This window comes from Muriicola jejuensis (assembly GCF_010671595.1).
Lineage (GTDB): Bacteria > Bacteroidota > Bacteroidia > Flavobacteriales > Flavobacteriaceae > Muriicola > Muriicola jejuensis.
This window is the reverse complement of the sequence record NZ_JAABOP010000001.1, coordinates 172,326-403,011: the sequence shown is the minus strand read 5'-3', so window position 1 is coordinate 403,011 and position 230,686 is coordinate 172,326. Positions and strand designations below refer to the sequence as shown.

General features: G+C 49.5%; 207 protein-coding genes and 7 tRNA genes (2 of these 214 only partly in view). 105 read left to right on the top strand and 109 right to left on the bottom strand.

What is annotated here, in order from left to right; genetic code table 11:
• The 4 genes in view from GWK09_RS01835 to rsfS are tightly spaced (at most 53 nt apart) and all read right to left on the bottom strand, a layout consistent with a single transcriptional unit that may run on beyond the window.
• Positions 1 to 548 carry the 5' portion of a phosphatidate cytidylyltransferase gene (locus GWK09_RS01835; protein WP_163691306.1) on the bottom strand. 253 nt of this gene lie to the left of the window's left edge, so 548 of the gene's 801 nt are visible here — the first part of the coding sequence; the start codon lies at positions 546 to 548; the stop codon falls past the left edge of the window.
• A gap of 1 nt (position 549) precedes the next feature.
• Positions 550 to 1,164 carry an LUD domain-containing protein gene (locus GWK09_RS01830; RefSeq protein WP_163691305.1) on the bottom strand — a complete coding sequence of 205 codons (615 nt, stop codon included), beginning with the start codon at positions 1,162 to 1,164 and terminating at the stop codon, positions 550 to 552.
• A 53-nt stretch (positions 1,165 to 1,217) separates the two neighbouring features.
• The gene (ftsH, locus tag GWK09_RS01825) at positions 1,218 to 3,281 is read right to left on the bottom strand and encodes an ATP-dependent zinc metalloprotease FtsH (RefSeq protein ID WP_163691304.1); all 2,064 of its coding nucleotides are present in this window, start codon (positions 3,279 to 3,281) and stop codon (positions 1,218 to 1,220) included.
• Positions 3,282 to 3,285: 4 nt separating this feature from the next.
• Complete coding sequence (gene rsfS / locus GWK09_RS01820) at positions 3,286 to 3,663, bottom strand: ribosome silencing factor (RefSeq protein WP_163691303.1); 378 nt, start codon at positions 3,661 to 3,663, stop codon at positions 3,286 to 3,288.
• 96 nt (positions 3,664 to 3,759) lie between these two features.
• Here rsfS and GWK09_RS01815 point away from each other — a divergent pair, with 96 nt between their 5' ends.
• Positions 3,760 to 4,485, top strand: coding sequence for a biotin--[acetyl-CoA-carboxylase] ligase (locus GWK09_RS01815; protein WP_163691302.1), 726 nt, complete (start codon positions 3,760 to 3,762; stop codon positions 4,483 to 4,485).
• Between the two features lie 14 nt (positions 4,486 to 4,499).
• Here the strand turns inward: GWK09_RS01815 and GWK09_RS01810 are convergent, their stop codons facing one another.
• Complete coding sequence (locus GWK09_RS01810) at positions 4,500 to 4,892, bottom strand: SRPBCC family protein (protein WP_163691301.1); 393 nt, start codon at positions 4,890 to 4,892, stop codon at positions 4,500 to 4,502.
• 4 nt (positions 4,893 to 4,896) lie between these two features.
• Positions 4,897 to 5,538, bottom strand: a complete 642-nt coding sequence (gene pyrE, locus GWK09_RS01805) for an orotate phosphoribosyltransferase (protein ID WP_163691300.1) — start codon at positions 5,536 to 5,538, stop codon at positions 4,897 to 4,899.
• A gap of 7 nt (positions 5,539 to 5,545) precedes the next feature.
• Between pyrE and GWK09_RS01800 the strand changes: the two genes are divergently transcribed.
• Entirely contained in the window at positions 5,546 to 6,145 is a 600-nt protein-coding gene (locus tag GWK09_RS01800) for an NUDIX hydrolase (protein WP_163691299.1), read from the top strand.
• Here the strand turns inward: GWK09_RS01800 and GWK09_RS01795 are convergent.
• The 4 genes from GWK09_RS01795 to GWK09_RS01780 all read right to left on the bottom strand — a co-directional run bounded on the left by GWK09_RS01795 (position 6,142) and on the right by GWK09_RS01780 (position 10,834).
• Positions 6,142 to 6,546 carry a response regulator gene (locus GWK09_RS01795; RefSeq protein WP_163691298.1) on the bottom strand — a complete coding sequence of 135 codons (405 nt, stop codon included), beginning with the start codon at positions 6,544 to 6,546 and terminating at the stop codon, positions 6,142 to 6,144. The genes GWK09_RS01800 and GWK09_RS01795 overlap by 4 nt on opposite strands.
• Positions 6,533 to 9,145, bottom strand: coding sequence for a PAS domain-containing sensor histidine kinase (locus GWK09_RS01790; protein ID WP_163691297.1), 2,613 nt, complete (start codon positions 9,143 to 9,145; stop codon positions 6,533 to 6,535). Before GWK09_RS01790 ends, GWK09_RS01795 begins: the two co-directional genes overlap by 14 nt.
• 224 nt (positions 9,146 to 9,369) lie before the next feature.
• Positions 9,370 to 9,822, bottom strand: a complete 453-nt coding sequence (gene coaD, locus GWK09_RS01785; RefSeq protein WP_163691296.1) for a pantetheine-phosphate adenylyltransferase — start codon at positions 9,820 to 9,822, stop codon at positions 9,370 to 9,372.
• A 31-nt stretch (positions 9,823 to 9,853) separates the two neighbouring features.
• On the bottom strand, positions 9,854 to 10,834 hold the full coding sequence (locus GWK09_RS01780; RefSeq protein ID WP_163691295.1) for a D-alanine--D-alanine ligase: 981 nt from the start codon (positions 10,832 to 10,834) through the stop codon (positions 9,854 to 9,856).
• A gap of 111 nt (positions 10,835 to 10,945) precedes the next feature.
• Between GWK09_RS01780 and GWK09_RS01775 the strand changes: the two genes are divergently transcribed.
• From GWK09_RS01775 to GWK09_RS01760, 4 genes are all read left to right on the top strand, one after another.
• Complete coding sequence (locus GWK09_RS01775; protein ID WP_163691294.1) at positions 10,946 to 11,533, top strand: PASTA domain-containing protein; 588 nt, start codon at positions 10,946 to 10,948, stop codon at positions 11,531 to 11,533.
• Positions 11,523 to 12,563: an RluA family pseudouridine synthase gene (locus GWK09_RS01770; RefSeq protein WP_163691293.1), complete on the top strand. Its 1,041-nt coding sequence runs from the start codon at positions 11,523 to 11,525 to the stop codon at positions 12,561 to 12,563. Before GWK09_RS01775 ends, GWK09_RS01770 begins: the two co-directional genes overlap by 11 nt.
• 93 nt (positions 12,564 to 12,656) lie before the next feature.
• Positions 12,657 to 13,418 (top strand): peroxide stress protein YaaA, encoded by a 762-nt coding sequence (yaaA, locus tag GWK09_RS01765; RefSeq protein ID WP_163691292.1) that lies wholly within the window; start codon positions 12,657 to 12,659, stop codon positions 13,416 to 13,418.
• 49 nt (positions 13,419 to 13,467) lie between these two features.
• Positions 13,468 to 13,833 carry a hypothetical protein gene (locus GWK09_RS01760; protein ID WP_163691291.1) on the top strand — a complete coding sequence of 122 codons (366 nt, stop codon included), beginning with the start codon at positions 13,468 to 13,470 and terminating at the stop codon, positions 13,831 to 13,833.
• Here the strand turns inward: GWK09_RS01760 and GWK09_RS01755 are convergent.
• Positions 13,830 to 13,958 carry a 30S ribosomal protein THX gene (locus GWK09_RS01755; RefSeq protein ID WP_163691290.1) on the bottom strand — a complete coding sequence of 43 codons (129 nt, stop codon included), beginning with the start codon at positions 13,956 to 13,958 and terminating at the stop codon, positions 13,830 to 13,832. The genes GWK09_RS01760 and GWK09_RS01755 overlap by 4 nt on opposite strands.
• Before the next feature lie 117 nt (positions 13,959 to 14,075).
• Here GWK09_RS01755 and GWK09_RS01750 point away from each other — a divergent pair, with 117 nt between their 5' ends.
• Together GWK09_RS01750 and GWK09_RS01745 are read left to right on the top strand one after the other, a co-directional pair.
• Positions 14,076 to 14,735, top strand: a complete 660-nt coding sequence (locus tag GWK09_RS01750) for a uracil-DNA glycosylase family protein (protein ID WP_163691289.1) — start codon at positions 14,076 to 14,078, stop codon at positions 14,733 to 14,735.
• A gap of 269 nt (positions 14,736 to 15,004) precedes the next feature.
• On the top strand, positions 15,005 to 17,554 hold the full coding sequence (locus GWK09_RS01745; protein ID WP_163691288.1) for a phosphoenolpyruvate carboxylase: 2,550 nt from the start codon (positions 15,005 to 15,007) through the stop codon (positions 17,552 to 17,554).
• Positions 17,555 to 17,620: 66 nt separating this feature from the next.
• Here GWK09_RS01745 and GWK09_RS01740 read toward each other — a convergent pair whose 3' ends face one another.
• From GWK09_RS01740 to GWK09_RS01685, 12 genes are all read right to left on the bottom strand, one after another.
• Positions 17,621 to 19,117: a M20/M25/M40 family metallo-hydrolase gene (locus tag GWK09_RS01740; protein WP_163691287.1), complete on the bottom strand. Its 1,497-nt coding sequence runs from the start codon at positions 19,115 to 19,117 to the stop codon at positions 17,621 to 17,623.
• Between the two features lie 66 nt (positions 19,118 to 19,183).
• On the bottom strand, positions 19,184 to 19,954 hold the full coding sequence (gene trpA / locus GWK09_RS01735; RefSeq protein WP_163691286.1) for a tryptophan synthase subunit alpha: 771 nt from the start codon (positions 19,952 to 19,954) through the stop codon (positions 19,184 to 19,186).
• 33 nt (positions 19,955 to 19,987) lie between these two features.
• Entirely contained in the window at positions 19,988 to 21,172 is a 1,185-nt protein-coding gene (gene trpB / locus GWK09_RS01730; protein WP_163691285.1) for a tryptophan synthase subunit beta, read from the bottom strand.
• A gap of 5 nt (positions 21,173 to 21,177) precedes the next feature.
• A complete protein-coding gene (locus tag GWK09_RS01725; RefSeq protein WP_163691284.1) occupies positions 21,178 to 21,834 on the bottom strand; it encodes a phosphoribosylanthranilate isomerase in 657 nt (218 codons plus the stop codon).
• Positions 21,831 to 22,616, bottom strand: a complete 786-nt coding sequence (trpC, locus tag GWK09_RS01720) for an indole-3-glycerol phosphate synthase TrpC (RefSeq protein WP_163691283.1) — start codon at positions 22,614 to 22,616, stop codon at positions 21,831 to 21,833. The genes GWK09_RS01725 and trpC overlap by 4 nt, the downstream gene beginning before the upstream one ends.
• Positions 22,617 to 22,618: 2 nt before the next feature.
• Positions 22,619 to 23,608 (bottom strand): anthranilate phosphoribosyltransferase, encoded by a 990-nt coding sequence (trpD, locus tag GWK09_RS01715; RefSeq protein ID WP_163691282.1) that lies wholly within the window; start codon positions 23,606 to 23,608, stop codon positions 22,619 to 22,621.
• Positions 23,605 to 24,174 carry an anthranilate synthase component II gene (locus GWK09_RS01710; RefSeq protein ID WP_163691281.1) on the bottom strand — a complete coding sequence of 190 codons (570 nt, stop codon included), beginning with the start codon at positions 24,172 to 24,174 and terminating at the stop codon, positions 23,605 to 23,607. The genes trpD and GWK09_RS01710 overlap by 4 nt, the downstream gene beginning before the upstream one ends.
• Position 24,175: 1 nt before the next feature.
• On the bottom strand, positions 24,176 to 25,573 hold the full coding sequence (locus GWK09_RS01705) for an anthranilate synthase component I family protein (protein ID WP_163691280.1): 1,398 nt from the start codon (positions 25,571 to 25,573) through the stop codon (positions 24,176 to 24,178).
• A gap of 243 nt (positions 25,574 to 25,816) precedes the next feature.
• Positions 25,817 to 27,358 (bottom strand): aryl-sulfate sulfotransferase, encoded by a 1,542-nt coding sequence (locus tag GWK09_RS01700; protein WP_163691279.1) that lies wholly within the window; start codon positions 27,356 to 27,358, stop codon positions 25,817 to 25,819.
• A 116-nt stretch (positions 27,359 to 27,474) separates the two neighbouring features.
• Positions 27,475 to 28,056, bottom strand: a complete 582-nt coding sequence (locus GWK09_RS01695) for a YceI family protein (RefSeq protein WP_163691278.1) — start codon at positions 28,054 to 28,056, stop codon at positions 27,475 to 27,477.
• Between the two features lie 37 nt (positions 28,057 to 28,093).
• Complete coding sequence (locus GWK09_RS01690) at positions 28,094 to 28,726, bottom strand: NAD(P)H-dependent oxidoreductase (RefSeq protein WP_163691277.1); 633 nt, start codon at positions 28,724 to 28,726, stop codon at positions 28,094 to 28,096.
• A 6-nt stretch (positions 28,727 to 28,732) separates the two neighbouring features.
• A complete protein-coding gene (locus tag GWK09_RS01685) occupies positions 28,733 to 29,179 on the bottom strand; it encodes a MarR family winged helix-turn-helix transcriptional regulator (protein ID WP_163691276.1) in 447 nt (148 codons plus the stop codon).
• A 178-nt stretch (positions 29,180 to 29,357) separates the two neighbouring features.
• Here GWK09_RS01685 and GWK09_RS01680 point away from each other — a divergent pair, with 178 nt between their 5' ends.
• From GWK09_RS01680 to GWK09_RS01555, 26 genes are all read left to right on the top strand, one after another.
• On the top strand, positions 29,358 to 29,666 hold the full coding sequence (locus tag GWK09_RS01680) for a rhodanese-like domain-containing protein (protein WP_163691275.1): 309 nt from the start codon (positions 29,358 to 29,360) through the stop codon (positions 29,664 to 29,666).
• 56 nt (positions 29,667 to 29,722) lie between these two features.
• Entirely contained in the window at positions 29,723 to 31,006 is a 1,284-nt protein-coding gene (locus GWK09_RS01675; protein WP_163691274.1) for a DUF2851 family protein, read from the top strand.
• 9 nt (positions 31,007 to 31,015) lie between these two features.
• Positions 31,016 to 31,243 carry a PspC domain-containing protein gene (locus tag GWK09_RS01670; RefSeq protein WP_163691273.1) on the top strand — a complete coding sequence of 76 codons (228 nt, stop codon included), beginning with the start codon at positions 31,016 to 31,018 and terminating at the stop codon, positions 31,241 to 31,243.
• Position 31,244: 1 nt separating this feature from the next.
• On the top strand, positions 31,245 to 32,255 hold the full coding sequence (locus GWK09_RS01665) for a potassium channel family protein (protein ID WP_163691272.1): 1,011 nt from the start codon (positions 31,245 to 31,247) through the stop codon (positions 32,253 to 32,255).
• Between the two features lie 83 nt (positions 32,256 to 32,338).
• Positions 32,339 to 34,408, top strand: coding sequence for an amino acid carrier protein (locus GWK09_RS01660; RefSeq protein WP_163691271.1), 2,070 nt, complete (start codon positions 32,339 to 32,341; stop codon positions 34,406 to 34,408).
• A gap of 3 nt (positions 34,409 to 34,411) precedes the next feature.
• Positions 34,412 to 36,022, top strand: a complete 1,611-nt coding sequence (locus GWK09_RS01655) for an alanine/glycine:cation symporter family protein (RefSeq protein ID WP_239530543.1) — start codon at positions 34,412 to 34,414, stop codon at positions 36,020 to 36,022.
• A 12-nt stretch (positions 36,023 to 36,034) separates the two neighbouring features.
• Positions 36,035 to 36,877, top strand: coding sequence for a ComEA family DNA-binding protein (locus GWK09_RS01650; protein ID WP_163691270.1), 843 nt, complete (start codon positions 36,035 to 36,037; stop codon positions 36,875 to 36,877).
• Positions 36,878 to 36,890: 13 nt separating this feature from the next.
• A complete protein-coding gene (locus GWK09_RS01645; RefSeq protein ID WP_239530542.1) occupies positions 36,891 to 38,054 on the top strand; it encodes an acyl-CoA dehydrogenase family protein in 1,164 nt (387 codons plus the stop codon).
• Positions 38,055 to 38,123: 69 nt separating this feature from the next.
• Positions 38,124 to 38,318 (top strand): 30S ribosomal protein S21, encoded by a 195-nt coding sequence (rpsU, locus tag GWK09_RS01640; protein ID WP_163691269.1) that lies wholly within the window; start codon positions 38,124 to 38,126, stop codon positions 38,316 to 38,318.
• Between the two features lie 84 nt (positions 38,319 to 38,402).
• Positions 38,403 to 39,293: a tyrosine-type recombinase/integrase gene (locus GWK09_RS01635; RefSeq protein ID WP_163691268.1), complete on the top strand. Its 891-nt coding sequence runs from the start codon at positions 38,403 to 38,405 to the stop codon at positions 39,291 to 39,293.
• Positions 39,294 to 39,338: 45 nt separating this feature from the next.
• Entirely contained in the window at positions 39,339 to 39,656 is a 318-nt protein-coding gene (gene hpf / locus GWK09_RS01630) for a ribosome hibernation-promoting factor, HPF/YfiA family (RefSeq protein WP_163691267.1), read from the top strand.
• A gap of 85 nt (positions 39,657 to 39,741) precedes the next feature.
• A tRNA-Thr gene (locus GWK09_RS01625) sits at positions 39,742 to 39,815 on the top strand.
• Between the two features lie 27 nt (positions 39,816 to 39,842).
• A tRNA-Tyr gene (locus tag GWK09_RS01620) sits at positions 39,843 to 39,925 on the top strand.
• Between the two features lie 345 nt (positions 39,926 to 40,270).
• A tRNA-Gly gene (locus tag GWK09_RS01615) sits at positions 40,271 to 40,343 on the top strand.
• A 91-nt stretch (positions 40,344 to 40,434) separates the two neighbouring features.
• Positions 40,435 to 40,506, top strand: a tRNA-Thr gene (locus tag GWK09_RS01610).
• Positions 40,507 to 40,560: 54 nt separating this feature from the next.
• Positions 40,561 to 41,748 carry an elongation factor Tu gene (gene tuf, locus GWK09_RS01605; RefSeq protein WP_163691266.1) on the top strand — a complete coding sequence of 396 codons (1,188 nt, stop codon included), beginning with the start codon at positions 40,561 to 40,563 and terminating at the stop codon, positions 41,746 to 41,748.
• A gap of 65 nt (positions 41,749 to 41,813) precedes the next feature.
• Positions 41,814 to 41,886 (top strand) — tRNA-Trp (locus GWK09_RS01600).
• A 69-nt stretch (positions 41,887 to 41,955) separates the two neighbouring features.
• On the top strand, positions 41,956 to 42,141 hold the full coding sequence (gene secE, locus GWK09_RS01595; RefSeq protein ID WP_163691265.1) for a preprotein translocase subunit SecE: 186 nt from the start codon (positions 41,956 to 41,958) through the stop codon (positions 42,139 to 42,141).
• A gap of 8 nt (positions 42,142 to 42,149) precedes the next feature.
• Entirely contained in the window at positions 42,150 to 42,701 is a 552-nt protein-coding gene (gene nusG, locus GWK09_RS01590) for a transcription termination/antitermination protein NusG (protein WP_163691264.1), read from the top strand.
• 71 nt (positions 42,702 to 42,772) lie between these two features.
• Positions 42,773 to 43,210, top strand: coding sequence for a 50S ribosomal protein L11 (gene rplK, locus GWK09_RS01585; protein WP_163691263.1), 438 nt, complete (start codon positions 42,773 to 42,775; stop codon positions 43,208 to 43,210).
• 21 nt (positions 43,211 to 43,231) lie between these two features.
• Entirely contained in the window at positions 43,232 to 43,921 is a 690-nt protein-coding gene (gene rplA, locus GWK09_RS01580; RefSeq protein WP_163691262.1) for a 50S ribosomal protein L1, read from the top strand.
• Positions 43,922 to 43,939: 18 nt separating this feature from the next.
• Complete coding sequence (gene rplJ / locus GWK09_RS01575; protein ID WP_163691261.1) at positions 43,940 to 44,455, top strand: 50S ribosomal protein L10; 516 nt, start codon at positions 43,940 to 43,942, stop codon at positions 44,453 to 44,455.
• A 52-nt stretch (positions 44,456 to 44,507) separates the two neighbouring features.
• Entirely contained in the window at positions 44,508 to 44,891 is a 384-nt protein-coding gene (gene rplL, locus GWK09_RS01570; protein WP_163691260.1) for a 50S ribosomal protein L7/L12, read from the top strand.
• A 130-nt stretch (positions 44,892 to 45,021) separates the two neighbouring features.
• Positions 45,022 to 48,831: a DNA-directed RNA polymerase subunit beta gene (gene rpoB / locus GWK09_RS01565; RefSeq protein WP_163691259.1), complete on the top strand. Its 3,810-nt coding sequence runs from the start codon at positions 45,022 to 45,024 to the stop codon at positions 48,829 to 48,831.
• A 44-nt stretch (positions 48,832 to 48,875) separates the two neighbouring features.
• Complete coding sequence (rpoC, locus tag GWK09_RS01560; protein WP_163691258.1) at positions 48,876 to 53,174, top strand: DNA-directed RNA polymerase subunit beta'; 4,299 nt, start codon at positions 48,876 to 48,878, stop codon at positions 53,172 to 53,174.
• A 58-nt stretch (positions 53,175 to 53,232) separates the two neighbouring features.
• Complete coding sequence (locus GWK09_RS01555; protein ID WP_163691257.1) at positions 53,233 to 53,544, top strand: DUF3467 domain-containing protein; 312 nt, start codon at positions 53,233 to 53,235, stop codon at positions 53,542 to 53,544.
• 155 nt (positions 53,545 to 53,699) lie between these two features.
• Here the strand turns inward: GWK09_RS01555 and GWK09_RS01550 are convergent, their stop codons facing one another.
• On the bottom strand, positions 53,700 to 55,289 hold the full coding sequence (locus GWK09_RS01550) for a peptide chain release factor 3 (protein ID WP_163692475.1): 1,590 nt from the start codon (positions 55,287 to 55,289) through the stop codon (positions 53,700 to 53,702).
• A 383-nt stretch (positions 55,290 to 55,672) separates the two neighbouring features.
• Here GWK09_RS01550 and GWK09_RS01545 point away from each other — a divergent pair, with 383 nt between their 5' ends.
• The 12 genes from GWK09_RS01545 to GWK09_RS01490 all read left to right on the top strand — a co-directional run bounded on the left by GWK09_RS01545 (position 55,673) and on the right by GWK09_RS01490 (position 85,381).
• Positions 55,673 to 60,337, top strand: coding sequence for an Ig-like domain-containing protein (locus tag GWK09_RS01545; protein WP_163691256.1), 4,665 nt, complete (start codon positions 55,673 to 55,675; stop codon positions 60,335 to 60,337).
• Positions 60,338 to 60,352: 15 nt separating this feature from the next.
• Positions 60,353 to 61,309, top strand: coding sequence for a PorP/SprF family type IX secretion system membrane protein (locus tag GWK09_RS01540; RefSeq protein WP_239530538.1), 957 nt, complete (start codon positions 60,353 to 60,355; stop codon positions 61,307 to 61,309).
• An 11-nt stretch (positions 61,310 to 61,320) separates the two neighbouring features.
• Positions 61,321 to 63,351, top strand: coding sequence for an OmpA family protein (locus GWK09_RS01535; protein WP_163691254.1), 2,031 nt, complete (start codon positions 61,321 to 61,323; stop codon positions 63,349 to 63,351).
• A gap of 213 nt (positions 63,352 to 63,564) precedes the next feature.
• Positions 63,565 to 67,296 carry a Calx-beta domain-containing protein gene (locus GWK09_RS01530; protein ID WP_163691253.1) on the top strand — a complete coding sequence of 1,244 codons (3,732 nt, stop codon included), beginning with the start codon at positions 63,565 to 63,567 and terminating at the stop codon, positions 67,294 to 67,296.
• A gap of 421 nt (positions 67,297 to 67,717) precedes the next feature.
• Positions 67,718 to 79,591: a beta strand repeat-containing protein gene (locus GWK09_RS01525; RefSeq protein WP_163691252.1), complete on the top strand. Its 11,874-nt coding sequence runs from the start codon at positions 67,718 to 67,720 to the stop codon at positions 79,589 to 79,591.
• 49 nt (positions 79,592 to 79,640) lie between these two features.
• On the top strand, positions 79,641 to 81,629 hold the full coding sequence (locus tag GWK09_RS01520) for a T9SS type B sorting domain-containing protein (RefSeq protein WP_239530536.1): 1,989 nt from the start codon (positions 79,641 to 79,643) through the stop codon (positions 81,627 to 81,629).
• A gap of 3 nt (positions 81,630 to 81,632) precedes the next feature.
• Positions 81,633 to 82,601 carry a PorP/SprF family type IX secretion system membrane protein gene (locus GWK09_RS01515; protein ID WP_163691251.1) on the top strand — a complete coding sequence of 323 codons (969 nt, stop codon included), beginning with the start codon at positions 81,633 to 81,635 and terminating at the stop codon, positions 82,599 to 82,601.
• 84 nt (positions 82,602 to 82,685) lie between these two features.
• The gene (gene idi / locus GWK09_RS01510; RefSeq protein ID WP_163691250.1) at positions 82,686 to 83,219 is read left to right on the top strand and encodes an isopentenyl-diphosphate Delta-isomerase; all 534 of its coding nucleotides are present in this window, start codon (positions 82,686 to 82,688) and stop codon (positions 83,217 to 83,219) included.
• Positions 83,216 to 83,623, top strand: a complete 408-nt coding sequence (locus GWK09_RS01505; RefSeq protein ID WP_163691249.1) for a 6-pyruvoyl trahydropterin synthase family protein — start codon at positions 83,216 to 83,218, stop codon at positions 83,621 to 83,623. The genes idi and GWK09_RS01505 overlap by 4 nt, the downstream gene beginning before the upstream one ends.
• Positions 83,623 to 84,078 carry a peroxiredoxin gene (locus GWK09_RS01500; protein WP_163691248.1) on the top strand — a complete coding sequence of 152 codons (456 nt, stop codon included), beginning with the start codon at positions 83,623 to 83,625 and terminating at the stop codon, positions 84,076 to 84,078. The genes GWK09_RS01505 and GWK09_RS01500 overlap by 1 nt, the downstream gene beginning before the upstream one ends.
• A gap of 5 nt (positions 84,079 to 84,083) precedes the next feature.
• Positions 84,084 to 85,046 (top strand): type I phosphomannose isomerase catalytic subunit, encoded by a 963-nt coding sequence (locus GWK09_RS01495; RefSeq protein WP_163692473.1) that lies wholly within the window; start codon positions 84,084 to 84,086, stop codon positions 85,044 to 85,046.
• A 65-nt stretch (positions 85,047 to 85,111) separates the two neighbouring features.
• Positions 85,112 to 85,381 (top strand): hypothetical protein, encoded by a 270-nt coding sequence (locus GWK09_RS01490; RefSeq protein ID WP_163691247.1) that lies wholly within the window; start codon positions 85,112 to 85,114, stop codon positions 85,379 to 85,381.
• Positions 85,382 to 85,390: 9 nt separating this feature from the next.
• Here GWK09_RS01490 and GWK09_RS01485 read toward each other — a convergent pair whose 3' ends face one another.
• The 3 genes from GWK09_RS01485 to GWK09_RS01475 all read right to left on the bottom strand — a co-directional run bounded on the left by GWK09_RS01485 (position 85,391) and on the right by GWK09_RS01475 (position 89,701).
• A complete protein-coding gene (locus GWK09_RS01485; protein WP_163691246.1) occupies positions 85,391 to 86,095 on the bottom strand; it encodes a DUF4369 domain-containing protein in 705 nt (234 codons plus the stop codon).
• A 43-nt stretch (positions 86,096 to 86,138) separates the two neighbouring features.
• Positions 86,139 to 87,401 (bottom strand): DUF819 family protein, encoded by a 1,263-nt coding sequence (locus GWK09_RS01480; RefSeq protein WP_163691245.1) that lies wholly within the window; start codon positions 87,399 to 87,401, stop codon positions 86,139 to 86,141.
• 65 nt (positions 87,402 to 87,466) lie between these two features.
• Positions 87,467 to 89,701 (bottom strand): DUF5916 domain-containing protein, encoded by a 2,235-nt coding sequence (locus GWK09_RS01475; RefSeq protein WP_394367565.1) that lies wholly within the window; start codon positions 89,699 to 89,701, stop codon positions 87,467 to 87,469.
• Positions 89,702 to 89,912: 211 nt separating this feature from the next.
• On the opposite strand from GWK09_RS01475, the gene GWK09_RS01470 reads away from it, so the two are divergent.
• The gene (locus GWK09_RS01470) at positions 89,913 to 90,686 is read left to right on the top strand and encodes a S1/P1 nuclease (RefSeq protein WP_163691244.1); all 774 of its coding nucleotides are present in this window, start codon (positions 89,913 to 89,915) and stop codon (positions 90,684 to 90,686) included.
• On the opposite strand, the gene GWK09_RS01465 is transcribed toward GWK09_RS01470, so the two are convergent.
• The 3 genes from GWK09_RS01465 to GWK09_RS01455 are packed head-to-tail and all read right to left on the bottom strand — an operon-like array spanning position 90,683 to position 92,466.
• Positions 90,683 to 90,961 carry a TIGR03643 family protein gene (locus GWK09_RS01465; RefSeq protein ID WP_163691243.1) on the bottom strand — a complete coding sequence of 93 codons (279 nt, stop codon included), beginning with the start codon at positions 90,959 to 90,961 and terminating at the stop codon, positions 90,683 to 90,685. The genes GWK09_RS01470 and GWK09_RS01465 overlap by 4 nt on opposite strands.
• Before the next feature lie 31 nt (positions 90,962 to 90,992).
• On the bottom strand, positions 90,993 to 91,619 hold the full coding sequence (locus tag GWK09_RS01460) for an alpha-ketoglutarate-dependent dioxygenase AlkB family protein (protein ID WP_239530532.1): 627 nt from the start codon (positions 91,617 to 91,619) through the stop codon (positions 90,993 to 90,995).
• A complete protein-coding gene (locus tag GWK09_RS01455) occupies positions 91,594 to 92,466 on the bottom strand; it encodes an AraC family transcriptional regulator (RefSeq protein WP_163691241.1) in 873 nt (290 codons plus the stop codon). The genes GWK09_RS01460 and GWK09_RS01455 overlap by 26 nt, the downstream gene beginning before the upstream one ends.
• 212 nt (positions 92,467 to 92,678) lie before the next feature.
• Here GWK09_RS01455 and GWK09_RS01450 point away from each other — a divergent pair, with 212 nt between their 5' ends.
• Positions 92,679 to 93,032: a hypothetical protein gene (locus GWK09_RS01450; protein WP_163691240.1), complete on the top strand. Its 354-nt coding sequence runs from the start codon at positions 92,679 to 92,681 to the stop codon at positions 93,030 to 93,032.
• 29 nt (positions 93,033 to 93,061) lie between these two features.
• Here the strand turns inward: GWK09_RS01450 and GWK09_RS01445 are convergent, their stop codons facing one another.
• The 6 genes from GWK09_RS01445 to GWK09_RS01420 all read right to left on the bottom strand — a co-directional run bounded on the left by GWK09_RS01445 (position 93,062) and on the right by GWK09_RS01420 (position 98,057).
• Positions 93,062 to 93,706, bottom strand: coding sequence for an MOSC domain-containing protein (locus GWK09_RS01445; RefSeq protein WP_163691239.1), 645 nt, complete (start codon positions 93,704 to 93,706; stop codon positions 93,062 to 93,064).
• Positions 93,707 to 93,780: 74 nt separating this feature from the next.
• Entirely contained in the window at positions 93,781 to 94,254 is a 474-nt protein-coding gene (locus tag GWK09_RS01440; protein ID WP_163691238.1) for a hypothetical protein, read from the bottom strand.
• Between the two features lie 302 nt (positions 94,255 to 94,556).
• Positions 94,557 to 95,588, bottom strand: coding sequence for a helix-turn-helix domain-containing protein (locus GWK09_RS01435; protein ID WP_163691237.1), 1,032 nt, complete (start codon positions 95,586 to 95,588; stop codon positions 94,557 to 94,559).
• A 413-nt stretch (positions 95,589 to 96,001) separates the two neighbouring features.
• Complete coding sequence (locus tag GWK09_RS01430) at positions 96,002 to 96,208, bottom strand: hypothetical protein (protein WP_163691236.1); 207 nt, start codon at positions 96,206 to 96,208, stop codon at positions 96,002 to 96,004.
• A gap of 209 nt (positions 96,209 to 96,417) precedes the next feature.
• Complete coding sequence (locus GWK09_RS01425; protein WP_163691235.1) at positions 96,418 to 97,545, bottom strand: helix-turn-helix domain-containing protein; 1,128 nt, start codon at positions 97,543 to 97,545, stop codon at positions 96,418 to 96,420.
• 158 nt (positions 97,546 to 97,703) lie between these two features.
• Positions 97,704 to 98,057, bottom strand: coding sequence for a DUF6249 domain-containing protein (locus GWK09_RS01420; protein ID WP_163691234.1), 354 nt, complete (start codon positions 98,055 to 98,057; stop codon positions 97,704 to 97,706).
• A 118-nt stretch (positions 98,058 to 98,175) separates the two neighbouring features.
• Between GWK09_RS01420 and GWK09_RS01415 the strand changes: the two genes are divergently transcribed.
• Both GWK09_RS01415 and GWK09_RS01410 read left to right on the top strand, forming a co-directional pair.
• Positions 98,176 to 98,751: an RNA polymerase sigma factor gene (locus GWK09_RS01415; RefSeq protein WP_239530530.1), complete on the top strand. Its 576-nt coding sequence runs from the start codon at positions 98,176 to 98,178 to the stop codon at positions 98,749 to 98,751.
• A gap of 3 nt (positions 98,752 to 98,754) precedes the next feature.
• Complete coding sequence (locus GWK09_RS01410) at positions 98,755 to 99,171, top strand: hypothetical protein (RefSeq protein WP_163691233.1); 417 nt, start codon at positions 98,755 to 98,757, stop codon at positions 99,169 to 99,171.
• A 38-nt stretch (positions 99,172 to 99,209) separates the two neighbouring features.
• Here GWK09_RS01410 and GWK09_RS01405 read toward each other — a convergent pair whose 3' ends face one another.
• Together GWK09_RS01405 and htpG are read right to left on the bottom strand one after the other, a co-directional pair.
• Positions 99,210 to 99,563, bottom strand: coding sequence for a DoxX family protein (locus tag GWK09_RS01405; protein WP_163691232.1), 354 nt, complete (start codon positions 99,561 to 99,563; stop codon positions 99,210 to 99,212).
• Positions 99,564 to 99,633: 70 nt separating this feature from the next.
• The gene (gene htpG, locus GWK09_RS01400; RefSeq protein WP_163691231.1) at positions 99,634 to 101,520 is read right to left on the bottom strand and encodes a molecular chaperone HtpG; all 1,887 of its coding nucleotides are present in this window, start codon (positions 101,518 to 101,520) and stop codon (positions 99,634 to 99,636) included.
• 362 nt (positions 101,521 to 101,882) lie between these two features.
• On the opposite strand from htpG, the gene GWK09_RS01395 reads away from it, so the two are divergent.
• Positions 101,883 to 102,542 (top strand): TetR/AcrR family transcriptional regulator, encoded by a 660-nt coding sequence (locus tag GWK09_RS01395; RefSeq protein WP_163691230.1) that lies wholly within the window; start codon positions 101,883 to 101,885, stop codon positions 102,540 to 102,542.
• Positions 102,543 to 102,568: 26 nt separating this feature from the next.
• A complete protein-coding gene (locus GWK09_RS01390; RefSeq protein WP_163691229.1) occupies positions 102,569 to 103,876 on the top strand; it encodes an ABC1 kinase family protein in 1,308 nt (435 codons plus the stop codon).
• A 5-nt stretch (positions 103,877 to 103,881) separates the two neighbouring features.
• Here the strand turns inward: GWK09_RS01390 and GWK09_RS01385 are convergent, their stop codons facing one another.
• Positions 103,882 to 106,329, bottom strand: a complete 2,448-nt coding sequence (locus GWK09_RS01385) for an alpha/beta hydrolase family protein (RefSeq protein ID WP_163692470.1) — start codon at positions 106,327 to 106,329, stop codon at positions 103,882 to 103,884.
• 216 nt (positions 106,330 to 106,545) lie between these two features.
• On the opposite strand from GWK09_RS01385, the gene GWK09_RS01380 reads away from it, so the two are divergent.
• Both GWK09_RS01380 and GWK09_RS01375 read left to right on the top strand, forming a co-directional pair.
• Positions 106,546 to 107,553: a 3-oxoacyl-ACP synthase III family protein gene (locus GWK09_RS01380; protein ID WP_163691228.1), complete on the top strand. Its 1,008-nt coding sequence runs from the start codon at positions 106,546 to 106,548 to the stop codon at positions 107,551 to 107,553.
• A gap of 19 nt (positions 107,554 to 107,572) precedes the next feature.
• The gene (locus GWK09_RS01375) at positions 107,573 to 108,118 is read left to right on the top strand and encodes a pyridoxamine 5'-phosphate oxidase family protein (protein ID WP_163691227.1); all 546 of its coding nucleotides are present in this window, start codon (positions 107,573 to 107,575) and stop codon (positions 108,116 to 108,118) included.
• 98 nt (positions 108,119 to 108,216) lie between these two features.
• Here the strand turns inward: GWK09_RS01375 and GWK09_RS01370 are convergent, their stop codons facing one another.
• Positions 108,217 to 110,664, bottom strand: coding sequence for an outer membrane beta-barrel protein (locus GWK09_RS01370; RefSeq protein WP_163691226.1), 2,448 nt, complete (start codon positions 110,662 to 110,664; stop codon positions 108,217 to 108,219).
• A gap of 301 nt (positions 110,665 to 110,965) precedes the next feature.
• Between GWK09_RS01370 and GWK09_RS01365 the strand changes: the two genes are divergently transcribed.
• Positions 110,966 to 111,328, top strand: coding sequence for a CoA-binding protein (locus tag GWK09_RS01365; RefSeq protein ID WP_163691225.1), 363 nt, complete (start codon positions 110,966 to 110,968; stop codon positions 111,326 to 111,328).
• Between the two features lie 7 nt (positions 111,329 to 111,335).
• Here GWK09_RS01365 and GWK09_RS01360 read toward each other — a convergent pair whose 3' ends face one another.
• Positions 111,336 to 112,796 (bottom strand): sodium:solute symporter, encoded by a 1,461-nt coding sequence (locus GWK09_RS01360; RefSeq protein ID WP_163691224.1) that lies wholly within the window; start codon positions 112,794 to 112,796, stop codon positions 111,336 to 111,338.
• Positions 112,797 to 112,854: 58 nt separating this feature from the next.
• Between GWK09_RS01360 and recR the strand changes: the two genes are divergently transcribed.
• The 13 genes from recR (at position 112,855) to rimO (ending at position 123,563) form a co-directional block, all read left to right on the top strand.
• Entirely contained in the window at positions 112,855 to 113,475 is a 621-nt protein-coding gene (recR, locus tag GWK09_RS01355; RefSeq protein ID WP_163691223.1) for a recombination mediator RecR, read from the top strand.
• Between the two features lie 84 nt (positions 113,476 to 113,559).
• The gene (locus GWK09_RS01350) at positions 113,560 to 114,918 is read left to right on the top strand and encodes a dihydrolipoamide acetyltransferase family protein (protein WP_163691222.1); all 1,359 of its coding nucleotides are present in this window, start codon (positions 113,560 to 113,562) and stop codon (positions 114,916 to 114,918) included.
• A gap of 52 nt (positions 114,919 to 114,970) precedes the next feature.
• On the top strand, positions 114,971 to 115,747 hold the full coding sequence (locus GWK09_RS01345) for a 3'-5' exonuclease (protein ID WP_163691221.1): 777 nt from the start codon (positions 114,971 to 114,973) through the stop codon (positions 115,745 to 115,747).
• Positions 115,748 to 115,761: 14 nt separating this feature from the next.
• Entirely contained in the window at positions 115,762 to 116,373 is a 612-nt protein-coding gene (locus tag GWK09_RS01340; protein ID WP_163691220.1) for a fumarylacetoacetate hydrolase family protein, read from the top strand.
• Positions 116,374 to 116,712, top strand: coding sequence for an Hpt domain-containing protein (locus tag GWK09_RS01335; protein ID WP_163691219.1), 339 nt, complete (start codon positions 116,374 to 116,376; stop codon positions 116,710 to 116,712).
• Complete coding sequence (locus GWK09_RS01330; protein ID WP_163691218.1) at positions 116,712 to 117,959, top strand: competence/damage-inducible protein A; 1,248 nt, start codon at positions 116,712 to 116,714, stop codon at positions 117,957 to 117,959. Before GWK09_RS01335 ends, GWK09_RS01330 begins: the two co-directional genes overlap by 1 nt.
• A gap of 72 nt (positions 117,960 to 118,031) precedes the next feature.
• Positions 118,032 to 118,268 (top strand): 50S ribosomal protein L28, encoded by a 237-nt coding sequence (gene rpmB / locus GWK09_RS01325; RefSeq protein WP_163691217.1) that lies wholly within the window; start codon positions 118,032 to 118,034, stop codon positions 118,266 to 118,268.
• Between the two features lie 18 nt (positions 118,269 to 118,286).
• On the top strand, positions 118,287 to 118,469 hold the full coding sequence (gene rpmG, locus GWK09_RS01320) for a 50S ribosomal protein L33 (protein ID WP_129602758.1): 183 nt from the start codon (positions 118,287 to 118,289) through the stop codon (positions 118,467 to 118,469).
• A 6-nt stretch (positions 118,470 to 118,475) separates the two neighbouring features.
• Positions 118,476 to 118,628: a DUF4295 domain-containing protein gene (locus tag GWK09_RS01315; protein ID WP_163691216.1), complete on the top strand. Its 153-nt coding sequence runs from the start codon at positions 118,476 to 118,478 to the stop codon at positions 118,626 to 118,628.
• Between the two features lie 88 nt (positions 118,629 to 118,716).
• On the top strand, positions 118,717 to 119,670 hold the full coding sequence (ftsY, locus tag GWK09_RS01310) for a signal recognition particle-docking protein FtsY (RefSeq protein ID WP_163691215.1): 954 nt from the start codon (positions 118,717 to 118,719) through the stop codon (positions 119,668 to 119,670).
• The gene (locus GWK09_RS01305) at positions 119,667 to 120,539 is read left to right on the top strand and encodes a DUF2911 domain-containing protein (RefSeq protein ID WP_204260344.1); all 873 of its coding nucleotides are present in this window, start codon (positions 119,667 to 119,669) and stop codon (positions 120,537 to 120,539) included. The genes ftsY and GWK09_RS01305 overlap by 4 nt, the downstream gene beginning before the upstream one ends.
• Positions 120,506 to 122,197: an amidase family protein gene (locus GWK09_RS01300; RefSeq protein WP_163691214.1), complete on the top strand. Its 1,692-nt coding sequence runs from the start codon at positions 120,506 to 120,508 to the stop codon at positions 122,195 to 122,197. The genes GWK09_RS01305 and GWK09_RS01300 overlap by 34 nt, the downstream gene beginning before the upstream one ends.
• Positions 122,198 to 122,258: 61 nt before the next feature.
• On the top strand, positions 122,259 to 123,563 hold the full coding sequence (rimO, locus tag GWK09_RS01295) for a 30S ribosomal protein S12 methylthiotransferase RimO (RefSeq protein WP_163691213.1): 1,305 nt from the start codon (positions 122,259 to 122,261) through the stop codon (positions 123,561 to 123,563).
• Positions 123,564 to 123,635: 72 nt separating this feature from the next.
• On the opposite strand, the gene GWK09_RS01290 is transcribed toward rimO, so the two are convergent.
• The 3 genes from GWK09_RS01290 to GWK09_RS01280 form a co-directional block, all read right to left on the bottom strand.
• The gene (locus GWK09_RS01290) at positions 123,636 to 124,127 is read right to left on the bottom strand and encodes a hypothetical protein (RefSeq protein ID WP_163691212.1); all 492 of its coding nucleotides are present in this window, start codon (positions 124,125 to 124,127) and stop codon (positions 123,636 to 123,638) included.
• A gap of 145 nt (positions 124,128 to 124,272) precedes the next feature.
• Positions 124,273 to 125,061, bottom strand: coding sequence for an anti-sigma factor (locus tag GWK09_RS01285; RefSeq protein ID WP_163691211.1), 789 nt, complete (start codon positions 125,059 to 125,061; stop codon positions 124,273 to 124,275).
• Positions 125,054 to 125,611, bottom strand: coding sequence for an RNA polymerase sigma factor (locus GWK09_RS01280; RefSeq protein ID WP_163691210.1), 558 nt, complete (start codon positions 125,609 to 125,611; stop codon positions 125,054 to 125,056). Before GWK09_RS01280 ends, GWK09_RS01285 begins: the two co-directional genes overlap by 8 nt.
• 119 nt (positions 125,612 to 125,730) lie before the next feature.
• Here GWK09_RS01280 and GWK09_RS01275 point away from each other — a divergent pair, with 119 nt between their 5' ends.
• Positions 125,731 to 126,252, top strand: coding sequence for a fasciclin domain-containing protein (locus GWK09_RS01275; RefSeq protein WP_163691209.1), 522 nt, complete (start codon positions 125,731 to 125,733; stop codon positions 126,250 to 126,252).
• 86 nt (positions 126,253 to 126,338) lie between these two features.
• Here the strand turns inward: GWK09_RS01275 and GWK09_RS01270 are convergent, their stop codons facing one another.
• From GWK09_RS01270 to GWK09_RS01225, 10 genes are read right to left on the bottom strand one after another with little or no spacing between them, the layout of a single operon-like run.
• Positions 126,339 to 127,736 carry a short-chain fatty acid transporter gene (locus GWK09_RS01270; protein ID WP_163691208.1) on the bottom strand — a complete coding sequence of 466 codons (1,398 nt, stop codon included), beginning with the start codon at positions 127,734 to 127,736 and terminating at the stop codon, positions 126,339 to 126,341.
• 17 nt (positions 127,737 to 127,753) lie between these two features.
• Positions 127,754 to 128,314: a cysteine hydrolase family protein gene (locus GWK09_RS01265; RefSeq protein WP_163691207.1), complete on the bottom strand. Its 561-nt coding sequence runs from the start codon at positions 128,312 to 128,314 to the stop codon at positions 127,754 to 127,756.
• A 20-nt stretch (positions 128,315 to 128,334) separates the two neighbouring features.
• Complete coding sequence (locus GWK09_RS01260; RefSeq protein ID WP_163691206.1) at positions 128,335 to 129,216, bottom strand: ATP-binding cassette domain-containing protein; 882 nt, start codon at positions 129,214 to 129,216, stop codon at positions 128,335 to 128,337.
• Entirely contained in the window at positions 129,213 to 129,884 is a 672-nt protein-coding gene (gene modB, locus GWK09_RS01255) for a molybdate ABC transporter permease subunit (RefSeq protein WP_163691205.1), read from the bottom strand. Before modB ends, GWK09_RS01260 begins: the two co-directional genes overlap by 4 nt.
• The gene (locus GWK09_RS01250; protein WP_163691204.1) at positions 129,881 to 130,285 is read right to left on the bottom strand and encodes a TOBE domain-containing protein; all 405 of its coding nucleotides are present in this window, start codon (positions 130,283 to 130,285) and stop codon (positions 129,881 to 129,883) included. The genes modB and GWK09_RS01250 overlap by 4 nt, the downstream gene beginning before the upstream one ends.
• Positions 130,278 to 131,051 (bottom strand): molybdate ABC transporter substrate-binding protein, encoded by a 774-nt coding sequence (modA, locus tag GWK09_RS01245; protein ID WP_163691203.1) that lies wholly within the window; start codon positions 131,049 to 131,051, stop codon positions 130,278 to 130,280. The genes GWK09_RS01250 and modA overlap by 8 nt, the downstream gene beginning before the upstream one ends.
• Positions 131,052 to 131,110: 59 nt before the next feature.
• Entirely contained in the window at positions 131,111 to 131,626 is a 516-nt protein-coding gene (locus tag GWK09_RS01240) for an SRPBCC family protein (protein WP_163691202.1), read from the bottom strand.
• A 4-nt stretch (positions 131,627 to 131,630) separates the two neighbouring features.
• Positions 131,631 to 132,791: a serine hydrolase gene (locus tag GWK09_RS01235; protein ID WP_204260343.1), complete on the bottom strand. Its 1,161-nt coding sequence runs from the start codon at positions 132,789 to 132,791 to the stop codon at positions 131,631 to 131,633.
• A gap of 18 nt (positions 132,792 to 132,809) precedes the next feature.
• A complete protein-coding gene (locus GWK09_RS01230; protein WP_163691201.1) occupies positions 132,810 to 133,067 on the bottom strand; it encodes a hypothetical protein in 258 nt (85 codons plus the stop codon).
• Between the two features lie 11 nt (positions 133,068 to 133,078).
• Positions 133,079 to 133,519, bottom strand: coding sequence for an SRPBCC family protein (locus GWK09_RS01225; RefSeq protein ID WP_163691200.1), 441 nt, complete (start codon positions 133,517 to 133,519; stop codon positions 133,079 to 133,081).
• A gap of 113 nt (positions 133,520 to 133,632) precedes the next feature.
• On the opposite strand from GWK09_RS01225, the gene GWK09_RS01220 reads away from it, so the two are divergent.
• The 7 genes from GWK09_RS01220 to GWK09_RS01190 all read left to right on the top strand — a co-directional run bounded on the left by GWK09_RS01220 (position 133,633) and on the right by GWK09_RS01190 (position 141,275).
• On the top strand, positions 133,633 to 134,529 hold the full coding sequence (locus tag GWK09_RS01220; RefSeq protein WP_239530529.1) for a peptidyl-prolyl cis-trans isomerase: 897 nt from the start codon (positions 133,633 to 133,635) through the stop codon (positions 134,527 to 134,529).
• Positions 134,510 to 135,952, top strand: coding sequence for a peptidylprolyl isomerase (locus GWK09_RS01215; RefSeq protein WP_239530528.1), 1,443 nt, complete (start codon positions 134,510 to 134,512; stop codon positions 135,950 to 135,952). The genes GWK09_RS01220 and GWK09_RS01215 overlap by 20 nt, the downstream gene beginning before the upstream one ends.
• 3 nt (positions 135,953 to 135,955) lie before the next feature.
• Positions 135,956 to 136,909, top strand: a complete 954-nt coding sequence (locus tag GWK09_RS01210; protein WP_163691198.1) for an AAA family ATPase — start codon at positions 135,956 to 135,958, stop codon at positions 136,907 to 136,909.
• A gap of 194 nt (positions 136,910 to 137,103) precedes the next feature.
• Complete coding sequence (locus tag GWK09_RS01205; protein ID WP_163691197.1) at positions 137,104 to 139,377, top strand: aconitate hydratase; 2,274 nt, start codon at positions 137,104 to 137,106, stop codon at positions 139,375 to 139,377.
• Between the two features lie 63 nt (positions 139,378 to 139,440).
• The gene (locus tag GWK09_RS01200; protein WP_204260342.1) at positions 139,441 to 139,998 is read left to right on the top strand and encodes a TlpA family protein disulfide reductase; all 558 of its coding nucleotides are present in this window, start codon (positions 139,441 to 139,443) and stop codon (positions 139,996 to 139,998) included.
• Between the two features lies 1 nt (position 139,999).
• Positions 140,000 to 140,566 carry a TlpA family protein disulfide reductase gene (locus tag GWK09_RS01195; RefSeq protein WP_163691196.1) on the top strand — a complete coding sequence of 189 codons (567 nt, stop codon included), beginning with the start codon at positions 140,000 to 140,002 and terminating at the stop codon, positions 140,564 to 140,566.
• Between the two features lie 4 nt (positions 140,567 to 140,570).
• Complete coding sequence (locus GWK09_RS01190) at positions 140,571 to 141,275, top strand: DUF3291 domain-containing protein (protein WP_283401229.1); 705 nt, start codon at positions 140,571 to 140,573, stop codon at positions 141,273 to 141,275.
• Between the two features lie 5 nt (positions 141,276 to 141,280).
• Here the strand turns inward: GWK09_RS01190 and GWK09_RS01185 are convergent, their stop codons facing one another.
• From GWK09_RS01185 to GWK09_RS01125, 13 genes are all read right to left on the bottom strand, one after another.
• The gene (locus GWK09_RS01185) at positions 141,281 to 141,913 is read right to left on the bottom strand and encodes a carotenoid biosynthesis protein (RefSeq protein ID WP_163691195.1); all 633 of its coding nucleotides are present in this window, start codon (positions 141,911 to 141,913) and stop codon (positions 141,281 to 141,283) included.
• Positions 141,906 to 143,393, bottom strand: a complete 1,488-nt coding sequence (crtD, locus tag GWK09_RS01180) for a 1-hydroxycarotenoid 3,4-desaturase CrtD (RefSeq protein ID WP_204260341.1) — start codon at positions 143,391 to 143,393, stop codon at positions 141,906 to 141,908. Before crtD ends, GWK09_RS01185 begins: the two co-directional genes overlap by 8 nt.
• Before the next feature lie 5 nt (positions 143,394 to 143,398).
• A complete protein-coding gene (locus tag GWK09_RS01175) occupies positions 143,399 to 143,848 on the bottom strand; it encodes a sterol desaturase family protein (RefSeq protein WP_163691194.1) in 450 nt (149 codons plus the stop codon).
• A gap of 10 nt (positions 143,849 to 143,858) precedes the next feature.
• Positions 143,859 to 144,698 (bottom strand): phytoene/squalene synthase family protein, encoded by an 840-nt coding sequence (locus GWK09_RS01170; RefSeq protein WP_163691193.1) that lies wholly within the window; start codon positions 144,696 to 144,698, stop codon positions 143,859 to 143,861.
• A gap of 7 nt (positions 144,699 to 144,705) precedes the next feature.
• A complete protein-coding gene (locus GWK09_RS01165) occupies positions 144,706 to 146,163 on the bottom strand; it encodes a phytoene desaturase family protein (RefSeq protein ID WP_163691192.1) in 1,458 nt (485 codons plus the stop codon).
• 23 nt (positions 146,164 to 146,186) lie between these two features.
• Positions 146,187 to 147,086: a MerR family transcriptional regulator gene (locus GWK09_RS01160; RefSeq protein ID WP_163691191.1), complete on the bottom strand. Its 900-nt coding sequence runs from the start codon at positions 147,084 to 147,086 to the stop codon at positions 146,187 to 146,189.
• A 123-nt stretch (positions 147,087 to 147,209) separates the two neighbouring features.
• Positions 147,210 to 148,460 carry an NAD(P)/FAD-dependent oxidoreductase gene (locus tag GWK09_RS01155; RefSeq protein ID WP_163691190.1) on the bottom strand — a complete coding sequence of 417 codons (1,251 nt, stop codon included), beginning with the start codon at positions 148,458 to 148,460 and terminating at the stop codon, positions 147,210 to 147,212.
• A gap of 111 nt (positions 148,461 to 148,571) precedes the next feature.
• Positions 148,572 to 148,655: transfer RNA gene (locus tag GWK09_RS01150), tRNA-Leu, on the bottom strand.
• 93 nt (positions 148,656 to 148,748) lie between these two features.
• A complete protein-coding gene (locus GWK09_RS01145) occupies positions 148,749 to 149,831 on the bottom strand; it encodes a DUF6544 family protein (protein WP_163691189.1) in 1,083 nt (360 codons plus the stop codon).
• Positions 149,832 to 149,857: 26 nt separating this feature from the next.
• Positions 149,858 to 150,307 (bottom strand): hypothetical protein, encoded by a 450-nt coding sequence (locus GWK09_RS01140; RefSeq protein ID WP_163691188.1) that lies wholly within the window; start codon positions 150,305 to 150,307, stop codon positions 149,858 to 149,860.
• 81 nt (positions 150,308 to 150,388) lie between these two features.
• On the bottom strand, positions 150,389 to 151,066 hold the full coding sequence (locus GWK09_RS01135; RefSeq protein ID WP_163692463.1) for an ABC transporter ATP-binding protein: 678 nt from the start codon (positions 151,064 to 151,066) through the stop codon (positions 150,389 to 150,391).
• Positions 151,067 to 151,075: 9 nt separating this feature from the next.
• Positions 151,076 to 152,338, bottom strand: coding sequence for an ABC transporter permease (locus GWK09_RS01130; protein WP_163691187.1), 1,263 nt, complete (start codon positions 152,336 to 152,338; stop codon positions 151,076 to 151,078).
• Complete coding sequence (locus tag GWK09_RS01125) at positions 152,335 to 153,444, bottom strand: efflux RND transporter periplasmic adaptor subunit (protein WP_163691186.1); 1,110 nt, start codon at positions 153,442 to 153,444, stop codon at positions 152,335 to 152,337. Before GWK09_RS01125 ends, GWK09_RS01130 begins: the two co-directional genes overlap by 4 nt.
• 252 nt (positions 153,445 to 153,696) lie before the next feature.
• On the opposite strand from GWK09_RS01125, the gene GWK09_RS01120 reads away from it, so the two are divergent.
• Positions 153,697 to 153,996, top strand: a complete 300-nt coding sequence (locus GWK09_RS01120; protein ID WP_163691185.1) for an HPF/RaiA family ribosome-associated protein — start codon at positions 153,697 to 153,699, stop codon at positions 153,994 to 153,996.
• A 64-nt stretch (positions 153,997 to 154,060) separates the two neighbouring features.
• Here the strand turns inward: GWK09_RS01120 and trxA are convergent, their stop codons facing one another.
• Positions 154,061 to 154,360, bottom strand: coding sequence for a thioredoxin (gene trxA / locus GWK09_RS01115; protein ID WP_163691184.1), 300 nt, complete (start codon positions 154,358 to 154,360; stop codon positions 154,061 to 154,063).
• Between the two features lie 117 nt (positions 154,361 to 154,477).
• Here trxA and GWK09_RS01110 point away from each other — a divergent pair, with 117 nt between their 5' ends.
• The 6 genes from GWK09_RS01110 to GWK09_RS01085 all read left to right on the top strand — a co-directional run bounded on the left by GWK09_RS01110 (position 154,478) and on the right by GWK09_RS01085 (position 159,734).
• Complete coding sequence (locus GWK09_RS01110) at positions 154,478 to 155,323, top strand: universal stress protein (RefSeq protein ID WP_163691183.1); 846 nt, start codon at positions 154,478 to 154,480, stop codon at positions 155,321 to 155,323.
• Positions 155,324 to 155,341: 18 nt separating this feature from the next.
• On the top strand, positions 155,342 to 156,187 hold the full coding sequence (locus GWK09_RS01105; protein WP_163691182.1) for a universal stress protein: 846 nt from the start codon (positions 155,342 to 155,344) through the stop codon (positions 156,185 to 156,187).
• A gap of 30 nt (positions 156,188 to 156,217) precedes the next feature.
• Positions 156,218 to 157,057, top strand: coding sequence for an ATP cone domain-containing protein (locus GWK09_RS01100; protein ID WP_163691181.1), 840 nt, complete (start codon positions 156,218 to 156,220; stop codon positions 157,055 to 157,057).
• A gap of 15 nt (positions 157,058 to 157,072) precedes the next feature.
• On the top strand, positions 157,073 to 158,434 hold the full coding sequence (locus GWK09_RS01095) for an MBL fold metallo-hydrolase RNA specificity domain-containing protein (RefSeq protein ID WP_163691180.1): 1,362 nt from the start codon (positions 157,073 to 157,075) through the stop codon (positions 158,432 to 158,434).
• 61 nt (positions 158,435 to 158,495) lie between these two features.
• Positions 158,496 to 158,918 carry a hypothetical protein gene (locus GWK09_RS01090; RefSeq protein WP_163691179.1) on the top strand — a complete coding sequence of 141 codons (423 nt, stop codon included), beginning with the start codon at positions 158,496 to 158,498 and terminating at the stop codon, positions 158,916 to 158,918.
• A gap of 168 nt (positions 158,919 to 159,086) precedes the next feature.
• A complete protein-coding gene (locus tag GWK09_RS01085; RefSeq protein WP_163691178.1) occupies positions 159,087 to 159,734 on the top strand; it encodes a hypothetical protein in 648 nt (215 codons plus the stop codon).
• Positions 159,735 to 159,739: 5 nt separating this feature from the next.
• Here GWK09_RS01085 and cls read toward each other — a convergent pair whose 3' ends face one another.
• Complete coding sequence (gene cls / locus GWK09_RS01080; protein WP_163691177.1) at positions 159,740 to 161,146, bottom strand: cardiolipin synthase; 1,407 nt, start codon at positions 161,144 to 161,146, stop codon at positions 159,740 to 159,742.
• 248 nt (positions 161,147 to 161,394) lie between these two features.
• Here cls and GWK09_RS01075 point away from each other — a divergent pair, with 248 nt between their 5' ends.
• The 4 genes from GWK09_RS01075 to GWK09_RS01060 are packed head-to-tail and all read left to right on the top strand — an operon-like array spanning position 161,395 to position 167,784.
• Positions 161,395 to 162,456, top strand: a complete 1,062-nt coding sequence (locus GWK09_RS01075; RefSeq protein WP_163691176.1) for a pyridoxal-phosphate dependent enzyme — start codon at positions 161,395 to 161,397, stop codon at positions 162,454 to 162,456.
• Between the two features lie 11 nt (positions 162,457 to 162,467).
• Entirely contained in the window at positions 162,468 to 163,544 is a 1,077-nt protein-coding gene (locus tag GWK09_RS01070; RefSeq protein ID WP_163691175.1) for a DUF1611 domain-containing protein, read from the top strand.
• A 24-nt stretch (positions 163,545 to 163,568) separates the two neighbouring features.
• Complete coding sequence (locus GWK09_RS01065) at positions 163,569 to 166,520, top strand: PEP/pyruvate-binding domain-containing protein (protein WP_163691174.1); 2,952 nt, start codon at positions 163,569 to 163,571, stop codon at positions 166,518 to 166,520.
• A gap of 1 nt (position 166,521) precedes the next feature.
• The gene (locus GWK09_RS01060) at positions 166,522 to 167,784 is read left to right on the top strand and encodes a serine hydrolase (RefSeq protein ID WP_163691173.1); all 1,263 of its coding nucleotides are present in this window, start codon (positions 166,522 to 166,524) and stop codon (positions 167,782 to 167,784) included.
• On the opposite strand, the gene GWK09_RS01055 is transcribed toward GWK09_RS01060, so the two are convergent.
• Positions 167,778 to 170,600 carry an Npt1/Npt2 family nucleotide transporter gene (locus GWK09_RS01055; protein ID WP_163691172.1) on the bottom strand — a complete coding sequence of 941 codons (2,823 nt, stop codon included), beginning with the start codon at positions 170,598 to 170,600 and terminating at the stop codon, positions 167,778 to 167,780. The genes GWK09_RS01060 and GWK09_RS01055 overlap by 7 nt on opposite strands.
• A gap of 18 nt (positions 170,601 to 170,618) precedes the next feature.
• On the bottom strand, positions 170,619 to 171,536 hold the full coding sequence (locus tag GWK09_RS01050; protein WP_163691171.1) for a serine hydrolase: 918 nt from the start codon (positions 171,534 to 171,536) through the stop codon (positions 170,619 to 170,621).
• A gap of 227 nt (positions 171,537 to 171,763) precedes the next feature.
• Here GWK09_RS01050 and GWK09_RS01045 point away from each other — a divergent pair, with 227 nt between their 5' ends.
• The 4 genes from GWK09_RS01045 to GWK09_RS01030 all read left to right on the top strand — a co-directional run bounded on the left by GWK09_RS01045 (position 171,764) and on the right by GWK09_RS01030 (position 176,716).
• The gene (locus GWK09_RS01045; protein ID WP_163691170.1) at positions 171,764 to 173,290 is read left to right on the top strand and encodes a hypothetical protein; all 1,527 of its coding nucleotides are present in this window, start codon (positions 171,764 to 171,766) and stop codon (positions 173,288 to 173,290) included.
• Positions 173,271 to 174,071, top strand: coding sequence for a creatininase family protein (locus GWK09_RS01040; RefSeq protein ID WP_163691169.1), 801 nt, complete (start codon positions 173,271 to 173,273; stop codon positions 174,069 to 174,071). The genes GWK09_RS01045 and GWK09_RS01040 overlap by 20 nt, the downstream gene beginning before the upstream one ends.
• Complete coding sequence (locus tag GWK09_RS01035) at positions 174,071 to 175,129, top strand: mandelate racemase/muconate lactonizing enzyme family protein (protein WP_163691168.1); 1,059 nt, start codon at positions 174,071 to 174,073, stop codon at positions 175,127 to 175,129. Before GWK09_RS01040 ends, GWK09_RS01035 begins: the two co-directional genes overlap by 1 nt.
• Before the next feature lie 96 nt (positions 175,130 to 175,225).
• Entirely contained in the window at positions 175,226 to 176,716 is a 1,491-nt protein-coding gene (locus tag GWK09_RS01030) for a carbon-nitrogen hydrolase family protein (RefSeq protein ID WP_204260385.1), read from the top strand.
• Positions 176,717 to 176,722: 6 nt separating this feature from the next.
• Here the strand turns inward: GWK09_RS01030 and GWK09_RS01025 are convergent, their stop codons facing one another.
• From GWK09_RS01025 to galK, 4 genes are all read right to left on the bottom strand, one after another.
• Positions 176,723 to 178,129: an NAD(P)(+) transhydrogenase (Re/Si-specific) subunit beta gene (locus GWK09_RS01025; protein WP_163691166.1), complete on the bottom strand. Its 1,407-nt coding sequence runs from the start codon at positions 178,127 to 178,129 to the stop codon at positions 176,723 to 176,725.
• The gene (locus GWK09_RS01020; RefSeq protein WP_163691165.1) at positions 178,130 to 178,441 is read right to left on the bottom strand and encodes an NAD(P) transhydrogenase subunit alpha; all 312 of its coding nucleotides are present in this window, start codon (positions 178,439 to 178,441) and stop codon (positions 178,130 to 178,132) included.
• A 19-nt stretch (positions 178,442 to 178,460) separates the two neighbouring features.
• Positions 178,461 to 179,537 (bottom strand): NAD(P) transhydrogenase subunit alpha, encoded by a 1,077-nt coding sequence (locus tag GWK09_RS01015; RefSeq protein ID WP_163691164.1) that lies wholly within the window; start codon positions 179,535 to 179,537, stop codon positions 178,461 to 178,463.
• Between the two features lie 333 nt (positions 179,538 to 179,870).
• Positions 179,871 to 181,019 (bottom strand): galactokinase, encoded by a 1,149-nt coding sequence (gene galK / locus GWK09_RS01010; RefSeq protein ID WP_163691163.1) that lies wholly within the window; start codon positions 181,017 to 181,019, stop codon positions 179,871 to 179,873.
• 245 nt (positions 181,020 to 181,264) lie between these two features.
• On the opposite strand from galK, the gene GWK09_RS01005 reads away from it, so the two are divergent.
• Positions 181,265 to 181,828 (top strand): hypothetical protein, encoded by a 564-nt coding sequence (locus GWK09_RS01005; protein ID WP_163691162.1) that lies wholly within the window; start codon positions 181,265 to 181,267, stop codon positions 181,826 to 181,828.
• Between the two features lie 63 nt (positions 181,829 to 181,891).
• Here GWK09_RS01005 and GWK09_RS01000 read toward each other — a convergent pair whose 3' ends face one another.
• The 3 genes from GWK09_RS01000 to GWK09_RS00990 form a co-directional block, all read right to left on the bottom strand.
• Positions 181,892 to 182,266, bottom strand: a complete 375-nt coding sequence (locus tag GWK09_RS01000; RefSeq protein WP_163691161.1) for a GerW family sporulation protein — start codon at positions 182,264 to 182,266, stop codon at positions 181,892 to 181,894.
• Positions 182,267 to 182,276: 10 nt separating this feature from the next.
• Positions 182,277 to 182,783 carry a hypothetical protein gene (locus GWK09_RS00995; protein WP_163691160.1) on the bottom strand — a complete coding sequence of 169 codons (507 nt, stop codon included), beginning with the start codon at positions 182,781 to 182,783 and terminating at the stop codon, positions 182,277 to 182,279.
• An 884-nt stretch (positions 182,784 to 183,667) separates the two neighbouring features.
• Positions 183,668 to 183,740: transfer RNA gene (locus tag GWK09_RS00990), tRNA-Lys, on the bottom strand.
• Positions 183,741 to 183,897: 157 nt separating this feature from the next.
• Between GWK09_RS00990 and GWK09_RS00985 the strand changes: the two genes are divergently transcribed.
• Positions 183,898 to 184,413, top strand: coding sequence for a shikimate kinase (locus GWK09_RS00985; protein ID WP_163691159.1), 516 nt, complete (start codon positions 183,898 to 183,900; stop codon positions 184,411 to 184,413).
• Here GWK09_RS00985 and GWK09_RS00980 read toward each other — a convergent pair.
• Genes GWK09_RS00980 through GWK09_RS00965 form a run of 4 tightly spaced genes read right to left on the bottom strand, consistent with a single transcriptional unit; the run spans position 184,405 to position 186,710 of the window.
• A complete protein-coding gene (locus GWK09_RS00980; RefSeq protein WP_163691158.1) occupies positions 184,405 to 184,902 on the bottom strand; it encodes a phosphoribosyltransferase family protein in 498 nt (165 codons plus the stop codon). The genes GWK09_RS00985 and GWK09_RS00980 overlap by 9 nt on opposite strands.
• Positions 184,903 to 184,905: 3 nt before the next feature.
• Positions 184,906 to 185,496: a methyltransferase domain-containing protein gene (locus GWK09_RS00975; RefSeq protein ID WP_163691157.1), complete on the bottom strand. Its 591-nt coding sequence runs from the start codon at positions 185,494 to 185,496 to the stop codon at positions 184,906 to 184,908.
• A complete protein-coding gene (locus GWK09_RS00970) occupies positions 185,483 to 185,854 on the bottom strand; it encodes an RNA-binding S4 domain-containing protein (RefSeq protein WP_163691156.1) in 372 nt (123 codons plus the stop codon). The genes GWK09_RS00975 and GWK09_RS00970 overlap by 14 nt, the downstream gene beginning before the upstream one ends.
• 55 nt (positions 185,855 to 185,909) lie before the next feature.
• Positions 185,910 to 186,710 carry a hypothetical protein gene (locus GWK09_RS00965; protein WP_163691155.1) on the bottom strand — a complete coding sequence of 267 codons (801 nt, stop codon included), beginning with the start codon at positions 186,708 to 186,710 and terminating at the stop codon, positions 185,910 to 185,912.
• 151 nt (positions 186,711 to 186,861) lie between these two features.
• Here GWK09_RS00965 and GWK09_RS00960 point away from each other — a divergent pair, with 151 nt between their 5' ends.
• Entirely contained in the window at positions 186,862 to 187,833 is a 972-nt protein-coding gene (locus GWK09_RS00960; RefSeq protein WP_163691154.1) for an FKBP-type peptidyl-prolyl cis-trans isomerase, read from the top strand.
• Positions 187,834 to 187,869: 36 nt separating this feature from the next.
• Here GWK09_RS00960 and GWK09_RS00955 read toward each other — a convergent pair whose 3' ends face one another.
• From GWK09_RS00955 to GWK09_RS00945, 3 genes are read right to left on the bottom strand one after another with little or no spacing between them, the layout of a single operon-like run.
• Positions 187,870 to 188,457 (bottom strand): outer membrane beta-barrel protein, encoded by a 588-nt coding sequence (locus GWK09_RS00955; RefSeq protein ID WP_163691153.1) that lies wholly within the window; start codon positions 188,455 to 188,457, stop codon positions 187,870 to 187,872.
• 53 nt (positions 188,458 to 188,510) lie between these two features.
• On the bottom strand, positions 188,511 to 189,467 hold the full coding sequence (locus tag GWK09_RS00950) for a transketolase family protein (protein WP_163691152.1): 957 nt from the start codon (positions 189,465 to 189,467) through the stop codon (positions 188,511 to 188,513).
• 19 nt (positions 189,468 to 189,486) lie between these two features.
• Positions 189,487 to 190,332, bottom strand: coding sequence for a transketolase (locus GWK09_RS00945; RefSeq protein ID WP_163691151.1), 846 nt, complete (start codon positions 190,330 to 190,332; stop codon positions 189,487 to 189,489).
• A gap of 159 nt (positions 190,333 to 190,491) precedes the next feature.
• Between GWK09_RS00945 and tgt the strand changes: the two genes are divergently transcribed.
• The 6 genes from tgt (at position 190,492) to GWK09_RS00915 (ending at position 197,654) form a co-directional block, all read left to right on the top strand.
• A complete protein-coding gene (gene tgt, locus GWK09_RS00940) occupies positions 190,492 to 191,622 on the top strand; it encodes a tRNA guanosine(34) transglycosylase Tgt (protein ID WP_163691150.1) in 1,131 nt (376 codons plus the stop codon).
• Entirely contained in the window at positions 191,622 to 192,704 is a 1,083-nt protein-coding gene (locus GWK09_RS00935) for an LptF/LptG family permease (RefSeq protein WP_163691149.1), read from the top strand. The genes tgt and GWK09_RS00935 overlap by 1 nt, the downstream gene beginning before the upstream one ends.
• The gene (locus GWK09_RS00930) at positions 192,691 to 193,581 is read left to right on the top strand and encodes a DMT family transporter (RefSeq protein ID WP_163691148.1); all 891 of its coding nucleotides are present in this window, start codon (positions 192,691 to 192,693) and stop codon (positions 193,579 to 193,581) included. The genes GWK09_RS00935 and GWK09_RS00930 overlap by 14 nt, the downstream gene beginning before the upstream one ends.
• Before the next feature lie 61 nt (positions 193,582 to 193,642).
• Positions 193,643 to 194,596, top strand: coding sequence for an acetyl-CoA carboxylase carboxyltransferase subunit alpha (locus tag GWK09_RS00925; RefSeq protein WP_163691147.1), 954 nt, complete (start codon positions 193,643 to 193,645; stop codon positions 194,594 to 194,596).
• A 168-nt stretch (positions 194,597 to 194,764) separates the two neighbouring features.
• Entirely contained in the window at positions 194,765 to 196,318 is a 1,554-nt protein-coding gene (gene dnaB, locus GWK09_RS00920; RefSeq protein WP_163691146.1) for a replicative DNA helicase, read from the top strand.
• Positions 196,319 to 196,388: 70 nt separating this feature from the next.
• Complete coding sequence (locus GWK09_RS00915) at positions 196,389 to 197,654, top strand: asparagine synthetase B (RefSeq protein ID WP_163692462.1); 1,266 nt, start codon at positions 196,389 to 196,391, stop codon at positions 197,652 to 197,654.
• Here GWK09_RS00915 and GWK09_RS00910 read toward each other — a convergent pair.
• On the bottom strand, positions 197,651 to 198,466 hold the full coding sequence (locus GWK09_RS00910; RefSeq protein WP_163691145.1) for an HAD family hydrolase: 816 nt from the start codon (positions 198,464 to 198,466) through the stop codon (positions 197,651 to 197,653). The genes GWK09_RS00915 and GWK09_RS00910 overlap by 4 nt on opposite strands.
• A 71-nt stretch (positions 198,467 to 198,537) precedes the next feature.
• Between GWK09_RS00910 and GWK09_RS00905 the strand changes: the two genes are divergently transcribed.
• Positions 198,538 to 198,960, top strand: a complete 423-nt coding sequence (locus GWK09_RS00905) for a secondary thiamine-phosphate synthase enzyme YjbQ (protein WP_163691144.1) — start codon at positions 198,538 to 198,540, stop codon at positions 198,958 to 198,960.
• An 81-nt stretch (positions 198,961 to 199,041) separates the two neighbouring features.
• Here the strand turns inward: GWK09_RS00905 and rplT are convergent, their stop codons facing one another.
• The 5 genes from rplT to GWK09_RS00880 all read right to left on the bottom strand — a co-directional run bounded on the left by rplT (position 199,042) and on the right by GWK09_RS00880 (position 202,564).
• On the bottom strand, positions 199,042 to 199,386 hold the full coding sequence (gene rplT, locus GWK09_RS00900; RefSeq protein ID WP_163691143.1) for a 50S ribosomal protein L20: 345 nt from the start codon (positions 199,384 to 199,386) through the stop codon (positions 199,042 to 199,044).
• A gap of 83 nt (positions 199,387 to 199,469) precedes the next feature.
• The gene (rpmI, locus tag GWK09_RS00895) at positions 199,470 to 199,667 is read right to left on the bottom strand and encodes a 50S ribosomal protein L35 (protein WP_163691142.1); all 198 of its coding nucleotides are present in this window, start codon (positions 199,665 to 199,667) and stop codon (positions 199,470 to 199,472) included.
• Between the two features lie 39 nt (positions 199,668 to 199,706).
• Positions 199,707 to 200,255, bottom strand: coding sequence for a translation initiation factor IF-3 (gene infC, locus GWK09_RS00890; protein WP_283401235.1), 549 nt, complete (start codon positions 200,253 to 200,255; stop codon positions 199,707 to 199,709).
• Positions 200,256 to 200,296: 41 nt separating this feature from the next.
• Positions 200,297 to 202,237: a threonine--tRNA ligase gene (gene thrS, locus GWK09_RS00885; RefSeq protein WP_163691141.1), complete on the bottom strand. Its 1,941-nt coding sequence runs from the start codon at positions 202,235 to 202,237 to the stop codon at positions 200,297 to 200,299.
• Between the two features lie 69 nt (positions 202,238 to 202,306).
• Complete coding sequence (locus GWK09_RS00880) at positions 202,307 to 202,564, bottom strand: DUF6095 family protein (RefSeq protein ID WP_163691140.1); 258 nt, start codon at positions 202,562 to 202,564, stop codon at positions 202,307 to 202,309.
• Positions 202,565 to 202,668: 104 nt separating this feature from the next.
• Between GWK09_RS00880 and GWK09_RS00875 the strand changes: the two genes are divergently transcribed.
• On the top strand, positions 202,669 to 203,805 hold the full coding sequence (locus tag GWK09_RS00875) for a glycerate kinase (RefSeq protein WP_163691139.1): 1,137 nt from the start codon (positions 202,669 to 202,671) through the stop codon (positions 203,803 to 203,805).
• Positions 203,806 to 203,816: 11 nt separating this feature from the next.
• Here GWK09_RS00875 and GWK09_RS00870 read toward each other — a convergent pair whose 3' ends face one another.
• The 4 genes from GWK09_RS00870 to GWK09_RS00855 form a co-directional block, all read right to left on the bottom strand.
• Complete coding sequence (locus tag GWK09_RS00870; protein ID WP_163691138.1) at positions 203,817 to 204,710, bottom strand: DUF4249 family protein; 894 nt, start codon at positions 204,708 to 204,710, stop codon at positions 203,817 to 203,819.
• A gap of 8 nt (positions 204,711 to 204,718) precedes the next feature.
• Positions 204,719 to 207,127: a TonB-dependent receptor gene (locus GWK09_RS00865; RefSeq protein ID WP_163691137.1), complete on the bottom strand. Its 2,409-nt coding sequence runs from the start codon at positions 207,125 to 207,127 to the stop codon at positions 204,719 to 204,721.
• 57 nt (positions 207,128 to 207,184) lie between these two features.
• Positions 207,185 to 209,428, bottom strand: coding sequence for an NADP-dependent isocitrate dehydrogenase (locus tag GWK09_RS00860; protein WP_163691136.1), 2,244 nt, complete (start codon positions 209,426 to 209,428; stop codon positions 207,185 to 207,187).
• Positions 209,429 to 210,128: 700 nt separating this feature from the next.
• The gene (locus GWK09_RS00855) at positions 210,129 to 211,442 is read right to left on the bottom strand and encodes a carboxypeptidase-like regulatory domain-containing protein (RefSeq protein WP_163691135.1); all 1,314 of its coding nucleotides are present in this window, start codon (positions 211,440 to 211,442) and stop codon (positions 210,129 to 210,131) included.
• Positions 211,443 to 211,965: 523 nt separating this feature from the next.
• Here GWK09_RS00855 and GWK09_RS00850 point away from each other — a divergent pair.
• Positions 211,966 to 212,220, top strand: a complete 255-nt coding sequence (locus GWK09_RS00850; protein WP_163691134.1) for a hypothetical protein — start codon at positions 211,966 to 211,968, stop codon at positions 212,218 to 212,220.
• 21 nt (positions 212,221 to 212,241) lie between these two features.
• Here GWK09_RS00850 and GWK09_RS00845 read toward each other — a convergent pair whose 3' ends face one another.
• The 10 genes from GWK09_RS00845 to GWK09_RS00805 all read right to left on the bottom strand — a co-directional run bounded on the left by GWK09_RS00845 (position 212,242) and on the right by GWK09_RS00805 (position 226,110).
• Positions 212,242 to 213,774, bottom strand: a complete 1,533-nt coding sequence (locus tag GWK09_RS00845) for an amidohydrolase family protein (RefSeq protein WP_239530782.1) — start codon at positions 213,772 to 213,774, stop codon at positions 212,242 to 212,244.
• Between the two features lie 35 nt (positions 213,775 to 213,809).
• Positions 213,810 to 216,326, bottom strand: a complete 2,517-nt coding sequence (locus GWK09_RS00840; RefSeq protein WP_163691132.1) for a M14 family metallopeptidase — start codon at positions 216,324 to 216,326, stop codon at positions 213,810 to 213,812.
• Between the two features lie 96 nt (positions 216,327 to 216,422).
• Complete coding sequence (locus tag GWK09_RS00835) at positions 216,423 to 217,640, bottom strand: sensor histidine kinase (RefSeq protein ID WP_163691131.1); 1,218 nt, start codon at positions 217,638 to 217,640, stop codon at positions 216,423 to 216,425.
• 182 nt (positions 217,641 to 217,822) lie between these two features.
• Positions 217,823 to 221,185 carry a preprotein translocase subunit SecA gene (secA, locus tag GWK09_RS00830; RefSeq protein ID WP_163691130.1) on the bottom strand — a complete coding sequence of 1,121 codons (3,363 nt, stop codon included), beginning with the start codon at positions 221,183 to 221,185 and terminating at the stop codon, positions 217,823 to 217,825.
• Between the two features lie 207 nt (positions 221,186 to 221,392).
• Positions 221,393 to 221,617: a DUF2795 domain-containing protein gene (locus GWK09_RS00825; RefSeq protein WP_013551418.1), complete on the bottom strand. Its 225-nt coding sequence runs from the start codon at positions 221,615 to 221,617 to the stop codon at positions 221,393 to 221,395.
• A gap of 134 nt (positions 221,618 to 221,751) precedes the next feature.
• On the bottom strand, positions 221,752 to 222,327 hold the full coding sequence (locus GWK09_RS00820; RefSeq protein WP_163691129.1) for a cob(I)yrinic acid a,c-diamide adenosyltransferase: 576 nt from the start codon (positions 222,325 to 222,327) through the stop codon (positions 221,752 to 221,754).
• Positions 222,328 to 222,346: 19 nt separating this feature from the next.
• A complete protein-coding gene (locus GWK09_RS14905) occupies positions 222,347 to 222,487 on the bottom strand; it encodes a hypothetical protein (RefSeq protein WP_204260340.1) in 141 nt (46 codons plus the stop codon).
• 28 nt (positions 222,488 to 222,515) lie between these two features.
• Positions 222,516 to 223,016, bottom strand: coding sequence for a hypothetical protein (locus GWK09_RS00815; RefSeq protein WP_163691128.1), 501 nt, complete (start codon positions 223,014 to 223,016; stop codon positions 222,516 to 222,518).
• A gap of 26 nt (positions 223,017 to 223,042) precedes the next feature.
• Positions 223,043 to 224,926, bottom strand: coding sequence for an ABC-F family ATP-binding cassette domain-containing protein (locus GWK09_RS00810; protein WP_163691127.1), 1,884 nt, complete (start codon positions 224,924 to 224,926; stop codon positions 223,043 to 223,045).
• The gene (locus tag GWK09_RS00805) at positions 224,923 to 226,110 is read right to left on the bottom strand and encodes a lipoprotein N-acyltransferase Lnb domain-containing protein (RefSeq protein WP_163691126.1); all 1,188 of its coding nucleotides are present in this window, start codon (positions 226,108 to 226,110) and stop codon (positions 224,923 to 224,925) included. The genes GWK09_RS00810 and GWK09_RS00805 overlap by 4 nt, the downstream gene beginning before the upstream one ends.
• Before the next feature lie 112 nt (positions 226,111 to 226,222).
• Between GWK09_RS00805 and GWK09_RS00800 the strand changes: the two genes are divergently transcribed.
• Complete coding sequence (locus tag GWK09_RS00800; protein WP_163691125.1) at positions 226,223 to 226,966, top strand: CDP-alcohol phosphatidyltransferase family protein; 744 nt, start codon at positions 226,223 to 226,225, stop codon at positions 226,964 to 226,966.
• A gap of 28 nt (positions 226,967 to 226,994) precedes the next feature.
• Here GWK09_RS00800 and lptB read toward each other — a convergent pair whose 3' ends face one another.
• Genes lptB through GWK09_RS00780 form a run of 4 tightly spaced genes read right to left on the bottom strand, consistent with a single transcriptional unit; the run spans position 226,995 to position 229,927 of the window.
• The gene (lptB, locus tag GWK09_RS00795; RefSeq protein WP_163691124.1) at positions 226,995 to 227,735 is read right to left on the bottom strand and encodes an LPS export ABC transporter ATP-binding protein; all 741 of its coding nucleotides are present in this window, start codon (positions 227,733 to 227,735) and stop codon (positions 226,995 to 226,997) included.
• A gap of 53 nt (positions 227,736 to 227,788) precedes the next feature.
• Positions 227,789 to 228,139 (bottom strand): carboxymuconolactone decarboxylase family protein, encoded by a 351-nt coding sequence (locus GWK09_RS00790; RefSeq protein ID WP_163691123.1) that lies wholly within the window; start codon positions 228,137 to 228,139, stop codon positions 227,789 to 227,791.
• Complete coding sequence (tatC, locus tag GWK09_RS00785; protein WP_163691122.1) at positions 228,123 to 228,962, bottom strand: twin-arginine translocase subunit TatC; 840 nt, start codon at positions 228,960 to 228,962, stop codon at positions 228,123 to 228,125. Before tatC ends, GWK09_RS00790 begins: the two co-directional genes overlap by 17 nt.
• Positions 228,962 to 229,927, bottom strand: coding sequence for a KpsF/GutQ family sugar-phosphate isomerase (locus GWK09_RS00780; protein WP_163691121.1), 966 nt, complete (start codon positions 229,925 to 229,927; stop codon positions 228,962 to 228,964). Before GWK09_RS00780 ends, tatC begins: the two co-directional genes overlap by 1 nt.
• Positions 229,928 to 230,157: 230 nt before the next feature.
• Here GWK09_RS00780 and GWK09_RS00775 point away from each other — a divergent pair, with 230 nt between their 5' ends.
• A protein-coding gene (locus tag GWK09_RS00775; RefSeq protein ID WP_163691120.1) for a RecQ family ATP-dependent DNA helicase crosses the window boundary here: on the top strand, positions 230,158 to 230,686 show its 5' end (the start). The gene runs 1,676 nt beyond the window's last position; the window shows 529 of its 2,205 coding nt (coding positions 1–529); the start codon lies at positions 230,158 to 230,160; its stop codon lies off the right edge, out of view.

Sequence of the window (230,686 nt, the reverse complement as noted above, 5' to 3'; positions counted from 1 at the left end):
AGGGTAAAGACGAAGCCCCCTAGTGTGCCTTCGACTGTTTTTTTCGGGGAAACCGCGGGATAGAGTTTGGTACGGCCGATGGATTTACCCACCAGATAGGCAAAGGAATCGTTCACCCAGATCAGGATAAAGATGCCCATGATGAGCATTTTGGCAAAGTCGTCGTCCTTGTAGGGGATCATGGTAAGGAAGATACAGCCACCTCCTATATAGAAAAGGCCGATGATAAATTTTTCATAGGCCCTGTAAAACTTTTTTTTCGAAAAAAGGAAATAGATCAGTACGATGTTTACGGTAATGGAGAGGAACATCAGGATGTTGATCAGTACTGCGTCCCTGATGATATAGATAAAGAGCCACCAGATCCCAAGATAGGCGGCAAAAATGTGGTACCCCCTCAGGCCGACAAGCTTTTTGTATTCGTAGAGGCAAGCAAGTCCGAAGACCATGAAAAGGAAGTCGAAGGCATCAGAGCTAAGGAAGACGGCAGAGAGTAACAGAATTACATAAACCACCCCCGTAAGTAAGCGCCTGAGAAGTTCCTTCATCCTACAAGTCTTCCAGAAGTATGAGGTACAAGTGTTTGGAACTGCTTCCGTAGGTTAGAAAATCGTCTGCATTCTCATTGGTAGCCTGAAAATGCTTAATGGTCGTGATATTTGCGGGAATCCCCTGCCGGTATTTTTTCTTGATGGCCTTGAGGCCTTCACCGATGCTTTCCACAAGCTGACTCGTAGTGGCGAACACGATGACATTTTCGGGGAGTTCGCTTAGTTTTTTTTCCTTCAGCTGGTTGGAGCATACCAGGATAGAACCATTCTGGGCGATCAGGTGTTCACAGGTAGTGAAGAAGACCGCGCTATCGTTCAGCTTATGGGTAAAGGAGATACTCTCCTTTGCGAACTTTTCTTCCAGCCTTTTGTCCATGACGAAAAAAGGAGTTTCTTCCCAGTGATTTTCCTCCATGATGTTCTTCAAGGCTTCCGAGACCTCATCGAGGGAATCGCAATAAAGGAACTTTCCGCCGTTCTTCTTGAAGTGAATGGTGAATTTCTCGTCTATCGGGAGATTGAGGTCCGGCATATGCACGCCACGGGTCTCGACGGTTTCCTTGGAAACCTTCTTTTTCTTACCTCCCCCAAATAAACTGGAAAAAATACCCATAGGCTGTTTCAATACTTATCTAATGTACTCATTTATAGAACGAAACGCGATAATTATTTATTATCCTTCGTCAGTTCTTCCGGTTTTTCTTCAACTGGTTTCTCGGCCTTCGCCTTAATTTCCCCCTTAACCGTTGGTTCCTTTTCCTCTAGTTCCTCTTCGGTCTTTGCGATCTCCTGTCCTTTCTTGTCAAAATTCTTTTCGAATGGCCTTTTTCCGAAGATCTTTTCCAGGTCTTCCTTGAATATGACTTCCTTGTCCAGCAATCGCTCGGCGAGTTCCGTCAGTTTATCCTTGTTCTTCTCAAGCACCTCTATCGCCCTGGCGTACTGTTCCTCGATCAGTTTGGAGATCTCCTCGTCAATTTTCTGGGCGGTCTCCTCGCTGTAGGGTTTTGTAAAGCCGTATTCGTTCTGGCCTGAGGAATCGTAATAGGTCAGGTTCCCTATGGTTTCATTGAGGCCGTAGATGGTCACCATGGCCCTGGCCTGTTTGGTCACTTTCTCCAGGTCGCTCAGGGCTCCTGTGGAGATCTTGTTAAAGATGACCTTCTCGGCCGCGCGGCCTCCCAGGGTGGCACACATTTCATCCTTCATCTGCTCGGGCCTAACGATCAGGCGTTCCTCGGGAAGGTACCACGCAGAGCCCAGGGACTGACCCCTTGGGACGATGGTTACCTTGACCAGGGGCGCAGCGTGTTCCAACATCCAACTCACCGTGGCGTGGCCCGCCTCGTGGTAGGCAATGGTCCTTTTTTCCTCCTTGGTGATGATCTTGTTCTTTTTTTCGAGCCCACCCACGATCCGGTCTACAGCGTCCAGGAAATCCTGTTTTGTGACGGCTTTCTTCTCTTTTCTCGCGGCGATCAGTGCTGCCTCGTTACAAACATTGGCTATATCGGCTCCCGAGAACCCCGGGGTTTGCCTGGCAAGGAAATCCAGGTCGAGTGTCTCAGCCGTTTTGATGGGCCTCAAGTGGACCTCAAAGATCTCTTTCCTTTCGCGTATATCTGGGAGATCCACATAGATCTGCCTGTCGAACCTACCCGCACGCATCAGGGCTTTATCCAGCACGTCTGCTCGGTTGGTCGCTGCGAGGACTATTACGTTGGTATTGGTACCGAAACCGTCCATTTCTGTCAGCAACTGGTTCAGGGTATTTTCCCTTTCGTCATTAGAACCCGTAAAATTATTTTTACCCCTTGCCCGACCGATGGCATCGATCTCATCGATAAAGATGATGGCCGGAGCCTTGTCCTTGGCCTGCTTAAAGAGGTCCCTCACACGGGAGGCCCCCACACCCACGAACATTTCCACAAAATCGGAACCCGAAAGGGAGAAGAAGGGTACTTTGGCTTCCCCTGCAACGGCCTTAGCCAGGAGGGTCTTTCCTGTCCCGGGTGGTCCTACCAGAAGGGCCCCCTTGGGGATCTTACCTCCCAGGGAAGTGTATTTATCTGGATTTTTCAGGAACTCCACGATCTCCTCTATCTCTTCTTTAGCTCCTTCCAGTCCGGCCACATCCTTGAAAGAAGTACGGGTATCTGTTTTCTCGTCGAAAAGTTTTGCCTTGGATTTACCGATGTTGAAGATCTGTCCTCCGGCACCCCCGGCACCTCCTCCTGACATCCTCCTCATAAGGTAGATCCAGAGACCGATGATCAGGACAAAAGGAAGAATTGTGATGAGCAGGTCAAAAAATAAATTCGACTCTTTGTCGAACTCCACGATGGTACTGAGGGAATTCTCCTTCCTGATCTCCGTGATCTCATTCTGGAAGATCTGAAGGTCTCCAAAGTCCAGTACGTATTGCGGAATCTCCGAAGTCGTAGGGAAGAATGGTTTGTTCGCTACATCCTTGTGGACATCCTTTGCCAGGGCATCTTCGGTCAGAAAGACCTTGGCCTGATCGGTATTGGTAATGATCAGGATCTTGGCAATATCTCCCGCCCTCAGGTATTCCTGCAACTCGGAGGTAGTGATCTTCTTGGTGGTCGCCAGGCTGCCGCCACCAAAAAAATTAAACCCTATCAAAAGCACCGCGACCAGCCCATAGATCCACCACGAACTGAATTTCGGTCTTTTCTGAGGGGTATTATTGTTATTTTCTTTAGCCATTTTTTTATTGATTAAAACTACTTTCCACCATGGTCACCTTCGCATCGCCCCATAGTCCTTCTATGTCGTAAAATTCGCGTACCTGTTTCTGGAAGACGTGGACCACTACATTGACGTAGTCCAATAGTACCCACTCGGCATTGTCAGAACCTTCCACATGCCAGGGTTTATCCTGAATTCCTTTACTAACCGTTTTTTGGATTGAATTTACGATCGCATTTACATGCGTATTGGAGGTGCCATTGCATAAAACAAAGTAGTCGCAAACAGTATTTTCTATGTCTCTAAGGTCGAGTAGATTGATTTCTAGCCCTTTAACTTCTTCAATTCCTTGTAGTATAAAAGCGATTAACTCATCTGCGCTAGCCTTTCCTTTCTGCATCCAAAAGTTTTAGTTTATACAAAGTTATTATTTTTTTATTTTTTCGACCCTAGTTTTTAACATAACATTGTACAGCCAAAAGGGACGATATTTACTATGCTTATCATCAAAGTCGGTGCCACGGATTCCACCAATCTCCATTTAAAGAGGATGATGGCTGAAACCGAACTGCCGGACTTTACCGTTCTGACTGCAAATGCCCAGCACAAGGGGAGGGGGCAAGCGGGAACACATTGGATATCTGAACCCGGTAAGAACCTGACCTTTAGTGTGTTGAAATATTTCGAAGGACAGGAGGCTTCCGGCGGATTCCTGATTTCAAAAGTGGTTTCCCTGGCCCTGGTGGAGGTCTTGCATGCTCTGGAGATTCCCGAACTTTCCATAAAATGGCCTAACGACATAATGTCAGGTAATCAAAAGATCTGTGGAATCCTGATTGAAAATACACTGAAGGGACAGGCTCTTATCCATTCTGTGATCGGCATCGGGATCAATGTGAATCAGTCCGATTTCAAAAACCTGCCACATGCGGCCTCTCTGTCTCAGATCACAGGTGTCCAGCACGATCTGGATGCGTTGCTCGACCGCGTATTGAATAGTCTCGAGAAAAACCTGCAAAAGTTGGATAAGGCTTTGGGCGAGGGGATCCACCGTAGCTATGACCACCTGCTTTTCCGAAGAGACAGCCTGGCGGAATTTGAGATCGGGGGGAAGATCGTTCCCGGAATTATCCGCGGGGTATCACCCGATGGAACACTCCTTCTGGATAGGGAGGGAAGGCTGGAATCCTATGCCCTTAAGGAGATCGCCTTTCGGTTATAAGGCCCTGAACAGACCTATATCTTGGTCAGGTTTTCTGAAAGTGTGCCTATGAAATTGGTGATGGGGCTTTTGATCATCATCGCCATCATCGCATTGAACTCCCCTTTGAAACTCAGGGTGACCTCACTGCTGTCTGCATCCTTCTCCTCTATAAAAGCACTGAGGGTGAAGGGAAGTTTATCACTGGCCGCTCCCAGGACCACCTTTTCGTGGGGGACCTGCTCTTTTCTCTTCAGCACTATCTGGGGCATTCCACTCAGGGCGAAGAGGAAGGTGTCCTCGTCAAGGATCTCGAATTTGTCAATGGATTCGGGCATCAGTTTTTCGAAATTCTGCAGGTCTGTAAGGAAGTTGTACACTTCCTCCTTGTTCTTGGCTACGGTCTTTTTTGGGGTCTCTATATGCATGGGATCAAGGTTTCCACTGGGCGGGGTCTTTTCTCCATTCCATCAGGGTTTGGAGTTGTTCTTCTTTGATATAATGGGATTCTGAAGCCAGTTCCACAAGGGTCTGGTAATCACTCAGGGTATGGAGTTCCACCCCTTTCTTTTCGAAATTCTTTCGGGCAAGGTCAAAGCCGTAAGTGAAGATGGCGACCATGCCTTTTACCCTGGCACCCCCTTTGAGTAGGGCGTCCACAGCATTCAGACTGCTTTTGCCGGTACTGATCAGGTCCTCGATGACCACAACGGTCTGGTCTGGTTCGAGCAGGCCTTCGATCTGGTTTTGCCTTCCATGTGACTTGGCTTCGGGTCTCACATAGATAAAGGGGAGACCGAGATATTCCGCGACCAGTACCCCGACCCCTATCGCTCCTGTAGCCACTCCGGCAATGATATCGGGTTTGCCGTAGAGCTCTTCCACCTGTTTCGCGATCTCTTCCTTGATGAAGTTTCGGATGACCGGGAATGAGAGGAGGATACGGTTGTCACAATAGATGGGAGAATTCCAGCCCGAAGCCCATTTGAAAGGATTTTCGGGTCTCAACTTAATTGCATTAATTTGCAAAAGGAGTTCAGCCGTTTTACTGGCTGTATGCTTGTCCAAAATCATTGCACAAATGTATAAAGTTTTTGTAAATGACGCTCCTCTTGTTTTAACAAACAAACTCTCGGAGACCGTCAACGGGGAATATTTTCCCCTCAATGGGACAGCGATCCTTACGGCCATTGATGCCCTGGCCAAGAAAAAGCTGGAGACGGCCTATATCTACCACCCCAACCACGAAGAGATCCTGAAAAAGTTCACCAAGAAGATCCCCCTCGATGTGGCGGCCGGAGGTGTGGTCACCAATAAGGAAGGGAAGGTTCTCTTTATATACCGCAATGACAAATGGGACCTCCCCAAGGGCCGTTTAGACAAGGGTGAGACCCTGGAGGAATGTGCCATACGCGAGGTGGCAGAGGAGACGGGGGTAGAAGGGCTGAAGATAGAGAACTACCTCAAGACCACCTACCACGTCTTCAAAAGAAAGGGGAAATACATGCTCAAGGAAGTCCACTGGTATGCCATGAAAACCTCCTATAAGGGAAAACTCGTCGGACAAAAAAGCGAGAATATAGAGAAGGTGAAGTGGAAAGGGCCGAAAAAGATCAAAAAAGCACTGGAAAACTCCTATACAAATATCCGCAGCCTCTTTGAGATAGATAATTTCCACTAGGCCACCCTGGTGATCTCCAGGATGTCATTTTTTCTGATCGGTTTATTCTTGAAGTCGATCACATGGCTGGTCAGACCCTTGAAACGTTCCCATTGTTGCCTGTCATAGGCGTCGATGGATGAGGTTACGATATTGATCCTGATCTTGTTCTCCACCTGCAGATCGAGGAATTTTTCCAGGAATTGCCAGCCGTCCATGATAGGCATATTGATATCCAGGAAGATCACCTGGGGGATCGTTTCCCCTTTTTGGACCATCCCGCTAATATCATCTATGGCTTCTTTCCCATTTACGTAGGTCTTGATCTCGTCGGCCAGATCGAGCATGTTCAGCATCTTTTTGATCCCAAATACCGTGATGGGATCGTCGTCAATGATACATACACTGTTAATTTTGCTCATTGAAGAAGATTTTGAAGGTTGTTCCTTTCCCGACGACGCTCTCTACTTTGATCTTACCGTTCATGGCCTCAATTTGATTTTTTGTAATATACAGCCCTATTCCCCTTGCTTCCGGGTTTTTGTGAAAGGTCTTATACATCCCGAAAAGTTTGTCCCCGTGTTCATCCAGGTCTATGCCCAGTCCGTTGTCTTTGATCAAAAGGACGGTATATTCCCCCTGGGATTCTGCACTCAACCGGATCACGGGTTTGCGCATGGGGTCCCTGTATTTGATGGCATTGGTGATAAAGTTCATCAGGATACTTTCGGCATAGGCGGGTACGGCCTTGATTTCAAGGTCTTCCTGTACATCATTGATGATCAGGGCGTTGTTGTTTTTCAGGTAGGCCGTAAGGTTTTGCTCCACGGCCTTGATCTTTTCGCAGAGGTTGACCGGTTTTTTGTCTAGGTTGATATTCGTGCTGATCGCCACTACCTCGTTGAGGTTTTCAAGGGTCTCCAGGAGGTTGTCAGAGGCTTCCATCAGCATCTTGATGATCTTGTTCTTTTCTTCTACATCGGTCTCGCTCACCAGGAAGTCGAGCAGCATGGAAAAATTGGCGGTGTGCGACCTCAGGTTGTGGGAGACGATATGGGCGAAATTGACGAGTTTCTTGTTCTGGACCGAAGTGACGTTGATCAGATCGTGCAACTCCTCCTCCTTTCTTTTGAGATCAGAGATATCGAGACTGATACCAATTAGGCCTTTCACCTTTTTATCCTCACCTAGAAGGGGGATCTTGGAAGTGAGGAAAGATGTCACGGTTCCGTCCTTTTTCACGCTGATAGTCTCCTTTCTCAACATGGGTTTCAGGTTTTGGATCACTTCCAGGTCTTCTTTCCGGGAGATCTCGGCAGATTCCTTGTCGTAAAAATCGAAATCGTTCTTTCCGATCACGTCTTTTTCATTCAGGCCGACATAGTCCAGCTCGGACTTGTTTACAAGGACCTTTTTCGAATCGAGATCCTTGATGAATACATTGAGGGGCAGGTTGTCTATCAGGGTCCTCAGCAATTTTTTCTCTTCTCTGAGCTGTGCCTCTATGCCCTTGCTTTCGGAAATATCCTGGGCTGTCGACCAAAGCAGTTTTCGACCTTTTTTATTGCCCACCAGGGAACCGCTGACCAGCACGGGAAATTTGGTACCATCCTTTTTTACGTATTCCTGTTCTTCCGGTCCAAAGGCCTGGTTGTTCTCAATTTCTTTCTTGATCCTCAGCAACTGGGTCCTGGATCCCGTTACGAGGATATCCTGTACCTTGAGTTGTCCCAGGTGATCCCGGGTGTATCCGGTGGTTTGTTCGAAAGAGGTATTGAAGTCGAGGATCTCGCCGGTGTCAAAATCGCTGAGAATGTAGCTCGATGGGGAGAGTTCATAAAGCGCCCTGAACTTTTGTTCACTTTCTTTGAGCTTGCGACGGGCAGCGACCATCTCCTTGATCATCCTCCCTTCTGCAAGCAGGGATATGATTTTCTGGTTTTCGTCGTATATGGGTTTTATACTGAAATCCACCGGGATGGGGTTCTTATCCTTGTCGAGTACCACGATCTCACTTCTCATGAACTCGCCAGCCGCAGCGGTCTTCACCACTTGTTTGAGGCCGTCTTTGATATAATCGGGGATGGGCCACCAGTAGGCGTCCCAGAATTTCTTGCCGATGACCTCTTCCTCTTTCAGGCCTGAAAAGGTGAGTGCTGTTTCATTGACCTCCAGGAAGGTTCCCTGGGTATCCAGAATGCCAGTGAACTGGTATGAGGAATTAAAGATGCCTTTAAAGTGCCGTTCCTGACGTTTTACCTGTTTTTCGTTTTCCAGGGTCGGGGTAATGTCCCGGAAAGTACCTACCAGGCCAATAAGCTTGCCTTTTTTGAAGATCGGTTTACCCGTGGCGATCACCGTGATCTCATGGTTCTTGGCCGTGATCAGCTCGCAGGTCAATTCGTAGGGCTCCCCATTCTGTATGGCCCTGTCTACTGCCATGGCCATGGCATTACGGCTGTAACCTTCCTTGTAGAAACTGATGGCTGTATCGATGTTGGGTTCGTAGGTAGGGACCACCTCGTGGAGTTTTTTTGTGATTTCGCACCAGGACAACCGGTTCCTTTCCACGTCAAACTCCCAGCTACCGATGTTAGTGATCTCTGATTTGGCCTCCAGCAGTGTTTCGATTTTACTGCTCTGTATTTCTGCCAGGATGCGTTCAGAGACATCCTCGGTATGAAGGATAACGCCTATGATGTTTTCCTTTTCGTCATACCAGGGAATATTCTGCCATTCGAACCAACGGAGGTTTCCCTCTTGATCGAGGGTGTGATGCAGGCTTTGCTGGCTGGGGTTTCCCTTCAGGCATTGTTTGAGAACCTTCTCCCAATCCTTGGAAATCGTGCCGAAAAGGTCTTTCAGACTGGCTCCGATCGCATCTTTTCGGACAAAATCAAAATCATTGATCCATTTGTCAGAGACATAGACCACTTCGTATTTTTTATTAATGAAAGCAGTTGCCGTCGGCAACTGTTTTACGAGGTAGTCAAAGGTCACTGTAGGGGTTCCACGCAACATTCTGTCGTAATTTCCTACTAAAGTATTCGTATAATTCAACATTCCTCAATGATTGTTGTGAATCCGCCTAAACTCGTTGTGTGTTCCCACTTTTCCAATGAAAGTAGGTAAATACCTGGCTAAAGTAAGAAAAATCTTACATATACTGATTCTCTTTTTGCCTTATGCGGAGTCTCCGGTTGGAAGATAAGAATTGAAGACGGTTGAAGAAGATTGGCGCGAGATCAGAACCTTACAGTGTCAGGCACCAGGGAAGTATAATCCCCTCCATTGCGGATTACGTCCCTGACGATGGAAGAACTGATATAGGATTTTCCTGAGGAGGTGAGTAAAAAGACGGTTTCTATACCCGAAAGTTTCCTGTTCGTATGCGCTATGGCCTTTTCGAATTCGAAATCCGCCGGGTTGCGCAAACCTCTCAGGATGAACTGCGCATTTACCTTCTTGCAAAAATCGATAGTAAGCCCTTCATAGGTATCCACCTTCACATTTGAATGTCCTGCAAAGGCGTTTTCAATAAAGGTCCTTCTCTGATCCTCTGAGAACATATAGGCCTTTTCGGCATTGGTCCCGATGGCAATGATGATCTCGTCAAAGAGGTGGATCCCCCTTTCTATGATGTCGAAATGTCCCAGGGTGATGGGGTCAAAGGAACCGGGAAAAATAGCGCGTTTCATAGGCCGATCGCTTATGCTCTTTCAAAGGTACTCAAATTTGTTTTAAAGCCTCTTCCACCGCGCTTGAGAACAACTCCGTCAGCGTGATACCGGCGGCTTTGGCCTGCTGGGGAAGGATGCTCTGTTCGGTAAGTCCGGGGGTGGTATTCATTTCCAGCATATGGGGAATACCGTCGATAAGGATGAACTCGCTGCGCGAATACCCCTTCATGTGAAGGACATCGTATGCCAACCTGGCTACCTCCTCAACCCTGGACCTTTCCTCCGAAGAGATCCTGGCAGGGGTGATCTCCTGGGATTTTCCCTGATACTTGGCCTCGTAGTCGAAAAAATCGTTTTCGCTCACGATCTCGGTGATCGGGAGGACCCTGGTCTCTCCCCGGTAGGTGATCACACCCACGGACACCTCCGTTCCGTCCAGGAAGGATTCAATGATGATCTGATCATCCTCCTTGAAGGCGTGTTCTATTCCCATTCTGAGATCCTCCGCTTTTTTGACCTTCGTGATACCGAAACTACTGCCGGCCCTGTTGGCTTTTACAAAACAGGGAAGACCCACTTTTTCCAGGATCTTATCCTCATGTATCGGATCCCCGGAGTTCAGGTAATAGGATACAGCCGACTTAATTCCGTAGGGCTTAAGGACGCTGAGCAGGTCCCGTTTGTTGAAGGTTAGGGCAGCCTGGTAATAGTCACAAGAGGTCTGCGGGATATTCAGCAGCTCAAAATAAGCCTGCATGAGTCCGTCCTCCCCGGGGGTTCCGTGTACAGCGTTGAAAACGCATTGAAATGCGATCCGCTCACCGTTGAGCAGGACCGAAAAGTCGGACCTGTCTACCGCATATTCCCTGTCCTGGTCATCCAGGCAAACCCATTTTTCCGTAGATATGATGACCCGGTAGGGAATATACCTGGTTCGGTCGAGGTGTTTGTAGACATTCTGACCGCTGAGTATGGAGATATGGTACTCGCTGGAATAACCCCCCATGATGATGGCGATATTCGCTTTCATAGGCAGCGGGATTGGTTTGTAAACATGGCGGGAACCGTTTTTATAACGGGTTCAAAGTAAAGAAAAAAGCATTCCGTTTCCTATCTTTGCCTGGCGATACCTGAAAACTTTATGAGGAATTTTATCAATTTTCTCCGCAGCAAGACCTTCCTGATCAACCTCGGGCTGGGTCTGGTCGCCATTTTGGTGATCTCCTGGCTCACCCTGCAGTGGCTCAAAACGTCGACCCACCACGGGGAGCTTGTCGAGGTGCCCAATGTGTCCAAGATGTCCGTGATGGAAATGCGCGAGGCCATCGAAGAGGCCAATCTCAGGTATGAAGTACTCGATTCTGCCAACTATGACCCGGATTACCCTCGATTCTCAGTGATCGAACAAAACCCGCCCGCCGGGAATTTCGTGAAGGAGAACAGGAAGATCTACGTGACGATTAACCCTTCGGGATACAAAAAGGTCACCGTCCCCAACATCGTACAGGTGACCCAGCGCAATGCCACCTCTATGCTCAGGGCGGTTGGTCTCGATGTAGAGAGGATCACCTACATAGACGAACTGGGAAAGGATATGGTCTATTACGTTCGGTTCAAGGGCAAGAATATCCAACCGGGGGACAAACTTCCGAAGACCTCAAAGATAGAATTGATCTGTGGGAATGGTACCATTCCCGGGCAGGCAAGGATCAAGGCCGATGCCCAGTAAGCTTCCAGACCCGAACCCGGTCTCAGATCCCGGGGAAGACGACCTCTTTGAACATTTTCGCTTTGTGGCGGGCAAAGGACAGGAACCGCTCAGGGTAGATAAATTCCTGATGAATTTTATAGAGAATGCCACCCGCAACAAGATTCAGCAGGCTGCCAGAGGGGGAAATATCTGGGTCAACAACAAGGTGGTCAAGCAGAATTACCGGGTGAAGGCAGGGGACGAAGTTCGCGTCCTTTTCGAACATCCTCCTTACGAACTCCTTCTCACCCCTGAGGACATCCCCCTGGATATCGTTTACGAGGATGAAACCTTGCTCGTGGTGAACAAACCCGCCGGCATGGTGGTGCACCCTGGCCACGGAAATTATTCGGGCACGCTGGTTAACGCGCTGGCCTATCACATCAAGGACCTTCCTGAAAATTCTAGTGGCAGGCCCGGACTGGTACACCGGATAGACAAGGACACTTCCGGCCTCCTGGTGATCGCGAAGACCGACGAGGCCATGGCACACCTGGCCAGGCAGTTCTTCGAAAAGACCAGTGACCGCCAGTATGTGGCCCTGGTCTGGGGCAATATGGAGGAAGAGGAAGGCACTGTAGAAGGTGCTATTGGCCGCAATCCCAAGAACAGATTGCAAATGCAGGTATTTCCGGAGGGAGAGCAGGGGAAGGAGGCCATCACCCATTACCGCGTCCTGGAACGCCTGGGCTATGTCACTCTGGTGAATTGTGAACTGGAGACCGGCCGTACCCACCAGATCAGGGTGCATATGAAGCACATAGGTCACACCCTGTTCAACGATGACAGATACGGGGGGGATAAGATCCTGAAAGGCACCACCTTTACCAAATACAAGCAATTCGTAGAAAATTGCTTCAAGATCCTACCCAGGCAGGCCCTGCATGCCAAGACACTCGGTTTCGATCACCCAAGGACAGGTAAGCGGATGCAGTTCGACTCCGAGATCCCTGAAGACATGGCAGCCTGTATCGACAAATGGAGGCAGTACGCAAGGCACAGCCAATAGTATAAGCCCTTTCGATATCCCTATTGATAACAATTAATCCGCAGATTCCCTTTTTGGGATAATCCTCCCTATTTTCGCCTAAAACTGCGCGTTATGAAGATCGTAATTTCCCCGGCTAAGTCGCTCGACTTCGATTCCAAACTGCCTACGGATCAATATACAATGCCCGATTTTTTGGAGGAAACTCAGAAGATCCACAAGGTATTGGCCAGGAAGAAACCCAAAGCCCTTATGAACCTCATGGATATCTCCTCCCAACTCGCAGAACTCAACTGGGAACGAAATCAAAGCTTCAGTCTGCCCTTTACTCCGGATAATGCCAGGCCTGCCCTGTACGCTTTTAACGGGGATGTCTATACCGGATTGGATGCCTACTCCCTCTCAGAGGATAAGCTGCCGGCCATTCAGGAAAAGCTGCGTATCCTCTCCGGACTTTACGGCATGCTCAGGCCTCTCGACCTTATCCAGCCCTATCGCCTGGAGATGGGTACATCCCTGAAGATAGGCAGGAAAAAGAACCTGTACGACTTCTGGAAAACTACCCTTACCTCAGCCCTGAACGAGGAGATGGATGAAGGGGAGATCCTGGTGAACCTGGCGAGCAATGAATATTATTCGGCCCTGGAGGAAAAGAAACTCAAGGCGGAGGTAATCACCCCGATCTTCAAGGACTGGAAGAATGACAAACTGAAGGTCTTAAGTTTCTTTGCTAAAAAGGCAAGGGGTTCCATGGTGCGATACCTTATAGAGACGGGAGCAAACTCCCTGGAAGAGATAAGGGGATTCGCTGAAGACGGGTACCAGTACAGCAGAGAACACACCCTCAGGGAGAACCAACCGGTCTTTGTGCGGTAATATTTCGGGGAAGTCAGCGTTTTACCTATAAACCCTTCATTTTTCCAAAATGAGAAAGTCACTTTTCATACTGGTTTCCCTGATCGTGCTATCTGTATCCTGTTCAGACAGGGATGACGATCTCACATCGGTCCAACTCCGCATCAAGAACTCCAGTTCCCTCACTTTTGACCGGGTCCTGGTGGAGAATGAAGAGCACATCTATGAGAACGTGGGGTCCGATGCCTTTTCTGATTACCAGGAATACGAATCGGCTTACCGGTACAATTACATTCAGATCACCTCCGGGGAGGAGACCTTTGTGCTCCAGCCCATCGACTTTGTGGGAGAGGAAGAACTCCCCATCGGCCTTTATACCTACGACCTCAGCATTACGGAAGAGGGGGAGGTCGTCCTTGAATTCGTGATCGACTAGGTCTTCCCTTTGATGCTGATCTTTTCCTCGACGGTGGGTCGTTTTTTGATCTTCCTGCGCCTTCTTACGCCATAGGACTTGTTTGCGATCTTACCGCGCTTGCTGCCTTTATCTCCTTTTCCCATTTTATGAAAGTTTTCCTTAAGGTAATCAAAGTTGCCCAAAAGGTCAAGTGGGCCAGGCAGTCAACCCTTGAAATGAAATAGGATTAAGAGTATCTTTCACCTTCAAATAAAACAGGTTTGTTCAGGCATACTCATCCCTATCCGCCATTTCTCTTTCCCGGGGCCACGAAAATGATCGTTGGGACACTTCCCCCACCCAGGTTCACAACGGGTGAACTTTTACCGGGAGACGTGGATTTCTGCTATGGCAGCAGGGACGGGCAGCTCTGGCCAATCCTCGACAAGATCTTTCAGCTCGGCCTCAACTATGAGACCACGGAAGCCGCGGTGGAAGAACGGAAGCAATTTTTAAGGGACCGGAAGATAGCCATCTGCGATGTGGTGGCCTGTGCGTGGCGGGATAAAATGGATGCCTCCGACCTGGGGATGAAGGATATCGAACTGCGTGATCTGCTCGGGTACCTGGAAGAATTCCAGAAAATCCATACTCTCCTGTTCACAGGGGGGAATAGCCTCAACGGGCCGGAGTATCTCTTCCGCAGGTTGTTAAAAGGCCATGCGATATCGCTGCGCCCTGTAGAGAAGGAGGTGCCACGGATCCACGAATTCGATCTGGGTGTAAAAGGCAGAACCATCCGGACGGTTTCTTTGACGGCGCCTTCGGGGTCTGCAAACCGGGCCGTGGGGAGCATGAGGGAGTTTAAGCTTAAGAAAGAACAAGACCAATCATTCACTACCCTAGATTTCAGGGTCATGCAATACAGACCCTATTTCTGAAACAAAAAAAGAGCCCTGCTTATGAACAGGGCCCTTTCACGAGAACACTATGTGAAAATGAAAAATTGTTTTCTTGATTTACTCCTGCAATGTAGGACAGGTTTGAGGAGAAAAATAATTTGTGTTGTGAAGGCTGTTGGTTTTGTTGTCAGGATGCATTATTTTGTTATTTAGGGCCGGAACTGACCGTCAAAAACAGATTATTGCAGACCTTTACCCGGGTTTAACCTCAGGCAAACCTGGGGGCCATCCAAAACTAGCACAGCATTATGCCAAATACCAAGCGATTAGAAGAATTCAAGAAACTGGTCACCAACAAGTTCTATGTCTACAACAGCCTGTTCCTGAACCTTCCTTACCAGAACATTGAAAACATAGGGGTGATGATCCCCCTTCTCTTTCAGCAGTGCGAAAAGGGATTGCAGTCTGGCCAGAACCCCCGGGAGATCATGGATCATTTCTTCGAATACTACGCCCAACTGTCTACAGAACAGGAACGGATCGATTTCATGTTCAAGATCATTCAATACGTGGAGCGGCAGGTGGTATTGTATGACAGCGTGGAGGACGCCGCATTTCCCAGGTTGCACGAATACAGTACTTCCAGGTCTATCCGGGATTACTTCCAGATGGCGAATAAATCCAGCAACTGGAACGCCATTTCCAGGCAGCTGGAGAACTTCAGTGCCCGTATCGTCCTAACCGCCCATCCGACCCAATTCTATACCCCCTCGGTCCTGGACATCATAGAAGAGCTGAGGAAACTGATTCTCGATGACAGGATCAACGACATCGACCTTGTCCTGCAACAGTTGGGACTCACCTCCCTGATAAACGCCAAAAAACCCACCCCCCTGGAGGAGGCCCGGAACATCATTTACATCCTCAGGCATATTTATTACGATGCCGTGGGCGAACTGTATTCCTATATTAAGAGTCATATCCGAAATGAAAAATTTGAGAATTACAACATCCTGAAACTGGGGTTCTGGCCTGGGGGCGACCGGGACGGCAATCCCTTTGTCACCGCGGATATCACCATGAATGTGGCAGACGAGCTCCGGATCACCCTGATGAAGTGTTACTACAACGAACTGAAAGGGCTCAGGAAAAAACTGACCTTCAAAGGGGTGCAGGACCCCCTCAATTCCCTGCTCGACAAGCTCTACGTTTCCATGTTCGACGTGGAGAAGCCGCTGAGTTACCAGGAGATCATCACTCCCCTGGAGGAGATCCGGGAGGTCGTGGATCAACAGTACCAGGGACTCTACAAAGGCGACCTTGAGAAGCTCATGGACAAGGTCAATATTTTCAGGACCCATTTCGCCATCCTCGATATCAGGCAGGACCACAGCAAGCACTACCAGCTCGTGGAGGAAGTTCTTTTAAAAGCCGGAATGATCAATAGCTCCCTTTCCGAACTGAAGGAGAAGGAACTCACCCGCATCCTGCTTAAGGAACAGCTCGCCTTAAAGGAATCCGACTTTGAAGACGAGATCCACAAGGATACCATCCGCAATATCAAACAACTCAGGTCCATCAAGGCCAAGAACGGGGATGAAGGGTGCAACCGGTATATCATCAGCAATTCCGAAGACATTTTTTCCGTCCTCTTTGTCTATGCCCTCTTTCGATGGTGCGGATACCGCCCTGACGAGATCGCCTTCGACATCGTACCCCTATTCGAAACCATGAAAGGAATGGACCGGTCCGAAAAGATCATGACCACCTTGTTCGCCCTGCCGGAATACAAGGCCCACCTGGAGAGAAGGGAGCTGAAACAGACCATGATGCTGGGCTTTTCCGACGGAACGAAAGACGGGGGTTACCTGCGGGCCAACTGGTCTATCTTTAAGACCAAAGAGACGCTATCGAAAGTTTGCTCTAAACACGGGTACAAGGCAATCTTTTTCGATGGAAGGGGTGGGCCACCCGCCAGGGGAGGGGGCAAGACCCACAGGTTTTACGCGGCCCAGACCCGGGATATCGCCAACAACGAGATACAACTCACCATACAGGGACAGACCATCACGAGCACCTATGGCACTAAGGAACAGTTCATCCACAACTCCGAGCAACTCCTCACAGCCGGCCTGTCTAATAACCTGTTCGGAAAGGAACATAAGATATCCGCTTCATCACGCAGGCTGATAGAGCAACTTTCCCAGTTGAGTTTTGATAAATACGATGCTCTGAAACAACACCCCAAGTTCATTCCTTACCTGGAGCACAAGAGTACCCTGAAATACTACACCCGCGCCAATATCGGAAGCCGGCCGGGAAAAAGGGGGCAAAAAGCCAAACTGGAGCTCTCGGATCTAAGGGCCATCTCCTTTGTTGGCTCCTGGAGCCAGCTCAAACAAAATGTTCCTGGATATTACGGGATAGGGACGGCCCTCCATACCCTGGTGGAAAAAGGAAAACTCAGGGATCTCAGGAAACTGTACCGGGAAGTGCCCTTCTTTGAAGCCCTTATGCTCAACAGTATGATGGCCCTTTCCAAGTCGTATTTTGAGCTCACCGCCTATATGAAGGAAGATCCGGAATTCGGGGAATTCTGGGAGCTGCTGCATGAGGAATACGAGCTTTCCAAGAGCATGTTGTTGAAGATCAGCGGGTTCAAGATCCTGATGCAGAACGAGTCCATCTCCCGGGAATCCATAAAGATCCGTGAGAACATCGTACTGCCCCTGCTTGTCATCCAGCAATATGCCCTGGCTAGGATAGCAGACGAGGACAACCCTCACAAGGAGGTATACGAAAAGATCGTGACCCGTTCCCTCTATGGAAATATCAATGCGAGCAGGAATTCAGCCTAGGCCCTACCGTACCGCATCTTAAGGAAGAAGTTTTTTCACCGTTTTTCATGCCTAGCGCAGAGGAGGTTACATCCGACTGCTAAGCAGGGAATAAAATGTTTTGATCCCGTACTCGATCTGCCCGATCCTAAGGTTTTCGTTGGGGCTGTGCTGATTGTTGTCGGGGTTGACCATGGGGACAATAAAGGCGGGGATCTTCAGCTCGTTGACAAAAGGAGCGATAGGGACCGTTCCGCCCATGATCCTGATCTGTACCACGGGCTGGCCAAAGGCATCGCCCAGCGTTTTCACAATAAAATTCCCGTACGCATTGTCCAGGTCCGTCCTGAAGGCATCGGTGACCGAACCCTCATTGAGGGTTACTATCCTGGGATGTTGTAATCTTTCCTCCCGGGTTGGGATGGAATCGGTCACGAAATACCCCTGTTTTTCGATATAGGTCCTGACCAGTTTTTTAAGGCGGGTGCCATCGGATTCGGGCACCAGCCTGATATCTATTTCGGCAGTTGCTGTAGCGGGGACGATGGTCCTCGCTTTTTCTCCTATCCAGGCTGAACCCAGGCCCCTGACGTTCAATGACGGGTACTGCAGGGATTCCTGATAGAACTGTCCCACCAGGTCCGGCGTGTTGATTCCAAGATACTCATTGATCTTCCGATTATCTTCCGGTACGCTTTTCAGCACCTTCATAGAAGCATCGTCAAGACTTATCCCCTGATAGAATCCCGGAATGGTTACTCTTCCCTCTTCATCCTTCATGCCCGCTAATAATCGGGCCAGTCGGAATCCGGGGTTTGGGGCATAATTGCCATAGTGACCGCTGTGCTGAGGAAATTCCGGCCCGTAAGTGGTGATGCTCAGGGAAGTGATCCCGCGACAGCCGTAGACCACGGTAGGCAGGCCAGAGGCGTGTACCGGCCCATCATTGATAAGGAGGAAATCAGCCGCCAGCAGGTCCCTGTAATTTTTTACCGCTTTTGGTAGGGGCTTGCTGCTCTTTTCTTCTTCCCCGTCCAGGATCACTTTTATGTTGAAGGGCAGAGACCTGTTTTCCTTTCTCAGGAGGTCGATGGCGTTGAGGAACATGACGATGGGTCCCTTGTCATCTGAAGTCGACCTCCCGAAAAGACGCCAGTCGTAATTGATATCGTCCTGCAATTGATCGAAGGACACCTCGGTGAAACTCCCATTTTCAGGAGCCTTTAAAACCACCTTGTAGGGGTTGGCCTGGTCCCATTTGGAAGTATCCACGGATTGTCCGTCAAAATGCATATAGAGGAGTACCGTGGGTTTGCCATCTTCCATCGGCAGGGCGGCAAAGAACAAAGGCCTGCCTTCCGTGGGCAGCACGGTGGTGTTAAAACCCCTGTCATTGAACTGTCGGGTAAGCCAGCTGATGTTCCTGTTGATGTCTGCCTCGTCCAGGGCGTCGTTGGGAATGGCCACGAATTGCACGAGTTCATCGATGGCGTGGCGTACCTGCGACTTCAGTGTCATCTCATCCTGCGCATGGGAGAATATCCCCAGGAAAAAGAAAGAAAGGATTCCAAGTGATCGTTTCATGGTTCAGCGGTTTTGGTGCCTAAATGTACATTTTTCTCTATCTCTGAAAGAAATTCCACGCAATTTTCAGGGACTCTTTCTGATAGAACGGATAAAGGGTGCAATGCCGGTTTTTCCGTCTTCAGTCAGCATTTTGATAAAGGCCGATCCTATGATAGCCCCATGGGCATGGGTGGTGGCCTGCGCAAAAGTATCGGCATTGCTGATCCCGAAACCAACGATCTGGGGATTCTTCAGGCCCATGGAATGGATCCTTTCAAAATACGCCCGCTGTTCCGGCCCGAACCCGTCCCTGGCACCTGTGGTACTGGCCGAACTCACCATATAGATAAATCCATCGGATCCTTCGTCTATCTTCCGTATGCGTTCATTTGGGGTCTGGGGGGTGATCAGAAAGACATTGAGGAGGCCGTTCGCCTTAAAGAGTGGCTCGTATTCCTCCTGATACACATCCAGCGGGAGGTCCGGTAGGATGAGGCCGTCAATGCCCACTTCCCGACATTTTTTGCAAAAGGCTTCCACGCCGTATTGCAACACGGGGTTGAAGTACCCCATGATGATCAACGGGATGTCTGTCTTCTCCCTTATGCCTTTCAGTTGCCGGAATAAAAGTTCGGTATGCATTCCATTTTTCAGTGCAGCCGTGGAACTGGCCTGAATGGTGGGTCCGTCTGCCAGGGGGTCGCTAAAAGGGAGGCCTATTTCTATCATGTCGACCCCCGCTTCATCCAGGGCTTCGATGACGGGGACGGTGTCTTCCAACTTTGGGTACCCGGCTGTAAAATAGATGGACAGCAACTTGTGACCCGATCTCATTTTCTCTTGAATCCTGTTCATAAACTCTATTTCTTTAGTCGAAAATGCTCTCCTTTACAGTTTAAAATAATCGATATAGGTCTGCAGGTCCTTATCGCCCCGTCCGGAGAGGTTGATGACGATGATATCGTCCGGTTTGAATGTCCTGTGATCGAAAATGGCAAAGGCATGGGAGGTTTCAATGGCAGGGATGATCCCTTCGAGCTGGGAAACCATGAGTCCGGCCGCCATGGCCTCATCATCCGTAATAGCGATAAAATCTGCCCGCCCCGATTTGTAGAGATGGGCATGCATGGGACCTACCCCGGGATAGTCGAGTCCGGCCGAAATGGAATAGGGTTCCGTGATCTGCCCATCCCCGGTCTGCATAAGCAGGGTCTTACTGCCGTGTATGATCCCTACCTTCCCAAGGGCGGAAGTGGCGGCACTCTCCCCGGAGTCCACCCCTTTCCCTGCCGCTTCGACGGCGATGATGCCTACCTGTTCATTATCCAGGTAGTGATAATAGGTGCCGGCTGCATTGCTCCCGCCACCCACGCAGGCAACCACGTAATCGGGATCTTCCTTTCCTTCTTTTTCCTTCAGTTGCCATTTAATTTCTTCAGAGATCACAGCCTGAAATCTGGCAACCATATCCGGGTAGGGATGGGGTCCTACGACGGAACCTATGATGTAGTGGGTATTCACGGGGTTGTTGATCCAGTCCCGTATGGCCTCGTTGGTGGCGTCCTTCAGGGTACGGCTCCCGGATCTTGCAGGTCTCACCTCAGCTCCGAGCATTTTCATCCGGGCCACGTTGGGAGCCTGTCGGGCGATATCCACCTCCCCCATGTAGACGATGCATTCCATCCCCATAAGGGCACAGACCGTAGCTGTGGCCACTCCGTGCTGGCCGGCCCCGGTCTCAGCGATGATCCGGCTCTTACCCAGTTTCTTTGCCATCAGGATCTGACCTATGGTGTTGTTCACCTTATGGGCCCCTGTATGGCAGAGGTCTTCCCGCTTCAGGTAGATCCTGGCCTTGAATTTTTCAGAGAGCCTCTTGGCGAAATAGAGGGGGGTGGGCCTTCCCACGTAGTCCCTAAGAAGTTGCCGGAATTCTTCCTGGAAATCCGGTTCACCCATGATTCTCAGGTAGTTTTGCCTGAGTTCCTCCGTATTGGGATAGAGCATCTCAGGGATAAAGGCTCCGCCGAACTCCCCGTAATACCCTCTTTCGTCTGCTTGATACCGATTCATTTTCATCACATTATTTTTTTTATAAAGGTTTGTAGCCGGCTGGGATCCTTCAGGCCCGGCCGTACCTCAAAGCCGCTGTTCACATCGATGGCGTGGCATTTCTCCGCCAGGGGGGTCTTGAGGAAATGCCGCAGATTTTCCGTTTCTGCCATTCCGATACCCCCGCTGAGGAAGAAGGGGGTGTTGAGGGTATAGCCCTCCAGGAGACTCCAGTCGAATGCAAATCCATTCCCCCCGGGCAGTGGTCCCTTGCTGTCAAAGAGGAAATAATCGACCCCGGGCTCGTAGGATCTCAGGGAGTCGAAGGAAAAGCTTTTATCTACGGCAAATGCCTTGACCACACCCGTCGGCCCCTTGCGGCCTTTTTCGTGTTCTATCACGGTGGATAGTTCTTCCTTTAGGGAGATGCAAAAATCGGGGGATTCATCCCCGTGCAATTGTATCATATCCAGGGAGTGATCCCTGGTCTTTTCCAGGATATAAGGGATGGGGGCATCCACAAAGACCCCTACCTTCCTGATATGGTCAGGGAGTTCGGGCAGGGAGCCTGAAAAATATCTGGGGGAGGGTTCCCAGAAGATAAAGCCGAGGTAATCGGGCCGGAGTGAGGCCACTTCCTGCATATTCTCCGGGAATTTCATGCCACAAACCTTGATCTTCATGGTTCCATTGCTTTGATGAATTCCATGGCCTTGATCCCGGGCTCGTCGGCAGCCATAAAATGCTCCCCTATCAAAAAGCCCCTGAATCCCGCTTTCCTCAGGTCCTTAATGGCTTCGGGCCGGGAAATGCCGCTTTCGGAAACTTTGATCACCGCCTCGGGGATAAGGGGTGCGATCCTCTTGCTGGTTTCCAGGGAAACTTCAAAGGTCTTCAGGTTGCGGTTGTTGACCCCAACCATCTGTATCCCAGGTATGAATGCTCTTTTTAGTTCGGCCTCGTCGTGTACCTCGAGGAGGATCTCAAGACCGAGGCTACCTGCCAGCTCGGTGAAATCTTTTATTTGTCGGGTCTCCAGGATGGCGGCTATGAGCAGGATCACATCGGCTCCATGGGCCTTCGCCTCCAGGATCTGGTACTCGTCTATGATGAATTCCTTGCGCAGGAGAGGGAATCGGGTGGTGGAACGGGCTATGAGGAGGTCCTCCAGGCTGCCCCCGAAGAAGTGTACGTCAGTAAGGACAGACATCCCGCAAGCGCCCGCACTTTCGTATCCGGCAGCCACCTCTTGCACCGGGCTGTGCTGGTTGATCTTTGGGCGGGAAGGCGATCTCCGTTTGAATTCCGCAATGATCCCGGAACCACTCTTTTGAAGTGCCTGTGAAAGCGAGTTCCCCTGCCTTTCAAATAGGGGGCTATGTTCGAGATAACGAGGGGGTACAAGGGATTTTTTAAGGGCGATTTCCCTCGATTTCTGCTGTACTATTTTTTGAAGGATATCCATGGTCAGCTGATTTCTTGGAGGGTTTTGAAGGTTTTTAGTCCAGCACCGCTGTTCAGGGATTCCATGGCGATCTCAAATCCTTCTTTCGGGCTGAGATCCTTTACGGTGGCGATAGCAATGCCCGCATTGGCGCAGACCACATGTTTCTGGGCTTCGGTACCCTTCCCCTGGAGCACGTCCATAAAGATCTGCGCGGAGGCCTCTATAGAATCTCCTCCGGCGATATCGCCTCCCTGTATCTGACCTATGCCAAAATCTTCAGGCAGTAACATAGCCTCGGTCGTATGGGAAATGGTCTTGGTACGTCCGGTCAGGGAGATCTCATCATAACCGTCGAGGGCGTGGAGGATGGTGTATTTCTTGTCGGTGTTCTGGTAAAGGTAGCCGTACATCCGGGCGAGCTCAAGATTGAAAACCCCCACGATCTGGTTTTTTGGGAAGGCCGGATTTACCATGGGGCCGAGCATGTTGAAAAACGTCTTGACACCCAGTTCCCTTCGGATGGGGGCGACGTTCTTCATGGCCGGATGGAACAGAGGCGCGTGCAGGACGCAGATCCCGGCAGTATCCATGCATTTTCTGAGAAAGTCTTCCTCATTGCTGAAGCGGATACCCAGGAATTCGAGCACGTTGCTGCTGCCACAGGTAGAGGATACGCCGTAATTCCCGTGTTTGGTCACCGGTATTCCCGCTCCCGCCGTTACGAAGGATGCAAGGGTTGAAATATTGAAGGTGTCCTTCCCGTCTCCCCCTGTACCGCATAGGTCGACAGGGTCATAGGCCGACAGGTCTACCGCCAGGCAAAGTTCCAGCAGGGCATCCCTGAAACCTTCGAGTTCTCCTATGGTCACGCTACGCATCATATACACCGTGAGAAAGGCCGCGGTCTGTGAAGGGTTGTATTCCCCCCTGGCCATCCTGATCAGGATGGAGCGGGCGTCTTCCCTGCTCAGGACCTCGTGGTTGATCAACCGGTTCAATGTTTCTTTCATGGTTTTTGCTCTATCCAGTTCGCTAATATCTTCTTGCCCTCAGGGGTGAGGACGGATTCAGGGTGGAATTGTACCCCGCTCACATCGTATTCTCTGTGCCTGAGAGACATAAGCTGACCATTGGCATCAAAGGAGGTCCCTATGAGATCAGGGGGGAGGTCAGGGTCTACCACCCAGGAATGATACCGACCTACCGAGATCCTCGAAGGCAGGCCAATGAATAAAGGGTCGTTTTTTACGATATCTACTTCGGTCGCCACTCCGTGATACACCTCGGGCAGGTTGATCAATCGACCCCCAAATACCTCTCCTATGGCCTGTTGCCCCAGGCATACCCCAAAGATACTCCTGCTGGGGGAAAAGGTCGCTATGATCTCCTTGAGCAATCCCGCCTCATCCGGGATGCCCGGACCGGGGCTCAAAATGATCTTTTGAAAGGGTTCCACGTCCTGCAGGGATAATTTGTCGTTTCTTTTAACCGTCACCTCGCATCCCAGGTCTTCCAGGTAGTGCACCAGATTATAGGTGAAACTGTCGTAGTTGTCGATCATCAATACCTTCATCATCCTAGAGGTCTTCAGCGATTTCAAGCGCTTTGTTCAGTGCACCCAGTTTGTTGTATGTCTCCTGCAGTTCCGCTTCCGGGTCGGAGGCGGCCACAAGACCGGCTCCTGCCTGGTAATACAGGGTATGGTCTTTGCTGAGGAAGGTCCGTATCATAATAGCGTGGTTGAAGTTCCCGTGGAAATCCATGAAGCCGATCGCCCCTCCGTAATACCCCCTGTTGGTCGGTTCGTATTCTTCTATCAATTGCATGGCCCGGTGTTTGGGAGCTCCGCTGAGGGTGCCGGCCGGAAAGGTATCGGCAACCACTTTCAGGGTGTCTATGTCCTTCTTTTTCATAGCGCTGACCTTTGAGACCAGGTGGATCACGTGGGAGAAGTACTGTACTTCCCTGTAGTTTTCTACCTTAACCCGGGTTCCGTTCCTGCTGAGGTCGTTCCGCGCCAGGTCGACCAGCATCACATGCTCACTGTTCTCCTTCGCATCCTCTGAGAGTTTTTTGGCGAGTACCGCATCCTCTTCGTCATTTCCCGTCCTTTTGAAGGTCCCGGCGATAGGATGGATCTCGGCCTTCCCGTCCTTCACGATCAGTTGTGCCTCCGGGGAACTTCCGAATATTTTGAAATCCCCATAATCGAAATAGAAGAGGTAGGGAGAGGGGTTGATGGACCGCAGAGCCCGGTAGACGTTAAAATCATCACCTTTGAACCTCTGGGAGAACCTGCGAGAAAGGACGAGTTGGAAGACGTCCCCCCGGTGACAGTGTTCCTTGGCCTTGCCCACGAATTCCCTGTAAGCCTCGTCTTTCAGGTTCGTCTCACGGGCGCCAGACTTGGCAAAGGTATAGGAGGCGAAATTACGGGCATTCAGCAATTGCTCTATCCGGTCTATGTTGTTTACCTGCTCGTAGCAATGAGCAAAAATATAGGCCTCATTCTTAAAGTGGTTGATCGCAATGATATTCTGGTAGACCGCATAGTAGGCGTCGGGAATGGGAATGTAACCCTCCTTTCTCTGGATATCCACGTCCTCGAAATACCGGACTGCATCGTAGGCCAGATATCCAAAGAGGCCATTGTTGATGAATTTGAAGTCCTGCTCAGATACCTCAAATCGTGATGCAAAGTGATGTATAGCCCCAGCCACATCTGTGTTGGGGCCGATAGGGGTTTCCTCTATGTTCCCATCCGGGAAGTTTTCGGTAATACATTCATTCTCTACTGTGATGGAAGCGATGGGATTGCAGCAGATATAGGAAAACATATTGTCATTGGCCCTGTAGTCGCTACTCTCCAACAGGATGCTGTTGGGGAAGGTATCACGTATCTTCAGGTAGACGCTTACCGGGGTGATGGTGTCAGCAAGGATCTTCTTGTAGTGGGTCCGCAGTTTGTAAGGCATTTTTTCAATTCGTTTAAAGATCTACTTCAGGTTCTCCAGGAAAGCAAAAAGGCTTGTCGTGACAGACAAGCCTTTTTGTACAGTAGTACTTCAATGTGCTTCGCTCACGACATAGGACGTAAGTTCTTCCACCACCAAGTATGTACTGTAATTCTATTCACGATTCCAAAGATAGAAAGGATTCCGATATATTCAAAGCCGGGCTGTGAAACTTATTCAATTTGATCTCCTGGTTACGGTCTGTCAGTATTTAAGTGGCATACGCTGGGACCTGTAGAGGATATCCGTCTGTCCCCAGGAAGGTGTTTTATTCCCGTTCACACTCTTCATGTACACGGTCGCTTCAAAGACTTCCTTTCCGCTCTCACGGTCTACCTCGACGATCTTTCCTGCCAACCTGCCTCCTTGCTTGGTATAGCCAGAAGTGACCAGGATGGTCTGGGTCTCCGGCAGGTAGTCCACGTCACTCACAATGGTGGAAAAGAAGCTGCTTCCCCTTTCTTTGCCGTATTGCCATAGTTGTTCCACGGTCTTGTTTTCTTCATCGATCCTGTATTCCACGGCCCGGGAATACTGTATCTGGGAATCGTAGTTCCGATAGGTGCCGTTGTCGAATACGAGCAAGGTGCCATCAGGGCTTATTTTGGGAGCATGGGGTCCCCATGTGAAGTCGAATTCATCGGCGCTCTCCGTACCTATCTGTACAGAGTTTGGAAATGGCTTTCCTTCCCCGTCCACGGCGGTGAGCAGGAAAGGAGCCGTCTCAAATCCGTCCCCATTCCTTCCGGAAGGCCCCCAGTTCTTTTTTGGAGCCAGGATCCATTCGAGTTCGTTGTTCCAGGATATTTTAAACAGTCCCTGGTTTTTCCCCGAAACGATGATGGAGTTGTCCCGTGGATCAAAGGCGAGACCGTTCATATGTAACCAATCCCCCGGCCTGAAGAAATTCAGATCTTTCCGGCTGACGTCCATTACATTTGCCATATCCCATTCCCTTGCAATCCGAGCGTTTTTTCGGTCGTAGAGGATGATGAAATCGCTGTCGGATTCCACGAAATTTCCGTCGAGTTTGATAAAATTGTTTCGCTTGCCCACGGCGATCAGCAGGTTGCCATCCGGGAGTTCCACCACATCGTGGTGCATCCCGTAGTTGTTGTTGATGGAGGTCTCACCAATAATCTTACCCAGCATATCGAACTCGTAGATCACGTGCCTGCTGACCATCAGCAGGGTCCCATCGCTGAGCCGCTGGAAGGGGCTTACCATTTTTTCGGCAAAGCTGAGATCGAGATACCATCGGATATTCCCTTCATCATCGAAAATGAGAGGTGTAGAACTAAAGGTGCCCCTGTTGGCAAGATGGAGGTCGCACCCATGCATTCCCCCGGCCATTTTATCACGGTCCAGGATATCCACCACGATGTGTGGGAAATGCGAAGGCACTTTATCAGTCAGGATGTTTACAGTATCCCTCACTTCTCCTCCGGCGTAGCTCAGGGTAACAGCCACGCGGTTCTCCCGGTCGGGATAGAGACCCACTACCGGGATCTCCAGAACCTTGGCCACCTCTTCGAACTCCTGTTCTACCGGGATGCTCCCCAGTACTTTAACTGTTGCTTTCACGGGTTGCTCAGCTTCTATACGGAGAAGGGCTGTCAGGGGAGCAATTTTATTAGGGTTGAGCTCAGGTTCGATAGAATAATCAAATCCTGAACTGCAACTGTTCAGGAGCCATATACATAAAGAGACGAAACAAGCCACCGGGATGCTTTGGATTCTGGTCATGTCAGAGAAGTTTGCCCAAAAATAGAATTTTAGGAACAATTTTGCGACCAGCTGCCCGGAAACAAAAAAATCCTGCACAGTAACTGTACAGGATTCTCTTGTAAAGAATGGATTTCTTAGAACTGCAGATCCACTACAAGGTCAAATTCGTCGTAGATGGTCGTGTCTCCCAGATTCTCAAAAAAGCTTCCGGAGCCATAACGTACGTTGTACTCGGCCCTGTCTATCTTAGCGGTAGCAGTAGCTTTGTTTCCATAGATGGAGACGTCAAAAGTGATGGGTTTGGTGATCCCTTTGATGGTCAGATCGCCGGTCACTTCATAGGAATTTTTTCCGATCGACTTCACATTGGTAAAGACCAGGGTGGAGGTCGGGTGTTTCTCGACACTGAAGAAGTCGTCAGATTTCAGGTGCCCTTCAAGCTTGCCTTTTGAGTCGCCCTCAAGATCTGTGGAGATCAGGCTGGTCATGTCTACGGAGAAGTTTCCGCCTACCAGGGTAGATCCGTCAAAAAGGAGATTCCCTTCGGTGAGATTGACCAGACCTGTATGAGATCCGGTTACCTTATAGGCCTTCCACATAACGGAACTCTCTTCGGTTTTAACGGCTTTGGTAACTACTTCTGTGGGTTCGGTGGCTGCGGAAGCAAAAGTTCCGAAAACCACTGCCATGGTAATACTGAGAATTGTTTTTTTCATGTTGTTCAAATTTTAAGATTAGATTCTAGTTAAGGGTTTATATAAGTGTGAATAAACTTTCTTTGGGTCTTCTGACCTTTTTGTAATGCTGGGTCTCATCCTCGGTTGACCTGTAACCCAGGGCCACTACCACAGAGGTGGTGAGGTCCTGTTCCTCCAATTTGAGGATACGGTCATAGGTCTCGGCCTCGAACCCTTCCATAGGGCAGGAATCGATCTCCATAACCCCGGCAGCGGAAAGCAGGTTTCCTACGGCCAGGTAGGTTTGTTTGGCTGCCCAGGTTTCCTTGGCTTCCTCAGGGAGGGGGACCAGTTTGGATTTCATAAAATCTCCATAAGCTTTAAGACCTTCCTGTGGGATCTCCCGGACGTTGCTCACCTCGCTGAGATAGCTGTCGATGAGTTCTGCTCCGAATGTTTTTTTGCTGGCAAACACAAAGAGGTGGGAAGCATCCGTGATCTGAGACTGTCCCCAGGAGGCTTTTCTCAGTTCGGTCCTGATTTCCGGGTCTTTTACGACGAACACGTGGTAGGGTTGCAGGCCGAAGGAGGATGCGCTCAGGCGCGTGGCCTCCACGAGCAGGCTCAGGTCTTTTTCGGAAATGACCTTTTCACTGTCGAATTTTTTCGTGGCATAGCGCCAGTTCAAACTTTCTAAATACGTTTTCATAGCAACTTAAAATTTGTTTAATAAGGTGTTCAATTCTTTTAGTTCTTCTTCGCTGAGGTCGGCCACAAGTTCTGCTTCGGTACGCTGCATCACGGCATCCATTTCCTCGAGCACGGCCAGGCCTTCCCCTGTGATGGTGATCTCCACCTTTCTCCTGTTGGCCTCACAAATAGACCGGTCTACTAAACCTTTGGAGAGAAGCTTGTCTACCAGACGGGTGGTATTGCTCATCTTGGAAACCATGCGCTCATTAAGGGTAGACAGGTTCGCGGGTTGATCGCCCTGACCACGGAGGATCCTCAGTACGTTGAATTGCTGAAGGGAAACGCCAAAGGGTTTCAACGCCCAGGTAATGCGTTCCACGATCTTGTTGTTGACCAGCATCAAATGGATCAGAGTCCTGCTGGGCAGGGGCATCTTTTTTTTGGTCTTTATGATTTCCTCTACATTCATGTAGTTACAACAATTGTATATACAAATGTAATATAAATTTCCTCTCCACGAGATCTCATGATGGTAAAAATCTGTTAAATCTTTTTTGAGCTCCCTAAGGTCCAATTCTTCAAACTCTGGGTTTGAGTGTATTTTATATAAGGAAGTATTCCTATTTTTGCCTACTAAAATCTGAATTATGGCAGATCTCTCACAGGAAGAATGGGCCCGGATGTCGGCCGAGGATCCCAACAGTGTCATCCTGGACGTTAGGACCCCGGAAGAGGTGGAGGATGGAAAGATAGGGGATGCGATACATATCGACATTTATACCGGTCAGGCATTTGTCGATGCCCTGGAAAAGCTGGACAAGAGCAAAAACTATTATGTCTACTGCCGCTCCGGGAACCGAAGCGGGCAGGCCTGTGCGATCCTGAACAGCCTCGGCTTTCCAAATGCCTACAACCTAAAAGGGGGTATTTTGGAATGGGAAGGTGAACTTCAATAAACCGGTAAGGACACTTTTTTGAATGTTGATTGCAGCCTGGAAGCCTATCTTTCAGGATGCGAGAAACCGTACTTCATCGCCTTTGGGAGGAGCAGTATCTGTTGTGTATCCCATTGTTTACCACATCTGGTGAGACCCTTCAGGTATTGGCAGCCGGAAAGCCCAATTCCGGTTCAGGACCCGATTTTCATTTCTCTAAGTTACGCATAGCGGATCATCTCTGGTCTGGGCATGTGGAAATACACTTGCATGCTTCGGATTGGTACCTCCATAAACACCATCTCGATAAGGCCTACAACGCCGTGATCCTCCACGTGGTCTGGAAGGCCGATGCCGAGGCAAGACGGGAAGATGGGACGTTCATTCCCACCCTGGCACTCTCAGATTACGTCTCCGAACAAGAGGTCTTTAAAATAGCCGCAGCACTTGGGCAAAGTGCAGATAACCGTTTGCTTTGCAGTACTCACCTGAATAAGATACCGGAACACCTTAAGCATTCCTGGATGGAAGATCTGTTCGAAGAGAGACTAAACGGAAGGTCAAACGAATTTCTTCACTGGGCGGAAGATACTTCGGATCATTGGGATGAGGTTTTTTACAGGGCCCTTCTGAGGGGTTTCGGACTCAACCGAAATGGTGAGGCCTTTGCGAGTCTGGCCACTGCCTTGCCTTTTCAGGTCCTTTTAAAAGTCAGGACAGACCTCCTTGCACTCGAGAGCCTGTTCTTTGGCCTCAGCGGACTCCTGGAAAGGATCCGGTTCCCGGATGAATATTCCCAGGCCCTGATTAGGGAATACGCTTTCCTGAAAACAAAATTTAAACTCAGTTCGGACGCCTGCCAGACCCCTGTCTTTTTTGCCCTTAGACCGGCTAATTTCCCTACGGTAAGACTCTCACAAATCGCTGTTTTACTTCACAGAAGCCCGAATTTATTCGACCGGATCACGAGGGTGGAATCCCTTGCGGATCTGAGAGTTCTTATGAAAACAAACACCAGTTCGTATTGGAAAACGCATTATTCCTTTGGGAGGGGTTGCGTATTTACTTTGAGGGAGACCTCGGCCCGCTTTACGGATCTGCTCATCCTCAACACGGTAGCCCCTTTACTTTGGGCGTATCGAAGGAAGACTGGCAAGACCGGATGTCCTCCGGTCTGGAAATGGATAGGAGCGATCAGGGCGGAGAATAACCGGGTTACCCGCCTTTTTAATAAGGAAGGGATTCCTGTTAGAAACGCCGTAGGATCCCAGGCACTCCTCGAACTCCACAATAACTACTGCTGCAAAAATAAATGTCTCCAATGCAGGTGGGGCCGCTATTTATTGTATGGAAAATACTAATTTTAGGGCATGAATATCTTCTACCGCCTGCTGTACTTTTTTCAGAAACGGGGATTTGAGGTCTCCCGCCGGATTGCGGAAAGACTGGGTATCCGGGCTCGGGTTGTGCGTATCACGTTTATATACCTGACCTTTGTGACCCTGGGATTCGGATTTGCCCTCTACCTGTTCCTGGCTTTCTGGCTGCGGATAAAGGATCTCATTTATACCAAACGCACCTCAGTTTTCGACCTGTAAGATGATAAGACTGTTTCGTTCAAAGATCTACCTGGCCTTGTCACTCATGGTGATGGTTCTTTTGGTGGGGGTGATGGGCTATAGGTACATCTCGGATTACAATTGGCTCGATGCGCTCTACATGACGATCATCACGGTCACCACGGTTGGGTTCATGGAGGTAAAACCCCTGGACGCAGAGGCGAAGATCTTCACGGTAATGCTCATCATCAGCAGCGTGATCATCTTTTCCTTTGCCCTCTCGGTGATCACGGAATACATCCTCAGTAGAAATTCATTGCAACTCCTAAAAAAGAAGAAAGTGAAAAACCAGATCAACAGTTTGTCGAACCACGTGATCGTCTGTGGTTATGGGCGCAATGGCATGCAGGCCGCAGAGCGGCTCAAGGCGTACAAGCGTCCTTTCATCGTCATAGAAAGGGACAAGGAGATCATCGAAAAGTACGAGGATGAGGTACTCTTTGTGGAAGGCGATGCCAATGAGGACAATGTTTTGATTGAGGCCGGGGTGGAAAGGGCCAGTTATTTGATCGCTGCCCTGCCAGACGATGCGGAGAATTTATTTGTGGTGCTTTCGGCGAGACAGCTCAACAAGAACCTGTTCATCATCAGCAGGGCCTCCAAGGTCACCTCCCAGAAAAAATTGGAGCTGGGTGGGGCCAATAAAGTGATCATGCCCGATAAGATAGGAGGGGACCACATGGCCTCCCTGGTCGTGATCCCGGACCTGATCACCTTTATGGACAAACTGTCCATGGAAGGGGAACACACGACGAACCTGGAGGAAGTGGCTATCGAGGATTTTGCGGATCAGGTGGATTGCAATTCCCTGCGCGATCTGGACCTGAGGAGAAAGACCGGCTGTACCATCATCGGGTACATCGAGCCAAACGGGAAATACATCATTAATCCCGAGGCCGATATGCCGCTCATGCCCAAGAGCAAGGTCATCGTATTGGGAAGGCCCGAACAGATCCGAAAACTGAATGAGATGTTCCACATTCAGTCCTGACATTTGGGAAAGTTTATTTGATTCGGATACTTTTTTTTAGGATATTGCCCGACCGTGCAACCTACCCTCCTTTAAATTCTTATATGACAGATATAAAAAATTACATCAGCATTTTTCTGTTCCTGTTCTCTGTGACCCTTTTTTCCCAGGATCTGGTGGTCCGTGGCGTCACTGTGAACCCATCAGATAATATCAATGACGGGACGATCAAGCTCGAAGTGGAAGGGGGCATTCCTCCCTATACCTATAAATGGAGCAATCAGCAGACCCCTCAGACGGCCAATACCTCGGTCGGACTGGTAGAGGGCATCCCTTACACCGTCACCGTAACAGATGCGGCAGGGGCTTCAGTCACCAAAGAATTCACGGTGGAAACCCAGTCCATCCCCGAGGTCTTTAACGGGAACATGGCACCCGCGGTAAGTGCCCTTGGCAGTGTGCTCTTCTGGGATCCGTTCGAGGCTACCGGGATCTACGACCCTGTAGTGTATGCAGACGTGAAATTGGTCCCGACCCCGGGCTGGTCTGCAACTGTTGAAGACCGTTTTGTCCTGAAACAATGGTTGGCCGATGAAGGTGCCGAAGTTAAAAAAGGTCAGAAAATAGCCCTGGTCTCCAGTAGCGACGGATCTGTGGATACCGTAATGGCTTTGGCCAATGGAAAACTGAAATATCTTGTAGGGGAGGGAAAGGTCATTTACAATTCTGATAACAAGGAACACGTCATAGAACAGGGAGCGCATTATCTCGCGGAGATCGAGTACGATACTCCGGAGATCATCCGTCATCCTAACGGGGATCCTGTGACCAAAAACATCCCTTTTATCGTTATATGGCTGGTCCTTGGGGCCACCTTCTTCACCCTGAGGATGGGCTTTATAAACATAAGGGGTTTCCGGCACTCCATAAGTCTGGCTAAGGGAAAGTACGACGACCCGGATGCCCCGGGACAGGTGACCCATTTTCAGGCCTTGGCTACGGCCGTTTCCGGGACGGTGGGGTTAGGGAATATAGCCGGGGTTGCCGTTGCGGTATCCCTGGGTGGGGCCGGCGCAACTTTCTGGATGATCGTTTGCGGCTTGCTGGGCATGTCATCCAAATTCGTGGAATGCACCCTGGGCGTGAAGTACAGGGATATCCTGCCGGACGGCCGCGTCTTTGGCGGACCTATGAATTACCTGAGATACGGTCTCGAGAAAAGGAATATGAAGGGATTTGGAAAGGTCCTGGCAGGAGTCTTTGCTGTACTGGCGGTAGGGGCCTCCTTTGGTGGGGGGAATATGTTCCAGGCCAATCAGTCCTTTGAACAACTGGCCGGGCAATTCTCCATGCTGGAAGGGAATGGTTTCTGGTTTGGTATCGTAACCGCGATCCTCGTGGGAGTGGTCATCATCGGTGGGATTCAAAGCATCGCGAAGGTAACGGGCAGAGTTGTGCCCATTATGGCTTCCATCTATATTCTGGCGGCCCTTGCCGTGATCATTGTAAATATAGAGAATATCGGTCCGGCCTTTACGGCCATTTTTGAGGGAGCGTTTAGTCCCAGTGCCCTAAAGGGCGGGGTTATAGGCGTACTGGTCGTAGGTTTCCAGCGTGCGGCCTTTTCCAATGAGGCCGGTGTAGGCTCTGCGGCCATCGCCCACAGCACGGCAAAGACCAATAACCCTCCTTCAGAAGGATTTGTGGCCTTGCTGGAACCCTTTATTGATACCGTGGTGGTGTGTACCCTCACAGCCCTGGTCCTCATTTTCACGGGAATGCACGAAGTAGAAGGAATGGCCGGGGCCCAGCTCACCTCCGATGCTTTTGGCAGTGTGATCTCCTGGTTCCCATATGTCCTCGGAATAGCGGTCTTCCTCTTCGCCTTTTCCACCATGATCTCCTGGTCGTATTACGGGATGAGGGCCTGGACCTATCTGTTCGGTAAAAGCACGCGTTCGGAAATGATCTACAAGATCCTGTTCTTAGTCTTTGTGGTTGTCGGAGCTTCGGTAAGCCTTGGTGCGGTACTCGATTTCTCGGATATGATGATCCTTGCCATGTCATTCCCCAATATCATCGGCCTGTACATTATGTCAGGAGAGGTGCGTAATGACCTGAAAGAATACTGGTTAAAACTAAAGAACAACCAACTTTACACTAAAAAAAAGTAGCTGATGCATAAATTGATCGCCCCCCTGGCCCTGCTCCTGCCCGTTCTATCCTATTCACAGCAAACTGAGGAGCCCGGCCTGGACGAGCGCATCAACGCCTGGTTCGAGCCCATCACAGCCGTCTGGGAATCCATCGTCTTCTGGCAGGTCCCCGGCACCGGTATACCGCTGGTCGTGATCATCCTCGTTCTGGGTGCAGCCTTTTTTACGCTTTATTTTGGTTTTGTCAATATCCGCCGGTTTCCCCTCGCTATCAATGTGGTCCGCGGCAAATACGATGCCGTTGAAGGACCCGAAGGCCATGGGGTGGAGAAGGCCGAGGTCAATATTGTGGATGGGGACCTGGCTGATACCATTCGGGATGAGAGCAAACACGGGGAAGTGAGTCACTTCCAGGCCCTTGCCACGGCGGTATCAGGGACGGTTGGCCTGGGGAACATTGCCGGAGTGGCTTTGGCCATCGCCATAGGCGGACCTGGAGCGACATTCTGGATGATCGTCTGTGGCCTCCTCAGTATGAGTACAAAGTTCGTAGAATGCACCCTGGGAGTGAAATACCGGGACGTAGATGAAAAGGGAACGGTATACGGGGGGCCCATGTATTACCTCTCAAGGGGGTTGACCGAAAGGGGTTTTACCGGCCTTGGGAAGGTCCTGGCTGTTTTGTTCTCAGTCCTCTGTGTTGGCGCTTCTTTCGGGGGCGGGAATGCGGTGCAGTCTAACCAGGCTGCCGAGCAGCTTGCCGCGATGATGGGACTTCAGGGAGGGTCTACCGGATTTATTATTGGGGTGGTCCTCGCTATCCTGGTCGGGATCGTGATCATAGGCGGCATCAAACGGATAGCCGCCGTCACGGAAAAGATCGTACCCTTTATGGCGGTCATCTATGCCCTCGCCTGTTTTGCGGTGATCTTCGCGAATTTTTCCTATGTGGATGACGCTTTTGTCCTGATCTTCGAAGGCGCTTTTACCCCTGAGGCCGGTCTCGGTGGCCTGTTCGGAGTGCTGATCGTCGGTTTCAGGCGGGCGGTCTTCTCGAACGAGGCGGGTGCGGGTTCTGCAGCCATCGCACACTCGGCTGTGAAGACCAAGTATCCTGCAAGTGAGGGGATCGTGGCCCTGCTGGAACCATTTATAGACACCGTAGTGATCTGCACCATGACCGCACTTGTGATCATCTTCTACAACAGCGGAGGCATCTTTGAATACGGGGGGGATGGTGCCGGAAATGTGATCGTGAACGGGGAAAGCCTCGGAGGCGTTACGCTGACATCCCTTGCCTTTGAGTCTGTACTTCCCTGGTTCCCTTATGTATTAACCCTGGCTGTGGTTCTCTTTGCGGTTTCTACCATGATCTCCTGGTCGTATTACGGCCTTCAGTCGTGGAAATTTCTCTTCGGCCGCAGTAAAACTGCAGACCTGACGTATAAATTGCTGTTTATCGCCTTCGTGATCATCGGGGCTTCCGCTTCCATGGGCGCTGTCTTTGCCTTTTCGGATGCCATGGTCCTCGCGCTGGTGTTCCCTAATATGCTGGGCCTGATGTTCCTCTTCCCCAAGGTTCGGGAGGAACTGGCAAAATACCTGGAGGCCATCAGGGCCCTGAAGACCTGAAAGCAGAATGCTATGAGATCCCCTTTCCGATATACAAAACAGGAAAAAAGGGGGATCGTGATCCTGCTCATTTTGATGGCAGGGTTTCAGGTCGTACTTCTTTTTTATGATTCCGGACTAAAGTATCCCGACCTGCCATTGATGACAGCAGACAGTTTGTCCGCCATCTTCCCTGACAGTTCTTTCCTCAGAGACCGGAGGGAGAAGAAAGACCAAAGGCCTTTTAACCCCAATTTCATTTCAGACTACAAGGGATATCTTTTGGGAATGTCCCCGGAGGAATTAGACCGCCTGCACGCCTTCAGGAAGGATGGAAGGTATGTGAATTCCGCAGAGGAATTTGGTCGCGTGACGGGGATCTCAGACAGCCTGCTCAACACCATTGCTCCTTCTTTCTCCTTTCCGGATTTCCGCTATGATAAAGTAATCGGAGAAAAAAAGGTCCCTGTTCCTACAGGTTTCATGGACCTGAATGAGGCCAGGGCGGAAGATCTCCGGTCTATCCCCGGAATAGGTCCCGTACTGTCTTCCCGAATCGTCCGGTTCAGGGACAGACTCGGGGGTTTCCTGTTGGACGAGCAACTGTTCGACGTATACGGCCTGGACGAAGAAGTGGGCAGGAAGGCTTTGAAGATGTTCAGGGTAAAACAAATACCGAGGATAAAAAAGATCCCGCTCAACACGGCCGGAGTAGAAGAATTGAGTGAACTGGTCTATCTCGGAAAGAAGCTCGCAGGCCGAATTGTGGCCTACCGGGATGCGCATGGGAAGTTCGACTCCATCGAACAATTAACAAAAATTGAAGATTTTCCATCAGAGCGGATTGGCAGAATTAAGCTATATTTGGCCCTGTAAAAAAATTGCTAGAATGATCACTGGAACAATGACTGAATTTGGGTTTGATTACTCGGAAACGCAGCGTATGGTCGCCGAATCGGCCAGGCAATTTGCAGAGCAGCATATCAGGCCCTATGTGATGCAATGGGATGAGACCCAGGAATTTCCTGTGGAGGTGTTCAAAAAGGCCGGCAGGATGGGATTTATGGGCATTCTGGTGCCTGAAAGCCTCGGAGGCTCTGGACTGGGATACCACGAGTACATCGCTATTATAGAGGAGATCTCCAAGGTTGATCCCTCTATAGGCCTTTCCATTGCCGCCCATAATTCACTTTGCACAAACCATATCCTTTCCTTCGGGAATACGGAACAAAAAGACCGCTGGATTCCAAAGCTCGCCTCTGGAGAATGGATAGGCGCCTGGGGCCTGACCGAGCACAACACCGGTTCCGATGCAGGCGGGATGAATACCACTGCGATCAGGGAGGGAGACGACTGGATCCTCAACGGTGCCAAGAACTTCATCACACACGGAAAAAGCGGGGATATAGCCGTGGTCATTGCCCGTACGGGAGAGAAAGGAGACAGCCACGGTATGACAGCCTTCGCTATAGAGAAAGGTACCAAAGGCTTTAGCAGTGGAAAGAAAGAGGATAAGCTTGGGATGCGCGCCAGTGAAACGGCTGAACTTGTCTTTGACAATTGCCGCATCCCGGATGAGAACAGGTTAGGGGAGATCGGAGACGGTTTCATTCAGTCCATGAAGATCCTGGACGGGGGAAGAATCTCCATTGGGGCACTTTCCCTGGGTATCGCCAAAGGGGCTTACGAAGCTGCTCTGAAATACTCCAAGGAAAGGGTACAATTCGGGAAACCCATCAGCTCTTTCCAGGGAATATCCTTCAAGCTGGCCGATATGGCCACGGAAATAGAGGCCTCGGAACTGTTATTGCACAAGGCCGCCTTCCTGAAGAACCAGGGGAGGAAAATGACCAAATTGAGTGCCATGTCTAAAATGTACGCCTCCGAGACGTGTGTCAGGGTGGCCAACGAGGCCGTCCAGATCCACGGGGGTTACGGGTATACCAAGGACTTCCCGGTGGAGAAATTCTACAGGGATGCAAAACTGTGTACCATAGGGGAAGGCACTACCGAGATACAGAAAGTGGTCATCGCAAAGAATATTTTGAAATAAGTTTGTTTCTTTTCCCTATTTCGTTTTATCTTTGCGACCCGAATCCCAAAAGAAAGGAGGTTGTAGCCCATGTTAATTATACCAGTAAAAGAAGGAGAGAACATAGACCGAGCGCTGAAGCGTTTTAAGCGCAAGTTCGACAGGACAGGCACGATGAGGCAATTGAGGAAGCGTCAGCAATTCACAAAACCTTCTGTAGAGCGCAGACAGCAGATTCAGAAAGCACAATACATTCAAGGTCTCCGCGATAAAGAGGAGATGTAAACTCAGAAATCACTCAATAGAAATCCCGCAATAGCGGGATTTTTTTTTGACCTCAACTCAGGCTGGCTTTTGTATCTTTGAGATATGGGCTTCGATGCGTTTATTTCCTACCTGTCTCTGGAGAAGAAATATTCACCCCATACGGTAAAGGCCTACAGAAAGGATTTGGAAGAATTCAGGGACTTTCACCTGTCTAGGGGGGGAGACACTGGGATCGATCAGGCCAACTACGGGGAGATCAGGGAGTGGATCGTGGACCTTGTGGAACAGGGTATCAGCAACCGCAGTGTGAACCGTAAGGTGACCGCCCTGAAGTCCTATTACAAATTCCTTCTCAAAGTAGGGGACATCCCTGCAAATCCGCTTGCCCGGCATAAGGCGCTGAAAACCCCCAAGAAGGTAGAGATCCCCTTTTCGCAGGCAGAGATGAACGAGTTGCTGAACAGCATTTCATTTGAGGACAACTTCGAAGGGCTTCGCGACAGGCTCATCATAGAATTGTTCTACGCCACCGGGATCCGCCGGTCCGAACTGATCAACCTGGAGATGGCCGACCTCGACCTGCCTAACCGCACCATAAAGGTTTTGGGAAAACGAAATAAAGAGAGGATCATCCCCCTGCTGGCAGGTATGGTCCACCTCTTTGAGGCCTATCTTACCCTGCGGGATGAACAAACAGGGGCCGGTGAGACAAAGGCAGTTTTTTTGACCTCCCGAGGTAATAAAATATATGAAACTCTTGTTTATAGGATTATAAATGGATATTTTAGTAAGGTGTCCTCTAAGGTCAAAAAGAGTCCGCATATTCTGAGACATACCTTCGCGACTCACATGCTGAGCCAGGGAGCAGATCTGAACTCGGTAAAGGAACTCCTGGGGCACTCGAGTTTGGCTTCTACACAGGTCTATACACACAACAGCATAGCCGAACTCAAAAAGGTTCATTCCAGGGCTCATCCCAGGAACAGGAAGTAAAAAATATCCCTTTTGAAGTTTTGTTTAACCCTAAAAAGTTTGCCAATGAAAGTACATACGCAATCTGTGAACTTCACTGCCGATATCAAGCTGATAGAGTTCATACAGAAACGTCTGGATAAGCTGGAACTGTTTTACGACAGGATCGTCAATTCAGATGTGTATTTAAAAGTGGAGAATACGAGTGCTAAAGAGAATAAGATCGTAGAGATCAAGGTGCATGTTCCGGGCGATGTATTCATCGTTAAAAAACAATGCAAATCATTCGAGGAAGCCGTTGATTCTGCCTGTGATTCTCTGGAAAGAAAATTAGTCAGCAAGAAAAGGAAACCAAGGGGTTCAGTGGCTTTAAAATTTTTGTGAAATAGTTTTGTTTAAAATAAAAAATATCTACATTTGCAGTCCGTTAGAAATAGCGGACTTTTTTGTGCTTGAAAAAGCGGTCAAAGCCGATGTAGCTCAGCTGGCTAGAGCACGTGATTTGTAATCTCGGGGTCGTGGGTTCGAGTCCCTCCATCGGCTCGAAAGTTCTTGAAAAGTTAAAGGTTCGGGGAGATACTCAAGCGGCCAACGAGGACAGACTGTAAATCTGTTGGTTTTTACCTTCGCAGGTTCGAATCCTGCTCTCCCCACAAAGATTTTTTCAAAGTGGGCGTCAAAAGCTGGCTTTTGAAAGGCCACGAGAAAAAATCTTTGATCCTGGACCCCCGGTTCAGGATCACCGAACGGAGAGAGGTAATCCATCCTGGACCCCCGGTTCAGGATCACCGAACGGAGAGAGGTAATCCTCTTGATTTGGAAGGTTCATTGAAAAGGAAATGTGGGCGTCGAAAGCTCGCTTTCGTAAGAACACGAGAAAAAATCTTTGATCCTGGACCCCCGGTTCAGGATCACCGAACGAAGAGAGGTAATCCTGCCTTGAGCGGGAAACCAAAGAGGGGATTGCCTTACCTGACATATTGAATACCAAAATTAATGCGGGAGTAGCTCAGTTGGTAGAGCGTCAGCCTTCCAAGCTGAATGTCGCCGGTTCGAACCCGGTCTCCCGCTCTAAAACTTTGAGTGAACGTTTGCTGTTTGGGGTGATGGTTACACGGGGTGTGGTCATAGATACCCCCGGACATGAACTCAAACCCAAAATGCCGACGTAGCTCAGGGGTAGAGCGTTTCCTTGGTAAGGAAGAGGTCACGGGTTCAATTCCCGTCGTTGGCTCAGCGATAAGAAAAATTTGGACACTAATATAAACTAAGATTAAAATTCACAAAAATGGCAAAGGAAACCTTTAACCGTTCCAAACCGCACTTGAATATAGGTACTATTGGACACGTAGATCACGGTAAAACTACATTGACTGCAGCTATTACTACTGTATTGGCCAATGCAGGTCTCTCCGAAGTAAGGAGCTTCGATTCTATCGATAATGCACCTGAAGAAAAAGAAAGGGGTATTACTATCAACACGTCTCACGTAGAGTACCAGACTGCCAGCCGTCACTATGCGCACGTTGACTGTCCTGGTCACGCTGACTACGTGAAGAACATGGTTACAGGTGCTGCACAGATGGATGGAGCCATCCTCGTGGTTGCTGCAACAGACGGACCTATGCCACAAACCCGTGAGCACATCCTCCTCGGACGCCAGGTAGGTATTCCTCGTATCGTTGTCTTCCTGAACAAGGTGGATATGGTAGACGATGAGGAACTTCTGGAACTCGTTGAGATGGAAGTAAGGGAACTTCTTACGTTCTATGAGTACGATGGTGACAACGGACCTGTTATCGCTGGTTCTGCCCTGGGTGCTCTGAATGGTGAGCAGAAGTGGGTAGACACCGTTATGAAGTTGATGGATGCTGTTGATACCTGGATCGAATTACCAGAAAGGGATGTGGATAAGCCTTTCCTGATGCCAGTTGAAGACGTATTCACCATCACCGGTCGTGGTACTGTTGCCACAGGTCGTATCGAAACAGGTGTAGCCAATACTGGTGACCCAGTGGAGATCATCGGGATGGGAGCAGAAAAACTGACTTCTACCATTACCGGAGTTGAGATGTTCCGCAAGATCCTCGACAGGGGTGAAGCCGGAGACAACGTGGGTATCCTCCTCAGGGGTATTGAGAAATCCGATATCAAGAGAGGTATGGTTATCTGCAAGCCAGGTTCTGTAAAACCACACGCCAAATTTGAGGCTGAGGTCTATATCCTGAAAAAAGAAGAAGGTGGGCGTCACACCCCATTCCACAACAACTATCGTCCGCAGTTCTACGTAAGGACCACAGACGTTACCGGAACCATCAACCTGCCTAGCGGAGTTGAGATGGTAATGCCTGGTGACAACCTTACGATCACTGTCGACCTGCTTCAGCCAATCGCCCTTAACGTCGGTCTGCGTTTCGCGATCCGAGAAGGTGGTAGGACTGTAGGAGCCGGACAGGTTACCAAGATTTTAGATTAATTCTAAGAAGTAAATAAGCTTGAGGGTATCCCGCTACGGCGGGATGCCTTTCAATGCAAATAGATACGGGTGTAGCTCAGTTGGTAGAGCACTGGTCTCCAAAACCAGGTGTCGGGAGTTCGAGTCTCTCCTCCCGTGCACAGTCAGAAAAATTCGGGGGTCTTACGAGAACGGTTGATTTTCCTCCCTCCATTTAACAAGAACAGCATGTTTACCTACATAAGAGAATCCTTTGAAGAGTTGAAACACAATGTCTCATTGCCTACAAGGGCTGAGGCGTCCAACCTGATGGTGATCGTAGCTGTGTTTTCCATACTGTTCGCCCTGGCCACCTGGGGTGTGGATACGGTTTTCAGCAAACTGATTCAACTGTATTTTAACACCTTAAATTAAACTAGGTCATGTCTGAAGTGCTGGAGAAAAAATGGTATGTGGTAAGGGCCGTAAGCGGTCAGGAGAATAAGATCAAGGGCTATATAGAGTCTGAGGTTGAAAGGGCTGGTTTTGGGGATTACCTGGAAGAGGTGCTGGTACCTACCGAAAAGGTAGTGCAGATCAGGAACGGGAAGAAGATCAACAAAGAGAGGGTCTATTTTCCGGGATATATCATGATCAAGGCCAACCTGGGCGGAGAAATGGTACACATCATCAGGTCCATCACCAATGTGATTGGATTTCTGGGTGAGACCAAAGGTGGAGACCCGGTTCCTCTGCGCAAGTCGGAGGTAAACCGCATGCTCGGGAAGGTGGATGAACTGGCCGTCAATACGGACAGTGTCGCAATTCCTTTCGTCCTGGGTGAAACCGTAAAAGTTATAGACGGACCTTTCAACGGTTTTAACGGAACCGTGGAAAGGATCAATGAGGAGAAACGCAAGCTGGAGGTGATGGTGAAGATCTTTGGAAGGAAGACACCTCTGGAGCTGAGTTACATGCAGGTAGAAAAAGTATAATACAAATGTTACATATATAAAGGCTGTGTTGCTTCCAAATTAAACACGGTTTTGACATTTAATTTTAAACAATGGCAAAAGAAGTAAGTAAAGTAGTTAAACTACAAGTTAGGGGAGGTGTCGCGAATCCGTCGCCACCGGTTGGACCCGCTTTAGGTGCTGCCGGCGTTAACATCATGGAGTTCTGTAAGCAGTTCAATGCCAGGACCCAGGACAAGCAGGGCAAAGTCCTGCCTGTGGTTATCACCGTGTACAAGGACAAGTCGTTCGACTTTGTCGTTAAAACACCACCAGCGGCAGTACAACTTATGGAAGCGGCTAAGATTAAAAAAGGATCTGGCGAACCTAACCGAGTGAAAACAGGGAATGTTACCTGGGACCAGGTGAAGGCCATTGCAGAGGAAAAAATGGTGGACCTCAATGCGTTCACCGTTGAATCTGCCATGAACATGGTTGCCGGAACTGCGAGATCCATGGGGATCAAAGTAGCAGGTAAAAAACCTTTTTAAATCTTATTTAAGGCATTTTATATGGGAAAATTAACCAAGAAGCAAAAAGAAGCCAGGGCTAAAATTGAGAAGGATAAACTCTACTCCCTGGAAGAAGCTTCTGCCCTGATCAAGGAAATCACCAAAACCAAATTTGATGCATCTGTCGATATCGCGGTCCGCCTGGGTGTGGATCCGCGTAAGGCGAATCAGATGGTGCGCGGGGTCGTGACCCTGCCCCACGGTACGGGTAAGGACGTGAAAGTCCTCGCCCTGGTGACCCCCGATAAGGAAGCGGAAGCCAAGGAAGCCGGTGCGGATTTCGTCGGTTTGGATGAGTATCTGGAAAAGATCAAAGGCGGGTGGACAGACGTTGACGTCATCATCACCATGCCCAGCGTAATGGGTAAACTCGGACCCCTCGGAAGGGTACTGGGCCCACGCGGGCTTATGCCCAACCCAAAGACAGGGACCGTGACCATGGATGTGGGCAAGGCCGTATCTGAGGTGAAAGCCGGTAAGATCGATTTCAAGGTAGACAAGACCGGGATCGTACACGCTGCAATAGGAAAGGCCTCCTTTCCTGCAGAGAAGATCGCGGGCAACGCCAAGGAACTCCTCGACACCCTGATAAAGTTGAAACCCACAGCGGCCAAAGGAGTATACATGAAGAGCATCTACATGTCAAGCACCATGAGTCCCAGTGTTCAATTAGATCCCAAAGCGGTTTAATTCTGAAAACGTAAAGTAATGACAAGAGAAGAAAAAGCTACGGTAATACAAGATCTGACCGCACAGCTGGCCGAGAATTCGACCATTTACCTGGCCGACATTTCGGGCTTGGACGCATTGACCACTTCAGAACTGAGAAGGGCCTGTTTTAAGGCCAATATCAAGTTGTCTGTGGTCAAGAACACGCTGCTGGCAAAAGCCATGGAGGCTTCTGACAAGGAATTCGGGGAGCTCCCTGAGGTACTTACAGGGAATACATCCCTGATGTTCTCAGAGATCGGAAACGCCCCGGCCAAACTTATCAAAACCTTCAGGAAAAAGGCTGAAAAACCCATGTTAAAAGGGGCTTTCATTGAAGAGGCCATCTTTGTGGGGGACGATAAGTTAGATACCCTGATAAGTATTAAGTCTAAGGAGGAAATGATCGGAGAAATCATCGGATTGCTCCAGTCTCCTGCCAAGAACGTGATCTCCGGCCTGAAGTCGGGTGGTGGCAAACTCGCAGGAATCCTCAAGACCTTATCAGAAAGATAATCAGTACGCACTAAAACAAGTATATTTTAAAATTTTATTAAACGATAGAAAAATGGCAGATTTAAAAGAATTCGCAGAACAGTTGGTCAACCTTACCGTAAAAGAGGTAAACGAATTGGCTGACATCCTTAAAGAAGAGTATGGCATCGAGCCTGCTGCTGCAGCGGTAGCTGTTGCTGCTGGTGGAGCTGCCGGAGGTGGAGAAGTTGAAGCCGCTGAAGAGAAAACTGAATTTGATGTGATCTTGAAAGCAGCTGGTGCCTCTAAACTCGCAGTGGTAAAATTGGTAAAAGAACTGACCGGTCTTGGTCTGAAAGACGCAAAAGACATCGTGGACAGTGCACCAAAAGCCGTTAAGGAAGGCGTGTCTAAGGACGAAGCCGAAGGCATCAAAAAATCTTTGGAAGAAGCAGGAGCAGAAGTTGAGCTTAAATAATTGCTACGACCATACGGTTTTGGTTTAGGTCTTTCCGCCTTACGGTGGCTAGACCTAAACCCTTTTATAGCTAGTATATGAAGTCATATACCACCCACCACAGTATTCACGTTCAAAATTTTGTCCATAGATGTTCACAAAACAGACTGAAAGATTAAGTTTCGCATCCGCTAAGAACATACCGGATTACCCGGATTTCTTGGACATTCAGATTAAATCATTTCAAGATTTTTTTCAGCTTGAAACAAAATCTGACGAGAGGGGCAATGAAGGGTTGTACAACACCTTCATGGAAAACTTTCCCATTACCGATACCAGGAACCAATTCGTTTTGGAATTCCTCGATTACTTTATAGACCCTCCGCGCTATTCCATTCAGGAGTGTATTGAACGCGGACTCACCTACAGTGTACCTCTCAAAGCCAGGTTAAAACTGTATTGTACAGATCCCGAGCACGAGGACTTTGAGACCATCGTTCAGGACGTATATCTGGGGACCATTCCCTACATGACTCCCAGTGGGACTTTTGTGATCAACGGAGCCGAAAGGGTAGTTGTTTCCCAGCTGCACCGTTCCCCCGGTGTCTTCTTCGGACAGTCCTTTCACGCCAACGGGACCAAATTGTACTCTGCTAGGGTCATTCCGTTCAAAGGGTCGTGGATCGAGTTCGCTACGGACATCAACAGCGTGATGTACGCCTACATCGACAGAAAGAAAAAATTACCGGTAACCACCTTGTTCAGGGCAATTGGTTTCGAGAGGGATAAGGACATCCTCGAGATCTTTGACCTTTCAGAGGAAGTAAAGGTGACCAAGACCGGACTTACCAAAGTGCTCGGACGCAAACTCGCTGCAAGGGTTCTCAATACCTGGCACGAGGATTTCGTGGACGAAGATACAGGAGAAGTGGTCTCGATCGAACGTAACGAGATTATCTTGGACAGGGACACCATCCTGGAAAAAGACCACATACAGCAGATCATAGACGCCGATGTGAAGACCATCCTCCTTCACAAGGAGAACAACGCCCAGAGCGACTATGCCATCATTCACAATACCCTGCAAAAGGACCCCACCAACTCGGAAAAAGAGGCCGTAGAGCACATCTATCGCCAGTTGAGGAACGCCGAACCACCGGATGAGGAAACCGCCAGGGGCATCATTGACAAACTGTTCTTCTCGGACCAGAGGTACAACCTGGGCGAAGTGGGAAGGTACAGAATGAACAAGAAACTCGGACTCGATATTGGGATGGACAAGCAGGTCCTCACCAAAGAGGATATCATCACCATTATCAAGTACCTCATAGAATTGATCAACTCCAAAGCGGAGATCGACGATATTGACCACCTTTCCAACCGGAGGGTGAGGACCGTGGGCGAACAGCTATCCGCCCAGTTTGGCGTGGGACTGGCACGTATGGCCAGGACCATCCGCGAGCGGATGAACGTTAGGGATAACGAGGTGTTTACACCCATCGACCTGATCAACGCCAAGACCTTGTCTTCGGTGATCAATTCCTTCTTTGGAACCAACCAGCTGTCCCAGTTCATGGACCAGACCAACCCCCTTGCCGAGATCACTCACAAGAGGAGGCTTTCGGCTCTGGGACCAGGCGGACTTTCAAGGGAAAGGGCCGGTTTCGAGGTCAGGGACGTTCACTATACCCATTACGGCAGGCTTTGCCCGATCGAGACCCCTGAAGGACCGAACATCGGTTTGATCTCGTCCCTTTCGGTTTTTGCCAAGGTGAATTCCATGGGCTTCCTGGAGACGCCTTATCGCAAGGTGGCCGACGGAAAAGTGGATACGAAAGAATACGTCTTCCTCAGTGCTGAGGAAGAAGAAGGTATGAAGATCGCTCAGGCGAACATACCGCTTAAGAAGGACGGTACCATAGATCGGGATAAGGTCATTGCCCGCGAGGAAGGCGATTTCCCCGTGGTAGACCCAGCCGAAGTGAACTACACGGATGTGGCGCCCAACCAGATCGCATCCATTTCCGCATCCCTCATTCCATTCCTGGAGCATGATGATGCGAACCGCGCGCTTATGGGATCCAACATGATGAGGCAGGCAGTACCTCTCTTGAAACCCCAGTCTCCCATCGTGGGAACCGGGCTCGAAAGGCAGGTGGCTTCAGATTCGAGGGTATTGATCAATGCAGAGGGCGACGGGGTCATCGAATACGTGGATGCCCAGAAGATCGTCATCAAGTACGACCGCAGCGATGAGGAAAGATTGGTGAGTTTTGACGAGGATTCCAAGACCTATGAACTGGTCAAGTTCCGCAAGACCAACCAGGGAACCAGTATCAACCTGAAGCCTATCGTCAGGAAAGGCGACAAGGTGAAAAAAGGACAGGTCCTTTGCGAGGGATATGCTACCGAGAACGGAGAACTGGCCCTGGGTAGGAACCTTAAAGTGGCCTTTATGCCCTGGAAGGGATACAACTTTGAGGATGCGATCGTGATCTCTGAAAAAGTGGTTCGCGAAGACATCTTTACCTCAATCCACATCGATGAGTACTCCCTTGAAGTAAGGGATACCAAACTGGGGGCAGAGGAACTGACCAACGACATACCGAACGTGTCTGAAGAAGCCACCAAGGACCTGGACGAATACGGAATGATCCGCATCGGTGCGGAGGTCAAGCCCGGTGATATCCTCATCGGTAAGATCACTCCGAAAGGGGAATCCGATCCTACGCCGGAGGAAAAACTCCTTCGCGCGATCTTTGGAGATAAGGCAGGGGACGTCAAGGACGCTTCCCTCAAAGCCTCTCCATCGCTCAGGGGTGTGGTGATCGATAAGAAATTGTTCTCCAGGTCTATCAAGGACAAGCGCAAGCGTTCTGAAGATAAGGAGGCGATCAACGCCCTGGAACTGGAATACGAAGTGAAATTCCAGGAGCTGAAGGACGTTCTCGTAGACAAGCTCTTCAAACTGATCAACGGAAAGACCTCCCAGGGGGTTGTCAATGATCTAGGAGAGGAAGTATTGCCTAAAGGCAAGAAATACACGATGAAGATGCTGAATGCCGTGGACGATTTCGCCCACCTGGTAAGCGGCAGCTGGACCACGGACAAGGCTACCAACGTAATGGTGGCAGATCTCCTGCACAATTACAAGATCAAGCTGAACGACCTCCAGGGGAACCTGAGAAGGGATAAGTTCACGATTTCAGTTGGAGATGAACTCCCAGCCGGTATCATGAAACTGGCTAAGGTGTACATCGCCAAAAAGAGAAAGCTGAAAGTGGGGGATAAGATGGCCGGACGCCACGGAAACAAAGGTATCGTGGCACGTATCGTTCGCCAGGAAGACATGCCTTTCCTGGAAGACGGAACCCCTGTGGACATCGTGCTGAACCCGCTGGGTGTACCCTCGAGGATGAACATCGGTCAGATCTACGAGACCGTATTGGGCTGGGCAGGTCAGAACCTGGGGCAGAAATACGCTACCCCAATTTTTGACGGTGCCACCATTGACGAGATCGATAAACTTACGGACGAGGCCGGCATCCCGAGATTCGGACACACCTATCTTTACGATGGTGGAACCGGGGAACGCTTTGACCAGGCTGCTACCGTGGGTGTGATCTACATGCTCAAACTGGGCCATATGGTAGACGACAAGATGCACGCCCGTTCTATCGGACCTTACTCGCTGATAACCCAGCAACCTCTGGGAGGAAAAGCGCAGTTCGGTGGACAGCGATTCGGGGAAATGGAAGTTTGGGCCCTTCAGGCCTATGGAGCCTCCGCAACCCTCAGGGAGATCCTTACCGTGAAGTCGGATGACGTCATTGGAAGGGCGAAGACATACGAGTCTATCGTCAAAGGAGAGACCATGCCGGAACCTGGATTGCCAGAATCCTTCAACGTATTGATGCACGAGCTCAAAGGGCTGGGCCTCGATATCCGACTGGAGGAATAATTAGAGTACCTGTTATACAATAATATAGTATCACCAATAGCATTATGGCTAGACATCACGATAACACAGCAGTAAAGAGGTTTAACAAGATATCCATCGGTCTGGCTTCTCCTGAAGCCATCCTGGCGGAGTCGAGAGGAGAGGTCCTCAAGCCTGAGACGATCAACTACAGGACGCACAAACCGGAAAGGGATGGGTTGTTCTGTGAGCGTATCTTTGGTCCTGTAAAGGATTACGAATGCGCCTGCGGGAAGTACAAGAGGATCCGCTACCGCGGGATCGTGTGCGACCGTTGCGGGGTTGAGGTCACCGAGAAGAAAGTGCGAAGGGACCGCGTAGGGCATATCAACCTGGTCGTTCCCGTGGCCCACATCTGGTACTTCCGTTCCCTGCCCAATAAAATAGGATATTTGCTGGGCTTGCCGTCCAAGAAGCTGGATATGATCATCTATTACGAAAGGTATGTGGTGATCCAGCCGGGGGTCGCAAAAGGCCCTGAAGGAGAAGAGCTGGAGATGCTCGACTTCCTCACGGAAGAGGAGTACCTCAATATCCTGGAGACCATCCCGCCGGAAAACCAGTACCTGGAAGATTCTGACCCCAATAAGTTCATCGCCAAGATGGGAGCGGAATGTCTGATCGACCTCCTTTCAAGGATCGACCTCAAAGAACTTTCCTATGACCTGAGGCACAAGGCCAATACAGAAACCTCCAAACAGAGGAAGACTGAGGCTCTCAAAAGGCTGCAGGTAGTAGAAGCCCTGAGGGAATCTCAGGACAACCGTGAGAACAGGCCGGAGTGGATGATCATGAAGGTGATCCCCGTGATCCCACCTGAACTGAGGCCTTTGGTGCCATTGGATGGTGGTCGATTCGCGACCTCTGACCTCAATGACCTGTACAGAAGGGTGATCATCCGAAACAACCGACTCAAAAGGTTGATGGAGATCAAAGCCCCTGAAGTGATCCTCAGGAACGAAAAAAGGATGCTGCAGGAAGCTGTGGATTCCCTTTTCGACAATACCAGGAAGGCATCTGCCGTCAAAACAGAATCCAACAGGCCGCTGAAATCCCTCAGCGACTCCCTGAAAGGAAAACAGGGTAGGTTCCGCCAGAACCTGCTCGGAAAACGTGTGGATTATTCCGCCCGTTCCGTGATCGTCGTCGGTCCGGAAATGAGCCTGTACGAGTGCGGGTTACCCAAAGATATGGCCGCCGAACTCTACAAGCCTTTCGTGATCCGAAAACTGATCGAAAGGGGGATCGTGAAAACGGTAAAATCGGCTAAAAAGATCATAGATAAGAAAGAGCCCGTGGTATGGGATATCCTGGAGAACGTCCTCAAGGGACACCCGGTATTGCTAAACCGGGCCCCCACCCTTCACAGGTTGGGTATTCAGGCATTCCAGCCAAGACTGATCGAAGGTAAGGCGATCCGCCTGCACCCACTGGTGTGTACAGCATTTAACGCCGACTTCGACGGAGACCAGATGGCAGTTCACCTGCCGCTGGGTCCGGAGGCCATCCTGGAAGCACAGTTGTTGATGCTGGCTTCTCACAACATTCTGAACCCCGCCAATGGTTCGCCTATTACCGTACCTTCTCAGGACATGGTACTCGGGTTGTACTATATGACCAAGGAGCGTAAGTCTACCAAGGAAAGACCCGTAAGAGGGGAAGGCCTGACATTCTACTCCTACGAAGAGGTCGTTATCGCCTTTAACGAAGGCAAGGTGGAACTCAATGCCGGGATCAAGGTAAGGGCCAAGGATTTCAATGAAAAAGGAGAGCTGGTCAATCAGATCATAGAGACCACTGTGGGAAGGGTACTTTTCAACATGGTCGTGCCAGAAGAGGCCGGATATGTGAATGAGGTCCTGAACAAGAAGTCGCTCAGGGACATTATCGGAAAGATCCTTTCCGTGACGGACGTGCCAACTACGGCCGAGTTCCTGGACAAGATCAAGACGATGGGATACGAGTTCGCCTTCAAAGGCGGCTTGTCCTTCAGCCTCGGGGATATCATCATCCCGGAGGAGAAATACGATATGATTGCTGATGCCAACCAGCAGGTGGATGGTATCATGATGAATTATAATATGGGTCTGATCACCAATAACGAGCGTTACAATCAGGTGATCGATGTGTGGACCTCCACGAATGCCATGCTCACCGAGCTGGCCATGAAGCGGATCCGTGAAGACCAGCAGGGCTTCAACTCTGTATACATGATGCTCGACTCCGGTGCAAGGGGATCCAAGGAACAGATCCGTCAGCTTACGGGTATGCGCGGACTGATGGCAAAACCCAAGAAATCGACCGCAGGAGGTGGGGAGATCATCGAAAACCCCATCCTGTCGAACTTTAAAGAGGGATTGTCCATTCTGGAGTACTTTATCTCCACCCACGGTGCGCGTAAAGGATTGGCGGATACGGCCCTGAAAACGGCCGATGCGGGGTATCTTACCCGTAGGCTGGTAGACGTGTCACAAGACGTCATCATCAATATAGAGGACTGTGGAACACTCCGCGGCATCGAAGTTGAAAGCCTCAAGAAGAATGAAGAGGTGGTGGAAACCTTAGGGGAACGTATCCTGGGAAGGGTATCCCTGCACGACGTCTACAATCCTCTCACTGAGGAACTGATCCTCAGGGCAGGTCAGGAGATCATGGAAGCCGACGTGAAGAAGATAGAAGCCTCACCCATTGAAAAAGTGGAAGTGCGTTCTGCTCTTACCTGTGAGGCTCAGAAGGGTATCTGCGCCAAGTGTTATGGCCGTAACCTCGCTACCAACAAGATGGTACAAAGGGGTGAAGCCGTTGGTGTGGTAGCTGCCCAGTCTATCGGGGAACCCGGAACACAGCTTACACTGCGTACTTTCCACGTGGGAGGTATCGCTGGTAACATTTCCGAGGACAACAAGTTGGAGGCCAGATTCGACGGTAGGGCTGAGATCGAAGATCTGAGGACCGTAAAAGGAGAAAACAATGAGGGCAAACCCGTAGACATCGTGATCTCCAGGACCTCTGAGATCAAGATCGTGGATAACAAAACGGGGATTACCCTGAGTACAAACAATATCCCTTACGGTTCACAATTATTTGTGAAGAACGGTGCTAAGATCGAGAAAGGCCAGCTGATCTGTCAGTGGGATCCCTATAACGGGGTGATCGTTTCTGAATTCACCGGTAAGATCGTATATGAGAATATAGAGCAAGGAATAACCTACCAGGTAGAGATCGACGAGCAAACCGGCTTCCAGGAGAAGGTGATCACCGAATCCAGGAACAAGAGACTCATCCCGACCCTGTTGATCAAGAACAGCAAGGACGAGGTATTGAGGTCTTACAACCTGCCAGTTGGTTCCCACATCATGGTAGATAACGGGGAGAAGATCAAAGAAGGAAAGATCCTTGTGAAGATCCCACGTAAGTCGGCCAAGACCGGAGATATTACAGGAGGTCTGCCAAGGGTGACCGAATTGTTTGAAGCCCGTAACCCTTCCAACCCTGCCGTGGTCTCTGAGATCGACGGGGTGGTATCCTTCGGGAAGATCAAGAGGGGGAACCGTGAGATCATCATCGAATCCAAGTTGGGGGAACAGAAGAAGTACCTCGTAAAACTCTCCAACCAGATCCTGGTACAGGAGAACGACTACGTCAGAGCAGGAATGCCTCTGTCAGACGGATCTGTGACTCCGGAAGACATCCTCGCCATCAAAGGACCTTCTGCCGTACAGCAGTACCTGGTCAATGAGGTACAGGAAGTATACCGACTCCAGGGTGTGAAGATCAACGACAAGCATTTTGAGGTGGTCGTTAGGCAGATGATGAGGAAGGTAAGGATAGAGGATCCGGGAGATACGATCTTCCTTGAGAACCAGCTGGTCCACAAGGACGACTTTATCCAGGAAAATGACGAGATCTTCGGCAAGAAGGTCGTGGAAGACAAAGGGGACTCTGAAAACCTGAAAGCCGGACAGATCATTACTGCCCGCGAATTAAGAGACGAGAACTCCATCCTGAAAAGGGCTGATAAGGCACTGGTATCCGCACGCGATGCTATTGCCGCAACTGCCACCCCTGTACTCCAGGGGATCACCAGGGCCTCCCTCCAGACCAAGTCCTTCATCTCTGCGGCTTCCTTCCAGGAAACCACCAAGGTGTTGAACGAAGCGGCCGTAAGTGGCAAGATAGATGACCTCGAAGGTCTGAAGGAGAATGTGATCGTTGGACACAGGATCCCTGCAGGTACCGGAATGCGCGACTATGAATCCATCATCGTAGGCTCCAAACAGGAGTACGACGAGATCATGGCCCGCAAGGAAGAACTGAAATTCTGATAAAAAAAGCCCTCAACCTTCAGGTTGGGGGTTTTTTATTCAACCTAAAATCAAACTCATGGCGGAGAAAGAGAACAAACAGAAACAGATCAATATAGAGCTCGATGAGAAGACGGCGGAAGGGGTGTATTCCAACCTGGCCATCATCAACCATTCGGTCTCCGAATTCGTGATCGACTTTATAAGCCTTATGCCCGGAGCCCCCAAGGCCAAGGTAAAGAGCCGCATCGTACTCACCCCCCAGCACGCCAAGAAATTCCTCAAGGCGCTCAACGAGAACATAAGTCGTTTTGAAAAGGCGCACGGGACCATCAAGGATTACGAGCAACCGCCCATTCCGCTCAATTTCGGACCTACGGGCGAAGCATAAAGAACAAACCCATGGCGCAAGTCATGGGTTTTTTCTTTCTCAGGCGTTCAGTTTACATGGGTAAAAATGAAAAGCACATAAAACTTTGGGGGAAGGACCTGGACCTGTTTGGTTGTTCCTGTTTGTAGGTCAAAAAGGATTTCCAAGTCTTTACATCAATCGAACTCCGACGTAAAATGCAATTTTACCCTGGGGTATTTTTGCTGGGTCATCTGCAGTGAAAAAGCCGAATCTGCCAGAAAGACCAGCTGCCCCCTCTTGTCCTTTGCAAGGAATTTTTGCTTTACCCTCTTGAATTCTGCGAATTCCTCACTCTTGGGATCTTCCGGTTCTACCCAGCAGGCCTTGTGTACCGGGAAATTCTCATAAGTGCATTTGGCCCCGTATTCGTGTTCGAGCCTGTATTGTATCACCTCGTATTGCAGCGCCCCTACCGTACCGATCACCTTCCGGCCGTTCAACTCCAGGGTGAAAAGCTGGGCTACGCCTTCATCCATCAACTGGTCTATCCCTTTGTTCAATTGCTTGGCCTTCATGGGATCTGCGTTGTTGATATACCGGAAATGTTCCGGTGAGAAACTCGGGATCCCCTTGTAGTGGATGACCTCACCCTCTGTGAGCGTGTCGCCTATTTTGAAATTTCCCGTGTCGTGCAGACCCACAATGTCTCCCGGAAAAGAGATATCCACTACCTCCTTTTTTTCCGCGAAAAAGGCGTTTGGACTTGAAAATTTCAGGTTCTTCCCCTGCCTGACGTGCAGGTAGGGTTTATTGCGTTCAAAGGTCCCTGACACTACTTTCACAAAAGCCAGGCGGTCCCTGTGTTTTGGGTCCATGTTAGCGTGGATCTTAAATACAAAGCCCGTCATCTGTTTTTCGTCTGCCTTTACCACCCGCTCCTCTGCCTTTTTGTCGCGGGGAGGAGGTGCGATCTCAATAAAACAGTCGAGTAGTTCCCTCACCCCGAAATTATTCAGGGCCGACCCGAAGAAAACAGGTTGCTGGTTTCCCTCCAGGTATGCCTCCTTGCTGAAGTCGGGGTAGACCCCCGAGATGAGTTCCAGGTTCTCTCTCAGGGTTGCAGCGGCCTTGTTGCCGATGATCTTTTCCAGTTCCGGGTTGCTGAGGTCGTCAAAAGCGATGGTTTCCTCTATATTCTTTTTGCTGTCCCCGCTGAAGAGGTTGATATTCTTCTCGTAAATATTGTAGATCCCCTGGAAATCGTATCCCATCCCTATGGGAAAGCTCAGGGGTGTAACGGACAGACCCAGCTTCTGTTCCACCTCGTCCAGCAGGTCGAAGGCGTCCTTTCCCTCCCGGTCGAGCTTGTTGATAAACACGATCATGGGGATCTTGCGCATCCGGCAGACCTCGACGAGTTTCTCCGTTTGTTCCTCCACCCCTTTGGCCACGTCTATGACCACGATCACGCTGTCTACCGCTGTGAGGGTTCGGAAGGTATCTTCTGCAAAGTCCTTGTGCCCGGGGGTATCCAGGATGTTGATCTTCTTGTCCCTGTACAGGAAAGCCAGTACGGAAGTGGCCACGGAAATACCTCTTTGCCGTTCGATCTCCATAAAATCGCTGGTGGCCGATTTACGAATCTTGTTGTTCTTTACGGCTCCGGCTTCCTGAATGGCACCCCCGAAAAGCAGTAATTTCTCCGTCAGGGTGGTCTTCCCTGCATCGGGGTGGGAGATGATGCCGAAAGTCCGGCGTTTTGCGATTTCCTTTTTGAAATTCACTGTAAAAAATTTGTGCAAAAGTACGTGTTTTTATCCTATCGAAAACGTCGGACTTTGAATAGTATAAAGAGGATCACTGTCCTTTTTTTACTTAAACAGCCGTCCGGTCTTTCAGTGGAACATCAAATAATTGAAATTCTCTATTCTACAGAGTAAAGCACGCATTTGACGATAAAAAAGGTCGATAATCGATAGGTATCCCTTTAGCAGCAGATCAGTTTATCGATTTTTCAGGTCGGTCAAAGAGATGCGGGTTGGAAAGTGCGCAAACAATTTGAGGATCGCTGCGAATACCATATATTGCACGGTACTTTCAGACCCCCAAAGTCTTACCCCTTGTTCTTGCTACCCGCCATGGTGCTTAGTTCAAAAAGCTAACACATATGGAGAACATTACACTGTTGAAAACGAGGAAACTATTCCTCACTATACTCACTTTCATCCTTTGTCAACTTCTGTCGGCAATTACCCATGCGAATACCTCCATGGTAGCAGGTAAATTCATTGAGAATAAAGATACAGATGGAGATGGCGTAAGGGATTCTGACGAACAACGGGATGGAACAGATTCAAACGATCCCTGTGATTTTGTTCTTGCAAGCCAGACCCTACCCACGAGTGCGGCTTGGAATCTCGCAGATTGTGACGGCGATGGTGTGACCAATTACGACGAGATATGCGATAATACAGATCCCCTGGATCCCTGCTCCTTTGGTCCCAATCACATTACCGTAGAACAATGCGCAGACTACGTGATTTCTGACTGTGACGGGGATGGGGTTACCAATGGGGAAGAACATACTGACGGGACCGACCCATTTGATCCCTGTGACTTTGTCTTGGGCAGTCAGACCCTGGACCCTTCTTATGAATGGAATAACCTGGATTGCGACGGGGACGGAGTGACCAATGAAGACGAGGTAAACGACCAGACCGATCCCCTGGATCCCTGTTCCTTCAACCCGGAAAGCATTACTGTAGAACAATGTGGAGATTATGTGATCTCCGATTGTGACGGAGATGGGGTAACCAATGGAGATGAAGACCGAGACGGGACGGATCCGTTCGATTCCTGTGATTTTATCCTGGCCAGCCAGACCGTAGATCCCTCCTATGAGTGGAACAACTTGGATTGTGACGGGGATGGAGTGACCAACTCAGACGAGGTGGATGACCAGACCGATCCCCTGGATCCCTGTTCCTTCAACCCGGAAAGCATTACTGTAGAACAATGTGGAGATTATGTGATCTCCGATTGTGACGGAGATGGGGTAACCAATGGCGATGAAGACCGAGATGGGACGGATCCGTTCGACCCCTGTGATTTTATCCTGGCCAGCCAGACCGTAGATCCCTCCTATGAATGGAACAACCTGGATTGCGACGGGGATGGAGTGACCAACTCAGACGAGGTGGATGACCAAACTAATCCTCTGGATCCCTGCTCTTTCAACCCGGAAAGTATTACCGTAGCTCAAAGTGGTGACTACCTGCTGGCCGACTGTGACGGGGACGGAGTGACCAATGAGGATGAGAACAACGACGGCACCGATCCTTTGGATCCCTGCTCCTTTGTACTTGCAAGCCAGACCGTAACCCCTTCAGGGGAATGGGATAATCTGGACTGCGATGGAGATGGCGTGACCAACTCCGACGAAGTGGATGACCAGACCGATCCTCTGGATCCCTGCTCGTTTAATCCCGAAAGTATTACGGTAGCTCAGAGTGATGAATACCTGGCTTTGGATTGTGACGGAGACGGGGTGACAAACGGGGATGAAAATAACGATGGGACCGATCCTCAGGATCCCTGTTCCCTCCTTTTGACGAGTCAGACCCTCGATCCCTCAACTGCATGGGATGCGATTGACTGTGATGGGGACGGAAACCCCAATGGTGGAGATCCTAATCCCCTTGTGGCAACAGCTGTAGACGATGAAGGTGAAACCGCTGCTGAGACGGCCGTGACCATAAATATCCTTGCCAATGATGACTATCTACCAAATAACGATCCCAATAACCTGGGTACGACCCAAATTACTCAGATAGGTGGTTCGGCCACAGGTACTGTATCTTTTGATCCGGAGACCGGGGAGCTCACATACACCCCTGATATCACAGAATCGAATTCGACGGTGACCATCATTTATCAGGTATGTAATACAGACCCTGAACCCGATGTCTGTGCTTCCGCTACTGTAACCATTACCGTAGGTGCCAATGTGATAGACGCAGTGGACGACGACTTCAGCGCGAATCCCGTAGACGGGGTCACCGGAGGCGTAGTTCCGGACAGCAACGTTCTGGACAACGATACTTTGAATGGTGAACCGATCGATCCTGCCGATGTGGTGCTGACCAGCACCCCTACAGGTCCGCTTACCGTGAATCCTGATGGTACAGTAACCGTAGCACCCAATACAGGTGCCGGAACATACACTATCGAATATACTATCTGTGAGGTAGCCAACCCTACCAATTGCGATACAGGTTCTGTGACCGTGGTCGTGGATCCGGGTGCCAATGTGATAGACGCAGTGGATGACGACTTCAGCGCGAATCCCGTAGACGGGGTTGCCGGAGGCGTAGTTCCGGACAGCAATGTCCTGGATAACGATACTTTGAATGGTGAACCGATCGATCCTGCCGATGTGGTGCTGACCAGCACCCCTACAGGTCCGCTTACCGTGAATCCTGATGGTACAGTAACCGTAGCACCCAATACAGGTGCCGGAACGTACACTATCGAATATACTATCTGCGAGGTAGCCAACCCTACCAATTGCGATACGGGTTCTGTGACCGTAGTGGTGGATCCGGGTGCCAATGTGATAGACGCAGTGGATGACGACTTCAGTGCAAACCCCGTAGACGGGGTTGCCGGAGGCGTAGTTCCGGACAGCAATGTCCTGGATAACGACACCCTGAACGGAGAACCGATCGATCCTGCCGATGTGGTGCTGACCAGCACCCCTACAGGTCCGCTTACCGTAAATCCTGATGGTACGGTAACCGTAGCACCCAATACAGGTGCCGGAACATACACTATCGAATATACTATCTGCGAGGTGGCCAACCCTACTAATTGCGATACGGGTTCTGTGACCGTAGTGGTGGATCCGGGTGCCAATGTGATCGACGCAGTGGATGACGACTTCAGTGCCAACCCCGTAGACGGGGTTGCCGGAGGGGTAGTTCCGGACAGCAATGTCCTGGACAACGATACTTTGAATGGTGAACCGATCGATCCTGCCGATGTGGTGCTGACCAGCACCCCTACAGGTCCGCTTACCGTAAATCCTGACGGTACAGTAACCGTAGCACCCAATACAGGTGCCGGTACCTATACTATCGAATACACCATCTGCGAGGTAGCCAACCCTACCAATTGCGACACAGGCTCGGTGACCGTAGTGGTCGAGGGAGGTCCGAATATTGTTGTACTCAAAGTGGATACCTTTAATGATGAGAACAACGATGGCTATGCCCAGGCTGGAGAGACCATCAGCTATACCTTTACCGTGATCAATACAGGTACGGTGCCGTTGGGTAATATTACCATAACCGATCCGCTGGTAGAATTAGTGGGAGGTCCTTTGACCATTCTTGAGCCGGGAGAGACAGATAGTACTACTTTTACAGCTACCTATACGATTACACAGGCCGACATTGACGCCGGTAGTTTCCAGAATACAGCCACGGTTACGGCCTTTATTCCGGATAACGGACCCATCAGTACCCTTTCTGATGACCCTGACGACCCAACAGACAACGATAGTGACGGGGATGGAAATCCTGATGATCCAACGGTCACCGTGCTGAATGGTGCTCCCGGTATCGACGCTGTGGATGATGATTTCAGTGCCAATCCCGTAGACGGAACAACCGGGGGTGTGGTACCCAACAGCAATGTACTGGACAACGATACCCTGGACGGGGTTAGTGTGAATCCCGCTGATGTGGTGATCACCTCAACACCTACAGGTCCGCTTACCGTAAACACAGACGGCACGGTCAGTGTCGCTCCTGATACGGCCCCTGGTACATATACCATAGACTACACCATATGCGAGGTGGCCAATCCTCAGAATTGCGATACCGCAACCGTAACGGTGGAGGTAGGTGCGGGTCCGAATGTGATCGATGCGGTGGATGACGACTTTACGGCCGAGCCTGTGGATGGAACTACCGGTGGGGTAGTCGCCAACAGCAATGTGCTGGATAACGATACGCTGAACGGGGAACCCGTTAATCCTTCGGATGTCGTCATTACGTCTACACCTACAGGGCCGCTTACCGTGAATACGGACGGTACGGTCAGTGTGGCTCCGAATACAGATCCCGGTACCTATACTATAGACTACACGATCTGTGAGGTGGCCAATCCGGAGAATTGTGATACAGCCACCGTAACTGTGGAAGTGGGCATGGGCTCCAATATCATTGATGCTGTGGATGATGATTTCACTGGCGTAACCGTCGATGGAGATGCCGGAGGCCTGGTCGCAAACAGCAATGTCCTGGATAATGATACCCTGAACGGAGAAGCTGTCAATCCTTCGGATGTCGTTATTACGTCTACACCTACAGGTCCGCTTACCGTCAATCCGGATGGGACCGTGAGCGTCCAGCCCGGCACAGCGCCCGGCATCTATACCATTGAGTATACGATCTGTGAGATCGCGGATCCTGAGAATTGCGATACGGCCACTGTGACCGTCCTGGTCTCTGAGATCATTACGGACTTCAAGATCGAGGTAAACCAGATGGTAACTCCCAACGGGGATGGAAGGAACGACTTCCTGTTTATCCGCGATGTGGAATACGCAAGGAATAATACGCTGCGCATCTTTAACCGATGGGGAGTTGCGGTCTACGAGGGTGCCAACTACAACAACCAGAATAACGTTTTTGACGGCAGATCAAGAGGACGTTCCACGCTGAGTGTGAATGACTACCTGCCGGCAGGGGTTTATTTCTATATCTTTGAATACGATCTGGATCAGCAGAGGATCACGGATTCCGGTTACCTGTATTTGAGTAAATAACAGAAGAAAATGACTATGAGACTTTATAAAAATCCTTTTGTACTCTTATTTTGGGTAACGGCTCTTTGCGGTTCTCTCCAGGCACAACAGGATGCACAGTACACCCAGTACATGTACAATACCATGAGTGTGAACCCCGCCTATGCCGGATCGAGGGGGCAGCTCAGCATCGCGGCCATGTACAGGGCGCAGTGGGTGGGCCTGGACGGTGCTCCCAAAACCCAGACCCTGAACCTGCATTCCCCCATCAGGAACAGCAAGTTGGGATACGGGCTCTCCATTGTGAATGACAACATAGGGAACGGGGTGGTACAGGAGACCTATTTCGATGCGGTGGTTTCCTATACGCTCGATTTTGCGGACGACCGGAAACTCTCCTTTGGCCTCAAGGCCGGGGGGAATCTCCTGAATCTGGATTTCCAGCAATTGCGGAATTTTGACAACGAACCCATCAATGACGGGGCGGATATCACCAATAACTTTTCCCCCAACATCGGGTTCGGTCTTTATTATCACACCAACAGGTATTACCTGGGGCTTTCCGTACCCAACCTGCTGGAATCGGATTATTTTGACAATTCGCAGCGGGCGGCAAATACCGTGCAGTTCCAGTCGACCGAGCGAATGAACTTTTACCTGATCACGGGATATGTTTTCGATCTGAATTACAACTTCAAATTCAAACCTGCCTTCCTGATGAAGGCGGTAGGCGGGGCTCCATTGCAGCTCGATTTTTCCGGGACTTTCCTGCTGAACGACAAGTTTTCCTTTGGCGCGGCCTATCGCTGGGATGCGGCTGCCAGTGCACTTTTTGGCTTCCAGCTGTCTGATCAGCTGATGCTGGGACTTGCCTATGACCGGGAGATCACCGAACTGAGCGGTTCCCGTTTCAATGACGGTTCCTTTGAGGTCTTCCTGAGGTTCGAACTGGTGCGCTCTTTCCGCGGCCTGGTATCACCTAGATTCTTTTAATTATGCTCTCCATGACAAAGCGTTTACTGATCACCTGCATATTTTTCTCAGCGACCCTAGGCAGTATTTTTGCGCAGGGTGTGCCGGAAAAGAAAAAAGAAAAGTACACCTACACCATGTACACCAGGGTGTACCAGAAACGCCTGATGGAAAAGCCGGATAAGGTGAAGGATACAGTATTGATGAAACTGGCCGATTCCTATTATTTTATAGCAGATTACCAAAATGCCGCAAAGGTCTATGAGGTCCTGTATCAAAGGGCGGCTGAAAAACCGGAGTTCGAGGTTCCGGTTGAATACAATTTCAGGTATGGCCAGAGTCTGAAGGCCATCGGACGGGAAAAGGAGGCCAGGGAAAAACTTGCCACCTTCCTGGATGAATCCGGGGCGACGTCTGTGGTACAGACCACCCGGGTATACGAATTAAAGGACCTCAAACAGTATTTCAAGAACCTCAGAGACAGTGTGAACCTCACCTATTTCTCAGACTTCGCGCCGATCTTTTACAAAAAGGGGCTCCTGTTCTCCTCAGACCGGGATACGGGTAGTTTCCACCGTTACCGTCACAGCGGGACCAACAAGGACTTCCTGGACCTCTATCAGCTCGATTATGACGCGGATTCCCTTATGGTCATTACCAAGATAAATTTTGGGGGGAACGGGATCAATACACGGGAAGCGGAAACCACGGCGATCAAGGTGGATGAATCCACCGCCACATTTTCCCAGGATGGAAGGACCATGTATTTCACAGCCTCCAATTTCAGCGATGGGGAACTGGTCAAGGACTCCGACAATATCGTACGCCTGAAGATCTTTAAAGCAATTCTTGGAAACGAGGGGTGGATGATCACCGATGATTCCTGGTATCGAAATCCAAATGCAGATAAATCCTTCAATGCCGATGGGTATTCCTTCGCAAACCCCGCCCTGAGTCCGGACGGAACCAGGCTCTATTTTACCTCAGACATGCCGGGCACTAAAGGCTTGTCAGACCTTTTTGTGGTCCAGATGAATGAGACCGGGATCTCCGGAAGGATTGACAACCTGGGTGACCGGGTGAACACCCAGTTCAGGGAGAGCTTTCCCTTTGTAAGCAAGGAGGGAAAACTTTATTTTTCCTCAGACCGCCTGGGCGGGAAGGGCAGGATGGACGTGTATGCGGTCGACCTGAATGCAGAGGGCATGGTGGCTTCAGTTCCCGAAAACCTCGGGGAACCGGTCAATACGTCCTTTGACGATTTTTCCTTTATCTATGACAGCGATGGGGAATACGGATTTTTTGCTTCCAACAGGCCACGGACGGTGACCCTGGGGAGGAAAAATGTAGAGGATACTTCTGATAATATCTATGCCTTTACGGCCAAATGTATCAATCCAAAAGTGCTGACCGGTATTGTCCGCGACAGGACCACTCTGCTGCCCCTGTCCGGAACCACCATCAATATCATCGATGACAATAACGAGGTGATCGCCTCTACCTTTACCGACGAGGAGGGGGCTTATGAGGTGACCATAGACCGAAACAGGAACAATTTTGTGAGGGCTACGCGGGAAGGATATACCACGGTGGAGGAATACCTGGAGATAGACCCCTGTGAGCTGAGAATGGTGGATTTCTATATGGAGACCGATTGTGTGGACTACGGCACGGACCTCGCCAAATTGCTGGGCCTCGATCCCACCATCTTTTTTGATTTCGACAGATTTGAGATCCGGGACGACTATAAGGACGAACTCGATATCATTGTGGATGCCATGACCCTCTATCCCAGTCTGAGGATACAGGTGAATTCACATACGGATTCCAGGGGTCCCAATTCATATAACCAGCCACTGTCCGAACGCAGGGCCAAAGCCACGGTGGAATATATCATATCCAGGGGCATCTCCAGGGACAGGTTGAAATACGCCGGCTACGGGGAGACCAAACTGGTGAACGAATGTGCGGATGGGGTGAGATGTTCTGCTGCTGCACACCAGCAGAACCGCAGGTCCGAATTCCTGATCCTCTGTGAGGACGGGGAGAATTGCTGCTATTAATTAATACGAAAATTCTTACGTATTTCAGGTTTTACAAGTCCCGTGTTTTCTGGGATGATCGATTAACGGACACGCCTGAATTTTAATCCAAATCTGGATTGAGACTTCAATATTCGGGGCCTAGACCTTGCTATAACCCCCGTTCACAACATTCTTTTAGGCGGGCTGCAACCTATGGTTACTTTTAGAGTCAAAGAACGTTGACCACAAAAGATGAGATTTAGACAGAGTCTGAAGTTTTTGATTCTGGGAATAGTATGTTTCCAGGGTTCCCTGCTGTTCGGGCAGGATACCTTTTGGGACAATTTCAATACCGCATCCTACTCCAATAATAATGGAACCCTCAGCTTTTCGGCGGATTGGGTTGATAACGAGGATGGGGACTTCAATAATGGAAGGATACAGATCAATTCCAACCAGCTTCGTTTTGAGAACATGGATGGTGCTGAGATCAGCCGTACCCTGGATATGACCGGAGGAACCGGGGTCACCCTCACAATGAGCTATAACCGAACCAGTGGGAATGAGCGTATTGCCGTGCAGTTGTGGAACGGCACTGGATGGAATGAAGTGGCTGTATTGAATGGAACAGGCACTGTGAACTATAGTCTGGCAGCGAATGAGATCTCAGCGAACTCTGAGATCCGATTCGTTACAGATAGCGGGGGATGGAGCAATGGGGAGATCATTTTTGTGGACAATGTGATCTTCAGCGGAAACTTTCCTCCAAATATCACCATAGACAACGTGACCGTCAATGAGGACGACGGTACGGCCACCTTTACAGTGATTTTGACCAAGGCAGTCTCAGGCGGTCTAACTGTAGACTATGCAACCAGCGACGGTACAGCCCTGGCAGGAAGCGATTATACAGCCACTAGCGGTACCCTCGTTTTTGCAGGTACAGCGGGGGAAACTCAGAATATAGTGGTCCCGCTGATTGACGATGCAGTGCCGGAGTTTATCGATGAGACCTTTAATGTGGTCCTGAGCAATGTGAGTGATCCCTCTGTGATCGTAGCTTCAAATACAGGAATAGGAACGATCATTGATGATGAATACGCCTTTAATGCTCCCCTGGTCCTCACCCATGAGTTCGACGGGTATATGGATTATACCTCCACCGCGGGAACGCTCAGGACGGAACCCAATACGGGGAATACCTGTGCGATCACCACCAGTTCCAGCAATACCCTTAGCAGCCCTATCCCAGCTACGGCCACCATTGAACAGGCTATCCTGTACTGGGCGCATTCCGGAGCTACTCCCGATACGCAGGTCACCTTCGACGGGACTACGGTAAATGCAGAGTTCTTGTATGGAACTACCCTGACCAACCGGTCCTTTTTCGGAGGAAGGGCCGATGTTACGGCCATTGTGACGGCCGTTCCCAACCCATCTACCTATCTTTGGACGTTTTCAGGGCTTACCATCGACAATACCAACCCCTATTGTAACACCGCTACTACTCTTGGAGGGTGGTCCCTGATGATATTTTACACAGATAACAGCCTGCCTGCTTCCACCATCAACGTGTATGAGGGTTTTAGCGGGGAAAGTAATTCTTCTTCTTCTTATACCCTCAGCGGGTTTTTTGCCATCGGCGCCACCGGATCCAAGACCACGGTGCAGTCCTGGGAGGGTGACCAGACCCTGAGCAACAATGAAAGCTTAACGGTGACCACAGGGTTAGGTACTTTTAACCTGGTGGGGGACGGAGATAACACGGGCTTACCCACAATCAACCCATTCAACTCAACACATTACGACAATACATCTGCTCCGGTGGTTAACAATACTAATTCCCACGGGGTAGACCTGGATACCTATAATATTTCCCCATTCATATCTCCAGGGGAGACCTCTGTGACGACGAATGTGGGGTCCGGCCAGGATTTCGTGATCCTTAATACGGTGACCCTGAAAGTGCCTTCAAACCTGACCACAGGGATTGTCTTTGAGGATGTCAACTATGGAGGTGGTCCTGGTCGCAACAGGGCCACGGCAGGAGGAGTACCTATTCCGAATGCCACGGTGGAACTTTATAATGGAGGCGGAAGCCTGGTGACCACAACCACGACCAATGCCGCGGGCCGCTATGTATTTGCCGGGATGGCCAATGGGGCTTATACCGTCCGGGTAGTGAATAACAGCGTTCGATCAACCCGCCCCGGGGGCAGTACCTGTACCACCTGCATCCCTGTACAAACCTTTAAGACCGACTATTTGGCTAGCATTGTAGTCGAAGATACCAATAGTGTAGGAGGGGAGGACCCCTCTGGAGAGGACCCTGGTCCTGGTACATTGAATAATGCGCAGTCCATTTCCAGTTTCACCATTCTCAATGAGGGGATCGCCGGGATGGATTTTGGATTTAATTTCAATACCATCGTCAACACCAACGAAGAAGGACAGGGCTCCCTGGAACAATTTATTGTGAATTCCAATGCCCTGGGTGAAACCGGGCTGGATATAGAGGCCAATGCCCTTTTTGATCCTGGTGCGGGGGATGATACCTCCGTATTTATGATCCCGCCAGCGGGAGATGCCCTGGGAAGGCCCGCGGATGGCAATTACAATGGGAATTATTTTGAAATAGATATACCAAATCCGGTTACTTTGACATCCATCACAGGTGACAACACACATATAGATGGGAGGACACAAACCGCCTATTCCGGCAATACCAATACAGGCACAGTGGGTGCCGGAGGTAGCCCTGTTGGGATATCTGCCACCAATTTGCCCTCCTTTGATCTACCCGAGATCCAGTTATACAAGGGATCCGGCAATGTCCTTACCACTCAGGGAACGGCTGCTGTAATAAGAAATATGGCGATCTATGCCAACAATAACACCGCACTCATTATCAATGGAGGTGATGTTACCGTATCTAATATGTTATTAGGGGTAGATGCCACCGGAGCCAATGGGGGTAATATTGACTATGGGATTTCCATGAATAATGGGGCTTCCATAATTGACGGTAATTATATCGCCACCAATCAGGAGGCCGGCATAGGGATTGCAGGCGGAACATCCACTCTGGTGCAAAACAATCATATCACTTCAAACGGGAATGGACCATGTGCCGATAATATAAACATCACAGGGGGTTCCGGAGTGGTGATACAGCAAAACCTCATTGAACTATCGGGTGCCATGGGCATAGAAGGAAGTGGGATCGCCGGAGGGGTGACCATTACTGAAAATACCATTACCACAGCCGGACAGAACGGGGGCAATTGCAGTGGGCAGAACGAAAATGCGGGCATTAGGCTCGAGGGCAACAATTCTTCCATTACCCAAAATATCATCTATCAGAATGGGGGTGCAGGGATCGTTTTAGGTGGCGGAAACACTTCCGGCAACCTGATCTCTCAAAACTCTATTTACGCCAACGGCACCAGTGCGGATGCTTTGGGGATCGACCTCGACCAGGCCGACGGGATGGGGGATGGAGTGACCCTCAATGACAATGGGGACAGCGATACAGGCCCGAATGGAGCTGCGAATTTCCCGCTGATCAGCGCAGCCTACATGGAGGGCTCCAATGTGGTGATCAAAGGATGGTCACGCCCCGGAGCTACCCTCGAATTTTTCCTTACCGATATCAATGAAGGAACTGCCACAGCAGGGGATAACCAGCTAGGGTACTCAAAAGACTACGGAGAAGGACAGATCTACCTGGGAAGTGCCGTGGAAGGTAGCGGGGCAGATTCTGATGCCGGTTCCTCTTCCTATTTGGATACGGACGGGAATACAGATAATACCAATCGCTTTGAAGTGCGCATTCCGGCGCCTCCAGGTTTAAGTGTAGGGAACCTGCTAACAGGTACTGCGACATTAGCCAATACTACCTCAGAATTTTCTCCTTTCTCAGAGATCGTGGTAAGAACCGTGATCACTAACAGGCGGATCACCTACAGGGTCAACCCGAATTAGATCCAATTTCCGCTTTTTGGTACGAAAGTTCAAGTAAGCGGATCAGGATATTTTCAGTCCTGAAAACCGGCACCCGGGAGCAGGGAAAACGGACCCAAAATCGCCTTACAATTCGACCTTCATTTCTGGTCCACCAATTAGACAGATTTTCTGTTTTTTGTTGAAAATTCCTACGAAATCACCCTTCGATAAAGCCCATGATTATTGGGATGATCGACCAACGAAACCTTAAGGATTATAAGGTTTTTTTCGTGCAAAACCTCAAGTATCGGGTTCTAGACCATGCATTTCATCGAGTACACAACAATTATTTTCACAGGGGTAGGTTCAGGTTAAATTTGTTAGTTGATAATAATGTATCGGGTGTAAACCCACAAAGAATCTAGTGAAAATAGAAAGGCACATACTTAAGTTTTTAACCATGGATAAGAAGATCCTATTTCTTCTGTTTCTGGTCTCGGGATTTGCGTTTTCACAGACCACTGTGAATCTGCAGGATCAGTGTAACTGCGAGGTACTCAGCGGTACCGCAGTGAACTCCCCGGGTACCACGACACCAACCGGTGCCGATACGGGAGATATTTACGTGAATACCAATACCGGGGTGATCTACTTCTGGGACGGGAATACCTGGGAGCTCACCTCCTCGGACGACCAGGTCCTGCAGAATTTCAGTTTTAACCCGGCCACCAATATCCTTTCCCTGGATATTGAAGGTGGGAACACGGTAAACGTAGACCTGAGCACTCTCAGCAATGCAGGTACCGATGACCAAGCCCTCAGCCTGGCAGGAAGCATCCTGACCCTGGAAGATGGGGGGTCTGTTGATCTTACGCCTTTCTTAGATAATACAGACGACCAAATCATTACAGCTTTTAGCATTGACGCAAGTAATATTCTGACCCTTACTCTTGAAAATGGCAATACGCGGACTGTGGATCTTTCCGGACTGGTCGGTACCGACGACCAAACTGCAGCGGAAGTTACCTATGACAACACGGCTTCTGGACTGACCGCTACCAACGTTCAGTCGGCCATCGATGAGATCAACGCCCTGGCAGGAACGGTTTCCCTGGTAGACAACGGGGACGGCACCTACGACTTTACGGATGCCGCCGGAAATACGACCACCATTACGGATACCTCGATCTCCACCCTGGTGGACAATGCCGATGGCACCTATACCTATACGGATGAGACAGGAGCCACCCAGGTCATCGATACCCGGGCCTCAAGTAACCCATACGACAATACCGCATCAGGCTTAACCGCTACCAACGTTCAGTCGGCCATCGATGAGATCAATGCTTTGGCAGGAACGGTTTCCCTGGTAGACAACGGGGACGGCACCTACGACTTTACCGATGCGGCCGGAAATACGACAACTATTACGGATACCTCGATCTCTACATTGGTAGACAATGCCGATGGCACCTATACGTACACGGATGAGACCGGAGCCACCCAGGTCATTGATACCCGGGCTTCGAGTAACCCTTATGATAATACCGCATCAGGCTTGACCGCTACCGATGTACAGGCCGCGATCGATGAGATCAACGCCCTGGCAGGAACGGTTTCCCTGGTAGACAACGGGGACGGTACCTACGATTTTACGGATGCCGCAGGTAATACCACTACGATCACCGATACCAGCATCTCCACTTTGGTGGACAATGCCGATGGCACCTATACCTATACGGATGAGACCGGAGCCACCCAGGTTATCGATACCCGTGCCTCAAGTAACCCATATGACAACACGGCTTCCGGACTGACCGCTACCGATGTTCAGGCTGCGATCGATGAGATCAACGCCCTGGCCGGAACGGTTTCCCTGGTAGACAACGGGGACGGCACCTACGACTTTACCGATGCCACCGGAAATACGACAACTATTACGGATACCTCGATCTCTACATTGGTAGACAATGCCGATGGCACCTATACTTATACGGATGAGACAGGAGCCACCCAGGTCATTGATACCCGGGCTTCGAGTAACCCATACGACAATACCGCTTCGGGCTTAACAGCCACCGACGTCCAGGCTGCGATCGATGAGATCAACGCCCTGGCAGGAACAGTTTCCCTGGTAGACAACGGGGACGGTACCTACGATTTTACGGATGCCGCAGGTAACACTACTACGATCACCGATACCAGCATCTCCACTTTGGTGGACAATGCCGATGGCACCTATACTTATACGGATGAGACAGGGGTCACCCAGGTTATCGATACCCGGGCTGCGAGCAACCCATATGACAACACGGCTTCCGGACTGACCGCTACTGATGTTCAGGCTGCGATCGATGAGATCAATGCTTTGGCAGGAACGGTTTCCCTGGTAGATAACGGAGACGGCACCTACGACTTTACCGATGCCGCCGGAAATACGACCACCATTACGGATACCTCGATCTCTACATTGGTAGACAATGCCGATGGCACCTATACCTATACGGATGAGACCGGGGTCACCCAGGTTATCGATACCCGGGCTTCGAGCAACCCTTATGATAATACCGCTTCGGGCTTAACGGCCACGGACGTTCAGTCGGCCATCGATGAGATCAACGCCCTGGCCGGGACTGTTTCTCTGGTAGACAACGGAGACGGCACCTACGATTTTACGGATGCCGCAGGTAACACTACTACTATTAGCGATACCAGCATCTCCACCCTGGTGGACAATGCCGATGGCACCTATACCTATACGGATGAGACCGGAGCCAGCCAGGTTATCGATACCCGGGCTTCGAGCAACCCTTATGATAATACCGCATCAGGCTTGACCGCTACCGACGTTCAGTCGGCCATCGATGAGATCAACGCCCTGGCAGGAACGGTTTCCCTGGTAGACAACGGGGACGGCACCTACGATTTTACGGATGCCGCAGGTAACACTACTACGATCACCGATACCAGCATCTCCACTTTGGTGGACAATGCCGATGGCACCTATACCTATACGGATGAGACAGGGGTCACCCAGGTCATTGATACCCGGGCTTCGAGCAACCCTTATGATAATACCGCATCAGGCTTGACCGCTACCGATGTTCAGTCGGCCATCGATGAGATCAATGCTTTAGCCGGGACTGTTTCCCTGGTAGACAACGGGGACGGCACCTACGACTTCACCGATGCGGCCGGAAATACGACCACCATTACGGATACCTCGATCTCCACGTTGGTGGACAACGGGGACGGAAGTTTTACCTATACGGATGAAACCGGTGCGACTACCATCTTTGCGGAAACACTGACCACGCTGGTTGACAATGCCGATGGTACGTTTACCTATACCAATGAAGACGGTACTGCTCAGATCATCAGCAAGTCAGATATTATTGACAATTTTGATGGAACCTACGTCTTTAACAACAATGATGGAAGTCCGGTCACCATTGACACAAGGGCGATTTCAAATCCTTACGACAATACCGCTTCGGGTTTAACGGCCACGGACGTTCAGTCGGCCATCGATGAGATCAATGCTTTGGCAGGAACCGTATCCCTTGTAGACAACGGAGACGGCACTTATGATTTTACGGATGCCGCCGGAAATACCACTACGATCACCGATACCAGTATCTCCACTTTGGTAGACAATGCCGATGGCACCTATACCTATACGGATGAGACAGGAGCCACCCAGGTCATTGATACCCGGGCTTCGAGCAACCCCTACGACAATACCGCTTCGGGCTTAACGGCCACGGACGTTCAGGCTGCGATCGATGAGATCAACGCCCTGGCAGGAACGGTTTCCCTGGTAGACAACGGGGACGGCACCTACGACTTTACAGATGCCGCAGGTAACACTACTACTATCACCGATACCAGCATCTCCACTTTGGTGGACAATGCCGACGGTACTTATACCTATACGGATGAGACCGGGGCCACCCAGGTTATCGATACCCGGGCTTCGAGCAACCCTTATGATAATACCGCATCAGGCTTGACCGCTACCGACGTTCAGTCGGCCATCGATGAGATCAATGCTTTGGCAGGAACGGTTTCTTTGGTGGACAACGGAGACGGCACCTACGACTTTACGGATGCCGCCGGAAATACGACCACCATTACGGATACCTCGATCTCTACATTGGTAGACAATGCCGACGGTACTTATACCTATACGGATGAGACAGGAGCCACCCAGGTCATTGATACCCGGGCTTCGAGTAACCCCTACGACAATACCGCTTCGGGCTTAACAGCCACCGACGTTCAGGCTGCGATCGATGAGATCAACGCCCTGGCCGGGACTGTTTCTCTGGTAGACAATGGAGATGGTACGTACGATTTTACTGATGCTGCCGGAAATACCACTACGATCACCGATACTAGCATCTCCACTTTGGTGGACAACGCCGATGGCACCTATACCTATACGGATGAAACGGGAGCCACCCAGGTCATTGATACCCGGGCTTCGAGCAACCCTTATGATAATACCGCATCAGGCTTGACCGCTACCGATGTTCAGTCGGCCATCGATGAGATCAACGCCCTAGCAGGAACGGTTTCCCTGGTAGACAACGGGGACGGCACCTACGATTTTACGGATGCCGCAGGTAATACCACTACGATCACCGATACTAGCATCTCTACGTTAGTGGACAATGCCGATGGCACCTATACCTATACGGATGAAACGGGAGCTACCCAAACTATTGATACCAGAGCCAGTTCAAATCCCTATGACAACACGGTTTCTGGCTTGACTGCTACCGATGTCCAGGCTGCTATCGATGAGATCAACGCCCTGGCCGGAACGGTGGCACTTGTAGACAATGGGGATGGTACCTACACCTTCACCGACGCTGCAGGAAATATTACGACGATCAGTGATGCGAGTATATCCACCCTGGTCAATAATGGGGATGCGACTTTTACGTATACCGATGAAACAGGAACTTCGGTTACTATCGATCTAATCAGCGCCGATGCCAATAATGACATTATTGTAGGCTCGGATGGTGGATTATACCTGAATGTAGCTTCTGTGGCTGTTGGTGAAACGATCACGAATATAGCCGATAATGGGGACGGTACCTTTACCTATACCAACGAAAATGGAATTCCACAGACCATTAATAAAGCTGATGTTACTGATAATGGGGATGGAACCTATACATTCGACAATAATGATGGATCTCCCGTAACCATAAGCACCATCGCTTCCAGCAATCCGTATGACAACACCGCTTCCGGACTGACCGCTACAGACGTACAGGCCGCGATCGATGAAGTTTCCGCTGGAAGCACAGATGACCAGAACCTGACTTTGGCTGCTAACACCCTCTCCATAGAAGATGGGAACAGTGTGGACCTGAGCCCGTATCTGGACAACACGGACGATCAGAACATTTCCGGCTCTAGCCTGGTAGGGACTAACCTTACTATCGGTATCGAAAACGGGGCTTCTGAGATTGTGGACCTGTCCTCTCTGGTGGGTACCGATGATCAGAATATTTCCGGGTCCAGCCTCGTAGGGACAAATCTGACTATAGGAATAGAGAATGGTGCCTCAGAAATTGTAGACCTGTCTTCCTTGGTGGGAACAGACGACCAGAACCTCACCCTGGCTGCGAATACTCTCTCCATAGAGGATGGGAACAGCGTAGACCTGAGTCCGTATCTCGATAATACAGACGATCAAAACCTGACGGGAGCCACTTTAAGCGGAGCCAACATCCTGCAGATCGATATTGAGAATGGAACCTCCACTACGGTAGACCTTTCTTCCCTGGTAGGCACGGACGATCAGACCGCTGCCGAGGTAACCTATGATAACACAGCCTCAGGCCTTACCGCCGCCGACGTTCAGGCTGCGATCGATGAGGTGGCTGCAGGAAGTACGGACGACCAGAATATATCCGGCTCTGGCCTTGTGGGTACCAACCTGACTATCGGGATAGAGAATGGTGCCTCAGAAATTGTAGACCTTTCCTCTTTAGTAGGTACGGACGATCAGACTGCTGCTGAGGTGACCTATGACAATACAGCTTCTGGCCTTACCGCTGCCGATGTACAGGCTGCGATCGATGAAGTAGCCGCAGGAAGCACAGATGACCAGAACCTGACCCTGGCTGCCAATACCCTCTCCATAGAGGATGGGAACAATGTGGACCTGAGCCCGTATCTGGATAACACAGACGATCAGAACATCTCCGGTTCCGGCCTGGTAGGTACCAACCTGACCATTGGCATCGAGAACGGTGCTTCGGAAGTGGTAGATCTTTCTTCCCTCGTGGGAACAGACGACCAGAACATCTCCGGCTCTGGCCTGGTGGGTACCAACCTGACCATCGGCATCGAGAATGGTGCTTCTGAGGTCGTAGATCTGTCTTCTCTGGTAGGAACCGATGATCAAAATCTTTCAACAGATAATACTCCCGGTAATATTTCCATAGAAGACGGGAATACGCTCACGCTTAATGTGGACGATGCGGATGCAGACCCGACCAACGAATACAATACAGGTGTAGGCATGAACGCCGGAGCACTGGAGGTAACGGATGCCGGGGGAACCCTGTCTGCGAGCCTGATAAGCACAGATGCCAATAACGATATCAGTGCAGGATCAGACGGCGCGCTATATTTGAATGTAGCTTCAGTAACTATATCGGAGACCATCACGAACATTGCTGACAATGGAGATGGTACTTTTACCTATACGAATGAAAATGGGGTACCACAGACCATTAGTAAATCGGATGTCACAGATAATGGCAATGGAACCTATACTTTTAACAACAATGACGGAACACCTGTTACAATCAATACAACAGCAGCTTCCAACCCCTATGACAATACGGTATCAGGCCTTACCGCTACTGATGTACAGGCTGCGATCGATGAAGTAGCTTCAGGAAGCACAGACGACCAGAACCTGACAGGAGCTACCTTAAGCGGAGCCAACATCCTGCAGATCGACATAGAGAATGGAACCTCCACTACAGTAGACCTTTCTTCCTTGGTAGGCACGGACGATCAGACCGCTGCTGAGGTGACCTATGACAATACAGCTTCTGGCCTTACCGCTGCCGATGTACAGGCTGCGATCGATGAGGTGGCTGCAGGAAGCACAGACGATCAGAATATCTCCGGTTCCGGCCTGGTAGGCACCAACCTGACCATCGGCATCGAGAATGGTGCTTCAGAGGTAGTCGACCTGTCCTCTTTGGTAGGTACAGACGATCAGAACCTGACCCTGGCTGCCAACACCCTTTCTATAGAGGATGGGAACAGTGTAGACCTTAGCCCTTATCTGGATAATACCGATGATCAGAACCTGACAGGAGCCACCCTAAGCGGAGCCAACATCCTGCAGATCGACATAGAGAATGGAACCTCCACTACAGTAGACCTGTCTTCCTTGGTGGGAACAGACGACCAGACCGCCGCCGAGGTAACCTATGACAACACGGCTTCAGGGTTGACCGCTGCCGACGTACAGGCTGCGATCGATGAGGTGGCTGCAGGAAGCACAGACGACCAGAACATCTCCGGCTCTGGCCTGGTGGGTACCAACCTGACCATCGGCATCGAGAATGGTGCTTCTGAGGTCGTAGATCTGTCTTCTCTGGTAGGAACCGATGATCAAAATATTGCGAACCTGGCAATCGATACCGGAACGAATATCCTTACTGTGGGAATTGAGGACGGTACGAGTCAAACGGTCGACCTCTCTCACCTGGATGATCCGGGTACAGACGACCAGACTGCTGCCGAGGTTACCTATGACAATACAGCTTCAGGCCTTACCGCTGCCGACGTACAGGCTGCGATCGATGAGGTGGCTGCAGGAAGCACAGACGATCAGAACATCTCCGGTTCCGGCCTGGTGGGTACCAACCTGACCATTGGCATCGAGAATGGTGCTTCAGAGGTAGTCGACCTGTCCTCACTTGTGGGTACAGACGATCAGAACCTTACCCTGGCTGCCAACACCCTCTCTATTGAGGATGGAAATAGTGTAGACCTGAGCCCGTATCTTGACAACACCGATGATCAAAACCTGACAGGAGCTTCCTTAAGCGGGGCTAACATCCTGCAGATCGACATAGAGAATGGAACCTCCACTACGGTAGACCTTTCTTCCTTGGTAGGCACGGACGATCAGACCGCTGCTGAAGTTACCTATGACAATACAGCTTCGGGCCTCACCGCCGCCGACGTTCAGGCTGCAATCGATGAGGTAGCAGCAGGAAGCACAGACGATCAGAACATCTCCGGCTCTGGCCTTGTGGGTACCAACCTGACCATCGGCATCGAGAATGGTGCCTCAGAGGTAGTGGACCTGTCCTCTTTGGTAGGTACAGACGATCAGAACCTTACCCTGGCTGCCAACACCCTCTCCATAGAGGATGGCAACAGCGTGGACCTTAGTCCCTATCTGGATAACACAGACGATCAGAACATCTCCGGTTCCGGCCTTGTGGGAACCAACCTGACCATCGGCATTGAGAACGGTGCTTCAGAGGTAGTCGACCTGTCTTCTTTGGTAGGTACAGACGATCAGAACCTTACCCTGGCTGCCAACACCCTCTCCATAGAGGATGGGAACAGCGTAGACCTGAGCCCGTATCTGGATAACACAGACGATCAGAACCTGACAGGAGCCTCCTTAAGCGGGGCCAACATCCTGCAGATCGATATTGAGAATGGAACCTCTACTACAGTAGACCTGTCTTCCTTGGTAGGCACGGACGACCAGACCGCTGCCGAGGTGACTTACGACAATACGGCTTCAGGCCTGACTGCCGCAGACGTACAGGCTGCCATCGATGAGGTGGCTGCAGGAAGCACAGATGACCAGAATATTTCCGGTTCCGGCCTGGTAGGTACCAACCTGACCATCGGCATTGAGAATGGTGCTTCGGAAGTGGTCGACCTGTCCTCTTTGGTAGGTACAGACGATCAGAACCTTACCCTGGCTGCCAACACCCTCTCCATAGAGGATGGCAACAGCGTGGACCTGAGCCCGTATCTGGATAACACAGACGATCAGAACATCTCCGGTTCCGGCCTGGTGGGTACCAACCTTACCATTGGCATCGAGAATGGTGCTTCGGAAGTGGTAGACCTTTCTTCCCTCGTGGGAACAGACGATCAGAACATCTCCGGTTCCGGCCTGGTAGGTACCAACCTGACCATCGGCATCGAGAACGGTGCTTCGGAAGTGGTAGATCTTTCTTCCCTCGTGGGAACAGACGACCAGAACCTGACCCTGGCTGCCAACACCCTCTCCATAGAGGATGGGAACAGCGTAGACCTGAGCCCTTATCTTGATAACACAGACGATCAGAACCTGACAGGAGCTACCTTAAGTGGGGCCAACATCCTGCAGATCGATATTGAGAATGGAACCTCTACTACAGTAGACCTGTCTTCTTTGGTAGGAACAGACGATCAAACCGCTGCCGAGGTTACCTATGACAATACAGCTTCGGGCCTCACCGCCGCCGACGTACAGGCTGCGATCGATGAGGTGGCTGCAGGAAGCACAGATGACCAGAACCTTACCCTGGCTGCAAACACCCTCTCCATAGAGGATGGCAACAGTGTGGACCTGAGCCCCTATCTGGATAACACAGACGATCAGAACATCTCCGGTTCCGGCCTGGTGGGTACCAACCTGACTATCGGCATCGAGAACGGTGCTTCGGAAGTGGTAGACCTTTCTTCCCTCGTGGGAACAGACGACCAGAACATCTCCGGCTCCGGCCTGGTGGGTACCAACCTGACCATTGGCATCGAGAATGGTGCCTCAGAGGTAGTCGACCTGTCCTCTTTGGTAGGTACGGACGACCAGAACCTGACAGGAGCCTCCTTAAGCGGGGCCAACATCCTGCAGATCGACATAGAGAATGGAACCTCCACTACGGTAGACCTGTCTTCTTTGGTAGGCACGGACGACCAGACCGCTGCCGAGGTTACCTATGACAACACGGCTTCAGGGTTGACCGCTGCCGACGTACAGGCTGCGATCGATGAGGTGGCTGCAGGAAGCACAGACGACCAGAACATCTCCGGCTCTGGCCTGGTGGGTACCAACCTGACCATCGGCATTGAGAATGGTGCTTCGGAAGTGGTAGACCTTTCTTCCCTCGTGGGAACAGACGACCAGAACATCTCTGGTTCCGGCCTGGTAGGGACCAACCTGACCATCGGCATCGAGAACGGTGCCTCAGAGGTAGTCGACCTGTCCTCTTTGGTAGGTACAGACGATCAGAACCTTACCCTGGCTGCCAACACCCTCTCCATAGAGGATGGGAACAGCGTAGACCTGAGCCCGTATCTGGATAACACAGACGATCAGAACCTGACAGGAGCCTCCTTAAACGGGGCTAACATCCTGCAGATCGACATAGAGAATGGAACCTCTACTACGGTAGACCTTTCTTCCTTGGTAGGCACGGACGACCAGACCGCTGCCGAGGTGACTTACGACAATACAGCTTCAGGCCTTACAGCCGCCGACGTTCAGGCTGCAATCGATGAGGTGGCTGCAGGAAGCACAGACGATCAGAATATCTCCGGTTCCGGCCTGGTGGGTACCAACCTGACCATCGGCATTGAGAACGGTGCTTCGGAGGTAGTCGACCTGTCCTCACTTGTGGGTACCGACGATCAGAACCTTACCCTGGCTGCCAACACCCTCTCCATAGAGGATGGGAACAGCGTGGACCTGAGCCCGTATCTTGACAACACCGATGATCAGAACCTTACAGGAGCTTCCTTAAGCGGAGCCAACATCCTGCAGATCGACATAGAGAACGGAACCTCCACTACAGTAGACCTGTCTTCCTTGGTGGGAACAGACGACCAGACCGCTGCTGAGGTGACCTATGACAATACAGCTTCAGGCCTTACCGCCGCCGACGTTCAGGCTGCAATCGATGAGGTAGCAGCAGGAAGCACAGACGATCAGAACATCTCCGGCTCTGGCCTTGTGGGTACCAACCTGACCATCGGCATCGAGAATGGTGCCTCAGAGGTAGTCGACCTGTCTTCTTTGGTAGGCACAGACGACCAGAACCTGACCCTGGCTGCCAACACCCTCTCCATAGAGGATGGCAACAGCGTAGACCTGAGCCCTTATCTGGATAACACAGACGATCAGAACATCTCCGGCTCTGGCCTTGTGGGTACCAACCTGACCATCGGCATCGAGAATGGTGCTTCGGAGGTAGTGGACCTGTCCTCTTTGGTAGGTACAGACGACCAGAACCTAACCCTGGCTGCCAACACCCTCTCCATAGAGGATGGGAACAGCGTAGACCTGAGTCCATATCTTGACAACACCGATGATCAGAACCTTACAGGAGCCTCCTTAAGCGGGGCCAACATCCTGCAGATCGACATAGAGAATGGAACCTCCACTACAGTAGACCTGTCTTCCTTGGTGGGCACGGACGACCAGACCGCTGCCGAGGTTACTTACGACAATACGGCTTCAGGCCTTACCGCCGCCGACGTTCAGGCTGCAATCGATGAGGTAGCTGCAGGAAGCACAGATGACCAGAATATTTCCGGTTCCGGCCTGGTAGGTACCAACCTGACCATCGGCATTGAGAATGGTGCTTCTGAGGTCGTAGATCTGTCTTCTCTGGTAGGAACCGATGATCAAAACATTGCGAATCTGGCAATCGATACAGGAACCAATATCCTTACTGTGGGTATTGAGGACGGCACGAGTCAGACCGTAGACCTCTCCCACCTGGATGATCCGGGTACAGACGACCAGACTGCTGCTGAGGTTACCTATGACAATACAGCTTCAGGCCTTACCGCTGCCGACGTACAGGCTGCGATCGATGAGGTAGCTGCAGGAAGCACGGACGATCAGTATGACGATGAAGTGCCTTTAAGGACGCCCATCGATGTGGATGAAGGAGGGGAGGCCTCCCCGACAGCGGAAACCACTGTACAGGAGGTTATCAATGCCATTGCCCCGATCACCTCTAAGGCAGCGAGGATCTTCTATCCCCCGTCCATAGCGATAGACGCGTCTGCGAATGGAGTAGGATTTACGGAAGACTTGTATGCACAGTACATCGCCCAGTTTGGAACACCGGCAGTGGCAAGTACGGGTGCACCGGCAGCACTGCCCACTTATGCAGCTTCGGAGCTCTATTACTACGTGACCTATGCAGACCCCACGGTGTTTGCCAACATGAGTATAGATGCCAATGGCGTACTTACCTATGATATCATTGGGCAACCCACAGACTACAACTCCCTCATTAATGTGGTATTCGTTGTAAAATAAAGATAAACCGACCCTAAAAGGCTTGAAAACAGCTCGCATATATAAGCTTTTGGTCCTCAGCATTGTTTTTTCATTGCTGGGGATTCTCGCATCTAATGCGCAGTTTCTGTTGCAGGCCCCTAATAGTGGTGATGAGTCCAATTACAGGTGGTATGAGGCCTCTGCCCCGTCCACCGTACTCTCCACCAACTTCTTTTACGAGACCTCTACCCCCGGAGTGTATTACGCAACCTATGACGGTACCCTTTGCGGGTCCAATGCCACTGGGTACTTTATCCTTACAGATTGTGAGAATCCCGATAACCAGGTGACCCTTGATATTTCGGCCAATGTTTCAGGCAGTGCAACGGTGAGCTGGACACCAGCCGTAAGCGGGGATCAGTTGAGACCCGTCGTTACGGCAACCACTACGGTGACCAGGTATACCGCTACGCTGACCAAGGTGGGTAATTCCATGGAGTTACCCTCTTTCACGGTGGTTTGCCTGCAACAGGCCGCTACTCTGGTGGATGATTTCATCACTCTTGTCGAAGACACGTCGACCCTTATCCCGATCTATGCGAATGACAGTGGTATTCCCGGGACAGGGACTTTGACGACCACAGATCCTTCCAATGGTACGGTGGTCATTGATGACAACGGAACGCCTAACGACCCTTCAGACGATATCGTACAGTACACCCCATTCATCGATTACAACGGTCCGGACTCCTTTACCTATACCGTCTGCAACACCCTCGGGGATTGTAGTACGGCAACAGTGAACATTGATGTCACACCCTATCTCGATTTAGTGGATGATGCAGTGGCAACCATCCTCGATACCCCGGTGGATATTTTATTCTGGTCAAATAACGATAATGACCTGCCCGTGAACGGAACCATGACCACGACCAACCCATCGAACGGAACACTCATCCTGGATGACAACGGAACACCCAATGACCCAACTGACGATGTGATCACCTATGTTCCGAATCCGGGATTCCTGGGGGCAGATGATTTTGTCTATACCATTTGTGATCTGTTAGGGAACTGTGGTTCTGCGACTATTTACATTTATGTGAATGAACCCGATGTGGACCTGGATGCCGATAATGATGGGATCGTGGACGCTTTTGAGGACCTGAACCTGGATGGGGACAACGACCCTTTCACCAATCCGACGGATACAGATGGGGATGGTATTCCGGATTATCTGGATATCGACAGTGATGATGACGGTATCCCGGATAACGTGGAGGCCCAGTCCACCAGCGGATATATCCCACCATCCGGGCAGGATGTCAACGACAATGGTCTGGATGACGCCTATGAGAACGGGGGTAGCCTGGGTCTGCTTCCGGTGGATACGGACGGGGATGGTATACCGGACTATGTGGATGAGGACAGTGATGATGACGGGGTACCGGATAATATTGAAGGGCACGACCATGACCATGACGGTATTCCCGATGTGACCTATATCGGTTCAGACAAGGATAACGATGGTCTGGATGACGGGTATGAAGGCAGTTCAACCATAGATGTGGACGTCAATGATGAGATCGACAACCCATACAGGGATCTGCCAAATAATGACGGAGATGAAGAATCGGATTACAGGGATACGGATGATGACAACGACCGTATACCCACCGTAGACGAGGATTATAACGGAGATGGAAACTGGGCCAACGACGACGAAAACAACAACGGTACACCGGACTATCTGGAACCCAATGCCATCGTGGCCGACATTGAGGTCTTTAACGTGGTAACTCCCAATGGGGACGGGATTCACGATGTTCTGGCCATACGCGGACTTGAGGATTATCCCAATAACACCATCAAGATCTATAACCGATGGGGGGTTCAGGTCTTCATGACCAAGGCTTATAATACCCAGGGGAACGTCTTCGATGGAACCTCCCAGGGCCGTGCGACAATAGACCAGGACAACAAACTCCCTGTAGGAACCTATTTCTACATCCTCGATTTTGAGGACAATACCGGTGCAATGAAGTCCCTGACCGGCTACATTTACCTTAACCGATAACCCATGAGACCAAAACCAGCCAATACCATCATAACCAATATAGTGCGAAGTAGCCTCCCGCTGATTTTGCTGTGTTTCTCACTGCAGATAAGTGCGCAACAAGACGCTCAATACACCCAGTACATGTATAATACGGTAAGTGTGAACCCCGGGTACGCCGGCTCCAGGGGACACCTGAGCATTGCTGCTCTTTACAGGGCCCAGTGGGTGGGCCTGGAAGGGGCGCCGAAGACCCAGACCTTTAATTTCCACACCCCGGTGGGGTATAGGGGGGTAGGAATGGGCCTTTCTATAGTAAATGACCAGATCGGGCCGACGTCGGAAACGTATTTCGATGTGGATTTCTCTTATACCATCCAGCTGGCTGCGGAAAAGAGGTTGAGTTTTGGATTGAAGGGAAGTGTGCATATGCTGGACATACGTTTCTCAGAACTCAACCAGGACTGGACCAATCCGGGAGGTCCCGATCCCACCCTCCAGCAGGATATCCAGAACAAACTATCCCCCAACATAGGAGCTGGGATCTATTACCACACCGATAAATACTATCTGGGCCTATCGGTACCCCGTTTTCTTCAGACCTCTCATTTTGAGGAGTCATCCCTGTCTACGGCTACTGAACAGATGAATTTCTATCTCATTACGGGATATGTATTCCAGATGAATCCTCTTTGGAAGTTTAAACCCACCCTTTTGTCAAAAGTGGTACAGGGAGCGCCTTTACAGGTGGATGTCTCGGCAAATTTCATGTATAATGACAAGTTTATCATGGGAGCCGCCTACCGCTGGGATGCAGCCGTGAGTGCCATGGCAGGGTTCCAGCTGTCGCCCGAATTCCTGATCGGCATGGCCTATGACCGGGAGATCACGGAGCTGGGTACCGCGCGCTTTAATGACGGGTCCTTCGAGATCATTCTTCGATACGATTTTATCAAGGTGAAGGACAACCTGAAATCTCCTCGTTTCTTTTGATCGGCTGATCTCACCGACCTTATTCACTTAAGTTTTAAGATACACTTAACCCATATACATGGGGAAAGGTATTATTTTTACCGGGTGGAAGAAGAAAAAGTAATCCTTGTAAACGAGAAGGATGAGGAAATCGGGACGATGCCCAAAATGGAGGCTCATGAAAAGGCCGCTCTGCACAGGGCATTTTCTGTGTTTGTAATGAATTCGAAAGGGGAGACCATGCTACAGCAAAGGGCTGCCCATAAATATCATTCCCCCCTTCTCTGGACCAATACCTGCTGCAGCCACCAGCGTCTGGGCGAATCGAATATTCAGGCTGGGAAAAGGCGACTCCGGGAAGAGATGGGATTTCAGACCGAACTGCGTGAACTGTTCAGTTTTATCTATAAAGCCCCGTTTGACAACGGTCTCACAGAACACGAACTAGACCACGTGATGCTGGGCTACTACGAAGGCGAGCCCCAGATCAATGAGGATGAGGTGGCTTCCTGGAAATGGATGACACCCGAAGATATCAAGAAAGACATAGAGCGTTCTCCTGATGCGTACACGGCCTGGTTCCGGATTATTTTTGAGAAGTTCTACCACCACCTCATTGAAAATATGAAATCCAGATGAAAGTAAAAGTAAGCCGAAGGGCCCACTTCAATGCCGCCCACAGATTGTACAGACCCGACTGGAAGGATGAGAAGAACGAGGCAGTTTTTGGTAAATGCAATAACCCCAATTTTCACGGTCACAATTACGAGCTTATCGTAAGTGTCACAGGCGAGATCGATCCTGAGACCGGATTCGTGATCGACGTCAAGATCCTAAAGGACCTGATCAAATCCGAGGTGGAAGATGCCTTTGATCACAAGAACCTCAACCTGGAAGTCCCTGAGTTCAGAAAACTTAACCCTACCGCAGAAAACATTGCCGTGGTGATCTGGAACAAACTCAGACCGCATATCAAAAAGACAGACGACCTGGAAGTGGTGCTCTATGAAACGCCGCGTAATTTTGTAACCTATACCGGATAATGGGATTAAAGGTAGGTGACAGGATCCCGGATTTCTCCCTGGCCGATCAGCACGGTAACACATTCAGCACCGCTGATTATATCGGCAAAAAACCGATGGTGATCTTTTTCTATCCCAAGGACAATACCCCCGGTTGTACCAAAGAGGCCTGTTCATTCAGAGACAGTTATGCGGAATTCGCCGACAGAGGAGCGGAGGTCATCGGCATCAGTGCCGATTCTGAATCCTCACATCGTAAATTCGCATCCATGTATAACTTGCCTTTCGTGCTCTTATCTGATCCCGGGAACAAGGTTCGTAAGCTTTTTAAGGTCGAAAAGGCTTTGTTCAACCTCCTTCCCGGAAGGGAGACCTATGTGGTCGACAAAAAGGGTCTGGTGGTCATGACCTTCAACAATATGGGTGCTTCCGGGCATATGACCAGGGCGCTGAAAGCGATAAAATCGATCACATGAATGGGTTGTATCCACTTAAATTCCACCCTATCCTAAAGGAACGCCTGTGGGGCGGGACCAAGCTTGCCGAGAAACTCAATAAGCCTATCACCAGCGATATTACGGGCGAAAGCTGGGAATTATCAGGAGTAAAGGAAGACGTTTCCAGGGTCGCGAACGGGGACCTCAAAGGTACCTCCCTGAATGAACTCATCGATCAATGGGGCGAACGATTGCTCGGCAGGTCGGTGATGGAAAGATTTGGTTCGGAATTCCCGATCCTCATCAAATTCATCGACGCCAAACAAGACCTCTCCATCCAACTGCATCCACACGACGAACTGGCGAGGTCCAGACATAACTCCTTTGGCAAGACAGAGATGTGGTATATCATGGATGCGGATGAGGATGCCAACCTGATCGTGGGTTTTAATCAACCCATGACGCGCGAAAAATACGTGAGAAGCCTGGAAGACAGAACCCTCCTGGACTACATGAATTACGAAAGGGTAAAACCGGGAGATACCTTCTTTATCAACACGGGAAAGATCCATGCCATAGGGGCTGGGGTATTGCTGGCAGAGATCCAGCAAACTTCCGATATCACCTACAGGGTCTATGATTTTGACCGTCGAGACAAGGAGGGCAAACTCAGGGAATTGCATACGGACCTGGCCCTGGATGCTATAGATTTTGAAAAGAAGGACGATTTTGTCGTTACCTATGAGAGGAAGCAGGATGTAGTGAACCCCATGGTGGATTGCCCCTATTTTAAGACCCAATTCCTCAACCTCCAAAAGGACCTCGTCCGGGATACACAGTCCAGGGATTCTTTCACCATTTTCATGTGTGTTCATGGGGAAGCGGTGATCGCAAACGAAAACGGGTCAGCATCACTAAAAAAAGGGGAGACCGTGTTGCTGCCCGCCTCCTCTGCCAGGATCGAAATACGCACATCCGGTTGTGAGCTGCTGGAAGTGACCGTGTAAAAGTATGCGGGCTTATTTCCCAATACCGTGGATATAGGTTACTTTTGTATTAAATTTCATAAGAGATGGCAAATATTCGCGATTTAAAGAAAGACATCAACTACGTCTTGGGCGATATTATAGAGGCAGTATACATCTTCGAGGAGTCGAATAATACCCCCGGCTCCAAGGAAGGCACAGAGATCATCGACAAGGCGATAGCCACTTTTGATGACCTGATCGCCAAGGTGAACCAGAAGAATGTGGAGAACCGGAAGGCTCACCTGAAATCAGTTCGGGAGGAGTTGGAAAAGGAAGCCACCAGCCTGGTAAACCGACTCAACAAAATGGGGTAACCTCCCCGATTATTCTGATCTTCGTTCCTCGAGAAGTTTCTTGAGGGCCTTGCCGTATTTTCCGTCGGCCACCTGAGGATCCAGCGAATTATAGAGCGAATCCAGATATTTGATGTTGGCATCTGCCACTTCTGAAAGCGCAATATAAGGGGCGATATGGGATCCCGTATGGCTCATGGCGTAATTCAGGGCATAGAGATAACTTCTCCTGATGTTCCTTTCATTTGCCTGCTGAAGGGAGTCCACAGAGGCGGGATCCTTGAGAATTTCAGGGTCGCTCGCCGCTCTCAGTTGTTCCAGATTCTCGGTGTTGAACCTGCTCATCATTTCACGGAATTCTTCCAGTTCCTTCTGGGTGGTCGATCCGGTGACGACCGCTTTGGTGTCGAATGCATTCCAGAGGGTCTGAATGTTGATCTTCCCGGGTTCTCCAAAAAAAGTGATACGGTCATTAATCTCGTTCTGGTCTTCTTTCTTTAGGTAGAGATAGAATATCTCAGGACTCTCCACCGAGGTCGTGAACAGGAAATCCCCCTTCCCCCTCATTTCCAGGGAATCCAGGGATACCAATGTGGAATCTTCCACCTTTTGGAGGTATAAAGTCCCCTTTTTCAGGCCTTTGACAGTGCCACTGACCTCCATGGTATCGGCTTTTTCGCCAGAGCAGGCAGATATCAGGATGGCAATTGCCAGAAAGTAGCAAGGGTATTTCATGGGTGTAAAATTTTGCCCAAATATCCGTAAAGTTTATGGAAATCTAAACATGGGAGGCAACTTCCATCAGCAAAGCGCAAATATAGGCCCCGGCTGTTCCGATCACATACCCCAGGACGGCGAGGAGGATTCCCACTGAGGTAAGGGAAGGGTGAAATTCGGCTGCCACGATGGGGGCAGACGCCGCACCACCTACATTGGCCTGGCTCCCCACGGCGAGGAAGAAAAAAGGCGCCTTGATCAGTTTAGCGACCAGGATAAGGAGTCCGGCGTGAATGGAGATCCATATGAGTCCGATCAGGATCAGCCCGGGATTTTCCAGAACCTTGCCCAGATCCATCTTCATGCCGATCGTCGCCACGAGGATGTAGATGAATAACCCGCCGATCTTGCTGGCTCCTGCCCCTTCATAGGATTTTGCCTTTGTGAAGGACAAGAGGATCCCTACCACCGTGGCGAAGACTACCATCCACAGGAATTCCGATCCAAGGGATGAAAGGGCTTTTTCTTTGTTGCGGATGATCTCGAAATTCGACTGCAGGTAATCTGTAAAATGGAATCCCAGATAGTGCGAGATCCCTACCCCTGTAAATGCAAGGCAGGTGAGGATGATATAGTCCCTGAGGGTGGGAATACGTGCGATTTTGGCCGTATAGGCAGATACCTTTGCTCTGAGCTGGTCGATGGAACTGGTGTCTGCCTTCAGCCAGCGATCGATGCGTTCCGTCTTGCCCACACCGAGCAATATGATGGCCATCCAGATGTTGGCCACTACGATATCGATCAGGACCATTCCCCCAAAATTGGCCGGGTTGTACTGGAATACCTCCAGCATGGCAGCCTGATTGGCACCTCCGCCTATCCAGCTACCCGCGATGGTGGCCAGCCCGCGCCACACCGCGTCGAACCCCACTCCACCAACGGTCTCCGGGGAAAAAATGGAGACGATCAGGATGGCTAAGGGGCCCCCGATAATAATCCCTGCGGTTCCTGTCAGGAACATGATCAGTGCCTTGGAACCCAGGTTCAAAATCGCTTTTAGGTCAATACTGAGCGTCATCAAAATAAGCGCGGCCGGCAGCAGGTACCGGCTGGCTATGTAATACAGGTTGGAGGATTCCTCGGAGATCAGTCCCAGACTGGTCAGAATGGCCGGGAGCATGTAACACATCAGCAAGGTGGGAACCACCTTATAGAACTTGCTCCAGAAACCCGTTTCAAGGGAGGAAGTATAAAATACAAAACCAAGACAGAGGCAAAGCAGGCCGAGGATGACCGTATCATCGGTCAGAGGAAAGTGATCCATAAACGCGTGTATTCAGCAATAGAGTCAAATATAAAGATAATTGACCGGGGGAAGCTTTTTCGCTCTCAGATATTGAGCCAGTAGGTGACCTTCAGGTTGATAGACCGGACTTTTGGGGCGAATGTGTTGACGAAGTAATTGTCATTGTATACCAGGAAAAGGTCGGATAAGGGGGCAAAACGCCATTGCAGCCTGGAATTGATCCCGAGATTGTCCCGCTGATTGCTGTACTGAATCAAAGTCGACCAGAAGATCGATTTGCTAAAGGTCAGATCAAACCTAGGACTAATCAGCCAGATATTCGCACTGCCATAAGGTTCCGGCAACTGTATCTGGTCATACCTGAAGTTCATGGAGACGACCGCTTTGGGCTGCAGGCGAAAGTTTACCCCTCCTTCCAGCGAAAAAATATCCCCGTTAAAAAACCGGCCGATGGTAGGTTCCATGGAATATGAAAAAAGACGTCGCCTGTCTGATCGGTACTGAAAACTGACAGAATTGTAATAATAGCCTTGCTCGCCGGGCAGTGGCAGGGCATCATCACTCCGGGTAGGGTCAAATTCGTCTAATAAATAGGTATACTCATGCGAAAATGAGGCTTGCGCCTCAGATAGATCGTTAAAGCGCACCTCCCAGTCGAGTCGGGCGGTATAATCCGTGTTCAGGAAATCCCGGGTCGGACTCCAGATAAAATTCGGTAAAAACCTTATGCTGTGGTTTTGAATAATTCCCTCCTTTGGCCAGAATACCCTCCTCATACTGAAAATACCCTTGAAAATATCGGTTCTACGGATAAAGCCGAGATCAGACTGATAATCTTCCCCCACAAACACAGCTTTACTGAAAAAGTTCCAGTAACGGGAATTATATTCCAACTGCATTCCAGATGAAAAGTCTTCATCACTTCCCGCGGGCTCAAAGGATTTGTGCAGGAAGGCCCGTCCGCTCCATAAATTGTCTTCTGATATGAGGTTATAGTCGATTCCGACAACCCGGTTATACCGATCTTCTTCGGACAGAAAGTCGTAGTCCTGGGTCGATTGTCGGTTAATAAAGAATAAGCCGATGTTGGAACGGGAGAAAACCTGCTGCTGAACGGCCATCATCATGTTGTTGTTCGTGGCAATCTCATTGGCCACATCAGCCTCGGTTTGTATGTTGAGGAAACCGATTCTAAGTCTTTTATTCAGTTTTCCACTGAGCCTGACCCCACCTAGGATGCTATTTTCAATGGTGTTACCGGCCGTGTCCCGGGCAATACCGATTCGTCTGGAAAAAAAGGGGTTACTGTCCCGGGAATCCCCGAAGTCTGCAAACAGGTCATTATTGTCGATAAAGAATTGCCGCCTTTCGGGGAGGCCAATTTCAAAACGCGTCAGGTTGGTGATCTGATTATCCACTTCTACCTGGGAAAAATCGGGGTTGACCGTGATATCCAGGTTCAGGCTGTTCCCAATGGACACCTTGGCATCACCACCTACTTTAAAATCATTGGTCGAGGTATTATTATCAAAATCCCGGGCGGTCAGATAATTAATATAGGGAATAACGGCAAAAGGTGTCCTGGATTTACCCAGCGGTTTTTCAAAAACCATATCCCCCATAAAGGTAAGCCCAAAAATATTCTGATTCTGTGGAATGCGCGCCCAGGTACTGTTTTCATTACTTTGGGTGTCAAAGCGGTAGCTGTTAAAACGCCATTTGGTTTCCCCCTCCCGAAATTTAAAGGAGGTCAGGGGAATAATCATTTCCGCCGTATAATGGTCATCGAAGATCTTAGCATCTCCTCTCCACTTTACATCCCAGGAGATGGTAAAGCCTCTCAGGTCGAGTCCCCCTCCCGAAACCAGGCCTTCCCGCAATACCCCATAGGGATTTATCCCAAAGAGAAAAGCGTTGTTACCATCATTAAACGTATCGAAAAGCAAGGTGATGTTGTCACTGTTCCCTGCGCGAAAATCACGTCGAAGCGACTCAACTGCATAGTTTTTGCCATCTGTATAAACGGTAATCCCTATGTACAGGTTCTTATCGTCATACAGCATTTTTATATCCGTTTGTTTAAGGGCCTGTATGGAATCTGCGGGGAAGTATTCCCAGAAATCAGAGGCGCTCTCCGCTTCTTCCCATATGTGTTCGTCCAGGATGCCGTCTAGGTTTATAAAATCCTGAATGTACTTGACCTTAAAGGATCGGTTCTTGGAACTGAAGTTGTTCTGACCAAAGGAATACTGGATACAAAAAAGCATCACGAAGGCCAGCAACACCTTCCTTATCACTATGCGTTCAGAAAATAACATTCCGGCAAATTTAACATTTTAAGCGTTAAAGAAATCCCAAATTCGAGGATACCTTTCGGGAATTCTGAGGCACTTTTGAATTCGTTCACTTGGATACAGTGATATGAGCAAGGTATTTCAGGTCTTGTGAGTAAAACGGAGTAACATAACCTGAGAGAATTAACTTGCCGGTAAATTGTCATCCTCTATTTTTGCAGAAAAAGGAAAACAGATGAAAAAGTTTTTGATCCTCTTTTTAGCATTTGCCAACCTCGCTTTTGGGAATCCCCCTTTCTGGGGAAAAACCGGCCACAGGGTAGTAGGGGAGGTTGCGGAGATGCACCTGAGCAGAAAGGCGAGAAAAATGGTCCGTAAGATTTTAAATGGCAGGTCTCTGGCTTCGGTATCCAACTACGCAGACGATATCAAATCGGATTCGCTCTACAATCAATACTATCCCTGGCACTATGTCAATTATCCGGCAGACAAGACCTATGGGGAAGAGCCTCCCAGCGAAGAAGGGGACATCGTCATGGCCATTCAGACCTGTATTGGGAAATTGGAGGACCGTCAAACCTCGGATGATCAACGGGAATTTTATCTCAAAATGCTGATCCATTTCATCGGAGACCTGCATCAGCCTCTTCACGCAGGATGGGAGGAAAACCGGGGAGGAAACGACATTGAGATCCAATGGTTCCGGGAGAAGAGCAACCTGCACAGGTTGTGGGACTCGGATCTCATCGAACATTTTGGGATGAGCTATACCGAATTGGCAAATGATCTTCCTCCAATGTCAAAACAAGCTTTGCTGGAAATGCAGGCAGGAAATGTACGTACGTGGGTAGATGAGTCTCACCGGCTGGCGACATCTATCTACGGGTCTGTAACTCCGGGGGAGCGCCTTGGCTACCGGTATAAGTATGTATACTGGGAGACCGTCGAGCGGCAATTGTTAAAAGGAGGTGTGAGGCTGGCAGCGGTCTTGAACGACCTGTTCCGTTAGCGTTTTGAGATCTTATTGCCTGTGATCTGGCGTTGTCGGGTGCTTTTGAATCGGGTGCTGTCTGCGGATCTCAGTGCGGAGTGCTTCGTCTGCCTGCCCTGTACCCGTTTCCGCCACATTCTGAAACTGCTGGGCTTCATTTCCCTCCTCATGATCTCTATGGTCTCCTGTTCGGAGATGCCAAATTGGAACTGAATGGCGTCAAAGGGGGTGCGGTCTTCCCAGGCCATTTCAATGATACGGTCCAATTCTCTTTCGGTGAACTCTTTTTTCATAGCGAGGCAAAGATAAAAAGAATCTAACGGATCAACGAATGACCCTGAAGGTTAGGTTGATCCGCTCTCCAATAGGCCTCTTTGTTTTGGGGACCTGATGCAGCCAGCAATGCTGTGTTTCTCCTTTCATGATCAGCAGACTGCCGTTCTCAAGGATCATTTTGTGCTTTAAAGAAGGATCTTTTTTGTGTTTGAAGTGGAAAGGACGTTCCTCTCCCAGGGTTACCGAAGCGATCACCGGATTCCTTCCGAGGACGGATTCATCATCGGCATGCCAGCCATTGCTGTCCCGTCCGTCCCTGTAGAGGTTCAGCAGGCAGGTAGTGAAAGATGTTTCGGGCAGCAGGCGCTCTATTTTTTGTTTTATTTCCAGGAGTTCCCCGGTAAATAAGTGGGGAATCATGGTGATGTTGGAGTAGGCGTAGGGTTTGCCGTTATTGGCGAACAAGGCCGTAAGCCTGGGTTGGGGGTAGGTCTTTCCGAAGACCCGGATATCGTCCTGTTGCCAGGGGATCTCCCTTCTCAGGGTCTCAAAGAGACGGGCTGCTTCTCCAGGGCTAAAAAAACCGGAGAAATACTGAATATCACTTTCGGGCAACTCAATTTTCAGGGCTTCTGTCTGCATACGGGATTCAGCTGATGACCTTTTTGAGCTCATTCCTGTATTCCGAAGGATTTTGTCCCGTAAATGCCTTAAAGGATTTATTGAAATGGGAAAAGTTGTTGAAACCGCTTTCAAAGCACACCTCCGTAATGCTCATGGGTTGTTCTGCCAGTAATTTGGAAGCGTGCACCAGCCGGCATTCGTTTACGAACTGAACAAAGGTCTTGTTGGTGATCTTCTTGAAATACCGGCAAAAGGAAGGTACCGTCATACTCACCATGTCTGCGATCTTCTCCAGGGTAATATCTTCCCTGAAATTCTGTTTGACATAGTTGAAGACCACGTTGATACGGTCGTTGTCCTTGACCTCGGTTTTCAGGGAGAAACCATCTGCATTCAACACTTTGTACTCCTCTGAATGAGCTAGTTCATTGAGGATGTTCAGGATGGAAAGGAGCCTTTGGAAGTCGGTTTGGTATTCCAGCACCTCCATTTTTTCTCCTATCTTCCTTTTCGTCTTGCCTGAAAATGCGATCCCTCCGGAAGCGAGTTCAAAAAGGGCCTGTATCTGTTTCATCTCGGGGATCTTGAAGAAATCATTCCCCAAAAAGTCCTGTTTCATCTGGATGACCGTCTCCTTTTTATTTCCAGTGAGCTTATCCGTCATTCCACAATGCGGCAGGTTGCTCCCTATCAGGATGAGGTCCCCGTTCGTATAATAAGAAACATGACTCCCGATCTGCCGTTTTCCAGCCCCTCCGTTCACATATACGAGTTCTATCTCAGGGTGGTAATGCCAGACGTTGTTCTTATTGAGACGTTCCTCGTCGAACTTCTGATAGGTGAAGGAGTTACCAAAGTTAGGTTCAATGGCCTCAAAAGTAGGTTTCTGTTGTATCATAGTCATCCTATATACGCTTAAAATTACTCATGTGGTTGTTGAAAGGACTTTGCAAAATTATCCAAAAAATATGGAATATTACCATTTATGATATTCTTAACGATTATTGCTGTTAAAATAGAACAGATATAGGCCAATCCTGCTGTAGTGAACCCCGTGAATTGAAGGTAGATTTGTAGGGAGTTTAATTCATCAATCAAAAAGAAACAATCATGAAAACAATTAAAAAAATTACTGCAATGGCTTTGATCCTGGTATCAGCCACAACCTTTGCTAACACCGTGAGCTCACTGCCTTCAGTTAATGGAAAGGAAAAGGAATTAAAAGAAGGACCTTACTTTAGAAAATCGGGGGACAAATTGTTCCTGAATTTTTTCAACAAGGAAATGGGGGATGTACAGATCAAAGTGATCGACAGTGAGAACCGGGTCCTTTACAGCGAGACTCTTAAATCTACCCTGGTAGTGGAAAAGGCCTTTAACTTCGGGAATGCCGAAAAGGACAGCTACAAAGTGGTGGTGAGGGATGCGAACGACAGCTACGCTGAGTATTACGTAGTGAAGTAAGTTTAGTTAATTCAGCGAAAGGGGGGCCGTCAGGCCCCTTTTTTTTGGTATCTCCCTAACTTTACCTTTGTGCGGTCGGGCAGAAATGGACATTCTAAAGCACGTCTCAGCATTTCCTGGTCCTTCTCTTTGGCGTAGAGAAGGGAATAAAGATCGGCTATGCTCAGTGAATTCTCAGCTTTTTCCAGAAGGCTGAACCGGTCTCCCATGCCCACCTGCCCCGGCCTGATCACCTTGAGATAGGTGCCCGGATGGCCGTGGTGTATGAATTCATCAATGATCTTCTGATCCCCAAAGCGAATGCCCAGTTTATAACAAGGCTCCCTTGGAATGGTGACCTGAACTACGGCTGAACCCAGTTCGTAAACCGAACCCGATAGAAGATTCGATTCATCCATTCTTTCGAGGGTGATATTCTCCCCAAACATGCCCCAGGACCAGGGAAGGTCCGGAAATCGTTCCTTCCAGTAGCCATAGTGTTCTGAAGAAAATAGGTAGCAGGCTTTATATTCCCCTCCGTGATGTTTGCGGTCTGTGACCGTATCCCCGTCTACATCCTCATGTCCCAAAAAAATCGGGTGAGACACAGGATATTTGAAGATCCCGGTCTCCTCGGTTTTACCTTTCCAAACAAAACGTGTGGGTTTGCCGATATTGGTAGCAATGACCTTCATGCCGTAAAGATAGGCAAGGCCGACTAAGGATCCGAAAGACAGGAGCCATCTTTTTCAGTACGGGATCCAAAAGGTCACAAATCCTGAGAGGTATTTCTTTTCAGGACCTCCTTCATTCTCTCCCGTGTACCCATATCCTCCCCTTTGAATTCTGTCATTTGGAAGAAAAGGATGTCCTGTCCTATGTTCTCCAGATCGTAGGTAGCGTGCTTATCCTTGTGTTGCAAGAATTCAGAATCCCCTTTCTCCAGGTGCATCAGAATGATCCTGCCATCGGAGAAGCGTGAGATCACCAGGCCTTCAGACCCGGCTACCCAGTAATAATCCGATTCGATTCTGCGGAAAGGGAGTCGCTCTTTCGGGAGAAGTACCACCTCCCAGATCCGGAGGTAATCATTTTCAAAGAGTATTTTCTGACCCAGATCGGGACTGATCTTATTCCTTTTCAACTCCTCGATGTGGTCGGGATTCCAGGTATTGAAATTACCCGCATCGTTGATCGAAGTGTACTTTAGCAGTTTTGCTTTCTGGTTTTCCTTTGTGGTCATAGCGATTCCTTTTTAAAAATCCCCCAGTTGGATTAAATCCCTTTCTAAAATCTCCAATCATCAACAAGCCGACCGGGGGGTGTGTGGCACACTGTCAATAATGAACTCAAAGTTTTATCAATTATTTCCCAGAGACAAGCACGAAACCTTGCAGATAGGTTTGAAATTCGGAAATCAGAACAATTATGGTCTTTTGCTCCAAAGTTTTGTGTCCGAAATCAGGAATCAGTACTCCTGAAAAACAGATGGATAAAGGGGGAAGTCCCAAAATGGGTATTTTGAAAATGAACAGGATGCAACTATTATTCCTTGTATTTGGTAGGCGTAGTCCCTGTTACCTTCTTAAAGGCGGCGTAAAAAGCACTCTTACTGTGAAATCCGACTTCCTGCCCTATACCTTCGATACTGAAATTATGGGTGTTTGTATCATTCAGGATCCGTTTCGCTTTCTTAATGCGCAATTCGTTGATATAGGTATTAAAATTCTGTTTGGAGACGGTATTTATACTCGCGGAAATCCTCTTGGGATGTATATTTAGTTTATCGGCCAGATCCACAATCGTCAGTTCACTGTTCAAAAAAACTTCGCTTTTGATCATGTAAGAATCTATGGCCTCCATCAGTTCCTTAAGGTCCTGGCTGTCATTACGCGTAGATCTCATACTTTCCATCAGGCCAGCCTTGTAATTTATGAGCGTTCCCGAATCTCTTTTCCCGAGGATGGACAATACATTCTGCTGTTTCATCCCGTGGATGGCCACCCAATAGATCGCAACCAGATCCAGGATGGAAAAGATGATCTTAAAGTAGTAATTATCTGGAGATATAATGTAGAGAATATGAATAAATACAGAAGATATAATACTGTATATCAAGTAAATACGTATCCATGTCAATAACTTATTCTCCAGTTCGGAAAAAGTGTTTTCGACTTCAATTCGGTGCTTCTCGAGAAGTCTCAGATTCCATATGCCTATGATCCAGGAATAAAGTATGCCCGCAAAAGTGAAAACCAGTTCGTACCAGTAGCTCTGAGCGATCTCCACTTTGGCGGGATACGGTTGGAAATATATGTAAACCTGGAGCATAAAGGAGAGGATACCCGGATATAGGAGCCAGTATTTCGTCTTTTGTTCCGAGAAGATGGAGATTTGCTGGGTGTAGATGAAGAATACGGCAAAGAGCAACCAGGAAAAATCAAAAGGCAGGAGGAACCATTCAGGGAATTTTTCATCAAGACCTAATCCTCCGGGGATGAAAATCAGCAACTTCAGGGAAAACAACAGCAGGTAAAGTCCAAGTAAGCAGGTACTTCGGGAGTGCCTGAAATTCATTGCTATCAACAGCACGCCCAAAGTCAGGCCTTGTAAAAGGCCTAGGATATCGAGGGCTGATTGAAAATTAAAGTTCAGTTCCAACAATCAAAGGAAAACATAGGCTTTACAATATTAAAAGTAAATATAGTGGATTGTTTCTTTTTAACTACTTAGGGGGTCTCAGGAATGAGTTTTATTTCCAAGAGCCATCAGGATCCTATGGGACTCCAAGGAAGGAGGAGTATCCGACGGGAATTATTTCCATAAAACAAGTCGCTGCACAGGATTGCCCGGTGAGTTAAAAAGGAAAGAGAGGACGGTAAAAGCTTTGCCGAGAGGATGCGGTCCCCGATTTCTCTATATGGATGTTCTCTAATACGGAAATGCAGACCCCATTATGGTGAAAAATCACGGAACCGGAAGGCACAGGGTTAATTACGGTCAGAATCCTGTTTGCGGACCAAAAGGTAGATGGAGTATCCGGTGAAAACGATGAGGAAGGGAAGTAGCAAAAGGTCGTAGCGGGTAACCCCTTTTGAATAGGTCTGGACAGCTGAACTCACATCCAGGGACCATGCAAAATACACTGACCAGATAAAGAGTATAAACAGGATAAAACTCTTCTTGTTGGAGTTCATCTAAAATAAATTTCTTTAAAGATGCAAATTGACAGGAAAGTACCCCAGGATAAGGAGTGGATAGAGGTTCTGATTTCTGAAATTAGAACCATAATCCCATTTGAACGAGCACAAATTACCCATGAGTGCCGCAATCCCATTCCTTCTTTGGGAATGGAAGCTGTAGAGGGGAAAGGTGATGGGTCATTGAGTTATTCAGAGCTTGGAGGCTATGCGGCCCTGCTGTCTCTGTATTGGGTGGGTGTAGTGCCGGTGAATTTCTTGAAGGCTGAATAGAAGGCGCTTTTGCTTTTGAAGCCTACTTCGATACCGATCCCCTCCACGCTTAAATGGGTCCCTTTATCAGTTTTCAGCAACTCCTCTGCTTTCCTGATACGATACTCGTTGATGTAGGAGTTAAAGTTTTGTTTGTCTACGGTGTTGATGGCTTCTGAAACCAGTTTTGGATGCTCATTGATACCGTCTGCGAGATCCATGATGGTGAGTTCCGGATTGATAAAACTTTCGTGTTCGTCCATGTACTTGTGGATCTGGGCCATGAGGTTTTCCAGTCTTCCAGGGATCACTTCGGGAGTATAGGACCTGGGTTTCGTTTCATCTTTTGAGCCTTTTGGGGTCCATTCATTTGAGATCAGGGATCTCACATTCCTTTGGGTGATACCGAAGTAGGATACCCAGTAAATGGCGATCAGGTCCATGATCGAAAAGATAGTATTGTCCTCAAAACCCAAGGGATACACATAGGCTATGATATGGCCAAAGACGGAAGTGGCCAGCAGGTAGATCAGGAAAAACCGGGCCCATCGCAATTCTTTGGAGGCGACAAAGGAATAGGTGTTCAATACCTCTATTCTGTGCCGGTAGAGCAAACGCAGATTCCACAGGCCTACCCCCCAGGAGAAGTAATTGCCGAGGATCCAAAATGTCAGGATGTGCCAGTAGCTGTCTTCTATGACCACCTTGGTTTCATAGGGCAGAAAGTAGATAATACACTGGGCCAGGATAGAAATGATCCCGGGAATTAAGAGCCAGTATTTGATCTTCCTGTTTGAATAAACGGATACCTGCTGTGTGTAGAGGTAAAAAAGCGGGAACAGGATCCAGGAAAAATTGAAGGGGAGAAGAAAGAATTCGGGATAATTCCGTGATATCTGGGTATTCACAGATATCCAGGTGGCCAACTCCAGGGAATAAAACAACAGAAAAAAGCCGAGATAAAAGGTACTGCGAAATTTGCGGATGCTGAGGGCCATCAACAGAATGGCAATGGTAATTCCCTGAACCAGGCCTATGCCATCCAGCAGAACTTGAAAATCTATGTTTAGGTACTCGAGCATGTAATCGTACTACTATTCTAACCGGCACACCAAGGGAATTCTTCTGCAACAGGAATAGAGTGTATGATACAAAAATAAAACTTTCTAAGGGCCTGAACCGGTTCAAATAAAAAAACCAAGGAATTCCTTGGTTTTTAATTGGCCTTCTGGATTTTCTGCTATTCTTCTTTTTCCAGTTTTTTTGTCAGCGTGAAACCCAGGTAGAGCCCGAGTCCGGACATCAGGAAAATGGTCCCTGGATAGGCTACGTCCTCATCCATTCCCAATGAGCTTGCCATAAAGGAAGCCAGGAAAATGGCGAGACCTATGCCGGTCAGTAACAGGGCCAGATTGAGAATGAGCACCTTCCAGAATGGGGCCGCACCTTCTCTCTTGCCTTTCACAAAGATGCTGGCATCTGCCCCTTTTTCGATAAGAGCCAGACGCTCTTTATTCCTTGTTGTAAAATACAAGTAGCAAATGGCAAATACCACCAGGAACATGCTGATAAAAACAATGACTTCTCCTCCCATTTTTTTTGATTTAGATGAATACTATTTGCCTGGTATGACGGCTGAAATCTGTCATGGGTTACACAAAACGGATATTTTTTTGAATACATTGTAACCTCCGGCCCCTCAGAACCGTCCTATGAGACAGATGATGCCATCAGAAGATCCAGTACTGGTAAAACGCACCTTATCGGGAGACACCCAGGCATTCGAATGTTTGGTAGAGAGGTATAAGCATATGGTATTTACCCTGGCCGTTAGAATGCTCAGAAACAGGGAAGAAGCAGAAGAATCTGCCCAGGATACCTTTCTGAAGGCATACAAAAACCTGGAGAGTTACCGGGGTGGGGCCAGGTTTTCAACCTGGTTGTACAAGATCGCTTATCACCATTGTTTAGATCAACTAAAGAAAAGAAAGAGTCGACCCGAAACAACAGACCTGGACTCCCAAAGAATTATCAGCCAAGGGTATGAGGCGGGAATTTTGGATAAAATGGAAAGGGACCACAGGCAACATCATATACGGGTCGCCATTCAGAGTCTGGCAGAGCAGGATGCGGCCATTATCACTATGTATTATTTTGAGGAATGGAGCATTAAGGAGATCTCGGAGGTGACAGAATTGAGTCCGCAGGTGGTTAAAGTACGACTCTTCCGCAGCAGAAAGCAATTGGCCTCCTCTTTACGCCCGATCCTGGAAGCCGAAAAACAATAGATCATGGAAGGAGAAAAAGAATGGGATGACTACATCAGGAAGTGTCTGAAAGACCTGACCGAAGAAGCACCCCCCGAGGGTTTTACAGCACAGGTCATGAAGGCCGTTGGGGCAGAGAAGAAATATGTTCAAAAGTCCGGGTATGCCCCTGTCTTCTCCCGAACTTCCTGGGTGCTGGTCGCCATTGCTGCCTTCACCCTGTTGGTTCTGGGGTTCACGGCAAAAGGAGATCAAGCCCTATTCGGGCTCTTCACCCCGGATTTGGATCTGATACCTGGCTCAATGAGGTTTTGGGAAGGGATTGAACCGGTGGCTGGCACCCGTATTCTCGTGTATGCGTCACTTTCCCTTTGCAGCTTTTTCTGCCTGCAGATCTTCCTGCTGAAAAAGAGTTGGGAACACAAAAAGGTCTATTTCTGATCTGGCCAGAGACGGTTTTGTAGCTGAAATACCGTGCGTTAAAAATACCAATAGGCCCAGTACATCAGCCCAAATTGCAGGGGAACCCTGAGTATCAGGATCCATTTTGGGATACCGGCACCTTCCTTCTCGCCTCTTAGCATGTAGAAATGTACCAGGAGGAAAACAGCCAGCATTGCTATGATCCCGAACAGGGAGAGGTTTCGCGTAAAGGGGAAGCACAGCCCCACGGCCAGGAGTATCTCGACCAGGCCGCTGATATAGACCAGTTCCCGGTGATAGGGCAGATAGGATGGCATGATCCTCATATACGCCTTTGGTTTGAGGAAGTGCATCAAACCGGCAAAGGCGTACATGGCAGCCATCGCGTAAAGGTGCCAGGGTTCGTTCACAGGGTAAAAATAGAAAGACCGCTCGGTAAAAGCGGTCTTTTCAATAGCATTTTTCCTGTTATTTCATCATTTATTTCACCATTTCATAACTTCTCTTGATGAAGTTGGTGAGTGCTTCTCCTTTAAGCAGTCCCTTCGAAAGGCGTGCGAGGTCGAGCGACTGGTTGATCAGTCTTTCCCTCTTTTTGGCCGTTTTGGTATTCAGGATCTCGCTGACCAGTTCGTGGTTGGTGTTGACCACCAGGTTGAACATATCGGGCATGTTGCTCATGCCGAACATCCCACCACCACCGGTTTTTTGCATTTCCTTCATCCTCCGGATAAATTCAGGCTCCGTGATGATGAAGGGTGCTGCCTGGCTGTCCATGGCTTCGAGCTGCACCGTATACCCTTTTTCATCCAGTACTTCCTCTATCTGTTTTTTTAGGGTATCCTTCTCATCGTCCGAAAGCTTGCTGATCTTGGTGTCCTCTTTCTTGATAAGGTTATCGAGGTGGTCTGCATCCACGCGAGCGAAGGAAAGGTCTTCCTTAGAAGATTCAAGTTTTTGAAGCAGATGCCCTACAATGGGTGAATCGAGTAGCAGTACCTCGTATCCCTGGTCCTTTGCCGCATCGATATAGCTGTGTTGCTCTTCCTTGTCAGACGCATACAGGACCACCAGTTTGCCATCCTTATCCGTTTGGAGAGGGGAGATCTTTTCCTTCAACTCCTCAAAGGTGTAGTAAGCCCCATCTATGGTAGGATACAGGGCAAAAGATTCTGCCTTTTCGAAGAACTTCTCTTCTGAAAGCATACCGTATTCTATCACGATCTTGATGTCGTTCCACTTGGCCTCAAAATCCTCACGATTCTCCTTAAAGAGGGAGGTAAGCTTGTCAGCCACCTTCCGGGTGATATAGGAAGAAATTTTCTTAACCGCCCCATCTGCCTGCAGGTAAGATCGGGAAACGTTCAGGGGGATATCGGGAGAATCGATGACCCCTCTGAGCATGGTGAGGAATTCAGGCACGATGCCTTCCACATTATCCGTTACAAAGACCTGATTCTGGTAGAGCTGTATCCTGTCCTTCTGTATATTCAGATCGTTTGTGAGCTTTGGAAAATAAAGGATCCCCGTGAGATTGAAAGGATAATCCACGTTGAGGTGAATATGGAATAGGGGTTCCTCAAATTGCATAGGGTACAGTTCCCTGTAGAATGCCTTGTAATCCTCATCCTTCAGGTCCGTTGGTTTTTTGGTCCATGCCGGATTGGGATTGTTGATGATGTCATCCACCTCTTTGGTAGGAGCGGGATCTTCCTTTTTGGCCCCTTCCGGTTTTGGCAGGGTTTCGGTCCGTGTTCCGAATTTGATCGGAATGGGCATGAACTTGTTGTATTTGGTGAGCAGTTCCCTGATACGGTGCTCTTCCAAAAATTCCTTATCGTCTTCGTTGATGTGAAGGATGATTTCCGTACCTCTGTCCTTTTTCTTTCCCTCTTTCAGGGTGAACTCCGGAGTACCGTCACAGATCCAATGGGCCGCGGACTCGTCCTTATAGCTCTTGGTGAGGATCTCCACTTTTTTCGCTACCATAAATGAGGAATAGAATCCCAGGCCAAAGTGTCCTATGATCCCGGCATCTTTTCCCGCATCCTTGTATTTATCCAAAAATTCTTCTGCCCCTGAAAAGGCGACCTCGTTGATATACTTCCGCACCTCTTCCTGTGTCATCCCGATACCCTGATCAATGATATGCAGCTTTTTACCTTTCTTATCGACCTTCACCTCGATAAGAGGGTTGCCGTACTCCACCTTGGCCTCACCAATTGAGGTAAGGTGTTTGAGTTTCAGGGTCGCATCGGTTGCGTTGGAAATTAGTTCTCTCAGAAAGATCTCATGATCACTGTAGAGGAATTTTTTGATAAGGGGGAAGATATTCTCTACGGAAACATTGATTTTACCTGTAGCCATTGTCTTTTTAATTTGATTTTGGCTTTAACGGAGCAAAAAAAGTACCAGAGCGATATGGAGTGACAAACTGACACCCCGGTTGGACAAGAGGGGGTCATGCAAAACTTTAACAAATATTTTTGTTTAATAAAATGATATATAAATTAAACATTATTTATATTTGTATCGATTGCTAAAAAATCATTGCTATGAAAAAGTAAAATTGGTTTTAGTAATCAGTTTGTTTATTAATTGGTTAGGTTGTTAGAAAGCGTGTCTTTTATCGGAAGGCACGCTTTTTTGATTTCCCTTTTTATTCTCAAATCCTTAACACTATTAGTGTTTATAAATATCTAACTTTGCTTGAACAAAAATTAATAAAAATGGCGGCGAAAAAATCTCCTAAAACCAAATCCGTATCGGAAATCGTTTCGGCCTATATGACATACGTACTGGATCATGAGGAAAGGCCTGTTTCTGTATACAAATTCTGCAAGTCAGTAGGGGTGACAGAAAAAGACTTCTATCAGTCGTTCGGATCGATGCAGAGTCTGCAAAAGGAGGTCTGGAAAATGTTTTTTGAAAATACCATAGAGGTTTTACATAAAAATGAGGAATACGAGCAGTACGGAAACAAGGATAAAATGCTCTCCTTCTTTTTTACTTTCTTCGAAGTACTGACACTCAACCGAAGCTATGTGCTCTTCTCTTTGTCCGAAAACAGGATGTCCCTCAAAGACCTCGATCAGCTCAAAGGGTTGAGAAAGAGGATTCTCGAATTCGCCAAAGAACTCATCGAAGACGGGAACGCAGAAAAAGCCTTTAAAATTTCAAGGCACAATCCTACCCTATTCTCGGAAGGTGCCTGGTTACAAACACTTTTCCTTCTGAAATTCTGGATGGCCGACTCCTCCCCGGGATTTGAGAAAACGGATCTAGCCATTGAGAAATCGGTTCAGACCATTTTTGATGTCTTTGACAATACCCCTCTGGACAGCCTCCTCGATTTTGGGAAATTCCTGTTCAAGGAAAACATGGCCTGATCGGGCCTCCCTAAATCAGCTGGTGCATGAAAACTTTAGATAAGATCCCTACAGGAAAAATAGAACGAGCCGGAAAACTCGTCCGAACCGGCGTGAAAGTTGGAGGGAATTACGTCAAATATTACAGCAAAAAGCTGGTGAACGGGGAAACTTCTCGGGAAGAACTGGACGAGAACAATGCCACCGATATTTACGACGGACTCAAAAGCCTGAAAGGGAGTGCCTTAAAAGTGGCCCAGATGCTGAGCATGGAAAAGAATCTGCTGCCGAGGGCCTACGTGGAGCGCTTTTCCCTTTCCCAGTTCTCCGTTCCCCCTTTGTCGGCTCCCCTGGTAAGGAAGACCTTTAAAAAATACCTGGGGCAGTATCCTGAAGAGGTGTTCGACAAATTTGAAAAAGATTCCATAAATGCAGCCAGTATCGGACAGGTCCATAGAGCCTGGAAGGACGGGAGGGAACTCGCCGTGAAAATCCAGTACCCCGGAGTGGCTCAGAGCATCTCCTCAGACCTGGCCCTGGTAAAACCCATCGCCATGCGTATGTTCAACCTCCAGGGTAAAGATTCTGAAAAGTATTTTAAGGAGGTGGAGGATAAATTGATGGAGGAGACCAATTATATCCTGGAGTTGGAACAAAGCAGGGAGATCTCTGAAGCCTGTGCGCATTTGCCTAACCTGGATTTCCCTAAGTATTACGAAGAACTTTCCAGCGAAAGGATCCTCACCATGGATTGGATGAAAGGCACCCATCTGAGTGAGTTCGCCCGAACCTCATTTTCTGAGGAAACGGGAAACCTGCTGGGCCAGACCCTCTGGGATTTCTACATGTACCAGATGCACGGCCTGAGAAAAGTGCACGCAGATCCTCACCCCGGGAATTTCCTCATCAGTGCAGACCACAGATTGATCGCCATTGATTTTGGCTGTATCAAGGAAGTGCCGGATGAATTCTACGTGCCTTACTTCGAGCTGGCCCGCAAGGAAGTCATAGAGGATGAAATCCTTTTTGAGCAAAAACTGGAGGCCCTGGAAATCCTCACTCCACAAGATACCCCGGAAGAAAGGAAATTCTTTAAGGAATTGTTCAGGGAACTGTTAACCCTCTTTACCATGCCCTTTAACCAGGAGACCTTTGATTTTGGTTCTGATGAGTTCTGGGGCCGGATAGCAGACATCAGTCAGCGTTACTCTAAGGATGAACACATCCGCAAGATGAACGGTAACCGGGGTTCCAGGCATTTCCTGTACATCAACCGGACCTTTTTTGGCCTGTACAACCTTTTGCACGACCTGAAGGCTCGGGTGGAGGTCAACCATTACCTCAAATTCATGTAAAAAATTTATTCGGATCCGGCTTCTGAGTCGGCTTCCCTGTTCTTCACGTATTTCTCAAGCCACTGATCCTGTTCCCAAAGCAGGTGTAGAATACTTTCCTTTGCCCGGTAGCCATGACTCTCCTTGGGCAGCATGACGAGCCTTACGGTAGCACCCAGCCCTTTGAGAGCATTGAAATAGCGCTCGCTCTGCATCGGATAGGTACCCGAATTATTATCAGCCACGCCGTGGACCAGCAACAGGGGCGTTTTCATTTTTTCTGCATGCATGAAAGGCGACATGGTGTAATAGACCTCGGGGGCCTCCCAGTAATTCCTCTCCTCACTCTGAAATCCGAAGGGCGTCAGGGTTCGGTTATAGGCTCCGCTACGTGCGATCCCGGCTGCGAAGAGGTCGGAATGCGATAAGAGGTTGGCCACCATAAAGGCACCATAACTATGGCCTCCAACAGCCACGCGGGAAGGATCGATATACCCCATGGCATCCACGGCATCGATAGCCGCTTTTGCATTGGCCACCAGTTGTTCCCTGAAAGAATCATTGGGTTGTTCATCGCCTTCCCCTATGATGGGAAAGGCCGCATCATCCAGGACCACATACCCCCTGGTGACCCAGTACACCGGTGAGCCCCAGGAGGGATAGGTGAATTCGTTGGGATTCTGGGTATTCTGGGATGCGCTGTTCTTGTCCTTGTATTCTCTGGGATAGGCCCAAAGGATCATGGGCATTTTTTCCCCGGAGTTCTTGTCATAGCCCACCGGCAAATAGAGGGTGCCGCTGAGTTCCAATCCGTCCTCACGCGTATAGGTGATCACTTCCTTATGAACATCCTGTATGCTTTTAAAGGGGTTGTCAAAAAAGGTGAGTTGAGTGGGCCCTTTTCGTTTTTTCAGGTGCTTGTAATAGTAATTGGGATAGGTGTTTTTCGATTCGATCCGCACCAGCAATTCGTCTTTCCCGACATGGTAGTCGAGCAGTTCCTCCATTTGGTCGGTGAGTTTTGATTGATACATCCTTTCTTTTTTAAGGGTGTTCAGATCCATCCTGTCTACAAAAGGGAACTGTCCGTCCTCGGAATACCCATCCCCCAGGAGATAGGCATTATTCCCGGAGTCCAAACTCAACACCATGGCCCCGAATTCATTGCGCTTCATCACGAACGAACCGGGATCGCTGTACACGTCCTGATAATTCCTGTCGAAAAGTACCACCGGTTCTTTTCCGGGATCAGACGGGTCAAAGGCATAGGTCTTGGTGTTGCGTGTGTTCCACCAGTAATCATATGCCACGGCCAGGTCTTCCTTTCCCCAGTTGATGTAGCGGAACCGATTGATGGTCTTCAGGATCTGGGTTCCCTTTCCAGTAAATGGCGCCTCAAGTAGGTAGATCGCATCCCGGAAAGGTACATCCACCTCGGGATCCCCTTCATCCAGCGCCTCTGCATAGACCAGGGTAGCGCCCCTGTCTGATCGCCAGCTCAGGTCCCTCATCCCTTTGCGCTCGGCCATGAATCCCTGGGGCAGGTCTTCTATCAGAGGTACCTGGAGCAGAGTATTTACGAGATCTCCCTTGTTCGAATAGATGGTTGTGGTAGAAGGAAAACGGGAATACGGTACCAGGTAGGAGAAAGGTTGTTCCACGGTGACCACCATGACATATTCCCCGTTCGGTGAAAAACTGATGCTGCGGTACATGGCAGCAGACTTCCAAAGGGTCTTGTTCCCGTTCAGGTCCACCTTATACAGTTCGGACAGAGCCAGTTGCTCGAAATTGAATTCGTCCGTTGGGTTGGAAAGCAGGTCCTGATAGGTCCGATTCTGTGCCTTTTTACCGTCGTTGGTCGAGATGGTCGGGCCCTCCGGAACGGCTTCTCCCTGGTCGATCAGCTCCTTTCGGGTGTCCGGAAGCATTTTGACCAGCAGGGACGAGCCGTCTTTGAACCAGTTGATCACATCCCCCAGGTTGGCATTCACGGAGGCGTCGGTGATCTTCTTTACCTCGGCCTTCTCCAGGTCAAGAACCCATACCTCTACCCCCTGGGCGGTGGTGTTCGTGACGGCCACCATGGATTCATCCGGGGAAAAGCTGAAATTGGCAAGCCTTGGATTTTCGGGCAGGCCTTTTACCTGGACAGCTTCTTTCGCGGAAGGCGATTTTATCTCAATATTGTTGTAATAATTGGTTCTACTTCCAATATTGGTTACGGGGTTGATCCTCAAGCCTGCCAGCCGCATTTCGGGTTCAGAAAGTTCGGCTATGGTCTTGTACGCATCCCGGTAGAGCAGGAGCATGTGTTTTCCATTGTCTGTCATCCTTACCACCGGGGCCAGGGGAGCATTCACAAGGTCGAGGATCTCCTTTGAAGGTTTTTGATAGGTTAGTTTTTCCTGCAAATACGCTGCCTGCGGGCAGAACACAGCAACAAAGAGGAAAGCGATTAAAATACGGTTCATGCGGATTTTCATGATATATGATTTTGAACGGATAAGTTACTATTAAACTAGTATACCTTCCAAACGATGTGAAGAACTTCTGAGGCTTCCATCGTCTTTAAGGCAATCTTTTCTGCTATTCTTTAGGTAAGCAAGGCAAGAATAGGTATTTTAGAAAAACGAAACTAAACAGGGAAAGGGGCGCTACCCCCTTTCTTATATTAAACTCATCCTAATATGTACAATTCTAGAATATCGGGTCTGGGTTTTTACGTGCCCGATCACGTAGTGACCAACGATGACCTTTCCAAGTTGATGGATACCAGCGATGCGTGGATACAGGAACGCACCGGGATACAGGAGAGGAGGCATGTGGTCAAAGGAACGGACACTACGACCTCCATGGGAGTAAAGGCGGCGAAAAAAGCCATAAAAAACGCGGGAATACAAAAGGACGATATCGATTTTATCATTTTTGCCACCCTGAGCCCGGACTACTACTTCCCGGGTCCGGGCGTACTGGTGCAGCGGGACCTGGATATTAAGACGGTGGGGGCCCTGGACGTGAGAAACCAATGCTCGGGCTTCGTGTATGCCGTTTCGGTGGCAGACCAGTATATCAAGACCGGAATGTACAGAAATATACTCGTCATCGGGTCTGAACTGCACTCCGGAGGCCTCGATTTTACCACAAGGGGCCGGGGAGTTTCTGTGATTTTCGGAGATGGCGCCGGCGCCGCCGTCCTCACCCGCGAGGAGGACCCAAAAAAAGGAATTTTATCGAGTCATCTGCATTCCGAAGGACAACACGCCGAAGAGCTCTCCCTTTTGGCTCCTGGGATCGGGCACCGCTGGGTAACCGATATCCTCAGGGATAACGACCCGGACGATGAATCCTATTATCCCTACATGAATGGACAATTCGTCTTTAAGAACGCTGTGGTCCGTTTTTCGGAAGTGATCATGGAAGGGTTGGAAAAGAACCACCTTACGGTGGAGGATATCGATATGCTGATCCCTCACCAGGCCAACTTGAGGATATCCCAGTTCATACAGCACAAGTTCAGGCTTTCTGATGACAAGGTGTATAACAATATCATGAAATACGGGAATACCACGGCAGCCTCTATCCCCATTGCCCTTACGGAGGCCTGGGAAAAAGGTAAGATCAAGGAAGGAGACCTCGTGGTCCTGGCCGCCTTCGGAAGTGGCTTTACCTGGGGCAGTGTCATCATCCGTTGGTGATCCATAGCCAGCAGTTATCATGGGAAGACCCTCAGCAGTCATCAGTGAGTCACATCGGGAGTTCATCTCCCAGCAAAAAATCTTTTTTGTGGCTACTGCCACAGCAGACGGAAAGATCAATCTTTCTCCAAAGGGCATCGACACTTTCAGAGTGGCCGACCCCAACAGGGTCCTTTGGCTGAACCTTACGGGCAGCGGGAATGAAACGGCGGCCCATGTGTTGCATTCCGGAAGGATGACCATCATGTTCTGCGCCTTTGAAGGTCCCCCCAACATACTTCGACTTTACGGACAGGCCAGGGTCTTACATCCGGAGGATCCCGAATTCGGGAGTCTGTTATCCCTTTTTCCGGACATTCCCGGTACAAGACAGATCTTTGAAATGGAGGTAGAACTCGTGCAGACCTCCTGCGGGATGGGCGTTCCCCTCATGGAATTCAAGGGAAACCGCAAGGAATTGATCCAATGGGCCAGGGAAAAGGGGGAGGAAGGGCTACGGGAATACAGGTCGAAAAAGAACACGACCAGTCTGGATGGTCTGCCCACCGGTACAGTAGGGTTGTAATAGCAAAACCCCGGCAGGAATACCGGGGTTTCGTACTGGTCTGAAGGCACGGGATCAACCAACCCAAAATCCCGATTGCCTGAGACCGATATTGATCGCTACAAGATACCTCCGCTGCCCTGTTTCGTATTGTCATCCCTGTTTTTACGCCTGGAGGCCCGGTTCTTGCCGCTTCCAAATCGATAGGAAATGCCCGCATACACATTCTGACTTTCCCAATTGAATTCCCCGGTCTGCAGGAAAGGTCGGTCTCCGTCAAAGGCAAACCGCATCGTATTGAACACGTCATTGAAATTGAGACTGAATGTTCCTTTGTTCTGAGCAAAACCATAGCGGAGCCCCAGATTTACGAAATACATGGGTTCTACTGAAAACTGGATATTCTGATTTTGACCCCGGTAGAATCCGAACAACTGGAGGGTCAGGTCCTTGGTCACTGTAAAGCTATTGTTCATCCTCAGGTTCCAGGCCGTATTTTGAACCTCCACTCTTTCAACGACTATATCTTCGAGGGACGCTTCGGAATTGGACCCCTCCAGGCTTTCCGTCACCCCTCTCTGGGTCTGGGAATACAGATCGAAGCTCCCGTTGATATTCCACCATTTGGCGGGTTTGTAGTTTGCTGAAAACTCCATCCCATACGCGGAGGTGTTGTCGAAGTTGTCGAAGGTAAGAATGAGTTTGTTCAGATCGAGTCGGTCTACGTACACCGCCCTGTTGATCTCGTCCTTGATAGTCCTGTAAAAAATCCCCGAGGTGAGGCTCCCATTCTTTATCCTCCTCGTGTAATTCAGTTCGAGGGATGATGTAAATTGAGGAAACAGACTGGGATTCCCAAAGGAAGAGATCAGGGGGGTTGCCCATTCTCTGATGGGGTTGACCTGGGTAAGGCCGGGTCGGTCCACCCTTCGGCTACTGCTCAGCTGTAACTGGTCTTTTTCGTTTGGGGTATAGGTTATAAAGGCGGTAGGGTAGATCTGTGTGTACCGGTCGTCAAACGCCCTTACTGAATTGGTATCTGCCTTTACTGTGACATCTTCGATCCGGGCGCCGATCTGATAAGACCATTTCTCGAAGTTCTGGCCGAAGGTCGCATAGGCAGAATAGATATCCATCCCATAGGTAAAAGCCGTTGATGGGGTAGGCCTCAGGTTGCCATTGGCATCGAAGGATAGTCCGGTCGAACGGTAGTCCACCTCAGTCTCAAAGTTTCTGGATTCCAGTCCGGCCTCGATCTTGGAGATAGAATCCAGGGGATTGACGTAATCCAGGTTAGCGATCGTCTGTGTCCTTTGAGTTGCCACGAAATCGCGGTAATTCGGAAAAAGGGAATTTCCGCTGATCCTGAAAGCCGACTCCTCATCATCTTCGAACCTGTTGTGGTCGATTTCCAGCTCCAGGTTGTGCCCCTCTTTGCCGAAATCGAGCTTGTAGTCAAAATTGTACTGTTCGCTCTGGTTATCGTTTACAGGGATGAAAGTCTGACTGTTGTTGAGGCTCGTATCATCGTAATAAACTACATCCGTAAGGCCCTGTCCCTTCCCCTGAAAGATATTCTGGTTGGTAAAGAAGGAAAGGGTGTTCTTTTCGTTCAGGTAAAAATCGAACCCTATTTTATAGAGGTAAGACTTGTTGTTGTTCATGAATTCAAAGAACTGCTGGGAATTCTCCACTACCCTGTAGATGTTCCCGTCATTGACGTATTTGCCAATGTTAGTGCCTATATTTCCGTACAGGTTTAGTTTGCCATTGCGATAATTCAGGTCGAGGGAGGCATTGTATTTGGCTTCTATCCCTACGGTAAGCCCTGTGTTGAGGTTCCCGTTAAAACCGATATTCGCATTTTTGTGAAGGATGATATTGATGATGCCGCTCATTCCCTCGGGGTTGTATTTGGCCGAAGGGTTTGTGATCAGCTCAATCGACTTTATGGAAGAGGAGGGAATTTGCCTTAGAAGCTGGGCCACGGGCACGTTAGACAGTTTTCCGTCTACCATGACCCTCACGTTGGAATTGCCGCGGAGGGAGAGTTCACCCGTTTGCTGATCGATATTTACCGAAGGGATGTTGTTCATGATATCTGAGGCGGTAGCCCCGGCCGTGGTGAGGTCCTTGCCTACGTTGACCACCTTCCGGTCTATGCGTTGCTCTATGGTGGTCCTTTCTGCCACGACCTCCACCTCCGACAAGGATTCAGCCTCCTCGGCAATGGTAATGGTGCCCAGTTGAATCTTGCGATGCCCTTTGTCCAGGATGACCTCCTGGCTATGGGTTTTGTAACCGATATACTGTACCTCCAGAATATAATGTCCGTCTGGCAATTTTTCGATAAGGAAGGAGCCATCTTCCGTGGTTATCCCTCCCGAGATGGTCTTAAGGTCCATGGATTTGATCACCACGGTGGCATATGCCACAGGTTCACTGAGATCCTGATCGATCACTTTTCCGAGTATGATACCGTCTTTGGGGTCGGGGTTTTCCGGGTCTGTTTTGGCGAAAACCGCAGTAAAGGCCAGAATGGCCCATAGGAGGGTTACTTTTTTCATGACTGTTGATTAATTGATTGATTGACTGATTGATGATACAAGTAAGACGCCTATTCCTGATATTTGTAACGGATGAAGGTGAATTTTAACGATTCGAAACAGATTTTTATAAGGGGAAAGAGTCCGAATGAAAAAACAAAACCCCGGTGCAGGACCGGGGTTTCTATCATTGGTATGCCGCACTAAACACTAACCATTAACTTTGAAAATACAGCCTCCCAATGAATGAGCTTTTTGTAAAAGACGGAAGTCCGACCCATACGTTACAGTTCTTAACACACTTTAACAGCGAACAAAGGATATGAGTAAGACCCTGGTATTCGGAGCCTCCTTAAAACCCTACAGGTACAGCCATGTGGCTATAAAAAGATTGGTGGAAGCAGGGGAGGAGGTCCTGGCCTTTGGGATGAGGGAAGGCCATGTGGCCGGTGTGCACATCAGGACTTCCTGTGAATCGTTTGAGGACGTCGACACCATCACGCTCTACATGAACCCCGATAGGCAGCGGCCCTTCTACCAGACGATCCTCGACCTTAAACCCAGAAGGGTCATCTTTAATCCAGGGACCGAGAATCCAGAATTCTATGATCTGCTCGAAGAAGCCGATATCGAAGTAGAGGTTGCCTGTACGCTCGTCATGCTTTCCATTGGGCAATACCGGTAAGGGATGGTCAGACCCGTTTCCGGATCAACCACAGCCCCAGGAAAGTGATGAGTCCATTGATCGGGAGGAGTTCATACCCGATCTGGTAGCCCCCGAGCACATCTGCCGGCAGATAGGAAAGCCCGATGATGACCAGGACGCAGGAGAGGGCGACTACCCAGACCATCCGGTCGTATATCTGGTATTTGGTAAAGATTCCGAAGGCAAAGAGACCCAGTAAGGGCCCGTAGGTATAGGTGGCCACCGTGAGGAGTCCGTCTATGACATTCCGGTCTAGCAGGTACTTAAAGCTGATCACTACCAGGATCAGGAGCAGGCTCATCCCAACATGTACTTTTTTGCGAAGGCTTTTTTGGAGACTGACTTCTCTTTTTTCTATCCCCAGAAAATCAACGCAAAAGGAGGTGGTCAGGGAAGTAAGGGCGCTGTCTGCACTGCTGTAAGCGGCGGCGATCAGGCCCAGGATAAAGGTAGAGGCCACCAAGCTTCCCAGTCCGCTGTTTAGGGCGATCTCGGGAAACAACAGATCCGACTTGGGCTCCCCGTCCATCAGGGGAAGGGCCACTCCGTAGCGATTTGCATAGATGAATAAAAGGGCCCCAAGCAAGAGAAAAACGAAGTTGACAACGATCAGGATGATACTGAAGGTTACCATGTTCTTTTGTGCGTCTCCCAGGGATTTACAGGTGAGGTTCTTTTGCATCATGTCCTGATCTAGTCCGGTCATACAAATGGTGATGAACATCCCCCCGAGAAAGGATTTTACGAAGTGGTTCTTTTGATTGAAGTCGTCCGTAAAAAAGACCTTACTGTATTCCTTCAGTTCATCGGAATTCAGGAATTCAGAAAAGCCCCACCCCAGTTTTTCGTTGATAAAGTAAATGGAAAGCCCTACAGACAGTAACATGAACAGGGTTTGCAGGGTATCCGTCCAGACGATGGTCTTGATCCCGCCACGGAAGGTGTAGATCCAGATGAGCAGGATGGATATGACCACGGTGAGTTCGAAGGGAATTCCCCAGGCGTCGAAGACGAACTGCTGTAAAACGATGGCAACCAGAAACAGGCGAAAAGAAGCGCCCAGAACCCGGGACACAAAGAAAGAAATGGCCCCTACCTTATAGCTCACTATCCCAAATCTGCCTTGGAGGTATTCGTAAATGGAGGTAACATTCAGCCTGTAGTAAATGGGCAGAAGGACAAAGGCGATGACAAAGTAACCCACCAGATAGCCCAGGACCACCTGCATATAGCTGAATTCAGAAGCTTCTACCCAGCCCGGAACGGAAATAAACGTGACCCCGGAGAGGGAGGCACCTATCATCCCGAAAGCGACTACGAACCAGGGCGACTTGTTCCCGGCCCGAAAAAAATCGGCATTGGAATCATTGCGTCCGGTAATGTAGGAGATCACGATCAGGACCAGGAAATACGCGCCGATCAGCAGCAGAATACGGGAGGCATCCATTCGAATTAATTTCCGGCCCAAAGTACAAAAAGTAAAAATAGTACGTAATTTTGTCCGTATGGAATTTTCGTCAAAACTCCTTGAGAACGCGGTCTATGAAATGTCCCAGCTGCCCGGGGTGGGCAAGCGCACGGCGCTGAGGCTGGTGCTACACCTCCTCAAACAACCCGCCTCCCAGACCGGAAGGCTCACCCATGCATTGAATACCCTGAGGGAAGAGATCAAATTCTGCAGGAATTGCCATAATATCTCCGATCTCAGCCTGTGTGAGATCTGCTCCAACCCCAAGAGGGACAACGGTCTGATCTGCGTTGTGGAAGACATTCGGGATGTGATGGCCATTGAGAATACTAGCCAGTACAACGGGTTGTACCATGTGCTGGGAGGCAAGATCTCCCCTATGGAAGGGATCGGCCCACAGGACCTCACCATTCGTTCCCTTGTGGAAAAGGTGAAAAGCGGCGAGGTGAGGGAACTCATCTTCGCCATGAGCTCAACCATGGAAGGGGATACGACCAACTTTTATATCTACAGGCAGATACAGGATGAGGGTGTGAAGACCTCTACGATTGCCAGGGGAATTGCCGTAGGTGACGAGCTGGAATACGCTGATGAGATCACCCTGGGAAGGAGTATCCTTCACAGGATTCCTTTTGAGACCTCCCTTAAAGCAGATTGACAGAATAGGGAAAATATAAAAATCCGACCGAAAAATTATTATTTTTGCAAAAATATCAAACCTAACAAGGCCCTTACTAAGAATATGTCAAAGTTCGAATTGAAACTCCCTCAGATGGGGGAAAGCGTAGCGGAAGCCACCCTAACATCCTGGCTCAAGGAAGTAGGGGATACGGTAGAGTTGGACGAGGCGGTATTCGAGATCGCCACGGATAAAGTAGATTCCGAGGTCCCCAGCGAGGTGGAAGGGGTCCTTGTAGAAAAAAGGTTTGGGGTGGATGACGTGATCAAGGTAGGTGAAGTGGTGGCTGTCATCGAGACCGATTCAAAGGGCGAACCCGCTTCCACTCCTGAAGTGGAGGTGAAACCGAAGGAGGAAGAAGTATCCGAGGCCGTGAGTACTGAGATCGAGGAACACCTGAGCCGTGCCAGGGAAACGGTCTCTGCCGCTCCTGCGGTGCAATCCGGATCAGAGCGATTCTATTCTCCACTGGTAAGGAATATCGCAAAGCAGGAATCCATCTCCCAGGAGGAGCTGGACGCCATCGCAGGAACGGGCCTGGAAGGCAGGGTGACGAAGAACGACATCCTTGCCTATGTAGAATCCCGCAAGAATGGCGATGAAAGGAAGACTGAGGTCAGGGAAGCACAGCCCAAGGCCGAACCGGTTGCTGAGAAGGCACCTGCCAAGGCTGCCGAAGCGCCTCATAAGGTCACCACCGCCCAGGTTACCGGAGCCGACGAGGTTATCCCCATGACGCGTATGGGAAAACTCATCGCCCATCACATGGTGGAAAGTGTGGCTACCTCTGCCCATGTCCAGAGTTTTATAGAGGTGGATGTCACCAACGTGGTCAAGTGGCGCAACAAGGTCAAGGATGCCTTTGAAAAAAGGGAAGGGGAGAAACTGACCTTTACTCCTATCTTTATGGAAGCGGTGGCCAAGGCCCTGAAAAAATACCCCATGGTGAATATTTCCGTAGACGGGGATACGGTCATCAAAAAGAAGAACATCAATATAGGGATGGCGGCGGCCCTTCCTGACGGGAACCTGATCGTTCCCGTGATCAAGAATGCAGACCAGCTCAACCTGGTCGGGATGGCCAAGGTGGTGAACGACCTGGCTAACAGGGCAAGGAACAACGCCCTCAAACCCGATGAGATCAAAGAAGGTACGTATACCGTGACCAACGTAGGTACATTCGGCAGTGTCTTTGGCACTCCCATTATAAACCAGCCCCAGGTTGGGATACTGGCCCTGGGTGCCATCCGTAAGATGCCTTCTGTGATCGAAACCGAGGAGGGTGACTTTATCGGGATCCGCAGCAAGATGTTCCTCTCCCACAGCTATGATCACCGCGTAGTGAACGGTGCTCTGGGCGGTATGTTCGTCAAGGCGGTGGCAGAATACCTGGAGAATTGGGACATGGACCGGGAGATCTGAGCCGGTTAGACCGATCGGATAGCCAATCTCCGAACCCTTTTAACAGCACAAAATGAAATTGAACCTCAATAAACCCATTTGTTTCTTCGATCTCGAGACCACGGGAACGAATGTGGCCAAGGACCGAATCGTCGAGATATCCATCCTGAAGATAAAGCCGGATGGCAGCAAGGAGCAGCGTACCTGGCTGGTGAACCCCGAATGTGAGATCCCGGAAGCTGTTGTAGCCATCCACGGAATTTCCAATGAGACGGTGGCGAATGCCCCTACCTTTTCGGCCCTTTCAAAGGAGATCTATCAGTTCATCAAAGGCAGCGACCTCGCCGGTTTTAATTCGGACCGCTTTGATATTCCCCTCCTGGCCGAAGAGATGCTGAGGGCGGGAGTCGATTTCGACATGAAGAATATGGTATCGGTTGACGTGCAGACCATTTTCCATAAAATGGAGCAGCGCACTCTTTCTGCGGCCTATAAATTCTATTGCGACAAGGACCTGGTAGGGGCACATGGTGCCAAGGCAGACACCGAAGCCACCTACGAAGTGCTGCTGGCTCAATTGGAGCGCTATCCCGACCTGGAAAATGATGTAAAGAAGCTGGCCGACTTCTCCACCTATCGGCAGAGCGCTGATTTTGCGGGGTTCATAGGCTATGACGAAGAGGAGGAAGAGGTCTTCACCTTCGGGAAACACAAGGGGAAGAAAGTATTGGAGGTACTGGAAGAGGAGCCCGGGTATTTCGGGTGGATCCTCAATGCGGATTTCCCGCTCTACACCAAAAAAGTGCTTACCCAGATCAAATTGCGCAAACTCAACAACAAGCTCTCCTAGAGAATCTCCCGGATATGAAACTCGTCTGTATAGGGCGTAATTACGCCGAGCACATCAAAGAGTTGGCCAATGAAAGGCCGTCAGACCCGGTTGTTTTCATAAAACCAGATTCTGCGGTACTCCCCAAGGAACAGGATTTCTATATCCCCGAATTTACTCAGGATGTGCATTACGAAGTGGAGGTACTCGTCAGGATTAAAAAGGTCGGGAAACACATCGATCCGAGATTTGCCCATAAGTATTACGATGATATTGGGTTGGGCATCGACTTTACCGCCCGTGACCTCCAGGCCAGACTCAAGGAAAAAGGACTTCCCTGGGAGAAGGCCAAAGGTTTTGACGGAGCTGCCGTCATCGGTAAATGGATAGACAAAAAGGAGCTCGGTGACCTGAGGGACCTCCACTTCGACCTGTCGCTGAACGGGAAGCTGGTACAGCAAGGACATACCGCAGAAATGTTGTGGCCCATAGACGAACTTATTGGGTATGTCTCTAGATTTTTCACCTTAAAAAAGGGGGATATTCTCTTTACCGGAACGCCTGCGGGAGTTGGCAAAGTAAGTCCAAATGATTACCTTTCCGGCAGATTGGAAGGGACGGAAATGTTTCGTTTAAAAATTAGGTAGATGATCTACAGCCTGGATAAATTGAATGAGATGGCGGAGGGAGATGATGATTTCGTCCTCTCTGTGGTGACTGTGTTTTTGGAGGAAGTACCCCAGGACCTCGAGGACCTGGAGAAAGCCATTGAAAGCGGGGATTACGAGAATGTCTACCAACTTGCCCACAAGATCAAACCGAATGTGGATATACTGGGGATGGAACAGACCAGGGCGATCGCCCTGGAGATAGAGACCCTCGGAAAGGACGAAGCCAACATGGATCGGATCAAAGAGAAATTTCCCGCCCTCAAAAAGGACATCCATCAGGTCATTTCGGAGCTGCACAAAGATTTTGATGTATAATGCATGCGGAGATCATTACGATAGGCGATGAAATCCTTATCGGGCAGATCGTCGACACCAATTCTGCATTTATTGCCTCGGAACTCAATAAAATAGGGATCTCCGTATTCCAGATCACCTCTGTACAGGACGACAGGGACCATATCCTGAAAGCTCTGGAGGAGGCTTCCTCCAGAGCACAGATCATCCTAATGACCGGAGGGCTGGGGCCTACCAAGGACGATATCACCAAGCTTACCCTATGTGAATACTTTGAGGATTCCCTGGTACAGGACCCCGATGTGCTCAAAAACATTGAATACCTGTTCAAGACCTATATCTCCACCCCCATCTCTGAAGTGAACCGCAGGCAGGCTATGGTTCCAACTAAGGCCAGAGTACTGCCCAATGCCCATGGAACGGCCCCGGGCATGTGGTTTGAACACCGAGACAGGGTCTTTATTTCCCTTCCGGGAGTGCCTTTTGAGATGAAGGAACTCTTAACAAAACACGTGCTTCCGGCCATCGTATCCCGTTTTAGTCGGCCTTACATCCTCCACAAGACCCTGATGACTTATGGCCTGGGGGAAAGTGCGATAGCTGAGCGTATCTCGGACATTGAGGATTCCCTCCCGCCCTTCATCAAAATGGCCTACCTTCCAAACCTGGGAAAGGTCCGGCTGCGGCTTACGGCCAAGGGGGCAGACAAGGCCGTGCTGGAGAATGGGATCCGGGAGGTGTCTGAAAAGCTGTACGCTACCATAGGGGATATCATCTCGGGGGAAGAGGATGCAGGCACCCTGGAAGCCGTAGTGGGCCAATTACTGACCTCGAGGCAGATGACCATGGCTACAGCAGAGAGTTTTACAGGGGGAAGGATCGCTGAACAGATCACCTCGGTACCCGGGGCTTCTGCCTACTTCGTCGGGGGGATGGTTACCTATGCCACCCGAACAAAGACAGACCTGTTGAAGGTAAGTGAACAACTGATCAGGGAACATTCCGTGGTCAGTGCTGAAGTGGCTTCGGTTATGGCTGAGAATGTCCGGAAGATCATGGGATCGGATTTCGGGATCGCCACCACCGGAAATGCAGGCCCTACAAAAGGAGATTCCGATGCCCCTGTAGGAACGGTATTCATCGCCGTGGCGAGTGAGAAAGGTACTGTGGTCGAATCGTTTTCCATGGGAAACCACCGGGTGAGGATCGTCCAGAAAGGGGTTCATAAGGCCCTGGAAATGTTGCGGAAAGAAATTTTAAAATTCTGAGAAAGATTTTTGCTCTTCCGTGAAAATGACGTAAATTTGCCACCTGATTAAAATCAAGTAAAGAAGAGCGGCATGTCTAAAGTTTGTGAAATTACCGGGAAGAAGGCAATGTTCGGAAATAACGTTTCTTTTTCGATCAACAAAACCAAAAGAAGGTTTGATGTGAATCTTTCCAAGAAAAGGTTCTACATCCCGGAAGAAGACCGATGGGTTACCCTGAAGGTCTCTGCCAGGGCTCTTAAAAGCATCAACAAAAAAGGAATTTCTGCCGTGCTGAAGGAGGCCCGTCAGAACGGATCTATAAAATAAGCCCAACACCAGGATACTATGGCCAAGAAAGGAAACAGAGTTCAGGTGATCCTAGAGTGCACTGAGCACAAGGAGTCCGGTATGCCCGGAACTTCCAGGTACATCACCACCAAGAACAAGAAGAATACTCCGGACCGTCTGGAGATCAAGAAGTTCAATCCCATTCTGAAAAGAATGACCGTTCACAAAGAGATAAAGTAAGAAGACATGGCTAAGAAGACCGTAGCAACCCTGCAAGGGAGTTCCAAAAGACTGACAAAAGCGATCAAGATGGTGAAGTCGCCCAAAAGTGGTGCCTATACCTTTGTCGAATCCGTAATGTCCCCTGAAATGGTAAACGACTGGCTGGCTAAAAAGTAGTCAGCAATCTCATATCATCCAAAGCCGCTACTCTGAGTTAGCGGCTTTTTTATTTCTTATATTTGATGCTTCCAAGCACCGACCACCTATGAGTATCTTTAAGAAAATATTTTCCTCCGAGAAGAAACAGAGCCTCGATAAGGGGCTTGAAAAGACCAAGACCAGTTTCTTTACCAAACTCAGCAAGGCGGTCGCCGGCAAATCGCGGGTGGATGACGATGTACTCGACAACCTCGAGGAGGTGCTGGTCACCTCAGACGTCGGGGTAGAGACCACCCTGAAGATCATTGAGCGTATTGAAAAGCGTGTTGCGGAAGATAAGTACATGGGCACGGATGAACTCAACCAGATCCTCAGGGAAGAGATCGCCGGATTGCTGTCCGAGACGCATACGGGAGAAGGGACAGATTTTGAATTGCCCGGGGATAAGAAACCCTATGTGATCATGGTGGTCGGGGTGAACGGGGTGGGTAAGACCACGACCATTGGAAAACTCGCCCACCAGTTCAAGAACAAGGGATTTTCAGTAGTCCTGGGTGCTGCCGATACTTTCAGGGCTGCAGCTATAGACCAGTTGCAGGTATGGGCAGACCGGGTGGAGGTACCCATTGTCAAACAGAAGATGGGAAGTGATCCTGCTTCCGTGGCTTTCGATACCCTAAGCGCGGCAAAATCCAAGAACGCCGATGTGGTCCTGGTCGATACGGCCGGTCGCCTCCACAACAAGGTCAATCTGATGAACGAATTGAGCAAGGTAAAAAGGGTGATGCAAAAGGTGATACCCGATGCCCCGCATGAAGTATTGCTGGTTCTCGACGGTTCTACCGGCCAAAATGCCTTCGAGCAGGCCCGGCAATTCACAAAGGCCACCGAAGTGAGTTCCCTGGCTGTGACCAAGCTCGATGGTACTGCCAAAGGAGGTGTGGTAATCGGGATCTCTGACCAGTTCCAGATCCCCGTAAAATATATTGGAGTAGGGGAAAGGGTGGAAGACCTGCAGGTGTTCAACAAGTACGAATTCGTAGACTCCTTCTTCAGTTGAGACCGCCTTACTGCATAGGGCTCCTTATTCTGTTCCTCTCATCGTATTCAACCCGGGGTCAGATCGAGCATCCAAAAGCCAGTCCGTTCACGAGGGTGGAGCAACAGATCGGCCTGACCCGTATCAAAATCGAATATTCGAGGCCCGCAGCCAGAGGGCGGGAACTTTTTGGCGGGATTGTCCCTTACGGCAGGATATGGAGAGTTGGGGCGAATGAATCCACAAAGTTCACCTCAGATACAGAGATCATAGTCCTGGGTAACCGCTTACCCCCGGGAACTTACGCACTTTACGCCTTTCCGGAAGAAGATGGTTGGGAAGTGGCCTTCCACATGAACACCACCCACTGGGGAGACGGCAGGACGGCTTATGACCCTGCCGAGGATGCATTCAGGATTAAGGTGGCCCCCCGGAAAGAAGAAGCATGGCAGGAGAATTTCCAGATCAGTTTTGACTCCATACACCACAACGGTGCTCTTTTGTTATTGAAGTGGGGACATACCGTGATCCCGATTCCTTTGGAAGTAGATACGGAACAGACCATGCGCACCACTATCAGGAAAAGCCTGGAAGGCGATCCAACCCCCCAGACCTATTATGAAGCGGCCAGGTACCTGCAGGAAGAAGGGCTGGATACGGAAAAGGCTCTGGACTATGTGCAGACCGCCATTGACCTGGGTGGGGATACGTACTATTTTTACCGGGTAAAATCACTGCTGCAAGCCCGGATGGGCCTGTACAGGCAGGCAATAGCCTCAGCTGAGCGTTCCCTTGAACTGGCGGACGCAGAGGGAAAGGATGAGTTCGTTCGGATGAACCGGGAAAACATAATAAAATGGAAAAATTGGGAAAAAGAAAGAAAAGAGTAGGTGTACTCCTGTTGCTGGCCACAACCCTATTGTTTATCGGGTGTAAGAATACGAAGGCTCCTGAAGAGGACATCGTCTTGTGGACCCCTTACAACGATTCTGCCGAAGTTGCCGCCAACAAGGAGCACGAGAACCCGAGGATGAGGTATAAATTGATACAGTCGAGGGTGCTCGATAAAAACGATATCTTCCTCCCCCTTTACCGGGAGGTGAATGCTTTTCCCGAAGCGAGATACGAAAGTTTAAAACCCCTCATCCTGGAGCAGGATATCCCCTCCCTGCAAAAGGCCATTAAGGCAGGAAAGCTCACCTATGAGGAACTGACCCTGTTCTATCTCAAGCGGATCTACCAGTACGAACTGGATAATGAAACGACCCTCAATACCGTCATCGCCCTGAACGCGCAGGTCCTGGAAGAGGCCAGGGAGCGGGACAGGAACCGCAAGGACGGACAGCACCCCATCTACGGGATGCCTGTTCTGCTCAAGGATAATATAGACACGGACGGGATGCGGACCACGGCAGGAGCACTGGCCTTTCAGGAAAACACAACTTCGGATGCCTTTATCGTCAAACAACTGAAATCTCATGGTGCCCTGATCCTGGGGAAGGTGAACCTCAGCGAATGGGCCTACTATCTATGTGACGGATGTCCTGTTGGGTACAGCGCCTATGGGGGGCAGACCCTGAACCCTTACGGGAGGAGGATCTTTGAGACCGGGGGTTCCAGCTCGGGAAGCGGGACGTCCATGGCAGCCAATTACGCCGTGGCTGCAGTGGGTACGGAAACTTCGGGGTCCATACTTTCCCCTTCCAGCCAGAATTCTGTGGTGGGACTCAAACCGACGATCGGACTTTTGAGCAGGTCGGGTATCGTGCCTATATCGAGTACGCTCGACACCCCCGGGCCTATGACCCGGAATGTGACCGACAACGCCATTCTGCTGGATGCCATGCTCGGCAAAGATCCGGAGGATACGGCTTCCGTGGAGAAGGAGCAAGGTGCACACTGGTTTGATCAGCTCGGGAAGGAAGACCTCCGTGGGAAGCGTTTTGGGGCATTTTCGAACCTCCTGGAAAGGGATAGTATCTACAGCCGAACCCTGGAGTTATTGAAGGAAGCCGGGGCAGAGATCACGATCCTTGACCCACCCGGAATTCCCCTCGACGGGTTTTTAAGTATCCTGAACCTGGATATGAAGGAAGACCTTCCTGCCTATATCCGGAAAAATGTACGGGATACGAAGGCCGTGACAGTGAGGACTGTGCAGGACGTTATGGACTTCAACCTGCAGGATACCCTGGTACGAATTCCTTACGGACAGGGGCGACTGAAAGCCGTGGTAACAGACAGCACGTCTGTCGAAGACCTGCTGAAGATCAAATCGGACCTGGAAAAAAGCAGCAGGGATTTCTTCAACACGGCCATGGATACGCACCGACTGGACGCTATACTCTCCATCAACAATTACCACGCGGCCTATGCGGCAGTGGCCAAATACCCGGCCCTGACCGTTCCTATGGGGTACAAGACCAATGGAGAACCCATCAGCCTCACCTTTATAGGCAAATCCTTTGAAGAGCCTGAGTTGCTTCAGTTGGGCGCTGCCTTCGAAAAGATCAGTAAAGTGCGAAAAATTCCAGAGGGATATAAATAATCTACCTCAGATATCGTGCACATCCTGAGCTATATCGTATTTTTGCACCTCATTTAGCCACATGCGTACAAAAACACGTAAAAAGAACAGGATCAACGTAGTGACCCTGGGTTGCTCCAAGAATGTATACGACTCGGAGGTGCTCATGGGACAATTGCGCGCCAATAACAAGGAGGTCGTCCATGAGGAGGAGGGCAATATCGTGGTAATCAATACCTGTGGTTTTATAGCCAACGCCAAGGAGGAAAGCGTCAATACCATCCTGGATTTTGTCAGGCAGAAGGAAGAGGGCATAGTGGAAAAGGTATTCGTGACCGGCTGCCTGAGCGAACGCTACAAACCCGATTTGCAAAAGGAGATCCCTGACGTGGATGCCTATTTCGGGACCACGGACCTGCCAAACCTGCTCAAGGCCCTTGGGGCCGACTACAAGCATGAACTGGTGGGGGAACGCCTGACCACCACCCCTAAGAATTACGCCTACCTCAAGATAGCCGAAGGATGCGACCGACCCTGCTCTTTCTGTGCCATTCCTTTGATGCGTGGGAAGCATCGCAGCACGCCTATCGAGGCATTGGTCTCTGAGGCCGAGAAACTGGCGGCAAAAGGAACGAAAGAACTGATCCTGATCGCACAGGACCTGACCTATTACGGCCTGGACCTGTACAAGAGACGTAACCTGGCTGAGCTTTTAAAGGCCCTTGTGAAGGTAGAGGGGATCGAATGGATCCGTCTGCATTACGCCTTCCCTACAGGGTTCCCCATGGACGTACTCGAAGTAATGCGGGAAGAACCCAAGATCTGCAATTATATCGACATCCCCCTCCAACACATCTCGGACCCTATCCTGAAGAGTATGAGAAGGGGTACCACCCAGGAAAAAACCACGCGTTTGTTGAGGGAATTCAGGGAGGCAGTCCCCGATATGGCCATCCGCACCACCCTCATCGTAGGGTATCCGGGAGAGACGGAAGCCGATTTCGAGACGTTGAAAGCCTGGGTAAAGGCCATGCGTTTTGAGCGCCTGGGTTGCTTTACTTATAGCCATGAGGAAAATACCCATGCCTACAACCTTGAGGATGATGTTCCGGAATCCGTAAAACAGCAACGCGCCAGTGAGATCATGGAATTGCAGTCCCAGATCTCCTGGGAACTGAACCAGGAAAAGATCGGAAAGACCTTTCGCTGCATTATAGACCGGAAAGAAGGAAATTATTTTGTGGGTAGAACGGAATACGATTCCCCCGATGTAGACAATGAGGTACTCATAGACGCCACAAAATACTTTCTGAGGGTGGGCGATTTTGCAGATATCCATATTACGGAGGCAGCGGATTTTGACCTGTATGGTATTCCGGCAAAGTAGGCGCGAGTCCTAAAAGAAAAAAAGCGCTGTAGATATCAATCCACAGCGCTTTTCTTATGATTGCAAATTCAATTAGTTGCCTTCACTCAGGGAGAAACTTCCATCTCCTGTGAAGTTTGTTACCTCAATAGTAACCGTCCATATTCCAGAGGCCCCGGCAGAGGTTACCCCGCTAAAGGAATCCGGCTCTGCACCTCCCTGGATTGAACGGTCGAGTACAGTGACTTCTTCTGAATCCCGAACGATCATTCGGAAACTACCTTCAGAGGTAGCGGTAATATCCGCATTGTAGTCGGCTGTACTCAAATTGTTGTTCCAGCTGAAGATCCGGGTTGCGGTACCCCCATTGCCTGTAAAGCTCGCATCGATGTCTCCGTTGAAATCCGAACGATCCCCAACGATGAAATCAGATGGGCTCGTATTCAACCGGGTGCCATTGACTGTTACCCTCACAAAGGCGTCGTCATCCTTGCTGCAGGATGCAAGAAACAGCATTGCCGGCAGGGCCAGGAACAAGGTCCATTTTTTTAAGAAGTTTAATCTGGTTGAAATTGTAAAATACATGATAAAAAAATTTAGGGTTTATTATATGTTAACAACTTCAACGGCTGAATTCCTGAAAAATTTTATATTTTTTTTTTTTGAAAATAGAGTCGGCCATTTACAGTAAAATCGGAAATTGAGGACCCCAGCAAAGGCTCTTAGTACGCTATAAATAGGCATTGGAGATCAGGCGCTCGACCGTTGGATGGTCGCTCCCTCCTTTAGGCTCAATAGTGATATTGAGGGATTCGGCCCGGTCTATATAGGCAAGGGCGACCAGTTCCTGGTCTGTGGGTACCAGCCCCATACTGATCATTTCCCCGTCCACATCTGCCCACATCTGGTAGGTCTCATTCTCTGAAAGGGGTGGGAGTGCTTTGGGGTTCACCATGACGGATCGGGTCTTGTGATTCACATAGGCCACGGCCCGTGCTTCGGGGGAAAGACGATTGCCCTTCAAAAGCACAGGGATCATATCCCCGTCATTGAGCATGGCATTCAACTGTTGTACCTCCCGCATTTCTCCGGAGAGGATCTCCAGGGTCTCTTTAAGTTGTTGCTGTTCCTCCCTGGCCAGTCTGATATTCTCCTCTGCTTCCTGCCAGCGGGTGTACAACCAGAAGGTGCTCAGGGCGAACAGGGCCGCCATGGATGCGGCGACCAGGAGTCGGGTTCGGTCATAGGTCTTCGTCCCTTTCAGGGAACGTATTCCTTCCTGAGAAGGTTGTTCTGTTGTTTCCAGTTTGGTCTCCAACCTTTTTCTCACCGAGGCGGGGGGTGCAATGGCATTTTCCATCGCCAAGTTCTCAAAATCAGCTTCCAATCGGGTAAATTCTTCCCTGAGCACTGGGTCTTCAGCCAGGACCTGTTCTACCTGTTCCCGTTGGTTGCCATCGAGTTCATCCAGCAGGTAAGCCAGCAAGAGTCCTTGTTCTAAAATGGTCTTCCTATCCATGTTCAATCACATCTAAGCACAGTAAAAGAAGGGTGAACGCTGTGGGATACTTTTCCCTGAGCTGGATGAGCGCCTGCCTGACATACGATTTAAACGTACCGAGGGGCACCCCCATGATCTTATGGGCTTCCCGGTGCGTATACCCTTTAAAATAAACGAGTTCGATCACCTTTTGATGGTGGTCCTCCAGTTTCATGACAACTCCATTCAGCGCTTCGAAATCCTGTGTGGTTTCCTCTTCTCTTATATCCTTATATACACGCATGTCTTCGGTTTGGATGAGGGGATCTGATTTTCTCAGGGCATTCAGGGTCTTATTCCTGGCAATTCGGTAGGCCCAGGTATAGAACTTTCCTTTAGAAGGGTCGAACTGGTCAATCTTTTCCCATATAGTCAGGAAAATCTCCTGCAGGAGGTCTTCGGCCATTCCCCGGTCCCTGCACATCCTGAGTACCACCCCGAAGAGGGCACCCGAATATCGGTCATACAGGGAATACAAAGCGTTCTTGTCGCCTTCCCTGAGCCGTTCTATCTGTAGGTTCTCATCCATAGCAGGTGTTAAAGATATGATAAAAATCGGCTTGGCTCATCTATCGCAAAGTCATCCGTGTATATACAAGAGAAGAGTGCACTAAAACATTTAATTCTCACTAAAACTAAAAACAAATCATGAAAAAAGTAATCTTTATTCTTTCGACTGTTGCCCTGCTGATGGGGACCACAAAAGCAAATGCTCAGAACAATTCTCAGGACATCGTAGACATCGCTGTCTCCGTGGATGATTTCTCCACTTTGGTAACAGCTTTGAAAGCGGCTGACCTCGTAGGTGCCCTGCAAGGAGATGGACCCTTTACAGTCTTCGCTCCGGTAAATTCCGGATTCGCCAAGATAGATGCAAATACCCTGAATGCTCTGCTCCAGCCTGAGAACAAGGAAAAACTGGCTGCGATCCTTACCTACCATGTGGTATCCGGAAAGATCACGGCTACAGATGTGGTAAATGCGCTGAAGAAAGGAAATGGCAAAGCCGAACTCACCACCCTGAACGGAGGAACAGTAACAGCCGTACAAAAAGACGGTGGGATCTTCCTGATGGATGCTAATGGCAATTACAGCAAGATCGCCAAAACAGACGTAATGGCTTCTAATGGCGTGATTCACATCATCGAGGATGTGGTTATGCCCAAATAGTTGGTTGGTTGGTTGTTGAGAAAGAGCATCGCCCCTGGCGGTGCTTTTTCGTTTTTAGGAGGTTCATGCTGAGGGCATGCGATAGCCTAAAGCGGCCAGAAAGAAACCAGGGCCAGTTGAAGGAGCAGGAAGAAGAGGAAGGGGATCACCAGATATCCCATGATGTCCCGGGCCTGTATTTTTGTGCCCGATCCCAGGACCGGAATGATCACCAGTAGAAAAAAAGGCTGTAAAAGATTGGTGAGGCTTTCCCCATAGGCCACGGACATGGCGGCCCTGGAGATCAGCGCATTCAGCTGTTGCTCCGGCAGACCAGCCCCAATTTCCTGCACGGCCTGAAGGATGGAAGGTCCTATCACCGCAAACTCACCCCCGGCTGAAGGGATAGCGAAGTTGACCAGTGCTCCGGAGAGAAAGGCAAAAAATGGCACGCTATCCACGCTGGCTACGGAGGCCATCCACAGGGCCAGTTTTTCCCCCAGTCCTGTATAGATCATGATCCCCATGATCCCTGCGTAAAAAGGGAACTGAAATACGATCCCGGAGATGTTGCCGCTGGCTCTTTTCATAGCGATCACATACCTCATGGGGGTTCCGTGAAGGTAGAGTCCCAGGATCAGGAAGGTAAAGATCATGACATTCAGGTTCAGGTCGAGCCCCCGGGTCATAAAATGATGGATCAGATACACCGTCCCCGAAAGGGCAATCACGTATTGAATGATCATGCTATTGTTCAACAGGTCGGAAAAGGCCTTGTAGGGGAGTTTTAATAGGCGTGCTTCCTCCCGAATGGGGGTCGTATTTTGCCCGGATTCGGGTCCGAGCATGGTTTTGAGGGTAGGGACGTCTGCAGACCTGGGCGCGAGATAATGCATCAGTAGGGGGCCTGTGACCAAAATGATCCCCATCATGACGAGGTTGAGTGAACTACCCAGGGTATCCGCCGTGGGAAGGGTCGAACTGAGGATCCCGGCTTCCAGGATAAAATTCCCCGGGGTATTCAACAGTAAGGGAATGGAACTCGACAGGCCGCACACCCAGATCAGGTTCGAGAAATATATACACGCGATGAGATAGGGATAGTGTATTCCCTTGATCCTCAGAGCCAATTCCCTTCCCAGGACAGCGGTCACGACCATCCACCCCCAACTTACCAGGCAAAACAATGATCCCAGCAGGACCACCAGAAAATACACCTGCCTTGGGCTGCGGATCTTTCCCGCCAGGGTATCAATGCCCCTGTTTACCAGGGGAGACAGAGCAATGGAATAGCCCGTTACCACCAGTAAAACCATCTGCATCCCGAATTCGAGCAGCAACCAGAAACCGTCATACCAGGAGCGGATCACCTTCATAGTGGAGGCCTCTGTCCAGGTCATCGCCAGGCCCGCTGTGATCAGGGTGAGCAGAAGGGCAAAGACAAAGGCATCCGGCATGAACCTTTGAAATATATCCGTGAATTTTTTACCTAGTTTCTGTATCATCTGGTCTATTGAGATACTTATAACATGGGGATCAGACTTGCGGAATCGATCACCGTGGCGAATTCCTTATGAAGGCTGGCAAGGCAGATCCTGTGGACCAGGTCGGCCTCGAATGCTTCCCCATCAGGGCCTAAGGTATTAAAAGTAGCCGTTGCATCTGAGATGACATAGGTGTTATACCCTAAATTACCGGCCATACGTGCTGTGGAGGAAACGCAGTGGGCTGTGGTGAGACCCACCAGTACGAGGTCCACGATGCCTTGATCTTGCAAAAGTTGATGCAGGTGGGTACCCAGGAAGGCGCTATTCGTATCTTTTTCCAGGATGGTTTCCCCTGTTTCCGGTGCGACGATGTCCTTGATGTCGTTTCCTATCCCTCCCGGACTAAGGGGTGAGGGCGGACTTCCCCTGTGTTTAATATGGAATAGGGGATATTTTTTTTCCCGCCATATCCTGAGAAGTTCGGCTGCCTGGGTTTCGGCATGTGGGTTATTCCTGCCCCCTCCGTAGTAGTCGAGTTCGTCCAGCCCTTTCTGGATATCGATCAGGAGCAGGGCCGGGGGTTGTTTAAATCTCATGTGATGATCATATTGAATTCCTACTTTTCTTCGATCTTGTAAATCACCGGATTAAACGCTTTTGAGGCCACCACTACCTTGTCTCCGGGACTGAGGCCTTCCACTTCCGTGGGATGTGCCGCCACCTTCACGATCTGGTTTCCGATCAGGACACTGGCCACTGTGATTACACTCTGTACCTCCAGTTCCAGGAGGGTTCCCGTAAACTGGAATTTTCCACTGAGTTTGTTCCCCATAAAAACTTGCTGAGGGGTACCCATCTTGCTGATCCTGCCTTTGTCGAGCAGAATGGTCGTATCCGAAAGCTTGATGATCTCTGCAAGATCATGGCTTACCATGAGGGTGGTGAGTTTAAATTTACGGTGGGATGACAGGATATATTCCTGTAGTTTCAGCCTCATAACCCCGTCCAGGGCGGCCAGGGGTTCATCCAGTAGGAGGATATCGGGCTGTTGGGCAAGAGCCCTCGCAAGGGAGGCCCTTTGCTTCTGACCCCCGGAGAGGGTGTCCGGATACCGATCCTGCAGGTCATGCAGGTCCATGTCTACTATGAGTTCCTCAATAAGCCCGGGAGGTGCCCCCTTTTTCTGGGCGAATTGCAGATTGCCCCGCACTGTCATATTGGGGAAAAGGGCATTCTCCTGGAATACGTACCCCACATTCCTCTTTTGGGGAGGCATATGCACTCTCTCTTTCGAATCGAACCAAACCTTCCCACCCTTGCTGATCCGCCCCTTATCCGGGGTAAGCAAACCTGCCAGGCTTCGTAATAGGGACGTTTTTCCGGAGCCCGAAGGGCCATAAAGGGTGATAAATTCCCCTTCCTGTAACTCCAGATCTACATCGAGGGTAAAATCCCCACCCCTGGCCTCGAGTATTTTACGGACCCTGATCTCTATCATTTCCAAAAACGGTTTACATATCCTCCATTGATCAGGTAAACCGAGAGTAGGAGAACAAAAGTGAGGGCAAAAAGGATTAGGGAATAGCTATTGGCGGCTGCATAATTCAGGGCCTCTACTTCATCGTAGATGGCTATGGAGGCCACGCGGGTCTTGCCCGGGATATTCCCCCCTATCATCAACACCACCCCGAATTCGCCTACCGTATGGGCAAAAGACAGGACAATCCCGGTTAGCAGGGATTTCCTGATATTCGGAAGAAGTATTTTGAACAATTGGGTGGAGGCCGACTTCCCCATGGTGGCCGCTGCTTCCGACAGGGATGGCGGCAGGGATGAAAGCCCTGTCTGAATGGGTTGTACCATAAAGGGCAGGCTGTAGACCACGGAAGCCAGTACGAGTCCGCCAAAAGAAAATACAAGTCGGATCCCCAGCCATTCATCGATCCATGCCCCAAAGGCGTTGTTCGGGCTGAATGCCAGCAGGAAATAAAAGCCGAGGACCGTGGGGGGAAGCACCAGGGGCATACTGACGAGGGTTTCCAGGAAGGGTTTCAGCCCCGATCTCGTCTTGCTGAGCCAGTAGGCCAGAGGGATTGAGACCAGCAACAGAACAAGGGTCGTCGTCAGGGCCAGTTCAAAGGTCAATATCAGCGGATCCCAGTTCATATCGGTGACAACATGATTTCATTGAGTTTGATCATAGCCCGGACGGCTGTCCCGGGCTTAAGCCCCAGTTCCCCTGCAGACCTCGTACTGATGATGGATCGAATCCTGCCAGAAGGGCATTTCAGGTCCAGGCTGCTGAGCAGAACCCCTGTTTCCAGGCTTTCCACTACACAGGGGATCTGATTGCTCAGACTTATTCCGTCGGTGCCCTCAAGGCCTATCACTACTTCGGTTTCCTTAAAAAGCACCTCTACCTCCCGGCCTGCAGCCAGATAAGGGGCAGAATCCGGAGTATCGATAACGATGCACCTTAACTCCATGTCAACCGGTACGATTACCGTGACCAGGGATAAACCCCCATCGGATTCAATAGTACTGATATGCCCACGGAACTTATTCATTTACCGAATATCCAAAATTTTTCAGGACCGCCTTTCCTTCCTTAGAAAAAAGATACCGATAAAACTTCCTGGCTTCTGGTTTTACAGCTTGCCCCGTTTGGATAAGTACTACCCCATGGGGCAAAGGATTGTACGCCTGGGGGTCGACCTCCACCCAGCTTCCTCTGTCACGGAGTTCCGGACTCATGACCGTGGAAAGGGAGGTAAATCCCAACTCGGCTGCAGCCGACTGAACAAATTGGTTGGCCTGTGCCACACTTTCTCCCATGACCAATTTGCCTCTGACCTGTTCTTCCAGACCGTAGAATTCCAGGGCTTCCTGCGCGGCCCTGCCATAGGGAGCGATCCTGGGATTAGCCAGGGCGATATGCCGGACCTCATCGGAGACCAGGAGCTCCACGGAGGGTCTGATATCCGGTCTCATCGTCCATAACACCAGAGAACCAAAGGCGAAGACCTCAGGTTTTTCCAAGGTACTGCCTGCTTTGAACAGGGACTCCGGATAGGTGAGGTCTGCGGAGAGGAAGAGGTCATACGGAGCCCCCTCCCTGATCTGAGCAAAGAGTTTGCCCGAAGATCCGGGGATCACCTCACAGGCGATGTTGTGCTCCTTTTCAAATCCGGCTACCAGGGAATCTACCGCATACTGGAGATTGGAGGCAATCGCAATGCGAAGAGTGCCACCGGCTTCCTGCTTCTCCCTGCACCCGGTCCAGAGGAAGACGGCCAAGAGGATCAAAGACCATTTAACAAGAGTTGTTTTCATCAGGTGTGATTTGGGTACACGGTCATGCAGGGCTCATGATAATCCAGAGGATTAAGGAATTATATGTTCACGAATTCAAAGCTTGCCATGGGGATCTTTCGCAGGTCCATTTCGGTTTCGTGGAGTAGTATGCCATGTTCGAGATACGCCTTGAGATTGGCCATCCAGAAGGTCCATCCGTTGCTGCAACCCACATGCAGATTCATTTTGCTCTCCTCATCGGTGGGGATATTGGCCTGAGTAAGGGTCACCAGGACATGGTCGCCTTCTTTTTTCAGTTCTACGGTCACCCTGCAGTGATCCGCGAATGAGAATTCGACCCTGTCCTTTCCATTGGCATACAGGATCTCCCCGGATTCTTTTCCATCCCAGTTAAACCAGCGCCAGGTATATCGGTCCCCTTTCTGTATGAAGGATTCCTTTGCCCTCGTTTCCCCTGTCTTCGACAGGTATACGGCCTCCATCAGGAACCAGGAACAGATACCTTCTGTCGTAGTCCAGCTCCAATAAAGCTTCTCAAGGGAGGCCCTGATATAGATCTTCTTGGTAAAACTTTCAAATCCGGGTAATGACATGATCCTATCTTTTTCTGTTCAGCTCGATTTGGTAAAGTCCTTCTCCGAGGGCTGCCAGGAAGGGGATACCTGTCTCATCGTATTCGTATTCATTGTCGTTGAAGATCTGGTCCTCATTGACCAGGATGGTGGCCGTAATAAGGAATTCAACCCCGTTCTGCTCATCACGGACATAGGCGCAATCGGTCAGGGTGCCATAGGCATACCCTACCTTGTTATAGATCTTTATATGTTCGGGCATGGGCTTTTGTGTGTCGCCGAACAAGAAGAATTTCCCGTAGCTGTCGTAATATTCGACCGGGTCGTATCCCGCCTGTCTGGGAAGGATTTTCATGGCATCTAACAGAAAAGTACGCTGGGATCGGCTGAGATGGAACTGCTCCACCTGGGGATAGGCCTCGGGAAAAATGACCCGCTTCAGGACCTCATGCTGGGTGTCAATAGGATAATAGTTCTTCAGGCTGAAGTCGAATGGCATCTCCATCAGGGTATCCTCTTCATAAAAGCCCTTTCCTTTTGTGACCCCCTTTAATTCCAGAGGTTTCGGGGGAGTGTTGAACGTCCTGGGGAGGACGGTTGTCGTGCTGTCGTTCAGATAGACCACCAGGGGTTTGGTCGTCACCTCATCTGCATCCGGCACCGATAGCCTGTGCGAGATCCTTGCCGGGCCGATATTTTTTTTGCGAAATGCCTCATTGATCGCATCCTGCCCCAGGAATTCGAGTAACCGGTTATTGGCGGCATTATCACTGACGGCGAAGATCTTGATGATCTCCTTCCCAAAAGTGGTTTCCAGGGTATCCCCTTCAACATAGAATCGGGTATTGAGGTCGAGATTACTGCTCCGGTTGACCTTTTCCATGGCTAATACGGCGATTGGGAACTTCACCGTGCTGGCGGGGTAGAAGTATTCTTCCTTATCAACCTGATAATCAAAATCCCTGAAGACGAGTGAATCTCCTTTTCGATCGATCTGGGTGTACCGTATCTGTACTTCGTACGGCTCGGGGTTTTCCATGACCTTCCGGATCCTGGGATCTTCTGAGGATAGCACCTGGTCCAGTGGGTCCTTTGGAGGTTGATCACCCGAGCATCCCAACAGGCAGGTGATCATTATACCCGTTAGAAAGGAATGGATCGTAAATGTAATAGGTGAATTTCTCATAGCCGCTTCCAAGAAATTTTAAGCTGAGGGGTCATCTGTGTACACTTCCCCCCGGTGAGGTCTCAGGGCATCCCGGATCTGGATCATCATGGGTTCTTCCACGACCATGAATGCCACGGAATGCTGCTCGGTTACCGCCTGGTGACCGCTTATATCCAAGTGGAGTTTTTCTTTTCTGATAAACTCGGACAAGTGTACCGCGTGATGCCTGGCTATCTCAAGGGAATCGGGACCCCTGAAATCCCATAATAATTTGATCTTCCTGTTACTGCCCATAATGCCCGGGTTTACGATTTTGCTTCGGCAAAGGCTTTAAAGTCCTTCATGAATTTGAGGGTCTGCTTTTTAAACGCACCAGGCATAAGAAATGCCATCATTTTCATAAAGAAACCGTTGAAGTGAAATTCGGATTCCGAGATCCATTTGGTGGAATGGTCACCCACGGGTTTAAAATAATTCTTTTGGATATTGTGTACCCCTTTGGCATCATAGGTGCCATGGAATTCATGAGGAAGATTTCGCTTTATGATGGTCTCTATCATAACGACCTCTCGTTTCCCCATTTTGTATTTCAATTCCATTTGAGCGCCTTCCTTGCCTGGGATCCCGCTGAGGTGTTGCACAGACATCAGGTCTTTTTGCCATAGTTTCATGTTCTCCGTACTGTCGAATTTTTTTATGAATTCTGACAAGGGAACCTCTACGGTTATTTCAGTGAGATATTTCATGAATGGATAAAGGATCTCCCCTAAAATACTAAATAATGGGGATTAGAGACTAAAAATCTGTTAATGCATGGGGTTATCCTTGTTCAGGAGATTCGAATTCTTAATTTTGCGGAATGCATTTCGCATTGGGAAATCGATTACATCCGGGGTTGCTTTTAGGGAGTATCCTACTCATCCTGACCCTCACCTCCTGTGAAGGGCTCTTTAAAAGTGAACCGGAGAACGCCCCGCTGGCCAGGGTGGGGGACACCTATCTCTACCGGGAGGATATACAGTCCTTACTCAACAGCACCGTCAATGAGCAGGACAGCGCTTCCCTGGTGACCAATTACATAAATAACTGGGCGGTCAAACAACTCCTCTACGAAAAGGCCCAGATCAACCTCACCGAGGAGCAGATAGAGGAATTTGAGAGACTGGTATCCAACTACAGGATCGACCTTTTAACCAGGGCTTACAAAGAGGCCTTGGTGCTCCGGGGAGAGGATACCACCATAACCGATACCCAGCTCCGCCAGTTCTATGAACAGGAGAAGGAGAATTTTTTGCTGAAGGAAAAGGTGGTCCAACTTCGGTTTGTCCAATTGCCCAAACAGTTTCTCAACAAGGAGGAGGTAAGGCAACGGCTAGACCGGTTCAGCCCGGAGGATCAGGTGTTCCTCGACTCCATAGGGGTACAGTTCAAAAAACTGAACTTCAACGATTCCCTGTGGGTGCCATTGAACAGGATCATTCAGGAGATCCCTCCCCTGAACTATGAAAATGAGGAAAGATACCTAAAAAAATCACAATTTTTTGAATTGGAGGACTCCCTGGGGGTATATTTGGGAAAGACAGCAGAGGTGAGGTCCCTGAACGAGATTGCTCCTCTGGGTTATATCAAACCTACCCTGAGGCAGGTCCTGCTCAACAGAAGGAAGCTCGATTTCCAAAGAAGACTGGAGATCGAACTCCTGGATGAAGCCGTTAAACAAAATGAATTTGAGATCTATGAACAAGGAAAGAAATAAATTTTTGACCTTCCTCCTGGTACTATGTGCCTTTGTGGGCAATGCCCAGGAAGGAAATGAGGCCGTCGAGGAATCGGTTGAGCAGGTCGGGCAGGAATCTGCCATGGCCGCTGCTGACACCGTGAATACCTTCAAAAGAATAAAGCTGGATGGTATTGCCGCCGTGGTGGGCGACTACGTGATCCTGGATTCGGATATAGAAAAGACCTTGATCGACCTCAGGAGTCAGGGGGCCTCTACGGAGGATATCACCCACTGCAGCCTGCTCGGAAAACTGATGGAAGATCGCCTGTATGCGCACCAGGCCGTACAGGACAGTATCCTGGTATCCGATGACGAGGTGAACGCCACCAGCGACCGGCAGATACAGCAACTCATTCAACAGGTAGGCTCTATGGAGAAGGTGTTGCAATTCTACAAAAAAGAGAGTATTGAGGATTTTCGGGAGGAACTCTACAATATCAACAAGCTAAGAATGCTTTCAGAGAAGATGCAGCAAAAGATCGTCAGTGACATCAAGGTCACCCCGGAAGAGGTGCGACAATTCTTCCGAAAGATCCCGGAAGATGAGAAACCGGTATTCGGTGCAGAACTGGAGATCTCACAGATCGTGAAGATGCCAAAGGTACCAGAGGAGGAAAAGCAAAAGGTGATCAACAAGCTTCGGGAGATCAAAGCCGATGTGGAGGATAATGACGCGAGTTTCAGCGTAAAGGCCATCCTGTATTCCCAGGACCCCGGATCCAAGTCGAAAGGCGGGTTTTACAGTATGACCCGAGAGACACCTTTTGTGAAGGAATTTAAAGATGTGGCCTTCAGCCTACAGGAGGGGGAGATTTCCGAACCTTTCGAAACTGTATTCGGCTATCATATCATCTTCATAGAAAAGATAAGGGGGCAGGAGCTAGACCTCAGGCATATTCTCATTCAGCCAGAAATCCCCCAATCCGCCATAGACGATGCCAAAATAGAACTCGATACCATCCGCAAGCACATCCTGGAAGGAAAATACACCTTTGCCGAGGCGGCCCTTAATTTCTCCGACGAGAAGGAGACCAAGTTTGACGGAGGCCTCCTCAGGAACCCCATCAATTTCGATTCTCGTTTTGAACTCACCAAGATGGACCCTACCCTCTACAACCAGGTGCGAAACCTTAAAGACGAAGAGATCTCCTACCCATTGCTGGAGGCTGACCCCAGGGGAGGGCCACCCAAGTACAAGATCCTGAAAGTGACCAACAGGTATGATGAGCACGTTGCCGACTTCGCCAAGGACTACCTCAAGATCCAGGAGCTGGCCCTTAGGGAAAAGCAGTACAAGGCCATACAGGAGTGGATGGACGAGCACATTGAGGACACCTACGTCAGCGTAAATGCAACCAACAAATCATGCGACTTTGCAAATAACTGGGTGAAGGAATAGAACATGTCTGACGTAAAGGCCATTGAGGAATTAGGAAAAAAACACCAGGCGCTTAAAAAGGAGATCGCTAAGGTCATCGTTGGGCAGCACGAGGTCATCGACCTTATCCTCCTGTCGATCTACACCGGGGGACATTCCCTTCTCATAGGAGTGCCCGGACTCGCAAAGACTCTGATGGTCAACACCATCGCCAGGACCCTGGGGCTCGACTTCAAACGCATACAGTTTACCCCGGATCTCATGCCCAGTGACATCCTGGGAAGCGAGGTATTGGACCAGAACCGGACATTTAAGTTTATCAAAGGCCCCGTTTTTGCCAATATTATCCTGGCCGACGAGATCAACCGTACCCCTCCAAAGACCCAGGCGGCATTGCTCGAAGCCATGCAGGAAAAGGCCGTGACCATTGCCGGGGAAAGGCATAAGCTCGGTGCCCCATACTTCGTATTGGCCACCCAGAACCCCATAGAACAGGAGGGAACCTACCCCTTGCCGGAGGCTCAGTTAGACCGATTTATGTTCGCCATAGAACTGAAATACCCTTCCATGGAAGAGGAAGTGCAGATCGTCAAGGAGACCACGGATGATGAGGAAGCCGAGATCAGGCCCCTTTTCAATGCCGAGGAGATACTGGCGATACAGCACCTCATCAGGCGAATTCCTGTACCCAACAATGTGGTAGAGTACGCCGTAAGGCTTGTGAATAGTACCCGACCCGGTACTCCGGCATCTTCAGACTATATCAACCAGTACCTCGATTGGGGAGCAGGCCCCAGGGCTTCTCAGAATCTCGTACTTGGGGCTAAGGCCCATGCCGCGGTGAATGGAAAATTTTCCCCGGACATAGAAGATGTTCAGGCCGTCGCCCTCGGCATCTTGAGACACAGGATCATCAAGAACTACAAGGCAGAGGCTGAAGGGATATCGGAAGAGGAAATCATCAACCACCTCATGTAGGCCCGAGGGTCTTCAGAAATAAGGACAAGGATCAGAACACCTCGATTTTCTTTGCGGAAAAGGATGAAATGGGACACGGTTCGCAGCCCTGTTTTGCTAACTCCGCAAACCATTCGGGCTACTTTAAAAAGTTTCCCTAACCCTTATTAATTTTTTATCTTTGGGGGATTAACTAACGTTAAATACACATTATAATGGCATTTGATATAGACATGATTAAAGGCGTCTACGCCAGGATGGCGGAGCGGGTGGATAAAGCACGTGAACTGACGGGGAAGCCCCTGACCCTCTCCGAGAAAATCCTATACTCTCACCTGTGGGAAGGAACCCCCACCAAAGTCTTCAGACGTGGGAAGGACTATGTGGATTTTGCCCCGGACCGTGTCGCGTGTCAGGATGCCACCGCCCAGATGGCTTTGCTTCAGTTTATGCATGCCGGTAAGCCAAAAGTGGCTGTGCCTACTACGGTTCACTGCGATCACCTCATTCAGGCAAAGGTAGGAGCGGAAGCCGACCTGAAAAGGGCCAATCAAAACAGCAACGAAGTATTCGATTTCCTGGAATCGGTTTCCAATAAATATGGGATCGGGTTCTGGAAACCCGGTGCCGGGATCATTCACCAGGTGGTCCTGGAGAATTACGCCTTTCCAGGCGGGATGATGATAGGTACGGACTCCCATACCGTCAATGCGGGCGGTTTGGGAATGGTGGCCATCGGAGTTGGTGGTGCAGACGCAGTGGATGTCATGGCCGGAATGGCCTGGGAATTGAAATTCCCTAAACTCATAGGGGTGAAACTCACCGGCAAGCTCAGCGGATGGACAGCACCTAAAGATGTGATCCTCAAGGTCGCGGATATCCTGACCGTCAAAGGCGGAACAGGGGCGATCATAGAATATTTTGGAGAAGGGGCGATTTCCATGTCCTGTACCGGAAAAGGGACTATTTGCAATATGGGTGCAGAAGTGGGGGCTACTACTTCCACCTTTGGGTACGACGAGTCTATGGATCGCTACCTCAGGGGCACAGACCGTGCTGATGTGGCAGATGCAGCCAAAAAGGTGGCTAAGTACCTCACGGCCGACCCCGAAGTGTACCGTGAACCTGAAAAATATTTTGACCAGTTGATCGAGATCAACCTCTCTACCCTGGAGCCCCATCTGAACGGACCTTTTACACCAGACCTGGCGACACCCATCTCTAAAATGGGAAAGGCGGCCAGGGAGAATGACTGGCCGTTGAATGTGGAAGTGGGACTCATAGGGTCCTGTACCAATTCCTCTTACGAGGATATCTCAAGGGCCGCTTCCCTGGCCAAACAGGTATCGGATAAAAATCTCAAGACGAAATCAAAATTCACCATCACCCCGGGTTCTGAGATGGTGCGTTATACCATCGAAAGGGATGGCTTTATCAAGACCTTCAACGATATAGGGGCTACCGTTTTTGCCAATGCATGCGGACCCTGTATAGGTATGTGGGATCGGTACGGGGACAAGGCTGCCAACGGCCCCCGGAATACGATCGTCCACTCTTTCAACAGGAACTTTGCCAAAAGGGCAGACGGCAACCCGAACACCCTCGCCTTTGTGGGGTCACCTGAACTGGTGACTGCCATCGCGATCTCGGGCCGACTGGATTTCAACCCGATCACAGACACCCTGATCAACGAGGAAGGGCAGGAGGTAAAGCTAGACGAACCCAGGGGGTATGAATTGCCTCCGGAAGGATTTGCCGTGGAAGATGCCGGATATATCGCCCCGAAAGAAGACGGGAGCTCGGTAGAGGTCAAGGTGGCCACAGATTCCGAAAGGCTTCAGTTGCTCGCTCCCTTTACTGCCATTACGAATGAGAGCCTGCAAGGGATGAAACTCCTGATCAAAGCTTACGGGAAATGTACGACAGACCATATTTCCATGGCCGGACCCTGGCTGAGGTTCAGGGGGCATCTAGACAATATTTCAAACAATACCCTCATCGGGGCTGTCAATGCATTCAACAAAAAGACCAATTTTGTCAAAAATCAGCTGACAGGAGAATACGGGGGCGTACCGGATACCCAGAGGGCCTATAAGGCCAAAGGAATCAAAACCATCGTAGTGGGCGACCACAATTACGGAGAAGGTTCATCCCGGGAGCATGCTGCCATGCAGCCAAGGCATTTGGGGGTTGCAGCTGTATTGGTAAAATCCTTTGCGAGGATCCACGAGACCAACCTGAAAAAACAGGGGATGCTGGCTCTTACCTTCGCGAATGAAAACGACTATGACAAGATACAGGAGGACGACACCTTTAATTTTATCGATATAGCAAATTTCTCACCTGATGTCCCCCTGACCATTGAAGTCGTACATGCAGACGGATCCAAGAACCTGATCAAGGCCAATCATTCCTACAATGCCCCGCAGATCGCCTGGTTCCGTGAAGGGTCGGCCCTGAACGTGATCAAAAAGGAAAATGCGGCATAGGGAATCGGCAGGATAGAAGGCAAAGAAATAGAAGTAAGGGTAACCTGATGAATAAACTTGTACATGGCCATTAAAAAAAAGACGGTTCTCAACATCCTTCTTATACTCGTTGTGCTTTCTTTTTTTGTAACCCCTTTGGGGTATCACAGCAAGATCCTCTTAAATCGCCTCTTTGCGGGTTCTCCGGACATCATCCCCAGGGAAGAGAGAATAGCAATAGCGGATTACGACTGGACCTTGAAAGATGAGGATTGGAACTTCTTCAGTTTTGATCGCTCCCGAGGAAAGGTGGTCTTTATAAACTTCTGGGCCTCCTGGCGCCTTCCCAGCGCTGCGGAATTAAAAAGCGTTGAGAATCTCTATGAACGCTTCAAGGGGAAGGTGGATTTCTATATCATCACCGACGAGGAAAGGGAACCCGTGAAGGAGTTCATGGAAAAAAATGACTTCATTTTTCCCGTAACTTACCTAATCATAGGCGAGACGGCACCCTTTCCGGTTCCGGAGCCCCCGGCGACCTATATCCTGGACAAGGAGGGTAGGATGGTCGTGAAACGCCAGGGGATAGGTGATTGGGATAGCTCTAAAGTTATTGATCTTATAGAAAAACTATTGGAGTAAGATGAAAAAAATCACCAAATATACTCTTGGCTTATTAGTCTTAGCGCTGATTGCAGGCAGCCTCTTTTTCAAGCCTATTAAATTTTACGCGATTAAGTACGCCAACAGATTTTTCTCAGAAAATACTACTCCAGTAGATAAACGGACGAATGAATCCATTGAAGTATTCGATTGGTCCCTTAGAGAATTAGAAGGGGAGACCCTGAACTTCGAAGAGTTCAGAGGGAATGTGGTCCTTATCAATTTTTGGGCGACCTGGTGTCCACCCTGCATAAAGGAGATGCCATCTCTACAGGATTTGTATGACTCTTATGGGGATAGGGTCACCTTCCTTTTTATCGCAAGAGATAAGGAAAGGAACGTGTCCAGGTTCATGGAAAAGAATGGATACGCCCTCCCTGTATATTTTGAGGACGGTATTACCCCACAACTCTTTTACAACCCGAGAATTCCATCGACCTTCATCGTAAGCAGGGAAGGTACGGTTGCCATGGCCAAATCCGGGGAGTACGACTGGAATAGTGCCGAGGTTCGAGAATTATTGGATAGTCTTCTATCCGAAATGTAATTCCGTGCAGATCACTACCCTGACCTTCCTGAGATATACTTCCATATCCAAAAAAATATGGGCTTTCGGCATGATGCAATTTGCCCATGCTTCACTGAAAAATACAAAAGGGCAGGAGTTCTACAAACTGCTCGGCAGCGGGAAGGCGGGTTTTAACCCATGGCCAGATTGGACGGTATACGCCCTGCTGCAGGTCTGGGAAAACGAACAAAGTGCGGAAGATTTTTTTCGGGAATCCTCCCTGATGGAGAAATATCGAAAGATGAGCGACGAACGCTGGACCCTCTTTATGAAAAATAAGATGGCCAGGGGAAAATGGGCTGGAAAGATGCCCTTTACCAAACATCCCGATATACCGGATACGATCCCCTATGTCGCGGCGATCACCCGGGCTACCATTAAATTCAAATACCTGAGGAAATTCTGGAAGAGTGTACCCGCCTCCCAGAGTCCGCTGGAATTCAATCCCGGGCTTTTATACACCAAGGGAATAGGAGAAGTCCCTTTTCTGCAGATGGCCACATTCAGCCTGTGGAAAGATCAGCAGTCACTCGATGCTTTCGCATACAGAAGCAAGGAGCACGTCAAGGTGATTGGGGATACCCGAACGCTCGGATGGTACAGGGAAGAACTATTCTCCAGGTTTCAGCCCTATAGGTCTGAGGGAAACTGGAGTGCATTGGACATGGCCGGTCTCGACCTGTCCTAAGAGGGTCAAAACCAGAGATAGAAGAAGAGGAAGAAGACCAGTTGGGCCGCATATAGATGGGCAGAAAATCGGAGATCACCCGTGATTTTCATCCTTTGAATAGCCAGTTGAAAGATCAGGGCAAGGCCCAGCCAGCATACATAATTACTAAGAGGAACTATTCCCTGATCGAATTCCCAGAAATCGAAGCGGGGTGCCGATTGCTCCATAAACCAATCCAGTACCAGCATCAGAAAGGCGGCGAAGATGACCTGAATGATTCCATTTGAGGATATGTATTGAGCGATGCGGGCGGTTATAAAACTCAGCAGCGCCCAGTTGATCCCGATCAAAAAGGGCACTCCATTCCACTTCGGGCCGAGGTTATCCCCGTAGGAATAGGACCCGAAAAGGATGCCATAAGAAACCCCTAGCCATTCGGCCAACATCCCAAAAAACCACAGGGCGGCGAAAAGGATTCCTTTTTTGGCCGTATCTACCGGGAATACGAGAAAGAGCAAAAAGGAGGAGATAAGGAGATTGATGGGCGTTTTAGATACGAACCAGGTTTCAAACCCCATACTGATACCGATCAGGGCAGAGATGTGGAAGATCCAGACGACCCAGATGGCCCAGGATGTATTTGTCTTTTCAACCATGAGGTACCAATGAATTCGGATGTGGGATCAGGTCGGCCACGATCTTTGCCGACATCAGGCAGAGAGGAATACCCCCTCCGGGGTGGACTGATCCGCCGCAAAAATAAAGATTTTCTATGTTGCGAGAGAAATTGGGATGCCTCAGGAAGGCCGCGAATCTGGAATTGCTGGCAGCCCCGTAAAGTGCCCCCCGATATGAACTGGTATTATCCTCAATACCAATGGGATCGAGAACGTGTTCCGTGACGATCAGGGGCTCGATATCCACGCCGAGGCAGGTGCTCAACTTTTTGAGGATCAGCCTTCGCGCTTTGCTTTTAAGAATTTTCCAGTCCTGCCCGTAATTACCCGGAGCATTGATCATAACAAACCAGTTCTCACAGCCATTAGGAGCGTCACCCGGAACATCCTTGGAGGTAATATTCAGGTAGACCGTCGGATCGTCGTTTAAGTTCTTTTCCTCAAACAGTGCCCTGAACTCTCCCCTGTAGTCGTCACTGAAGAAGATATTGTGGAGGTCGAGTTCCTCAAAAACCTTTTGTATCCCCCAGTAGAAGATCAGGGCAGAACTCGACCTTTCCTGTTCCAGGGTCCTTTTCGGGTAGGGAAGATCCGGCATAAGCTTTTTGTAAGTGGGATAGATGTCCATGTTAGACACGATCAGGTCTGCGGCATGGGGACCATCCTCGGTAAGGATCCCCTTTGCAACGCCCTTTTCGGTCAGGATTCGCTCTACTTCCCGGCCGAAATGGAATTTGACCCCAACCCTAAGGGCCAGTTCGTATATGCTCTGGCTGATGCGGTGCATACCTCCTTCGGGGATAAACGTGCCGAAATGCATCTCCAGGTGGGGGATCAGCGACATGATACCCGGGGTCTGATAGGGGGAAGACCCGTTGTAGGTGGCGTAACGGTTAAAGAGCTGAACGAGCCTGGGGTCCTTAAAAGTATTGGAATTCACCGCATTCAGGGATCGGTTGAGATCCAGGCTGCCTATACGGATGATCGCCTTAAAGGTCTCCGGAGATAAATAGGTTTTTGCCTTGTGAAGGGATTTCTCCAAAAAGATACCTGAAGTTAAGTCGAACTTCCTCCTATTATCTTCGAGATACCCCCTGAGGGTGCCGGGGTCCTCCCCGAAGAATTGGGCAGCATCCTTTATGAAATGCTCCCGGTCTGCCTTCACGACAAAGCGGCCACCGTCCTCCCAGAAGTAATTACAGATCGTTTCTTTTCGCGCATAACGGAAGTGATCCCCTGGAACAAGGCTGAACAGTTCGAATAGCTCATCCACGAATTGGGGCATGGTAAAGAGGGAAGGACCCAGATCGAACCGGAACCCTTCCTTTTCCAGGGTGTGGAGTTTGCCACCGGCATAAGAATTCTTTTCAAAGACGTCCACCTCGTAACCGAGCCTTCGTATCCTCAGGGCAGACGCCAGGCCGGCTATTCCCGAGCCGATAATAACGGCTTTAGGCATGGATTTTATTGCTTGAAATATTTGAAAGGTACCCAGAGCATGCCAAAGCATTCCCCTTCTTCCTTCCCGAGGTGTTTGTGGTGGATCTTATGGGCTCTCCTCACTCCGCGGGCGTACCAGTTGTTCGCGTTGCGGAACCATTTGAATCGCTGGTGAATAAAAATATCGTGTACCATAAAATACGTGGCTCCATAGGCCATGATCCCGAAGCCAATGGGATAGCCGTACCAGAAAGAGCTTTCGCCGGCGATCATGATAAAGGACATGCTCATCACGGCATAGAAAATGAAGAAAGCGTCATTTCTTTCGAACCAGGAATCGTGGTCCTTTCTGTGGTGGTCTTTGTGAAGGCTCCACAAAAATCCATGCATCACGTATTTATGGGTAAACCATGCCATGAATTCCATGATGCAAAAGGTGGAGAGAAATATAAGGATCCAGAGTGCGATCTGCATGATGTTATTTTTATACCAGGTTCAATTTATAATTGACATAGGATGTAGCGAGTAATCCGAATTTTTGGTAATTCGGGACACGGATACGGGCATTCTTGATCTCCAGGGAAGGTGTCTTCTGGAGTTTTCTCAGCAGTTGATAATAGTATTTGTAGGCCGTGTACACCCCAAATTTAGCCTCATTTGGAAGTTGGGCGATTCCTTCGTACCCTTTCCTGAAATCTTCCCTGATCTCCTCCACGATCCTGGCTTTGGAAGCTTCATCGAGCTGGAGCAGATTCGTATTCGGGAAATAGGACCGGCTGAGGTCCTCGTAGTCGGCCTTGAGATCCCTGAGAAAGTTGACCTTCTGAAATGCTGATCCAAGAGCCATGGCGGAGTCCTGAAGGGCCTCGTACTGCTGTTCATCCCCATTGACAAATACTTTCAGACACATCAGTCCGACCACATCTGCGGAACCGTAGATATATTCTTTGAATTCGGCATGGGTGGCGTATACCTGTTTGTCCAGATCCATTCGCATACTTTTCATGAATGCATCTACCAGGTGACGAGGGATGCCATAACGGTGGTAGGTGTGTTGAAAAGAGTTCAGGATAGGGTTGAGGCTGATGCGGTGGGTCAGGCTATCTTCCAGATCCTTTTCAAAAGCATTGAAAAGGGCTTCCTTGTCGTATTCGTGAAAGGTATCCACGATCTCATCTGCGAAGCGGACAAAGCCATAGATATTGTAAATGTCCTTTCGGATGCACGGGGCCAGCATTTTGGTGGCCAGGGCGAATGAAGTGCTGTAAGACTCCGTTACCGTCTTGCTGCACTCAAATGAAACTTTGTCAAAAATGGACTTCATAGCAATTTTATTTTTTTTGCGCAATGAGTTCGGAAACCAGTTTCCCTGAAATCAGAGACGGGGGAACACCAGGTCCCGGGACGGTTAACTGCCCTGTAAAATAGAGGTCCTTTACTTTCTTACTCTTAAGGCCGGGCCTCAGGAAGGCTGTTTGCATCAAGGTATTGGCCATTCCATAGGCATTGCCCTTATAGGAATTATACTGTTCCTTGAAATCATTGACGCAAAAGGACTCTTTAAAGATAATATTATTTTCAATGCTTTGATCCGTGCGTTGCTCCAGGCGCTTCAGGACGATATCAAAATACTGCTCCCTCAGTTCCGGAGTATCCTCAAGATCAGGGGCAATAGGCACCAGGAAGAATCCGGTTTCACATCCATCCGGAGCCATCGTGGGATCCGTAACGGAAGGAAAGTTCACATAGAACAGAGGCTCCGTAGGCCATTGGGGCCGGTCATAGATCTCTTCCGCATGCCTTTCGAAATCGGTATCGAAAAAGAGGTTGTGGTGCTCAATGTTCTTTAACTTTTTGTCGAACCCCACATAAAAAAGGAGGGAGGAAGGGGCAAAGGTCTTGCCGTTCCAGTATTCCTCTGAATACTGGCGGTATCGGGGTTCTAACAAGGTTTCGGAATGGTGGTAATCCGCGCCAGTAAGGACAAAATCCGCGGGGATGATCTTCTGATTCACCTCGATCCCTTTGGCCTTGCCGTCTTCCACCAGGATCTTTTCCACGGCCTGTCCTGTATGGATCTTTACCCCCAGTTCTTCAGCCAGGGCCTTCATCCCCTCTATGATCCTGTACATACCACCCCGCGGGTGCCAGGTACCCAAGCCGAAGTCGGCATAGTTCATAAAGCTGTAAAAAGAAGGGGTCTTGCTCGGTTTAGCACCCAGGAATAATACCGGAAACTCGAGGGTGGAGATAAGCTTCGGATTCTTGAATTGCTTCCTGACCTGCCCACTGATGGTCTTAAAGAACTGATCGACCCTCAGGGCCGTATCCTTGGTAACGAGTTCAAAAGGGGAAAGGCCGGGCCTGTACACGATCTTGTTGATGGCGATGTCGTAATTCTCCTGTGCCTTCGCTATGAATGAACGCAGGTATTCTGAGCTTCCGGGCTCAATACGCTCAAACTCTTCACAGATCTTATCCATGCTGTCACCAATGGTAATGACATCGTCCGAAAAGAAGATCTTGTATGCTGGACTTAGTTTATCCAGCTCGTAATAGTCAGAAGTACTCTTCCCAAAATCGTTGAAGAAACGTTCAAAGATATCGGGCATCCAGTACCAGCTCGGTCCTATATCAAAGGTAAATCCCTTCCTGACCAGTTGCCGGGCCCTGCCACCTACGGTTTGGTTCTTTTCATAGACGTCGACCTCAAACCCTGCTTTTGCCAGATAACAGGAAGCAGAGAGGGAGGAGAATCCCGAACCTATGATGACAACTTTTTTACTCATGGCGTTTAGGGATAAAATAACCGTTAAAGGGCAGCCGATAAATGTTCCACAGATTCAAAGGAACGTATGTGATTGGGGAGTTTGTCTTTGGTGAGAAACTGGGTCTGCCTGCCCAGGATCCAAAGTTTGGACACACCATTCGGGCTGAGTATACGGTTGAAATCCTCCATGTACTGCTGTAGGCCGTCCTTGGTAGGGATTACCGTGAAATAGGAGAGGAAATGAAGGTTGCTGTAATACTTCTGCAGGTCGGTAAGGCTCTCCAGCGGCATGGTCTGACCGAGGTAAATGGTTTTATATCCACGGAGTAGCAGTTCGTAATTCACGAACAACAAACCTATCTCATGGATCTCATTCTCAGGCAGGAAAAGGACAAACACCTTGTCTTCCCTGCTGGGTTCCATCTCCTGTATCTTTTCAGTGCTGGTGTAGATCTTTTGTTTGATCAGGTTGGTGATGAAATGTTCGTGGGAAGGACTGATCGTGTCGGTCTGCCAGAGCAGGCCCAATTCGTTCAATAAGGGGATAAATACTTCCCAGAAGATCTCCCGGAAAGAGCGTTCAGCGATCAAACTGTTGTAAGTTTTCTGAAACAGGGAGACATCGAAGTTGATCATCGAAAGCTTGAAGGCGTTGATTGCATGGCTCTTCGTACTGTTCTGAGCCACGAGTTCCCTTACGAACAAAGGGAGCTCTCCTTCCGGGATCTTTGCGATCTTGGAGATCTTGTAACCGTTGTTGTACAAAAGGGTGATATTCAACAACTTCTGCAGACTTGCCAGACTGTAGGTACGTATGTTGGTCGATGTGCGTTCCGGCGCCAGTAAGTTGTACCTCTTTTCCCAGATGCGAATCGTATGCGCTTTTATACCGGAAAGGTTCTCGAGGTCCCGGATACTAAAGTACTTCTTTACGTTGTTCATGTTTTATCGATAAAGCTTAAACAAAGTTACATTTTTTTGCCGCTTAAGTTCTAAGAGGAACGTTAAATTTTAATGGAGGTGTGGAATTCAGGCCACTGGGGATGTGTAAATTACAAGGCATATTTAAAATCTTCTTTCGGGATGGAATCCATCCAGCGGCATGGACAGAGGGAGATCGGAAATCACTTCTGAAACCAGTTTACCTGTGGCAGGCCCCAGGCTCCAACCCATCATGGCATGCCCGGTGGCGATGGTGAGGTTTTCCAAATGGGAGGTTTTCCCGATGTAGGGAAGCCCGTCCGGACTCACGGGCCTCAGGCCGCATTTGGCTGCCTGCTTCTCATCGGCGCGTATTTCCAGGTCTGTATAGTAGGCCTGGGCTGCCCGTGCGATCGCCTCCACCCTTTCGCTTCTTATCCGGTGGTTGATCCCGGAAAACTCCATGGTTCCGGCAAATCGCGTAAAATCTCTCATAGGGGTCACCGCTACTTTGGCTTCCATGAGGATAGCTGGCAGATGGATCCCGAGAGGTCTGGGCACATTGATGCGGTATCCTTTCCCGGCCTGTAAGAGGAGTTTAATCCCAAGGTTTTGCAGTAGCCCTGACGTCCAGGCACCTCCTGCAAGGACCACCTCGTCCGTTGTATAAGTAGCCCGGGATGTCAATGTGCCGGTTATTCGTCTGTTTTTGCGGGTAAACCCGATGACTTCCTCGTCCTGCAGGATCACTACGCCCTGCACTCTCAGGTACATTTTAAGTCGATCCATGATCTCGTTCGGCGACGTATGGGCGTCACATAGATAGTGTACTGCGCCTTCGATCTCCGGGCTTAATCCGGGTTGCAGCCTGTCGAGTTCATTCCGGGTCAATTCGGTTACCTCCAGACCCTCGTCAGAGGCCCTCCGGGCGACCTCCTTTTCATGTTGCCCTTCCTTCCGGGTTTTGTATAACATGAGAAGACCTTTTTTCTCCAGGTGGAAGTCACCGAGTTCACCTGATCCGTGCATTTGGATATAAAGATCCTTGCTTAGGACATTGATCTCCCTGATCAGAGGAATGGCTTTTTCAACATGGGCCCTGGTCGAAGACCGGTTAAAGGCCCAGGCCCATCTGAGGAAATTGTCATCCAGCCGGGGTTTCATGTAGAACGGACTGCTGCTGTTGAACATCCATTTGATACCCTTGGCCATCATGCCTGGGGATGCCAGTGGGATGATATGGCTGGGAGTGAGATATCCCGCATTTACGTAGGACGCACCTCCGTCCATTCCAGACTTGTCGATAACAGTTACCTCATGTCCTTCCTTGTGCAGGTAGTAGGCACAACTGAGGCCCACGATCCCGCCACCGACAATCAGTACGCTTTTTCCCATTTGTTGAACCGGCTTTGAATATTAAGACCTCGCTAAATTAGGAATTTGACCCGATCCTCTTCAAAAAAAAAGCCGCCATTCCTTACCTGAGTAAAGAACAGCGGATTTAAGTGCCCACGACTGGACTCGAACCAGCACGTCCTTGCGAACACTACCCCCTCAAGGTAGCGTGTCTGCCAATTTCACCACGTGGGCCTGAAATAGATTTTTCGGAATGCAAAGATAGAAACCTAATTTGTATCCACCAATTTAATGGGGCAGGAAATGACTCAATTTTTGATCCACAGGTCAATTGTACTCTATTCCAATAATCTCAAGGGACAGCCAGTGAAACTCACCCCTTTCTGTGATCCAGTACACTTCAGACCTGTTCGGGACGTTTACCTGGTCAAATTCTGCAAAAGAGGTGTTCCTAACCACCCATTTTTCCTTGGGGGCGCCATCCCCTGATCCTTTGTAACGCAAGGCCTCGAAGGATACGATCCGTCCTTGCCCGTCAAACTGGAAGATACCGGACACATCGGGCTGATCTCTGAAAGTGGCCCTGGCCCGATCAGCACCCAGGGGCTCCCATACCAGGTAGGGCTGCATCGCTGCAGAAGGGAACCAGCAGATCTCAGCGAGATACCGGACCCTGCTTCCCTGGTCGAGTTTAGGGTCATTGCCTTCACTGACCAAAGGGATCAGGGATAATAGGGAAATGTTCAAGTTTCCTTTCCCATTGATCAGTTTATCCCTGCCCGTCAGGAAGACCGGGCCGATCATTTCTACCTTTGTTTTCCACACAAACCCTGGTTCTTGTATGTTGAACCATTGTTCCGCAGAGAATGGCATCCAGGAACCACCAGGTTCTGTTCGCATCCTTCCCCTTTGTTTCAGGTGCACCTTCCCGATCTGTCCAATGGCCGAAATCCCGGAATTTTCAATCCAATTTTGCACAATTACCGGGAGAGTTGCCAACTCGTTCCCGATATACGCGAGATCTGCATTTGCTCTTTGGGGGGAATAGAGTTGCCGTACCTCCTCCTGTATGCCGATATTGAAATTCCTTTCCCCAATAAATACCAAAATAAAAATCAGGAGCAGGATGTTGATCCAGGTTCCGTGTTTTGCATCTGCCCAGGTGATCACAATGAGGAACTGGGAAAGGATCAATCCGGCCAGGCCGATCCACGGCCACGTATCCTTATTGGCAAGGAAGAGGCCCATGGCAACGAGTATCAGGATGGCCGTGAGAAGCCACAACAATCCCTGAATACGGCTGGTATTCCCGGTCAGCAAGGGAAATTGACCTAGTTCAAACGCTTTTAGGAATCCCAACAAGTGGATTAGGCCGTGAATGCCTAACAAGATCGCTAATGCAGCTTTCATAGGAAAGGTACTGTTTTGTCACCGGGCTAGGAATCCAGGATATGCTGCAGTTCCTCGCTGTCCATAATGTATTCGGTGACCTTGAAGACCTCCTTCCGGTTTTCTCTGAAATCCGTCACAAAATCTGCAAACTCCTTTTCCAATTGCCCATGACGGGAGATGAAATCATCGATTGAAACGGGTTTTTTCCCTTCGATTGCATCTACCACCGTGGAGAGGTGCCTTTTTACCGCTTCCTGCAAATTCTCCGCTCTCAGGGAAAGCTCGTGTCCTTTTTTCCGTATTCCGGCCACGCGGTCCAAGTTTTCTTTCTTGGTTATCCAGATCAGGTATTTTTGGATGAGCTGCTGAAGAAAGCGGATGTCTTCCCGGTAAAAATCCAGGTCGGACCTCCAGTGATTCGCCAGGATGTACACTTCATACCAATTCATCTTTTTTGCCGTGTGAGTGTTCTCGGTTTGGACAGGGGTGCTCATGTTGATGTAATTTTAATGTAACCCAAAGATATCCATGCAGCTTTTTTTATCTCATGATTTATGTCATACTTTGGAACCGGGTCAGGATTTGATGATCCTTCCGTCCTCCATCTCGATGATCCGGTCCGTTCTTTGGGCAAAATCGAGATCGTGGGTAACCACTAATAAGGAAAGCCCCTGTTCCTCCTTGAGACGTGTGAAGATCTGTAGTACATTTTCTGCATTGTAGCTATCCAGGTTTCCCGTGGGCTCGTCCCCCATGAGGATAGTGGGATTGTTGATCAGGGCTCGGGCGATTGCGACCCGTTGTTTCTCCCCACCCGAGATTCGGGAGGCCCTTTTTTCAGCGAGGTACCCTATGTTGAGCATTTCCAGCTTTTCCCTGGCATCCCTTTCAATTTGCTCTTCGGTGCGAGCTCCCAGTTTTTTGCCCGGTAACATCACGTTTTCGAGAACGCTGAATTCCGAGAGCAGGTAGTGGAACTGAAAGACGAACCCGATGTGCTCATTTCGGATCCTGGAGAGGATCTGATGTGACTTTCCCGTGACCAGACCTCCGTTTAAATAGAGTTCCCCCGTGTAATCGGTGTCCATGGTAGAGAGGATATAGAGCAGAGTGGATTTTCCGGAACCTGATTTGCCCATGACCGTGGCGAACTCTCCCTGCCTCACGGTAAAACTGATGTCCTTCAGCACGTGAAAATCCACCGGTTTTTTAAAATGCTTATCAATATGTCTCGCTTCAAGGACGTACTTCATCATGCTGGTCTATGTTCCGCGAATGATCCTTACGGGATCTATTTTTTTGGCCTTGTTCGAAGGGAGATAACCTGCCACGAATGTCGAAAGCAGGGCAAAGACTATCCCGATCACATAGTACCTGAATTGCATATTCACGGGAAAGGTGGTGATGGTGGGCAGGGCCTCCGTATTGAACGGAAGCTGGTCAATAAAAACGGAAAGACCGAATCCGATCAGCAGGCCGAGAAATCCTCCGATAAGGCCTATAATGATGGCCTGACTCATAAAAATGAGCTGTACATCCCTTCCTGAAAATCCCGTAGCCTTCAGGATGGCGATGTCGTTCATCTTCTCGTATATAAGCATGTTCAGGATGTTGTAAATGCCAAACCCGGCAACGATCAGCAGGGTAATGGAAACGGCATAGGTGATAAGGTTGCGGATGTCTGATCCGGTTTCGAACTGGGCATTGGCCGTATTGATATCCGTAGCCCTGATCCCGAACTGTTTCTCCAGTCTTTGGGCCATGGCAGGGGCCTCGCTGATAGCATTGAGCTTTACATTGATGTCCGTGATGTAATTTTGTGCCTCTCCACTGATCCGCTGTACGGTATTCAGGTTGGCATAGCTCTGGATGTTGTCGATGTCCGCGATTCCACTTTGGTAGATCCCGACGATTTTTAAGGGAAAGATCCCTCCGGTCACGGTACTCACCTGTACTCTGTCCCCGACACCCAGCGACATCTTTTTAGCCAGGCCGGCCCCGAGTAAGATACCGCTATCCAGGTTTCTCAAAGCCTCCGGACTCCCCGAGACGATATAATCCCTGAAGTTTGAAATGCGCGCCTCTTCCATGACATCGACCCCTGTGAGGTTGCCTCCGAGTTCAATGGAACCCGAAAGGTAGAAGATCTGTATTCTCAACTGTGGGGTGGCTCCCTTTACGTTCGGGTCTTTTTTGAGGTAGTCCAGGATGGGCAGGGCGTTGTGGATCTTACGCTGACTCTGTTTGGGCTTAACCGAATGCACCACATTGAAGGCTCCTTCCAGGTCACCGTAAAGGTTGACCGGTTGTTTTGGAGAAGGTTCAATTTCGTTGTAAAGATGGATATGGGGGGTTTGGTTCAGGATCAGGTCGTCCAGCATCTGGTTGAGGCCGGTCATAAAACTCACCAGGGTTATATAGGCTCCAATGCCAAAGGTGACCCCCAGAGAGGCGGTTACCGTAGATTTCATCTTGGTGAGCAGATGGGTCTTGGCAATATTCAGTATGACGCTCCAGTTGGTCATTTCTCGGGTTTTAGCAAGAGTGTACCGGTATCGATGCCCGAAGTGATCTCTATCCTTTCTAGGTCCTGCAGCCCCGTCCTTACGATCACAGGTCCTTTCTCCGTCTCTACGATACTGTCGTTGAGGAGGTACTCCTTAGGGATCACCAGGGCGTCTTCCCTCTGGTCTATAATGATATTCCCTTCCCCTGAGAGCCCGGGAAAGAGGGTAGGGGGAGGCTGCCTGAACAGGGCTTCCACCTTAAAAGTCTGGGAGCGCTCGTCTTTTTTTGGATAGATCTTGCTGACCTGGGCCTCGAACACCTTCGAAGGGTATGCGTCCAGGCTGATGAGGGCTTTCTGACCGGGCTTCAGTTTTACGATATCCACCTCGTCCACGAGCATTTCTACGAGGAAATCCGTTGTGCTCCCTATGGAGGCCACGGGTTCCATGCTGGTCACTATCTCCCCGGGATTCTTGTAAAGAGCGTAGACAGTACCATTGATCTTGCTTTCGATGAGGAAATCCCTGGCGGCGATACGGGAGGTCTCGTAACTGTTCTGAGCCTGCCTGTACCTGGTTTCCAATTCGTTTTTCATTTGAGCATAGGAACTCTTTTTCAGGCTGAGGTTGTTGTGCGACAGTTCGAAGGCCAGTTTCCTGCTGTCGAATTCTGCACGGGAACCTATTCCCTGATCCCACAGCTTTTTCTGCCTTGCGAAATTCACTGAATCATTGCTGTACTGCAGTGCGGCAGCTTCTATCTGTTCTCTCAGGCTCTTGAGAACGGCGTGGTTGCCAAGGTAATTTTGTTCTGCAAGTTCCAGTGCCAGCCTGGCATTCTCCCGGTTGAGATTCGGAGTGCTGTTGATGATCTGGGCAATGGGGTCGCCTTTAGATACCACGGACCCTTCTTCGACAAGGTTCCTGTCGAGGATGCCGCCTACAGAGGCATAGGCCATGTACAGGCTGTCTGGCTGTACGGTGACCGAGGAATACACGGATTCTGTGATAGCTGTTTTTTCCGGGTATATTCTATCTTCCTGTTCCTTACAACCCTGATGAAAGATCACCCCTAGAAGGAAAAGGGTGCCTGTGGCGACCTTTGCTAAAACCGGTTTTCCCATCTTGTGATTTTAGGTCTAAATTAATCCGGAGAGCACCCTTAGACCATGATAATTATCACATTAGCTCAAAGCCCGGCCGATCTGGCGAAAATTGTCGTATTTTTAAGTAAATTACAAATTCTATATCTTCGGAGGTGTACAGGGCCGTAAAAACAAAAACAGAAGAAATAGCAAGTACCCCGGTCCTGATAATTGTCATAAAAAGACAAGGAGGTAAGTCCTATCTTGAACCTGTAAATTAATTCCGCATTTATGACCGTCAATATTCAATACCTACACATGCCTACCAGTGAGGCGATGAATGAATTACTCACCCATAAATTAGAGAAAATATCCGCAAAATACGACTGGATACTGAGTACCGATGTCTACTTCAAGCTCGGCAATGACTCCAGCGGTAAGAACAAGGTCTGTGAGATGAAGATGGAGGTTCCCGGCCCGCGTATTTTTGCCAGTTCCACGGAGGATAATTTTGAAAAAGCTGCGGCTGCTACCCTGAAGGATCTCGAGCGTCAGCTTAAAAAAAGGAAGGCGGTCTACAGCAAGCGGTGAACACAGACCCGCGGTTGGTTCACCTTAGGTTGATCTGCCTCAGGGCACCTTTGTAAAGATGACTTCAAGTATAGGTCCGCAACACCCGGACGATGTCGTTCTTCTGGAGTACTCCTGATTGTTGCCAGAGGAGTTTACCCTCCTTGAACAGGATCATGGTGGGTACCCCCCGAACCTGGTATCTTTCGGCAATGGCTGCATTTTTGTCCACATCGATCTTGACGATCTTTACAGAATCGCCCAATTCCTCTTTGACCTGCTGGAGTATGGGTGCTAACACTTTGCAGGGCCCGCACCAGTCGGCATAGAAATCTACCAGCACAGGTATCTCAGATGAAACTATTTTTTTAAAATTACTCTTCATAACCTGGATAAAGGACCATAAAACTAGGTAAAAAAATAAGACTTCAAACTGACTAATATCATACTTCCGGGGTCGGAAATCGACTATCTTTAAAGAAGTTATACAAAGGGGATGGTTATGAGAAAGATAGTAGTGCCAACGGACTTTTCTGAAAATGCCTTCAACGCGCTTAAATACGCTTGTGAGATCTTCAAGTACGAGCAAAGCGAGATCTTCATCCTCCATGCCTATGCCGATGAGGTCTACCAGTTGGGGAATATCACTGACCGTGCTCTGCTCAATAAAAAAAAGGACGAGGTAGAACAAAGATCTGCGAAATCCCTGAAAGACCTATTGCACAAGATCAGGGAGTATTCACCCAACCCCCAGCACAACTTCAGGACCATTCCCGCCTTCGGTTCCCTTATTGACGAGGTGAACGACCTGGTGATCCGGGAGAATACGGATATAGTGGTCATGGGTACAAGGGGGGCTGCCAATGACCGAAGTATCACTTTCGGAAGCAATACCCTAATGGTGATGAAGTACGTACAGTGCCCGGTGATGGCCATTCCGGAAGGGTATGTCTACCACCCGCCCAGGGAACTCCTCTTCCCGACCAATTACCTCATCCCTTACAAGAGGAGAGAGCTCAAGCTCCTTTGTGAACTTACCGGTTCCTTCCGGTCGAACATCCACCTGTTGTATATCGACCCGATGAAGAAGCTGTCGCTGAGACAGGAAGACAATAAAAATTTTTTGAAGAATGAACTAAAAAAGGCCCATCTAACCTTTGAAACGACCGAAGAAAAGGACAAAACCATCGCGATCACCAAGTATATCGTACATCAGAACATCGACATGCTTATTATGGTCAATACCAGACACTCCCACCTGGAGGACATGCTTATGCCTTCGACGGTGAATACCCTAGGACTGCACATTAAGATCCCTTTCCTCGTCCTGCAGAATATTTCGCGTTAACGTTTAATCTCCCCGGTCATGAAAACGATCATACTTCCCACCGATTTTTCAAAGAACGCCTACAACGCCATCACCTATGCGATGGAACTCTTTAAGAACGAGCCATGCAGGTTCTACCTGCTGAACACCTATACCCCGGCCATCTATGAATCCGAGTACATCCTTCACAGTCCCGGACAGATCGGACTCGGAGATATTTACCAGTCCCTTTCCATGGAAAACCTGGAAGACCTCAAAAAAAAGCTGGAGAAGAAATTCAAGAATCCCAAACACACCTTCATCGTGCATTCCGTCTTCAATCTGCTTGTGGATGAGGTCTGCGACCTGGCCGTAAGGGAAAAAGTGGATATGATCATCATGGGCACCCAGGGTGCCACCGGGGCCAAAGAGATCTTTCTGGGATCACATACAGTACACGTTATCAAAAAAGCACCCTGTCCTGTCTTGGCGATCCCTGCCGGATATACATACGAAAAACCCAAGGCCATCCTGTTCCCGACGGACTTTGAGGTGGATTACCAGCACACCCGCTTGTCAGTTTTGATGGAGATAGCTGCCATGCATACCGCGGCCATTCATGTGCTCCATGTGTCTACCGGATACGAACTGAACGAACAACAGGAGCGAAATAAAAGCGGACTCTCCGGGATGTTCTCTAAGCTCAGGCACGAATTTCACGACCTGCCCAGCCAGGAGATCATCGATGGGATCAATGGTTTCAAGGCCAGCAAAAAAGTCGATCTTTTGGCCATGGTACAAAATAAGCACACCTTTCTGGAACGGTTGTTCATAGAGCCTGTCATTAAGAAAATAGGCTTCCATATCACCATACCCTTCCTGGTGCTGCCCCATCCCAATGAATAGTCGTACACCGACCGACGTATACCGAGGTTTATGGAAAAACGCATCCATATCGTAAAATCTTCGGGGGAAAGTGTCCCCTTTTCCTCTATAAGGCTGGCCGATTCCCTTCGGACCAGCGGGGCGGATGAAACGACGGTAGACCAGATCCTTCAAAAGGTAGAGGAAGAACTCTTTCCAGGGATCAGCACCGAGGAGATCTACAACCGTGCCTATGCCATGCTCAGACGTAAACGGCCGATTTATGCCTCGAAATACAAATTGAAAAAGGCCATTTATGAATTGGGGCCGACCGGCTTTCCATTTGAGAAATTCATAAGCACCCTTTTGCAATACTCGGGGTATAAGACCCGAGTGGGGCAGGTGGTGAGCGGGGGTTGTATCTCTCATGAGATCGACGTTCTGGCCAGTAAGAACGGAAAGACCTTTTTGATCGAGTGCAAGTTTCACGGGGAGGAAGGGAGGAATTGCAACGTAAAGGTACCCCTGTATATACACTCAAGATTCAAGGACGTACAGGCTGCGGATAATGGTGACAAAGCCGGATTCATCAGACCGGATGAGGGATGGGTGGTCACCAATACGAGGTTTACCCAGGAGGCAGTGGCGTATGGGAAATGTGCGGGTCTATATCTGCTGAGCTGGGATTTTCCCGAGGGGGACGGCCTGAGGAACAGGATAGACCGACTCGCCCTTTACCCTATCACGGTGTCTACCCTCCTCTCAGGACGCGAAAAACAGTTCCTGCTCAGCCGGGATATCGTGCTTTGCAGGCAACTGATCAGGGATACGTTTTACCTCGACCATTTGGGTGTTTCGGAAAACCGCAAGGCGAGGATCTTAAAAGAGATCGGGGACCTGTGCCGATTGTGATAAGTAAAAAAGGCCATGGTACATATTCGATTTTTGGGAGCTGCCCGGACCGTGACGGGATCCAAATTCCACGTATCCGTAGGGGATTTTGCCGTCATGGTAGACTGCGGAATGTTCCAGGGACTCAAAGAACTCAGAGAGCAGAATTGGAGGCCCCTGTCCGTAGACGTCCCGGCCGTGAGCTATATCCTGCTGACCCACGGGCACCTCGACCATGTGGGCTACCTGCCGCGAATGCTCAAACAGGGTTTTAAAGGCAGGGTACTCGGGACGGCCCCCACCCTTGCCATCACCAGGATCATCCTCAGGGACAGTGCCAAAATACACGAAGAAGAAGCGGAAAAGGCGAATAAGGAAGGATATTCCAAGCACCATCCTGCCCTTCCATTCTATACCCTGGAAGAAGCAGAGGCTGTCATGGAACGATTTGATTCGGTTCCCCTTGACGAGTGGCAGGAGCTCCATGACGATGTCGCGGTAAAGTGGACCTACAACGGGCATATCCTGGGGGCGACCTACCTGATCTTAAAAATAGGAGGGAAGCAGTATGTGTTCTCCGGGGATATCGGCAGGCCGGATGACCTCTTGCTGAGAGATCCAGAATATCCCAAATGGGCCGATTATCTCTTTATGGAGAGTACCTATGGAGACCGGACACACCCGGAGGAAGATGTTGAAAATACGCTCATCACCCTCGCCCAGGAAACGATCAGGGAAAGGGGCACCCTGCTGATCCCGTCCTTTGCGGTAGAGAGGCTGCAAATGCTGATGTTGATCCTGTGGAGGTTATATCAAAAGAACCGCATCCCGGGGATACCGATCTTTATCGATAGTCCGATGGGTACAGATGTGCTCTCTGTCTTCCGGGAGTATAAAGCCTGGCACAGGATTCCGGACGCCGACTTAAAGGCGATGTGCAGGCATATGACCCTGGTTAGCAGCTATCGGGATACCTGGAAGACCATCGATGACCCCAGGCCGAAGATCGTGGTGGCCGGGAGCGGAATGCTCAGTGGTGGCAGGATCCTGACCTATCTGACCAGGACCCTGGAAAAAAAGAACACCACCATCCTTCTGGTGGGTTACCAGGCTGAAGGGACAAGAGGCAGGAAGCTCCTTGACGGGGAGGGGAGGATACGGATCTTTGGGAAAGAGTACGATGTGGAGGCCCGGGTGGTCCATCTCGAAAGCCTGTCTGCCCATGCTGACCGGAACGAACTTCTGACCTGGTTAGGCAATATCAGGAATATCCCGGAAAAGGTATTTCTCATCCATGGAGAACAAGCAGCCATGGAAGGACTTAAGGCGGGGATCGAAGAAGAGTATGGCTGGTCTGTGATCCTTCCCTCTCTTGAGGAAACCGTCTCCCTGGTTTAGACGGGTCGTATAAAAGACGATCCTAATAATTGATGCAGAATAAAAAGTAATACGTGAACCTATGAAAAAAGAAGTCGTAAACAGCACAATGAACCTGGATACCCTGCACAGGGAATCCAGAAATTGGATCTCCCAACTAGAATTCTCACAAGATGAGATCAACTTTTTCATCAAGTTGCTGAATTCCTATGTATTTGAACCGGACACTCCGGCTCTGTTCGAAGACTTACAGAGTCATCAGAAAAATCTGAGCAAGGCAGAAAAGAAATGCAAGGCATTGAAAAAACAGGTCTTGGAACACGAAAACCAGCTCAGCGGCTTGTTGGACCTCCATAATCACACACTCGATGCCGCTTACAAGGACAAGCATATGTACCTTAAAGAGGATATGGAACAATGCACTGCTGAATTTCTCAATTTAAAGAAGGAAATGTTCCGATATGGGCAGACCATCCTCAAGAAACGCCACAATAAGGACCGCTAGGATCTCCGTCATGACATTTGTCATAGGAATTCAGGTATATGGGTGATACCTTATCTACTGATGAGTTTCCGATTATTGGTGAGTACTCTAGCTAGAAATCCTTTGAGGTGAATGGTCTAGAGACCCGCTGAGTCGGTTAAATGAAATATTAACCCATAAGCAAGGACCATGAAAAGAATAGCAGGTTTCCTCTTCCTACTTCTTCTGGGTTGTTCCGATGCGGAATTGGTCAGTTCCTGGAAGAATCCGGACATCGTACTCTTTGATGCGAGTAAAGTACTGGTCGTGGGGATGACACCCAATCCAGAGGCGCGCCAGGAGTTTGAGACCAGGATGGTGGCTAGATTCGAACAACAGGGAGTAGAGGCCATGGGAAGCATAGATCTCTTCGACGTCAATTTTACACTCAGCGCGAGATCCGAGGCGGAGCTCGACGATGTGGAACAAAGCCTGCTCGACAAAGACTTCGATGCCATCCTCTTTACCAAGATATTGGGTTCAGAGACCCGGCAGACCCTGGCCAGAAAGCTGTCGGACCTGGAACGTGGCAACGGCAGGTTCAAGGATGATTACCTGAGCCATCAGAACATTTATTACGACGACGCGTACTACGATAAGTTTACGGTCTATATCGTGGAAACGTCCCTTTACTGTATATGTGTGGGCAAGGAAAGGGAACTGATCTGGAGGGGTGTCCTTGAGGTCCCAGATCCCATTGAGGCCGAACAGACCATGGATGAATACATAGACCTCGTGGTCTCAGCCATGGAAGCAGAAGAACTCATCTTTCGGAGTGGGGACCGATCACAACCTTAATATTTTTATAAAAGAGGAGCAAAAACACGGGCCAGGCCTTCTTTTAGTTTTTGAAATTCCGGCCTGTCAAGGATATCATCCCGCTGTACCTCCTGGCTCTCCGCACAATCCATAATGAAGTTCTTTTTCAGTTTTTTGGCGACCGTTTTGTCATAGATCAGGGCGTTTACCTCGTAGTTGTGCTCAAAGCTCCGCACATCTATGTTCGCGGTGCCAACCGTGGCTACCTCATCATCACTCACAATGATCTTGGAATGCAGAAATCCGTGGGGAAACTGATAGATGCGTATCCCGGCTTTTAAGAAATCCTCGAAATAAGACATGACCGTCCAGTCTACCAGCTTGGAATCGCTTTTCTCGGAAACGAGTAATCGCACATCCACGCCGCTTAGGCAAGCGATCTGCAGGGCCTTGATGATCTCTGCGCTGGGAATGATATACGGATTGGTAATGTAGAGGTATTCACTAGCCTCGTTGATGATGGATAGATAGGACTGTTCGATGGTGGGAAAGACATCATCCGGACCGCTGGGAACGATCTGTACCAGGGTGTCCTCTTCCCATTTACGGGCAGAATCAGGGCTACACCTCATCTCGATCTTTTGTTCGGAGACCATGAACCAGTCGGATATGAAGACGTGCTCCATATGAGCCACGGCAGGTCCCTTGATGGCGAGGTGCATATCGTGCCACCTTCCCAGGTTGGGATCGCCCTTAAAATACCGGTCCGAGATATTAATGCCCCCCGTAAAAGCCACTTGCCCGTCTACCACGATGATCTTCCGGTGGTTCCGGTAATTGAGGGAGGCCAGGAAACGGCCAAAGCGGAAAGGCAGAAAGGGAAAAACCTCCACCCCCATAGACTTAAGGCGCTTGATGTACGAACTGCTGAGGGAATAGCTGCCGATGCCGTCATAGATCAGCTTGATATCCACCCCCTTCTTCTTTTTCTTTTCAAAAAGAGAGAGCAGTTTGTCGGTCAGTTCGCCTTCCTCAAAAATGTAGTACTGCAGATAGATGTAATCTTCGGCATCTTCCAGGGCCTGGAAGATGTTGTGGAAGGCCTGCTTCCCATCTTCGAGCAGGGTAACTACGTTATCGTCCGTAGGGGGATAATGGCTCGCTGATTCAACGAGCGTCATCAGTTTCCTGTATTTGCGATGCATTTGCTCCAGGGCCGGATCCATGGAATAGGACGGGACCTCCAGAATCCCTTCCCGCATTTGGGAGAGCTTTTTCTTTCTGCGGTTTCTGCCCAGCATGATGTACAACAGAATGCCCCCGACCGGGATGGTAAAGATGGCCAGAAGCCAGGCCAGGGTCTTGGAAGGTTTTACCCCGTTGATCAGCAACCCGATCACCAGCGAAAGTGCGATAAGGATGTAGAGGATGATCAATGCGATTTCAAGCATACTCCTGTTGCAGGGGATTAGGTTGGTTCAACAGGTTTAAAAATAAGACAGATTATCGACAAATGAGTCCTGCAGGGGTACATTGTGTACTAGGCCATTTTGAAATCGGCCCTCGAATGATCCGGATTCCTGAAAACCACGAGTATTCAGGGCTTACAGATTCTGTGACCCACCATCAAAATAAATACTAATATTGCTTTATCAAATGCGATCATTTTAGTATACTATGAATGTGAATTTTTTATCCTATGAATATACGCGATGGCGTAAAGACCGCTGAGAACAAGGTATCCTCAGAAACGCGGAAGCTCAGTGAATTCGTGATCGACCGCAGCAAGTCTATAACGGACCGCCTGGAAAGCTTTGAGGACATCCTCAACCTTGAAGTGGGAGACACAGCCCTGAACCGGGCCAAAGCCCTTGAACGAGAGTTCAACATCAGGCAACTCTATATCAAATACGAAGGGGATAACCCCACGGGGACCCAAAAAGACCGAATCGCATTCGCACAGGTCTATGATGCATTAAGACGGGATTTTGACGTGGTAAGCCTGGCGACCTGTGGAAATTACGGGGTGGCTGTGGCTCTAGCCGCCAATCTGGCGGGCATCCATTGCAAGATCTATATCCCTGAATCCTATCACACGGAAAGGGTGGAGGAGATGCGCTCTCTCAGGGCCGAGATCATCAGACTGCCCGGCAGTTATGAGGATGTGGTCTCCAGAAGCAGTGCCCTGGCAGTCGAAAATGAATGGTACGATGCAAATCCGGGCGGGGCCAATACGCCCCTCCAGATAACGGCCTATGCCCAGATCGCCTATGAGATCTTCGAGGACCTGGGTGATGCCCCAAAATACTGCGCGGTCCCAGTTTCTAACGGCACACTCCTGGCCGGGATATACCGCGGGTTTGTAAGCCTTTATAAAAGGGGGAAAACCTCGAGGATACCGAAAATGATCGCAGCCTCTTCCTCTCACAAAAACCCTATCGTGCAGTCCTTTAAGAAAGGCCTGGATTATTGCCGGGACCTGAATCCGGAGAAGATCCGGGAAACCAAATTCAATGAGCCTTTGATCAACTGGCACAGTTTTGACGGGGAGGAGGCGCTCTACGCCCTCAGGGAATCCGGGGGAGCTGCCTTTAACATAAGTGACCGCAAATTGAAAGATATGGCCAGTCTGCTGCATAAAAAGGAAGGATTCCGCATACTGCCTGCTTCCACAGCCGGTCTCATCGCCCTCCTGGAAATACACGAGACGGAGCCTATGGAACCGGACCGTTATGTTGCCATTCTGACCGCAAAGAACTAACTTTAAAGAACATGAAGAAATCAATAGATGGAAATGCCCTGGTCTACTGTGAAGGGGCCTTTAATACCCCGAACGGTAAGACAGCTCATGGCCTGGTCAGGTTTACGGAGCGATATAATGTAGTGGGTGTTATTGACAGCCGTTACGCAGGGAAGGATGCAGGGGAGGTGCTGGACGGCAAAGCGAATGGCATTCCCATTTTTGAGGATCTGCTATCTGCCGTAAAGTATTATACCGGTAAGCCTTTGATGCCGGAAAGCCTTGTGATTGGTCTGGCCCCGGATGGAGGCCGACTTCCTGCCGAGGCCCGAAAGACCATTGCTGCAGCCATGGAATTGGGTTGGAATGTGGACAGCGGCTTGCACGATTTCCTGACGAATGACACCAACCTGGTGGATTTGGCGCGGAAAAAGGGATGCAGGATCAGGGACATCCGAAAGACCCCGGATCGCGATAAACTCCATTTTTTTACCGGGGAAATCGAAAAAGTGGATTGTCTGAAACTCGCCATCCTGGGTACGGATTCGGCCATAGGGAAACGTACAACGGCATGGATATTGGTACACGGTTTGAGGAAGGCCGGATTGAAGGCGGAAATGGTCGGGACCGGTCAGACCGCCTGGATGCAGGGGGCCAAGTACAGCATGGTGATGGACAGTTGTATAAACGATTTTGTTAGTGGTGAGATAGAACACGCGGTGGTCAGCGCCTGGAAGCATGAAAACCCGGATGTGATCGTGATCGAAGGGCAGGGGAGTCTAATGAATCCGGCCTACCCCGGGGGGTTTGAGATTCTGGCTGCAGGCAGACCCGACTACATCATCCTGCAGCACGCTCCAATGCGACACGAATACGATGGGTTTCCCGGATATCGCCTGCATTCCCTGCCGGAACAGATCCACGCCCTGGAAGTGATCTCCGGAAAAAAGGTCATCGCCATTACGGTAAACCACGAGAATATGAAGAAGGAGGAGATTGCACCGGCCTGCAAGGCCATTACGGATGAAACAGGCATTCCTGCCTTCGACGTACTGGAATTTGGCTCGGAGAGACTGGTAGATCTGGTTAAAAATAACCTTAAAAAGTAAGGGACAAATCCCTGTATGCCTGTCATGAATAAAAGATCTTCCAAATCCATTCCAACTGCTACTCACTCCTGGCATTTCCTTTTCACCTTTTTCGTATTTGGCCTGTTGACATCCCTGAATACACTTTGGGCACAGCCCTACTCCCGGGAAGATTTGGCAGCGAAGGTGCAGGAATTTAAAAAGGACATACGGGGTCCCTACAAGGACATCCGCTGGTTTTGCACGGATGGAAGTATCAGGGCTCCCAAGGATCCCTGTCCGGATAATATCGGCCCGGGCGTACAGCACGCGAGGTACAAGGATGTCCTGGAAGATATCTCAAAGAAGAACGGGATCTACTTCGGACAGATCCTGGCGTATCACAGTCCCGTTGAATTCTGGGACCCGAAAGGAAACTTCTCGAGATTGAAGCAGTATCAGATAGACCAGTATCTTAGGACCGTGGACGACGGGTGGATCAACCGAAAAGGGCAGTATTACCGGGGGTCTGTTCAGGCAGAGGACGAAGCTGCCTGGGGGATGTCCTTTTACCGGGATGTGCTCTCCAAAGAGGAAAACCTTAGGAAGTACTTCTTCCTGATCAGGAATACCATGAAAGATATACCCTATGCCGAGGATGAGAACCTGGGGCTGGAAATGCGAAGCAGGTCCAAGGTGATCTCTGATCTCCTTCCGTCTTTTATGGATCTCAGGGTCAAGATACACAGTAGTCCCAAAAGGTCAGACATCACGGAAGTGGAGCGTTTTTTGTCTCAGAACAGGAATGGCCTTAACCCTGATCTGATTGAGCAATTCAATGCCCTGATCGGTGTAATGAAGGAATTTCACCGCCCTTTTGATATCAACTCCCTTTCCGGATATCTCGGTAAACTGAAGGACAAAGGTCTTAAATCTTCACTTTCGTCCTTTATAGAAGCACATAAAAGGACCTCGGAAGCTTCGACCTTGATACAGGGAAGTGCTGAATTCATGTGGGAGATCAGACAGGGTCTGCTTGATGAAGTCTCTTCATCTGACCGTTTGCTCATGCTGGAGATCTCTCTCAAACTGGAAGAAGTGATCTTTAGATACGAATCGGACTGGAATCCCGGAGATCTTCGAGAACAGCTGAAAAAGATCTGCCACTTGGGCCTGGCCTCCGCTGCTTCCGGGTACATGGAAATATGGGAATGGGAGCAACTGGTCCCTGAGCTGTCATCCTTTGACAGAGCCTCTCAGACCCTGGAGGAACTCACCTTTGTCCTGGAACGTTCCAGAAGTGCGGTGGAGTGGAGTACCAGCATGTTCAAGGCCCATTTTGAGGAAGTAACGGAACTATACGCGGGTTTTGAACCCCTGGCACACGGTTTTATCGACGACAGGATCAGGGGGTCCCTGGTCCTTCAACTGGGCAGGGCTGTTGGGGAGCTGGGAGATTACATAGCCAGGGAATCCAACCTGGTCAACAAGGTCATGGACCTGCAGAACCAGAGTTCCGTAAGGGGGCTCAACCCGGGGTATGCGATGGGTGAATTGGTAGTGGTTGAAGGGTTGACTGAGGAGTTAGAGGTTTCTTCGGATAAGATCTACGTCTTTCAGAGACCCCCCTCCGATCTTAAACCTGTAGCAGGTATAGCTACGGTCGCAGAAGGAAATTTGGTTTCCCACGTGCAATTGCTCGCCAGGAACCTGGGGATCCCCAATGCGGCCCTTTCCGATACCAACCTTGAAGGACTCAGGAAGTACAATGGTTCACAGGTCTTCTACGCGGTCTCCAATAAAGGAAATGTGATCCTCAAACCGGCCGGCCAGATGACTGCGGAGGAAAAGGCCCTGTTCGCGGTGAAGGCGCGGAAGGAAGAAAAAATAGCGGTTCCAGTGGAAGAAATCCGACTCGATGTGCGGGAGGTCCTCAACATGAGGTCCGTAGACGCCTCCAATTCCGGAAAATTATGCGGTCCCAAGGCCGCAAATCTGGGTCAGCTTAAAAAAATGTTCCCGGACGAGGTGGTGGAAGGGCTGGTAATTCCCTTCGGGATCTTCAAGATGCATATGGACCGCCCTATGCCAGAGACCTCTGGAAGTTACTGGGATTATCTCAATGCCGTTTTCCGGGAGGCCGAAGCGATGAGGAAGGATGGAAAAAGCGAATCGCTGGTAGAAGAGTTCCAGCTCGAAAGGCTGAAAATACTCAGGGCTGCCATACAGTCCATGACCCTGGATCCGAAATTTGTCAGGGATCTGGAAACGAGCTTCTCCTCCGTTCTTGGTGCTGAATTGGGCGAGATCCCTGTCTTTCTCAGGAGCGATACCAACATGGAAGATCTGAAGGATTTTACAGGTGCAGGATTGAACCTGACCATCTTCAATACGTTAGATCGTGAGAAGATCCTGAAAGGGATCAAGGATGTGTGGGCTTCCCCCTATACGGAGCGCAGCTTCAAATGGCGTCAGAAATACCTGCTGAATCCAGAGAATGTATTCCCCTCCATCCTGGTCATCCCCAGTGTGGACGTGGATTATTCCGGGGTGATGATCACTAAAGGGATCAATACAGGTACGGAAAAGGACCTTACCGTGGCCTTTAGCAGGGGTGCCGGAGGTGCTGTAGACGGTCAGGCGGCGGAAACTCGACTGGTGACGGATCAATCCGACCTGCTTCTGGCCCCCGCCAGGGAGTTGTATTACAACAGGCTCCCAGAGACCGGTGGTACAGACCGGCAGATTGCCACTTTTGAAGAACCTATTCTGAATACCAGCAACAAAGCAGACATCAGGAAGCTGGCATCCAGTCTTCGCGAAATCCTCCCCAGGGAAACAAAAAGTGATTACCGGGGCGCCTACGATGTAGAACTGGGATTCAAAGAAGACAAACTCTGGCTCTTCCAGATCCGACCCTTCGTCGAGAACAAAAGGGCCCTGGGGTCGACCTACCTGGAGTCAATCACCCCTAAGATCCGCAAGGATAAGGTCATTCAACTTTCAACAAAACGCTAGTATGCAGACGTTCATAAAAATTACTGTGATCCCGGTCTTTGCGAGTATCGCCCTTCTTCTTTTCTATCCTATCGACGGATATGAACGAACCGGGATCAAGCGCCTGAAAAGGCTTGAACTCATTGAGGCGGGGGAACTAAAGACTACCAGCCCACTTCCAGCTGGCGCTATGAGATCCTGGGAGGATATCCATCTCAACCTTTCCGCGCGCAGGGCCGACAGCGTTGCCACGTTTTTTACCGAGGACGAGCAATTGCAAAAGGACATCAACGTCTTGTTCAGGGGAATGGACAAGAGCTATTCCCTGAGTGTACTCGATATCTCTGACCCTGAAAAACTCAGGTATGCTCACCGAAATGAGACCCTGGGTTACCAGCCGGGCAGCGTGGGAAAACTGGCCGTACTGGTGGCCCTGTTCACACAGTTGCAGAAGATTTACCCCGATTCCTTTGAGGATCGGTTGGCCCTGCTTAGAAATAAATCTGTCAAAGCCGGACAATGGGGACTCACCGATGAACACACCGTCCCCATCTTCGATCTGGAGAAGAAAACCCTGGTCAAGCGCCAGGTCATAGCCTCGGACGTTTTTACTGTCTTTGAATGGGCAGACCATATGATGTCTGTCAGCAATAACGGGGCTGCCAGTATTGTATGGCGTGAAGCCCTGCTCATGGCGGCTTTCGGGCGGGATTATCCTGAACTTACAGAAGAGCAGGCCATGGCCTACTTCAAGGAAACCCCCAAAAAAGAACTGACCGATTTGGCCAACGACGTAGTCAACCTTCCCTTGCGTGCACTGGGAATCACAACAGATGAATGGCGTCTTGGCAGTTTCTTTACCAAAGGGGCAAATATCTATGTGGGTGATAAGGGGGGCAGTATAGGTACTCCCCTGGGCCTGATGAAATTCCTGCTGCAGTTGGAACAGGGAGTTGTGGTAGATGAGCCCTCTTCCCTGGAGATGAAACGACTGATGTATATGACGGACCGAAGGATCCGTTATGCACAGTCTCCGTCCCTGAAGGATGCCGCAGTCTATTTTAAATCGGGAAGCCTTTATAAATGCGATCGTTCCAAGGGTGAACCCTGCGGGAAGTACGAAGGCAATGTACAGAATTATATGAACTCAGTGATCATCGTGGAGCATCCTGACAACTGCCGCTATATGGTGGTGCTCATGTCGAATGTACTCAGGAAGAATTCAGCTTCAGACCATTTGTATCTGGCCTCCGCCATAGACAAGGCGATCCGTAAGGTTTATTGAACTGCCTTCAATTTTCCGAGGATCTGCCCGGCAAAATCCCGGATACGCTCATCTTCGTTCCCGAGCATCATCTCAACCAGAGGTTGATATTTGGGATTCTTCTGCTCTCCTATGAGGTATAGGACTGCGAGCTTGATCTTGTGGTCATGGGCCTGCAACAGGGTCTGGAAGCACTCGTATTCGGTAGGGACCTTGGAAAGCAGGGTCTGCTGAACTTCTTCCGAGCTTACATCCAGGATAGTGTTTTCTATGATAGGCATAAGTTTCCTCCTGAGATCCCCGTAAAGGAGATTATCCAGATATTCGATGGCCCGTGCCTGGGCGTCCTGTTTCTCGCTTAGGATCCCCTCATAGGCGATGTCTATGTCCTGGGTGCCAAATCGCAAACCGAGTAGTTTAAAGATCCTTTCGAGTCCCGCGTCCAGTCGTCTTTCCAGCAATTCCAGCAAACTCGACCTGGCATTGCGCTCATCATCCGTAACCACCTGCCTAGATTTTGTGCGGTTGCGATAGGAAATGATGATCTGCGTGTGCAGGGCCGAGAGGGATTGGTGGTACATCCGGCATTCTTCCAGGATGTTCCGCACCACTTTAAGGTGGTCGAACCGGTATTGGGGATAATCCCTTTTAAGGTCACTCAGGGCCCGGATCGCTTCCTGTCTGATGGTGACATCCTGATCGTCAAGCAGGAGCATCAGGCTGCTGACCGTTTGCTGGGAGGGCATGCGTTTGAGCACCAGAGGAATGAGTCGGCATTGCGTTAGAGGGGCTTCCCGGTTTTGGATGACCCCGATCAGGTAAGGGGCAAGGTACTGCCCATATGCCAGATAGGCCTCAATGACCAGGGGCCGCTGGGTCTTATCTGTGAGGAAGGGCAGAAGTTCTTTTATAAAAGGAGGGTACAGGCTGAGGCCGGTCGCTTCAATGGCTTCTTTCTGTATTTCCGGATCCTCGTTTTTCAGCGCCCGGGAAAGATGTGGATAAAATTCCGGTATGTTGGCCACACCTGCGATCTTTAAGGCGGATGAGATCACTTCTATAGAACACTGCGGTTCCTCTGTTTTGGAGAGGAGGGCCTCTATCCGTTCCTTCAGGCGGTAATGCGACCGCAATGAAATATTGTCCCTCGATTCGCGCGCCAGGCAGAACAAAGCCGCCCTGGCGATCCTCGGGTCCTCATGGTCCAGGAACTTATCAAAGACCTTGGATTTATCGGTATTGGAGTGCAGCAGTACGTATTCCAGGGTGGCCGTGATGAGATCTTCATCCTGAGAGGCGAGTAATTGAGGAATTTCCGTAACCATGGTATGCACATTGAGGAAATACAGGCTTTGTATAGCGGCCGTCCTCACTTTGAGGGAGGGATGCGAGAGCAACTTCTGCACCTCCGGGAAGAACCTGGGATCGTTGATCTCCCTGAGTTTGCTCAGCATAAAGAGGATCTGGGATTCGGAGCCGTTTTCGAACACCTTCTTCATTCCATCAACCACCGAATTCCGCTTCAGGTTCAGTTTTTTGATGGGGGTCTTAGACTCCAGTACCATCGCCAGGTTGTCCCTAAAGGTCTGGAAATACTCTTCCCTGACCTTGAATACAAAGTACACCCAAAGGATCAGGAGGAGGATGACGATGCCGGTAATATAAACTGAAGGAGCTGAAAGTCCCCGTACAAAGAATACGAGGATGAAACCTGCTACGCCCGTAGCCAGGCTATCCACCACCACATCGATATAGGTTTTGGTCTTATTTTTCAGGTCGAACGGCAGGGGAAGGGCCAGGAGCTCCATAGCGCTCTTATTCACCGATTGCTTGAAGGAGCCGTCTACTGCCTTCACAAAAACGATGAGGGCGAGTTCGGGAAAGAAAAAGAAGAGGACGGAACCGACCAGAATACCCATGGGTAAGATCAACATGGAAAAGCCCACACCCCAGACACCTACTACCCGGTGGGTTACAAAGAGCTGTATTCCCAGAGACAGCAAATTGAAGGTGGAGAACCAGAAGGCAAAGAAGGAGGTGAGTTCATCGGGGTCCGGGATGGCTGCAGCAGCAAAATCGCTGAACTGGTAGTCTACCAGCTTGGCCACGATCACACTGATCCCCAGAATACTTGCTAAATAGGTCAGGTGCTTGGAATTCCTGATGAGCCTCAGCGGTCTGTCCGAATCTAAACCCGTCCTTTTTTTGACCTTGAACAGGTTCAGTTTTTCCACCCTCAGGCGCCAGATGGTTCCCAGGAGCGGAATACAGAGGAAAAGGATGACGATGGCCAGGATAAATACGTTGTTGTTGCCGATCAGGGGTGCCAGGATGGAAGTGAGGTATCCCCCAAAGATCCCTCCGAGTATGGCCCCGGAGCCTATGAATCCAAAGAGCCTCTTGGCCTCTCTGGGATTGAATACCAGGTTCGCCAGCACCCAGAATTGCGAGGCGGATAGGACGGCGTGTATGGCTACCCACACATAAAAAAAGAAGAGCATCCACGCATTCAAAAGGTTGAACTTGAGCAGTATGACCAGCAGGGTCAGGATAAGGATCGTGATCGAAAGCGTGGTCTTCACCACCTTGAGGAGGGAAAACCGGTTCAATGCCCTCGAATAGAGATAGGAACTAAGGTATGCGATCAGGGCCACCCAAAGAAAGGCAATGGGCAGGCTTTCAACGCCGAGTTCCGATAGGAACAAGGAGTTTACGGTCGGTTTGATGATCAGCAGGCTGGTGATGATCAGAAAGACGTACAACTGCATCAGGAAGGCGATCCTGAATTCACCTTCCTGTATGTTGAATGTACGTTTTAAGACTTCCTGCAGCTTCATGAAGAATTTTACCCGAATTTACCCTTTTCTGTAATTCTTGAAATTTTTTAAGGTAGTTTCCACGGGTCGGACGAGGCTGCGGATAATTTGTTCCCCATTCGGATCATCTATGAGCGCTACGAGGATGTAACGCCTGTTCTTGTCCACCCCCCACACCAGGGCAGAATCGGAATGGTAATTCCTCCACGATCCTGATTTCCTGAAGATACGGGCATCCGGGGCAAGGACGTCCAGGGTGTTGACAAATTTATGGTGCAGTTCGGGATTTTCCATGATATCCAGCATTTGTGCTGATCTTTCCTCGTTTACGAGCTTGCCGTTGGCAAGGAGGTAATAAAATCGGCAAACCTGGGTCACGGACGCCGCATGGCTGAGGTTTTTAATCGGTTCACGGTGGGTGTCTCCACCTCCTCCATAGCGCTTGCCAACCCACAATCCCCCTCCGGTTTCCTCATCGTAAAACTCGTATTTGGGATTGGTCATGACCTCCTCTATCTTGTCGTAGCCTACCCTGTCTATCATTCGCGTGGAAGCCTGGTTGTCTGACTTGCTGATCATCAGTCGCATATCCTTCTTCACCTCTGCAGTTTCTTTTAATTCCCCTTTTTCTATGGCATCCATGGCCGCCAGTAGGATGGCGATCTTGGGCAAGCTGGCCGCATACATCATGTGGTTGCCGTTGATCCTCGCAAACCTCACGTTTTCGGGGTCGCGCAGGTCCACCAGGCCAACAGCCATGCGCTTGGTCTCGATCAGTTTTTTCCACTCCGGATTCTTCAGAATCTGGTTTTCCAGGCTGCGCTGAAGGGAGGTGTCAAGCAGGGACCTAAGCGGGCGAATTTGGTCGTTCGGTACTTTTAGCGGCAATTCCTTCTGGGCCGGAAGCAGGCTGCAAAACAAAAAGAGAAGCGCGGTAAATAAATATCTCAGGTTCATGTATATTTCACTAGTTTGACGATGTAAAATTATCTGAATTTCCCATTCGTGCTGTGTTAATATTTTAGATGCGATTACTCCTTGGGGCCCAATAAAATGGAGTAATTCGGGAAATAGTATTTCAATACTGTTAAATTTATGGTATTTTTAATGAAGCATTCCGCAGAATTGAGCAGCGATACGGATCCATTCCCGATGATCCGTTCGGTTTATCTTATACAATTTTTATGACAGGCATCCGATCCCTGGTAGTTTACCACAAACTCCTGGTCCATGAGCTTACCGTTGAACCCCGCAGGGTAAAAGCGACCTACACCATCGTAAAGAAAGATGGGGAAACGGTCTCCAATCAACTCATTTATTCCTACAATGCACCTTATTTCGATCGAAAAAAAGCAGCTGATGTCAATCTAGCATCCCTCATGGTAGCCCAGGTGGCCCTGAACTACGGGTTGTTCTTCGAGGAAATCGTGTTCGATGGCTTGTTCGACGAGGCAGACAAACGCTTTTTGACGGACATGATGGAAAACACCTCCCGGGAGATCCTCGTCCTGAAATTCTATGGTCGGAACGAGTTCCTAAAACCCCCTTATGATCGTTTACCGGTGGAGAATCTTCACAGATATACGGCGGCCTCCCTGGTTTTTAAAGAGGATACATTTTTTAATCTTTCCTTGAATCGCACCGAGCGAAGCCCCAAAGAGGATGAATACGTGATCCTCAGCAGTGGGGGCAAGGACAGCCTGCTAACCTATGGCCTTATCAGGGAGATCGGTGTCCCGCATCCCGTATTCATCAACGAATCCGGAAGGCATTGGTTTACGGCGGTCAATGCCTATGACCATTATGAAAAGATCGAACCGAATACGGTCAAACCCTGGTGCAACAGCGACCGTATCTTTAACTGGATGGTAAAACAAATGCCGTTCATAAAGGAGAACTTCCAGAATATAAGGGCCGATATCTATCCGATCAGGCTCTGGACTGTGGCCGTTTTCCTTTTTGGTACCCTGCCGGTGGCCCTGAAGAGAAATGCGGGCAACATCCTAATAGGGAATGAATACGATACCACGGTCAAAGGGAATTTCCAGGGGATATCCCATTACAACGGCTTGTACGATCAGAGCAAGTATTTTGACAATGCGCTGACGCGATTCTACAGCAGGAAAGGTTGGAACATCAGGCAGTACTCGGTCCTCAGGCCCTTGTCAGAATTGCTCATCCTGAAGATTCTGGTGAAAAGGTATCCCGGGCTGCAGGCTCAACAGGTCTCCTGCCACGCAGCCCACGAGGAGAATGGCCGGATGTTGCCCTGTGGGAATTGCGAGAAGTGCAGGAGGATCATCGGCATGCTCATGGCCCTTGAGGAAGATCCGCGAAGGTGCGGATATACGGATGAACAGATAAAAAAGGGGCTCCTGGCACTGGAGAAAAGAGGGGTGAAACAACTGGGTAGCGATGCGGCCCATCTCTATCACCTGCTGCTCTCAAAAGGGTTGCTCTCAGACAATGAGCACACCAGAAAATTGGGCAGAGAACACAGGGAAATCGTTTCCCTGAGGTTCGACCGGGAGCGGAGCAAGCTCGAGGACTTACCCCTGCACATCCGGGAGCCACTCCTCGAGATCTACACAAAATATTCTGAAGGATGTGTACGACTCCATGACAGGAAATGGCATACTTTTACACCCGATAAGGCTTTCCTTGATCAGCCTTATTTTTTAAGGAAAAGCGATGAGCACAAAACAACGTAAATCCACATTTTTGTGGGAAGAGATGACCTGGCCTGAGATCGAAGAATACCTGAAGATCGTAGACACCGCCATATTGCCCTGTGGGGCCATTGAACAACACGGTCCACACCTGCCCGTAGATATAGACTATTTTGATGCCAAATATATGGCTTCTAAAGTGGCCGAGGCTTGCGCGGATCCCAAACCCCTAGTGCTGCCCCCGATCCCTTTCGGGGTGTCTTACCACCACGAAGACTTCAAAGGAACTCTCAGCGTCACCAATGATGCCTTATCCCGTTTTGTCTATGACCTGGGGATGAGTCTGGCCAAGAACGGTATCAAAAAGATCATAATCCTCAACGGGCACGGAGACAATGCGCCTACCCTGCACTACGCTGCCCAGATGATCAACAGGGATGCCAAGATCTTCGTCTGTGTGGATACGGGTGAGACCAGTGACGTGGCCCTTTACAATCTGGTGGAAACTCCCAATGACATCCATGCAGGTGAGCTGGAGACCAGTACGACCCTGGCCATCAGGCCTGAGGTGGTGCAAATGGACAAGGCCGTGAACCAGACCCTGGAATTCGGCAGTAAATATCTCGATTTCGACAGTGATCAAGGGGTAAACTGGTATGTGCGGACCAACAAGCTGTCTGAGAGCGGGGTAATGGGTGATGCCACCAAGGCTACGGCGGAGAAAGGCAAAAAAATGTGGGAGCTCATGATCCACCATATGGTGAGCTTTGTGGAGTCTATCCAGCATTCTTCCCTGGACGACCTCTATCAAAAGCGGTACTGATGAAAATAACCCGCGTTTCCTACGAACGGTTAGACCTATCCCTCTCCGTCCCATACACCATTGCGTATGAAACGGTTACCAGGGCGAGTAATTTTATTTTGAAGCTCGAAACGGATGGCAAGCATGTTGGCTATGGGTGTGCGGCACCAGACCTGGAAGTCACCGGCGAGACGCCCGAAAGCGCCCAGCAGGCGATCGAATGGTTCTTACTTCCATTCCTCAAAGGCCGTTCTCCTTTTAACTATACCAGGATCCTGGAGGAGCTCAAATCCCTTTGCCCGGATAACCCTTCCGTATGGGCCATGGTGGATATGGCCTTGCTCGATCTGGTCTCAAAAAAAGCAGGTGTACCCTTGTATCACTATCTCGGAGGATACCAGGACTCCATTGAAACCAGCATCACCATCGGGATTCTGGGTTTGCAGGATACCCTTACCATGGCCAGGGAATACTCCGGACGGGGTTTTAGGATCCTGAAGATCAAAGGGGGCATCAATTTAGAAGAGGATATAGAGAGGATGATCCGGCTGCGGGAAGAGTTTCCCGAAACAGTGTTCAGGTTCGACGGTAACCAGGGATACAGCGTGGAGGATTCCATCGCTTTTGTAACGGCCACCCAGGAGGTAGGGATACAGATCTTCGAACAACCGACCAAAACAAAGACCGATCACATTCTGGGGGAAGTGACCCATGCCGTGGGGATACCCGTGATGGCCGATGAAAGCCTGAAAACCCTGGACGACGCTTTCAGGCTGGCCCAGCATGACCTGATCGATATGGTCAATATAAAACTGATGAAGGTGGGGGGGATCCTGGAAGGGATGCACATCAACTCAGTAGCGAAATCGGCCGGACTCGAGGCCATGGTGGGCTGTCTGGATGAATGCGCCCTGGGGATCTCGGCCGGACTCCATTTCGCACTCTCCAGGCCCAATGTGCATTTCGCAGACCTCGATGGGCATCTCGATCTGGAGAATGACCCGTTTCAGGGACTTTTCAGGCTGCAGGACGGGATCCTCTATCCCTCGCGTATCCCTGGTCTTGGGTTCGTGGAATAGCCTTTACAGTCAAAGAGAGAAATAAGCCTTATTTTTGTATCACCAAAAAAAAAGAACGTGATAGAGATTGAAAATATTGAACTGGCGTACCTGAGCATGGACGATTACCAGGAACTTAAAAAGGCTATGATTGAGGCCTATACCTCCATGCCCAATGCCTACTGGCGCGAACACCACATCGAGAAACTTATTGACCTCTTTCCCGAGGGACAGGTGGTAATGAAGATCAATGGGGAACTTGCAGGGTGTGCCCTTTCCATTATTGTGGACTACAGTCAGTTCGATGTGAACCATACCTACAGGGAGGTTACGGGAAATTACACTTTTAGTACGCATACCATGGACGGGGATATGCTTTATGGGATCGATGTCTTTATCAAACCCGAGTTCAGGGGTCTTAGGCTGGGTAGAAGGCTCTATGATTACCGCAAGGATCTCAGCGAACGCCTGAATCTCAAAGGAGTGGCCTTCGGAGGCAGGATGCCTAACTACCACAAGTATGCCGATACGCTCTCTCCCAAGGAATACATTCAGAAGGTCCGCAGGAAGGAGATACAGGATCCTGTTCTGAACTTTCAGATCTCAAATGATTTCCACCCGGCCAAGGTCATCAAGGGATATCTCGAAGGGGATGAGGCGTCTAGTGAGTTCGCCGTGCTTATGGAATGGGATAATATCTATTATGAGAAACCCACTAAAAAGGTGGCCCCATTAAAGAAAATAATCAGGCTTGGACTTATCCAATGGCAGATGAGGCCCTACAAGGACCTCGATGACCTGTTGCAGCAGGCCGAGTATTTCATCGATGCGGTCTCGGGCTACCGATCCGATTTTGCCCTTTTCCCGGAATTCTTCAACGCTCCCCTGATGGCAGATAACAATCACCTTGGAGAATCCCAGGCCATCAGGGAGCTCGCCAAGCACACGGATGACATCGTCAAGAAGTTCTCTGAGTTCTCAATCTCCTACAACATCAACATCATCACCGGGAGCATGCCGGAAATGAAGGACGGAAAACTCGTCAATGCAGGTTACCTCTGCCGCCGGGATGGGAGTATGGAACGCTATGAGAAATTACACGTAACCCCTGATGAGGCCAAGGTCTGGGGAATGCAGGGCGGAAACGGACTCAGGACTTTCGATACGGACTGTGGGAAGATAGGCGTGCTGATCTGTTACGATTCGGAATTCCCTGAACTCAGTCGGATCCTGGCAGACGACGGGATGGATATCCTTTTCATCCCCTTCCTTACGGACACCCAGAACGGCTATTCAAGGGTTCGTCATTGCGCACAGGCGCGCGCCATAGAAAACGAGTGCTATGTAGCTATTGCCGGAAGTGTGGGTAACCTGCCCAACGTCCACAATATGGACATACAATTTGCGCAATCCATGGTGTTTACCCCTTGTGATTTTTCTTTTCCTACCAACGGTATCAAAGCAGAAGCTACCCCGAATACGGAGATGATCCTCATCGCCGATGTGGATATCGATCTGTTGCGCGAGCTCAACCAGTTCGGTGCGGTGCGAAATTTAAGGGACAGGAGGAAGGATATCTTTGATCTTAGGCGCACAGAAAAATCCTGAGGGAGATCAACCTTCCAGTGATTTGATCTCGTCATTCAGTTCTTCGAGCGTGGTTTTGGCGTCCCCAAAAAGCATGCGCGTCTTGTGGTGGAAAAAAAGCTGGTTCTGAATCCCTGCATAACCAGGGTTCATGCTCCTTTTCAAAACTACTACGTTCTTGGCCTCCCATACATTAATCACCGGCATCCCGTATACGGGACTTGCCGGGTCGTCGTAAGCCGCGGGGTTTACCACGTCATTGGCTCCGATGACGATGACCATGTCCGTATTGGGCATGGCCTCGTTGGCATCCTCCATATCGAGCAACTTGGGATAGGGCACGTCTGCTTCTGCGAGAAGTACATTCATGTGGCCGGGCATCCGACCGGCCACCGGATGGATGGCGTAGGTCACATCTACCCCATTGGCGGATAGGAGATTGTCCATTCTTTTGACCACTTTCTGGGCCTGGGCCACCGCGAGGCCGTAACCCGGGACCACCATGACAGTATTGGAATAATACAGCTGCACGGCCAGGTCGGCACAGGTGATCTCCTTGGCAACCTGTTTGTCGCCTTTTTCTTTTTTGCTTTTATGGTTCTCCCCGAATCCCCCGACCAGTACGTTGGTCAGAGATCGGTTCATGGCCTTGCACATCACCACTGTGAGGATGATCCCCGCAGAACCCACCAGGATACCTCCGACCATCATGATGTTGTTGCTGTAGATCAGGCCTGCCGCAGCTGCAGAAAGACCTGTAAAGGCATTTAACAGGGAGATGACCACGGGCATATCGGCTCCCCCGATGGGAGCGACAAAAGAAAGTCCGTATAACAGGGAAAGGAGAAGGAGGGCGGTGATCCATATAATTCCGGGTTGAGACCCTGATACATAGACATATATGTAAAGAACGACCAGCAAAGCCAGGATGGCCATGTTGATCAGGTTGTGCCTGGGCAGGGTGACCTTGCGATCATCTACCAGTCCCTGAAGTTTTCCATAGGCCAGCATACTGCCCGTAAAGGCTACAGCCCCGATAAGCAGGGTAAGCAGCAGGATGAGCAGCTGTGCCTCAGAAGCTATAATCCCGCCTTCGGCAAGCTGAAAGAGTTCCGTATAGGCAAGGACTACAGCGCAGGCACCTCCGAGGCCGTTAAAGACAGAGACCATCTGAGGCATGGCCGTCATTTCGATCTTGATGGCACTTATATACCCAATGATTCCGCCGACGGTCATGGCTCCCATGATCCAAACATAGTTATTGTCTGCCCCATTGATCGGCAGGAAAAGGGTCGCCAGAATAGCTATGGACATGCCTAAAGTGGCCAAAAGGTTCCCTTTGCGTGCGGTAGCGGGGGTACTCATCTGCCGCAACCCGATGACAAAGGCCGTGGCACCGAGAAGATAGGAGATATTAACGGTTGTAATGAGCATCTACTTCTTCTTTTTATTGAACATCTTGAGCATTCGGTTAGTCACGGCAAATCCGCCGACCACATTGATCATGCCGAGGACTACCCCCAGGGCACCCAGACTCAGGGTGAGATAGTCTGTCGGATCCGCATTGCGAATCAACAGGATAGCCCCGATAATGACCACTCCACTGATGGCGTTCGCTCCCGACATTAACGGGGTGTGTAAAATGGTGGGAACATTGGATATTAGTTCAAAGCCTAGGATTACGGTAAAGATCAGGAGGTAGATCAGCAATAGGTTTTCATCCAGGAAGAGGAAAATACTTTCCATATATGATAGATTCGTTTATCTAATCCCTGGTCACCAGGGTCTTTTCAATGATTTGATTGTTGAGGTCGAGATTCAATTTCCCATCCTTGATGATCAGTTTCAGATAATTGGCGGCATTGTTACTGAAAAAGTAACTCGCATCCCTGGGCATGTCCGAAGGGAGGTGAGAGTTGCCGATGATCTTCACTCCTTTGTGAACGATGGTCTTTTTGTCCTGACTGAGCTCACAATTGCCACCTGAAGAGGCTGCAAGGTCTATAACAATGGATCCCGGTTTCATCCGTTCCACAGTTTCTTTGGTCAGCAGGATCGGGGCTTTCTTTCCCAGGATCTGGGCGGTGGTGATGACCACATCGGATGACGCTGCCCTGAGCTGAACTTCTTCCTGCTGCCTGGCCATGAATTCCGGGGTCTGTTCCACGGCATACCCTCCGGCATCTCTTTTATCGATGGCCCCCGGGACTTCCACGAACTTGGCACCCAGACTCTCCACTTCCTCCTTGGCGGCGGCTCTCACATCAAAGGCCTCGACGATGGCTCCGAGCCTCCTGGCAGTGGCAACGGCCTGTAGACCGGCCACCCCGGCACCGAGCACCAGCACCTTGCAGGGTTTTATACTCCCTGCGGCCGTGATCATCATAGGGAAGAACCCGGGAAGTTCTGTGGCTGCGAGCAGGACGGCCCTATACCCTGCGATCGATGCCATGGATGACAGGATATCCATGGTCTGGGCGATTGTGGTCCGGGGGATCATATCGAGGCTGGCGGCCTGAAGCCCCAACTCTTTTATACGGGTTATAAGGTTCTCGTTCTGGAAAGGGGAAAATACGGCGACGAGCAAGGCTCCTTTTTTTACTTTTGATAGTTCTTCGGCAGGGATGGGATTGATGGTCACCAGGATATCTGCGTTCTTGAGCACATCCTCCCGGTCCGTTACCTTACCGTATTTCTCATATTTGGCATCTAAATAACTCGCCTGGGATCCGGCTCCTTCCTGGATCCAGAATTCCACGTTTTCTACTTTGAATTTTTTAAGGGTACTTGGAACCAGGGACACTCTTTTGTCATTGGGTTCCTTGAGGATTCCTATGGTCATGCGGTCAGGTAATCAAGACCCTTAATTTATGAAGAATAATCGAATTTCAGAAATAGCTCTTAAGATATTATCAGGAAAAGATATCGTCCCTTTGTATCGGGTCAAGATTTCGTCCGGTGTAAAGCATCTTCAAAATTGATATCATTATGAGAGATCAAGGTTTTTATTAACCTTAATAAGAACTTTAGACCTAGGAACAAAGTGGTCGCCTTTCTCGACCGGATGGTCAACTGTTTTACCTATGACCGCCCTCTGGGCCTCATCATCAGGCCCTATTAACGCCGTGAGAATTGATATATGGAATCAATGATATTGGTCATTTCACTGAACATTTTACGAATGATAAAGATTACATCCGTCTGAGATCTTAATCTCATAGGGTGTACAAGGGCTTCCGAATCGATCCGAATACCGTTCAATGCTACTGTCAATAAATGAGCGTACATCCTTCTTTTTAACGAGATTCAGTGTGCACCCCCCAAATCCGCCTCCCATCATACGGGCTCCCTGAACGCCTCTTTCCCCTGCCAGATCAACCAGGAAGTCGAGTTCCTCACAGCTTACTTCATATTGGTATTTTAAGCCTTTATGCGATTCATAAAGCAGTCTTCCCAGGGTTGAGAGATCATTATTCTGAATAGCGGTGACGGCTTGCATTACCCTCGCGTTTTCCTCCAGGACGAAAAGAGCTTTGCGGTAGTCGTCCGGAGTGATTTCAGGCCGCAGTGCATCCAGCATGGAAGTAGTCACCTCCCGCAAAGAGCGAACTCCGCATTTCCTCGCGATGGATTCACAGGTCTCTCTCCTTTCGTTGTAGGCACTGTCTGCCAGATGGTGCTTAACCCCCGTATCTAAAAGGGTCCATTGATAATCTGTCAGAGGCATGGATATTGCTTCGGACCGGAGGGACTTGCAATCCAGGAAGATAGCCTTTCCGGCCCTGCCAAATATTCCTGCATACTGGTCCATGATCCCGCATCGCACCCCCACGTAGTTCTGTTCGGCTGCGTGGGAGATTTCTACCATTTCCATGGCGCTTAGGCCGAGTTCAAGAACTTGGTTCAACCCAAAGATAAATGCGTTCTCCAGGGCGGCAGAGGAGGAGAGTCCAGCCCCGGATGGAAGGTTTCCACGGAACACTAGTTGGACATTTACAGGGCGTATGCCTCTTTTATGCAGTTCCTGTAAAATACCGAGGAAATAGGCAGCCCAACCTTCTCTTTTTTCAGGAATATCTTGAAAGGCTCCCGGAATATATACCTCTTCCGTGTCGGCCGCTACCCATTCCCCTGCGCCTTTTCTGGATATTTTAAGGGCCATCGCGATCCCCATATCAATGGCCGCCGGGAGAACAAGACCCTGGTTGTAATCCGTGTGTTCCCCTATGACGTTTATACGCCCTGGCGACCAGATTAGGACGGGTTCCTCACCAAATCGGGAAAGGAAGGAGGTGCGAACACTTTCGATCAGATTTCTGTCCATGACTGAGTATACGGAGTGTTCAAAAGTGCGGAAAAATCAACAAAGTACCTCATCAGAAGCCCAATGAAGTGAACATTCGAAATGGAATTAAGGATACAAAATCTGTTCAAATAAGGTATATTAACATAAATTAACAAATAATAGCTCCTTGAAGGTTAAAATAGCACATATATTGGGAAATATACTTGTTTTCCCCCTCAGAAGATCGCCGGACATTTGCAGTGTAATTTTAAATTGTTACAACTATGAAAACGATCCCATATTATCCGACCATATTCCACACGAACCCGTTTGCTTATAAGATGAGCGATATCTGGGAACTCTCGGAATACAATGCCATCAAAATCTTATTAAGGAATCAGATGGCTACCGAACAAGGCGTTACAGAAATGATCCTTAACATTGCTAATTTCGCTGCGATCGATGAGTCCGGCAAGGAGCATATCATCAAGGATTTTGATGATTCAAGCAAGGTAAATCTCAAAGGCACGCATACAGGTCTGTACCTCAAGACAAATTCGGCCGTTGACCTGGAACCCGGTAAGTACACTAAACTCAGGTTCTATCTGAGAACATCCGGGAATACCCTGATCCTGAAGGACAAGTCAGAGAAAAAATTGTCTGGCAGAAAGTACCTGGATTTTGAGATTCGGAACGGTCTGGAAATACACGCAGAGGATAAGAAACCATTGATCCTGCGATTCGATTTTGAGCCTTATTCCCTGGCCAGTTTCTTTAAGCCGTTGACGGATCTGTTAAAAAGGCAAAAAAGGACGGTCGGCAAGCTGGTGAATAGTTTTGCCCAGTAATAGAACCGTTAATCATTTAAAAGGCACCCGATCGGGTGCCTTTTTTTTGTTCCATTCAAAGGATTAAACCAATTCCGCTTCTTTTTCTTTGCGGCGGTTTTCAGCGAGATGTTCGATTAGTTCGGGAACTTTTTCGAAAGCAGCTGCGAGTCCGTGAGCTTTAGTTGCTTCCAGGAAACTGATCTCTTCTCCTTTGGTGACGAGGAATCCGATGGGTTCAATGCCCATACCGGCTCCGGCGCCCATTCCCTGGCCTTTGCCTTTTTTGGATTCGGTGCCTTCTGCGCCACCGGAACCAAAGCCAAGTCCGACTTTGATAACAGGTACACAGATAAATTCACCCAGTTTGAACTGTTCTCCGACAACGGTTTCTGTTTTGGCCTCAGACTTTATAAAGTCTGTGATGCTTGCTAGTAATTCTTCAAAATGTAATTCCATGGTATAGAATTTAGAGGTTAAAAAATGATTTTATGAGGCTAACAGGTCTGTTCCGCACCATGAGTACGGCATGATTCCTTCCTTCAAAATTGACGTGAAACCCGCCTGAACGGTAATTTAAAAGGGCAAACAGGGGATATAACTTCGCATTGGTGATACAATCCCCTGTATCCAGGTCGAGTTCCCATTTTTTGATCTCGAAGGATCTCAATACCCTCCATATGGTTTTAGGAGCAAACCTGTTCCAGTGTTTACGTCCTTTCTTTTCACTTGGTTTTTTGCCGGTTTTCTTACGCCTGGGTTTTAAGGGGTAGAAATAAAATTGTCTGAAGGGCACCTTTACCCGGATTCTCAAGATCTCGAGCTTATCGGCCTCGACGCTGGCCTTCACAAGTCCCTTTATTTCAGCGTAATAGTTGTTGCTTCTGGTGTCTAGGTAAATATCAATTGGGGCGAACAACAATCCGATCAGAACCAGAACCAGGACCAGTATAACGGTAACGATTACAGGGCCCATGACTCATTTTTGCAAAGGAAGACCATATAAAACCCAGATACAATGATATAAGTCATACCCCTCAATTTTTCAGGAAATATTTTGGATTTTTAAGTGCTCCGCGAAGTGTGTCACTTCGTGGTAAATCCAATGATAACGGACCTCTTAAGAGTGCGAAGTTGCAAACTTCGCACAGCGGAATTTTGGGGTGAATGGTACCACCAGTCTGGAGACTGGCGGTAACCGGCGAATTTGGAATTTGTTATTTGGATTTTCCGGCTGGGGTTGGCCTGCCTGCCGGCAGGCAGGCTCGTTTCACTCGCCTGCCCCAGCGATCCCGTGTTGCAAGAGCAAATCCCAGCCCGCTTTCGCAGGCTTTGGGGTTTTTATTTCGTTCGAGTGTCTTGAGTGAGTTTAGTTTTCTTTGGAAATTGGAATTTCAAAACAAGGCTGTGGTCAACTCGCTTTGCTCGTTGGACCCGGGCCGAGCGTCAAGCGGAAGGTCCGGTGGACCTTCTGCAGCGAGGAGCCAGCCGGTGCGCTGGCTTTCTTGCAATTATTTCTGAAGTATTAGAAATGCTGTGGTTAACTTCGCTTCGCTCGTTGGACCCAGCGATCCCATGTTGCAAGAGCAAAACCCAGCCTGCATTCGCAGGCTGTTCGGTTTTTATTTCGTTCGAAATCCTCGAGCTAGCTCGGGCTTCACTTGGGATCTTGAATTTTCACTGTTGGCTGGGGTTGGCTCGTTTCACTCGCCTGACCCAGCGATCCCATGCTGCAAATGCAGAATCCGCTGCAAGCTTCGCTTGCCGGATTTTTGTTCTCTTTAAAAGGCTCAAGCAAGCTTGGCCTTTCTCCGAAAACAAAAATCCCCGCCGTGCTGGCGAGGATTTTGCGCTTGATCGTGACCTGGCTGGGGCTCGAACCCAGGACCCTCTCCTTAAAAGGGAGATGCTCTACCAACTGAGCTACCAGGTCAAAATGAAATTAAAATGTCTTTTGGGATCCCCTGAAGGGGACCCTTTAAGAGGGTGCAAATATAATATCAATAATCTATTTTTCAAGTCGAATTAAGGATAATTTTAAGAATTCTTTGAATTCGTATTCAATTGCTTCATTTTTGCCAAACAGAATTATGAAGATCGTCCTGACAGGGTATATGGGAAGTGGTAAATCGGTCGTGGGGAAGGCCCTCGCAGCTCGACTGGGTCTTCCTTTCCTCGATTTGGACGATCAGATCGAGAAGGAACTCGGCATGGACATCCCCGAGATCTTTAAGGAGAAAGGGGAAATCTTCTTCAGGAAGAAGGAGCACGAGTTTCTCCGGGAGATACTGAGATCAAAGGAAGCGTTCGTCTTGTCCACAGGTGGGGGAACGCCTTGTTACTCCGGGAATATGGATCTGCTTCTTGCCACAACGGCCCAGATATTCTACCTGCAATTATCTGTTTTCTCACTCACGAACCGCCTTTTGGCCGAAAAGCATCACAGGCCTTTGATCAGCCATCTACAGCACGCAGACCTGCAGGAATTCATCGGGAAACACCTGTTTGAAAGACGTCCTTTCTACTCAAGGGCACATCATACCATCCACTGTGACGGGAGGTCCGTGGATGAGGTCGTCCTTGAGATCACAAAAAAATTAATCTAGAAATACGCGGTCCTTCTTCGCCTCGAAACGTACGTGAACGTGTTCCTGCAGGGAAGTGGAAAGGGAGATCCCTTTAAAGTCGGCCTTCACCGGATATTTCTTGTGATTCCGGTTTACGAGGACAGCGGTCTTCAGCCTCTTAAGCGGGGTTTTCAGGAAATGGTGTACGCCGTAGATAAGGGTAGAACCGGAATTCAGTACATCATCCACGAGTACGATTGAAGAATTCTTATACTTCGAGGGTTCCAGAGAGGTGGTAACACCACTGTGCAGTGGATTCGACTTGTCCATGGTGACCTGACACAGGACGATCTCCATCTCGGTGATCTCATTCAAGATACGTTGGAGTTTCTTGGCAAAAGAGAGCCCTCCCCCGGTGATCCCTGCGAGAATGATCCGTTTTTCCTCTGCGTTTACCTCGTAGATCTGGTAGGCGATTCGCCTGATGATGTGCTGAATTTGTTCGTGGTTCAGGATCTTGTTCTCCATGTTTCAGGTGGTTTTCTTTTCAAAGATAAAAAAGAGTTCACTTCCTTGTCTCGGAGGAATTGAATTGTACGCCTTTTCCAGTTTTCGTATGCTGAAATATCTGGAGAAGAGGTTCCGGTAGTCCTCCCTGTTTCCGCCATAGGGCGGTCCTCCTTCCTCCAGGGGAAAATCGAAAAGCAATCCTGCCAGTATGCCATCGTCCCTGAGAAGGGACTGCATTTTTTGGGCGTATTTCTCTCTTAAATTCGGTTCCAGGGCACAAAAGAAGGTCTGTTCCAGGATAAGATCGAATTTCATACCCTCCAGGCTGAAGAAATCTGAGAGGAGCAGCTGTTCTTCCGGAAAGTTGGGATTGGCCTTTCTGAAATTGGCAAGAGGCACCTCGCTGATATCCAGCCCGTAAACATGGCTAACACCTTTTTCGTAAAGGTAACTCACCTCGTATCCATTTCCCGCTCCTGGTACCAGGATCTGGAGTTCTGTAGAGGGTAACTGGTCAATAAATTCTTTGAGGGGTCTGGAAACCTCCCCGATGTCCCAACCCATTTTGCGGTTGCGATACCGCTCATCCCAGTATTCCTTAGTCCCCTTCATCCAGATAATCGTCAATATTCCTTCGGTCCTTTTTCGTGGGCCTTCCGGTTCCCTTTTTCCTGTAATAGGCTTGTGCAAGCCTCTGCACCTCCTGATGTTGCAGGGCTTCCGCGGGAGTCGTATCCTCCCTGTACAGTCCGACGATCTTCGCGCCTACCCGGCTCTCCGGTATTTCCAGGACCGTTAGTTGGAAGTCGACCTGATTTTTTCGCAGCGTAATTTTATCTGTGGGAAAGACCTCTCTGGAAGGCTTGGCATTCTGTCCATTGACCTTTACATGTCCCTTTTTGCAGGCCTCGGTAGCCTGGTTTCGGGTCTTGTAATAACGGGTACACCAAAGGTACTTGTCTATGCGCATATAAAAATCCTTGAGAATACTCCCAAGGATTCTAAGTTAGCTAATATTTGTTGTTTTAAAAAGAAAGTCTGACAGAACTGACTCTGTCATCCCAATTGCCAAAAGTGCCAAATCTAAGACTTTTCAATCTGTTGTTCACTTGAACCTTTGTGCCATATCTGGCATCCATTGTAAAGGATTTTCCACCATAGTTTGCATTTTCATAAAACTGAGCAAATACATTTCTTACAATAACTGAACTCAGTTTGTCATTAGGATTATTTCCAATTGGCTGATTCGAGGCGCAAATAACGGGACCGGAAGACGAAATGGTCCAATTAGTGGTAGTTGCAAAATTCTTCAGTCTGTTCACATTATCGGAGCTAGGGAACCAACAGTTTGACAAAATTATACAGTATGAATTTGGCTGCCCCAATGAGGTGTTATAACCGTACCAATGGATCCTTTTATTATCGCCGAGGTAGGAATCATAAAATAATTCAAGATTCAAACATTCATAGGGTGAACTTGCCTTCGATTCGTTACTGTTTAATTTGGTTAATGGTCTTCCTAAATTTTCCAGATATTTTTCTAGTTCTTCATTCGATTTGAACAGCATAATATTCGATTTATCTTCAAGATGAAAAACTAACTTCTCATTTGCGTCAATAATGTCATTAACTTTCTGAAAAGCTTCATCCTTAATTGCCTGATAGTCTCCATTTCGGTTAACTTCGAAGCTGACAGAATAGTTATCCCCAGCAAATTGATAATTGATTTTTTCGATTTTTATTAGCTCTATATCTGGAGAACTTGAATCAGAATCTGAGCAGGAATAAATACCTGCAAGGGCGAAGAGTATAAGTGTTTTTCTCATGTTCAATAATTTTGGAATCCAATTAAATGTAGATAAATTCCTACAATATAAATCGACGACTTTGTTAATTATACGTTAAATCAATTATTTTCATTAACCAATGATAAAAGCCTTATAAATCGTATCTTTCGCGCACAAAATAGATGTTTTTATGCTTAAGTATTTTGCCCTTCCTTTTCTGATTTTACTGATGATTTCATGTGGGAACGATGATAATGATGTTACAAAAGTGCCACCTGAAAAATTGGTAGATCAAGTTATCATTGATGATGCGGAATTGACTGAATATCTGGCGACTCATTTCTATGAGATCGAGAATGGCCCAAATGGACGGATAAATTTTATTCTTGATACCATTGCAGGAGACAATGCAGGTAAGACCCCTTTATTGTCACAAGTATCCTCAAAAGTGATTAATGTGTCTTCCATTCAGTTTCTCCTGAATGATGAAGAAGTTGATGTTCCGCATAAGTTGTATTATTTAGTTCTAGAAGGACAAGAAGGAGTAGGGGAGAGTCCAACGATTGCTGATTCAGTTTTTGTGAGATACCAGGGAAGACTGCTTAATGGAATTTCATTTGATGCATCTTCAACAGGAGCTTGGTTTGATTTACCCCGTTTGCAGTTTCCTCAGCAAGGGGCAAGGGGGTTTGCGGAAGGACTAACCTTTTTTAAATCTGGTATGATTGCGAGTGAACAACCAAGCGATGGTTCTTATCTGGTAGAAGACTTTGGTGCAGGCCTAATTTTTATGCCTTCGGGTTTAGCTTATTTTAATCAATCCCCAACAGGGATACCGTTTTACAGCCCACTCATATTTGAAATAAACCTTCTTACGGTTAAAAAAACCGATCATGACCAGGATGGAATACCATCCATCTTAGAAGATGTGAATCAAAACGGATATCTTCCTGACGATAATACGGATGCAGAGAGCGAACGTAATTCGAGGTCAAATCTGGTGGCAGATTATCAGGATCCTGATGATGATGGTGATGGGGTTCTTACCAGAACCGAGATTTCAGATGCGGATGGAAATATCATACTGCCTTATCCTGATTCAAACAACGATGGCATACCTGATTATTTGGATCCTGATATTAAAAGAAATCCAAATAATTAGCATGAAATAGGCCCCGCAAAACGGGGCCTATTAGTCTTATAGTTTTAAAGAAAAACTCAGTATGAGCTGATCCGGCCTTGTGTCTATCCGACTCGTGGGTAGAGTGGTGACATTCCTATTGATAAAGGTGGCCTCATTGTCGCTGAATCCGCGTTCGTAACGCAGGTCGATACCAAGCATCCCCAGATTAATCCCAGCTCCGAGGTTGACACCCACCGTAAAGTCATTGCGTACATCGTTGATAGTAATACCGTCGAATTTCGTATCCAGGATATACTGGAAAGCGGGGCCCCCGAATACATGGAGAGGACCTATCACTTTGGCACCTATCAGCAAAGGGACGTCTAGTTTCTTCATTTTAAAGTCATCATTGTCGTATTCCGAGGAGATACTGGTATAGACAAATTCGGGCCTGAAATACACCCGTGATCCCAGCTGGCCAAAGAACCCTATATGGTATCCCACATTCCGGTCGGGATTGCGGGCGGCTTCCCCTACAGATTCAAAATAATCCCCGTTAGCGTTGTAATTGAGTCCGGCCTTGATCCCGAACTTGGAGTCGATTTGCCCATACGAATAGGTAGAGAGGGCGGCCATGGCCACCACAAGAAGTGTTTTCTTCATAGTGTGTTCGATTAATTAGACATAGGGAGGGTATCAAGAATGATACCGAAAATCTATGCCTTCCTTTTTAACACCTGTAAAACGGCCTTCCTGATGGCTTTATTGTCCAGCCCGTATTTTTCCATAAGCTGCTCGGCAGTGCCGCTTTCCCCAAAGGTATCCCGGGTCGCGACAAACTCCTGGGGGGCTGGATGGTGGAGGGTAAGGGTACGTGCCACACTCTCTCCCAGTCCGCCCAGATAATTGTGCTCCTCACAGGTCACCACACAACCTGTTTTGCGAACGGATGCGAGAAGAGTATTTTCATCCAGGGGTTTGATCGTGTGGATATTGATAACTTCGGCAGAGATTCCTTCCTGCTCCAGGGTTTCCGCTGCCTGAAGGGCTTCCCAGACCAGGTGTCCGGTTGCGACAATAGTGACATCTTTCCCTTCGTTGAGCATGACGGCCTTTCCAATATGGAATTCCTGGTCCGGATCCGTAAAATTAGGGACCTTAGGCCTGCCAAACCTCAGGTACACAGGGCCTTCGTGGTCTGCTATGGCAAGGGTCGCCGCCTTGGTCTGGTTAAAGTCGCATGTATTGATCACCGTCATTCCCGGCAGCATCTTCATCAGTCCGATGTCCTCCAGGATCTGGTGGGTGGCACCGTCCTCCCCCAAAGTGAGTCCGGCATGGGAAGCACAGATCTTGACGTTCTTTCCCGAGTAGGCAATGGACTGCCTGATCTGGTCATACACCCTCCCGGTTGAAAAGTTCGCAAATGTACCTGTAAATGGGATGTACCCCCCGATGGTAAGTCCGGCCGCTATCCCCATCATATTCGCCTCGGCTATGCCGACCTGGAAAAAACGATCCGGGTTTTCCTCTATGAACTGTTCAATTTTAAGGGACCCTACCAGGTCTGCGCACAGGGAGACCACTTTGGGATTTTTTCTCCCCAATTCCGTCATTCCCGCTCCAAAACCGCTACGGGTATCTTTTTTCCCCTGATCTGTATATTTTCTCATTGCGTTTCTCTTATAATTTTTAATAGTCGCCCAGGGTCTCCTGATTTTGAGCAAGCGCCCTTTGCAGTTGCTCGTCATTTGGAGCCTTCCCGTGCCAGGCATGGGTGTGCATCATAAAATCGACCCCATGGCCCATCACGGTGTGCATGATCACACATACAGGCTTTCCTTTTCCGATTCGGCTTTTGGCTTCACTGAGTGTTTTTATAATGGCCTGTAGGTCATTGCCATTCTCGAGTTCCAGAACGTCCCATCCAAAGGCCTTGAACTTAGCACCCACATCGCCCAGTGCCATCACATCTTCCGTATTTCCGTCGATCTGCTGACTGTTCCGGTCTATGGTCGCGATGAGGTTATCCACTTTCTTGCTCCCCGCGTACATGATGGCCTCCCAATTCTGTCCTTCCTGAAGTTCTCCGTCTCCATGCAGGCTGTACACGATGTGCTTGTCCTTGTTGAGTTTTTTGGCCAGGGCGGCACCAATGGCGACGGACATTCCCTGTCCGAGGGATCCCGAAGCGATCCTGACCCCGGGCAGACCTTCATGAGTGGTCGGGTGGCCCTGCAGACGGGAATTTAGCATCCGGAAGGTGTTAAGTTCTTCAAGAGGGAAATACCCCTTCCTGGCCAGAACGCTGTAATACACTGGGGAGATATGCCCGTTGGAAAGGAAAAAGAGGTCTTCCCCTATGCCGTCCATCGAAAATTTCCCATGCAGTTCCATGAGTTCAAAATACAGAGCTACAAAGAACTCGGTACACCCGAGTGAACCCCCGGGATGCCCGGAATCTACCTTGTGGACCATCCGCACTATATCACGGCGAACCTGAGTGGTGATCTTTTCTAAATCGTGTTGTGATGCCATATGACCGTCTTGATTTCGGGCCTAAAAGTAAAGGCAAACTTTCGCCTGTACAAAGGGAGTTATTATATTTTATCAACGACACGGAGGTCGTGGAACTTTATTTTTTTGTTAGGGAAATTCTTTTTTGCGTTGCCTATCTTTGCCTTCTCAATCAAGGTATTGCAATTCAAATTAGAACATAGGGATCCGGCATCAAAAGCCCGGGCAGGGGAGATGATCACGGATCACGGCAGCATCAGGACGCCCATCTTTATGCCCGTGGGAACCGTAGCTTCCGTCAAAGGGGTCCACCAAAAGGAATTGCGTGAGGAGATCGACCCGGATATTATCCTCGGGAACACCTATCACCTCTACCTGCGCCCCGGGATGGATATCCTCAGAAAAGCAGGTGGCCTGCACGCCTTTATGGGTTGGGACAGGAACCTCCTGACCGACAGCGGCGGGTACCAGGTCTATTCCCTCTCAGGGAACAGGAAGATCAGGGAAGAAGGAGTGAAATTTAAGTCACATATTGACGGATCTGCTCATATGTTCACCCCCGAATACGTCATGGAGATCCAGCGCATCATAGGGGCAGACATCATTATGGCCTTCGATGAATGCACTCCCTATCCCTGTGATTACCAATATGCCCAACGGTCCATGCACCTCACACACCGCTGGCTGGACAGGTGTATGGTCCATCTGGAGACCTTGCCTTTCCCATACGGATATTCCCAGACCTTTTTCCCAATCGTACAGGGTTCTACCTTTAAGGACCTGAGGAAACAATCTGCCGAATATATCGCTGGGGTAGGAGCTGAGGGCAATGCCATAGGCGGACTCTCCGTGGGTGAGCCGGCAGAGGAGATGTATGCAATGACGGAAGTGGTGTGCGACATCCTCCCTGAAGACAAGCCCAGGTACCTGATGGGGGTCGGGACACCTATAAACCTTCTGGAAAATATCGCTCTGGGGATCGATATGTTCGATTGCGTAATGCCAACCCGGAACGGCCGAAACGGGATGCTTTTTACGGCACATGGCACCATCAACATAAAGAACAAGAAATGGGAAAGCGATTTTTCTCCAATTGATGCTGATGGTCCTACCTTTGTAGACAGGGAGTACACCAAGGCATATCTCAGGCACCTGTTCGTCGCCAACGAATATCTGGGGAAACAGATCGCCACCATACACAACCTCGGTTTTTATCTGTGGTTGGTCAGAGAAGCCAGAAGTCATATTTTAGCCGGGGATTTTGCCTCCTGGAAAAATAGAATGGTAAAACAAATGGACAACCGACTCTGATGCTGAAGATCCTGGATCGATATATCCTCAAGCGATACCTGCTTACGTTCGGTATGATGCTCCTTTTGTTTGTGCCGATAGGGATCATGCTCAACCTGGCCGAACAGATCGGGAAAATGATCGACAACGAGGCCCCACTGAACGAGATCCTGGTCTACTACATGAATTTCACCATTTACATCGGGAACCTGTTATTTCCGGTGTTCCTTTTCCTCTCCATAATCTTCTTTACATCAAAGTTGGCCAACAATACGGAGATCGTCGCCATTTTGAGTTCTGGGGTCTCCTACAACAGGTTTCTGCGTCCCTACTGGATAGGTGCCTCCGTAATTGCTGTTCTTATGTTCTTTATGAGCATGTTCATCGTGCCCAATGCCAGTGTGGGCTATCACGAATTCAAGTTCAAATACCTCAAAAAAGGAAAGCAGGACAGGGTTACAAGCAATATCTTCAACCAGCTCAATGAGAATGATTTTATCTATGTGAGCAGCTTTGACCCCGACCGGCAGATCGGGTACAATTTTACCTTTGAACACTTTGGGGAGGACAATCAGCTGGAGGAAAAGATCAGTGCCGGGAACATCCGATGGGTCGCCAAAGACAGTGTCTACAGGCTTACTAGCTACACCAACCGCAGGTTGGTGGGGAAGGAAGAGATCGTAGTGACCAAGCGCAGGCTCGACACCATCTTTAACTTTAAGATCGATGACCTAACCCCGGTTTCCTACGTCGCCGAGACGAAGAACCTCTTTGAGCTCAATAAATTCATAGATACGCAAAGGAAGAAAGGGGCCTCAAATATCAATACGTATATCCTCGTGAAGTACAAGCGCTGGGCCCTGCCCGTAACTGCCTTTATCCTGACCATCATAGGGGTTGCGGTTTCATCCGTGAAACGCAGGGGAGGTATGGGGGTAAACCTGGCCTTTGGGATTGGGGTGGCCTTTATCTATATCTTCTTTGACAAGGTCTTTGGTACTCTCGCGGAACAATCAGGCTTCTCCCCACTCCTGGCTGTCATTATCCCCAACCTGGCCTTTGGCGCCCTGGGGATCTACCTCCTTCAAAATGCAAAGCGATAAGCTGAAGAACTACTTCCTGCTCCACCTCATCGTATTCATTTGGGGCTTTACGGCTGTTTTGGGTAAACTTATTTCGATCGAAGCCCTACCTCTGGTTTGGTACAGAATGTCCCTGGCTGCCCTTTGTATTCTCCTGTTTATAGGTATCCGAAAGATTTCCCTCTCCGTGGCCAGAAGGTCACTATGGATCATGGTCATCACAGGGGTGATCATCGCGCTGCACTGGATCACCTTTTTCGGGGCTATCAAAGTGGCTAATGTTTCGGTCGCACTGGCAACCATGGCGACGGGCGCATTCTTTGGTTCCCTTCTCGAACCTGTCTGGTACGGCAGGAAGGTAATTAGGTATGAAGTGGTCTTCGGGTTGATCGTGATCCTGGGATTGTATTTTATATTCGATGTGGGCATGGAATATGCTCAAGGCATCTTGCTAGCCCTGGCCTCGGCTTTCCTGGGGGCCCTTTTTACCCTGATCAACGGTCAGCTGATCCGGACCCACAAACCGTCTGTCATAGGATTCTACGAACTTCTGAGCGGGGCGGTTTTTGTGTCTGTTTACCTGGCCTTGAGTTCGGGGTATACGGCCGACTTCTTCGTAATGAGCGCTTCGGACTGGCTTTTTATCCTTATCCTCGCTTCCGTCTGTACGGCCTTTGCCTTTATAGCCTCCGTGAAGGTCATGCGGTTTGTAAGTCCGTATACGGTCTTGCTGACTGTAAACCTGGAACCCGTATATGGGATCCTCCTGGCCTATGCCATTTTTGGGGAGAGCGAGAGGATGAATACCCAATTCTACGTAGGCGGGCTCCTCATCCTGCTCACCGTTGTGGCCAACGGGATCCTCAAAAACCGGCATACCTCAAAAAGCACCGGGTAAAGGAACAGGTTCCCATATATATTTTATATTTGTGGGCAGAATCAACTGAAACTAACTGGAGATGGAATACCTGGATTTTGAACTCCCCATAAAGGAACTTGAAGAGCAGCTGGAAAAGTGCCAGATCATAGGTGAGGAGAGCGATGTGGATGTCACCGATACTTGTAAGCAAATTGAAAAGAAACTCTCCGAGACCCGCAGGGAGATCTATAAAAATCTGACCGCCTGGCAAAGGGTTCAGTTGTCGAGACACCCCAACAGGCCTTATACACTCGATTATATCCGTGCGATCTGCGGAGAGACCTGGCTCGAATTGCACGGTGACCGCAACGTGAAAGACGACAAGGCCATGATAGGCGGACTTGGAAAGATCGGGGACCAGAGCTATATGTTAATCGGGCAGCAAAAGGGATACAATACCAAGACAAGGCAGCTGAGGAATTTCGGGATGGCCAACCCCGAAGGTTACCGCAAGGCCCTGAGACTGATGAAATCAGCGGAAAAATTCAACATCCCGGTGGTGAGTTTTATAGACACTCCCGGTGCATACCCCGGAATTGAGGCAGAAGAAAGGGGACAAGGGGAAGCCATTGCCCGGAATATACTGGAAATGACCCGTCTCAAAGTACCGATCATCGTGGTGATCATTGGGGAAGGAGCTTCAGGAGGTGCCCTGGGAATAGGAGTGGGGGATAAGGTATTAATGCTCGAGAACACCTGGTATTCGGTGATCTCACCGGAATCCTGCTCGTCCATCCTTTGGCGCAGCTGGGAATACAAAGAAGTCGCGGCAGAAGCCCTCAAGCTGACGGCCTCGGATATGAAAAAACTCAAACTGATCGATGAGATCGTAAAGGAACCGGAAGGAGGTGCCCATGCCAACCGCGAAAGGGCATTTGAGATCGTCAAGAACAAAATAAGCAAGCATTACGAAGACCTCAAAAAGTTATCACCAGAGAAGCTGGTCGAAATGCGGATGGATAAGTATTGCAATATGGGTGTTTTCAGCGGGTAAAACACTGAGTTAAAAGCATTGCGGAAAACCGGGGATTAAGTTCCCCGGTTTTTTTCTGTTATGAACACAAATTCGTAACTTATCAACAGGGAGTTTGTTGATGAACGGTTAATATCCGAACTCCTAAATAGAATGTTAACTTAAGGTTAATGTATACTTTTGTTCCCTATGGAAAAACCCAGTCCGGTTCTAGGCCACAATATCGGCAAAGCGTCTCTTATCAGCCTTGAGAAGGGAAAAATACCCCCTCAAGCAGTTGATTTAGAGGAAGTTGTGCTTGGGGCGATGATGATCGACAAGAAAGGGGTGGATGAGGTTATCGATATCCTTCATCCGGACGTTTTCTATAAGGATTCACACAGGTCCATATACGAGGCTATCTACAAGCTCTTCGAAAGTTCAGAACCGGTCGATTTATTAACCGTTTCAGCCCAGTTGCGGAAGGAGGGGAAACTCGACCTGGTCGGTGGGGATTTTTACCTGATCAAACTCACTCAGAAAGTGGCCAGTTCGGCCCATATTGAATTCCATGCCAGGATCATCCTGCAAAAGTACATCCAGCGCAGCCTGATCAAGATATCCAATGAGATCATCGAAGAAGCCTACAATGAGGGAACCGATGTCTTCGATCTCCTGGACAACGCGGAAGCTAAACTTTACGAGGTCACCCAGGGGAACCTAAAACGGTCTGCAGAAACCGCCCAGAACCTGGTCATTCAGGCCAAGAAAAAAATAGAGGAGATCGCGAACAAGGAGGGACTTAGCGGGATACCTTCCGGCTTTGACAAGGTAGACAAACTTACCTCCGGATGGCAACCGAGCGACCTGATCATTATCGCTGCCAGACCAGGTATGGGTAAGACCGCCCTAACCCTTTCCATGGCCCGGAATATTGCGGTAAATTCAAATATACCGGTGGCCTTCTTCTCCCTTGAGATGTCCTCCGTTCAGCTCATCACAAGGCTCATCTCCTCAGAGACCGGCCTGTCCTCCGAAAAACTGCGTACAGGTCGGCTGGAAAAACACGAATGGGAACAACTGAACGTCAAGGTCAAGGCATTGGAGTCTGCTCCTCTCTTTATCGATGACACTCCCTCCCTCTCCATTTTTGACCTTCGGGCCAAGGCGAGGCGGTTGGCGTCACAACACAAGATCAAACTCATCGTGCTCGACTACCTCCAGCTGATGACAGCAGGGGGAAGCCAGAAAGGCGGGAACCGGGAACAGGAGATCTCTACCATCTCCAGGAATTTAAAGGCACTGGCCAAGGAATTGAACGTTCCGGTCATCGCCCTCTCCCAGCTTTCCCGTGCCGTGGAAACCCGGGGTGGAAGTAAAAGGCCCATCCTGTCAGACCTCAGGGAATCCGGTGCCATAGAGCAGGATGCCGATATCGTTTCCTTTATTTACCGGCCGGAATACTACAAAATAGACGAGTGGGATGATGAGGAACGCACCCCTACACAGGGTCAGGCTGAATTCATCGTGGCCAAACACCGGAATGGCGGACTCGATAATATTAGGTTAAAGTTCATTGGTCAACTCGGTAAATTTGATAACTTGGATGTCTTTGATTCTCCATTCGAATTCCAATCCAAGATGAATGCCGATGGGGAGAACCCGTTCATCACTAAAAACCTGCCCAGTGCAGATGACGCCTTTGGCAGTTCGATGAACGATAATCCTGACCTGGACCCGGATGACAACGAAGTCCCATTTTAATACGCTGATCGAACACACCGGATTTTTTGATGCCGTCGTGAAGAGGAGGCATACACGCCTTTTCCCCTCTATGGCAAAATCACTATTTATATTCTTCCTTTTCTTTTCGTTTAGTTATTACGGCTTTGCCACCATGATCCTGATACCCATGGATGCGGATAGCCAGAAGAACCACCTCAAAGCCTATGGCATCACCTACTGGGTCTTGACCAAGGAACAGAAGGTTCAGTGGTTGCTCAATTACAGGGGCGGGTCCTTCCTGCTCCCGGACGGGGAGGCGATCCGCAGGGAATGCCAGATCCGGGGAGTATCCTTTGAAGTGATCTCGGAGGAGAAAGCGGAAAGCATACTCGATGCGATCAGCAGTCCGTCTCAGAACCAGGAAGCCGTCATTCTGGAAAAGGCACCCAAGATCGCCGTTTATAGTCCTAAGGAAAACCAGCCATGGGATGATGCTGTGACCATGGTCCTTACTTATGCTGAGATCCCTTACGTGACCGTATATGACACAGAAGTCCTCGATGACCAGCTCGCCTTGTACGACTGGCTGCACTTGCATCACGAGGATTTCACGGGGCAATACGGGAAATTTTATCAGGCCTATAGGACTCAACCCTGGTACATAGAAGGCAAGCTGAATGCAGAGGCCCTGGCGGAGGAGCTGGGATTCTCCAAGGTTTCAGTCGAAAAAGGTGCGGTAGCGCTCAAGATCAGGGATTATGTGATCGGAGGCGGATTCATGTTCGCCATGTGCTCTGCGACTGATAGCTTTGATATCGCCCTGGCTGCCCAGGGAGTGGATATATGCGAACCCATGTTCGACGGCGACCCTTCAGAACCCAATTATCAGGCGAAGCTCAATTTTGACAACACCTTTGCCTTTGAGAATTTTACACTGGAACGCAATCCCCTGAGATATGAATTCTCGTCCATAGACATGACGAACAAAAGGCGGAATGTTCCCAGGGAATCGGATTACTTCACCCTGATGGATTTCTCCGCCAAATGGGATCCGGTCCCAACCATGCTATGTCAGAACCACACATCCCTGGTAAAAGGATTTATGGGCCAGACCACCGCATTTGAACGTTCCGAGATCAAGCCTGTGGTACTCGTCCTGGGGGAGAACAAACTCAACGGGGAGGCCCGCTACATTCACGGGATCAAAGGGAAGGGTTTTTTTACCTTTTACGGAGGACACGATCCCGAGGACTACCAGCATCGGGTAGGAGATCCCAAGACAGAACTTGAACTCCACCCTAATTCTCCCGGTTACAGGTTAATATTAAACAATGTGCTATTCCCGGCTGCGAGGAAGAAAAAGCAAAAGACCTAGGTCAGACTTTCCAAAAATTTCTCCAGGACCACTTCAACCCCCATCTCTTCGTTGCTCAAGGTAGAGAATCTGGCGGCCCTGGCCACATTGGGATGTGCATTGGCCATGGCAACACTGAAATCTGCCAGTGCCAGCATTTCAAGATCGTTGTTGTAATCGCCAAAGACCATGGTAGACTCCGGGCCAATGCCGAGTTCCCTCTGGATCTTCTCGAGGGCGTGGCCCTTGTGGGCCAGGGGATGGGAGATGTCTACCCAGTGCCTGCCTGAGATCTTCACCATCAGGGAATCCTCGTACTCCGAAACAAGAGGATAAATGTATCGCTCCGAACTCTCAAAATGGTATGCCGCTATTTTCATGACCTCATCCTCAAACAGGTGCAGGTCATCAATCACTTCAAACTCCGTGTAATACTCCTTCAGGATCCCGAGGAATTCATTCGAATGGCCAGAGACAAAGGCATTATTCCTGGCACATAACACGGGGTGAATGTTCCTATTCCTTCCCAGAGTGTCCAGGATGGAATTTTTCGTTCCTGGATCCAGAGGGGTTGAAACGATCTCCCGTGATCCTTGCATGGCAAGGCCCCCGTTCTCGGCAATGACATAGATCCTTTCCCGAATCGGCTGTAATTTGTGAACTATGCTGTTGTATTGCCTCCCACTGGCTGCCACGAAAGTTATCCCCTTGGCACTGAGCGCCTCAAACAACTGAAAAAACCGCTCGCTTACCTCGTGTTCAGGGTTGAGGAGGGTTCCATCCATATCCGTTACAACAAGCCGAATTCCTTTAAATTGCTGGGGTAGTTTCATAGTAAGCTACAAAGGTATTTGTATTCTTCAATTTCTGTGTTACCTTAAAGCAAAGTATTTCAAAAAGAGCCATGGTAGTATTCCAGAAAGAGATCTCACTGGCACCCTATTCCAGGGGTATGCACCTGATCACAGACAGGGTCCTTCAGGAAATGCCTGAGATCAAAGGCATCAGCATGGGAATATTACAGGTGTTTATAAAGCATACCTCTGCCAGCCTGACTGTCAATGAAAATGCAGATCCCACGGTACGGGATGATTTTGAAAGGCATTTTAATGAAATGGTGCCCGAAAATGCTCCCTATTACCGACATACGTACGAGGGTCCTGATGATATGCCCGCCCATATCAAAGCCTCTATTCTAGGTTCCAGCATACAGGTGCCCATTTCCAATGGGTCACTGAACCTGGGTATCTGGCAGGGGATCTATCTCTGTGAACACAGGGACAGGGCTGGAGGTCGGAGCGTGCTCCTGACCCTTTGGGGGATGTAGGGGTCCGAGGTCGATCCGGCCTATAAATAACAAAAATCCCGCTTTGAGGCGGGATTTTTTTTTGCGAGATATTGTTGGAATTTATTTCACCTTGTCTACCACGGCTTTGAAGGCCTCAGGGTGGTTCATGGCCAGGTCGGCCAGTACTTTCCTGTTTAGTTCGATGTTGTGGGCCTTGGCCTTACCCATGAACTGGGAGTAAGACATCCCGTGCATCCTCGCCCCGGCATTGATACGGGCGATCCAAAGAGAACGGAAATTCCTTTTCTTGTTTCTTCTGTCCCTGTAAGCGTAAACCATGGCCTTTTCCACGGCGTTTTTCGCAACGGTCCAAACGTTTTTACGTCTTCCAAAGTATCCTTTGGCTTGCTTGAGCACCTTTTTCCTTCTGGCTCGGGAAGCTACTGAATTTACTGATCTTGGCATTTTTCTTTAGTTTTTTGTAGCAGGCGGCTGTTTTTGCACTTTAAGCCTGACTCCACGGTTAATACTTCTACCTTTCAGTTGCTTTATTTCAATCGCAACTGTAGCTTGATACTATCTTCATCGGCAGGGTGTACCAATGTAGAATGTGTCAGCTTGAGCTTACGCTTCTTTGATTTTTTGGTCAGGATGTGACTCTTGTAAGCGTGCTGTCTCTTGATCTTTCCAGAGCCTGTGAGCTTGAACCGCTTTTTAGCACTGGATTTGGTTTTCATCTTGGGCATTGTTCCTTTATCTTATGATTTATCTCGCTTTCGTAATTCTTATTTCTTGGTCTTGGGAGCTATGAACATGGTCATTCGCTTTCCTTCCAATCGTGGCATTTGCTCTACCTTTCCGTACTCTTCCAGGTCCTGCGCCAGTCTTAACAAGAGGATCTCTCCCTTGTCCTTGTACACGATAGACCTGCCCTTGAAAAAGACGTAGGCCTTCAGCTTTGCTCCTTCTTTGAGGAACTTCTCCGCGTGTTTCTTTTTAAAGTCGTAGTCGTGGTCATCCGTGTTGGGCCCAAATCGGATCTCCTTCACGATGACCTTGGTAGCCTTTGCCTTCATCACCTTTTCGCGCTTCTTCTGCTCGTAAAGGAATTTCTTGTAATCTATGATCTTACAAACCGGTGGCTCTGCGTTCGGGGAGATCTCCACGAGGTCTAATCCCATTTCTTCCGCTTTGCTCAGGGCCTGCCTGATCGGGTAAACCCCCATCTCCACGTTGTCACCCACGAGACGAACCTCGGAGGCTAAAATCTTGTTGTTAATGTTGTGAGGGTTTTTGTTTTCCCTCCTGGGTTGGGGCTTAAATCTTCTTCGTATTGCTATGGCTACTTCTTTTTAATTAAACTTTTTATTGCGTGTTAAAACGACTTTAATGTACTATTTATTTCTTTTTGAACCAAGTCGGTAAAGGCTTCCAGAGATATTTCCCCCAGGTCTTCCCCCCCGTGTCTTCTAACAGACAGGGTTCCCTTGGCCTCCTCATTCTCGCCGACGATCAACATGAAGGGGATTTTATTCATTTCCGCTTCACGGATTTTTTTGCCAACCGTCTCATTTCTGTTGTCAACGAGCGCGCGAATTTCGTGATTTTCTAGCGATTTTAAAACTTTTTCCGCATATTTTTCGTGTTTCTCACTGACGGGCAGGAGGATAGCCTGCTGGGGGGTGAGCCATAAAGGAAAATTCCCTCCTGAGTGCTCCAGGAGCAGGGCGACAAAACGCTCCATGCTCCCAAAGGGTGCCCGGTGTATCATCACGGGCCTGTGAAGTTCATTATCACTGCCCTTATAGGTGAGGTCGAATCGCTCCGGGAGGTTGTAATCTACCTGAATGGTCCCCAACTGCCAGTTCCTTCCCAGGGCATCCTTTACCATGAAATCCAATTTTGGGCCGTAAAAAGCAGCCTCCCCGGGAACCACGACGTACTTCAGACCCTTCTCTTCAGCGGCATTGATGATCGCCTGTTCCGCCTTTTCCCAGTTATCCACCGAACCGATATACTTCTCGGGCTTCTCGGGGTCGCGCACAGAGACCTGGGCGGTAAAATTCTCGAATCCCAGAGATCCGAGGACATAGAGGGAGAGGTCGATCACATTCTTGAATTCCTGATCGAGCTGGTCCTGAGTACAGAAAATGTGGGCGTCATCCTGAGTAAATCCCCGTACGCGGGTAAGCCCATGCAGTTCCCCGCTCTGCTCATACCGGTAGACCGTTCCAAATTCGGCATACCGCTTGGGCAATTCCCTGTAACTGAATGGCCTGGCATTGTATATCTCACAATGGTGCGGGCAGTTCATGGGTTTCAGGAGAAATTCTTCGTCTTCCTTTGGCGTGCGGATAGGCTGGAAACTGTCCTCCCCGTACTTGGCGTAATGTCCTGAGGTTACATAGAGTTCTTTCTGCCCGATATGAGGGGAGATCACCATTTCATACCCTGCCTTTTTCTGCGCCTTCTTGAGGAATTGCTCCAGCCTTTCCCGTAGTGCGGCTCCTTTGGGCAGCCATAATGGGAGGCCTTGGCCTACCTTTTGGGAAAAAGTGAATAATTCCAGTTCCTTTCCCAGTTTTCTGTGATCCCTCTTTTTGGCCTCCTCCAAAAGGGCCAGATACTCTGTAAGGTCCTTTTGTTTTGGAAAGGATATTCCGTACACCCTGGTTAGCTGGGGGTTCTTCTCATCTCCCCTCCAGTAAGCCCCCGCCACGCTCAGCAGTTTAAGGGCTTTTATAAATCCGGTGTTGGGGATGTGACCACCCCGGCACAGGTCGGTGAAGGTATCGTGGTCACAGAAGGTGATGGTCCCATCCTCCAGTGCGGAAATGAGTTCCACCTTGTATTCATTCCCCTGTTTTTTGTAGTATTCCAGGGCATCCTTCTTGGAAACTTCCCTCATTTGATAGGGGTGTTTTCCTCTGGCGATCTCCAGGGCACGTTGTTCGATCCTGGGGAAATCCTTTTCCGAAATACTGTGTTCTCCGAAGTCGATATCGTAGTAAAAACCGTTCTCGATGGCAGGTCCAATAGTGAGTTTTACACCCGGGTACAACTCCTCAATTGCCTGGGCTACTACGTGGGAGGAGGAGTGCCAGAAAGCTTTTTTGCCCTCATCGTCATTCCAAGTAAAGAGGACCAGCTTTCCGTCCTTTTTTAAAGGCGTAACCGTTTCCACGGTCACGTCATCGAACTTGGCGGAAATGACATTCCGGGCCAGGCCCTCGCTGATGTCCCTGGCGACATCCATAGGGGTAACTCCTTTTTCATAGGTCTTGACGGTGCCATCCGGAAGGGTAATCTCAATCATAGTTCAGGCCTTTTGATGCCGACGCAAAGATAGGGTGCGCAAACCAAGCGGGCAATAGCAGAAACCCACTTAATCCTTCCTGGAGGTGGACTTCCCAAAGAGTGCGTCCACAACGGTCTTGATACTGTAGAAGCCCATCCCTATGGCTCCCAGGGCGAGGATACCCCCGATCACCAGGACAGGGATGAACCAGGGGTGGTCCTGGTTTTTGAAAGCCTGATACAAAACCACCGGTGCCGTGAACATAAGGGCAACCGTATAGGCGAGGAATTTCACCCCTTTGATCAGCAATTCTTTATTGGTCCTCCGCGCAGTACTATTTTTCATAAGGTCCAAAATTACGAATAAAGAGCCAGAATAAGGAGATTTCCATCTTCTTGAATTCCGGGATGATAGCCTTACCTTGGATTGCATTTTGTAACTTTCACTCTATGCGATTCGTACTGATACCGGATAAGTTCAAAGGATCCCTGAGCGCGAAGGAGGTGATAGGGGCCATGTCCTCAGGGATAAGACAGGTACATCCCGAAGCTGAGATCTCCTCGGTGATCGCCTCAGACGGAGGGGACGGTTTCCTCCATGCGGTAGCCAGTGCGATCCCCGTCAGGGAGGTACTTTGTCAGGCGGTGGATCCCCTGGGAAGGAAGATAGAGTCCCGTTATCTTTTCAGCAGGGAAGATCAAGCGGCCTATATTGAAATGGCGGAATGTAGTGGTCTGGTTCTGCTAGACGCCTCGGAGCGCAACCCCACCCGTACCACTACCCTGGGCACGGGAATGCAGATCAGGGATGCCCTGGAAAGAGGGGCGAGGAAGATCTATATCGGGCTGGGGGGTAGTGCTACTAATGACGGGGGAATCGGGATCGCACACGGTCTGGGCTTTCGGTTCAGGGACAGATCGGGTAAGGTGTTGGAACCGGTGGGAGGGAATCTCACCCGTGTCCATCAGATAGATACCCGGGCAGTCATGGTGGAATTGAAGGGGGCGGATCTGTTCGCAATCAATGATGTTCAGAACCCCTTGTTGGGATCAAAAGGTGCAGCTGCGGTTTACGCCCCGCAGAAAGGGGCGGATGTGGAAGAGATCCGCTCTCTTGAAGAGGGCCTTAAGAATCTGGATCTTATCGTGGGCAAAGCCCTGGGTCATTCCGCAGCCGACCTTCCGGGTGCGGGCGCCGCAGGAGGTGCAGCCTATGGCCTACATGTCTTCCTTCATGCAAAGTTTATCAAAGGCGTGGAGTTCATGCTGAAGCTTACCCGATCGGAGACCTTGTTCAAAGAAGGAGGTATCGATCTGTTGATCACGGGAGAGGGAGCCATAGACGAACAGACCTTGCAGGGGAAACTTATACACGGTGTAGTTCTCCTGGGTAATAAATACAGAGTCCCTGTGCTGGCAATTTGTGGAAAACTCGACCTGGCACCCGGAGATATAGGGAAATTCGGACTGGAAGCCATCCTAGAGATACGGGATCCCAGAAAGCCGGTGCAATACAGTATGGAAAATGCGGCCATACTCATTGAAAACAGCCTATCGGAATATCTCCGAAAGAGAAAAAATACCTGATCAATCCGGGTTCAGTTCAGGGTAACCTGGGCCTTTTCTTCCTGTACAATGGCGAAATATCCCAGAGGAAATACCTCGGGCTGGTCTACATTGTCTATGACATCGATATTGTCCAGATCCGTAACGTCGAAAACATTACCCCTTACGGTGCTCACAGGAGTCTGGAAGGGACCCTGGGAGTCCCCGCTCTGTTCAATGAGCTGGTCCATGTAATTAGAAAATGTCTGGTCTGCCCCCATGATGCTGATGTCCAGTACGGTCCCTGGATCGAACTCCTGGTCGTAGAAAAAGGAAAACTCGAATTCCTGCCCCTTGTAGAATTCGTCTTCGGTGACGAGGTATTCTCCAAAGCCAAAATCGAAGATATAAAAATTGTCCACCTCGGGCTGATCCGTAAAATTAACGATGACTTCCGTTTCATTGTCCCCGAAAAGGGTCCCGGTACCCTGGGTGATGGAATTGATGGGCACAACGGGGACATACCTGGTCTGGGCAAGGTAGAGCCTGCCCTGGTGCCTTATCAACAGAGTAAAGAGGAAATTCCGGTCTAAAAGAGAGGTGGGAATCCTCTGGTCTGAACTGAAATTCGGGTCGGGCACATAAATACCCGAACCTGGACTTGTCTCGGCCAGGCTGGAAGATCCCTGACTTACCACGATCCCGTCTACGGTCTCTTCGTACATGATCAACACACTTTCTGCAGAAGTGGGTACATTTTCCTCAAAAAAGTTACTGGAAAGGGTTAGCTTGATCTCTACAGGGAGGTAAGTCTGGTCTGTGTCTACACGTATAAGACCATCCACGACAAGGCGGGTGTCCTGTTCTGGCAGATCCACCTCTATGACATCCTCGCATCCCGAGAAGAGGATAGAGGAAAGGACGGCAAGCAATACCACTCTTTTCATGGTCCTGATCAAAATTTAAAGTTATAGGTCACCGCCGGGACGATCCCGAAAATGGAGGTTCGAACGGCTTCGTTTACCCCGGTATCCTGATTCCTCCTGAAATTGATGGCCGCGGCATTCATTCTGCTGTACACGTTGTAGATGCTAAATACCCACTCTGTCTGCCAGTTCCTTTTCTCATTCTTTCGGGGCGTAAGGGTGGCCGAGAGATCCAAACGGTGATAGGCGGGGAGTCTTTCCTGGTTCCTGAGCCCGTAGAAGGGGACGGTAAGCCCCTGGAACTGGAATTGGCCCACAGGATAATTGGTCGGCTGTCCGGTCTGATAAACAAAATTGGTATTGAAGTTCCATTTCTTGTTCAGGTCAAAGCTGCCGTAAAAGGAAATATCATGGGTTTTGTCGTATGGAGTGCTGTACCACCTCGAAAAGTTTATCCCCGTTTCCCGGTTAGACCTGCCGTTGTCAAAGGGGAGGTTCCTTCCAGGCGTTCGTTGTTCGGACCTGGAAAGGGTGTAGGCAAGCCAGCCTTTGAAGCGACCTTCGTTCTTCCTCAGGAGTAGTTCCAGTCCGTATGCCCGGGCTTCTCCATTGAGTATCACTTGTTCAATGGCGTTGTTTGCGATGAGATTGGCCCCGTCGATATAATCGATGCGGTTTTGGACATCCTTGTAGAAGACTTCAGTTTCCAGGCTGTACTCCCCATCTGAGATCGTACGGAAATAGCCCATGGCATACTGATCCAGGAGCTGGGGCTTAACAAAAGGCCCACTGGGTGTCCACACATCCAGGGGAGTGGGGGAGCTGGTATTGGAAAGCAGGTGGAGGTATTGTGCGATCCGGGTATAGCTGGCCTTGATCGATTGCTCAGAATTCAGGGTATAGGCCAGGGCGATCCTGGGTTCCAGATTGGTAAAACTGGCCAGTTGATCCCCCCTTGAGGAAGAGATCGTTCCTGTGGGAGTCGCTTCCTGATAGACCAGTAAAAAAGGATCGAAAATCACGGGATTGTCATTTTCGTACGTGTTCAATTCTTCCTGTCCGAATCGGATGAAATGACTCAGGCGCAGACCGTACTGCAGACTCAGGGAAGGGGTAAGGGATTGTTCCACATCCACATAGGCGGCAAACTCATCCGCGTATTTCTTGATCAGTTGTTCTTCGACGATGCCGGAATCCGGACTATTGGGAACGATCTTCCCCGGATTGAAGACGTAATAGATGTTGTTCAGCCCGTAATTTACCTGAAAGGTATCGCTGAGGTAGTTCTTAAGGTCGTATTTGATATTGAAATTCCTGATCCCCGAATTCCATTTAAATCCTACAAAATCCAGCTCAAGTCCGTAGTAGAAGTCGGAATAGATCAGGGACAGGTTGCTGAAAAGCCTGTCTGAGAACAGGTGGTTCCATCTCAGGTTCAGGACGCTGTTTCCATAGATATTCTCGAAATTGTTAGAGATCGCGAAAACATCCCTTCCGAAGTAGCCGGAGAGAAAAAGGTTGTTGTTCTCGTTGAGTTTATAGTTGATCTTGGTGTTTAGGTCGTAGAAGTAGGCTGTGTTATCCAGGTCGAACAAGGGTAGAAACAGGTGGGCATAAGAGGCGCGTCCGCCGATGAGAAAGGCCGACTTGTCCTTGACAATAGGACCTTCTGCCAGCAGCCTGCTGGCCACGGCACCAATGCCCCCGTTCATCTTGAATTCCTTGCTATTCCCTTCTTTCTGAAAGATCTCCAGGACCGAGGAGACCCTGCCTCCGTATCGGGAAGGGATGGCCCCTTTAAACAATTTGACATCCTTGATGGCATCGGGGTTGAAGACCGAGAAAAATCCAAACAGGTGGGAGCTGTTAAATATGGTAGCCTCATCCAGGAGGATAAGATTCTGATCAGCGGCACCTCCCCTGACGTTAAAGCCGGAAGCGCCTTCTCCCGCATTGCTTACTCCCGGCAGGAGGATGAGGGATTTAATGATGTCTGCCTCTCCGAGAACCACAGGGATATCCTTAATCGTCTGAACGGACAGGGTATTCACACTCATCTGTGGTTTCCTGATATTTAGTTTTTCCACATTTTCCGTCACTACGACTTCCTCGAGTACTTCGGTCTTTTCTGTAAGCCGGAAATCCCTTTTTTGATCCTTGTCGAACACCACCGTTTCCACGATCTCCTCGAATCCCAAGTAGGTGATCTGAAGTTCATAAGTACCCCTGGGCAGGGTCAGGGAAAAGAACCCATACTCGTTGGTAGTGACCCCGGTCTTGAGAGAAGGGATGACAATGCTGACCCCAATTAAGGTCTCATTGCTGGAGGCCTCGCTCACGGTGCCACTTAGAGTGAATCGCTCCTGTGCAGCAAGACTGAGAAGAGAGAAAAATAAAAGGATCGGAAGGCACCTATGCGCAGAGGGGATCAGGTGCATGCTCTAAAAATTAAAAAGTAAAGGACATCCCTGAGATCAAAGCGCATCATATCCGATTTAATTTTCTGGGTTTTGGGAGGAACCTATCTGTGAGAGGATATGGTTAAAGGTTTTGCTCGGCCTCATCGCCCTGGAAATCAGGGAAGGATCGGGTTTGTAGTAACCGCCTATATCCTGTTTCTTTCCCTGGGCATCCAGCAATTCCTTAAGGATCTCCTCGGATTTGGTATCGAGCATGCGGGCAACCGGTGTAAATATCTCCTTAAGTCTCTGGTCCTTATCCTGAGCTGCGAGTGCCTTGGCCCAGTACCAGGCCAGGTAGAAATGGCTGCCCCTGGTGTCGAGCTCCCCTACCTTCCGGGAAGGTGAACAGTCGTGGTTCAGGAAGTCTTCGGTGGCCACGTCCAGGCACTCCGCCAGAACACGGGCTTCCGGATTAGCATTTTTTTCGCTGTAAAACTCGAGTGAGACGGCCAGGGCGAGGAACTCCCCAAGGGAATCCCACCTTAAATGTCCTTCTTCAAGGAACTGTTCAACGTGCTTGGGAGCAGAACCCCCGGCACCGGTTTCAAACAACCCGCCGCCCTCCATCAGGGGAACTATGGAAAGCATCTTGGCACTGGTGCCCACTTCCAGAATGGGAAAAAGGTCGGTGAGATAGTCCCGAAGTACATTGCCGGAAACGGAAATGGTATCCTTTCCTTCTTTCAACCTTTTCAGCGTAGCTTTTGTGGCTTCCACCGGCGACATGATCTGAATGTCAAGACCCTGAGCATCTTCCCCGGGCAGGTATTTCTCCACTTTTTTGATCAGTTCCCGGTCGTGGGCCCTTTCGCGGTCTAACCAGAAAATTGCAGGGGTCTGGGTAGCCCTTGCCCGGGATACAGCCAGACTGATCCAGTTTCTGACGGGTTGGTCTTTCACCTGACACATCCTCCAGATATCGCCCTGGGAAACCTCGTGTTGCAGGAGGGTTTCCTTAGAGTAGGTATCCACTACCCTGACCATACCTTTTTCCCTGATCTCAAACGTCTTGTCGTGTGACCCGTATTCCTCGGCTTTCTGGGCCATAAGTCCCACGTTGGGTACGGTCCCCATGGTACGGGGGTCAAAAGCCCCGTTCTCCTTGCAGAAGTCAATGGTGGCTTGGTAGATTCCCGCATAGCTACTGTCCGGGATGACCGCCTTGGTGTCTTGTAGTTTGCCCTTACGGTCGTACATCTTTCCGGAAGTCCTGATCATGGCTGGCATGGAGGCATCTATGATCACATCACTGGGCACATGGAGGTTGGTAATGCCCTTGTCCGAATTCACCATGGCCAGCTCCGGCCCGTTTTCGAGGGATTCCTTTATGCCATTTTCTATCTCCTGCCGGTCATTTTCAGGAAGTCGCTGAATCTTTTCCAGGAGGCTTTCCAGTCCATCGTTGGCACTGATCCCCATAGAATCGAAGACCTTGCTGAATTTGAGGAAAACTTCGGAGAAATAGGTTTCCAGGACATGGCCGAAGATAATGGGGTCAGAAACCTTCATCATGGTGGCTTTCAAATGTACGGAGAACAATAGGCCTTGTTTCCTGGCATCGGCTACCTGTTCTCTGAGAAAGGACAGGAGGGCTTCCTTGCTGAGCACGGAGGCATCAACTATTTCCCCGGCTTTTACCGGGATATCGCCTTTGAGGAGGCTTTTTTCACCCTTGGCATTTTCGAATTCTATGGCAAGTACGCTGTTCTTTTCGAGGGTAGCCGACCTCTCATTGCTCCTGAAATCCCCGTGATCCATAGTGGCCACATGAGTTTTAGAATCCGATGACCATGCGCCCATACTGTGGGGATTTTTTTTCGCGTAATTCTTTATGGGTTTCGGCGCTCTTCGATCTGAATTGCCCTCCCTGAGTACCGGGTTCACGGCACTTCCCTTGATCTTGTCGTATTTGGCCTTTATATTTCGTTCCTGTTCCGTCCTGGGTTCATCCGGATAGACGGGTACTGGGAACCCTTTTTGCCTCAACTCTTCTATGGCCTCCTTGAGTTGCGGAATGGAAGCACTTATGTTGGGAAGTTTGATGATGTTGGCTTCGGGGGTTTTGGCCAACTCTCCCAAAACGGCCAGGTCATCCGAGATTCTCTGGTCCTCCTTGATAAATTCGGGGAAATGGGCAATGATCCTGCCTGCCAGGGAAATATCCTTTGTGGCAATCTCTATGTTAGCCGTTTTAGCGAATGACTTTACGATGGGCAACAATGACTGGGTGGCCAGTGCAGGTGCTTCATCCGTCAGCGTATACATAATTTTTGACATGGCAAGTGGTTTTTTTGCCCTCGGGCGTGCAAATATACAATTTTAATAAAGGTTGCAAAGGTGAAAAAGACCGGAGGGAAGGATATTGAAGGCCAATCTCAGGGAAGGATAAAACAAAAGCCATATCATTGTACAAGTACACTGACATGGCTTTCTAGAAACAGCTTGCTTTATCGCGGTTCTTTCGTCCCGGACTCCGACCCTGAGGTCGATCGCAGAGCTGTATCGACGTTTGAAACACAATCGTAACAATTTTTCAACTCTTACTAAATCGTATTTCTTTTTGTTGCTTCCGTATGAACTTGATTCATGCTTAACCCTGAGGTTTCACATGGGGGTCTGTCATACTTTTCCGGTGTCCGAGGATCGAGATCCTTTTCCGCCGGTATGTTTTTCTTCCCGGAGACCGAAATCCCCAGTCGTGAAAATGCCCATTGCAACAATATAAAGAACGTCAACTCTATAGTGATTTTCGGTTTGAAGCCGAAGGCATCTCCCTCATAACCACACTCAAATATAGATCAAAGATTGGATTTTACAAACGATGTAAGGGTTTAATAATCAACAACTTATAAACCTAAGTTATGAACAATTGTTTATAAGTGATTCAGGACCTCAGGGCCCTTCTCCTTGCAGGGTTGCATAAAGAAACAGGCCCAATTAGAGGACCGGTTCACCTGTATTCCCTCCTGTTTGGGGTTTATTCCTGTCTTTTCAACTGCCGCTGGATTTTCTTTATAGCGGATTCAATGGATTTCTCGGGTTCTATGATGTTGTATTCTCCCCAGAAATCCGGGTCCGAGAATCCAGAGGCTTCGTCGCTGAGGATCATGGTCGATTTAAGCCGGTCCCTGAAGCGCGGTTCCGAGAGGTCTGCGTTCTTTTCCCAGTCTGTGACCGCCATCTCACAGGTCATATTGTAGACGGTATTAAACAACTTCTTGTCCCAGTTGATCTTGAATTCCAAAACGGCATTGCTGTACCCGTAATACCATTTACCGTTCCTTTCGCGATAATCGACCCGGTAGGCCACCTCTTCCGGGTATACTCTTGCATTCCACGGTTTTTTCCGCACGAAGAGCCTGCTGGCCAGTTCCTTGTCAGTAATGTTCAGGGAATAAATGGCGCTGGTCAGCACCTTTTTCTCCACATCGATATACAATTCTCCCCGGTAGAGAGGCTCCAGGACGTCCTCTCGCTGGTTAAAGCTGATGACGTAGATAAGCCGGTCATTGATCCGGGTCGACCTGTCGAATCGGAAGTTGTAATTCTCTATACTCTCTTCCCCGAAGATGTATTCCGGGTACTTCATCACGTCTACATACAGTGCGTTGAATGGACCTCCCTGCAATTTCAGCACCAGGGTGTCGAGTTTGCTGTAGTCGGTGCTTTTTCTGGATTTATACATCTGTACGGCATCCCTCCTCGGGGAGGTATATGGCGTCTTGTAGATGGAGACCACGGCCTCTGAGAGAGATACATTCCGCCGCCTGCGTTTGATGGTCTCCCTGTAGAAAGCGGTCATCATGCTGGGGTCGTCCAAATAATTTTCACCCTTCCTCCTGAGTGTTTCCTTGACCAGGGTAACGGCATCCTTGGGTACCGTAACATTGACCTCAGGCAATTCGGTTACGAGTACATCCAGAGCAATGGTATTATTCTCGGCGTTCAGGGTAGAAAGAGGGATCGTCTTTGATCTGTACCCCAGAAAGCTCACCTCTACCGAAGTGCCTTCGATGTCTGAAGGCACCTTTAATAAAAATGCTCCTTCCGTATTGGTCACCGTACTGATGTTTGACCCGGATACCGTTAGGGAGGCAAAGACCAGGGGTCTGTTCGTTTCACTGTCTACCACTTCCCCCCTGTAGGAGGCGTAATTGGCCTCCTGATTCCCCATATCCTGGAAAGCAAATGCCCCGAAAGGCAATGAAATAGCAAGGATCAGCAAGAAGAGTCCGGACCGCCCGATCTTATTGCTCCCTTGTCGTAACCCAATAAAGAATATCTTTTTCATAGCATTTATTTTTTTAGAAAATTGTGAAAACTGATAGAAATCTGTACCCTGTGATCTACCCGAATCCAAAGGCTCCAAATAATCCTTTCCACCGGGCCGGACCTCACTTAATCAATAACTCACCGGTGATTTATTCACCATTGATTTATTCACATTTAAGCGGACATTGCTTCAATCAGGTTTCGTATACAAAAATACGACCATGCAACTGCTTAATCAAGTCCCTTAAAGATACAAAATTGATCTCGGTCAAATTCTTAAAAAAAAAAGGAGGGTTATACTTTTTTCGACGGGATTTGTATTTCCCGGGAGGTAGAGGCGGTATTGATGATCACATCATAAAAGCTACGTTGAAAAGACAAAAAACAGGCTGAGTGGTAGGAGTAGGAAATTACGGTCAACCCATAAATACAACCGTTCATCCAACATTTTTTCCTTTACCGAAAAATACCTGGCATTCAGCGATGTAGGAATGAAAAATCCATGAATTGGGGGTTATTTTAAGTGTAGAAACGCCCGAATCGTGAAAGCTATTTTAACCTTATGCCTGGTACTTGTGATGAGCGCAGGTACTCTTGCTCAAAATGCCCGAAACCATGCTGAAACTCAATATCATCAAATGGATCTTGTTCTGGATGGTAGGCCTGTTCCTCCTGTTTCTGATAAACAGATTGAGAAAGCTGATATCCAGAAGGTAGCCCGCCTGTACCGGTTCAAAAACGCCCGCGTGAAGGCCGAGCTTTCGTTCCGTACCAAAAAGAAAAATCTAACCGCTTAATAAAATTCAATATGACCCTCCTTATTCTTTTATTCCCGGTTGCCGTATTTGGTAGTTCCCTTCTCTTTTTTTCTCTTCGACCATCCGCTTTACGTCCTGTAAAAGTGCCTGTGCGTCGTAAATGATGCCGTCTTTTACCGTATAACGCACGCCGCCTACCCGAACCACCTCGTTGTCTTCAGTTAGCTTGATGGCCCCGGTCCCGTATAGGACCTTGAGGTTTTCCAGGGGGTTTTCCCCGACGATGGCAAAGTCGGCCAGCTTGCCAACTGTCACTGTTCCTATCTTATTGCTTGCTCCCAGTGCCTCAGCCCCGTTCAGGGTCGCACTCCGGATTACCTCCAGCGGATGGAACCCCGCTTCTCTCAGCAACTCGAGTTCCCTGATATAGGCGAAGCCATAGAGCTGGAAGATAAATCCGGAATCTGAACCGGTGGTCACCCTTCCTCCGCGATTTTTGTATTCATTGACAAAGGTCATCCAAAGGGTGTAGTTCTTTTTCCAGGCCACTTCCTGCTCTGTACCCCAATAATGCCAGTAGGAACCGTGGGAGATCTTACTGGGCTGGTAAAACTCCCAAAGGGAGGGCAGGGTGTATTCCTCATGCCATTCCGCCCTTCTTGCCCTGTGCAGGTCTCTGCTCGCCTCGTAGATATTGAAGGTAGGGTCCAGGGTAAAGTCGAGTTCCAGCAATTCATCCATCACCGCATTCCAGTGATCAGAATAAGGGGGAGCCGCCTGCTGCCATAACTTGCCTGCCTCTTCAAAGCGATGCTGTTCGTTGTTATAGTTGTAATCCAGGGGATAGTCCTGCACCGTCCGGTCTGTGAACAAGGCTTCCGGCAGGCCGTACCAGTGCTCCATGGAAGTGAGTCCGGCCCTTGCCGATTGCAGCACGTTCCACCGGGCCACATCCATCTGGGCGTGATGGCAGGCCGAACGCAGCCCCAGCTTTTTATTTTCATCGAGGGCTGCACTCATGATCTCCGGGGGTGCCCCAAAGAACTTGATCCCGTCCGCCCCTTTCTGGGCGTTGCTTCGGACCCAGGCCCTGGCCATTTCCGGTGTGCTGATTTCCTCCTTGCTCCCCTGACCAAATCCGGTATAGACAAAGATCCTGGGGGCAATGATCTCATTTTTAGCGCTTTTCCGTTTCAGGTCCATGGCAAAATCGATTCCTCTGCCACTGGGTTCTCTGACCGTTGTGATCCCATGGGCCATCCAGAGCTTAAAGACATAGTCGGGTTCTGCGCCCTGAGCCCTTCCACCAATATGGCCGTGCATATCCACAAAACCCGGCAGGAGATACATTCCTGTACAATCCAGTTCCTTGCCGCCGGGGGCCAGTTGAGGTCTCCTGGACGGGTCGATCTCTACCCCGGGATAGCCCACTACGTTTATTTCTTTGATAGTGTTGTTCTCCACCACAATGTCTACCGGGCCTATGGGAGGCGCACCGTTCCCATTGATCAGGGTTACCCCCCTGATGATCAGCTGTGAAAAAGGTCCGTCTCCCCCGGGAGACTGTGCGAAAGCAAAAAGGCCGAAGAGCATCCCGGCGAGGAAAAGGCAATAGGTTCTCATACTTCTTATTTAGGTACGTTAATGTGATTACCCAGGAATAGGGCATTGAGGAATAGACGGTTGGTCCCATACCAGGATCCGCGAAAATTGGGATTGTCTGCAAACATGACCACGCGGCCTCGGCCCAGTGGACTCACGATCAGGGAGGCAGATTTCACCAGGAACTCATCCCGGTTCTTGTCGGTGATAAATCCGTCGATCACCGGTTTCTGGGTGTATCTAGCTACCGTGGCGTATTCGTTCTTGCTCGGTGCCAACCAGACCGTATTGTTTTTGTAAACGGGTATGCGCTCCTTCCTGTAGCCAAAGGCGAGGGGATGGGTCAGGTCTAATTCTGCCTGCGCTATGATCCCTCCGACGCTTTCTTTTCCCAGGTTATCTCCTGCATCGGCGTAGGGTTTTCGCTCTACCACTGCAGAGGAGTCTTTTTTCTCTTCGATCAGGCTTTCGGCAACCAGCTTTTTGTCAATGGCCCATTTGGAAGCCGTTCCTATGGTGATGAGGGTGTTGCCCTTTTCTGCCCATGCTTTTATCTTCTCCATAAGTTTCTCGTCAAAGGAATAGGAACCCGAAACCATGACAAGGGTGTTGTACTTGTCGAGGTCCGCTCCCTTCAGGCTTCTGATCGGAATCTTGGTGATCGGCATATGGATCCTGGTATCCAGAAGATGCCATACTTCCCCGGCCTCATAGGATCGCACCCCTTCGCCTATAATCATGGCGGCCTTTGGGGGTTCTACGGGTTCTACAAACCTGCTGCCGAGGTCCACACCGGACACATTCAGGCCGGTCTGAACAGAATATACCGGGATGCTGAATTTTTGCTGGGCTTCCTGCAGCAGACTGAAGACCTCATCCTCATTTTTTTTCTGGAGCTTAACCGGGAGGATTAAGGTCCCGAAATTAAAGGTTTTATTTCCCAGGTTGGTCTCTGAGGTGAAGGTGCGGAAAGAGGCGGAAAGCACCAGGCCTTTGGATTGCAGGTAATGGAGGGCGGCCGGGGCGTTGTAATCGTCCCAGTCGATCAGGTAGGCATAGCCGGTTCGTTCTACAGGGGAGACGCTCACCAGGTTTTCCAGAGAGGTCACCGGGGAAGCATTTACCTCTCTGTTAAGTGGACTGTAGCTCATGTTGTAAAAGTTGGCGAGGGACCAGGCTGAGGCGTCATAGAATACGCTGTCCCGGTACCGGGTATAGGTCTCAAAGACCGTTTGTACCATGCGGTACTGTGGCTGCCTGGTGGGTACAAAAAAGGATCCGTCACCGTTTTTATAGACTTTTATCCTGTGTAAAAGGAGTTTATCTATAAAGGCCTTTTCTCGGTTCTTGTCATAGGCATCCCCGAACGCATATCCTTTGATGCGGGAAGCAGCAGCCCTTGATAGGGCAGATTTAAAGAAATCCTGCTGGTATTTCCTCAGATAGGCTTTGTTCTCGACGGCCGCTCTCACCGTGGTGATACTCGAAGTGAATTGATTCCGGATCGTAAAGGGAAAGGTGATCTCCCCATAAGCCGTAGTCTGTTTATGCCCTCTGGAACTTGCCTGTTCGAACAACAGTCCGAGGCCTCCCTGCAGGTCGGGATAGGAGGAACCGTAACCCGGATAGGTACCATCGAAGACTTCCTTGGTGAAGTACAGGGAACCGATACTGTCCAGGGCTTTTGCATAATAATCCCCGAAGAGGTTGTTGAGGTCCACGTAATTCTCCCTGGGCATGATAGGATCCAGGGAACCGTTGTCCTTCATGGGCTCAAAAAAATAGGTACTCTGGCTGCCCATTTCGTGAAAATCGGTGACTACGTTGGGATACCACTGGTGGTACCAGTTGAGTTTTCCCCTGCTTTCCGGATTGATCGCGAGGAGCCAGTCGCGGTTGAGGTCGAACCAGTAGTGATTCGTCCTGCCCCCGGGCCAGTATTCGTCGTGTTCGGCATCCTGGGGATCGGCCACGAGGGGGTTGCCCTGATAGCTGTTGGCCCACTGTGTGTGCCTGTCCCGACCGTCCGGGTTAATGGTAGGGTCTATAAAGATTACCGCATTCCTGAGGTACTTCTGGATCTCACCTGATTCTGAGGCCGCAAACGTATACGCAGCCAGCAAAGCCGCCTCCGAACTGGAAGGTTCGTTCCCGTGCACGTTATAGGCCAGGTTGATAAACACCGGAATCTCATCGTAATTGGAAACATTTTTCTCAGGATCGGTAAAAGCCAGGTGTTTCTCCTTAAGTGCCGGAAGATCAGAGAGGTTCCCCGGCGTACTCAGAATGAGCATGCCCAGGATCCTGCCTTCGTGGGTACGGCCGTATTCCTCGTAACGAGCCCTTTCTGATACCTCGGCGAGTTTCTTGAGATAGGCAACTATGAGATCGTGCCGGGTGTGGCGTTCTCCTATCCCGTACCCCAGAAATTCTTCCGGGGAGGGGACATTTGAATTAAAGGGTTTGTATTTTTCAAGGAAATACTCCTGGGAAGAAAGGGAGTTGGCCAGGCATAGCAGGGCCAGGAGAATGATTTTTCGCATGGTACTTAAATTAGTTAGCCCCTAAATATAAAGATAAAACCACAGAGGCAACTAAGATTAATCAGCCTTCCTTTACATCGTCTACAGAAGATCAATTTAGGCCACAGAGGGGAAGGGCTGGGGTTCGATCTCCCTGAACTTGACGATGTAGTTGGTCCCTTTTTTTGAGGGATCGCGGGTGATGGTCCCTTTGAGTTGCCTTGCGAGGTTGTGGATCAGTTTCAGGCCCAGGGAATTACTGTTCTTGAGGGTCATCGCATCGGAATATCCGCTGCCGTTGTCCCCAATCTCCAAAACGTAACTGTGTTCGTCTTCCTGTTCGATGGAGATATGGATCTCCCCTTCGTGATCGTCCTTGATCCCGTATTTCAGGGAATTGGTAATGGCCTCATTGATCAGAAGACCCAGGGGGATGGCGGTATCTATACCCAGTTCAATATCCGGAATGTCAATTTTCAGCGTCACTTTATTGTTAGCCCCTTTGAGTGATTTCACAAGATATTCGCTCAATTCCCTCACATAGGTGCGGTATTGTATCTTGGAAAGGTCCTCCCTCATATACAGCATCTCATGAACCATGGCCATGGAGATCACCCTGTTCTGGCTGCTCTTCAGGATGCTTTTGGTCCGGGCGTCTGAAATGCTTCTGCCTTGCAGGCTAAGGAGGCTGGAAACCGTCTGTAGGTTATTCTTGACCCTGTGGTGGACTTCCTTGAGCAGGGTGTCCTTTTCATCGCTTCGCGCCTGCATCTCCCTTTTTGATTTGTAGAGTTGATGGTGTACCATCATCAGGTCCTTGCCAAAGATCCCTCCCAGGAGGTACACCGTAAAAAGCACGCTTGTTAGGGCGAAGATATCCCGTACACCTATGGGTACCTGATTGGGCATATCGAGGGGGAGCAACCTGTTTTGAAGGAAAAGGAGGACCACCAGGCTGCATATGATAAAGAGGTAGGTTTTTCCGTGTGAGCGGGTAGAAGCATAACCAGCCAGTACCAGGAGGCCAAGGGCAAAGATAAACGGACTCGTGATCCCCCCGCTAAGAAAGACGACCAGGAGGGTGGAGACCAGGCTGGCGATGGAGGCTATATTATAGGTAAGGGATAAATTCCTGTGTGTGCGGTAGGCATAGGTGTTGGCCAGACTCAGCAGGGCGTAAAAAAGAAAGATATAGGAAAGCAGGGAGGTGATATCCAGCAGGAAGTAACAGATCAGGAATAAGGCAAGGCAGAGCACGGAGGTATAATTGGTTGCCTTGATCAGTAGTTTTTCTTTGTCCCTGAATCTTTCCTGGTCGATGTAGTTCTTTTTCATACGTCTCAATTTTTCTGATCCCGATACCTTGCCGGTCTGATATATAGAATCCTCTGTTGTAAAGCTACTTATGTTTTGGTAGATTGTCAACATTGCCCGGCCCGAAAGTTGTTCAAATCGTTTGTTAGAATAAAAAAAGGATAACCCGCGGGTTATCCTTTACAACAGCTTTCACTCTGCCTTCAATCTTCCACTAATACCCATTCCCCCTTGTTGATAAGGGGTTCGGCCTGCTTGAATTTAAGGGTTTTGCTTTCCCCGGACATGACATTTTTGATTTTCACCTTATCATTGCGTCCTATTTTCGGTCTTTCCCTGACGATGGTCTCGGTGACCTGGGGCCTGTTACCCTGGGTTTGCCCAGCCGCCCTGTTCCGGGCTGCCAGCTCATCGCTATTGGGGATCTCTTCCTTGGTGGTTTTCAGGTCTTCCTTGGATCGGCGAAGCGTTCTGGCCTCCTGGATCTCTTCAGTATTTCCGGAAGGCAGTTCCCCTTTAAAGAGGAAGGAGACCACATCCTTGTTTACCTTTTCGATCATCCCTTTAAAGAGTTCAAAGGCCTCGAATTTATAGATCAGCAAGGGATCTTTTTGTTCGTGCACGGCCAGCTGGACGGATTGTTTCAACTCGTCCATCTTGCGGAGATGTGTCTTCCAGGCCTCGTCTATGATAGCCAGGGTAATGTTCTTCTCAAAATCGGTGATCAGTTGCTTTCCGTTACTCTCATAAGCACTCTTGAGGTCCGTGACCACACTCAGGGTCTTGATCCCATCGGTAAAAGGGACCACGATGCGTTCATAGGAATTCGACTTGTCCTCATATACCTTCTTGATCACAGGGAAGGCCACGGCCGCACTGCGTTCCATTTTTTCCCTGTAGTGGGTATACACCTCTGAATAGATCCTGTTGCTGATCTCGAGGTAACTGAGTTTGGCAAACTCTTCTTCAGAGATAGGAGAGGTTATCGAGAAGTACTTGATCAGTTCGAATTCAAAATTCTTGTAGTCATTGGCTTCCTTGTTCACCTCGGAGATCACTTCGCAAGTATCGTAGATCATATTGGCGATATCCACTTTCAGACGCTCACCCTGAAGGGCATGCCTTCGCCTTTTGTAGACGACCTCCCGCTGGGCGTTCATCACATCGTCGTACTCAAGGAGTCTTTTCCGTATTCCGAAGTTGTTCTCTTCCACCTTTTTCTGTGCCCGTTCAATGGATTTGGTCATCATGGAATGCTGGATCACTTCTCCCTCTTCCAGGCCCATACGGTCCATCATCTTGGCTACTCTCTCCGAGCCAAAAAGGCGCATCAGGTTATCCTCCAGGGACACGTAGAACTGAGAACTGCCCGGATCTCCCTGCCTTCCTGACCTTCCCCTGAGCTGCCTGTCTACCCGTCGTGAATCGTGGCGTTCTGTGCCTATAATGGCGAGTCCGCCCGCTTTTTTAACCTCTTCTGATAGTTTGATGTCCGTACCCCTACCGGCCATGTTGGTCGCGATGGTCACTATCCCCGCCTTACCGGCTTCAGCGACAATATCGGCTTCTTTCTTGTGAAGTTTTGCGTTGAGGACGTTATGGGGGATCTTCCGGATATGGAGCATCCTGGAGAGCAGCTCCGAAATCTCAACGGAAGTAGTACCGATCAGAACGGGTCTTCCCTTCTGAGACAATTCGCTAACTTCCTCTATGATGGCATTGTACTTTTCCCTCTTGGTCTTGTATATGAGATCGTTCCGGTCATCGCGGGCGATGGGTCTGTTCGTCGGGATCTCCACCACGTCCAGTTTGTAGATCTCCCAGAGTTCCCCGGCTTCTGTAACGGCCGTTCCCGTCATCCCCGCCAATTTGTTGTACATGCGGAAATAGTTCTGAAGGGTGATGGTCGCAAAAGTCTGGGTCATGGCCTCGATCTTCACATTTTCCTTGGCCTCGATGGCCTGGTGCAATCCATCGGAATACCTTCGGCCGTCCATGATCCTTCCGGTCTGTTCGTCCACGATCATAACCTTGTTGTCTATGACCACGTATTCCACGTCCTTTTCAAAAAGGGTGTACGCCTTGAGAAGCTGACTCATGGTATGGATACGTTCGCTCTTCACGGCAAAATCCTTGAAGAGTTCTTCCTTCAGCCGGGCTTCCTCTTCGATCTCCAGGTCCTGACTTTCGATCCTGGCGATCTCGCTCCCTATATCGGGCATGACGAAGAAGTCCTTTTCTTGGTCTCCGGAGATGTATTCAATACCCCGGTCCGTCAATTCGATCTGGTTGTTCTTCTCATCGATGACGAAGAGCAGTTCGGAATCTACCACCGGCATCTCCCGGTTGTTGTCCTGCATGTAATAATTCTCCGTCTTCTGCAGCAGTTGTTTTATACCCTCTTCGCTGAGGTATTTGATCAGGGCTTTGTTTTTAGGCAGTCCCCTGTGTACCCTGAGCAAAAGCAGCCCCCCTTCCTTGGTATCCCCTTCTGAGATCTTCTTCTTGGCCTCCGCCAGGACGGCAGTGAGGTGTTTTCGCTGTTTCTCTACGATATCGAACACCTTGGGCCTGAGTTCGTTGAATTCGTGCCGGTCTCCTTCGGGCACAGGACCTGAAATGATAAGCGGGGTTCGGGCATCGTCTATGAGAACGGAATCCACCTCATCCACAATGGCGTAATAATGAGGTCTCTGCACGAGATCTCCGGGGGTATGGGCCATGTTGTCCCTAAGGTAATCAAAGCCGAATTCGTTGTTCGTGCCGTAGGTGATATCGGCATTGTAGGCAGCCCTTCTTCCGTCTGAATTGGGGCGGTGTTTGTCTATACAGTCTACGGTGAGACCATGAAATTCAAAAATGGGTCCCATCCAGGTACTGTCTCGTTTGGCCAGGTAGTCGTTCACGGTAACCAGGTGGGTTCCTTTTCCGGGAAGGGCGTTGAGATAGAGCGGAAGGGTAGCGACCAGGGTCTTTCCTTCCCCGGTCTGCATCTCTGCCACTTTCCCCTGATGGAGGGCGATCCCTCCGATAAGTTGCACATCGTAGTGCACCATGTCCCAGGTGACCTCTTTTCCCGCGGCATCCCAGGAGTTCTTCCAGATGGCCTTATCGCCTTCCAGGCTCACATAATCCCTTGAACCTGAAAGGATTCGGTCATTCTCCGTGGCGGTCACTATCAGGGTCTCATTATCCTTGAACCGCCTGGCGGTCTCCTTCACTACGGCAAAGGCCTCGGGAAGAATTTTATCCAGGGTGTCCTGGGTGACTTTATAGGCTTCCTCCTCCAGTTTGTCAATCTCGGCGTACAATTCCTCGTTTCTGTCTATATCTGAGGATTCATTGACTTCGGTCTTGAGATTTTCGATCTGCTCATTGAGAGAGGCACAGGCCTCGGCGATGACTGCTTTAAAAGCAGCTGTTTTTGCCCTCAATTCATCATGGGTCAATGTCTGGAATTGCGCGCCATAGGAATTGATATCATCGACCAGCGGTCGCATTTCCTTGACGTCTCGTTTGGATTTATCGCCGACAAAGACTTTTAAAACACTATTTAATAAACTCATGGAATTCTTGTTTTCCACATCCCTGTCTAAGGCGGTGAAATGGGCAGGAATGCATTTTTAAATCGATATTTTTCCGGTATTCACGAACATTGAACAGTCAAAAGCCGTTCCACTTTTACCCTACGCGGTAATTCTGTTATAAGCCTGTCAAAATTACATAAAAAAAAAGCCTCCGAAGAGACTTTTTATAGCTATTTGACGATTCCTTTAATATTCATCCTCATTCCAGAGGTAATCCTCTTCAGTAGGGTAATCGGGCCAGATCTCTTCTATGCTCTCATAGATTTCTCCTCCTTCTTCTTCCATGGACTGAAGGTTTTCCACCACTTCCAGGGGTGCTCCTGTCCTGATCGCGTAATCGATCAGTTCATCTTTTGTGGCCGGCCAGGGTGCATCGCTGAGGTAGGATGCCAGTTCTAAGGTCCAATACATGGTAAAAAGTATTATTTTTAAATTTTTGCAAAAATAATTTTTAAACCCAGACAGTCAAGTTTTTCAAGGTTTATTTACATTATTTTTTTGAAATCTCAAATTATTATAGTCATAACGCCCAAAAAAGCAATTTATTAGCCCTTTTTCTCGGGAATCCACTTGATCTCATCAGCGCCGAGGTCGTGGGAGATGGCACGGGCCAGGACAAAAAGGTAGTCAGACAGTCTGTTCATGTAGGAGAGGACCTCAGGGTCAAAAGGCTGGTTCTCGTGTAAGAGGCACGCCATACGCTCTGCTCTTCGGCACACGGTTCTGGCAATATGACAGTATGACACCGCCGGATGTCCGCCGGGAAGGATAAAGTGCGTCATCTGGGGCAGGAATTCTTCCATGCGATCCATTTCATTTTCCAAGAAAAGGATCTCTTCCGGACCTATCTTCGGAATGTTTAGCCGCTCCTTCCCACTCTTCAGGACCGCTTTTTCGGGATCGGTCGCCAGGATAGCCCCTATGGTAAAAAGCTCCTTCTGTACCTTCATCAGGACTTCTTTGTATGAATCCCCGATTTCCTGGTCGCGAATGAGCCCCAGCCAGGAATTCAATTCGTCCACCGTTCCATAACTCTGGATTCGGATGTGGTGCTTGGGGACACGGGTCCCTCCAAAGAGGGCAGTCATTCCCTCGTCTCCTGTTCTTGTATAGATCTTCATACTGTTAAGTGAGGAAGGGTTAATCCTTTCTCTTTTTGCGTTCGTACCCGTCCATGAATTTACGCGACTTCCGATCTTTGGACCTCTTTCGGTTAAAGGCGGAAAGGGCGATATAAATGACGGCCACCAGACCTAAAACATAAAAGATTGTGTTATCCATAGCCCTGAATTCCCGTAAAATTAAGCCATTAAATCCTAATGCGGAAATGTTGCTTTACCTGTTCCCGCCTGAGGAACAGCAGACCGCCAAAGTAATAATCGATGGATACCGTGATCCTGGGATCCCTGCAAAGCGTTTCCCAAATGGATCGCTCTTTCTTTCCTTTATGAAGATCGTCCACCAGGATCATGCTGTCGTTGTGGCATTGGGAAAGGAGGGAGTTGAAGTCGACCCGGACTATCATTTCCCTGCTGATCACTACGAGATCGTAGGGAGGATCCCCATAGGTCAGGTTCGGGTACTGCTCTTTCAGGAGGGCCCGCAGGTTTTGGTGATCTCCGGAAAGGTGCAACGATCGGAAATTAAAATAGGCAATGCTTTTCAGGACTATTTTTTGCGATCTCTCCCCGGGTCCCGGCCCTCTTTTGTAAAGGCAGCGGGTAAGGTACGCAAATACAAAGGGGGAGTGTACCCCGTGTTGGTTGGTCGACCTGAAAAGGAACTTGAGATAGGACCAGAATCTGGGCATGGGATGCTTTTTTCTCGTTAGATTCCTTATTTCTCTGCCTGTATCGAGATCTCGATCCAGCGCTCGGTCTTTTGGTCAATCAGGTCTTCGGTCTCCTGCAGGGACCTGGACAGGTTGGCGATCTCATCCGGAGTGATCTTCGGGTCGAGGAAGGCATTCTGCATTTCGTTTTTTCGCTTTTCCAGGTCCTGGATCTCTTTTTCCAGTTGCTTGAATTCCTTCTGTTCCGCATAGGAAAGGCCACTGCGTTTTCCTTCCTCACGCCAGTGGTTCTTTTCTGCTGAGGATTTGGTGTTCTCCTGTGCCTCATCTTCCTTCCTCATGCCGGCAGAACTGTCTTCGTAGGCCCTGAAATCGGAGTAGTTGCCCGGAAAATCCTCTATGACACCTCCCCCCCTGAATACAAAAAGGTGGTCTACGATCTTATCCATAAAGTACCGGTCGTGGGAGACCACTACCAGGCAGCCTGGGTAGTCCAGCAAGAAAGATTCCAGCACATTCAGAGTTACCACGTCGAGGTCGTTCGTAGGCTCGTCCAGTATCAGAAAATTTGGGTTTTTGATGAGGACAGTGCAGAGATACAGGCGCTTTCTCTCCCCTCCGCTGAGTTTTTCCACATAGTCATACTGCTTTTTCCTGTCAAAGAGAAAGCGTTCCAGGAGTTGCTGGGCGGAAAGCTGCTTACCTTTCTTCAAAGGGATATATTCCCCGATCTCCCGAATCACTTCGATCACCTTTTGTCCTTCCTTTACCTGGATGCCTTCCTGGGTATAATACCCGAATTGTATAGTCTCCCCTGTGGTGATCTTCCCCCCGTCCGGGGTGGCCTTGCCGGTCAGCAGGTTGAGGAAGGTGGTCTTTCCCGTACCGTTGTTGCCGATGATACCCAATCGTTCCCCTTTTAGGAAAGAATAACTGAATTTGTTGAGAATGGGCGTATCGGGGTATGCCTTAACCACATTGTGGAATTCCAGGATCTTACTGCCCAGGCGCTCCATGTTGATCTCTAGTTGTACCTGGTGGTCTTTCCGCCTTTGAAGGGCCCTGTTCTTGATATCGTGGAAGTCGTCTATACGCGATTTGGATTTGGTGGTCCTGGCCTTGGGTTGCCTCCGCATCCAGTCGAGTTCCTTCTTGAACAACTGTTTGGATTTGTGTAGTTCGACGGCATCCTGTAGTTCACGAGCCTCCTTTTTTTCGAGGAAATAACTGTAGTTGCCCTTGTAGGAATACAATTTGCCCTGGTCTAATTCCAGGATCTCGTTGCAGACCCTTTCGAGGAAATACCGGTCGTGGGTCACCATAAAAAGGGTGATGCTTTCCCTTGCAAAATAATTCTCCAGCCATTCGATCATCTCCAGGTCGAGGTGGTTCGTCGGTTCGTCCAGGATAAGGAGGTCCGGTTTGTTAAGCAGGGCATTGGCCAGGGCGATCCTTTTTTTCTGCCCGCCCGAAAGGGTCTCTACCCTTGCATTCAGGTCGGTGAGCTGCAGTTTAAATAGAATCTGTTTGTACTGTGTCTCAAAATCCCAGGCATTAAAACGTTCCATCGCCTCGAAGGCCTTTTGGTACTGGTTCTGGTCCTCCGGATTTTCCAGGGCCCTTTCGTAATTGTGTATAACCTTGAGGACCTCATTGTCTGAGCGGAAGATCGTCTCCTCCACGGTGATGCTGCCGTCTAGTTCCGGGTCCTGTTCCAGGTAGGAGATCCGAATTCCCTTCCGGGTATTGACCATCCCGGTGTCTGGACGGTCCTTTCCTGCCAGTATATTCAGGATGGAAGTCTTCCCGGTCCCGTTTTGGGCAATGAGTGCGACCTTTTGTTGGGCATTAATACCGAAAGAGAGATCGGAGAACAGAACGCGTTCCCCGAAGGCCTTTGAGATGCCTTCCACGGAGACGAGATTCATAACGAAGTGGGTTCAATTCGCCTGGCGTGGTACAGCAGGAAACCGTACCTCAAGCCGAGGGTTAGGAGCAGAACAGCTGCGATAGGTGAAAAATGCTGAATGCCAATTGCCCAGACAAGGACCGAGATCGCCAGTAAGATCAGGAGGAGGATCAGATATGGGCCTGCCCAACGGGGCAGTTTTTTAAATCTGATCAGGAAATAAGTCAGGATAAGGTTCAGGGGAAAGGCCCAAAGGACATTCAGATTCAGGGCGGTGGCCGTGTGGTCCGTAAAGAACCAGAGGAAGACTATCAGACACCCCGACAACCCTGTCAGGAGGAAAAGGAGGATATCCATTACCCTGCTCCTGACTTTATTCCTCAGATCGATATAGGTGATCGTGGCGGTAAAGAGGAATAGCAGGCCTGTCCAGAAGAGGGGGGAGGAGGTAAAGTAGTTTCCCCGGTTCTGGAGGTTGTAATCAAGAATGGTCCGTTCCCTTGCCACAATGGGTTTTTCACCCACCAGGGTGTGTTCTAACTGAAAATAGACGTATTCTGGGAGGAACATATGCTGCTTGTAGGTCGCCTCACGGTCTATCACAGCCCCCAGGGCAAGGTCGATCCCGAAGCTCGACCATGAGTTCCTGACGAGGTTCTCCTGTATGAGGTCCCTGAAAGACTTGTGACTATCCTGGAGGTAGTTGGTGAACACGATCTCATCGCCCAAAACGACCTGAAGTACCTCGGGGATCTTGGTAGAACAGTTCTCCAGGAGGAAGTCGTATTTATAATCCCTGTTTTGGGGTTTGTAGTTGTTCTCCAGGAAGGCGAAGACCTCGTTTTTCTCATTCGGCGTGAGATCGAGGATCTGTTCCTTTACCCAGCGGTTCTCCAGTTCATAGGCGTACAAGAAATTTTCAAAACGCTGTTTACTCAGGGAATACAGCAACTTCCCCCTGGCGAACTTACTGTAAAAATTAGGGGTGTTGAAGTTGAAGGTCCCGTAATTATAGATCCAGTCAATTCCCTTTTCCCGGTCCTGAAGTCTGAAAGCGCTGTGTCCGAAAGTGGAGTATAACTCGGACCCTGGCCCGCAGGTGATCACACTGATTACCGATTTATCAGAAAGGGGTTCGGCCTGTGGTCTCAGGGGTAGTACAAAGAACAGGATCAGAAGAAAAATAGACTGTTTCAGGGTCATCAGGCAAGGGCTGCTTTAGGTGATCTCCGGTATCCCGGCAAATATCTGAATAAAAAATGTGAGAAAACAGCGTACATAAAATTTATACTATTTTAGCGGGAAAGAACCTGCGTTGAAAAAAAACATCCCTAACCTGCTCACCCTTCTGAACGTTCTGGCCGGATCTGTGGCGGTCGTTTTTGCCTTGAAGAATCGTTGGGACCTCATGGCCGCGTTCGTTTTAGCCGGGTTGGTCTTTGATTTCCTCGACGGTTTCAGCGCCAGGGCCTTAAAGGTTCAGAGCAAACTGGGGCTGCAACTCGATTCCCTGGCCGACATGGTTACCTTCGGCCTTGTACCCGGCATCGTCATGTATCAGCTACTATCCCTCAGCCTGGGGGGATCCCCGGACCTGGGACCGGATCAGGTCACCAAGGCGGTATCTTTTTCCCACCTACTCCCTTTTGCCGGATTTGCGGTAACCCTTGCCTCGGCCGTGAGGCTGGCCCGGTTCAATCTGGACGAAAGACAGGCTACCTACTTTATAGGCCTGCCAACCCCTGCGAATGCCCTTTTGATTGTATCCCTGCCGATGATACTGCTATACAACGGGAGTGACGCCCTCAACCAAATTATCATGAATCCCTGGTTCCTTTTGGCTCATACGGCCCTCGGCAGTTATCTCCTCAATGCACCCATCCCTTTGTTTTCACTTAAATTCAAGAACTGGGATTTCAAGGACAATGCTCTGAGATATGTATTCCTTTTTGTGAGCCTGATCTGTATCGGTACGATGAAATTTCTGAGCGTACCCGTCATCATCCTGATCTATCTCCTGAGTTCTCTCATTTTTTTCCGGGATAGGGACAGATCCTGAGCGGTAACTTACCGTTGTGATAATCCGACTAGTATTGCAGTTTTTTCTTGCGAAGTTCGAAGTTCTGCCCCAGGTACACCTTCCTTACCATTTCATCTTCGGCCAGGACTTCCGGAATCCCTGATTTCAGAATACCTCCTTCAAACATAAGGTAGGAGCGCTCCGTGATGGCCAGGGTCTCCTGTACGTTGTGGTCGGTGATCAGGATGCCGATATTCTTGTCCTTCAACTGGGCTACAATACGCTGTATGTCCTCTACTGCGATCGGATCTACGCCGGCAAAAGGTTCGTCGAGCAAGATGAATTTGGGGTCCGTCGCCAGGGCCCTGGCGATCTCCGTGCGCCTGCGTTCACCCCCGGAAAGTAGGTCGCCACGGTTCTTTCGTATGTGCCCGAGCCCGAATTCCTCTATGAGTTGCTCCATCTTCATGTACTGTTCTTTCTTGCTGAGCCTGGTCAGTTGCAGTACACTCAGGATGTTTTTTTCAATACTGAGCTTGCGGAATACGGAAGCTTCCTGGGCAAGGTAGCCGATACCGTTTTGAGCCCTCTTGTACATGGGATATTTCGTGATCTCCGTTTGGTCCAAAAAGATCCTTCCCCCGTTGGGTTTGATCAAACCTACGATCATGTAGAAACAGGTAGTTTTACCCGCTCCGTTAGGACCCAGCAAGCCAACGATCTCACCCTGGTTCACTTCCAGGGAGATCCCTTTGACCACCTTTCGGCCCCGGTAGGCCTTCATGATATTTTCGGCTCTAAGTTGCATATCGGTTCAAAACTAAGGTATTATCGAGGGAGGAGAAAGGAATTACGTTTTTTTTAACCTTCCTGCTCCTCCAGGGCTTCCCAGAATTCATAAGCCCTCCTGAGGTGGGGTACCACGATGGTGCCGCCTACAAGTGTTGCGATGCCCAGGGTCTCCATGACCTCTTCGGTGCGGGCTCCTGCCTTGCGCGCGCTTTCCAGGTGGTACTTTACACAGTCGTCGCATCTCAGTACTGCAGAGGCCACCAACCCCAGCAGTTCCTTGGTCTTTACATCCAGGGCGCCCTCTGCATAGGCGTTGGTGTCCAGGTTAAAGATCCTCTTGATGAGTTTGTTGTTCGCCCCCAGTAGTTTCTCGTTCATCCTGGAACGGTAGGCATTGAATTCTTCAACTTGATTTGGCATATTTCTTCGCTTGTTTCGCTTCCCGTTTCAATACGTAAGCAGAGATATAGATACTGAGCTGATAGAGGATCAGCACAGGTATGGCCACGATGATCTGACTGGCAACGTCCGGAGGGGTGATGATAGCCGATATAATCAGGACGATGACCAGGGCAACTTTCCTGTATTTCTTGAGGATCTCAGGGGTAACCAGTCCCGCTTTGGTAAGGAAGAAGATGACGATGGGTAGTTCAAAGATAAGTCCACACGCGATCACCGCCGCACGTACAGTGGAAATATAGGAGCTGAGGTCGATATCGTTATATACTTCCGGACTTACCGTATAGCTTCCCAGGAAGTTGATCGAAAGGGGAGCCACCACGTAATATCCGAAGAGGACCCCGAGGAAGAAAAGCATGGAGGCTACAAAGATGAAACCCCTTGAATTCCTGCGCTCTTTCTCATAGAGACCGGGACTGATAAAGCGCCACATCTCGTACAACACGTAGGGAAACGCTATGATGAATCCTGCCCAGATGGAAGTCCATATGTGGGCGGAAAACTGACCGGCCATCACGCGACTCTGTATCCTGAACAATGGCTCATTACTGCAGAAAGCCTCACTGAAACCGAGCATTTTAGAGAGTTTACAGAAAAGGGCGTAGGTGGGAAAATCGGGTTTTTTGGGCCCGAAGATCACCGTGTCAAAGATAAAGTCCTTCATCAGGAAGGCCACGAAGCCTACAATGACAACCGCCAAGGTGGAGCGTATCAGGTGCCATCTCAGCTCCTCGAGGTGGTCGAGGAATGACATTTCGTTCGGGTCCTTTTTTTGCTTAGCCATTACAGGATGCCTTCATTAATGAGGTTGTGAAGGTGGACCACGCCCATGTACTTGCCGTCTTTTTCCACCAGCAATTGAGAAATTTCATTGGATTGCATCTCCTTGAGGGCCTTGACGGCGAGGACATCGGGTTCAATGGTCTTGGGATGTGTACTCATGATGTCCCTGGCGGTAAGTCCGTTGATGTTTTCGTATTTGTTTAGCATGCGCCGGATGTCCCCGTCCGTGACCACACCCACCAGTTTTCCCTTGCTGAGTACGGCGGCCACACCCAGCATTTTTTCCGAGATCTCTACGATCACTTCCTTTACAGGCGAGTGATCCTCGACCTGGGGCACCATGTTCTTCGAAGCGATATCAGACACCCTCAGGTATAATTTCTTTCCCAGGGTCCCCCCGGGGTGGAACTTGGCAAAATCCCTGGAACTGAAGCCCCTGAGTTCCAACAGGCAAATAGCGAGGGCATCCCCCATGACCAGTTGGGCCGTGGTGCTGGTAGTAGGCGCCAGGTTATTCGGGCAGGCTTCTTTTTCCACATAGGTGTTCAGAACAAAATCCGCCTGTTCGGCCAGGAAGGATTCCGTATTGCCGGTAATGGCGATCAGTTTATTGCCGCCAGACTTGATCAGGGGTACCAGTATCTTGATTTCGGGGGTATTCCCGCTTTTGGAGATACAGATCACCACGTCCTTCTGCTGTATGGTCCCCAGATCCCCGTGTATCGCATCCGCTGCGTGCATAAAGATGGCGGGCGTACCGGTGGAGTTCAGGGTAGCGACGATCTTGGAGGCGATCAAAGCGCTTTTCCCCACTCCCGTGATAACGACCCTGCCTTCTCCCTCATAAATGTATTCCACTGCCTGCGCAAACTCATCATCAATCTGGGAGGCCAGGTTTTGTATGGCATCTCCTTCGATTCGTATGGTTTTTTTAGCCAGCTCCAGTATGGCTTTACTCTTTCTCAAGACAGGGTAGGTGATTTCGTGATTAGGAATGCAGATTTTATATCCAAGGGTAATATCAATCTAAAAGAATGTATTATATTTAAGAAAACAAAATTAGCAAACTTATTTATAGGGTATTCTAATACTTCGAGAAAATACTACTGCGACCCCGAACAAACATGTAGTTTATAAAAGCTTATAGTGGAGAAGATGAATCCATATGCCAGTGGGATTAAGTAAAAATATTGGGAATGGTATTGAATGATACGGAACTGCAGACCTCTCTTAAAAAATATTTTGGATTTACTACATTTAAAGGCCTTCAGGAGGATGTGATCAAAAATGTGATCGAAGGCAACAACACCTTTGTGATCATGCCGACAGGGGGTGGTAAATCCCTTTGCTACCAATTGCCTGCCCTTCTCAAGGAAGGCACGGCCATCGTGGTCTCCCCCCTGATCGCCCTGATGAAGAACCAGGTCGATGCCCTCCGGGGAATCTCGACCAACGAGGACGGGGTTGCCCACGTACTGAATTCTTCCCTCAATAAATCCGAGGTGAAGCAGGTAAAACAGGATATCAAGGAAGGGGTAACCAAACTGCTGTACGTCGCCCCTGAATCCCTTACCAAAGATGAGAACGTAGCTTTCCTTCAATCGGTAAAGATCTCCTTCGTCGCAATTGACGAGGCCCATTGTATCTCTGAATGGGGGCATGATTTCAGGCCTGAGTACAGAAATTTACGGCCTATTATCGACCGGCTTGGGGAAGATATCCCCA

What these genes read in the sequence shown, in the direction of transcription:
- GWK09_RS01830 (WP_163691305.1), bottom strand. Translation starts at nt 1,164, where the DNA reads ATGGGTATTTTTTCCAGTTTATTTGGGGGAGGTAAGAAAAAGAAGGTT.
- ftsH (WP_163691304.1), bottom strand. Translation starts at nt 3,281, where the DNA reads ATGGCTAAAGAAAATAACAATAATACCCCTCAGAAAAGACCGAAATTC.
- rsfS (WP_163691303.1), bottom strand. Translation starts at nt 3,663, where the DNA reads ATGCAGAAAGGAAAGGCTAGCGCAGATGAGTTAATCGCTTTTATACTA.
- GWK09_RS01815 (WP_163691302.1), top strand. Translation starts at nt 3,760, where the DNA reads ATGCTTATCATCAAAGTCGGTGCCACGGATTCCACCAATCTCCATTTA.
- GWK09_RS01810 (WP_163691301.1), bottom strand. Translation starts at nt 4,892, where the DNA reads ATGCATATAGAGACCCCAAAAAAGACCGTAGCCAAGAACAAGGAGGAA.
- pyrE (WP_163691300.1), bottom strand. Translation starts at nt 5,538, where the DNA reads ATGATTTTGGACAAGCATACAGCCAGTAAAACGGCTGAACTCCTTTTG.
- GWK09_RS01800 (WP_163691299.1), top strand. Translation starts at nt 5,546, where the DNA reads ATGTATAAAGTTTTTGTAAATGACGCTCCTCTTGTTTTAACAAACAAA.
- GWK09_RS01795 (WP_163691298.1), bottom strand. Translation starts at nt 6,546, where the DNA reads ATGAGCAAAATTAACAGTGTATGTATCATTGACGACGATCCCATCACG.
- GWK09_RS01790 (WP_163691297.1), bottom strand. Translation starts at nt 9,145, where the DNA reads ATGTTGCGTGGAACCCCTACAGTGACCTTTGACTACCTCGTAAAACAG.
- coaD (WP_163691296.1), bottom strand. Translation starts at nt 9,822, where the DNA reads ATGAAACGCGCTATTTTTCCCGGTTCCTTTGACCCCATCACCCTGGGA.
- GWK09_RS01780 (WP_163691295.1), bottom strand. Translation starts at nt 10,834, where the DNA reads ATGAAAGCGAATATCGCCATCATCATGGGGGGTTATTCCAGCGAGTAC.
- GWK09_RS01775 (WP_163691294.1), top strand. Translation starts at nt 10,946, where the DNA reads ATGAGGAATTTTATCAATTTTCTCCGCAGCAAGACCTTCCTGATCAAC.
- GWK09_RS01770 (WP_163691293.1), top strand. Translation starts at nt 11,523, where the DNA reads ATGCCCAGTAAGCTTCCAGACCCGAACCCGGTCTCAGATCCCGGGGAA.
- yaaA (WP_163691292.1), top strand. Translation starts at nt 12,657, where the DNA reads ATGAAGATCGTAATTTCCCCGGCTAAGTCGCTCGACTTCGATTCCAAA.
- GWK09_RS01760 (WP_163691291.1), top strand. Translation starts at nt 13,468, where the DNA reads ATGAGAAAGTCACTTTTCATACTGGTTTCCCTGATCGTGCTATCTGTA.
- GWK09_RS01755 (WP_163691290.1), bottom strand. Translation starts at nt 13,958, where the DNA reads ATGGGAAAAGGAGATAAAGGCAGCAAGCGCGGTAAGATCGCAAACAAG.
- GWK09_RS01745 (WP_163691288.1), top strand. Translation starts at nt 15,005, where the DNA reads ATGCCAAATACCAAGCGATTAGAAGAATTCAAGAAACTGGTCACCAAC.
- GWK09_RS01740 (WP_163691287.1), bottom strand. Translation starts at nt 19,117, where the DNA reads ATGAAACGATCACTTGGAATCCTTTCTTTCTTTTTCCTGGGGATATTC.
- trpA (WP_163691286.1), bottom strand. Translation starts at nt 19,954, where the DNA reads ATGAACAGGATTCAAGAGAAAATGAGATCGGGTCACAAGTTGCTGTCC.
- trpB (WP_163691285.1), bottom strand. Translation starts at nt 21,172, where the DNA reads ATGAATCGGTATCAAGCAGACGAAAGAGGGTATTACGGGGAGTTCGGC.
- GWK09_RS01725 (WP_163691284.1), bottom strand. Translation starts at nt 21,834, where the DNA reads ATGAAGATCAAGGTTTGTGGCATGAAATTCCCGGAGAATATGCAGGAA.
- trpC (WP_163691283.1), bottom strand. Translation starts at nt 22,616, where the DNA reads ATGGATATCCTTCAAAAAATAGTACAGCAGAAATCGAGGGAAATCGCC.
- trpD (WP_163691282.1), bottom strand. Translation starts at nt 23,608, where the DNA reads ATGAAAGAAACATTGAACCGGTTGATCAACCACGAGGTCCTGAGCAGG.
- GWK09_RS01710 (WP_163691281.1), bottom strand. Translation starts at nt 24,174, where the DNA reads ATGATGAAGGTATTGATGATCGACAACTACGACAGTTTCACCTATAAT.
- GWK09_RS01705 (WP_163691280.1), bottom strand. Translation starts at nt 25,573, where the DNA reads ATGCCTTACAAACTGCGGACCCACTACAAGAAGATCCTTGCTGACACC.
- GWK09_RS01700 (WP_163691279.1), bottom strand. Translation starts at nt 27,358, where the DNA reads ATGACCAGAATCCAAAGCATCCCGGTGGCTTGTTTCGTCTCTTTATGT.
- GWK09_RS01695 (WP_163691278.1), bottom strand. Translation starts at nt 28,056, where the DNA reads ATGAAAAAAACAATTCTCAGTATTACCATGGCAGTGGTTTTCGGAACT.
- GWK09_RS01690 (WP_163691277.1), bottom strand. Translation starts at nt 28,726, where the DNA reads ATGAAAACGTATTTAGAAAGTTTGAACTGGCGCTATGCCACGAAAAAA.
- GWK09_RS01685 (WP_163691276.1), bottom strand. Translation starts at nt 29,179, where the DNA reads ATGAATGTAGAGGAAATCATAAAGACCAAAAAAAAGATGCCCCTGCCC.
- GWK09_RS01680 (WP_163691275.1), top strand. Translation starts at nt 29,358, where the DNA reads ATGGCAGATCTCTCACAGGAAGAATGGGCCCGGATGTCGGCCGAGGAT.
- GWK09_RS01675 (WP_163691274.1), top strand. Translation starts at nt 29,723, where the DNA reads ATGCGAGAAACCGTACTTCATCGCCTTTGGGAGGAGCAGTATCTGTTG.
- GWK09_RS01670 (WP_163691273.1), top strand. Translation starts at nt 31,016, where the DNA reads ATGAATATCTTCTACCGCCTGCTGTACTTTTTTCAGAAACGGGGATTT.
- GWK09_RS01665 (WP_163691272.1), top strand. Translation starts at nt 31,245, where the DNA reads ATGATAAGACTGTTTCGTTCAAAGATCTACCTGGCCTTGTCACTCATG.
- GWK09_RS01660 (WP_163691271.1), top strand. Translation starts at nt 32,339, where the DNA reads ATGACAGATATAAAAAATTACATCAGCATTTTTCTGTTCCTGTTCTCT.
- GWK09_RS01655 (WP_239530543.1), top strand. Translation starts at nt 34,412, where the DNA reads ATGCATAAATTGATCGCCCCCCTGGCCCTGCTCCTGCCCGTTCTATCC.
- GWK09_RS01650 (WP_163691270.1), top strand. Translation starts at nt 36,035, where the DNA reads ATGAGATCCCCTTTCCGATATACAAAACAGGAAAAAAGGGGGATCGTG.
- GWK09_RS01645 (WP_239530542.1), top strand. Translation starts at nt 36,891, where the DNA reads ATGATCACTGGAACAATGACTGAATTTGGGTTTGATTACTCGGAAACG.
- rpsU (WP_163691269.1), top strand. Translation starts at nt 38,124, where the DNA reads ATGTTAATTATACCAGTAAAAGAAGGAGAGAACATAGACCGAGCGCTG.
- GWK09_RS01635 (WP_163691268.1), top strand. Translation starts at nt 38,403, where the DNA reads ATGGGCTTCGATGCGTTTATTTCCTACCTGTCTCTGGAGAAGAAATAT.
- hpf (WP_163691267.1), top strand. Translation starts at nt 39,339, where the DNA reads ATGAAAGTACATACGCAATCTGTGAACTTCACTGCCGATATCAAGCTG.
- tuf (WP_163691266.1), top strand. Translation starts at nt 40,561, where the DNA reads ATGGCAAAGGAAACCTTTAACCGTTCCAAACCGCACTTGAATATAGGT.
- secE (WP_163691265.1), top strand. Translation starts at nt 41,956, where the DNA reads ATGTTTACCTACATAAGAGAATCCTTTGAAGAGTTGAAACACAATGTC.
- nusG (WP_163691264.1), top strand. Translation starts at nt 42,150, where the DNA reads ATGTCTGAAGTGCTGGAGAAAAAATGGTATGTGGTAAGGGCCGTAAGC.
- rplK (WP_163691263.1), top strand. Translation starts at nt 42,773, where the DNA reads ATGGCAAAAGAAGTAAGTAAAGTAGTTAAACTACAAGTTAGGGGAGGT.
- rplA (WP_163691262.1), top strand. Translation starts at nt 43,232, where the DNA reads ATGGGAAAATTAACCAAGAAGCAAAAAGAAGCCAGGGCTAAAATTGAG.
- rplJ (WP_163691261.1), top strand. Translation starts at nt 43,940, where the DNA reads ATGACAAGAGAAGAAAAAGCTACGGTAATACAAGATCTGACCGCACAG.
- rplL (WP_163691260.1), top strand. Translation starts at nt 44,508, where the DNA reads ATGGCAGATTTAAAAGAATTCGCAGAACAGTTGGTCAACCTTACCGTA.
- rpoB (WP_163691259.1), top strand. Translation starts at nt 45,022, where the DNA reads ATGTTCACAAAACAGACTGAAAGATTAAGTTTCGCATCCGCTAAGAAC.
- rpoC (WP_163691258.1), top strand. Translation starts at nt 48,876, where the DNA reads ATGGCTAGACATCACGATAACACAGCAGTAAAGAGGTTTAACAAGATA.
- GWK09_RS01555 (WP_163691257.1), top strand. Translation starts at nt 53,233, where the DNA reads ATGGCGGAGAAAGAGAACAAACAGAAACAGATCAATATAGAGCTCGAT.
- GWK09_RS01545 (WP_163691256.1), top strand. Translation starts at nt 55,673, where the DNA reads ATGGAGAACATTACACTGTTGAAAACGAGGAAACTATTCCTCACTATA.
- GWK09_RS01540 (WP_239530538.1), top strand. Translation starts at nt 60,353, where the DNA reads ATGAGACTTTATAAAAATCCTTTTGTACTCTTATTTTGGGTAACGGCT.
- GWK09_RS01535 (WP_163691254.1), top strand. Translation starts at nt 61,321, where the DNA reads ATGACAAAGCGTTTACTGATCACCTGCATATTTTTCTCAGCGACCCTA.
- GWK09_RS01530 (WP_163691253.1), top strand. Translation starts at nt 63,565, where the DNA reads ATGAGATTTAGACAGAGTCTGAAGTTTTTGATTCTGGGAATAGTATGT.
- GWK09_RS01525 (WP_163691252.1), top strand. Translation starts at nt 67,718, where the DNA reads ATGGATAAGAAGATCCTATTTCTTCTGTTTCTGGTCTCGGGATTTGCG.
- GWK09_RS01515 (WP_163691251.1), top strand. Translation starts at nt 81,633, where the DNA reads ATGAGACCAAAACCAGCCAATACCATCATAACCAATATAGTGCGAAGT.
- GWK09_RS01505 (WP_163691249.1), top strand. Translation starts at nt 83,216, where the DNA reads ATGAAAGTAAAAGTAAGCCGAAGGGCCCACTTCAATGCCGCCCACAGA.
- GWK09_RS01500 (WP_163691248.1), top strand. Translation starts at nt 83,623, where the DNA reads ATGGGATTAAAGGTAGGTGACAGGATCCCGGATTTCTCCCTGGCCGAT.
- GWK09_RS01490 (WP_163691247.1), top strand. Translation starts at nt 85,112, where the DNA reads ATGGCAAATATTCGCGATTTAAAGAAAGACATCAACTACGTCTTGGGC.
- GWK09_RS01485 (WP_163691246.1), bottom strand. Translation starts at nt 86,095, where the DNA reads ATGAAATACCCTTGCTACTTTCTGGCAATTGCCATCCTGATATCTGCC.
- GWK09_RS01480 (WP_163691245.1), bottom strand. Translation starts at nt 87,401, where the DNA reads ATGGATCACTTTCCTCTGACCGATGATACGGTCATCCTCGGCCTGCTT.
- GWK09_RS01475 (WP_394367565.1), bottom strand. Translation starts at nt 89,701, where the DNA reads ATGTTATTTTCTGAACGCATAGTGATAAGGAAGGTGTTGCTGGCCTTC.
- GWK09_RS01470 (WP_163691244.1), top strand. Translation starts at nt 89,913, where the DNA reads ATGAAAAAGTTTTTGATCCTCTTTTTAGCATTTGCCAACCTCGCTTTT.
- GWK09_RS01465 (WP_163691243.1), bottom strand. Translation starts at nt 90,961, where the DNA reads ATGAAAAAAGAGTTCACCGAAAGAGAATTGGACCGTATCATTGAAATG.
- GWK09_RS01460 (WP_239530532.1), bottom strand. Translation starts at nt 91,619, where the DNA reads ATGAGCTCAAAAAGGTCATCAGCTGAATCCCGTATGCAGACAGAAGCC.
- GWK09_RS01455 (WP_163691241.1), bottom strand. Translation starts at nt 92,466, where the DNA reads ATGATACAACAGAAACCTACTTTTGAGGCCATTGAACCTAACTTTGGT.
- GWK09_RS01450 (WP_163691240.1), top strand. Translation starts at nt 92,679, where the DNA reads ATGAAAACAATTAAAAAAATTACTGCAATGGCTTTGATCCTGGTATCA.
- GWK09_RS01445 (WP_163691239.1), bottom strand. Translation starts at nt 93,706, where the DNA reads ATGAAGGTCATTGCTACCAATATCGGCAAACCCACACGTTTTGTTTGG.
- GWK09_RS01440 (WP_163691238.1), bottom strand. Translation starts at nt 94,254, where the DNA reads ATGACCACAAAGGAAAACCAGAAAGCAAAACTGCTAAAGTACACTTCG.
- GWK09_RS01435 (WP_163691237.1), bottom strand. Translation starts at nt 95,588, where the DNA reads ATGAATTTCAGGCACTCCCGAAGTACCTGCTTACTTGGACTTTACCTG.
- GWK09_RS01430 (WP_163691236.1), bottom strand. Translation starts at nt 96,208, where the DNA reads ATGAACTCCAACAAGAAGAGTTTTATCCTGTTTATACTCTTTATCTGG.
- GWK09_RS01425 (WP_163691235.1), bottom strand. Translation starts at nt 97,545, where the DNA reads ATGCTCGAGTACCTAAACATAGATTTTCAAGTTCTGCTGGATGGCATA.
- GWK09_RS01420 (WP_163691234.1), bottom strand. Translation starts at nt 98,057, where the DNA reads ATGGGAGGAGAAGTCATTGTTTTTATCAGCATGTTCCTGGTGGTATTT.
- GWK09_RS01415 (WP_239530530.1), top strand. Translation starts at nt 98,176, where the DNA reads ATGAGACAGATGATGCCATCAGAAGATCCAGTACTGGTAAAACGCACC.
- GWK09_RS01410 (WP_163691233.1), top strand. Translation starts at nt 98,755, where the DNA reads ATGGAAGGAGAAAAAGAATGGGATGACTACATCAGGAAGTGTCTGAAA.
- htpG (WP_163691231.1), bottom strand. Translation starts at nt 101,520, where the DNA reads ATGGCTACAGGTAAAATCAATGTTTCCGTAGAGAATATCTTCCCCCTT.
- GWK09_RS01395 (WP_163691230.1), top strand. Translation starts at nt 101,883, where the DNA reads ATGGCGGCGAAAAAATCTCCTAAAACCAAATCCGTATCGGAAATCGTT.
- GWK09_RS01390 (WP_163691229.1), top strand. Translation starts at nt 102,569, where the DNA reads ATGAAAACTTTAGATAAGATCCCTACAGGAAAAATAGAACGAGCCGGA.
- GWK09_RS01385 (WP_163692470.1), bottom strand. Translation starts at nt 106,329, where the DNA reads ATGAACCGTATTTTAATCGCTTTCCTCTTTGTTGCTGTGTTCTGCCCG.
- GWK09_RS01380 (WP_163691228.1), top strand. Translation starts at nt 106,546, where the DNA reads ATGTACAATTCTAGAATATCGGGTCTGGGTTTTTACGTGCCCGATCAC.
- GWK09_RS01375 (WP_163691227.1), top strand. Translation starts at nt 107,573, where the DNA reads ATGGGAAGACCCTCAGCAGTCATCAGTGAGTCACATCGGGAGTTCATC.
- GWK09_RS01370 (WP_163691226.1), bottom strand. Translation starts at nt 110,664, where the DNA reads ATGAAAAAAGTAACCCTCCTATGGGCCATTCTGGCCTTTACTGCGGTT.
- GWK09_RS01365 (WP_163691225.1), top strand. Translation starts at nt 110,966, where the DNA reads ATGAGTAAGACCCTGGTATTCGGAGCCTCCTTAAAACCCTACAGGTAC.
- GWK09_RS01360 (WP_163691224.1), bottom strand. Translation starts at nt 112,796, where the DNA reads ATGGATGCCTCCCGTATTCTGCTGCTGATCGGCGCGTATTTCCTGGTC.
- recR (WP_163691223.1), top strand. Translation starts at nt 112,855, where the DNA reads ATGGAATTTTCGTCAAAACTCCTTGAGAACGCGGTCTATGAAATGTCC.
- GWK09_RS01350 (WP_163691222.1), top strand. Translation starts at nt 113,560, where the DNA reads ATGTCAAAGTTCGAATTGAAACTCCCTCAGATGGGGGAAAGCGTAGCG.
- GWK09_RS01345 (WP_163691221.1), top strand. Translation starts at nt 114,971, where the DNA reads ATGAAATTGAACCTCAATAAACCCATTTGTTTCTTCGATCTCGAGACC.
- GWK09_RS01340 (WP_163691220.1), top strand. Translation starts at nt 115,762, where the DNA reads ATGAAACTCGTCTGTATAGGGCGTAATTACGCCGAGCACATCAAAGAG.
- GWK09_RS01335 (WP_163691219.1), top strand. Translation starts at nt 116,374, where the DNA reads ATGATCTACAGCCTGGATAAATTGAATGAGATGGCGGAGGGAGATGAT.
- GWK09_RS01330 (WP_163691218.1), top strand. Translation starts at nt 116,712, where the DNA reads ATGCATGCGGAGATCATTACGATAGGCGATGAAATCCTTATCGGGCAG.
- rpmB (WP_163691217.1), top strand. Translation starts at nt 118,032, where the DNA reads ATGTCTAAAGTTTGTGAAATTACCGGGAAGAAGGCAATGTTCGGAAAT.
- rpmG (WP_129602758.1), top strand. Translation starts at nt 118,287, where the DNA reads ATGGCCAAGAAAGGAAACAGAGTTCAGGTGATCCTAGAGTGCACTGAG.
- GWK09_RS01315 (WP_163691216.1), top strand. Translation starts at nt 118,476, where the DNA reads ATGGCTAAGAAGACCGTAGCAACCCTGCAAGGGAGTTCCAAAAGACTG.
- ftsY (WP_163691215.1), top strand. Translation starts at nt 118,717, where the DNA reads ATGAGTATCTTTAAGAAAATATTTTCCTCCGAGAAGAAACAGAGCCTC.
- GWK09_RS01300 (WP_163691214.1), top strand. Translation starts at nt 120,506, where the DNA reads ATGGAAAAATTGGGAAAAAGAAAGAAAAGAGTAGGTGTACTCCTGTTG.
- rimO (WP_163691213.1), top strand. Translation starts at nt 122,259, where the DNA reads ATGCGTACAAAAACACGTAAAAAGAACAGGATCAACGTAGTGACCCTG.
- GWK09_RS01290 (WP_163691212.1), bottom strand. Translation starts at nt 124,127, where the DNA reads ATGTATTTTACAATTTCAACCAGATTAAACTTCTTAAAAAAATGGACC.
- GWK09_RS01285 (WP_163691211.1), bottom strand. Translation starts at nt 125,061, where the DNA reads ATGGATAGGAAGACCATTTTAGAACAAGGACTCTTGCTGGCTTACCTG.
- GWK09_RS01280 (WP_163691210.1), bottom strand. Translation starts at nt 125,611, where the DNA reads ATGGATGAGAACCTACAGATAGAACGGCTCAGGGAAGGCGACAAGAAC.
- GWK09_RS01275 (WP_163691209.1), top strand. Translation starts at nt 125,731, where the DNA reads ATGAAAAAAGTAATCTTTATTCTTTCGACTGTTGCCCTGCTGATGGGG.
- GWK09_RS01270 (WP_163691208.1), bottom strand. Translation starts at nt 127,736, where the DNA reads ATGATACAGAAACTAGGTAAAAAATTCACGGATATATTTCAAAGGTTC.
- GWK09_RS01265 (WP_163691207.1), bottom strand. Translation starts at nt 128,314, where the DNA reads ATGAGATTTAAACAACCCCCGGCCCTGCTCCTGATCGATATCCAGAAA.
- GWK09_RS01260 (WP_163691206.1), bottom strand. Translation starts at nt 129,216, where the DNA reads ATGATAGAGATCAGGGTCCGTAAAATACTCGAGGCCAGGGGTGGGGAT.
- modB (WP_163691205.1), bottom strand. Translation starts at nt 129,884, where the DNA reads ATGAACTGGGATCCGCTGATATTGACCTTTGAACTGGCCCTGACGACG.
- GWK09_RS01250 (WP_163691204.1), bottom strand. Translation starts at nt 130,285, where the DNA reads ATGAATAAGTTCCGTGGGCATATCAGTACTATTGAATCCGATGGGGGT.
- modA (WP_163691203.1), bottom strand. Translation starts at nt 131,051, where the DNA reads ATGAAAACAACTCTTGTTAAATGGTCTTTGATCCTCTTGGCCGTCTTC.
- GWK09_RS01240 (WP_163691202.1), bottom strand. Translation starts at nt 131,626, where the DNA reads ATGTCATTACCCGGATTTGAAAGTTTTACCAAGAAGATCTATATCAGG.
- GWK09_RS01235 (WP_204260343.1), bottom strand. Translation starts at nt 132,791, where the DNA reads ATGAGAAATTCACCTATTACATTTACGATCCATTCCTTTCTAACGGGT.
- GWK09_RS01230 (WP_163691201.1), bottom strand. Translation starts at nt 133,067, where the DNA reads ATGGGCAGTAACAGGAAGATCAAATTATTATGGGATTTCAGGGGTCCC.
- GWK09_RS01225 (WP_163691200.1), bottom strand. Translation starts at nt 133,519, where the DNA reads ATGAAATATCTCACTGAAATAACCGTAGAGGTTCCCTTGTCAGAATTC.
- GWK09_RS01220 (WP_239530529.1), top strand. Translation starts at nt 133,633, where the DNA reads ATGCATTTCGCATTGGGAAATCGATTACATCCGGGGTTGCTTTTAGGG.
- GWK09_RS01215 (WP_239530528.1), top strand. Translation starts at nt 134,510, where the DNA reads ATGAACAAGGAAAGAAATAAATTTTTGACCTTCCTCCTGGTACTATGT.
- GWK09_RS01210 (WP_163691198.1), top strand. Translation starts at nt 135,956, where the DNA reads ATGTCTGACGTAAAGGCCATTGAGGAATTAGGAAAAAAACACCAGGCG.
- GWK09_RS01205 (WP_163691197.1), top strand. Translation starts at nt 137,104, where the DNA reads ATGGCATTTGATATAGACATGATTAAAGGCGTCTACGCCAGGATGGCG.
- GWK09_RS01200 (WP_204260342.1), top strand. Translation starts at nt 139,441, where the DNA reads ATGGCCATTAAAAAAAAGACGGTTCTCAACATCCTTCTTATACTCGTT.
- GWK09_RS01195 (WP_163691196.1), top strand. Translation starts at nt 140,000, where the DNA reads ATGAAAAAAATCACCAAATATACTCTTGGCTTATTAGTCTTAGCGCTG.
- GWK09_RS01185 (WP_163691195.1), bottom strand. Translation starts at nt 141,913, where the DNA reads ATGGTTGAAAAGACAAATACATCCTGGGCCATCTGGGTCGTCTGGATC.
- crtD (WP_204260341.1), bottom strand. Translation starts at nt 143,393, where the DNA reads ATGCCTAAAGCCGTTATTATCGGCTCGGGAATAGCCGGCCTGGCGTCT.
- GWK09_RS01175 (WP_163691194.1), bottom strand. Translation starts at nt 143,848, where the DNA reads ATGCAGATCGCACTCTGGATCCTTATATTTCTCTCCACCTTTTGCATC.
- GWK09_RS01170 (WP_163691193.1), bottom strand. Translation starts at nt 144,698, where the DNA reads ATGAAGTCCATTTTTGACAAAGTTTCATTTGAGTGCAGCAAGACGGTA.
- GWK09_RS01165 (WP_163691192.1), bottom strand. Translation starts at nt 146,163, where the DNA reads ATGAGTAAAAAAGTTGTCATCATAGGTTCGGGATTCTCCTCCCTCTCT.
- GWK09_RS01160 (WP_163691191.1), bottom strand. Translation starts at nt 147,086, where the DNA reads ATGAACAACGTAAAGAAGTACTTTAGTATCCGGGACCTCGAGAACCTT.
- GWK09_RS01155 (WP_163691190.1), bottom strand. Translation starts at nt 148,460, where the DNA reads ATGGGAAAAAGCGTACTGATTGTCGGTGGCGGGATCGTGGGCCTCAGT.
- GWK09_RS01145 (WP_163691189.1), bottom strand. Translation starts at nt 149,831, where the DNA reads ATGAAAGCTGCATTAGCGATCTTGTTAGGCATTCACGGCCTAATCCAC.
- GWK09_RS01140 (WP_163691188.1), bottom strand. Translation starts at nt 150,307, where the DNA reads ATGAGCACCCCTGTCCAAACCGAGAACACTCACACGGCAAAAAAGATG.
- GWK09_RS01135 (WP_163692463.1), bottom strand. Translation starts at nt 151,066, where the DNA reads ATGAAGTACGTCCTTGAAGCGAGACATATTGATAAGCATTTTAAAAAA.
- GWK09_RS01130 (WP_163691187.1), bottom strand. Translation starts at nt 152,338, where the DNA reads ATGACCAACTGGAGCGTCATACTGAATATTGCCAAGACCCATCTGCTC.
- GWK09_RS01125 (WP_163691186.1), bottom strand. Translation starts at nt 153,444, where the DNA reads ATGGGAAAACCGGTTTTAGCAAAGGTCGCCACAGGCACCCTTTTCCTT.
- GWK09_RS01120 (WP_163691185.1), top strand. Translation starts at nt 153,697, where the DNA reads ATGACCGTCAATATTCAATACCTACACATGCCTACCAGTGAGGCGATG.
- trxA (WP_163691184.1), bottom strand. Translation starts at nt 154,360, where the DNA reads ATGAAGAGTAATTTTAAAAAAATAGTTTCATCTGAGATACCTGTGCTG.
- GWK09_RS01110 (WP_163691183.1), top strand. Translation starts at nt 154,478, where the DNA reads ATGAGAAAGATAGTAGTGCCAACGGACTTTTCTGAAAATGCCTTCAAC.
- GWK09_RS01105 (WP_163691182.1), top strand. Translation starts at nt 155,342, where the DNA reads ATGAAAACGATCATACTTCCCACCGATTTTTCAAAGAACGCCTACAAC.
- GWK09_RS01100 (WP_163691181.1), top strand. Translation starts at nt 156,218, where the DNA reads ATGGAAAAACGCATCCATATCGTAAAATCTTCGGGGGAAAGTGTCCCC.
- GWK09_RS01095 (WP_163691180.1), top strand. Translation starts at nt 157,073, where the DNA reads ATGGTACATATTCGATTTTTGGGAGCTGCCCGGACCGTGACGGGATCC.
- GWK09_RS01090 (WP_163691179.1), top strand. Translation starts at nt 158,496, where the DNA reads ATGAAAAAAGAAGTCGTAAACAGCACAATGAACCTGGATACCCTGCAC.
- GWK09_RS01085 (WP_163691178.1), top strand. Translation starts at nt 159,087, where the DNA reads ATGAAAAGAATAGCAGGTTTCCTCTTCCTACTTCTTCTGGGTTGTTCC.
- cls (WP_163691177.1), bottom strand. Translation starts at nt 161,146, where the DNA reads ATGCTTGAAATCGCATTGATCATCCTCTACATCCTTATCGCACTTTCG.
- GWK09_RS01075 (WP_163691176.1), top strand. Translation starts at nt 161,395, where the DNA reads ATGAATATACGCGATGGCGTAAAGACCGCTGAGAACAAGGTATCCTCA.
- GWK09_RS01070 (WP_163691175.1), top strand. Translation starts at nt 162,468, where the DNA reads ATGAAGAAATCAATAGATGGAAATGCCCTGGTCTACTGTGAAGGGGCC.
- GWK09_RS01065 (WP_163691174.1), top strand. Translation starts at nt 163,569, where the DNA reads ATGAATAAAAGATCTTCCAAATCCATTCCAACTGCTACTCACTCCTGG.
- GWK09_RS01060 (WP_163691173.1), top strand. Translation starts at nt 166,522, where the DNA reads ATGCAGACGTTCATAAAAATTACTGTGATCCCGGTCTTTGCGAGTATC.
- GWK09_RS01055 (WP_163691172.1), bottom strand. Translation starts at nt 170,600, where the DNA reads ATGAAGCTGCAGGAAGTCTTAAAACGTACATTCAACATACAGGAAGGT.
- GWK09_RS01050 (WP_163691171.1), bottom strand. Translation starts at nt 171,536, where the DNA reads ATGAACCTGAGATATTTATTTACCGCGCTTCTCTTTTTGTTTTGCAGC.
- GWK09_RS01045 (WP_163691170.1), top strand. Translation starts at nt 171,764, where the DNA reads ATGACAGGCATCCGATCCCTGGTAGTTTACCACAAACTCCTGGTCCAT.
- GWK09_RS01040 (WP_163691169.1), top strand. Translation starts at nt 173,271, where the DNA reads ATGAGCACAAAACAACGTAAATCCACATTTTTGTGGGAAGAGATGACC.
- GWK09_RS01035 (WP_163691168.1), top strand. Translation starts at nt 174,071, where the DNA reads ATGAAAATAACCCGCGTTTCCTACGAACGGTTAGACCTATCCCTCTCC.
- GWK09_RS01030 (WP_204260385.1), top strand. Translation starts at nt 175,226, where the DNA reads ATGGACGATTACCAGGAACTTAAAAAGGCTATGATTGAGGCCTATACC.
- GWK09_RS01025 (WP_163691166.1), bottom strand. Translation starts at nt 178,129, where the DNA reads ATGCTCATTACAACCGTTAATATCTCCTATCTTCTCGGTGCCACGGCC.
- GWK09_RS01020 (WP_163691165.1), bottom strand. Translation starts at nt 178,441, where the DNA reads ATGGAAAGTATTTTCCTCTTCCTGGATGAAAACCTATTGCTGATCTAC.
- GWK09_RS01015 (WP_163691164.1), bottom strand. Translation starts at nt 179,537, where the DNA reads ATGACCATAGGAATCCTCAAGGAACCCAATGACAAAAGAGTGTCCCTG.
- galK (WP_163691163.1), bottom strand. Translation starts at nt 181,019, where the DNA reads ATGGACAGAAATCTGATCGAAAGTGTTCGCACCTCCTTCCTTTCCCGA.
- GWK09_RS01005 (WP_163691162.1), top strand. Translation starts at nt 181,265, where the DNA reads ATGAAAACGATCCCATATTATCCGACCATATTCCACACGAACCCGTTT.
- GWK09_RS01000 (WP_163691161.1), bottom strand. Translation starts at nt 182,266, where the DNA reads ATGGAATTACATTTTGAAGAATTACTAGCAAGCATCACAGACTTTATA.
- GWK09_RS00995 (WP_163691160.1), bottom strand. Translation starts at nt 182,783, where the DNA reads ATGGGCCCTGTAATCGTTACCGTTATACTGGTCCTGGTTCTGGTTCTG.
- GWK09_RS00985 (WP_163691159.1), top strand. Translation starts at nt 183,898, where the DNA reads ATGAAGATCGTCCTGACAGGGTATATGGGAAGTGGTAAATCGGTCGTG.
- GWK09_RS00980 (WP_163691158.1), bottom strand. Translation starts at nt 184,902, where the DNA reads ATGGAGAACAAGATCCTGAACCACGAACAAATTCAGCACATCATCAGG.
- GWK09_RS00975 (WP_163691157.1), bottom strand. Translation starts at nt 185,496, where the DNA reads ATGAAGGGGACTAAGGAATACTGGGATGAGCGGTATCGCAACCGCAAA.
- GWK09_RS00970 (WP_163691156.1), bottom strand. Translation starts at nt 185,854, where the DNA reads ATGCGCATAGACAAGTACCTTTGGTGTACCCGTTATTACAAGACCCGA.
- GWK09_RS00965 (WP_163691155.1), bottom strand. Translation starts at nt 186,710, where the DNA reads ATGAGAAAAACACTTATACTCTTCGCCCTTGCAGGTATTTATTCCTGC.
- GWK09_RS00960 (WP_163691154.1), top strand. Translation starts at nt 186,862, where the DNA reads ATGCTTAAGTATTTTGCCCTTCCTTTTCTGATTTTACTGATGATTTCA.
- GWK09_RS00955 (WP_163691153.1), bottom strand. Translation starts at nt 188,457, where the DNA reads ATGAAGAAAACACTTCTTGTGGTGGCCATGGCCGCCCTCTCTACCTAT.
- GWK09_RS00950 (WP_163691152.1), bottom strand. Translation starts at nt 189,467, where the DNA reads ATGAGAAAATATACAGATCAGGGGAAAAAAGATACCCGTAGCGGTTTT.
- GWK09_RS00945 (WP_163691151.1), bottom strand. Translation starts at nt 190,332, where the DNA reads ATGGCATCACAACACGATTTAGAAAAGATCACCACTCAGGTTCGCCGT.
- GWK09_RS00935 (WP_163691149.1), top strand. Translation starts at nt 191,622, where the DNA reads ATGCTGAAGATCCTGGATCGATATATCCTCAAGCGATACCTGCTTACG.
- GWK09_RS00930 (WP_163691148.1), top strand. Translation starts at nt 192,691, where the DNA reads ATGCAAAGCGATAAGCTGAAGAACTACTTCCTGCTCCACCTCATCGTA.
- GWK09_RS00925 (WP_163691147.1), top strand. Translation starts at nt 193,643, where the DNA reads ATGGAATACCTGGATTTTGAACTCCCCATAAAGGAACTTGAAGAGCAG.
- dnaB (WP_163691146.1), top strand. Translation starts at nt 194,765, where the DNA reads ATGGAAAAACCCAGTCCGGTTCTAGGCCACAATATCGGCAAAGCGTCT.
- GWK09_RS00915 (WP_163692462.1), top strand. Translation starts at nt 196,389, where the DNA reads ATGGCAAAATCACTATTTATATTCTTCCTTTTCTTTTCGTTTAGTTAT.
- GWK09_RS00910 (WP_163691145.1), bottom strand. Translation starts at nt 198,466, where the DNA reads ATGAAACTACCCCAGCAATTTAAAGGAATTCGGCTTGTTGTAACGGAT.
- GWK09_RS00905 (WP_163691144.1), top strand. Translation starts at nt 198,538, where the DNA reads ATGGTAGTATTCCAGAAAGAGATCTCACTGGCACCCTATTCCAGGGGT.
- rplT (WP_163691143.1), bottom strand. Translation starts at nt 199,386, where the DNA reads ATGCCAAGATCAGTAAATTCAGTAGCTTCCCGAGCCAGAAGGAAAAAG.
- rpmI (WP_163691142.1), bottom strand. Translation starts at nt 199,667, where the DNA reads ATGCCCAAGATGAAAACCAAATCCAGTGCTAAAAAGCGGTTCAAGCTC.
- thrS (WP_163691141.1), bottom strand. Translation starts at nt 202,237, where the DNA reads ATGATTGAGATTACCCTTCCGGATGGCACCGTCAAGACCTATGAAAAA.
- GWK09_RS00880 (WP_163691140.1), bottom strand. Translation starts at nt 202,564, where the DNA reads ATGAAAAATAGTACTGCGCGGAGGACCAATAAAGAATTGCTGATCAAA.
- GWK09_RS00875 (WP_163691139.1), top strand. Translation starts at nt 202,669, where the DNA reads ATGCGATTCGTACTGATACCGGATAAGTTCAAAGGATCCCTGAGCGCG.
- GWK09_RS00870 (WP_163691138.1), bottom strand. Translation starts at nt 204,710, where the DNA reads ATGAAAAGAGTGGTATTGCTTGCCGTCCTTTCCTCTATCCTCTTCTCG.
- GWK09_RS00865 (WP_163691137.1), bottom strand. Translation starts at nt 207,127, where the DNA reads ATGCACCTGATCCCCTCTGCGCATAGGTGCCTTCCGATCCTTTTATTT.
- GWK09_RS00860 (WP_163691136.1), bottom strand. Translation starts at nt 209,428, where the DNA reads ATGTCAAAAATTATGTATACGCTGACGGATGAAGCACCTGCACTGGCC.
- GWK09_RS00855 (WP_163691135.1), bottom strand. Translation starts at nt 211,442, where the DNA reads ATGAAAAAGATATTCTTTATTGGGTTACGACAAGGGAGCAATAAGATC.
- GWK09_RS00845 (WP_239530782.1), bottom strand. Translation starts at nt 213,774, where the DNA reads ATGCTCTTCGGCCTTTTTGCTTTCGCACAGTCTCCCGGGGGAGACGGA.
- GWK09_RS00840 (WP_163691132.1), bottom strand. Translation starts at nt 216,326, where the DNA reads ATGCGAAAAATCATTCTCCTGGCCCTGCTATGCCTGGCCAACTCCCTT.
- GWK09_RS00835 (WP_163691131.1), bottom strand. Translation starts at nt 217,640, where the DNA reads ATGAAAAAGAACTACATCGACCAGGAAAGATTCAGGGACAAAGAAAAA.
- secA (WP_163691130.1), bottom strand. Translation starts at nt 221,185, where the DNA reads ATGAGTTTATTAAATAGTGTTTTAAAAGTCTTTGTCGGCGATAAATCC.
- GWK09_RS00825 (WP_013551418.1), bottom strand. Translation starts at nt 221,617, where the DNA reads ATGTATTGGACCTTAGAACTGGCATCCTACCTCAGCGATGCACCCTGG.
- GWK09_RS00820 (WP_163691129.1), bottom strand. Translation starts at nt 222,327, where the DNA reads ATGAAGATCTATACAAGAACAGGAGACGAGGGAATGACTGCCCTCTTT.
- GWK09_RS14905 (WP_204260340.1), bottom strand. Translation starts at nt 222,487, where the DNA reads ATGGATAACACAATCTTTTATGTTTTAGGTCTGGTGGCCGTCATTTAT.
- GWK09_RS00815 (WP_163691128.1), bottom strand. Translation starts at nt 223,016, where the DNA reads ATGCCCAGATTCTGGTCCTATCTCAAGTTCCTTTTCAGGTCGACCAAC.
- GWK09_RS00810 (WP_163691127.1), bottom strand. Translation starts at nt 224,926, where the DNA reads ATGAATCTCGTCTCCGTGGAAGGCATCTCAAAGGCCTTCGGGGAACGC.
- GWK09_RS00805 (WP_163691126.1), bottom strand. Translation starts at nt 226,110, where the DNA reads ATGACCCTGAAACAGTCTATTTTTCTTCTGATCCTGTTCTTTGTACTA.
- lptB (WP_163691124.1), bottom strand. Translation starts at nt 227,735, where the DNA reads ATGCAACTTAGAGCCGAAAATATCATGAAGGCCTACCGGGGCCGAAAG.
- GWK09_RS00790 (WP_163691123.1), bottom strand. Translation starts at nt 228,139, where the DNA reads ATGCCAAATCAAGTTGAAGAATTCAATGCCTACCGTTCCAGGATGAAC.
- tatC (WP_163691122.1), bottom strand. Translation starts at nt 228,962, where the DNA reads ATGGCTAAGCAAAAAAAGGACCCGAACGAAATGTCATTCCTCGACCAC.